This window comes from Novosphingobium sp. (assembly GCF_965228995.1).
Lineage (GTDB): Bacteria > Pseudomonadota > Alphaproteobacteria > Sphingomonadales > Sphingomonadaceae > Novosphingobium.
Genome location: NZ_OZ245852.1, coordinates 3,707,020 through 3,934,298, shown reverse-complemented (window position 1 = coordinate 3,934,298; position 227,279 = coordinate 3,707,020). Strand labels below are relative to the sequence as shown.

The window sequence follows — 227,279 nt, the reverse complement described above, 5'->3', positions numbered from 1 at the left end:
AACCTGTCGCCAAGCCCGCACCGCCAAAGCCTGCCGCAGCCGCGGCGGCTCCGGCAGACCAGCGCTTGCGGCGGCGTCCCGATGCGCCGACGGGGGCGAGCCGGATCGGCAACGATTTCTTGAGCGGTATTCCCGGATCGAGCAAACCGGGGGCCGCGACGACGCCGCCTGCCGCTGCGTTCGGACCCGAAGTCGCCGCTTCGCTGGTCAGCGGGATCTCGCGCCAGATCAAGCCGCACTGGAGCGCGCCGCAGGGCGTGGATGCCGACAAGCTGGTGACGGTGCTTTCGTGGAATCTCAATCCCGATGGAAGCCTTGCCGGGCGGCCCGTGGTAGTATCGCAAACGGGGATCACTGATTCCAACCGCGCGCAGGCGCAGCGCCATGCTGAACAGGCGATCCGCGCTGTCCAGCTTGCGGCGCCGTTCGAACTGCCCGCGCCTTATTATGCCAAGTGGAAACGCATCGCGAGTTTCCGGTTTGACAGGAAGTTGTCGCAATGAAGCCTGGTTTTGCCGCTTTTCTGACCACGCTCGCGCTTGCTGCGCTGGCCTCGCCGCTGGCCGCGCAGCAGGCGGCGCCGGCCAAGCCCGCTCCCGCCGCGTCCGCTTCAGTGCCAGCCTCTGGCGCAACTGCGGCGCCAGCCGACGAAGGCCTGACCGGTTCGGTCACCGATGACAGCGACTGGCAGGACCTCGGCATCGCCATCCCCACTTTTCCCACCAACGAAACCCTGCCGACAGCGGCGGATGGCGGGAATACCGAGGCGCTGGGGCGCAATCTGGCGCGGGTGATCTATGGTGATCTGAAGAGCAACGGGCTGTTCAAGCCGGTGGGGCCCGATGCGCTGCCCGCGATCGGCTTTGGCGAAGTGACCGCGCCCGCTTTCCCGAACTGGCGCGCGAAGTCCGCTGAAATGCTGGTGCAGGGCTTCGTCAAGGCCGGGGCCGATGGGCGGCTGACGGTGGGCTGCTATCTCTATGACGTGGCGCTGGGCAGCGAGCTGGCGCGGCAGGGCTATGTGGTGAAGCCCGAAGAATGGCGGCGCGCGGCACACAAGTGCGCGGACATGGTCTATTCGCGGCTTTCGGGGGAAAGCCCGTTCTTCGATAGCAAGATCGCCTATATCGCCGAAACGGGGCCCAAGGATCATCGCCGAAAACAGCTGGCGATCATGGATTCGGACGGGGCGAACCACCGCTTCATCACCAACGGACAGGCGACCGCGCTGACCCCGCGCTATTCGCCCGATTACAGCAAGATCGCCTACCTCAGCTATCTCAACGGCACGCCGCGCATCTATGTCTATGATATCGGCAGCGGGCAGCAGCGGCTGGTGACCGAAGGCAAGGGGCCGACCTTCGCGCCGCGCTGGTCGCCCGATGGCAAGTATATCCTCTATTCGATGGCGATTGCCGGCAACACCGACATCTACCGCGTGCCTGCAACCGGAGGCGATTCGGTGAAGCTGACGGATTCGCCGGGAATCGACGTGGGCGGCAGCTATTCGCCCGATGGCCAGAAGATCGTGTTCGAAAGCGACCGGTCAGGCAGCCAGCAGATCTATGTGATGAACGCTGATGGGACGAACCAGAAGCGCATCAGCTTCTTCGGCGGCCGTTCTGCCACGCCCGAATGGAGCCCGCGCGGGGATCAGATCGCCTTCACGCACATCGCGGGGAACTTGCGCATCGCGGTGATGAACCCTTCGGGCGGCGAGATGCGCTACCTTACCGATAGCTGGCAGGATGAAGCGCCGACCTGGTCGCCCAACGGCCGCATCGTGCAGTTCTTCCGCACCGCGAAGACCTCCGGCAGGACCTCGATCTGGCAGGTCGACCTGACCGGGCGCAACGAGCGGCGGCTGAATACGCCGGTCGATGCTTCGGACCCTTCGTGGGGTCCGGTGCTGCCGTAACCTTCTACCAAAACAGTTTGCCGATTCGCCTTGTGCGATGCACTCTGAACGTAAATGACCAAGGAGACCGTAACCGTGACCCGCAAGATCCTTACAGCCCTGCTGCTCACCTCCGGCCTCGCGCTTGCGGGCTGCGCCACGAAGCCCAAGGAACTGCCGCCGCAGCCGACCGGCGCGACCGGCACCACGACCACCACGCCGCCGACGTCGACGCAGCCGCTGGGGCCGGTGCCGGGCAGCCAGGCCGATTTCATCGCTTCGGTGCTGGGCGATACGATCTTGTTTGACACCGACCGCTACAACATCGACAGCGAGGATCAGGGCATCCTGCAGAGCCAGGCACAATGGCTGGCACGCTATCCCGGCAAGCGCGTCACCATCGAAGGCCACTGCGACGAGCGCGGCACGCGTGACTACAACCTCGCGCTGGGCGAGCGCCGCGCCAATGCGGCGAAGAACTATCTGGTAAGCCTGGGCATCGATGCTTCGCGCATCACCACGGTGAGCTATGGCAAGGAACGCCCGATCGCTTTGGGTTCGGACGAGGCAAGCTGGGCCAAGAACCGCCGTGCGGTGACAATCACGGTCCAGTGACAAAGGATTAGAGCCACTTCGATGGCACGGTATGGCAGATCGGTTGACTGGGGCTTCCCTCGCTGGCGCGGCTATGAAGGCGCGCGCGAGGCGGCCCAGGTGCGCCTGTGCGACCGGGCCGGGTGCGAGGAAAAGGGCGACCGGCCCGCACCCAAATCGCCCAACAACCCGGACCGGTGGTATTTCTGCGAGCGCCATGCCGCCGAATACAACGCCGGGTGGAACTACTTCGAAGGGCTCGACAAGGAAGAGGCCGAACTGCGCGAGAAAGCCGAGCGGGGTGAAGCTTCCGGCTACACGCAATCGGCCTATCAGAGCTGGGCGGGGCCCGGCGACGGCAGCCGCAGCCGCGACGAAATGCGCGCCCTGGAGGCGCTCGGGCTGGAAGTGGACGCCGATTTCGAGGCCGTGCGCAAGGCGTGGCGGTCGCGGGCCAAGGAAGTCCATCCTGACGTGCGCCCCGGCGATGACGCGGCGGCGGCGGAGTTCCTGAAGCTCCAGACGGCCTATGAAGTGCTTCGCGCTGCGGAAGAGCGGCGCGAGTGGAAAGGGCCGGACGGGGGTTGAATTCGTTCACGGTGTTTGGCGGATAGCCACCACCCCCGGCCCCTCCTCTGACGAGGAGGGGGGCTTTGAACCTCAATCGCGCTTGGCCAGTTCTCCGCTAAGCAATTCCTCGATCCGCGCCTGATCCGGGAAGCCTTCGCTGACCCAGCGGGCCTCCACCGCGCGGAGGATGCGGGCGACTTCGGGGCCGGCGCTGACGCCGCGTTCGACGATCATGCCGCCTTTGAGCGGGAACCGGGGGATGGCCCAGCCATCGAGCGCGGCGGGGCTGAGTCCGGCGATCAGCAGGCGGTCCAGCGCGGCTTGCCGGCCAAGCTTGTAGGCGAGCGGGCGGGCAGCCTCTTCCGGCGTAGTGCGCGCGGCGACGAGTGCGAGGTGCTTGCGCTGGGCGAGGCTGAGGCGCAGGCGCGCGCCGATCTGCTCGGCAAGCTGTGGATCGGCAGGCAGCAGCGCGGCGAGGCGGCGGAGCGGTTCGGGCGCGATGCCATGCGCGGCTTCGGCAGCGAGCACCGGCGCGAGCGCGGCGGGGTCCGCTTCGGGCAGGATGACCCCGAGCACGCCGAGATCGGCCATGCGCACCACGGTCGGCGCCGGATCGGGCAGCGCGAGCAGGGCGAGGAGTTCGCTGGCAATGCGCTCACGCGAAAGGCCCTTGAGGCCGGGGGCGAGCGCGCTGCAGGCGATTTCGGCCGCCGCATCGGCGGGGAGCGAGCCGAACCGGGCCTGGAAGCGGAAGTAGCGCAAGATGCGCAGGTAATCCTCGCGGATGCGCGCTTCCGGATCGCCGATGAAGCGCAGGCGGCGGGCTTCGAGGTCTACGAGGCCGCCGAAGAAGTCGTGCACGCGCAAGTCTCGCGGATCGGCGTAGAGCGCGTTGATCGTGAAATCGCGGCGCGCGGCGTCTTCGGCCCAGTCCTGCGAGAAAGCGACCGTGGCGTGGCGGCCATCGGTGGAGACGTCACGGCGCAGCGTGGTGATCTCGACCGGGCCCCCTTCCAGTATGGCGGTGACGGTGCCGTGGGCAAGGCCGGTCGGGACGCTGCGGATACCTGCCGCTTTGAGGCGCGCGATCACCGCTTGCGGCTCGAGCGGGGTCGCCATGTCGATATCCTTTACGGGCAGCCCGAGCAGCGTATCGCGCACCGCGCCGCCGACGTAGCGGACAAGGCCCGAACAAGTTGCTTTGGCGCTGGCGGGATCGAGCGCGGCGACGAGCGCGGCGAGGTCTGCGCGGCGCGTCCAGCTGGCGGCGGGCAGATGCACTTCAGCCATGCCAGCGGATCCGCTGGGCGAGATTGGCGATGATCCCGGCGGTGACGCCCCAGATGCGGTGCTCGTTCCACATGATCTCGATGTAGGAGCCGCGGCGCCCGGCCCATTCGCTTTCCCGGCGGGCGTGATTTTCCGCGTCGAGCACAAAGCCGAGCGGTGGTTCGAACCAACTCGCCACTTCGGCGGGATTGGGCTGAAGGGCGAGGTCGGGCGGGACCATCGCGAGGACGGGGGTGATGTCGTAACCGGTGCCGGTGCGGTACTGGTCGGTCGCGCCGATCACGTCGACCAAGGCGGGATCGATGCCGAGCTCCTCATGCGCCTCCCGTAGCGCGGCCTCGATCGGGGTCTCGCCTGCATCGAGCTTGCCGCCGGGGAAGGCGGCCTGCCCGGGATGCGCGCGCATGTGCGAGGGGCGGTGGATGAGGAGCACGCCCGGGCCTTCGGGATGATCGGGCCGGTCGGTCACGGCGATGAGCACCGCGGCGGGGCGCAGGGGCGTGCCGGGGAGCGGGCGCCAGTCCTCGTAGGCGGGCGGCACCGGATCGGCGTGACCGATCGCGAACAAGTCGGCAAGGCGCTCGCGCAGGCTCATGCCGGCAGCAGGCTGAAGTACGCGCCCTGGCTTTCGACCGCCAGCGCTTCCGGATCGGAGAGCGTGAGCGCGTGGTCGATCAGCTGGCCATAAGTGCTGCGGTTGAGGCGCGCTTCGGTGCCGTGGCGCACGGCGAGGTAGAAGGCGGGGACTTCGGACGTACCGGCGGCGCGCAGCGGGTGATCGGGGCCGGCAAGCACGACGTCGTCCGTATTGAGGCGGAAGGCGATGACCGGGCGGCGCTCAGCGTCCTCGCGCACGTCCATGTCGGTTGCGATGAAGGCGGCATCGTCCACCGCTATCGCGAGCTTTTCGGCGGGGGTGACGAGCCAGTGCTGCCCCTCGGCATCGCGCGTGAGGAGCGAGGAGAAGGCGCGGACCATGGCGGGGCGGGTGATCTTGCCGCCCTCGTGAAACCAGGTGCCGTCTGCGGCGATGCGCATATGGCTTTCGCCCGTATGTGCTGGAGCCCATGTATCGACCGCTGGCAGGCGGCGCGCGGCAACGGCCTCGGCGAGATCGGCGAGGGAAAGCGCGGCTAGTTCTGCTGGCGGTTCATATGGCACGCGTTCGCGATGCCAGATCAGATCAGCCGCGCCAAGGGCCGAGCATGCCTTCGCCCGGGAGGACAGCGGGATTGGCGGTGCGGCAGAGCAGGCGCGCCGGGTCCCACGGCCCGGGCAGCTTCCAGCCGCTGGTATGCGCGGCGGAGAAGCCGAAGAAGCGGCCGTAGTAATCCGCATCGCCGATCATCACTTGCGGCAGCGGCGCGCGCGGATCGATCGCGGTGAGGCTGGCGGTAACAAGCGCCTTGCCATAGCCTTTGCCCTGCAAGCCGGGCAGCACCGCCACGGGGCCGACCATGATCATCGGATTCGCGCGGCCATTGGCGTCGTTCAGCGCGACCGGCCAGCACTGGATCGTCCCGGCGATATGCTCGCCCTCGTCAAGCGCGGCGAAGGAGAGGCCGGGGAGCCACTCGGTCCCTTCGCGCACCTTGTAGGCCGTGCGGGCGAAGCGGTCCGGCCCGAAGGCGGCATCGAGCACATCCTCGATCAGCGCGGGATCGATATCGGCAAGCGGGATCAGCGTGGCCAAGGCGGGCGGGCTTTCTCGGTAAGGCAGCGGAAGCGCGCCGATAGCGGCCAAGGGGGTGCGGTACAAGCCGCGCGTTAGAGGATGATCTCGACCGGGGCAGGGGCCGGCATCGCATGCAGCTCCCAGAAGCGCTGCGCGATGGTTTCGGGCGCGAGCGGGGTGCCGGGCAGGATTTGCCCGGTGACGGTGACGGTGCCGACGCGAATGGGACTGCCCTCCATTTCCTTGTGCAGGCTCTGCGCGAGGTTGCGGATGCCGGCCTTGCCCACGGCGAGCGAGGCGGCGGGGAGCCAGCCGGTGGGATCAAGCGCGAGGCCGCCGCCCGTTAGCAGGATCGAACCGCGGCCACGTTCCTGCATGCCGGGCAGCACCGCCTGCACCGCTGCCAGCGCGCCGCCGACATTGACGCGGAAATCGCCGACCAGCGCATCGAGCGGGATCTGCGAGGGCGGGGCGGGGGTGGCGCTATAGGCGTTGTAGATCAGCACCTCGATGGGGCCGTGCTCGGCCTCGACCGCGCGGACAGCTGCGCCGAGCATCGCGAAATCACTCGCATCGACGCCCCGCATATCGAGGCTGTGGCCCTGCGCGGCCATTGCGGCAGTAAGCGCGGCGGATTTCTCAGGGCTGCGGGCGAAGCCGGCGATGGCATAGCCGCCTTCGGCAAAGCGCTGCGCCAGCGCGGCGGAAAGGCCGGGGCCCATGCCGATGATGAGCGCGACGGGACGAGTGGCGGACATGCGCGGTACTCCTCTTCCGGTGACCGTCTCAGGCTGCGCTGGCGGTCTTGTGGTCTCGCAATACAGCGTCCTGCGGGGCGCTGTACATGAGGAACGCAAATGGTTGGCTAGCCCCCCGGCTAGACCTTGGCCAAGAGCCGCAGCCGCGAGTTGAACTCGCCGCGATCGACGTAGCAGCCGTGGAGGTGGCGGAAGCCGGTGGTCGGGTCGAACGCCTCGCGCCCGTGGAGCACGCGGCGGTTGTCGAACACGATCATCTCGCCCGCCTTGAGCTTGAAGGTGAGTTGGTAGGCCGGATCGCGCGTCATCGCCATGAAGGTGCGATAAGCCCGGTAGTATGCAGGCATCACGTCTGCTGGCATATCGAACGTGGCGGCGATGTGGGCATTCCAGCGGATTTCGCTGACGGCGCCCGCGCGGTCGAGCGTGATCACCGGCGCATGGGTGCGGATATCGGCGTCGCGATCATGGAAGCGGAAGGGGATGGCGACTTCGCTGAGCAAGCGGAAAGCTTCGGCGTCTTTGACGCGCAGGTCTTCGGCCAGCGCATAGCCATCGGCGAAAAGCGAGCGGCCGCCTTCGGCTTCGTTGGCGAGGCAGTGGAGGAACTGGAAGCCGGGCGGCACTTCCTGGTTCGGAAGATCGGTGTGCAGCGGCAAAGTGACTGCAGTGTAGGCGAGGTTGTTGGGCAGGGGCCGGCTGATGACCTCGAAGGTCATGCCGAAATTGGTTTCGCGCAGGAAGCCGATGCGGCACGCGACATCGACGCCGGCATCGATGCGAGGCTCCAGCCGGTTGACCAGCGAGAGGCCGATCGCGGCAGTCTGCTCCAGCCATTCCTTGAGCACGGTTTCCTCATCGAGGATGCGCCTCGCCGAAAAGCGGGGGACACCTGCGGGGGTGAGATCGGCGCGCCAGAGGCGAGGCGGGATTGCGGCGGGGTCGGCAGGAGGGCGACCGGGGCGGTGGTCTGCCAGCGCGGCCGTGGGCATGCGGCTGGTGTGGCCATCGGCGTAGTGAAGGATCACGGTCTCGCCGGCATGTTCGGCGTTGAGCAGCACCGGCTCCGGATCGAGCGTGAGGAGATCGAGCACGCGCTCTTCGGTGTGCGGGTGGAAGGCACTGGGGCAATTATCGCGCAGCCAGAGCGTGGGGTAGGTGGCAGACGTGCCGTCCGCCCAGGTTGCGCAGAGGGCGTCAGGGCGCGCCTCAAGGCTTGAAAGTTTCATCGAATATGTCCCGTCATGTCACTTTGGTGATCGCAGCGTGGTGGATCAACCGAGTGGTGGCGGGCGCCAGTCCTGCACTTTGCCATAGCGGATCGACGCGGGGCGCCGGCCGTGGGCAAGGTCTGAGCAGGCGAATGTCATAATTGTGCAGCGTATGGCGTAAGGCTGGCGGCAACAAGCGCAAAACCCGATGCGCCCTCATTGCCACCTGCTGCGGGGCATGCCACCTCTGCGAGCGATGGATCACTCGCATGGCAGCGCTGCCGGCCCGGCACGGGGCACCGCCTCGTTTGTCCCCACCCTGATCGGTATCGGCGCGGCAACGGCGGCGGCGCATATCGGCAACAATTTCACGACTTACCTCGTCGGCGGGCTGATGGACCGTTTCGGATTCACGCCTGTCGCGATGGGCGCGTGGAACATGGCCGAGACGCTGAGCTATGCCGCGGCGATGTTCCTCGTCGCACCCCGTGCCCGCGGGCTCGATGCGCGGGTGCTGGCGATGATCGCGAGCGTGGTGGTGATCGCGGCGCAGGCCGGCTCCTCGCTGACGGGTGCCTATCCGCTGCTGCTTGCGGGAAGGATCGGGACCGGTCTGGGCTTCGGGCTGATGAACAGCGCGCTCAATCTGGCGGCAGGGCGCACGGGGAACCCGGCGCGGTGGATATCGCTCGGCATTGCGGTGCAGACCTTGCTCTATAGCGGGATCGCGATTGTGGTGCCGCTGATCGGGCGGGACTATGGCGAGCAGGGCATGTTCCTTGGCCTTGCTGCGATGTCGTTGCTATTCGGCCTGTGCGCGCTGCTGCTGCCCGGGGGCAAGGGCAGTGCCGGGAGCGCTTCGGCAGGAACTGCGCCCATCGGCGCAGAGGGCCTGCGGGTGCTGGCAGCGATGGCGCTGTTCGCGTTCGGATCGCTGGCGATCTGGCCCTTCATCGAGCGCACCGCGCATGCCATCGGCATCCCGGCGACGCAGTTCGGGCTTTATCAGAGCGCGGCGGTGCTCGCGAGCGCGGTTGGCAATGCGGGGCTGGCGCTGGTGATCGGCCGCCTGCCGCGCGCCTGGCCGCTGGCGGCGGCGCTGGGGTCCTGCGCGCTGATGTGCGGCCTGCTCACCACGGTGGCGAGCGAGGCGGCGTTTGCGGCAGCCTTTATCGCGTTCATGGTGAGCTGGTTCCTGACGTATCCGCTGTTGCTGCGGCTTGCCTATGCCCAGCCGGCGGGTGAGCGGCTGGCGGTGATGACGACGGGGACATGGCTGCTTTCACAAAGCCTCGGCTCGCTGGCGGCGGGCGCGATGGCGCAGGGCTTTGGCGCCTACACGCTGATCGGGCCGGTGGGCGGGGTGATCTGCGCGCTGGCGATTGTCGCGGCCATGCCGGTGGCGCGGCGGCTGGACAGGGAGGTGGGCTCAACTTCAAGATGAGCCCCCCAAACCCGCTCACCCTGAGCTTGTCGAAGGGTGCTGGCGCAACTGTTGCGCGAGATGCTTCGACAGGCTCAGCATGAGCGGTTTCAGGAAGGGAGCCAGCTAGGCGGCGCTGGCCAGATAGGCATCCAGCCGTGCGACCAGCGCAGCCTTGTCTGCCTCGGGAAGCCACGCGGCTTCGAAGCCGTTGCGGGCGATCTGGCCGAGTTCCGCGCGGGTGAGCTTGCTGCGGGTTACGGCGCGCAGGAGGACGTCGTTGATGTACTCGCTGGCCATATAGGCGGGGTCATCCGATGAGATAGTGACTTTGAGACCGGCGTCCAGCATCGAGCGCACGACATCGACCGGCTGGGCAAGTCCGCGGCGCAGGGTGCCGGAAAAGGTGGGGCAGACGGTGAAATAGGTGCCTTGCTGCCTGGCGTTGGCGACGAGTTCGGGCGACTGGACGATATTGCCGCCGTGGTCGATGCGGTCGACCTTGAGATCGACCAGCGCGGTACGGATGTTCTTCAGGGTATCGACCTGATCGACATCACAGTGCGCGGTGACGTGGAGGCCATTGGCGCGGGCCTTGGCAAAGTGGGCGGCGAACGTTTCGGGCGGGTGGCCGGCTTCATCGGAATCGAGCCCGACGCCGACGAGGTGCTGCTTGAACGGAAGCGCGGCATCGAGCGCGGCCATGGCGGTATCGGTGGGGAGATCGCGCACGAAGCAGAGGATGAGCTGGGAACGGATGCCGAGCTTGGCCCCGGCCTCACGGCGGGCGCGGGTGATGCCCATGATGATCGATTCCATCGGCACGCCGCGCTTGAGGTGCTCCTGCGGATCGAAGAACATCTCGGTGTAGATCACGTTCTGTGACGCGGCCTTCGTCAGGTAGGCATAGGCGAGATCGTAGAAATCCTGTTCCTTCAGCAGCACCTTCATGCCGTCGTAGTAGATTGCGAGGAAGCTCGGGAGGTCGTGGTAGTTGTAGCTGGCCTTCATCGCGGCGACGTCGGCGAAGGGGAGGTTCAGGCCATTCCGCTTGGCGAGCGCGAACTTCATCTCCGCCTCGAGCGTGCCTTCGAGATGGACGTGGTATTCGCTCTTGGGCAGGCCCTCGATGAACTGCACGAGCGCGGGATCGATGCCCTCGGCGGGGGCGGCGGCGTGGGCGGAATTTGAGGCCCAGCGGGGAACCATCGCGGCGGCGGTGAGGCCCGCCATAAGTGTGCGGCGTGTGATCATGCGTCGGCCCCCGGTTTTCCCTGTGGTGCGACATTCGGGGTGGGCGCGGGCAGGGTCAAACGGGTTTTGTGCAATGGGCCGTGCTGGAAATGTGGGCGGGGCGCCAATGACCCCTCCGTCAGCGCTTCGCGCTGCCACCTCCCCATTTGCCCTTTCGACAGGCTCAGGGGAAAATGGGGAGGACCGTCCTGATCCTGCAGGTGGGTCGGACGGGTATTCCTCAACTCTCCGCGAACGTGAAGGGTTCCGGCGTCTTGCGGTAGTCGTCCGGCAGAATCTCGCGGCCCAGCGGCGGTTCGGCGCGGGCGGTGCAAGTGGCGCGGTTGCAGAGGCGGCAGGTGACGCCGATGGGCGTGGCAGCAGGTTGCTCGCCGCGCGCATAGATCAGTTTGGGCGCATGTTCGGCGGTGCAGCCAAGGGCGATGGCGCGCAGCACGGCAGGGCGGCCATGGGCGCCGCCGCCGGAGGTGACGCTGCGCGCGACGCTGAAGAAGCGCTCTCCGCCTGGGAGTTCGAGCCACTGGGTGAGGACTTCGCCCGGGCGGCGGAAGCAATCGTGCAGGATCCACAGCGGGCAGCCACCGCCATGCGCGGCGAAGGGGAAACCCGCACCGTCCAGCCGTTTGGAGACATTGCCCGCCGCATCGACGCGGATGAAGAAGAAGGGCACGCGCTCCTGCCCGGGGCGGTTCAAGGTGGTGAGGCGGTGAGCGACTTGCTCGAAGCTTGCGCCAAACTGGCCGGAAAGTGCCTCGATATCATAGGCGCGCGCTTCCACCGCGCGGGCGAAGCGGTCGTAGGGCATTATCAGTGCGGCCGCGCCATAGGCGGCCAGCGCGCGTCGGACGAGCTGCGCCGCGGTCTCGCTCGAAAAGCTCGCCCCGCGGACGAGGGCGGCGATCTCACCGCGCAGCGCGGTGTAGGCGATGTGCAGCGCGATCTGCCAGCGGCGCGCCTGCGGGCTCAGCGTCTCGTCGATCAGCAGCTGTTCGGCGTGGCGATCATAGCGGCGCAGCGCATCCATCATGATGTCTGTGGGCATGAGGCGCACGCGCAGACCCTGTCCGCGCAGATATTCGGCCAGACCGCCTTCCTGCAGGCCGCCGAGCTTCTCGATTTCCTCGGACAGGGCTTCCGCCCGGCTGTCGAGCGCGGGGAAATAGTTGCGGCGGTGGGCGACGAATCGGCGCGCTTCGGCCAGCGGATCGGCAGCATCCCCGCCCGCGCCGCCGCGATAGGAGGCCAGCGCCTGCTGCTCCCGCATGTAGGCGGTATGGAGGCGCAGCATGGCCTCGGTCACGCCGGGATAGCTGGTTGCAACGTCGGCCACTTCGAGTGCGGGCAAATCGATCTCCGCGAAGATCGGATCCCTGAGCACATCGGCAAGGCGGCGGGCGTAGTCGTCGCGCTCATCGGCGGCCAGTTCGCTGACATCCAGCTTGTAGGCCTTGGCAAGGCGCAGCAGGAGATCGGCGGTGAGCGGGCGCTGGTTGCGCTCGAGCAGCGCGATGTAGCTGGGCGAAATCGCGAGATCATCGGCCATGACGGCCTGGGTGAGGCCGAGTTCGCGGCGCAGGCGCTTCAAGCGGGGGCCGAGGTAGAGCGGGCGCGATTCCATGGGTTCGGGTAGTCCTGTGAAGCCTATACAACTTTACAAGCATATTCTGTAAAGTTTGACAACATGACTGCGCTGCGGGTTTCGCCGCGCGGGTCGCGGGTCTAGCCGGGGTGCATCAAGCCTACCCCAGACAGGAAGCAAGACCCATGACGTATTCCCAGACCATCAACGAAGCCGCCAAGGCAATCGCACAGGGCGGCAAGCCGTGGGACGGGATCGACGCCGCTTCGGTGGCGCGCATGCGTCTGCAGAACCGCTTTCAGACCGGGCTCGACATCGCGAAGTATACCGCCAAGATCATGCGCGCCGACATGGCTGCCTATGATGCCGATCCGGCGAACTACACCCAGTCGCTCGGCTGCTGGCACGGGTTCATCGGTCAGCAGAAGCTGATCTCCATCAAGAAGCACTTCGGCACGACCAAGGGCCGCTACCTCTACCTTTCGGGCTGGATGGTTGCCGCGCTGCGCAGCGAGTTCGGCCCGCTGCCCGACCAGTCGATGCACGAGAAGACCAGCGTTCCGGCGCTGATCGAAGAACTCTACACGTTCCTGCGCCAGGCCGATGCGCGTGAGCTGGGCATGCTGTTCCGCGAACTCGATGCGGCGAAGGCTGCGGGCGACGCGGTCAACACGCACCGCCTGCTGCACAAGATCGACGAGTACCAGACCCACGTCGTGCCGATCATCGCCGATATCGATGCGGGCTTCGGCAATGCCGAGGCGACCTACCTCCTCGCCAAGAAGTTCATCGAAGCGGGCGCCTGCTGCATCCAGATCGAGAACCAGGTTTCAGACGAAAAGCAGTGCGGCCACCAGGACGGCAAGGTCACCGTGCCGCACGAGGACTTCGTCGCGAAGATCCGCGCGGTCCGCTACGCCTTCCTCGAACTGGGCGTTGATGACGGGATCATCGTTGCGCGCACCGACAGCCTTGGCGCAGGCCTCACCAAGCAGATCGCCTTCGTGAAGGAACCGGGCGACATTGCCGACCAGTACAACAGCTACCTCGATTGCGAGGAAGTCGATGCCGCCACGCTCGGCCACGGCGATGTGTTGATCAGCCGCGACGGCAAGCTGATGCGCCCCAAGCGCCTGCCTTCCAACCTGTTCCAGTTCCGCCCCGGCACCGGCGAGGACCGCTGCGTGCTCGACGGCATCAACAGCCTGCAGAACGGCGCGGACCTGCTGTGGATCGAAACCGAGAAGCCCCACATCGGCCAGATCGGCGGCATGGTTCGCCGCATCCGCGAAGTGATCCCCACCGCCAAGCTCGTCTACAACAACAGCCCGAGCTTCAACTGGACACTGAACTTCCGCCAGCAGGTCTACGATGCGTGGGTGGAAGCGGGCAAGGACGTCAGCGCTTACGACCGGGCGAAGCTGATGAGTGTGGACTACGATGGCACCGCGCTGGCGGACGAAGCCGACGAGCGCATCCGCACCTTCCAGCGCGATGCGGCGCGTGAGGCGGGGATCTTCCACCACCTCATCACGCTGCCGACCTATCACACGGCGGCGCTCAGCACCGACAATCTGGCGAAGGAATACTTTGGCGATGCGGGCATGCTGGGCTACGTCAAGAACGTCCAGCGCGCGGAAATCCGCCAGGGCATCGCCTGCGTGAAGCACCAGAACATGGCAGGTTCGGACCTGGGCGACGACCACAAGGAATACTTTGCGGGCGAAGCGGCGCTCAAGGCCGGCGGCGCGCACAACACGATGAACCAGTTCGCCGCCTGACGGCAGGCCCACCTCCGACCCCTCCCACATGCAGGAGGGGCGAAGGGGGCAAGTAACAATTCTTGAGAGGAGCAAGGACAATGGCTGAACCGACTCGGGCCCGTGCGGTCCTTTCCACCGAAGACTTCAAGCTCATCCGCGAGGCTGTGCTGCACTACCTCAAGGTGATCGAGGACCAGCCGGAATCGGTGAAGTTCTCGCACCTCTATCACCGGCTTGGGAGCGCCATGGGCCGCTGAGGCCTGCGCTTGCCCACACGAGACTTTCCTGGGGAGGAAAGCTGGCCCGCCGTGCGATCGTTCGCGCGGCGGGCCTTTTTGGTCTGGCTGAGCGGGAGGGGCAGACCGTTCGCCCGCCCGAGCAGACCTCAGTCTGTGAAGCGGGGTGCCCAAGCGAGACTTTCACGCGGGCAAGATCGACTCGCTGGTAATAGTCTATCGTTTTAGTAGAAATTGGCTTCCGACTCAGGAGCCGACTCGATGAAGACCGCGCTGATCATCCGCCATGTGCCGCGCGAAGGCGTTGCGGGCTTTCGTGCACCGATCGAGGCAGCGGGCTATGTTATCGACCGGGTCGACGTGATCGATCACGATTTCCATGCGCTGGATCTCGTCTCACCCGATCTGGTGGTGATGATGGGCGGGCCAATGGGCGTCTATGAGCGCGAGGCGCATCCGTGGATTTCCTGCCAGCTCAAGCTCCTCTCGCGGCGGCTCACGGCGGAGCGGCCGACGCTCGGGGTATGCTTCGGCGCGCAGATGATCGCGGCGGCGCTCGGCGCGGAGGTCTATGCCGGGCCGGTCAAGGAAATCGGCTTTGCGCCGGTGACGGTCCACGATCCGGAGGGGCCGCTGCGCCATCTCTCCGCTGTGCCGGTGCTGCATTGGCACGGCGATACCTTCACCTTGCCCGAAGGCACCGAACTGCTGGCATCGAGCCCGGTCTATCCGCATCAGGCGTTTCGCAAGGGGCGCAATGTGCTGGCGCTGCAGTTCCATGCCGAGATGGGCGAGGACGAGCGCTTCGAGGACTGGATCGCACAGGACATGGATTACCTGACGGCGGCGGGGCAATGCCCGGATGCGCTCCGCGCGGTCCATGCGGCTCATGGGCCGGGGGCGGTTGCGGCCGGGCGGGCGATGATTGCGCAGTGGTTGGCGGGGCTGGTTTAGGGTCCCCTCTCCCCTGACGGTCAGAGGGCTTAAAGCCCCGCGCGCCATGCGCTCAGCCGCGCGACCGCATCCTCCAGCATCGCGGGCGGCTTGCAGTGGCACAGGCGCACGATGGTGGTGGAGCCGCCTGCCCCCTCCCACAGCGCGGACAGCGGGATCGAGGCGACACCGGCCTCGCGCACCGCGCGTTCGCTGAAGGTGCGGTCATCGAGCGCGAGGCCGCTGGCAGCAAGATCGATGCAGGCGAACCATGTTGCGCTGTTTTCGAGGACGGCGAAGCCCGCGCGGGCAAGGCCTTCGATCAGGGCGCGGCGCGAGGCGGACCATTCGGCGTGGAGCGCCGCGGTGACAGCAGGGTCGGCAAGTCCCTCGGCGGCGGCCCATTGCAGCATCGGCGGCGTGGTGAAGGTGAGGAACTGGTGCGCCTTTGCGAGCACCGCCGCCAGCGCGGCATCGCCGATCATCCAGCCGACTTTCCACCCCGTCGCGCCGAAGATCTTGCCCGCCGAGCCAATCTTGATCGTGCGCTCGGCCATGCCGGGCTGGGCCAGCAGCGATTGGTGCGCGCGGCCATCGAAGCGGACGGCTTCCCAGACTTCATCGCAGATCGCGACGAGATCGTGCTCGCAAGCGATGCGGGCGAGGAGGGCAAGTTCCTCGGGGCTGGCGACCGAGCCGGTTGGGTTGAGCGGATCGTTGAGGATCAGCGCGCGGGTGCGCGCCGTGACGGCGGCGCGGATCGCGGCTTCGTCATAGCGCCAATCTGGCGGGCTGAGCGGCACGAACACCGGCACGCCGCCCGCCCGGCGAACCAGCGGGGCATAGGCATCATAGGCAGGCGAGAACAGCAGGACCTCATCGCCCACACCGACCACGGCAAAAATTGCGGCGGCAATCGCCTCGGTCGCGCCAGAGGTGACGACGACCTGCTCGCGGGCGAGGGCAAGGCCTTGCGTCCGCCCATAAAACGCGGCGACGGCATCGCGCAGTTCGGGCAGGCCCATGCTCGGCGGATATTGCTGCGAGCGCGTTTCCATCGCCCGCATCGCGGCGGCGGTCAGCGCCGCGGGTGGCGGCGTATCGGGAAAGCCCTGTCCCAGATTGATCGCGCCCAGGCTGCGGGCGAGGCCCGACATGTGCTCGAACACGGTGACGGGCATTTCGGCGTAGATGGGATTGAGGCGCAAGTGGGTCATCGCGCCACACGCTAGCTCGCCTTGCGCGGCTGACAAGCGCCGCGCGCTGTTGTTTTCCGTCCGGAAGGGACGCGATACTTGCGGGATGCTGGCTGTGGAGGCAGTCACCCGCGAACCGGTCTCTGGAAGGAATTCCCTGCTCATGGGAGTTTTACAGGGAATTTTGAGATTTTTGCTCAAATTCCTAGTCCGGCGGCCGTCAGAGAGCCCAGCAGGCTCCGGACGACGGAGAAAATTCCCTGCGGGCGAAGCAGGGAATTTGCTTTTTGGTAACAGGGAACAAACCAGCAGATATCAGAAGCATTTGGGATTTATGGGTCTTGGCGGTCTGGTGCGGAGAAAGCCCGGATTTGCGCAAGGGCCACAACGAGTCCGCGCTCTATTTCCTGCAATTGGACCCTTATCTCTAACTCACTGTGCCCGGTCATGCTGAGCATCATCATCAACACCGGCCGGGAATTCGCGGCTAGTGCAAGCAGGTGCGCTCCGCTGGGCGCGGCGTGGCCGTTGATCCATGCCCGGGCTGTTTTGTCGCTGACACACGTCCACCGCATCACCTCCTTGGTCGCATACCGGCTCGTGCCAAGCTCGTCCCGCAGGGCTTTGCCAAGCTGCTCGGACAGGACTGATTCTGCGACGATGAATCGCGAATCTCGAAGTTGACTTCCGCTTTTCCGAACCATGCTTCGCCCTCCCCTGTTGTAAGTGTCGGAGTGGGCAGCGGTCTGGCTGCGACGCGCCAGGCGAGGCGTTTATGGTCATCAGATGGTTGGACACCGAGGGCCCTGACAAACCCAGCGAGCCACCCCGGATAAGGGCGGCCGAATATGTCCGCATGTCCACTGAGCATCAGCAATACTCGACCGACAACCAGTCCACTGCCATCCATCGGTATGCCGAGCTGCGCGGCTATGAGATAGTCCGGACATACGCTGACGAAGGGAAAAGCGGCCTCAACATCGGTGGCCGGCAAGCACTGCAGAATTTGCTAGAGGATGTTGAGGCTGGCCGTGCCGACTACAGCGTACTGGTTGTTTATGACGTCAGTCGCTGGGGGCGGTTTCAGGATCCTGACGAGGCGGCATCCTACGAACTGCGCTGCCGCCGCGCCGGGGTGCAGGTTCATTATTGCGCCGAGCAATTTGAAAACGACGGCAGCATCGGCTCCTCAATCATCAAGACTGTAAAGCGAGCCATGGCCGGTGAATATAGCCGTGAGCTGTCGGTCAAGGTGTTCGCCGGCCAGGCCAACCTGATCAGGCTTGGGTTCCGGCAGGGCGGTGGCGCAGGCTATGGACTCCGCAGGATGCTGGTTGACCAAGCCGGTATCGCAAAGGGTCTCCTCACCCGCGGAGAACACAAAAGCATCGCCACCGATCGGGTTGTGCTGGTGCCCGGACCCGATGCGGAAGTCGCTATAGTTCGCGAAGTATATCGGCTGTTCCTTGAATTTGGCCGTACCGAACATGAAATCGCTGATGAGTTGAATGGGCGGGGAATTGTGACCGACCTCGGGCGGCCATGGTCGCGCGGCACGATCCACCAGTTGCTGATCAACGAGAAATATATCGGCAACAACGTTTGGGCCCGGACGTCCTGCAAACTCAAGGGGGCCCATGTCCGCAACGCCCCAGCGGAATGGATCCGCGCCGACGCGGTGTTCGCGGGGATCGTGTCGGCGCGGCAGTTCGACGCGGCTCAAGCGATCATTCGGCAGCGAAGCGCTCGGCTCAGTAACGATGAGATGCTCGAGCGGTTGTCTGGGATTCTCGAGCGCAACGGCTTCTTGTCCGGCCTGATCATCGATGAAGCTGAGGGTTGTCCGTCGAGCAGCTCCTTCCGCTCCCGCTTTGGCAGTCTGCTTCGTGCCTACACCTTGGTCGGCTTTTCACCGGACCACGACTATCGCTACCTCGAAACCAATCGAAAATTGCGGGCGATGTTTCCCGGCATTTTTCAGTCTATTTTGGCTGGAATTGAGCTAACCGGCGGCACTGTCATGCGCGATCCGGTGACCGACCTGCTGACGATCAACCGGGAGTTCACCGCATCAGTCATAATTTTGCGTTGCTTCCAAACCTCGATCGGCACTCGGCGCTGGAAGCTGCGGCTGGATAACCAATTGAAGCCTGACCTCACGGTTGCGATCCGCATGGATGCGGCAAATGAGCAGGCTTTGGATTACTATCTGCTGCCTCGCCTCGACATGCGCGAGGCGACTTTGCGGCTGGCGGAGTTCAACGGCCTATCGCTCGACGCATACCGTTTCGAGACCCTTGCTCCGTTCTTTCAGATGGCGGCGCGCCGCAGATTTCGGGCGGCTGCGTGATGCCGGCGGTACTCGCCCAACGTGTCGAGTTGATCCCGGTTGACAGGATCACTGTCGTCAATCCGCGCTCGCGGAATAAGCGCAACTTTGAGGAAATCGTCGACAACATTGCCCGCGTTGGTCTCAAAAAACCAATCACCGTTAGCCGCCGCATGGAGGCCGGTGGACCATTTTACGATCTCGTATGTGGGCAGGGGCGTCTTGAGGCCTTTATCGCACTAGGCCAGACCGAAGTGCCTGCACTCGTGGTCACTGCTGATCTTGAGGATTGCTTGGTGGCGAGCCTGGTAGAAAATTGTGCGCGGCGTCAGCACAGCACGAGAGATCTGTTGCAGGACATTGCCGGTATGGGAGAGCGTGGGGCTTCGATCGCCGAAATCGCTCGCAAGACCGGGCTGACACAAGAGTATGTCCGCGGTGTTTCCCGGCTTATAGAAAAAGGTGAGCAGCGATTACTGCGTTCTGTCGAGAGCGGCTCGATTCCGCTCAGTGTCGCGGTGGAAATTTCCGAGTCCGAGGAGCACGAGGTTCAGGCTGCATTGGCAAGTGCGTACGAGCGCGGCTTGCTCAAGGGCCGAAAGCTACTGATTGCCAGGAAAGTAGTCGACAGTCGCCGCCACCGGGGCAAAGGCCTTGCGACCGTTGTTGGCCAAAAGCGTGAGCAGGTTTCTGCAGCAACCCTGGTTAAGGCCTACCAAGAGGATGCGGATCGCAAGCGATCGATGATCATGCGTGCGAATGGAACGCGCGATCGCCTGCTCTTCATCCTTGAGGCCTTGAGGCGGCTGTCACGCGATGAGCGGTTCATGGTTTTGTTGGAAGATGAGGATCTTGGAACACTTCCACAAAACCTGGCCGCGCGGTTACAGCCGCAGCTGGACGGTTACGCATGACCAGCAAAGCAAAAATACCCGTAAATCGTGCCTTTGAGGATGCAACCCTCCGCATTTCAATTAAAGATATCATACCTTTGCGTGACGTAGGCGCCGATGTGCGAAAGTATGTCAAATACGGGCAAATCGCGGCTTCCATCCGAGAAGTGGGCATTATCGAACCGCTTGTGGTGGTGCGGGATCCGAACATTGCGGGCAAATTTCGGTTACTTGATGGCCACTTGCGACTTGATATATTGATTGCGCAGGGTGCGAGCGAGGTGGTCTGTCTGATCGCGACAGAGTTTGAAGCGTTCACTTACAATCGCCGCATCAGTCGCATCGCCACCATTCAGGAACACCGAATGATCCTCAATGCCGTGGAGCGCGGGCTCTCCGAGGAACGGTTAGCTCGAGCGTTGAATGTAAATGTCACGAGCATACGCTTGAAACGCAACCTTTTGGTCGGCATTTGCCCCGAGGTCGCCGACCTGTTGCGCAACCGGTACGTGGCGATCCATGCATTCGCGGAACTTCGCAAACTCAAGCCAATGTATCAGATCCGTGCCGCCGAAATGATGATTGCAATGAACCGATTTTCGCTGGGCTATGTGAAGTCGATCGTGATTGCGGCTCCCAGCGACCAACTGGTTGACGGAAAACGGCCGCCGGTGCGGGGCCTGAGCAACGGTCAGATCGACATTATGACCGATGAGACTGCCCGCTTGGACCGGGAATTCAAGGTTATTGAGCAGAGCTATGGCGCTGATCATCTCGATCTGGTGCTGGCCTTGACTTACGTGACGGGCTTGCTGGACAACGCCATGGTCGTCCGCCACCTGGCACAGTTTCACGCCGATCTGTTGCAGGAATTTCAAAAGATTGCCGAGGTGCAAAAGGCGGCATGAAACGGGCCTCTACCCGATAACCTATTGACAACAAATCTCTTACTTCGCTTTCGCATTGTGTGAAAGCATATGACCGGCTATATTATGGTCATCCCCGACGCAGATTCAGGCCCTTTGTGGGCCGGCAGCAGCAAGGGACAACTTGAACCATACCGCAACGCGCAAGCGAGGCGGGATGGCAGTTGTCCGGCTTTTGCCTGATCTGCCCATCCCACTTCCTTGCCGAAGCAGCAGAGGAAGTGTCTATGACTAAGAAACCTCGCCCAAAACCAGGAACCGGGCGGATAACCAATCAACTTGCCGTGCTTGAACAGCGCTTCGGGCCGATCCAGTACAAACCGATTGGGGACCTGAGCGCCTACAAAGATAATCCGCGCAAACATCCCGAAAAGCAGATCATCAAGCTGATGACGGCGATGCGCGAATTCGGCTTCACCATCCCGGTGCTCGCCGATACCGACGGCATCATTATCGCCGGCGAGGCCCGCGTGGAGGCCGCTCGCCGGCTAGGTATGAGCGAAATACCAGTTCTTGTTCCCGATCAATGGAGCAAGGCTCAGATCCGGGCGTACCGGATCGCAGACAATAAGCTGGCGACGCTATCTACCTGGGATGATGAAATGCTCGCGGTCGAAATCGCCGCGATCATCGATCTTGGCGAGATTGAGATCGAGGGGTTCGGTTTCGATACCGCGGAAATCGATGTTCTCCTGGCCGGGGTTAAATCGGCTCCCAAGAGTGCTGACCCTGCAGACGCGGTATTTTCCATCCCGGAAGACCCCGTCTCTCGTGCTGGGGATCTGTGGCACCTTGGTCAGCACCGTCTCCTGTGCGGGTCGTCGCTTGATAACCTCGCCTGGGAAAAAGTGCTCGATGGCCGGACAGGGGCAATGGTCTTCTCAGATGCACCTTATAACGTGAAGGTGAGAGGCCATGTCTGCGGCCTCGGTAAAGTTCAGCACGCTGAATTCGCCATGGCGTCTGGCGAAATGTCCAAGACCGAGTTCACGAAATTCCTGACCGATGCGATTGCGCGCATGGCTGCTCATCTGCGCGATGGTGCGGTATGTGCCCTCTGCATGGATTGGCGTCACCTTCGCGAACTCTTCGCCGCAGTGGACGCTTGCGCCCTGACGACTATCAACCTGTGCGTGTGGAACAAAAACAATGGCGGCATGGGGTCGCTGTACCGCTCCAAGCACGAACTTGTGGTGATCGCCAAAAAGGGCTCGGCACCGCACACCAACAATGTCGAACTCGGCCGACACGGGCGCTACCGCACAAATGTCTGGGACTACGCCGGCGTCAACAGCTTCGGGGCCACCCGAATGGAGGACCTCGGCGACCATCCGACCGTCAAGCCGGTGGCCATGGTCGCCGATGCCATCCGCGATGTCACCAAGCCTGGCGATGTCGTGCTTGATGGCTTCATGGGCTCGGGCACGACAATCCTCGCTGCCGAGCGCACCAAGCGGATCGCATGCGGTATTGATATCGAGCCCGGCTACATTGATGTCGCTATCCGCCGCTGGCAGACCATGACCGGCAAAACCGCGGTGCTCGCCGAGACCGGCGAAACCTTCGCAGAGGTCGCGGCGCGCCGCGCCGCCGACACCCCCGATCAAGACTGATTGATCGGCCCCGGATGCTGACTGCTCCGGGGCCGACGCTGCTATTTTAGGACATGCCCCATGCCAATTCGCCCGATAGTCCCGCAGGCTCCTTCAGGTGTGGATGCTCGCACACCGGTCGCAGCCAAACCGACCGCCTCGCCATCCTCGCCTGCCGCACGCCAGCGCCGACGTCAGGATGGGGAAGATTATGCTCCGGCCGTGCATGCCGCAGCCTCTGCCGCCGAGCCTGCATACGAGGTCGGATATCGAAAGCCGCCCAAGCAAAGCCAGTTCAAGCCTGGGCAATCAGGGAATCCCAGAGGCCGTCCCAAAGCTGCCAAAGGGGTCAAGACAATCACGCGCGAATTGCTGCTGCCCAAAGTCTCGGTTCGCACAGCCGCTGGCGAGGTCCGGATGAGCCGCATCCAAGCGGTGTTCCACAAGCTCATGGAACAGGCGTTGAAGGGCAATGCCCGCGCCCTGAACCAACTGATCAATCTCTACGCCAGCGCGGTTCCCGATCAGCCAACCCGAGACTCCACCGACGTCCCAGAAACTCTGACGGCAACCGACGAGGCAATGCTCGCTGAATACGAGGCCATGATCCTTCGCAAGCAGGGAGTGCGGTCATGACCCACCAAGCGAGACGGTTGTTATCTATCCTGCGGCGATCCGATTTTTCGGCCTTCGTGATGAAGAGCTTCGAGACCCTCCATCCCGGAGAACCCGCGCTCGTCCGGCAGTGGTACATCATGGCCATATGCCATGCCCTCACCAGCTTGGGTGATGAAGGTAATCGGCGCCTCGTGATCACCGTTCCGCCGAGACACTTGAAGTCGATCACCGCAGCTGTCGCATTTACGGCGTGGCTCCTAGGCCATGATCCAGCGTTGAGGATCATGGTCGCCAGCTACAGTCAGGATCTCGCGCGGCTCCATTCCAATCTGACACGCACAATTATGGAGAGCGAATGGTACCAGGAGGATTTTCCGGGCACTCGGATCAGCGACCGGGGCAATCGCGCCAACGAACTCATCACCACGGCTGGCGGTGGGCGCAAAGCCGTATCCGTCGGGGGGTCGATAACCGGTTTCGGTGCCGATGTGATCATCGTCGACGATTGCATGAAGGCTGACGAGGCGAGAAGTCAGGCTGTGCGCGACGAGGTTCGTGCATGGTATGACAACACCCTGATCACCCGGCTGAACAGCAAGGCGACCGGCATCATCATATCGATCCAGCAGCGGCTGCACGAAGACGATTTGCCAGCGCATATGCTGGAAAAGGGCTATCCCCATCTCAACCTGCCTTCGATCGCGGAGAAGGATGAGTTGATCGCGATTGGCGGCGGCGAATTCCATCATCGCAAGGTCGGTGATCTGCTCAATCCGGATCGTGAACCGCAGGCCGTACTCGACCAGATCCGCCGCGATCTTGGGGCGGCCAATTTTGCTGCGCAGTATCAGCAAGACCCCGTGGCGCCCGAAGGCAACCTCATTCGCATGGAGTGGTTCGGCAAGTATTCCGAAGCGCCGGAGCGTCACAAATTTCTCAAGGTGATCCAAAGTTGGGATACCGGCATGACGGCAGCGCCAACCAGCGACTACTCCGTTTGCACGACCTGGGGATTCGAGCGCAAGAAAAGCAAATGGTATCTTATCGACGTGCTGCGCGAGCGTCTCGAGTTCCCGGATTTGAAGCGTGCGGTCATTCGCCAGCAGCACATATGGCAGGCCGATGCCGTGCTGATCGAAGATGCCGGTGCCGGCAAATCGCTGTGGCAGGAATTGCGTGCGTCCGGTCCATTCTTACCGAAAATGATCCCAGCCATCGCCTCTAAGGAGGAGCGTTTCAACGGCTGCCTCGCCGAGGTCGAGGCTGGGCATCTGCTGCTGCCGGTCGACGCACCATGGTTGGCAGCCTTCCGTTCGGAGTTGAAAGCTTTTCCGAGCGGCCGCTATGACGACCAGGCCGACAGTTTCAGCCAGTTCGTCAACTACCAACTCCGAAACTGGAAATGGCTCCTGACGGAATATGGCAAGTCCGGCAGGGCGCGGCGCATCGTGCGCAATCGGAGGCGGCCTTGGTAATTTGCTTCGATGTGATCCCCTCGCTAACCGCTGGCGGGCCAAGTTATTACAGTTACGTCAGGTTTGACATGGCGCCGGTGGAGGTGGCCTTCATCGACACGGTGACTTCCGGCTATTGCCGATTGGAGAAGTAGCTCACGAGGCCTTCCGGATCGCTACAATTTGCGAATCACGATCGCGCCGCCAATCGCGGTATCATGGCCTTTAATCAAAGCCGCCGCGATGTCCTACTCATCGGCAACGTCAGATGATTCCGAGACCACCCGCGTTCCTAGCCCATTGGGGAAGCTGGCAAGCGGCGCTTCAACCGCACACTGGCGACGATCATCGCGATGCTGCCCGGGGAAAGCACAGCTGGGAACGGGATGCACAGCGCCGCCTTGCCCGAAGCCAGCATCGCTCCACGCCCTTTTGGGACGCGCTCGACGATAAATATCGTGCTGGCCGTCTGCTGTGGCGTCTCACATCCTGACCGGGGAGCTTGGGAACGAGCCACAGTGTCTTAGCCTAGTTGGCTCGATCTAAGGGCCACTTTGCAGCCGTTGCGCGAATGGAAGCGTATCCAAGCCCGTCAGATTGCAATTCCGCCAAGTGGGCAGCGCCCATGGCTCAGGAATCGCTTGACTGCGTTGTAGAGCAATATAATAGTCAATGTATTGACCATTTTTGGAGCGCTCGCGATGGAATCTGGTGCTGCATACCCGGTGTTCGATATCGACACCCACTATTACGAGCCTGCAGATTGCTTCACGCGGCACATGGAACCCAGATTTCGCGAACTAGCCGTGCACTGGCGAGATCTGCCTGACGGACGCAAATTGTTCGTGGGCGATCGGCCTTACACTTTCGTCAAAGACCCTACCTTTAGCTTCGTCGAGAAGCCCGGGAACCTTGCAGAAATGCTGCGGCAGGGCATCCACGCGCTCGAGGGCGGGGGTGACAAGCTGCCGCCGCCGCCGGAATTCGTGGCCGACCGCGACCGCCGCCTCGCCGTGCTCGATCAGCAGGGTATCGAAGGATGCCTGATGTTCCCCACGCTGGCAGTAACGATCGAGCACTTCATGCGCCACGATCCGGTGCAGACGTTTGCCAACGTCTCCAGCTTCAACAAGTGGCTCGAAGAAGACTGGGGCTATGCTTACAAGAACCGCATTTATGCGGTGCCGCTGCTGTCGCTCCTAGATGTGGACCTCGCTGTCGCCGAACTCGACCGCGTGCTGGCGCTCGGGGCGAAGGCTATTCATCTGATGCCCGGCCCCCAAGGCAACCGTTCACCGGCTGATCCGGCGTTCGATCCGTTCTGGGCCCGGCTCAACGAGGCCAAAGTGCCGGTGGCGCTCCACATCTCGGAATCGGGCTACAACGAACTGTTCTCCACTGCCTGGGGTGAACAGGCGAACCCTACCTCGCATGAACAGTCGGCGTTCCAGTGGACCAATTTCTTTGGTGATCGCCCGATCATGGATACCGTATCATCGATGATCTATATGAACCTGTTCGGTAAATTTCCAAACGTCAAAGTCTTCTCGGTCGAAAACGGCAGCCTCTGGGTCAATTATATCGTCAAGGCGATGGACAAGATGAAGGGCATGGGCCGCAACGGTCCCTGGCCTGGCGGCTATGTGAAGGGCAAGCCGAGCGAGATCTTCAAGCGCCACGTTTTCGTCTCCCCTTATTTCGAGGAGGATTTCGACGCGCTTGCCGCGGTGATCGGCTATGATCAGGTGCTGTTCGGCTCTGATTATCCCCATTCGGAAGGCCTTGCCGATCCGCTCGAATACAAGAACGACATCGCGCATATGCCGATCGAGACCCAGGCGCGGATCATGGGCGGCAACGCGCGCGATCTGCTGGGCATTTCCGCCTGATTGCATGACCGGAGCAGCTGCATTGCCCGGCTATCTGCGGGGTCCGATCATCGATCTGATGATGAGCATTCCTGGCGGAGAGGATCCCTACGGCTTTGTGCGGGCCGGTTTGCGCGGCGCCCATCGCGGCGATGCCGATAGCCTGCCCGTCGCCTACCTGTTCAAGGATGCACCAAAGCCGCCAGCCGATCAGCCCCCGGTCGATTTCGTGCTGGCCGAAATGGCCCGGTTCGGCATCGCGCGTGCGCTGATCGACGTGACCGCGTCCGATGGGCCGGGCCGGGCCGCGCGCCGTGCACATCCGGGCCGGTTCATGGGCAGCTTCGATGTCGATCCGAACACGGGGATGGACGGTGTTCGCGAGCTGGTGGCCGCTCATGCCGCCGGCGTTGTCGATGCGGTGAGCGCCATGCCCTCGGTCTATTCTCCGCCCGTGCCGATCGACGATCGACGCTTCTATCCGATCTACGCCAAATGCGTGGAACTCGGCCTGCCGATATTCGTGACCGTTGGCGTGCCCGGACCGCGCGTGCCCATGGCGGCGCAGACGGTCGATCGCCTTGACGAGGTGTGCTGGTTCTTTCCGGACTTGCAGATCGTGATGCGCCACGGTGCTGAACCATGGGAGGATCTGGCCGTGAAACTGATGCTCAAATGGCCGAACCTCCATTATTCGACCAGCGGGTTCGCGCCCAAGCGCTATCCTTCGGCCATCATCGATTTCGCGAACAGCCGGGGGCGCAACAAGGTGCTCTATGCCGGGTACTTTCCGGTGGGGCTCACGCTGGACCGGATTTTTGCCGAACTGCCCCGGATCGGCCTGAAGGATGATGTCTGGCCTGATTTCCTGTGGGGCAACGCCCGGCGCCTGTTCGGACTGCCGCAGACCGCGGTCGGCCAGCCATGAAGGTCTCTCCCGGTGCCGACGTGATGGCCTTTCGCCAGCGCGCGCAGGCATTTGTCGAGGCCAACTGGACCCGGCGCGGCTCGCACTGCGAGGCCAGCGCCATCGCGTTCCGTAAAGGCGCTATCGACGCCGGTCTGGCGCACCGCTCGCTCCCAGTTCATTGCGGCGGCCTCGGCGCGCCGTTCGATCCCGAGATCGAACGCGCGTGGCTGGCGGTGTGCGAAGCGGCGGGGGCACCGGCGCGGCCCGCCGGGACGGGCGTGCAGATGCTGGTGCCGACCTTGCTCGCGGCTGGTACGACCGAGCAGCAGGTACGCTACTGTGTTCCGGCGCTGACGGGCGAGGCAATCTGGGCGCAGGGGTTCAGCGAACCAGGTTCCGGCAGCGATCTGGCCTCGCTGCGCACCCGCGCCGTTCTCGATGGGGATCACTGGGTGATTACCGGCCAGAAGATCTGGACAACCCACGCGGAGCGGGCGCACTACATGTTCGCGCTTGTTCGCACCGAAGCGGAAGCGCCAAGCCATCAGGCCATCAGCTTTCTGCTGATCGATCTGCGCGCACCGGGGGTGGAGGTCAGGCCGATCCGGCAAATGACCTGCGAGCATGAATACTGCGAGGTGTTTCTTGATGGCGTGCGCGTTCCCGCCGCGTCCATTGTTGGCGCGCGGGGTGATGGGTGGCGCGTCGCCAATCTGCTGCTGCGCACCGAACGGGGCTGGATCGGGGATTTCATCGATGGCCGCTTCGCGCGGCTGCAGCACTTGGTGCTCCGGAGTACGCTGGCGGACGACGCCGCCTTGCGCGCGCGTCTGGTCGAAGTGGAGGGCCATGTCCTCGCGCACCGGGCGTCCACCTTGCGGCGGCTGACTGCTACCCAGCAGGATGCGCCCTCGGCGCTGATCGACCATGTCGCGAAGCTCTACGCGACCGATGTCATGAGCCGGATTTCGGAGGTGGCAGGCGACGTTCTGGCCGATGACCTTCTCGGCGCCAGCGACGATCCGTGGGGCGCGGGCGTCGAGACCAAAACCGGTTACTGGGTGCGCGATTGGTATTGGTCGATGGCCTATGCGATTGCTGGCGGCAGTTCCAATGTCCAGCGCGATGTGATTGCGCGGCGTGGGCTTGGGTTGGGCAGGGGCTGAACAGGCATGGATTTCGCGCTTTCGGATGAGCAGGTCATGCTGGAGGACGCGGCGCGCACGGCGCTGACGCGCAGCGCGGACATGGCGGCCGTACGATCCGCTTTGCGGGCCGGGCAACGGCTCGAGGCGGCCTGGCAGGCATTGGCCCAAGGCGGCCTGCTGGGCATTCTCGCGCCGGAAAAGCCAGGAGGCGCGGGCCTTGGCTGGCTGGAGGCGGCGCTGTTGGCGGAAGCTGTCGGGCATGGCGCGGTGCCAGTTCCGGTGGTCGATCAGCTGGTCGCCACTGCGATCCTAGCGGCAAGCGGTGCCTCAGTTAACGCGTTGCTCGCGTCGGCCATTGCTGGGGACACCAGTATCGCTCTGGCCGCAGCTGAAGCGGGCGGCTGGGAGCCCGCGCGATTTGCCATCGACCTGACAGACCGGGGCCTGACCGGAACGAAGCGGCAGGTCGCCTTCGCGGCGCAAGCCGATTACCTGCTGGTCATCGGCCAAGACTTTGCGGCACTGGCTGAACGCGATCCGCGCAGGGTCACCCTTTCGCCCCGGGTCGGCATCGATGGGATGATACCCCTGTTCACGGCGCAATTCGAAGCCAGCCCGGCACAACGCCTCACCGTCGATAAGTCCTCGTTGATGGCCGCGCAGTCGGGCGCCATGGTCCTGATTGCGGCATCGGCGCTCGGTGCGGCGTCGGCGGCGATCGAGCGCACGATCGGCTATACGACCGACCGGCGCCAGTTCGGCCAGCCTTTGTCCGCATTTCAGGCCGTGCGGCACGACCTTGCCGATCAGGTCGCGCTGCTCGAATCCGCCCGCTCACTCCTGTGGTATGCCGCCACGCTGCTCGATGAAGCGGATGCAAGCGCCGCGCGCGTCGCCCGCATCGCCAAGGCGCACATTACCGAGGCCGCCGTCACGGTCATCCGCCGCTGCGTTGTGCTGCATGGAGCAATTGGCTTTTCATGGGAGTGCGACCTCCAGATCTGGCTGAAGCATGCCATGATGTGCTGGGCCCGGTACGGCACACCTCATGCCCTTCGCTCCGCCGTGGCCGCAGGTGATATCGCGGCCCAAGCGGCATGATCGACTGGTCGGTCAGCGGGCCCGAATGCCACCACGGGCGGATGGTGCGCGTCTTCGGCAATCGCCCAGCCAGCTTGTGGGACGTGGTCGAGCAGACAGTCGACCAGCGCGGTGAAAGCGAAGCGATTGTCGATGGACCGGTGCGTGTTTCCTATGCCGGTCTGAAGGCGCGGTCGCAGCAGCTCGCGGCCTACTTGGCGGAGCACGGCATTGTCCGGGCGGACCGCGTGGCCATCGTCATGGCCAACCGTGACGACTACATTGCGGCACTGCTCGCCATCTGGTGGATTGGCGGTATCGCAGTGCCGATCAACACGCGCGAAGGCGCCAGCGAACTTGCGCATGCGCTGCACACGTCTGGCGCCCGTGCGGTGTTTTGTGATGCGCAGCAGACCGAACGTCTGGAAGCGACCTGTCCGGAGATACTGATCGCATCGGTCGAGACAATCGCCGGCTCCCCGGCCGGTTGCCCAGCGCGGGTCAGCACCGATGAGGATGCAGCGGCGGTCATCCTGTTCACCTCCGGCACGACCGGCGTGGCCAAGGGGGTGGTGTTGACCCATTGCAACATCGTGCACAGCTGCCTGCATTATCAGGTCGGTTTGCAGCTTGGCAGCGCAGAGCGCAGCTGCCTCGCAGTGCCGGCCAGCCACGTGACCGGGCTGGTCGCGATCATCGCCACGATGCTGGCGACGGGCGGCTGCATTATCGTGCTCGATCAGTTCCGCGCCGACCGCTTCCTCGCCGTGGCGAGTGCAGAGCGCATGACCCACACGATCATGGTTCCGGCCATGTATGCCTTGTGCCTGCGCGCGCCCGGCTTTGCCTCAGCAGAGTTGCAGGCATGGCGCATCGCCGGGTTCGGCGGCGCGCCGATGCCTCCGGCCACGCTGGAAGCGTTCGCTGCCCAGTACCCCGCGCTGGCGTTTTCGAATGTCTACGGCGCCACCGAAACCTGTTCTCCGGCAACGATTATGCCGGCCGAGGCGACTGCAGCCAGGCTGACCAGTGTCGGACGGCCGGTGGTCTGCGGCACGGTGCAGGTGGTCGATCCCGCAGGCCGCATCTGCGCGCCGGGTGAACCTGGCGAATTGTCGCTCGCCGGCCCGCAGGTTTCCCCCGGCTATTGGAATAATCCGGACGCGACCGCGCGCGAATTTGTCGACGGGTTCTGGCGCTCGGGTGATATCGGCATGATCGATGCGGACGGCTTCGTCTATCTGCACGACCGTGCCAAGGACCTTGTCAATCGCGGTGGCTACAAGATCTACAGCGTCGAAGTGGAACAGGCGCTCTCGGCGCATCCGGCGGTTGTGGAGGCAGCAATCGTCCCTGTGCCTTGCTCAGTGCTGGGAGAACGCATCCACGCCGTGGTCGTTCTTGCGGAGGGCGCGCTGTTCGCACTGGCCGATGCGCGCGCCCACGTCGCGTCGCTGCTCGCTGACTACAAGGCGCCTGACTACCTCACCGTCATGCCCGAAGCCTTGCCGCGCAACGCCAACGGCAAAGTGACGAAGCAGGCCCTGCGCCAGCTGGACCCCACAGGCTAGATCGGCACCATCACGCCGTTAACCGGGTGAACAAAGACCAGATCGGTCGGGTGGGGGATTTCCGCAAACTGGCCAAGCGGTTCGCCGGACAGGGAAAAGCGCGCAATGCTGTTGGTCGCGAGGCTCGCGACGAACAGCGTGCCGTCAGGCCCGAGCGCCAACCTATTGGGCCACTCGATTTGGCCAGATCCGAACTGGCCGAGGAACGCGCCGGAATGCGCATCGAAGGACAGGATCTGGCCGGTATACCAGCTGCAGATCAGCAGCCGCCCATCGGGAACGAAGAGCAAGCCGGAAGCGCCGTCCAATTCGGGATGCTCGGCGAACACGTCGATGAACGCGCCCGTCGCGCCATCAAAGCGCAGGACCTGATCGCCGCGAAAGCTGCTCACATAGAGGTTGCCATCGGGACCATAGTGCACGCCATCGGGCCCGTTGAGCCCGCCGCCCTGCGCAAAAGTGCCGCAGAACTCTCCGGTGCGCGGATCGAAGCGGGCGATCGTGCAGGCATGCGGCCCCTGACAGCGCGCGGCGCGCGCCGCCGCATCGCGGCCCTCGGCACCCTGGCTTTCGCCTTCCTCGCCAAACCCGCCGACCAGCAGGAATCCGTCGCGATCCACCAGCCCGGTGGTCGGGCGGCGGATGGCCGGGCAGACGACCCGGGCGAAGGTGCCATCCGGATGGTAGGCGACTATGGTGTCGCTGTGGTACCCGGACACGATGATCAGGCCTTCCTGCGTGATCGCGAGCCCATCGGGCGATTGCACACCGTCCTTGCCCACATCGATCTGCACGCCGAGCGCGGCGCCGGTCTCGGCATCGAAGCGGTGGATCTCGGCCATGCCGAGCGAAAGCGCATAAAGTTCGATCATGCGGCTGGGCTCCCGGCGGTCTGCCACAGCGGAGCAATGGCATCGGGCTCACAGATTTCGCGGGTGACCCACCGGCACATGCGGCGCAGCGGTTCGGTCGCGTCCTGCGGAATGGCGAAGCTGCCGTGCGCGGCATAACCCAGCGACACCAGCCGCTGCGCACCGTGAAGGGCAAAACGGTCGGCGATTGTCTCCAGCAAGGCATCGGGGTAAACTCCGACCGTCTGCGTGAAGGCATCGACCTTGCAGGCGATGTGGTCCAGCGTGTCCACTGGCACGAGATTGGCGCAGCGGTTGGCGAGCATCGGCGCAAAGTCGACTGGTTCGTCGAGCAAGGAAACGATGATCGCGCCTTCCTCGTCTTTGCCGCCGATCACGTCATACCATTCGGGATCGATGCGCAGCGCATCGATCCGCGCGCGCAAGGGGCGCGCGATGCCGTGCTTGGGCGGCGTGCTGATGTGCTCCGGCAGCGCGAGCATCGCGGCATGGACGGCTGCACCGAACCGTCGGGCCTGCGCAATGCCAGCCGCATCGGTGCCGCACAGCAGATAGACGGTGCGCGCGTTGACGCAGCCCTCCTGATTGACCGCGCCGATATCCGTGGCCAGCCTCACGGCCGCATCGGCCATCGCCTCATCGCTGGCGAAAGCTTCAGCGCCGACGATGCTCATGCTGCGCTTGGGGTCGAGCGTCACCAGTTCGATGCCGGGCTGGATATAACGCACGATGTGCGTGATCGAGGCGAGCCCGCCCCAGGCTACGATCTTTTCGATCGCAGACGGGGAGTAGACCTGCTCCTCGACCGCGCTGTCCCCCCCCTTCCAGTAAGCCACGCTAAGGTGCCGGGTGAGGGGATGGTCGGGCGCCATTTCGGCCATTGTCCGCCCGATCGCCAGTGCGGTGAAGGGATCGTTCGACGGACTTTTGATGATGGCATCGCCACGAACCACCGCATTGCGGATGATCGTGATCGCCGAGAGCAAAGGCGAGTTGCCAGCCACGACATGCACCGCGCGCGCGCCGAAGGCCCTGATGCCCACCTCGCGGCCATCTTCGAGCCGCGAGCGGACCCACCCTTCGAGATAATCGACCCCGACCAGCCGCTCGGCCATTTCCTGCACGGCACTGCGACGGAACAGTCCCGGCAATGCCGCATAGGATGCGCGCATCAGCGGCGGCGTGGTCGGCGCGGTGGCATAGCTGGCCTCAAGGGCCTGCGCGAGCAGGGGATTGCGCGTGACGTCCAGTCTTTCGCCGAGTTCCTCCAGATAATCGAGCACATCGTCAAACCGCAGCGCGAGCAGGTCCATCATCCGGCCAGGATCGGTCAGCGGCAGCCGCGCGGCATGGTGGCGCGGGTCCGGCGCGCGAAACGATATACCGCCGCCGCGGCCATCGAATGTCACGAGATCGTCGGCCACGAGCGATCCGCGCACCAGCATGGGGACAACAGGCAGGGCTTCAGTGTGCATGGCCGCTCTCCCATATTGGGGCGCCCGTGTCGGCAATATCCTCATAGGCGGCCACCGTTGCAGCGCAGGTGATCTTGTCGTCGCCCCCGTCACCGGCTCCCAGCCGGTCTATCGCCGCATCCAGATACGCGCCGCGCTTGCCGCAGCCGCAATCCTGCCCGCGGTACAGCGTGATCTTGTCGCCGGTCGTGAAGCCGCCCCAGCGTGTGTCAGGCAACAGATCGAAGAACGCGGCCTGACCGGTTTCAGCGGGGCCGGTTAGCGGCTTGCCCGTGCGCGGATCGAGCACGAACGGGATGATCCAGGGCGGCACATGGTAGTGCCCTAGCGCGCACATCGGAAAGATCGCGCTGAGCTCCGACATCGCATAGCCTTTCGATAGGCGGTCAACCCCGGCAAAGGCGCAGACCTGCTCTTCCCAGCCATCAGGCGGTTTCATCCCTTTGGCACCGCCACCGGTCAGGATGATCGAGCCGGGGTCGAAGACCGCCCGCTCGCCCCGCTGCAAGCCCGCAACGGCGAGTGGATGCAAATAGGTCCACGGCGCCGCCATGAAGACCCGCTTGCCGCGCAGGCTCTCGATGGTTGCTGCCAGAAACCGGTCGGTCTCGGCCGCGCCATTGGCGCGGGCGCGCAGGAAGTCGGCAAACCGTGTCTGCAGGGCGCCGGGGATCGGCGGTGGGGTCTGCCCGAGTGTTCGGGCATTCTGCAGGCGGCCAGCCAGGCTCAGCAGGTCCGCACTGGCGCGCCCGGGATAGAGCGCGTGAAACCGCGCTTCGTCGCCCTTGCAGAATTGGCTGAGGTATTGCTCGTTCCAGCGCATCTGCGAGCCGGCCCCGCTGCGGTAGAATGGATAGATTACATCAACGGCTTCGCCCGTCGTGCCTTCGGCAAGGTAGAGCACGGGTAGTTGCGCACCCGCCCGCGCATATTCCTGCTGCGTCCACGGCAGGAACGACATCGTGCCGGTGGTGCCCGAGGAATGGCACAAGGTGAGCTCGGTTTGCTGCTCCAGCCGGATGATCCAGTCATCGATGGTGGTGCAGCCGCCCAGATCGACGCCGCCCAGATCGACTGTTGTCAGCCGCGCCAGCCAGCGGGTCATCGCATCGAACCGGCCGCGCGTCAGCAGGGCCGCCGGATAGGATTTGTAGACCGCGTGATCGAACAGCAGCGGCACGACATCACCGAGCCTATCGATCGTGCTGATCCCGGCCATGTCCGCCATCTGGCCAAGCGCGGGGAGATGGTCCCGCAGGCTGGTGAGCCGCGCCGCCAAGGCGCCGAGCTGCAGGGTAGCCAGTTCTGCCGGGTCATCGGCGTAGATATCCGCCAATGACCCGCCATACCACTGCGCCGGATCGTGTCCGAACGCAGCCATCAGAACCGCCACTTCACTTCGGCACCCCAGGTGCGGCCGATGGTGACATTCTCGGTCGATGTGCCAAGTGCCTGCCGCAGGAAGTTGAAGTCGGCGACTGAATGCTGGTCGTCAGTTGCGTTCTTCAGCAGCATCGCCAAAGTCACCGGACCAATGGCAGCCTCGGCGCGCAGATTGACGATCGTGTAGTCGATCTGGCGCCCGCCCTTGGTCAGCGGCTCGCTCGCCGGACGATAGTTGAACACATGGTAGCCGTTGGCGAAGAAGGCGAGACTGCCGAATCGGGTGGGCATGCGATAGGTGATGCCCTCCGAGAGCTGCGCATCGGACGTGAAGCGGAACTGCGAGCTGCTGAGGTCGGTCACACCATCTCCGTCGAGATAGCGATCGTAGTGCGCGGCAAGGGTCGCGAGCGAGCCATCTAGCGTCAGCCGCTTTGTGGGCCGCCATGTGGCCTCGACTTCCACGCCCTTGAAGGTCGCCTTGGCGGCATTTTGGATCAGGGTCGAAATGCTGCCGCCCGAGGCAATCTGCTGCGTGACCTGCAGATCGCTCCCCTTGGTGTAGAAACCGGCGAGGTTCAGGCGCAGCTTTCCGCCGAGCAGAGTGGATTTCAGACCCACCTCGATCTCGCGAATGGTTTCGGGATTGAACGGCGCCGCATCCACGCCGTTCCTGCCCGCGCGCACGTTGAAGCCCCCGCCGCGGGTGGCCTGCGAAATCTTGGCATAGCCCAGAACGTCGTCGGCCAGCCGGTAGTCGAGCGAGGCAAGATACGAGAAATAGCCGAACTTGCGGCTTTGCCGGCCCAGGCACTGCGTCGATCCCGGCTGACCGGCCGGATCGGGGCCATCGACATCGATCCCCTGCGGAATTTCGCAGCGGATGAACACCGGCGCGGCGGGGTTATTGAAGCCCAGCGTGAAATTGCTGATCGCAATCGATTTTTCGTCCCACGTGTGGCGCAGGCCACCTGTCAGTCGCAGCCGGCTGGTCAGCTCGAACGTGCCTTGGGCGAACAAGGCATAGCTCTTGTTCCTGCCCGCAGCGTTGTTGTCCGCCTGATTGAACCCGGCGATCAGCGGCAGGAAGAAGTTCTGGGTGTTGTTGAATCCGGTTTCGGTGAAGTAATAGGCGCCCGTCACCCAATCCAGCTTTTCACCAAAGGCCTGGCCCAGAAGCTGGCCTTCCACTGAGTGCTGCTCGCCGCCGAATTGCGCCGAGGCGCTGACGATCAGCGCCGGCGTTCCATCGAGATCGTACTGCCGGTCATCGGAGAATTTGCGCCAGCCGTAGATGAGCTTGGCCGAGACGCCGTCGCCGAGCTTGTAGTCAATGTTTGCCGTCACGCTTTGCACGCGCCCGTTGATGAACCCGGCTTCACCCGATGCGATCTGGTCGCGGGCCGTGTTCAGGTACGTGGCAATGTCGGGGTTGGGGCGGACTCCAGATCCGCCAATCGGCAAGGGCACCGGGCCGACCGTGCCCTGCAGGAAGGTTTCCAGCGCGGCCAGACCGATTGGCCCGCCGGGTGCGGCAAGGTTGGTTGCATCGAATGCGCGCAGCCGGGAGGCCGGACCATTGAGCACGCGCGGTCGATAGTGCTCATAGACGACCAAGACGTCGAGGTCCTTGCTCGGCTGCCAGCGCAGCGATGCGCGGCCAAGCCAGTCGTCGCGGCCGTCGCGGGTCTTTCCGTCGATGATATCGCGGATATAGCCGTCCGAGTTGACATACTGGCCGACAAAGCGCGCCGCCAGCGTGTCGCTCAGCGGGACATTGAGCACGCCGGACAAGTCGACGCGATTAAACGTGCCGTAACCGCCCGCAAGCCATCCTGAAAGGCCCGCTTCCGGATCGGGCCGATTGGTGAAGACGCTGATCGCTCCGCCAGTGGTGTTGCGGCCAAAGAGCGTGCCTTGTGGGCCTTTCACCACTTCGATGCGCTGGATGTCGATCGGATTGAACGCTGCGCCATCGGTGCGCCCGACATAGACATTGTTCACATACGTGCCGACCGACGGATCGACCGAAATCAGCGATTCCGTCTGCACCTGCCCGCGGATCGAAGGCAGCGAGGACAGCGCCGCGTTCGGAATCTGGCCGATCTGCAAGCTCGGGACGCTTTGCTGCAGATCGAGCGAGGACGTGATCGAACGAGATTCAAGGCTGGCCGTGGTCAGCGCAGTGATGGCCAGCGGCACGTTCTGCAGCCGCTCTTCTTTTTTGCGCGCGGTCACCACGATATCCGCGATTGTCTCGGTGGTGGCATCATTTGGCGATGCCTGAACGCCGGTCGGCGCGGTCTGCGCGATGGCGGATAACGGGCAAGCGAGCGCGGCATAGGCGCAGCCCAGCAACAGGCCTTGACAGGTCTTCATCAAACTCCCCTCCTCAGTAATGCGCCGCCCGTCTATCGCGAGCTAAAGCGCTTGAAATTCAGCGTTTTGCGACTTGTGTGCCTCCGGCCAGCTGCCATTGCTGGTAATCGAGCTGCAGCATGCTGTGCGGCCATGGCGGCGGGATCGCGCTGGCCTCGTCAAGCCGCGTGCGTTGCTCGGCGGTAAGCGTGAACGAAAGCGCCGCGAGGTTCTGCTCAAGCTGCGAGACGGTGCGCGCGCCCAGCACGGGTGCGGCGACATCCTCGCGGGCCAGCACCCATGCCAGCGCAACCGCTGCCGGGGTGGTCTCGCAGTCTTGCGCGATCGCTTTGAGGATCGCGGCGATGGCCAGCGCGTGCTCGGTGACTTTGCCCTGGGCGAGGTTCAATTCCCGCCGGGTCTTGCCGACGATGCTCAATGCGCCGCCGTCTGCTGCAACATCCTCGGGCCGGTACTTGCCGGTCAGCACCCCGCCGCCCAGCGGTGACCACGGCATGATCGCCAACCCCGTGGCCGCCGCCATCGGCATCAGGTCCCATTCGGCGCTGCGTTCAAGCAGGCTGTATTCCAGCTGAATTGCCACGAAAGGCACGTGCCGGGTGAGGTCGGCATAGGACTGCAACTGCGCAGCCCGCCATGCCGGAATGTCGGACAAGGCGGGGTAGAGAACCTTGCCCTGCCGCACGAGATCATCGAAGCCCCGGACCACTTCCTCGATGCCGGTCCGCCCGTCCCAGGCGTGCAGATAGAACACGTCGACATAGTCGGTTCCGAGCCGCTTGAGGCTCGCTTCGACCGACTGGATCATCGATTTCCGATGGTTGCCGGCCGAGTTGGGATCGCCGGGGTCCATGCAATTGGAATACTTGGTGCCGATCACCAGTCGCTGGCGCCGTCCCTTGGCGAACTCGCCAACCATGCGTTCACTGGTGCCGGCGGTATAGACATTTGCCGTATCGATGAAATTGCCGCCGCAATCGACGTAATGGTCGAAGATCTGCTGGGCCTCGGCCTTCTCGCAGCCCCAGCCGAGATCGTTGCCAAACGTCATCGCGCCAAGAGCCAGTGGGGAAACCCGCAGCCCGCTGCGGCCGAGCAGGCGATAGCTGTCGAGGAAGAGGGGGGAGGCGGTCATGCCCCGGCCATCGCGGCGGGCGCGTTGATCCGCGCATCTAGCGCCGCGCCGCCATTGGCGACAAGCCGCCCCGGAAGATTGCCGGTGGCAACAGTGTTCTCAAGGATCAGCTCGCCATTGACGATGACGTGGCTGATCCCCTGCGCGCGCACCACTCGGCGGTAATGGCCTCCCGGCGTGTCGTGGAGAACATCATACCGGCCGCGCACGTAATCGAGCGCGTCAAAATCATAGATATAGAGATCGGCAGCATACCCTTCCCTGAGCAGTCCGCGCTGATCGAGGCTGAGCACGTGGGCGGGGAGGCCAGACAGCTTGTAATGCGCGTCCTCAAGGCTGAGGCGGGCTTCATCCCTGACCATCCAGGTGATGAGATCGGTGGGATATTGCGCCCCGTTGTAGAACTTGGAGTGCGCCCCGCTGTCCGAAATGCCGGGCAGGACCCGCGGATTGGCCAGAATTTCGGCAACGCTGTCGGTATCGTAGCTGATGACTTCGCCGGTGGTGAAATCGGCCTCGAGGTTCGTGGCGATCAGCAGGTCAAAGAAGAAATCGACGACATGCTGGCCCAGCGTGGACGAGATATCGCCCATGGTTCGCCCTTCGAATGCGACATAGGGTACGACGCCTTGCGCGTTGATCAGTTCGAAGCTCTCGATCGATCCGCTCGCGCCGAGCTTCTTGGGGTCGTATTCGCGGCGCATCATTGTGCGATATGCAGGGTCGCCGACCAGCCGCAGCTTGTCCGTGCGGTCGCCGGCGGTGCTGAGCCGCGACCAGTTCGGGTCGGAATCCCAGCCATTGAAATCGAGCGCGTTGAATTCCAGCCAGGCCCTGAATGTGCCGCCTTGGCCGAACAGGTTCACGCCTTCGGCTGCGGTCTTGTCGATCCAGCCCAGAACCGTGCGGTGATGATCAGGGTGCAACCCGCTGGCAAACACGACATTGTGCAGCACCGGGCGGCGCGCGATGCGGGCGAGTTCGGCCGAAACGTGGCGGTTTTCGGCGGCGCCTGCCGTATCGGCGGTGATCTGGATGATCCCCTGATCACGCTCGCGCAGCACTTCGGCCAGCACATGCGCGTCCTCGATGGCCATGACATCGGTGGGCATCGGCGAGCCATCGAAATCGACGTGGCTGTTCGTCGTGCCCAGATGGATCATCGAAAAGCCAATCGCCCCGGCATCGAGCGAGTGATGCAAGATATCGCGTGCACGGGCCTTTTCAGTGGCCGATAGCGCGCGACCCTTGGCGAAATTGTTACCCGCGACATAGAGCAGCAGGGCGTTGAGCGGGACATAGGCGGCGAGGTTGACGCCCTTGGCCTGCCGAGCGAGATGCGCCATCCAGTCCGGAAAGCTTTCCCAGTCCCAGTTCATCCCGGCGACCATCGCACTGGTCGGTATTTGCTCGGTATTTTCCATCATCTGCATATAGCGGCCGCGATCCTGCGGTCGGCACGGCGCGAATCCGAAGCCGCAGTTCGAGAGCACGGCAGTGGTTGCGCCGTGCCAGCTGGATCCGGTGCACAGCGGATCCCAGTGCAACTGCGCATCATAATGGGTGTGAATATCGATCACGCCGGGGGCGACGATCTTGCCGCCCGCCTCGATCACCCGTGCGGCGCGGTCAGTGGGAATATTGACGCCGATTCGTTCGATGCGGCCATGCTTGATGGCAAGATCGCCATAGAAGCGGGGCATCCGGCTGCCATCGACGATGGTGGCATTCTTGATGACAAGATCAAAGGTGCTCATTTTCCAATCCCTTCGTGCGCCTCTGCGGGCGTCTCGAAATGTCTTCGGGTGCATTCCCTCTCGCGTGGCGCGCGCGCCACGCCCGTCGCAGCTAGAACGTCACATTGAAGGCCTTGCGCCACACCGCGTCGTAAGCGCGGTCGGGCAGCCAGCGGCGCATGGCTGGCAAGAGATGTGCCGCCATTCCAACCTTGTAGCGGGTCTTCGGCCGCCTCGCGGTAGCGGCGTGGACAATGGCTTTTGCAACCGCCTCGGGGGTCACGACCCCCTGGCGCTTGACGATCGCGGTTTCGGCCATCTCGCCCATCTTGTGCAGCAAGGGCGCATAGCGGCCCGTTCGCGCCTTGAGATTTACCGACGAGTTGCGCGCCATCGGCGTATCAACCACCGCCGGCTGAATCACCGCGATGTCAATGCCGGAGGAGGCAAGTTCAAAGCGCCACGAATCCGCCAGCGCTTCGGTGGCGTATTTGGTGGCATGATAGGAACCGCTGCAGGGCGTGGTGTGTTCCCCACCCATCGAGCTGACCAGCGCGACGCGCCCGCCGCCGCGCTGGCGCATCGCCGGGATCACCAATTGGATCAGGCGGGTCGGCGCGAACACATTGGTTTCGAACTGCGCCCGCATGCCGGCGATTTCGACTTCCTCGAGCGGGCCCAGAGCGCCATCGGCAGCGTTGCTGACCAGCAGATCGATACCGCCGACCTGGCCGACGATTTCGGCCACCACGGCTTCGACAGCTGCCGGATCGTTAAGGTCAAGCCGGATGGGCCGGCAGCCGAGAGGGATCAGATCGGCCATGGCCTCGATCCTGCGCGCTGCGGGAAACACGATGTAACCAGCGGCCGCCAGCTGCTTTGCTGCAACCTTGCCAATCCCCGAAGACGCCCCTGTCACGAGGGCGACACGTTGACCGGCCGTGTGATGCTCAGCTGTCATGGAAAAATCCTGTTGTACCGACCGACTCATCGGCGGTACGGCATATGTAAGAGGCTAGTACATAGCGGGACATTAAGTCAACACATTGACTGAAAATTGTCGCCCCGATCCGTTGAGGGTGAGTTAAAATATATTTTTCAATGAGATGGGAACGTAATCCCGCGGGCGATCACTTCCTTCATGATCTCGCTAGTGCCACCGTAGATGCGTTTGACCCGGGCCTCGGCATAGCGATGCGCCACCGGATATTCCCACATGTAGCCGTAACCGCCGTGGATCTGGACGGCCGTGTCCGCCACCCGGCTATACATTTCCGTGGTCCAGTATTTGGCCATGGCCGCATCATCCGCGGCCAGCGACCCGGTCAGCAGCTGGCGCAGGCAATCGTCGACATAGCTTTGCGCAACCGAGATCTCGGCGCGCATGTGCGCCAGCTTGAACCGCACATCCTGATGGGCATGGAGCGGCTTGCCGAAGGTCTTGCGCTGCGCGGCATATGCCACCGATTCCTCGAAAGCGGCGCGCGCTGCGGGCACGCACCACAGGGCGATTTGCATGCGCTCCCACGCAAGTTCGTGCATGAGCAGTTTGAACCCGCCGTTCAGCGGCCCGAGCAGGTTGGTCTGGGGCACGCGCACATTATCGAAGAACAGTTCGGATGTATCCTGCGCCTTCATGCCCATCTTGTGCAGCGGCCGCTCGGCCTTGCCGAAGCCGGGCCGGTCCGCTTCCAAGATCACCAGCGAAATAGCCGAAGCACCCCCATCCTTCGGGCCGGTCTTGCAGGCAACGATGGCAAAGTGGCAGGTAAAGCCGTTAGTGATGAAAATCTTCGAGCCATTGATGATGAAGTCGTCGCCGTCTTCCACCGCCGTCGTGGCGATGGCCTGCACGTCCGATCCCGTTCCGGGCTCAGTCATCGCAATCGCGCCGATCATTTCGCCCGTGGCCATTTTGGGCAGGAACGCCTGCTTTTGGGCAGCACTGCCGTAGCCCAGGATATAGGGGGCGACGATATCGGAATGGAGCGAGAAGCCGGGCCCCTCGAGCCCGGCATGGCCCTGTTCCTCAAGCATGACCGCAGGAAAGCCCCGGTCAGCGCCCGCGCCGCCGAATTCTTCGGGCATGGTCGGGCACAGGAAGCCCTCGCGCCCCGCCTCCAGCCACATCTCGTGGTCAACATAGCCCTGCGCCTCGTAGCGCGCATGGTTAGGGCGGATGCGTGTTTCGAGAAAGTGCCGATAGGACCGGCGAAAGTCTTCGTGTTCGGCAGAATAGACGGTCCGTTCAATCATCGCGGGTCTCGCATGGGATAAAGTTTGGTTCGATCAGGGACGAGGCGCGACGGATCGCGGCGTGGTCCACCAACACGGTCATGGCCAGAATCACGAGGCCGCCCGAAAGCAAGCCACGCGCAAACGGGGCGCTGCTAAGCCCGAGGACCAACGCAACTGCGGCCACTGCAACGAGAGCTTGAATGGCGATCGAGCGCCGAAAACCGGCGATCTCGTCCAAGGCATGGGCGGCGGCATCCTGCGGCCCGGCAAATGCTGCAAAGCTTCCACGAAGCGCTGGCAGCTTTGCTGCGAACATGATGCCGCCCACCAGCATCAGCGCGCCGCCGCCGGCCAGGCTCGCTGCGAAGCCGGTGCGATAGCCACCATTGCTCGCGTCCGCGAGCGCGGCGCTTAACCCAATGATTGCGGCTCCGGCAATCTGCAGTCGGCGTAGCGCGCGTGATGTCGCGTCAAGATAAGGCGAGGGGTCCATGGTCGGGTGAGTATCGCGCAGCACAGATATTAAGTCAACGCATTGACTAAAAGCACTGGCGGAGATAGGGGAGGGCCAGCAGGCCACCATGCTGGGGTTGATGACCAGCGGCAGGATGGTCTTGCGGGTGGGAGCGGCATTGCGTGGCCAGACGGGCAGAAGGCAGGTCGCCTGCCTCGCCAGATCAACGCGTTCCGGTCCACCGGATCAACGCATTGCAGCAAGGAATCGCCATGTCATCCGCGCCCCTCACCGAATACGAGACCCTGATCGTCGAACGTCCAGCCGCGGCAGTGGCCCGCATTGTCATGAACCGGCCCAGGCAGCGCAATGCGCAGGACCTGCAGATGACTTATGAACTGCGCGATGCCTTCGACCGGGCCAATGCCGATGATACGGTCAAGGTCATCATCCTCGCCGGTGCCGATCCCCACTTCTCGGCCGGGCACGATCTCCAGAGCGATGGCCCCGCTGCCCTTGCCGATTATAACCATTCCGGCACATGGGCCGGCTTTGGGCAGCCGGGGGCGGAAGGGCTTTACGCCCGAGAGCGCGAAATCTATCTCGACATGTGCGAGCGGTTCCGCGCCATCGGCAAGCCCACCATTGCGCAGGTGCAGGGGCGCTGTGCGGCCGGTGGCCTGATGCTGGCGTGGGTGTGCGACCTCATCATCGCGTCCGACGATGCCAGCTTTGTCGATCCGGTCGTGGCGCTCGGCGTAGCGGGGGTCGAATATTTCGCGCACCCCTTTGAACTGGGTATCCGCAAGGCCAAGGAGCTGCTCTTCACAGCCGACGTGTTCGATGCGGCCGAGGCGCACCGCATCGGCATGATCAATCACGTGGTGCCGCGCGCGGATCTGGGCCAATTCACGCTGGCCATGGCCGGGCGCATCGCGGCCAAACCCGCCTTTGCGCTCAAGATGACCAAAGAGGCGGTGAACGCGGCCGAGGATGCAATGGGGAGGCGGCAGGCGATGCTGTCCGCATTCGTCATTCACCAATTGTGCCACGCGCACAACCGGCAGGAGTTCGGCGCAATCATCGATCCCCGGGGGCTGGGTGAGACGGTGCGCAAGCAGTTCATCGAGCGTTTGCGCAGCGAGCTCACCGGCCCGCAATTGTCGGCGGTGCTTGCCAATCTGGGCGTTGCGGAGTGAGCGGGACTCGCAGGCTGGTCCTTGCGGCCCGCCCGGTCGGCGTGCCCGATGCCGCCTGCTTTGCCGTGGAAGCGGCGGCCATGCGCGAACCGCAGCCGGGCGAGGTGGCGGTCGCGGTCAGTCACGTGTCAATCGATCCGGCCATGCGCGGCTGGATGATCGATGCGCCATCTTACATGCCGCCGGTCGGCACAGGCGAGACTATGCGCGCCTATGGTGCCGGGCAGGTCATCGCTTCGGAGTCCCCACACTTCGCTGAAGGCACCTGGGTCACCGGATTGCTCGGCGCACAGGATCATGCGGTTCTCCCCGCTGACAAGCTGCGCGCGGTGCCGACCGGGGTCGCACTGGCCGATGCGTTGGGCGTTGTCGGGACCACTGGCCTGACCGCCTTCTTCGGCTTCTTCGATATCGGACGGCCCATCGCCGGGGATACCGTGGTGGTGACCGGCGCGGGCGGTGCGGTGGGATCAGTCGTGGTGCAACTGGCACGTATCGCAGGTTGCCGCACCGTGGCGATTGTCGACAGTCCCGCCAAAACCGGCTGGCTGGAGGACCTGGGCGCAGACATGGTCATTGACCAGAGCGACGCTGACTGGCGCAGACCAGCGCGGGCGGCCATGGCCGGGGGGATCGACATACTGTTCGATGGTGTGGGCGGAGAGGTGCTCGACCGCCTGCTGTGGTCGATCAACGAGCGCGCTCGCGTCGTGCTGTGCGGCGCGATCTCACAGTACAACAAGGACCGGGCGTCTGGCCCCGGCAGCTATGTCGCCGCGATCACCAAGCGGGCGCGCATGGAAGGGTTCCTGCTGCAGGACTACCGCGACCGGTTCGACATGGCCGAAGCGCGGCTGGCACAGTGGGTTGCCCAAGGCGTGCTGTGCCAGCGGGTGACCGCCTACGAAGGGCTTGAAGCGGTGCCCCAGGCAATCGCGGCGATGTTCAGCGGGGCCAATATGGGCAAGACGCTGGTTGACCTGCGCGCGTCCAACGTGCTTCTGCAAGAAGCGACTGGTTAGGCCTCCTGGCTGGCGAGCATTTTCGCATAGGCCCGGCCGATATCGGGATTGCCCGATCCGCAGCTGAGGCCGCCGTCCACCGGCACAATTACGCCGGTCATGAACGCGGCGTCGTCCGATGCAAGGAAGGCGACAGCCGACGCGATGTCCTCGGGCTCGCCATAGCGGCCCAGCGGTATGGCTTCATTGGTCATCGCAACAAGCTGGGGAACAGCAAAGAGTCCCGCAGTCATCGCAGTGGCAATTGGGCCGGGGCACACTGCATTCACCCGGATGCCGTCAGCGCCGTGATCGATCGCAAGGGTACGGGTATAATTGATCACCGCGGCCTTGGTCGCCGAATAGGCGTGGCATCCGCGATCACCGCCCAGGCCGGCTACCGAACTGGTGTTGATGATCGCGCCGCCCCTGCCACGCATGTGCGGGATGGCGGCGCGGCACATGTAGAAGATGCTATTGAGATTGACCGCGACAATCCGCAGCCATTCGTCTGCCGGGGTATCCGGCGTGGCGTGAAGCTGGTTCGCAATGCCGGCGTTGTTGAAGAGGACATCGATCGAACCGAACGTTTCGGCCACGCGTTCGATGGCCGCGTTGACCGCATCCTGATCGGCGACATCGCAGCCCAGCGGCATCGACCCGGGAATGTCCCGCGCCACCGCCTGCGCAGCTTCCAACGAGAGGTCGATCAGAACGACCTCAGCGCCTTCCGCACCAAACCGCCTTGCGGTTGCGGCACCGATCCCGCTGCCTGCGCCTGTGATGACAACCGTTTTGCCCGAGAACCTCGCCACCTGCTTCGCCTCCATCCTGTCGGATCACGCTTTGGGGGAAGGGCAGGTGCAGGTCAATATAGTATTCGCATTGACTAAAGTCCGGCTTCACGCGCGTCCTCTTCCAGCGTGCGTAGATTCTCGCTCATCTGCAACAGCACCGCGACAGCCGTATGGCGATCCGTCTCGCTGGTGCCCTCCCGCAAGCCGGTGGCCAGCGCGCTGGTTACCGCGTTGATCTGCTCAAGGTGGGTCCGTGCCGCCGTGGTCATCGTCACGATACGGACCCGGCGATCCTGCTTGTCGGGAACGCGGGTCACCAGACCGGCGTCCTCCATTCGGGCCAGCAGCGCAGCCACTGCAGCCTTGTGCAGTTCCATCCGGTCACCCAGTTCGAGTTGCGACTGCGGCCCGAACCGGTCGAGAAAGATCAGCGCGGCTGCCTGCTGCGCGCTGATGCCGGCGGTCATCATCTTGCGATTATAGACACGGCGCATGCGCCGCGTCAGCTCGTTCAGCACGAACTCGATCGCCTGCGGCGGCTTCGCCTTTTGCATCAAACCCCCATTGCTGGAAATGCGTCAGTCATGGCCTTTTGGCGTGGATGGGGAATTTCGCAAGCGCTCTGAAAATCGAAATTGTAAATGCTTCTGATATTGCCAAATGGGCCAGGGTTCACCGATAGACGCAGGATGACCAAGTCGACGCCGGACTCCAAGACCCCGCCCCGCAAACGCGCCAAGGCCCTTGATCGCACCACGTACCAGCATGGTGATCTGCCTGCCGCCCTGGCACGCGCGGTGCTGGAAATCGTAGCCGAGCGCGGGGTCAAGAACATCTCGCTGGCCGAAGCCGCGCGCCGCAGCGGCGTGAGCAGTGGGGCCCCCTATCGCCACTATTCGAGCCGGGATGAGCTGGTCGCCACGATCGGAGTCGGCATTTATCGCCGGCTCAACCGGTCGCTGCGCGCCGCGCGTGAAGCGGCTGCGACCGGGCCGGAACAGCTCGCGGCCATGGCGCGCGCCTATGTCGAGTTCTCCGGTGCCAATCGCGCAGAGGTGGAGCTGCTTTTCCAATCGGGCGTGTCGCATCTTGACTACCCGGAGCTGGGGGCATGCGATGCGGAGGCCTATGCCGAATATCGCAGCGGTGCCGATGCCTGCGGGCTCGATCCGGCGCGCGCGCACGATCTAGTCTTCGCAGCGGCTGCGATCGCGCATGGTTTCGCCACGCTCGAAGTCGCGGCTACCGCCAATTACGCGATTTCGCGCGAGAGTGCGGGCATCAAGGCCGCCGAAGCCGTTACCCGCACGGTGACCGGCTTTCTCGTTGATGCCAGCAATGACCCTGCGTAACGTCAGCTTATCACGTCATGCAGCTCTATGGTCGGTGCACCGGCCAGTGCCATCGAAAGCATGATCGCGGCCTCGGCCACGTAAGCCATCTGGTTATGCTGGGCGAAAGCCTCGGCCGATTCATAGAGTTCGAAAATGCGGTAGGTTCCCGGCGTCGGGCCCTGCGCTATGTCATACCGCTCGCAACCGGCTTCATTGGCCAGCACTTTTGCGCGAACCTCGCACATAGATGCTACGAAGTGCTCTGCTGCTTCCGGCTTGATGGCGAGCGTGGCGAGCACGGCAACTTTGTTCGTCGACATTCCATTTCTCCCCAGGCGCCACATCCTCGTGATTCGGCGTTAAAAGTAAGAGGCTATTACTCAGCGCCGTTGCGAGATGACAAGCTTCGCAGGCAAAAATTTTGGCGCTTGGCAAAGTGGTGGAAATGGGCAATGGTGCCAAAGTAAGTGGTACTCACATTAACATCCCGGAGAGAATGAATGGCGGATCTTGATCGCGGAGCCGAGCTGGCCAGCCCGCGCTGCCCTGGCACGAGCCTGCAGGATATCATTGGCGCAGAGGCAGCCTTCCAGACGGTTCCGGCACCGCTGTTCCGGCAGGCGGCGGATGATGAAGGCAGCAACGAGCATTCGGTCGACCGCTATGTATCCTACGAGTTCCACCGCGCCGAAGTGGAGCATATGTGGCGCAATGTGTGGCAACTGGCTTGCCGCGAGGAAGATATTCCCGAAGTGGGCGATCAGCTGGTCTACGAGATCGCCGAGCACTCGATCCTGGTTGTGCGCTCGGCGCAGGATGAAATCTTGGCCTACCACAACACCTGCCTCCATCGCGGCCGGTTGCTGCGCACCGATGATGGTCATTCCGCGTCGATCCGCTGCCCGTTCCATGGCTGGAACTGGTCGCTCGACGGTGAGCTGAAATCGATCCCGTCGGACTGGGATTTCCCGCATGTCGACCGCGCGAAATTCTGCCTGCCAAAAGTTCATGTCGGGCGGTGGAACGGATTTGTCTTCGTGAACATGGCCAAGGAGCCGCAGCCCTTCGAAGCCTATCTGGGCGTTCTGCCGGAGCATTTCACCCATTGGCCAAATCCGGCGCAGGGACGGCGCAAGGTCGCCCATGTTGCCGCGATCGTCGACTGCAACTGGAAGGTCGCGATGGAGGCCTTCATCGAGGGCTATCACGGGCCGGCGACCCATCCGCAGATGGCGTTCTATGTGGGCGACGTGAACACTCAGTACGACGTGTTCGGCCCCACTGTCAGCCGCATGGTCAGCCCGCAAGGGGTCCAGTCGCCAGTGATGCGCTCGACTGTCGATGTCGCCACCATCGTGCGGACGATGGCGCATGATCTGGGTGTCGGTGATCCAGACGCGATCGTAATCCCCGAAGGCGCGGATGCCCGCACTGCGCTCGCCAGCCACATGCGTGCGATGATGGCCGTCGCGACCGGCAGCGACATGACCAATGTCTCGAATTCCGAGCTGCTCGAGGCGGTCCAGTACCACCTTTTCCCCAATATCATGCCGTGGGCCGGGGTGATGCCGATGGTCTACCGCTTCCGCCCAAATGGCGATGATCCGGATTCGTGCGTGGCCGATATCATGCTGCTCATGCCCGCCGGTCCGAACGGTGAGGGGCCGGTGCGCGTTCCGATCCGCTGGCTGCCGCGCAATCCCGATTGGCGCGAGGCCTTTGAATTCGGCGCGCTGGGGCCGATTTTCAATCAGGACATGCAGAACCTGCCGTTCGTCCAGAAGGGCATGAAAGCGGCGCAAAAGCGAACCCTTACGATCTCGCGTTATCAGGAAAGCCGGATCCGGCGCGTCCATGCGACGATCGACCGCTATCTGGAGCGCTAAGCCATGGCCGCAACGTTCAGGCACCCTTATCAGCCCGCCGACTACACGCTGCTGGAAGACGGGACGATCCACGTAACCGCTGTCGATTCCGGCGAGGAGGGCGTGTTCGCGCTGGGCGGTCGCTGGCTTTCGGGCACCTTGCGCGAGGCCGATCCCCACTACATCCGCTACGTCTACGATTGCAGCGCACCGATTGCGGCAATCGCACCGCAGATGCGCGGTGAAAGTGACTGATCCGATCCTGCGGGTCACGGCCAGCGCCGAGTGTGATCGTGCGCCGCCGGTCGCCATTGAATGTGGCGGATATCGGGTTCAGCCGCTGCTGGACGGCTATTTCACCATGAGCCTCGGTGATCTGGTTGGGGTGACCCCGGCCGAGATCGGCCCGATCCAGCAGGCCGCCGGGCTCGATCCGGATTCGATCGAGCTGCCGGTCTTCGCCTTCCTGCTGACTGGGCAGGGCCGCACGATTCTGGTCGATGCCGGCACATCCACCGGTATGATGGCCTCGCTGGGCAAACTGCCAGCCGCGCTGGCAGCGTTGGGCGTCGCGCCCGAAGCGATTGATGCGGTGCTGATCACGCACATGCACCCCGATCATCTGAACGGCATCACCTCCGCAGAAGGCACGCGGCTGTTCCCCTATGCCGACATCCTCATCGCACGAGAAGAATGGGCGTACTGGACCGACGCCGCGCGGCTCGAAGATGCAGCACCGCACATCCAGTACATTCTGGCATCGCACCGCCATGCCCTGGCGCCTTACCGGGAGGCCGATCGCATCCGCCTGTTCGATGATGGCGCCGTGGTCGCGCCGGGCATCGTGGCCCGTCTTCTGCCCGGGCATACGGCAGGCCATTGCGGCTTTGCGCTTGGCGATGCCATGCTCCTTTGGGGCGACGCGCTGCATCTGGTTCCGCTGCAACTCCAGTGTCCGCAATGTGCGCTGGGCCACGATCATGATTTTGCACAAAGCGAGCACACCCGCCGCCAAGTGCTCGGCGAGCTGGTAGAGACGGGCACCCTACTGGCCGGCGCACACGTACCTGCGCCCGGGATCGGCCGTATTGTCAGCAAGAGCGGCCAATATACGTTCGTGGCGGCCGGACCCGAAACAGGTTCGGAAAGGGACACACTATGACCACCTCCTCACGCGCCGAATTGGCCGCGCTGGCCGAGCGCTATCTCGCGGTCCTCGCCTCGGGCGCGATCGATCAGGCCGATGCCATTTTCGCGCCCGATGTCATCTGGCACTTCGGCGCCGGCATGACCGCGTCGGGTCTGGCCGGATGGCAGGCCATGGTCGGCGACTGGCTGGCGGCCTTTCCCGATCTCTGTCCAATTGATGCAATGACGATCATCGACGCCGAAACCGCGACGTTCTCCGTGCGGATGCGGTGGAGGGCAACCCACCGTCAGGCGTTCATGGGATTGGCCGCCACCGACCGGGAGGTCGAAAACGAAGGCGTATCGGTGTTCCGCGTGGCAGGCGGACGGATCGTTGAGGAATGGATTTTCGAGGACGTCGCCAATCTGGTGGCCCAGCTTGGGGATCAGTCGCCCGCCAACTGACCTGCCACGAGCTCCTTCACGCGCGCCTTGATCACTTTGTTCATGGCGTTGCGGGGGAGGGCATCGACGAACAGGTAAAACTCAGGGTGCTTGTACCGCGCCAGACCGGCACTGCAGCGCGCCCGCAAGGCCTGCTCCAGATGGGCAGCCGCAACCGTTCCGTCCGCTTCGATCACTGCGACAACCCGCTCACCCAACCGTTCATCAGCCAGACCGACGACCACGCCCGCACGCACCCCCGGCTCGGCCGCAAGGATGCGCTCGATTTCCGCCGGATAGATATTGGCGCCGCCCCGGATGATCAGGTCATTGCGGCGATCCTTGATGGTCAGATAGCCATTTCCATCAAGTGCGCCGATATCGCCGGTGTAGAGCCAGCCATCGCGCAAGGCTTCGCGGGTCGCCTCGGGCCGCTCCCAATAGCCCAGCATGGGCGAATAGACATGGGCCCACGGTCCTTTGCGCACTGCCCGGACCCTGATTTCGCCGGGCTCATCGGAAACAGCGGCAACGCCGTCGCCCCGATCGATGCCGATCTCGATATGCGGATATGCCCGGCCGCAGCTGCCCGCAGGCGAGGCCCCGTCCGGATCAGTTTCCGCTACACCCGCCATCGCCTCGGTGAGCCCGTACCCTGTGCCCAGTTCCACCCCGAAGCGAGCGCGATAAAGCGCGCGCAAGTCGTCGGTAACGTGCCCACCTCCCGCTGTCGGCAGAATGAGCGAGGCCAGCTTGGACTGATCGATATCGGGTCGGGTCAGCAGATCGTGGATCGTGGTGGGCGCACCGGCAAACGTTTGGATACCTTCTGCCTTCACCCACTCGGCAATGCCCAGGGCATCGATCCGGTCCATGCAGACACATGCCGATCCGTTGACCAGCGCGGTCACCGGGCCGAGCGCCATAAGGTTGAGAATGGTCAGCGGCAACGCGACACCGCGGCGCAGGGAAGGCTCCCACTGGCCTGCGCGGCCAAAGGCGCGGTTGGCAGCTGCTAATGCCACAATGTTGTGCTGGCTGTGGACAGCGCCTTTGGGCGACCCGGTCGTGCCGCTGGTATAAGCGATGGCAGCCGGCGCCAATGGATCTGGGGGCGCATAGCTGGCTGCAGGCCAGTCCAGCGCCAGCCCGCGAGACCAGTCACAATCCGGATCGCCCGGAATGAGCCCGAGCGTGAGGGGCAGGGGGGCATCCCCCGCTTCGGCGCGTTTTGCCAGAGTTTCGGCATCGGCCAGATAGACCCGCGCTCCGCAATCGAGCAGCATTTCGGCCCGTTCGCGCATCGTCAGCGCGCGCCCGATGCCGACCCAGATGAGCCCCAGACGCATGGCAGCAAGGAACGCGACGACCAGCTCGGTGTCGTTCACGGCCGTTGCAGCCAGGCGGTCGCCCTGCGCCAGCCCGAGCGAGGCAAGAAACCGGGTCGCACCCTCGACGCGGGCATGAAGCGCTGCAAAATTGTAGCGCGCGTGCCGGCCGACCAAAGCCTCACGTCGAGGCCACTGCGCCGCTGCAATCCGCACCGCAGCATCTACCGTGCCGGGTCCTTCCGGGATTGGGCGAGGCGCCGCGTGCGCCGAACTTGTCCTGGCAACCAGGCGCGAAACATGGTCTTCACCGGGCGTCATTGCGGAACACCTCCAAAACGCCGGACCGACAGACATTTGCCCGGCTCCTCGCCGCAAGGCCAATAGGCGGAGGCACTGACGGTCTGCCGCGTCAAAAGCCACCTGACAGGGTGACGCCAAAGGTCCGCGGCTCCGTGCGGATACCAAACGCCACATACGGCGGCGCAACGGCAAAACCCGAAATCGCGCGATCATTGGTCAAGTTGCGGACGAAAGCCGTGATCCCCAAGCGCCGCTTCCCAGACAGTTCCCAATTGTAGCCCAGGCTTGCGTCCAGCTTACCGAGGGCCGGGAAAAGGCCACGAGGATCGTTGCGTAAGTCCTGATAGAAGCTGGCGCTGCGGCTATAGCTGGCAAAGGCGTGAAGTTCGCCCGGGCCAACCGAAGCCGTGTAGTCGCCATTGATACCAAACGACCAGCTGGGCGCGCGGACCAGCTTGAGCGCCGAATTGTTGGTTGGTTGGAGTATGCCGCCAGAAACCAGCGTCGGTGCGGCGCAGGCACGTTCTGCAGGATTGGTGATCAAAGGCCCGTCAAGATCGGCACAGAAGTCCGCGTAGTGCGCATCAAGATAACTCAGGTTGCCACTTAGCGTCAGGCCGCGCAGCGGTGCCCGCCAGGTGAATTCGCCTTCGATGCCCCGCATGTGCGCCGTTGCAGCGTTGGCGGTAACGGTGGACGTTCCCTGAACCGGGTCCGCCTGGATCACTTGCTCCTGTTTGTTCGAATAACCGGTAATGAATGCGGCAATATTCAGCCGCAGGTGCCGGCCAAACAGGTCGCTTTTGAAGCCGATTTCATGCTGGTGCACGGATTCGGGATTGTAGGGACCGATCGCTGCGGGCGTGAATGTGCGGCCATTGAAGCCGCCCGACCGGAAACCCTTGCTGAAGCTGTAATAGACCATAATGCGCGGCGTGGCCTGCCAGTTGAGCCCTGCTTTGGGCGAAAAATCGGTCCAGGTGCGGCTATCGGACGCCGATGCGATCGGTAATGCGCCAAGCCCTGGGATGTATGTGAAACCAGCGCCTTGAAAGTTCTTGTGCTCGCTCGAATACCGGCCACCGGCAGTAAGGTTCAGGTTATAGGGAAGCTTGATATCCGTTTCGGCAAACAGCGCCCACGCGCTGCGCTGTTGCGCCGTGCGGATCTGAACTTGCGCGCCTGCCGGACCGCCAAAGAACGGAATCAGGTCCACGATGTCCTGCCGAAGTGCGATGTCGTCGGCGAAATAGAAGCCACCGACCGTCAGATTGACGTGACTGCCAATTTGGCTGTTGAGCCGCAGTTCGCTGGACTTCTGATTGAAATCGTAGTCGCGGCGCACACCGAAGACGTTGGCGGGCACCGAGTCACTGTCCGACGGCTGACGGTTGGTCGCTTTGCGATAGCTTGAAACGCTGGTCAGCTGACCTATCGGCGTGGACCAATTGACTTCCAGTGTGACGTTGTTCTGCTCGTCATGGTTGTAATAAGGTGTGCCTCCAAAGGTATCGCCCCCATCGAACGGCCCGCAGAATTTTAGGATCGTGCAGACGATTTCTCCACCGGGATTGACCGCATTGCCCGTGCCGGAAAGGTTGATCGTGGCCGGGGTCAGCGACTTGTCGTATTGATGCTGATAGCTCAGCAAGGCATCCACGTTGTCGCCGAACTTGGCCTTCAGGCTGGCAGTCACATCGAGAATATCGACACCCTTGACTCGCCCAGCCTGCAAGCTGCGAACGTAGTAATCGTCGCCGATCTTGGCAGCCGAGATGCGAAAAGCCAGCCTGTCGCCCATCAGCGGCACGTTAAGGACGCCTTTGTAATCCTGCCGGTTGTAATTTCCGAGCGTTACTTCGAACTTGCCACCGAACTCGCCCTGGGGCGTGGTGTGGCGGATGTTGATCACGCCGCCTGTCGTGTTTTTGCCGAACAAAGTGCCTTGCGGTCCGCGCAGCACTTCGACGCTCTCGAAATCAAATGTATTGACCAGCGCGCCGCGTGAGCTGCCAAGGAACACGCCGTCAACGACCACGCCGACCGCCGGATCGATGAACCGCTCGTTTTCCTGCACACCGATTCCGCGAATGAATATGATGGCATTGCCGGTGTTACCGTAGCCCTGCTCGATCAGCAGGTTGGGCACTTGCCCGCGCAGATCGACAATATTGGTCGCCGCCCGGGCCTCGAGCATGGCCGGGGAAACCGCGGTGACGGCAACTGGCACGGTTTGCTGTGACTCTGCGCGTTTGCGCGCGGTGACCACGATTTCCGGGATACCATCGGCGCTGTCTGCCGCAGTGCTGACGGCCGGTTCCCTTGTCTGTGCAAAGGCCGCGCCAGGCAGCAGCGCCAGAGCCATTGCGGCCGTTGAAACCATCTGCATGTGCTTGCCAATCATTTCCAATCCTCCCCCATGTCAGGCTTCTGTCGGGATTTGCTTCCCTTCTGGCCGCAATAAGTAATAGGCACTTACATATGCGTTGGTCAATGCCTCATTCGTGAGTTTGCTAGCCAGTTTCGCAAAAAAATCTTTTTGTTCAGTAGCTAAGTGGGAAAAATACGGTGCCGGTTGCGGCCCGATTTAACGGAATAGCCGTGCCAGAAGCCTTCCGGTCAGCCCGAAGGGAAGCGCCCCGATCCAGCGCGCGAGTCTGGCATCGAATCCGACTGTGCAGACCAGCTGGCGGTCATGGCGCTGCGTGATGCGCATGATGCCGCGCGCGGCCTGTTTGGGGCCGGCAGCGCGCGTCAATGTCTGGTTTGCGAATGCCGCCATCTTGAGCAGGCGCGCGTGATAGGCGGGCGGGTCGTTTGCAAGATCGGGTTCGGACACTCCGAAGCCGGTGTTGTGCGATCCGAGCATTATATACTTGACCGAGATGCCCAGCGGCGTGGCTTCATGCCAAAGCGCGCGCGAAAATCCCTCCAGCGCGTACTTCGAAGTGGCATACCCTGCCGAAAAGGGAATAATCGCCCGGCTCATGCCCGAGCCGATGTTCATGATCATGCCGCCTCGCCTCGCGCGCATATGCGGCAGGACCGCGACCGTCATGGCGATCGCGCCCAACACGTTCACGCCCAGGATTGCCCGAAACGCGCTCGCGCCCAGACCCTCGATCGATCCGGCCGGATTGATCGCCGCATTGTTGACCAGCAGGTCGATCGCGCCCTGCTCGGCGACGACTCGGCTAACCGCATCGGCGATCTGCGCCTCGTCGGTTACGTCGAGCGACAGGGCCATCGTGCCCGGGGGCGCGGTTTGGCCGCTCAGGATCCCGGCGTAAACAGTCCAGCCCTGCTCGGCGAACAGCGCTGCCACCGCCCGGCCGATGCCCGATCCTGCCCCGGTTACCAAGGCGATACGGTGATCTGCCTTTGCCAATCCCCGTCTCGATCCCAGTGCCGATGAAGCCAAGTCGATCATCGCGAATCCTCCATTCCCGTATCTGATCCATCTGGCGATTGACGGCCTTGCCGCGCCGATGTAATAGGCTCTTACAATTCTTGGCGTACAATGCGCAAGACAATCCCAGAGAGAGGCGATCATGGCTCCTACCCTCGGCATGCAACTCGTTTTCCAGAACTACTTCGAGGCCATGGGCGACGACGCCTTCTACCAGCGGGAGCTTGGGCTGGGGCTGCTCGGGGAACAGCTGGGCTTCGACCAACTATGGGTGGTCGAGCATCACTTCGACGACTACGCCATGTCGCCCGATAATTTTGCCACGCTGGCCTATTATGCAGCCCGCACCGACCGGATCGCTCTGGGCGTCGGTGCGGCAATTCTCCCTTGGAACGATCCGCTGCGCGTGGCCGAGAAGGCCGTGTTGCTCGATCATCTCTCCGGAGGGCGCACGCTGCTTGCCCTGGGTCGCGGCCTGGCGCGGCGCGAATACATCGGCTTCCGGCAGGATATGAATGAAGCGCGCGGACGGTTCGATGAAGCAGCCGCGATGGTCGTTCGTGCTTTGGAAACCGGCTTTGTCGAGAATGACGGTCCGTTCTATCCGCAACCACGGGTGGAAATCCGCCCGCGCGTTGTCCGCTCGTTTCAGGACCGGCTGTTCGCGGTTGCCATGTCGCCTGATTCGGTCGGCGCCGCCGCCGACGTCGGCGGCGCGATGATGTCGTTCGTGCAGGGCGGACCTGAGAAGATCCTTCCCTCGGTTGCGCGGTATCGGGAGCATTTCCAGCAGGTTCATGGTCGCCCGGCCCCCCGTGTCGTGCTGTCTGACTTGACCTATTGCCATTCCGATCCCGAGATCGCGTCGCAGCGGGCCAGCCAGTATCTGTCGCAGTATTACCTCTCGGTCATCAAGCACTACGACTTCGCCGGCGAACATTTCGGCGCGACAGCTGGCTATCAGGCCTATGCCGAGGGGGCGCGGCTGATCCGTGAGGCGGGGCATGATGCAGCCGCGCAGGGCTATGTCCAGGCCCAGCTCTGGGGCACGCCTGACCAGTTCATCAAGCGCTTCCGCGATCGCATTGCGGTGATCGGGCCCTACGATCCGAACTTTATCTTCAGCTACGCTGGCATGCCGTTTGACATGGTTGAGGAATCGATGGCCCTTTTCGCTGCCAAGGTAATGCCGGCGATCCGCGAGATCCTTGAAGAAGAAGACGCAAAGTTGGCAGCCTGAGAGTGGCGATTGATGTGCCTTTGAGATCTGAGGCAGTGCGCAAGTCTGTATCGCAGCAACAGGATTTTCGCGCTGCGATGCGTCGACATCCGGGGGCTGTGTGCGTAATTTCGACTGGCGATTGCGCTGCTCCGATTGCCACCACGGCTACTGCAGTTTGCTCGCTAACTGTAGAGCCACCCCAGATTGCTGTGTTCCTTGCGCAAGCGTCGGAAACCTGCCGCGCGATAGCGGGGGGAGGATCGACCGGAAAAACCATTGGTGCAGATGCATGCCGCTTTGTGGTCAATCTCCTCACGACGCGGCAGCAAGGTATCGCAGCTACCTGTGCTGATCCGGTAGCCCGCAAACAGCGCATGTCTCTAGGTTGGGACGGAGAGCCTGGTGCACCGCCACGCCTGTCGGGCGCAGCCTACCATATGGAATGCCTACTGGCTCGATCCGAAGTGATCGGAACGCATGTGCTTATCGTTGGCGAGGTGGTCGACGTCGTTGTGGCCGCGAAGGCCGATCCCCTGCTCTATCTAAACGGGCTCTGGCATTGCGCTGCATCCTTGAGCCAAACTGAAGAAATGGATTGAGACGTGTTCCAGTCAGACAACGCACCTCTTTCTGTCCCGGCCGGACTCGCTGACCTGATAGTCGCCGATGCGCGGCTCGCTACGATCGCGACCGGGTTCCATTTTACTGAGGGTCCGATCTGGGATCCGCGCAAGCAGGAGCTCCTGTTCAGTGACATGCCGGGCGACGTACGCCGCCGCTGGCGGCCGGGTGACGGCGTCACCGAAATCCTGCGGCCTGCTAACAAATGCAACGGCATGACGCTCGATTCCTTCGGCAATCTCTATGTTTGCGAACATTCGACGAGCCAGCTCGTCCGCGAAGCACCCGATGGCACGCGCACGGTATTGGCCTCCAACTGGCAGGGAGCGGAGCTGAATAGCCCCAACGACGTCGTTGTTCGCGCTGATGGAAACGTCTATTTTTCCGATCCGAGTTATGGCCGCATGCCGGTGTTCGGGCTCGAGCGAGACTGTGTACTGCCCCATCGCGGACTCTACCGCGTCGATCCCACTGGCCAATTGCATCTCGAAGTGAGCGATTGGCAGCAGGTCAACGGCTTGTGTTTCTCTCCCGATGAGACACTTCTTTACGTGAACGATTCAGAACGTGCACATATCCGGCGTTTCGAAGTCAACGCTGATGGATCGTTGGGCGCGGAAAATGTCTTCGCCGAGGATATCGGGACCGGCGAATTTGCCGGCGGTATCGTTGACGGAATGAAGTGCGATGAGCTGGGAAATATATGGGTAACCGGGCCGCATGGTATCTGGGTCTTTTCGCCCGACGGCGTCCACCTGGGCATTTTGCCCTTGCCGGAACACGCCGGTAATCTGACTTGGGGCGGTCCTTCGTGGACTGATCTCTTTCTGTGCTGCAGCACCTCGGTTTACATGGTCAAAACGACTGTCCGGGGCCACAGAGAAGGCTACATGACCGGGTGGGAGGCTGCGGCTTGAATGCGCAACCTTTCGATCCGGCTCAGCGGAGACGTGCGTTTGTCGCGCGGCGTTTCACCGATCGTGTGGAGGCGGCCATCGCGGCCCGGTTCGCGGTCGTGCGCCCGCAGAACGACCGCCCCGTCGCGCCCGCAGACCTTGTCGAGGCCGCGCAAGGCTGCACGCATATCTTCGTTTCGGTGACCGACCCCCTTCCCGGCTGGTGCATCGACCAACTGGCGCCGACCTTGCGCGTCATTGCGTCGCTCTCGGTGGGGCATGATCATATCGATCTGGCCGCGGCCCAGCGGCACGGCGTTTCAGTTCTCCTCACGCCGGACGTGCTGAGCGCGGCCTGCGCCGAACTGGCGATGATGCTGATGCTGGGCGCCGCGCGGCGGGGGCATGAGGCCGATGCGATGGTCCGTTCGGGCCAATGGCCGGGCTGGGCGCCCACCCAGCTGCTGGGCAAGGGGCTGGTCGGGCGGCGCCTCGGCATTCTCGGGTTGGGCCGCATCGGGCGCGAAGTCGCGGCCCGCGCGCGGGGGTTCGGCATGACGATCCATTACCATAACCGCCGGCCCGCCCCGGATACCGACGCCTGCTACCACGAGAGCGCGGAAAGCCTTCTGGCGGTCAGCGATGTCCTGTGTCTGTGCGCCCCGGGCGGCAGCGGGCTGGCGCCATTTCTGAATGCGCGGCGGCTCGCCCTGCTGCCGCGCGGCGCCGTGGTGGTGAACATCGCGCGGGGTGACCTTATCGACGACACGGCCCTGATCGCAGCTTTGCAGAGCGGGCAGGTCTTTGCCGCCGGGCTTGACGTGTTCGCGGGCGAACCGGAAGTCGACCCCCGTTACGCCAGCCTCCCCAATGTCGTGCTGAGCCCACACATCGGCAGCGCCACCGAGGAAACCCGCGACGCCATGGGGTTCCTGCTGATCGACGGCATCGACGCGCTCGACCGGCATGAGCGCCCGATCAACCAGCTGTGCTGAAGGCCAGGCCCGTTCGCGGCCGTTTGAACGTGAGGATTTCCGGATGACCGACGCTGCCATTTTGCTAGACCGGGCAAAAGCCCACGATCTGCTCATCGATCGCTGCCTGATCGGTGATCAATGGACGGGTGCCGACGATGGCCGGACCATCGCTGTCACCAATCCCGCCACCGGCGAACACCTTGCCGCCGTCCCCGATCTCGGCGTGGCCGAGACGCGCCGTGCGATCGATGCGGCTGCGGATGCGCTGCCGGGCTGGGCGGGGCGCACCGCACGCGAGCGGTCCACGCTGCTGCGGCGCTGGTTCGATGCCTGCATGGCCGCGCAGGAAAGCCTCGCCACGCTGCTCACGCTTGAACAGGGCAAGCCGCTGGCCGAAGCGCGCGGCGAGATCGCCTATGGCTCGGCGTTCATCGAATGGTTCGCCGAGGAGGCCCGGCGGACCTACGGCGACACAATCCCCGCCAACCGGCCCGGCCAGCGGATCGTGACGATCAAGCAGCCCGTCGGGGTCGTGGCCGCCATCACGCCGTGGAACTTCCCCAATGCGATGATCACGCGCAAGGCGGCAGCGGCACTGGCAGCCGGTTGCACTATCGTGATCAAACCCGCCTCGGCCACGCCGCTTTCCGCGCTTGCACTGGCCAAGCTCGCGCGTGAGGCCGGCATTCCTGCAGGCGTTATCAATGTCGTCACGGGTTCGGCCCGCGCCATTGGCGGCGAACTCACCGCCAATCCCAAAGTGCGCAAGGTCACCTTCACCGGCTCGACCGAGATCGGCCGCGTGCTGCTCGAACAGAGCGCTGCAACGATCAAGAAGGTCTCGATGGAACTGGGCGGCAATGCTCCGTTCCTGATCTTCGAGGATGCCGATCTAGATGCCGCGGTTGCCGGGGTGATCATTTCTAAGTTCCGCAATGCGGGCCAGACCTGCGTCTGCGCCAATCGCATTTATGTGGCCGACGCGATCTACGATGAATTCGCCGCGCGGTTGGCGAAAGCGGTTGCCGCGCTCAAAATCGGCAACGGGCTGGCCGAAGTCGAGATTGGTCCGCTCATCGACGGGGCCGCCGTCGCCAAAGTCGAAGAGCATATCGCCGATGCCATCGCTGGCGGCGCGCGGATCGTGCTGGGCGGGAAGCGCCACGGGCTGGGCGGATCGTTCTTCGAACCGACCATTCTCGTCGATGTTGCCCAGGACGCGCTGCTGATGCGCGAGGAGACGTTCGGCCCAGTCGCGCCGCTGATCCGCTTCACCGACGAAGCCAGCGTTATCGCCAGCGCCAATGACACCGAGTTCGGCCTCGCGGCCTATCTCTACACCCGCGACCTCGCCCGCGCCTGGCGCGTCGGCGAAGCGCTTGATTACGGGATGGTCGGCATCAACGAGGGCCTCATCTCCACCGAAGTCGCGCCGTTTGGGGGGGTGAAGCAATCCGGGCTCGGCCGTGAGGGATCGCGCTACGGGATCGAGGACTATCTCGAGATCAAATACATGTGTCTGGGCGGGATCGCCTGAGCTGGGAGGAAAAGAGGATGACGGATTTTTCAGGCCAGACGGTCGTGGTCACCGGTGCTGGTGGCGGGTTTGGTGAGGGCATCGCCAAGCGCTTCGCAAGGCTCGGGGCCAATGTTCTCGCGCTAGATCTCAACGCCGGCGAAGCTGACCGCGTGGCGGCAGACATCGTTGCCGAAAGCGGCATAGCGAAGGCTTGCGGCGCTGACGTCACAAGCTCGCAAGACATGGCCCGCGCGGCCGGACTGGCGCTCGAAGTGTTCGGCGGGGCGGACATCCTCGTCAACAACGCCGGTATCACGCACAAGAACAAGCCAATGCTCGAAGTCGACGAAGCCACGTTCGACCGGGTGTTCGCGGTCAATGTCAAAAGCATCTATCTGGGCGCGGTCCATTTCGTTCCGCAGATGCGGGCCAAGGGCAAAGGTGTGATTATCAACATCGCGTCGACCGCTGGCGTTCGCCCGCGCCCGGGGCTGACCTGGTACAACGGGTCAAAGGGCGCGGCGATTACGCTAACCAAATCGATGGCGGCCGAACTCGCGCCCGACCGGATTCGCGTTAACGCAATCAATCCGGTGATGGGAGCCACTGGCATGTTGCAGGATCTGCTCCCCGGCGAAGATAGCGAGGAGGTCCGCAACCGCATCCTCGCCACCATTCCGCTGGGCCGTTTCAGCCAGCCGCGCGATATCGCCAACGCGGTCACGTTTCTTGCCAGCAGCGAGAGCGATCTGATCACCGGTTCGATCCTTGAAGTCGATGGCGGCCGCTGCGTATGAGCAAGCGCTATCGGATCGCGTCCATTCCGGGCGATGGGATCGGCAAGGAAGTCGTGCCGGAAGGCATTCGAGTGCTGGATGCCGCCGCCGCAGCCTGCGGGTTCGCGATGGACTTCCGCGCGTTCGACTGGAGCTGCGAAACCTGGCGCGCCACCGGCCGGATGATGCCCGAAGACGGCATCGCCCAACTGGCCGACCACGATGCGATTTTCCTCGGCGCGGTGGGCTATCCCGGCGTCCCCGATCATCTCTCGCTCTGGGGCCTCTTGATCCCGATCCGACGGGAATTCGATCAGTACGTCAATCTGCGGCCAGTTCGGCTGCTGCCCGGCGTGCCCTGCCCACTGGCGGGCAAGAAGCCGGGTGACATCGATTTCTGGGTAGTCCGGGAAAACAGCGAGGGCGAGTACTCGCAGCTCGGCGGCCGGTTCAAGGGTGGTACGGAGGACGAGTTCGTCATTCAGGAAGCTGTGTTCACCCGCAAGGGCACCGATCGCATCCTGCGCTACGCCTTCGATCTGGCTGAACGGCTGCAGCGCAAGCACGTGACGTCGGCCACCAAATCCAATGGCATCTACCATTCGATGCCGTTCTGGGATGAACGTTTCGCCGCTGTCTCTGCGCAATATCCTGATATCACCGTGGACCAGTATCATATCGATATTCTGGCCGCGCGCTTCGTCATGAGCCCCGAGCGGTTTGACGTCGTCGTGGGGTCCAACCTGTTCGGCGATATCCTGTCCGATCTTGGCCCCGGGGTTACCGGCACGATCGCAGTCGCCCCCTCGGCCAACATCAATCCCGAACGCCGCTTTCCCTCGATGTTTGAACCGGTGCACGGCTCTGCGCCCGATATCGCCGGGCGCGGCATTGCCAATCCGATCGGGCAGATCTGGTCGGCGGCCATGATGCTCGATCATCTGGGAGAGCCGGAGGGCGCAGCACTCATCATGCGCGTGATCGAGGCCGTGCTGTCCGATGACCGGGTCCCGCGCACGCCGGACCTTGGTGGGACAGGGTCGACCACCGATCTTGGCAAGGCCATCGCGGCCAAAGTGATGGCGCTGTGATCGGGCAGGGCTAATTCTCGCCAAGTGAGCAACTGAAACATTTAATTGAGCGGAGATAAAAAGTGGCATCGACGGTTTTGATCACCGGCGCCTCGAGTGGCATTGGCGCTGCGGCGACCAAGCTCTTCGCGGCCAATGGCTGGAATGTGGTGGCAACGATGCGCACGCCATCATCCGATCTGGCATCCCCGCCCAACATGCTGACGCTGAAACTCGACGTGACCGACGCGGCCAGCATCAGCGCGGCGCTTGATGCTGCAGTGAGCCGGTTCGGCACGATCGACCTTCTCGTGAACAATGCTGGCTTCGGCCCGCTTGGTCCGATCGAAACGTTCGACGAGGCCGTGCTGCAGCGCCTGTTCGATACAAATGTTTTCGGCACGATCCGGATGGCACAGGCGGTCATCCCGTTGATGCGCAAGCGTGGCACGGGACGCATTATCAATATCTCGTCAATGGGCGGGGAATTCACCACCCCTTATGGCGGCGCCTATCACGCCAGCAAATACGCCGTGGAATCGGTGTCCGATGCCTTGCGCTACGAAGCCAAGGCATTTGGCATCGATGTCGTTGTGGTCCAGCCTGGCCCGGTGCTCACCCCGATGGCCCTCAGCGCCGCTGATATGCCCTTGCCCGCAGGCGACAGCCCTTATTGGGCACCCGTGAGCGCGATGAGCGGCATGGCCAAGCAGCAGTTGCAGTCCGGCAGCGGGTTCGTCTCGGCCAATGCTGTTGCCGCGACGATCTTCAAGGCGGCATTGGCCCGCAAGCCCCGCACCCGCTACAAAGTGGGCATGACAGCGCATGTCATGCCGTTCTTGCGGCGTTGGCTGTCTGATCGACAGTGGGACGGGATGTGGCGGATGATCCTTGGCCGCGCGGAAAAGGCGCTCGAACCTAAGGCCGCGCGCTAATGCCCCGCAGCGTGGTGATTACCGGCGGGTTTGGCGCGCTGGGGACGCATGTAAGCAGGGCTTTCCTCGCGCTAGGGGATTACGTCTCCCGCGTCGACGTCGCCCCGTCATCGGCAATCCCTCTCGTGGGCGGGCGCGATTTCCCCGGGGTTGATCTGACCGACGACGAAGCCTGTGCCCGCACTGTCGCCGCCATCGTGTCCGCGTTTGGCGGTATCGATGTTCTGATCAATGTGGCCGGCGGGTTCGTCTGGGAAACGCTGGATGGAGGGAGCTCTGCGTCCTGGCAGCGCATGTTTGCGATGAATGTGCTCACCACTGGAATGATGACCAAGGCCGCTCTGCCAGCGCTACTGGAAAGTCCGGCTGGCCGTGTGATCAATGTGGGCGCGAATGCTGCCGTGCATTCCGAAGCCGGGATGGGGGCCTATGCTGCGGCTAAAGCCGGCGTCCACCGCCAGACCGAAAGCCTCGCGGCAGAGCTCGTAGCAACGCGTGTTACCGTTAACGCTGTACTACCGAGCATAATCGATACCCCGGGCATTAGAGCGGCCATGCCCGCAGCAGACACTTCGCAGTGGGTGGAGCCGGAAGCCATCGCCGATGTTATGGTATTTCTCGCTTCGCCCGCCGGGCGCTCGATCTCTGGCGCGCTTATTCCTGTGACGCGCGGGACAGACAGTTCGGTAAGAGGATGACCCTACATTAATTGAAGTATAGTCTTATTTCTATTTCTGTTCATCCTGACTCTGTCCAGGATTAGCTCCCGGACATAGCAAGAGGCCCGACGCCTTGTCGGCCAGCTTAACTCCGGCCGACAAAGCGAATTCGGCAGGCATTATGAACCCAAGGGATGTGTGAGGTCGGGTCTCGATGTCTTTGGCAAAGCCACACGTCTTGGGCTGATCAATGAAGGAACTGAACCTGGCGATCGTCACAAACCGCTTACAGATTTCTGCTGCAGTATCGCCACCGCCGGACTTGCCCACCAGTTGCAGGTCAGGCATTCAGAGGTCAGGCGGGTTGCTGCAGCTATCACAGCGATTGGCGAAGCCCCGCCTGCTCAATCAGCGGCAATACTTCGCGGACGAAGCGGGGCAGTCCTTCGGCATAATCGACCCAAGTTAGCAGGATACCGTCGATACCGCAGGCTGACAGGCCAGACATTGCCGCGACGATGTCGGTAGGCGTCCCTAGCAACGGAACTCCACCAGCACCTGCCATGAAACTTTGCCGCATCTTGCTTAAGATTTCAGGTGGGACGGTTTGCGCACCGACAAGCTGATGCTTCAGGAACTCGTTGGCAACTTCATGGTCCCCGTAGATATCAGCATAGTGATCGACATACGCCAAAGCGTCGGAAATGCTGTCGCGTTGCACGACATAGGCGTGAACCCAAATCTGGATGTTCCGACCGAATTCGCGCCGCGCCAGGTCACGGTAGGCATCGACTTGCGCCTTGATGTCCTCTGGTCGTGGTGATCGTACGAGGATGAAAGCGATGTCTGCATGTTTGGCCGCGAACAACTGACCGGCATCCGAGCCACCTGCGTTCATAAGGGCGGGGTGAGGTTGCTGCAGCGGCTTCGGATTGGAGACAGCCTTGCGCAACTGCACGAATTTCCCATCGAAATCGAAGGCATCGCCCTCGGTCCAAAGCCGCTTCATGACCGTGATCCACTCGTCGGCATGGCCATAACGATCGGTATGCGTTCTGATGTCGGCACCGAACATTTCGATTTCGGGAGTGTACCAACCGCAGACGATATTGATCGCGAAGCGTCCCCCGGAGATGTGGTCTATTGTCGCAGCCTGCTTTGCTGCAACAAGTGGGTGGATCGTCGGCACGTGGGACGTGCTCATGACACACGAACGCGAGGTGAGTGCGCTTAAGGCGGCGGCCCAATTGTAAGTTTCAAACGTCCTTCCCGATGGGTGATCGTCGCCTGCGAATGGGCGCCACCGCGCGTAGGGAACAATGGTCTCGAAGCCAGCTTTGTCCGCTTCTTCCGCGATGGCACGCGAATTTGCCCATGTCGGAACGAAAGCCTCCGCGACCTTGGTCATGGCAACGCCAGGACCGTTGATACCAAAAATGCCGAGCTTCAGCCGATTTTCGTTGAACAGCGGGTTGGATGCGGAACGGGGATCGTCCCGATAGGGTTGCGACATTCTTGTGCCTCTCGCGGCCTTTTACGGCCTGCAGTTTTGTTTCAGCTGTGGGATTTTGCGCGCTCTGGTGGGGTTCACCTGCGCGCAAAAGCGCTATGGCTTCAAAACGCCGACGCGGCTGACGGGTCGGACGACGTCGAGCGGCGCTGCCAAGCCCGACATCTCGCATCCTCCGAAATAGAACCACGGGCGATAACCGAGTTGGCATCGAACCTCGGGATCGAGGGACATCATCACGTCGTCATCAATCGACAGGAACGGGTTCTCGAACTGACGCATATAGCCACGACCATAGTAGCAGAAGATGCCACGGCGAATGACGTCGGTGGTCCGGTTTCGACCGGTCCCGTGCAAAATGCGCGCGTCAAAAACCATGCATGATCCTGCCGGCGCCTGTGCAGCGATCGTGCCGGGTGGGTTTTCGAGCCCGTCGCCCGCCGCAACCCCGAGGTGCTCGTGATGGGCCTCAACCGCTTCGGGTGACCAAAGATGACTGCCAGGGACAACACGCGTGCCGCCATTTTCGTCGGTGAAATCATCAAGCATCCAGACCGTGTTCGCGGCCACTGGCACCGGTGTCGGGAAACCCATGTAAGCCTGGTCGATATGCAGACCCTGCGCCAGCGAACCTGGTAACGTCTTCACCGCGCCTACCAGTCCCAGCAGGAATGCATCGTCCAGAAGATGAGACAGCAGCGTATCCACCAGCGGATCAGCGACCACTTTGGCAAAGACCGCCCCTTTGTTGAGCAGATTGGAGATTCGTTCGTCATTTGTGGCGGGCAACAGGCCCCTCCCGATGGACCGTTCGCCTTCGATCTGTTCATCGAGCCGATTTTTCATCTCGGCGACGACATCAAGCGGCAAAGCCTCTGCTACAAAGCAGTATCCGTGCGAGTCGAGATCCGCGATCAGATCATCGACCGATCGGGTCGGTCGTGGCAGCGGTCTATCGGCTTGGGGCTTCGCCTTGCCCAAGCAACGCCAGACTTTAGAGGCGACTTCGGCTTGCTCGAATTGATCCTGAACCAGTCCGCCCGCTTGTTCCACCACCGTAGCCATCAATCCATCTCCACCGTTGTTGTGTGGGATGGGACATAGCTCAACGTTGAAACGAATAAAACCTTTTTCGTTTTTAATGTTCTTTTGAGATCGATTCATTGGATCGCGGCCCTTGCAAAAAGGCGCTCGTCCAAAGATCCACGATGCCCAGCACCGCGTCACGCCGCGAACGCTTGAGTTCAGTCAGCCGACGATCATCCAGAATGCTCGTAATCGACGAAGTCAGCATGAATTCGGCAAGCACACCATCGACATCCGCGCGCAGCAGAGGCGCGATAATGCCCCGTGCGTAGTCGGTGCCTTGTGTAAGATGAGTTTCAAATGCCTCGTAAAGGATCGGGTAATCCGTGCGCACTTGGTTCCAGAATGTATCATTGAAGCGCTCGCGGACATCAACGAAGGCAATAACCAGCGCCGACAACGCGTCGCTTGGTGCCGTGTTGGCGGTGTCCTTTGCTTGTTCGACGGCTGCCAGAAATCCGTCTGTCCAGTGATTGAGCATTGCACTGACAAGCTCGGTTTTCGTCGCAAAGGCCCGGTAAACCGTGGCGGTGCTGATCCCGAGTCCTTTGGCCAGATCGGCCATTACGACCTTGCGGACACCGACCAAACGAGCCCGTTCAGCGAACGCCTGTATGATTCGGTTTGCAGCTGTTTCCTTCACGTCATTCCTTCTCTTTCGAACGGGACACCAAGCCCCGACTTCATGTTCGGCGATGCCAAGCGGACAATGCCCTTGACAACAATGAAACGATATTCGTACATCTCGTTTCCAGAAGCCGAATGTCGTGAGATTAACGCATCAGGCGGCGGAAGACGAGCTTAAGCTCGCGCACAAGGAGGAGAGGTGAAGTGTTTCGAATCGCATCGCTGATAACGGCCTGCCTGATGTCATCCAGCAGTCTCTATGCGCAAACGCCAAAGCCACCAGCGGGAGCGGTCGGCGCAAGCGCCGTTCAGCCGAATGACGCGACCGGAGACATTATTGTTACCGCCGAGAAGCGTTCTTCGACATTGCAAAAAACACCAATCGCCATAACGGCGTTGACCGGTGTTGCGCTTGAGCAGCGCAATATTCAGTCGGCTGAGGCACTCGCCGTAGCTACTCCGTCTCTTCGCTATCAGGAATATCAAGGCAACGCGTTGCTGACCTTGCGCGGCATTGGCAGCGACAACATCACTTCCGGTGGCGACCCCGCCGTCGCCTTCTATGTCGATGGCGTCTATTTCGCCCGAACGACATCCGCTGAAGGGTTACTGTTCGACGTCGACCGTGTTGAGGTTCTGCGCGGTCCGCAGGGTACACTCTACGGCAGAAATGCGACGGGTGGCGCGATCAACGTCGTCACGCGGCCGGCCCAGTTCAACCAGACTGCGATGCTGGCAGATGCAACCTACGGAAATTATGACCGCGTCCGGCTAAGGGGTGCCGTCAATATTCCGCTCGCGACCGATCGGGCCGCAGCCCGGATCAGTGCCGTTTATGAAAAGCGCAACGGTTACCAGCGCAACCTCGCATCGACGGATCGCAGCAAAGATTTGGATGATGCCGATATCTTCGAAATGCGCGGCCAGCTTCGCCTTGCGCCAACTGATGCGATCGAACTGACATTGCGCGGCACATATTCCTACCGAGGCGGTAACGGGCCTGCGGAGAAGGCACTCGGCGCCTATCGGCCGCTGATCGTCGCAAACCCGGCTGGTGATCCGCCGGTACTGGCATTCCCCTACGACGCCGCAATTCCGTTCGGTTTTGGCGCTAGGGCCAATCCTGCGTCACCCCGGGAAGTCTACTTGAACGGCCCGAACCAATTACGGGTAAAGACCGCCAACATAGCGGCGACACTGAATTGGGAACTGCCCGACAGTTTCCTCGGCGGTGCCACTTTCCGCACGATCGTCGGATATCAAGATCAGCGCTTCAGGTTCACGCGCGATTCGGATATGTCCGAAGCGCAGATCCTGTTCAATGACTTCATTCGCCAGTTCAACAAGCAGACTTCCGTCGAATCGCAGCTTATATCCAAGCCGGGTAAGTTTGAGTGGATTGTCGGCGGTTATTATTTGCGCGAGACCGGTATCGACGATATCGGTATTTCCTACGGTCCGATCCCGCCGGGACTTGGAGCGTTTACCGTGCCCATCGGCCTCAAGCTCGACGTTACATCCACATCTGCCGCAGCATTCGGGCAGGGGACGATAAAGCTTTCGCCCTCGCTCCGCATGACGGCAGGACTGCGCTACTCGCATGACCGCAAGGAGGCGCTCAGCACGTTCAGCTTTGGCGGACCAACACAGACGCTTCCCGGCGCACGAAGTTGGGCAGCGGTCACCGGCAAGGTCGGTCTTGATTGGACGACCGCCGGCGGACAGTTGCTCTACGCTACAGTCTCGCGCGGCTACAAAGCGGGCGGGTTCTCCCTCGCACAGCCTGCTTACAACCCGGAATACATATGGTCTTATGAGGCTGGTGCGAAACTCGTGCTGCTCGATCGCCGGTTGCGGGCCAATCTTGCCGCTTTCTACTACAACTACAGCGATCTGCAGGTCAGCGCGGTGCGGACCGGGCCGAATGGCGCGCCCACCATTGTCGTCGATAACGCGGCATCGAGCACCGTCTACGGAGCAGAAGCCGAGCTTGTCGCAACGCCGATCGAAAAGCTTCAACTCGAGGCGACGCTCACTTATCTTCATGCCAAGTACGATAAATATGTAACTACCGACTCTGCCAATCCTGCGGCTGGTCTCGTTGATTTTGGCGGAAACGCCCTTCCGAACGCGCCCCGCTTCACCGCCACTATCGCTGCGCAATATGGAATTAATCTTGGCAGTGCGGGATCGCTGACGCCACGAGTTGCGTTCTTCTGGTCCGATCGCCAGTCGCTAACGCCATTTGCGCGACCGGCTACTGACATCCAGGGGGGATACACACGGACCGACCTCACATTGTCCTGGGCGAGCGCAAACCAGCGCTTTGGCCTGGAGGCGTTTGTCCAGAATCTCGAGAACAAGGACGTCCTTAACCGCGTCGCTTATATCGAACTGCTGAACAACTATCGTGCCAGTTACAATCCGCCGCGGACCTATGGCGTTCGCGCAAGCGTGCGTTTCTGATCATGGCGCGATCAACTGCCTTGCCGCACATTCCGGCAACGCTGGATGGCGGCGAACTCTTGTGGCTCGACTTGGCGGTGATGCTCATGGAGCCCGCGCGGATGGTGGTCGCGCCATGAACAAGGCCGTAGTGATTACCGGTGTTTCAAGCGGCATCGGCGAAGCCTGCGCGAAGCTTTTCGTCGAACAGGGCTTTTTGGTATTTGGCAGCGTAAGGAATGTGGAAGACGGCGCGCGGCTTAAAGGTCTCCTGGGTGAACGTTTCACGGCCTTGACGTTCGACATCGTCGACGCAGAAGCGGTTGGCCGGGCGGCAGATTTCGTTCAATTGAAGCTTGGTGGCGAGACGCTCTTCGGCTTGGTCAACAATGCAGGCATGACGAGCGTCGGCCCGCTGATGCATTTGCCGCCGGATGAACTGCTTCGGACGCTGCATATCAACACAGTGGGCGCGCTGATCGTCACGCAGGCATTTCTGCCGATGCTCGGTGCAATGGCCGCGCCTACCAAGCGCCCCGGACGGATCATCAACATCAGTTCGGTCGGTGGCAGGATTGTCGCGCCGTTCGCCGCATCCTATCAGGCGAGCAAGCACGCAATCGAAGCCCTTTCCGACGGACTTAGAAGGGAACTTCTCATCTACGGCATCGAAGTGGTTGTGATCGAGCCCGGATCGACGGTCACGGCGATCTGGGACAAGAGCGACGGCTCGCTTGAGCGCTATCGCGCCACCGACTTCGGACCGGCCTTCGAACGGTTCCTCGATTTGTTCGGAAGGCTCGGGCGCAAGGGCTATCCGCCGCGCCGGATTGCGGAAGTGGTCCACCGCGCATTGACGGTTCGCCGTCCCCGTACCCGCTATCCGGTTGTACCCGGCGCTTTCCTGAACTGGATTGTGCCGCGAGCGCTGCCGGATCGTTGGCTGGACATCGGCATGGCGCGCGCGATCGGTTTGAAGCGGATTAACAAGGACTGACGGATTCCTGCCGGCCGTTTGGCCCGCGCCGCGCTTTGGCAAGGTCCATCCCTGATCGGCTCGAAACTCGCCGTTCAGACACCATCCGAAAGCAGCCGACGATGCGTTTCCTTCACGCGGCGGTCGATGAGATCGCGATCCAGTTGCGAGGCCTCCGCTAGGAATGGTTTGAACAACGCCCAGCCGAGGGCCAGCGCTGTGCCAACGACGGCATCGGCTTGTGCATTGGCAGAAGCGTCGGGCGCGCTCCCAGCAAGTGTAATGAACCTGTGTAGCCCGCCTTGCGGAATGACGAACGAGTCGGTTGGGGCGCCTTGCAGCAGGAGGAACGCGATAAGGCGCAGAAAACCGTCCTGTTCGCGCAATCGAGGAGCAAGCCGCGCTGCGGCCTCGCTTGCGTCCTTTGCACCTTCAATCGCTTCTTTGAATGCTTCGTCAAAGCGTGCGAGGACAGCCTCCAAGACCTTTTCCTTGGTGGCGAAATGCCGGTGGACAAGGCCATGATTGACTTGCGCGCGCGCGGCGATGTCGCGGATCGAGACGTCGGCGGGTCCTCGCTCGGCGAACAATTCGGCTGCAGCATCGATCACGCTCTCGATGATCTCCGCTTTGCCACGCGGCCGTTTGCTGACCACTACGGCACCTTCGCTGACGCTTTCAGACTGCGCTTCCTTGATGCTTGACAGAACTGTAGTCATTCGGTTACACCTACATGTAGTCGTTCGGTTGCACTTATCCGCAAGTAAGGCCGAAAGTCCAGAATGCTGAAAAACCAGCATCCCAGGAGGATGAATGAAGCTCGCACAGGTCGACTATCGTGGCCGAAGCTATGCCGCCGCGGTCGTAAACGGCAAGGTGATAGATCTTGGCTTGCCCACTGTCGCGCAAGTCCTCGGAAGCGGAAAGACGCATGCTGATCCGGGCGCTGACTCGGTGCCGCTGCAGGACGTGGCTTTGTTACCCCCCGTCAGCGATCAAAGCCGTATCCTTTGTGCTGGCTTCAACTATCGCAGTCACAGCACTGAATCAGGCGTGATTGCCTCCAAGGTCCCAACCTTTTTTACGCGCTTTGCCAGCAGCCTTGTTGGGCATCGTACGGCCATCATTCGTCCATCCGTTTCGGAAATGCTCGATTGGGAGGGCGAGATCGCGGTGGTGATCGGCCGTGGCGGCCACAGAATTTCCGCAGCGAGCGCCATGTCGCATGTGGCGGGTTACGTGCTCTTCGGCGACCACAGCGTCCGCGACTTTCAACTGCACGGGTCGCAAGCAACCGCGGGTAAGAATTTCGATGCAAGCGGGGCGATCGGGCCCTGGATCGTGACCAGCGACGAAGCTGGCGAAGTGGACGCTCTTGCCTTCACGACCACAGTCAACGGCCGGATCATGCAAATCGGCGTGCTTGCCGACCTTGTCCATACCGTCCCGGCGCTGCTCGCCTATGTTTCAACCTTTATGCGATTGAGGGTAGGCGATGTCATCGCGACCGGGACCCCGGCTGGCATCGGCGGACGCCGCCAGCCCCCGATCTGGCTTCGGCCTGGCGACACGGTCCAGATCTCGTCGCCGCAACTTGGCGACCTGACTAATCCCGTCGTTGCCGAAAACGCAACAGATAGCGTCAAGGGAGCAAGCGCATGAGTCTGACAGCCCAGCTAATCGATGCCCGGACCGTGCCGGAACCAACGCTGGAAGTCTGGCCCATCGCAACTGCGCGCGGACTGGATATACAGGACGCGCTCGCGCGGTTGGCTGACGGCCCGCCCGGCGCGGATGGCCGACGTGAGATCATCGTCGCTCACCCTTATGCGGATCCGCAGATGCCCGGACTTGCCCCTGCGATCGAGGTGCGCTTCGGCATTCTCCTGCCTGGCGAGCAAACAAAAGCGCGGCGGTCCAATGCCTCGTCTTTTTCCATGGCCCTTGCTGGCGGGGCCACCAAGCATGTTGGGGTCGCAGCGCGAGAGATCATGCCGCGCGATTCGTGGACAACGCCGGCGATGCAGATCGAGACGCTGAAGGCCGCACCATCCGAGGCTTTTCACTACGTAACCTTCTCGAACGCGCCGTTTCTCCAGAAGATCAATGCGCTCTATCGCGAATCAAATCCGCCGGCGGACGAAGATTTGAAGGCCGCGCTGGAACAGGGCGCCCTGCTTTCGGCGCATGTCACGCGCGCAAAGGAAGTCGCCGGCGGCCCGATCAGCCTTGGTGCTGGCTACGGGCAATTGCTGCCCTACGAGCATTTGATCGATCCGGAAGCGGTAGCCAACCCGCCCCTGCATTGGCCGTGGGCGGACCTTGCCCAGCAACTTGGCATCGTGCGCAACGTCGGCAAGGGTTACACGGGGCGGCCGCTCTGGTGTCTCTATAACCCTGCGACGGAGCGGAGGAACGGCACAACGCAATCGTTTTTCGCGACTGTGACGTCCGCACCCGCCAATGCCACGGGAAATGCCCACCGGCATATGTCCGCTGCCATCAACCTAATCCTCGACGGAAGCGGATATAGCATCGTTGGCGGCCAGCGCGTGGACTGGGCAGCGGGCGACATAATGCTGTCCGCGCCGGGCTGGGCGGTACACGGCCACTCTATCGGACCTGAGGGCGCGGTGATCCTGACCATCCAGGATCACCCACTCCATATCGGATCAGAATCGTTGATCTGGCAGGAGAACGTTGACGGTGGGCCGATCCTTACGCTCGGCTCCGAGGCGGGCTTCCAGACAAATCTTGCTGACGTGCGTGGGAGGAACTGACGTGCTCCATCTTGCCAATCCTGATTGCCCGCTAATCACGGCACTTGCCGATTTGCCGACCAGTCTTGAAGTGCCTAGCCAACCCGGCGCCAGGCCATGCTGATCAACGGTCCGGAATGGCTCTGCGGTTCGTTCACGCCGCTTGTGACCCCGTTTCGTGAAGGGCACGTCGATTACTGCGCGTTCGAACAGCTTGTCGATCAGCAAGTCGAGGGCGGCAGCCACGGCGTCGTCATCACGGGAACGACGGGAGAGCCGACGAGCCTGACCACGCATGAGCGTCTCGAATTGTTTCGACGTGCGGTGGCGGTGGTTGCCAGGCGCTGCCCGGTTGTCGCGGCCACCGGAACTCTGCGCCAGGATGAGACCATCGCGCTCACTGCCGCAGCGGCAGAAGCGGGCGTCACGGCGGTAATGGTCGTCGCGCCTGGTTTCATCAAACCATCGGCAGAAGGGCTTGGCCGCTATTTCGAAGCTGTTCTTGGCGCCGTCGAAATTCCGGCATTGCTGTACAATATCCCCGGAAGGGCCGGCGTCACCATCACGGCCGAGGTTGTGGCAAGGGTAGCCAGTGCATGCCCAAACCTCGTGGGGATCAAAACCGCATCCCCCGACCTCGAATATGTCACCGACTTGCTCGTCGCTCATGGTCCGCAGTTCCGAATATTCTGTGGTTTGGAAAGTTACACCTGGCCTATGATGGCCATCGGGGCCGCAGGTGTGATGAGCGCGGTCGGTAATCTGATGCCAAGGGTAGTTGCGGACATGTGCGAAGCCGTGTTTGCGGGCGACATGGCCATGGCGCGGTCGATCCATTTGAAGTTACACCGGCTTAACCAGTCGATATTTTTCGATACCAATCCCGGGCCACTCAAAACGATGATGGCGATGATGCGGCTTTCATCAGCCGAACTCCGGCCGCCATTGGCTGAGCCGAGCGCCGCTGTGGTCGCCAGGCTTGATGCCGTCCTGAGGGACTTTGGCGCATTGCCGAGTCTTTCTTGTGCAGGGCAAGCTTCATCTTGACCATGCTGGAGACTGTGGCGTGGTGCACCGCATTGTCAGTGCAAGCCCTGAGCGCGTGCACTGGCCCTGGTCGGACGAGAGGTCAGGGATTCTCGCGAGGCTTACGCGCACCTTGCTTCCCGGGTCTCATATCAAAGCAACGCGCCGTCGCGCTTCAGGCTTAGGAGAAATGCGATGACTACCGGTCCTGTCTGGCTAGGTGAGCGTGAAGTTAGTGCGTTGATATCGCTTAATGAGGCCATTGAAGCGATCCGCGATATACTGCACCAGGAGGCCCGGGGGGAGGCGTCCAACGTAGACAAGGCACTTGCTACGTGGCCCTTCGGCAGCCTTCATGCCCTGGGTGCCGTGTCGCACAACTCGAAGCTCGCCGCGTTCAAGACCTGGATCAATACATCCAAAGGTGCGTCTGCCGTGATCTCGCTGTTCGACGCCGAGTTCGGTACGCTGCACGCGATGATCCAGGCCGGCATGCTGGGCGCACTGCGGACGAGCGGAATTTGCGCGGTCGCGACCGACCTTCTTGCAGATCCGAGCGCCGATGAACTGGCTTTGCTGGGCACAGGACGGCAGGCGCCGCTCCAGATCGCTGCAGTCGGTACAGTGAGGGCGCTTCGGCGCGTTCGCATCTGGTCGCCCAGCATTGAGCGGCGGACAGCCTTTGCGGCGCGCTGCCGCGCGATGTTTCCATTCGAAATTATTGAATGTGAAACGCCCGAGATCGCGGTGGCCGATGTGCCGATCGTCTCGCTGCTCACCAGAGCCAAAGAGCCGTTTCTTTCTGCAGACGCCTTTGCGCCGGGCACACATGTCAATGCAGCGGGTGCCATCCTCCCTACGCATGCAGAACTCCACCCCGGTGCGCTGTCGCAGGCGGCGCTGGTGGTTGTTGATGACCGGGTTGCCGCCGCCAGGGATTCGCGTGAATTTCGCGAAAGCGAAAAGGCCGGCGGCTTTGGCGCCAGCGATGCTGCCACGTTGGCCGAGGTTCTTGCCAATCCACCCGCCTGGAACGCAGGGCGGCTATCGATCTTCAAGCCACTGGGTATGGGCCTGTCCGACCTTGCCGTCGCTGGTGCAGTGTTCGCCAAGGCGAGGGATCGGGCATTGGGGCAGCCGCTCGATCAGCAGCCACTGACACCGCCGCGATGGTTACTTCGATCGACCGATTGACTAATCGGTTGAGGCCGGAGGAAGGAAGATTCCAGATGTCGTGATTTTCGGCTTATCAACGGGAGTCATAAGGGCCGCGAACTTTGAATCGAGCGCGTTGTGGTCGGCAAGATCGACCGGGCGGGGCTTCAAGCGTCGCTGAGCTAGCTTTGCGCATCGGGTTGGCGCGACGGCATGGCCATATTCACCGCAGGCAATGACAAACACCTCGCAAAGATCGCCGCGATGACTGGGTATTGCCCAATATCAAAGTCATACTTCGCGGCATTGACGCATTGCGGGACGAGGCAGATGTCGGCCAGGCTAGGTGCATTGCCGAAGCAATAAAGCCCACGTCCGGCGTGGCGCTGTAGCTGTGCCTCCAGCGCTAAAAAACCCTGGGCAAGCCAGTGGTTGTACCATTGTTTGACAGCGTGTTCATCCGAGCCAAGATTTTCACGCAAATAATTCAGGACGCGCAGGTTGTTCAACGGATGGATATCGCACGCGATCATCTGGGCAAGGCTGCGCACGGTCGCACGGTCCAGCGGGTTGTCCGGCAGAAATGAAGGGTTGGGATGAATTTCATCGATAAGTTCGATGATCGCCAGTGACTGGCTGATGGCATGCCCACTCAGTTCAAGCGTAGGGACCAGCCCGGCGGGATTGAGTGCGAGGTAGTCCGGCAGCCGGTGTTCGCCGCGACGCAAGTGGTAGGAAACCGCTTGATATTCGATCCCTTTGAGATTGAGCGCGATGCGGACCCGAAATGACGCAGAGGATCGAAAATATTCGTGAAGGATCGGATTTGCTTCAGGCGCACTTGCAACCACAGGATCGACCGGTCGGTTCAAAGCACAACGGCCAGTTGCTTGTTGGTGAAGCTGGTGAAGCCCAGCGCGCCTGCCGCAGTCAGAAAGGCGACCGAACTGTCGCGCACCTGATGTGCCTTGAACGCTTCATCGGACTCCCACATTTCGCGCAAATAGATCAGTTCCTCGTTCTCAACGGGGATCATCACCGCATATTCGATGCACCCTGGTTCTGATCGGACAGTCGCAGCATAGTCCGCCAGCGCCTTGATCGCTGGGCTGCGGGCTTCACCTGCCGGCAAGCCAATTTCCGCCATTGTGATCACTCCCTTGGCAGCACTTTGCCGGGGCAAACGATCACTGCCTGGGGCAAGACTGGCGGCCGCCATCAACAGCAGCCGCTTTTGCGTATCGTCCACCAGGCTGACCAGAAACTGATCCTGTTCCAGGCCCGCGATCAAATCTGCTGCGGCACTGGCAGCGGTTTGCATCGTGTCCCATGGAATGCCGCCCGCAGCGATCTCCGGCGCGATCCCGAACAGTTTACCGCTCGTGACGAACGCGGTGTTGGTGATATCCGGGCAGAAGACCGTAACGCCAATCCCGCGCCCTTTTACATAGTCTGCCAAAACCCTGCTCATCGCGATCAACGCGGCCTTTGATGCGATGTATGGTGCAGCAAATGGCAGGTCATGGAACAGGCCGAGACCCGACGACGTGTTGACGATGCGCGCCCCCGGCGCCATCAGCGGCAGCATCCGCGCGATCGACCCGGCAACCCCACAAACATTGACCGCCATCAGATCCCGCCAGGCGGAATCGGGTATTGCTTCCCAAAAGCCACCGACCGAAACCCCTGCATGATTGATCAGCAGGTCCACCGTCCCGAACTGCTGTTTGGCCAGCGCTGCAAGATCGTCCAGCGCATCGCTACTGGCCATGTCACAGGCAACGGCCAGCGCCGTGCCGCCCGCCGCCTTGACCGCCTGTGCCGTCGATTGCGCGGTATTTATATCGATGTCGGCAAGCATGATCGATGCGCCACGCGCTGCCAGCTGCACCGCAATTTCGCGACCAATGCCGCCCACGCCGATGAGAACAACGCGGGATCTTTCGAGCTGCATAAAAAATTCCTTTGTATAAGAATTTCAATTTTCAGAAGTGCGTTCCAAACCGTATCCCGATTGTCCGGGGTGGAGCATAAGTCGCCCTGAATTGATTGATTATCTGGACATAGTCACCACGGACTTTGACGTTGCGATTTTCAATATTATCGACGAAAATCTCGACCTCGTATCTGTCAGCTGGTGTGTGCCATTTTAGCGATGCGCTGGACCGCGTATAGTTCGGCTGATCATCATAGGGGTGAACATCGAACGACCGCAGCAGTACGTGGGACGAATAAAATCCGTCGACGCGCGCAGTCAGCCGGCCGGCACTGTGCAGGCTGGCATCGTATTGAAGTCCTAAATGCGCTGTAAATTTTGGCGAATTGGGAATTTGCGCGCCATCAAGGCTGACCGAGCGAAGCAATGGATCTGCTGGGTCGATCGTGACATAATCTTTGTATCGGGCATGAAGATAGGTAACAGCACCGTCGACCGAAAAAGCCTTGCTGGGGCGCGCGGAAAACTCCAATTCAGCGCCATATATTTTGCTGTTAGCGGCATTCTCAGTCAGAAAAACTGGCGCGCCACCAGCGCCGGAACCCACGAATGAAACCTGCAGATCGCGATAGTCGTAATAAAACACCGCAGCATTGACCTGAACGGACCGGTTCAAAAAGAAATTTTTTGAACCGAATTCCAACGCATTCAACTTTTCAGGGTTGAACGATGGTTGCCCGGCAGCAAAGCCGCCCGCCTTGTATCCACGTCCGAACGAAAGGTAGAACAGGTTCTCCGGCGTGGCCGCAAAATCAACCGATGCCTTGCCGGTCAGGGCATTCCACACACGCGTTTCGGCCATGGTCGATATTGGGCCACCAATGCTGGTGGTATTGATGCCGGCCTTTTCATCCCGCGTGTAGCGCAGGCCGGCGGTAAATTTCAGGCGATCGGCCAACTTGTAAGTCGCCTGGCCAAAAGTCGCGAAACTTTTTGAGCGAAGCGCAAGATCAAGCTGGATCGGTACGCTCGGAATGCTCAGAGCAGCTGGGGCGGGACTATAGTCGACACCCGCGCTATCCGCGCCATTTTCATGAAAGCCATAGATTCCGGCGATCCATTCGACCGGTTTGCCAGACGGTGAAACGAGCTGGGCTTCGACGGAGTACTGCTCACTTGCCTGGCCGACGCGACTGTACAGGATGGTCGCATCGGTCGCATCGCTATCGTGCCAATAGCGATAGGTCTGCTTTTGCCAGCCTGAGATTAGGCGGAACGTCGCACCGCCGGCAAACTCGTCGGGCAGTGTCCATTCAAAGGTGCCGGTGACGGCCTTGGTTGATATGTGGATCGAATCGTTGCCGTTCAGATAGATTTGCCGCGGATCATCCGGGTTGGGGTGCGCGCCGTAACCAAATGGCCCGGCTCCATCGACCGGAAAGGTATAAGGCCCGACCATGATTGGCCTGAATGGACCGGTAACTTTGATGCTGGGGCCGGTTCCGCCGCGATTGGATATGGTGGTGCGAAGCGTCAGGTTTGCATCATTGTTGATGCGAAAACGCAGCTGGCCGCGGATAGAATAGGTGTCCAAATCGTCTGGACTGTTACCCGGATTGTTGAGATTGTGAAGATAACCATCATGGCGATCGTAAACGCCGCTGATACGAAGACCAATCCGGTCGTTGACCAAAGGCACGTTTATAATTCCGCGCAGGCGGCGGCGAGCATAATTGCCAAGCATCACGTCGCCTTCGGCCGAAGCAGCATTTAGGACGGCCGGATTCGTGATGAGGTTTACCGATCCCGCCGTGGCGTTTCTGCCGTAAAGCGTGCCTTGTGGACCGCGTAGCACTTCGATCCGCTGCAAATCGTAGAACAGACCTTCGGGTGCGGTCGAGCGTGCGGAGTAGACGCCATCTACATGAAAGGCGACCGCCGGGTCGCCGCCCGTGGTGATGCTGTCCGAACCGATGCCCCTGACACTGATCAACGCGTTGCCCTGAAATGTCTGCAACGTAAGATTGGGCACCTGCACGGTAAGGCGCGAGGCTTCATCGATATTGCGGTCGGCTAGCATTTTCTTGCTGAACGCATTGATGGCGATCGGCGTGGCCTGCAGGGTCGTTTCCCGCTTTTGAGCGGTGACGATGATTTCCTCGATCTGATTGCCATTTCGCGGGTCAGGCTGCTGGTCCGTTTGCGCTGTTTGCGCTGTTGCTGCGGTGGCCAAGCATAATCCCAAGGACATTGCTGACACTGCCGTTGCTTTGTCTCCTATCATCACGATCTCCCCCAATTGCCTTGTTGCAGGCCTTATGGAAAGACATGATACATTAAACCTTTCCATCGTGTCAACGCTGAACGCGTCAACGGTGCACGGCAATCGCCCGGCAGCGAATCATCCCTGAAATATTGACGCCTTTAGGATTGGTTCAGCGCAGCAAAGCTGCTTCATGTCGTAGCGAACCGGGCTAACCGGTCGCACTATCCGGCTTTGCCCGGTTTCCAGCGGCATAAGGTTCCACTGGGCCGCTTTCATGTTCCATGCTGCCGAATGCCCAAAGTTCAACGATCCCGATCACGGCATCGCGGTAGGTCAGGTTCATACCCCTCAGCCAATCGTCGTCGCGCGCCGCCTGGGTGGCGGCGTCCAGGATCATGTCGGCGACACCTTTAGGAATGCCGGGCTTGAGGAACTTCGAAAATCGGTGCCGAGCATTGCCGATTTCAGCATCAAGCATCTCGCGAAATCTTGCATAGGCTTCGGGATGATCGGTTTCGAGCTGTGTCCAGAAATTCTGCGGAAAAGCGCTCCACATTTCATGCCACCAGCAAATCAGCTCGACAATCTGGCTTCGCGCCTTCGCTGCCGATGACCAGTCCTCCGAAAGTCCGTGCTCGACAAATTCGACCGAAAGCAACTGCAGGAATGCGCTGACAACATCGCCCTTGTTACGAAAATGTCGATACAGCGTTTTGGTACTGATCCCAAGATCCGCAACGAGATCCGACATCGTTACCTCTCGCAACCCATGTTGGCGGACGCGCGCTCTGAAGGCGTTCAGAATGCGGGCTCTGGCCAATTCAGCTTTCATCGGATTCCTGCCTGCAATAATTCACGATGGAAAAATCAATAGGCATAGTCCTCCAGAGTGGAAACTCCCGAGTTCACAACCTTTTCCGGCGCCGCCTCGCGCCGCGCCTGAGCATCGCGCCTCAATCGGTCGTTGGCGATGCATGTTCGAACGGATCATGCTTCAGCATGCGAACACTTTCGGCCCACAATCGCTCGCAGTTTGCGCGGTCGTAGGAGTGGCGTGACGACCGCGATGCACGGCCATTCGCGAAAAATGCGCCGGAAACAGCCTTGTATGCTTCGTCAACAGCAATGCTTACAATGCGTGCTGCGGCGGCTTCGACTGGCTCGGCAAACCAGTGCGAGATCGCACCAAACAGTCTGAGCAGCCCGCGCGAGGTGTCGCGGCCCAGATTCGTTTTGACGACACCTGGATGCACGGCATTTGCCGTTACGCCGCTGCCGCGAAGTCGCTCTGCCAACGCGTAAGTGAACATCACGTCCGCCAGCTTGGACTGTATATAAGCGCGCGCGCCGTTGTAGCGTCGTGCCATCTGCAAGTCGTCAAAATTGAGCTTTGCCCACGGCACTGGCCCAGCGCTGATGTTGATCACACGGCCCGTCCCGGTGTGCGCCAGCAAGGGCAGCAGCAAGCCGGTCAGATGGAAATAGGACAGGTAATTCAGGGCGAAGCTGTACTCCAGTCCGTCGGTTGTAACCACGCGCGTGCTGTGGACGGCCGAGGCCGTGTTGATCAGCCCATCGACCGCATCAACGTGCGATCGAATAGCTTTGGCTGCAGATCGTACGCCATCGAGAGTGGACAAATCCGCCCCGATGAAAATGAGTGACCCAGGCGCCGCAATCCCGGAGACGGCGTCACGCGCGCGCTGTGATGGCCGGGCCACCCCCAATACTCGGTGGCCCCCGGCTACCAGTTGCCGCGCAACTTCATGGCCCAGGCCGCTCGATACGCCGGTCACGACGAATGTCCGTTGCTTCATGCCTCGGTTGATAAACCGATGTTGACAGTTAGGAAAGGAATGAAATATAAAACCTTTCCAATGACGCATCAAAATAGTGTTTTCCGGGAGAAAATTTATGGAAGACGTGAACGTCGTGCCTGATGTGGCTCCAGCGCCTGAACAGTACAAATTCGACAATGCAGACGAGATGACCCGCGTGTGGCGCTATCTCGCGCAACCGATGGTTGAACCCGGCCGGGCACTGCCGGTACCGACCCGGGACCTGGCGGCGTTGATCGCCGACTACGATACACATGGCTATTGCCTGGTTGCCAATGCCGCCGATCCCGAACTTGTCACCGCGCTCAAGACGCGAATTGTCGAGCAATTCGCCGGTGAACTGGCAGTCGGCCGGGCTCTCCAGAACCCTTATGGCGACGAACGCATTACCAATCTGCTCGCTAAAGGGGATGTCTTCCAGCGCATATTCCTGCAGCCGCTTATCGATGATGTGGTTGAGCATGCGCTTGGCGATTCCTTCATCATATCAACGGTTGCATCGGTCCGCACCAAGCCGAGGTCGCTTGCGCAGGGACTGCACATCGATCAATCCTATGTCGGGATCCCGACGCCCATGGCGCTCGTCTGCAATGCGGTCTGGTTGCTTGACGATTTTACCGACGCAAACGGTGCCACCCGTATCATTCCCGGAAGCCACCGCTGGTCGCCGGAAAAAATTGCCCAAATGCATGAAGGCTTGGCGCCATCCGGGGGGGATGGTTTGGCAGATCCTGCTGGAACCATTGCGGCCGAGGCGCCGGCGGGGACATGCATGATTTTTGACGGCCGCCTGCTGCATGGAACGGGCCGGAACAAGACCACTGACCAGACTCGGTCGGCGGTCTTTGCCTATTATTGCAGGCCGTTCGTGCGGCAATTCGAAAACCCGTTTCTTTCGATCCCGGACGACAAGATGATGTCGTTCTCGCCCGAGCTTCGCCAGCAAATCGGCTACCGGCCATGGACCATGGTCGGGGGCTGCGAGGCACCGGGCATGCCGGCGCCGCTTGATGTGGTCAGGCCGCTGCAACACCTTGGTGCCCTTCAAGGCTGAGCCGGGCGTTGGCCGGCCTGCACAAGGCAGTCGGCTGGAAAACCATAAATCATGGGATGCGATTGATGCTCGCTGATACCGATACCTTTGGCACCGCTCCGATCGAGCGCGCGCTGCTGATGCCCCACGATGCCGCCTTTGAATCGGCACGAACATCGCGCATCTGGCATGCGCGCCATCCCGCGCGGTATCCGGCGGCAATTCTGGTTGCACAGACCGAGGCGGATGTTGTGGCGGGTGTTCGCCTGGCAGCTGCGAAAGGTTGGAAGGTTGCGGTTCGTTCGGGCGGGCACAGCTTTCCCGTCTGGAGCTTGCGTGACGATTGCCTGCTGATCGATTTGGGTCAATTGCGCGAGATGACGCTCGACGGCGAAACGGGGATCGCAACCGCGACGCCGGCAATTCAGGGCGGCCACGATCTCAACGCGTTCTTGCAAGGGTATGGCAGGTTTTTTGCCGCTGGTGCATGTCCGTCGGTCGGGCTGGGCGGCTTTCTGGTTCAGGGCGGCATCGGCTGGAATTTTCGGGGCTGGGGCTATGCGGCAGAGCAAGTGGTCGCCATCGATGTCGTTGCGGCAAACGGAGAGTTGCTGCGTGCGTCCGAAACTGAAAATGCCGACCTGTTCTGGGCGATGCGCGGTGCAGGGCCAGGCTTTTTCGGGGTCATAACGCGCTTTCATGTGCGCACGCGGCCGATCCCTTCAGGCCTTGCCGCGACCACGCAAGTCTATCCGGTAAGCGCATTTGAAGCCCTGCTGAAATGGCTCGGCCAGACTCAACACAGCATATCACCCGATGTTCATCTGGTGCTGACAACGCTCGTACCCGACTTTCCGATCCCGGGGCACGAGGGCGAGCTGGTTGCGGTGGTCTGGGGCCTTGCCTTCAGCGAAACTTGGGAAGCCGCAGCTGCGGCGCTAGAGCCGCTGAATTCCGGCCCGCTGGTTTCGCAGGCCTATTTCACGATGCCTGATCAGCCCACCACGCTGGATGCACAATACGCATTTGTCGACGCTGGCCACCCGGCAAATTTGCGCTACCGGGTGGATTCGGCGTGGCTCGAAGGTGACTGGGACGCCATCGCCTCGGCGTCGCGGATGCTGGTGCTTGACCGGCCCCGCAATGAGCGCGGCCATACTTTCTTTCAGTTCGCGCTTCCGCGCCACGCACCCGATATGGCCATGTCGCTCAAGACCGATGTAATGGTCGGCGCCTATATCATCTATGCAGATGAAAAAGATGATGAAGCCTATCGTGCGTGGTCGCTGGCCGCGATGGGCGCACTGGAGCCGTTTACGGTTGGCCAATACTGGGGCGATTCTGACACCCAGCATCGCCGCGTCAAATGCTTGACCGATCCGGCGTGGGAGCGGCTGAAGCAAATCCGCGACAGGCGCGACCCGGATCAGCTCTTCGCGGGTTATCTGGCCGGTGACGAGGGATACGACAACACCAATGGCTGGTCTGGTGCGGTATGACTCTGTCACTACAGTCAGGAGGACAATGTAATGACTGAACCGCGCCGGGTAACCGATCGCTTGCGCGCCTATGTCCCGCAAGTGCCGCTCAGCGAGCGGGATTTGCGCTGGGCGCGCGTGCGCAAGCTTATGGCGACGCAGGATATCGATGCCGTGCTGTTTTTCGGAAACGATATCTACTGGGGCATGGGTATGGCGAACCTTCGCTACATGTTCCAGGTGGACAGCCAGATCGGCGCACATGCGCTGTTGCTGCCCGATGGCGATCCGGTGATCTGGAATGCACCCCCGCATATGAGCCGGCCCACCAACATGTATCTTGCGTTGCAGGATTGGGTGTCGGATTTCCGGCCTGCGCTGGGGCCGGCGGCGATGGTGCACGAAATTGTCAGCCGGGCACCTGGGGCAAGGCGCATCGGCTATGTCGGATTCAGCAACGCGGTCCAGCCATCGAGCGTTTTGGCCGCAGACCTCAATGCGATGACCGCCGGTCTGCCCAACGCGACATTTGTCGATTTGACGCAGGCGATGCAGGCGATGCGGCTGGTCAAGAGCGAGGTTGAGATTGATCTGCTGCGTCAGGCTTCGAAAATATCGCGGCTGACAGTTGACGCGATGGTACATGCCTGCGGGCAGCCGGGCGCGACCGAGGCCAGTGTCTTTGCCGAGATGATCCGCACTCAGATTGCCAACGGCGCAGAACCCAACATCTTCAATTTGATGGCTTCGGGCCCGGTCGACCATCCCGAGGATGAAATCTGGCACTTGCTCCATGGCTGCGAGCAGCCGCTTGCACCAACAATGCGCCCGCTCGATGCTGGCGATATCATGATTGCCGAATGGCACACCAAATTCGGCGGCTACCGCTGCCATTCCGAATATACTGTCTATCTCGGCAAGACACCGCCCGATCCGTTGAAGCGGATCTGGGATGTGACACTCGAATGCTTTGACGCAAGCAAATCGGCGCTGGTGGCCGGGCACACGATCCGCGAAGCCTATGAAATGATTGAACGTCCGGCGATCAGGGCCGGGCTGCAATGGGTTGAACTGGGCTTTCACGCCATGGGCACTGCATCGCCGGAGTTTCCTACTGTCGTCTATCCGCTACCGATCATGGAATCGTTCTTTCCGGGCATCGGCGATTTCGTGCTCGAAGAAGGCATGTGCTTTGGCAACAATATCGATCTGCACGATCCAGCATGGCGGACCGATGTTGGCTGCATGTATTCCGATTTCATGGTGGTCCGCCCTGGCGCTGCCGAGTGTCTGGTCGGCATGCCGCGTGAAATGGGCAGCGCGTTTTGACGGGGGCTGCAAACAGCGGCACCACATCTGCCGGCTGCCGGCCTGATTCATTGCCGCACCTGTTTCAGGATATGGCCAGTTTGTCACTGACCCCGTTGTGGGAAGTGCTGGGTAATCTTGTGCCTCCGCAGCCTCAGTCTCCGGCGTTGCCATGGCAGTGGCACTATGACGATATCCGCGCGTTTCTGATGCGTGCTGGCTCGCTGATCTCTGCCGAACAGGCAGAGCGGCGAGTGCTTATTCTTGAAAATCCCGGCCTGCCAGGCCAATCGGCAATCACTCCCTCGCTCTATGCCGGTTTGCAGCTTGTTCTGCCGGGCGAGGTGGCGCCTGCGCATCGCCATGCGCAATGCGCCTTGCGTTTCGTACTGGAAGGATCAGGCGGTTATACCCGCGTCGATGGCGAACCCGCAGTCATGCACCCGTTCGATCTGGTGCTTACGCCGGGCGGGCAATGGCACGACCATGGCAATGCATCCGATGGGCCGATGGTCTGGCTCGATGGGCTGGATATCCCGATCGTCAGGCTGTTTGATGCAAGTTATGCCGAAAAGTATCGTGAGCCGGTTTATCCCGACAGTGTTGCAGGCGGAGATACGCTTGCACGGTATGGGCAAAATCTTCGACCGATCCGAGGTAGCAGCGCTGACCGGCGGCCGCTAGCCCAGCCCTTGTTCCATTATCCCTATGCCGTATGGCGTCAAAGCCTGCGCCAACTTGCCGCCGCCGAACGACCTGACCCACATCTTGGCCATGCGCTGGAATTCACCAATCCCGCTGACGGTGGTTCGATCATGCCCACGATTTCCGCTGATGTCCGGCTGATCCCTGGAGGATTTGCAACCCGGCCGCGTCGCACGACCGCAGGAACCGTCGTGACGGTGGTGGAGGGCGCAGGCGAAGCCCTTATTGGTGACATCCGCTTCGATCTCGGCACGCGCGACGTGTTCGTAATTCCGTCATGGTGTGCGACACATTTTAAGGCGCGCACGGATCTGGTCCTGTTCTGTATGTCGGACCAGAGCGCGCAACAAAAACTATCCCTTTTCCGCGAGGTCAACGCATGACTATTACCCTGGAGCCCCCGGCACCGGTGCTTGCAGCTGTAGCGGGCGGCGGTTCATTCCCCATTCGCAGGGTATTTTGTGTTGGTCGCAATTATGCGGCGCACGCGCGCGAAATGGGGCGTGATCCTGACCGGGAACCGCCATTTTTCTTTACCAAATGGGCTGAAACCGTCGTGCCGGACGGTGCTATCGTGCCCTATCCGCAAGCAACAACCGATTTTCAATATGAGGCAGAGCTGGTCGTCGCGATCGGCAAGGGCGGCCGCAACATTCCCGTCGAAAGCGCGCTCGACCATGTCTTTGGCTATGCGGCCGGGCTTGATATGACCCGGCGCGATTTGCAATTGCAGGCCCGGGCGCAGGGCAGGCCCTGGGATACTGGCAAGAATGTGGAAGCGTCCTCTCCCTTGGGTCTGATCCATCCTGCCGCCGAAATCGGTCATATCAGCCGCGGATTCATCACGCTCGACTGCGCTGGTCAGGTCAAGCAATCGGCCGATATTACCGATCTGATCTGGCCGGTTGCCGATGTGATCGCCATTCTGTCAGGGTTGTACCGACTGGAGCCGGGTGATCTGATCTATACCGGCACGCCTGCTGGCGTCGGCCCGGTTGTACCTGGCGATAAGCTGATCGTCGAAATCGAAGGGCTGACGGCCGTGACGGTCACAATTGGTCAGCCGCTCGAATAACGGTTCACAAAGGCGCGATTTTGCCAGATTCATCGGACCGCCGGCGCCGACCTGCCAACACGCCAGTGCAGCGAAGCTGAACGACAGTTTCGGTTCAGACACTGAACACTTGGCCTAGGCGAATGAATGCAAGACTGGCAACATAGGCGAATGACAGTCCAGCAATCTTCCAAGGCGCGCCGTATCCCAACACGGGACCGACTGATCGCAGCCGCGTTTACAGTGGTTGCAAGGGACGGGTTAGCGAATGCCAGCGTCAAGACCATCGCCGGCGAAGCAGGTGTAGCGCCTGGGCTGCTCCATTACCATTTTCCCACCAGGACCGCGCTGCTTGAGGCAGCGCTAAGGCGGGGGCTAGATGAGTACCTTGCGGCATCGCGGCTGCGGCGCGCAGCCACGTCACCCGAACGGCAGATTGATGCTTTTTTTACCGCTGCGCAGTCTCTCGCTGCCGACGATCGGGAACTGATCCGGGTGCGGCTGGCATTTGCTGCGGCAGCCCTGTCGGACCATGATCTCCGGGTTGTGCTGCAGTCGCTCAATGCCGAGGCGCAAAGGGAGACGGCGATGGTGTTTGCCAACGCCCGTGGCGCGAACGAACCCGATGCAAAGGAACTTGCGCTGGCAGCCACGATCAAGGCGGCGTTTGACGGTATCATGCTGGCATGGCTCAATGATCCCGGATTTCCGTTAGCGGTCGCCGGGCGAACTCTTGAACAGGCGATGCGTGTTGCGCTTACCGCCTGAAGAGCCTTGACCCGCCACGCCAACGAGGCTAATTTGGTTGAACGACCAACCAAATTGGGGGCGGTAATGATTGTTGTCATGACGGGTGCGACGTCGGGTATCGGGCTGAAAGCTGCCGAACGGCTGCTGTCCTTGCCCGACATGCAATTGATTGTCGGCGCCCGCGATCCTGACCGCGCCCCTGCGATCCTGCGGCGCAAGGCGCAGCTGATCACGCTCGACCTCGCTGACCTTGGCAGCGTCGCATCCTTCGCGCACGAGGCGCGCAAGCTTGGCAAAATCAATGTCCTGGCGCTTAACGCCGGGGTTCAGAACGTGAAGGACACGCGGACAGCAGACGGGTTTGAGGCAACCTTTGCGGTCAATCATCTCGCTCATTTCCATTTGGTGCAGGCGTTGCAGGGCGATCTGCGGCCATCGGGCCGGGTTGTCATCACGGCCAGCGGCACGCATGATCCAGCCGAAAAAACCGGAATGCCCGGACCGCGTCACGCCGACGCCCAGTTGCTCGCGTATCCTGAAACCGATCCCGATCGAGATGCCAAGCCGGTCACGGCGGGGCGTCGCGCCTATACCGCATCAAAGCTCTGCAATGTGCTAATGGCCAGGGAACTGGCACGTCGCCTTGCTGTTTCGGACCCGGGTATCGCAGTGATCGCATTCGATCCGGCTTTCACACCCGGCACCGGCCTTGCCCGCAATTACCCAGGCCCGGTCGGCGCAATTTTTCGCCATGTTCTGCCATGGACTACCCGGCCCAGCGAAAGTGCCAGCACGCCCGCGCGGTCTGGCGAATACCTAGCGAACCTTATCCTGTCGGGTGCCTATGCGAAGGCGCGCGGGGATTATTATGCCGTGAAGGGCACCACTCTGCGGCACCAACCGCCATCTTTGCTGGCGCAAGATCCGGCGGTGGCTGGAGCATTGTGGAACGACAGCGAGCGCCTGATTGCCTCGGCCAGAAGTTTCAACCAGGCAGGTGCAGCATGACCGTCAATGTTTCGGCCCATCGCCGTTTCCCCTTTTCGCTTGTCGCAAAATGGGGTCTCAAAATTGCGCTGGCGGCGTTGTTTGGTTTTGCCGCGTTTGGCAAGCTTACCGCGCGTCCGGAAATGGTTGCACTGTTCACCAAGATTGGCCTGGGGCAGGGGTTCAGGCTGGTTACCGGCCTGATCGAACTCGCAGGCGCGCTGCTGCTGATCTGGCCCCGAACGGCGTTTTACGGCGCGGCTTTGTTGTCGGTGGCAATGGTCGGAGCGCTTATTGCGCAGGCCGGCCCGCTTCACGGTGATATTTTCCATGTGCTGGCAATCGGCGGCCTTTGTCTGCTCGCTGCGTGGATCGCACGACCAAAACCGAACTGACTTCTGCAATCGGAATGACAGGAACCCCGCCGATGACCAATGCTTTGCGCACCCCGGAAGACCGCTTTGCCGATCTGCCCGGCTTCGGCTGGCAACCGAACTATATCGACAGCCTGCCGGGTTATGCCGGACTGCGGATGGCCTATATCGATGAAGGCGCTGCCGATGCGGCCCAGGTATTCCTTTGCCTGCACGGCCAGCCATCCTGGAGTTATCTTTACCGCAAGATGATCCCGGTCTTTCTGGGGAGCGGCGCGCGCGTGATTGCGCCCGATCTGTTTGGTTTCGGGCGGTCCGACAAACCGGTGGACGACGCAGTCTATGGCTTTCACTTCCATCGCAACGCCTTGTTACAATTGGTTGAGGCGCTCGATCTGCGGCATATCACCCTGGTCTGTCAGGACTGGGGCGGATTGCTCGGCCTGACACTGCCTGTCGATACCGGGTTTGCCCAGCGGCTTGATCGCCTGCTGGTGATGAACACCACTCTGGCGATCGGAACCCCGCCAAATGACGCCTTCCTTGCGTGGCGCAGTTTCAGCCGCGCCAATCCCGATCTCGCGGTTGCCGCGCTGATGAAAATGGCGACCCCCATTCTCTCGGATGAAGAGGCCACGGCTTACGAAGCGCCCTATCCCGATGCCAGGTACAAGGCAGGGGTGCGCACTTTTCCCGACCTGGTGATGGTCGAACCGCATCAGGAGGGCGTGGCCGAGAGCCTGGCCGCTGCGACGTTCTGGCGCGATCAGTGGGCTGGAAAAAGCTTTATGGCCATTGGCGCCGCCGACCCCATTCTAGGAAGCCCGGCGATGACGGCTCTCCATGCAGGCATACGGGGCTGCCCGCCGCCGCTGGTACTCGAACACGCTGGGCATTTCGTGCAGGAATGGGGAGAGGAGATTGCAGAGGCTGCGATAGCCAGCTTCTACGAGCATGAGCCGGCAGCGATCTGATTGCCGAACTGACATCGTATCACAATCACAACCGCGCAGCCTTTTGCTTTGGTTGTGATTGCTGCTCCCGGCTTTCAGGGTTTCACCCCGTGCCATCGCGGCACACCGAGATGGGTATGAGCGAAGCCGCTCCGGTATTTCAGCCCATAGCCGACCATGCGGTCAAAACCGATGTGCGCCATCCAGATCAGCCCCAGTTGCACCGCAAGCTGCTCAGGCTGCAAAAATCCCAGACCAAGCAGTGCGGCGGGCGCCAGGTAACTATGGCTAAAGTTGTAAATCGCGGCCCCCCACGCCCGACCCGCAAGATAGCCCAGCATCGACAGGTCCGGCACCAGGAAAATCAATAAAAACAGATGGATGCTGCCTTCGGTGTGCGCATATGCAAACGCGGTCCCTGCCAACACCAACGCGCCTTCCAATCGCAGGATCGTGCGCGGAACGCCCAAAACGTTGCCGGTGATTTGAATGGGGTCGGCGGTCATAAAGCTGGCTCCTGCGCGGGTCCCGAAATGTTGGGGCCGGTTCGTGCAACCGGCTATTGCCCACTGTTCAGATGAACGCCATTGTGTAAGCATGTTGATCTGCTAAACAAAAATATATGATCGATCGTCCGTCCTGGGATCATCTGGCCACATTCCTGTCGGTCATGGGCAGCGGCAGCCTGTCTGCAGCGGCTCGCAACTTGCGGTTATCGCAGCCGACCATCAGGCGGCACGTCGATGAACTGGAACGCCAATTGGGGGTGGCGCTGTTTACCCGATCGCCCAATGGCCTCATCCCGACCGCGAATGCTCTGGCGCTAGTTGCTTATGCGCAAGCCATGGAGGGTGCGGCGGACGCGCTGGTCCGCGCTGCCAAAAGCGATGCGGTGAATGTTGCGGGCACAGTTCGCGTGACTTGCAGCGAAGTGATGGCTGGCGAAATCGTACCGGGCATTCTTGCGCCGCTGCTCCGCCAGCACGCTGCGCTGAATATCGAGATTGTCGCTAGCGATCGCATGGAAGATCTGCTGCAACGCCGCGCGGATGTTGCCATTCGCATGGTTCGCCCGGTGCAGGCCGCGCTTGTGGCGCGAAAGCTGGGTGACGTCAGGCTCGGCCTGTTTGCCAGCAAGCAGTATCTAGAGTATCATGAACAACCCATAGATATCAATGGTCTGGTCGATGGCCATAGCCTGATTGGTGGGGATCGCGATGACCAGTTGATGCTGGCACTGGCTGGACTGGGGCTTGATCCAAACCTGCTCCGCTTTGCCATCCGCACTGACAGCGGGCCGGCCCAAGTGGCGGCGATCCGGGCCGGGGTGGGTATCGGTGTCTGCCAGATCGGGATTGCTGCGCGCGATGCGTCGTTGGTACGGATCATTTCGGAACACAGCTTTGCGCTGCCAGTCTGGATCGTCATGCACGAGGATCTGCGCCATCAACCCAGTGTGCGTGCGGTGTATGACCATCTGGCCAAAGAATTGCTCCAGTACTCAGCACGAGTATCCTCTGACGCCGATTCATCATGACAATCGTACTGACTCATCAAACATTGAAAGCTCCGATAATCCAGCGGTGGACAGCGGCGATAGGTGGCATCCGGCGCAGATCACGGTGTACTGTCAACCACGGCGTGCGTACCGGCGGTGGCAGGGACGTCGGCAACACGATAAGGTTGGAATTTGCCTGTACAAACCGCCGGGCCACTACCCCAATGCCTGCGCCTGCCAGCGTTGCAGCGAACAGGGCGCGCGTGCTGCCGGTGCGCATCCGGATAGCTGGGGTAAGGCCCAGGCTATCGAGCCAGGCGAGTTCGGGCAGGCGACCAAAGCTGTCATCGTAAGTCAGGATAGGCCCGGATCTCCGGTAACGCTGGCGATCCGGCTACTGGTCTGTGGTGAGCAAGGCATTGATTTGCAGCACCGCAATTCGTAGTTTCTCGATGGTGAGGTTACGGCCTGTCGCCAAGAGCTGCATTTCAAGCGAAGCGCGTTCGCTTAGCCGTCCGCCTTCAGTCGGCATCTCGACCAAGCTCGAGAGTGGGCAATTGGTCAGCTCGGCGATTTTATCCAGAATGTCGAGGGGTGGTAGGCTTCGTCCCCGCTCGATGTTGGAGACCGCTTCGGTGGTGCGATCGATCCGCTCAGCCACCACAGCCTGGGTAAGGCCGGCGGATCGGCGCGCAGCTTTGACGCGGGCCCCAATGATTGACTTCAGATCTGTGTTCACGACCCGGATTTTGACGTCGGATCACCACCTGCGTAACCGATTCATAATTCTATTATATATTTGCGAATACGATCTGGACTTCGGGTTAGAACGAAGCATTCGCTCTGTTCCTGCTAACGACGAAGGTTCAGACCGATGACGCTTGTTCTCATTGATAATTCTGGCTCCACACTGGTGCCGCGAATTCCGCAAGGTGATGCCAACGCGGAACATCCACTGCGCGACCTGATATTTGAGCACCCCGCGATCCTGCCGCTGGCTGAACTTGAGCCCGAAATTGGCCGGGTCGTAGCCGTTGCCAAGGAGTTCTATCTTCCAGGGGCAGGTTTTGCCGATGTCCTGCTGGTCAGCGAATGGGGCAGGCTCATCATCGTCGAATGCAAGCTCTGGCGCAATCCGCAAGCCCGGCGCGAGGTGGTAGGGCAGGTCCTCGACTATGCCCGCCAACTCGCACGCTCCGACTACGAAACGCTCCAGGCAGCCATATCGAGCAACCGGCAACGTCGCGGAAATGTTCTCTACGAGCTGGCCCGCGAGGCTGGGAGTAGCATGTCAGAAGCGCAATTCTACGACCGGGTTGCACGCGACCTTGCGGCAGGGCGGTTCCTGCTGTTGATTGCCGGGGACGGCATCACAGAATCTGCGCGGCGCCTGGGAGAATACCTGCGGGACCAGCCCGGTCTGGCTTTTGATCTTGGATTGCTGGAAATCGCCGACTATCGCTTTTCCGACCCTACCACGGGCGAAGAGCGGCGTATCGTCCAGCCACGCTTAATCGCGCGCACACAGATCATCGATCGGTTCGTTATCCGCAGCGAAGTGCCGGGTATAACAATCGCGACGGACGACGACCCCAATATTCAGGTCTCTGCGCGGTCGCCCGGTTCGTCGTCAGAGAGCGTAACGGCATGGCGCAGCTTCATTGCGGATTTTGTCGCAGAGGTCAGGTTCGATGATCCCGCTCAGATGCCGCCGACCTGGGGCGGACCTGGCTGGATGAAACTGCCGTTCCTTGGGCCGGCAAAGCCACGACTCTATCGTTCCGCCAAATCTGGCAATGTCGGCGTGTACTTGAGTTATACAGATGCCGATGGGCAAGAGATCTATGCCAGCCTCCACGAAGATCGCGAGGCAATTGCCGCCGAATTTTTGGCCGCTGGCTTGTCTGAGCCCACCTGGACCAATGAAGATGGAACGGCGACGTTCGCGCTTGCGACCTCGTTCCCACAACCATGGGATGCTGCGAGGGAAGCCGAACAGCGTGCCTGGCTGGCGAGCGCTGCCAACCAGATGGTCAACAGCCTGCGCCCTCGCATCGCGCGGCTCACCGCGTGAGCGCGGCGAGCACCTGAACCATTGCTTCGGTGTCGCGGCGGCAATAGTCGAAGAGCGCGTCGCGGATCGCTGCGGCGCGCTCTGGCGTCGTGCCAGGATCGATCGCCTCGAAATATGCGGTCTGCGCGTCAGTGCCCGACTTGACCTCGACCAAGTCCTCATAGCCGATCGCAGCAAGGGTCGGCAGCACCGCTTTGATCGACCAACTGCCGCGCATGTCGCGATGATAGTAGTTGCGGCGCGCGATGGGCAGTAGATCAACTAGACGATCGGCGAGGCTCTGAAGCGAGGGCGCCAGATCGGGAAACTGCTCGGCAAGCCCCGTCAGGCACTGACGTTCGAACGAGGCATTCCAGGCGATCACAGCGCCGGTCGCCGGCAAGGCGGTCAGTGCTTCAGCACAAGCCCGCCGCGGATCCGAACCGTCGGCGGCCAGGAACGCGATGTGGTCTATTACCCCTTCCGCCGTCTCGATGTGAGCTGAGAACTGAAACGGCACCTGCGTGAATGGGCTCGTACCGATCCACCGCGGAATTGCGAACTGGATCGTCTCGAAGTCCAGAAACACCCGCGGGTATGCCCAGTCGGCAGTCTCACGGCGGACTGCCTCTGCGTCATGGTAGGCCTGGGCAGACAGGGTCGCTGCATGCACGCGGGCGAGCTTTGCATTGGTCATGGCGCCCACCGGCGCCAGGGTGAGGTCGGTGATGCCCTGCGCCAACAAGCTCCGTGCGACCTTTTTGCCAGCGGCATCAGGAAGTAGAGCCACCGGCCATTCCGGTGGTTGTGGCAGGTGCCGGCCGCAATAGGCCTTGAATGAGCACGTGAATGGATCGTCGCAGTGATCACCAAGCTCGCGCACGGGCTCATCGCCGCCCAGCATCTCACGGGCTTGCGCGACGACCTCGGCTCGCCTGGCGGCGATGGGCTCGACCATCGCGAGCACGGGCGTGTCGGCGTACAGCCCGGCGTAGTCGCCCTCGCGCGTAAGCATGAAGCTGCGATCGAGATGGCGGACCGCAGCTGAGCGCACATCGATGCCGCAGGAGCGCATGACCCAAACCTGGGTGGCGATGTCGCCGATATGGTAGGCCTTGACGCCAGTGGTGTTCTTGACCTCGGCGAGGTGCCATCCGCCATCGTGCGGTTCGATGATGTCGGCACGGATCAGCACCCCATCGTGGGCGAAGGTCGCCTCGAATATCGGGCGATCCCATCCAGCGGCTAGCAGGTCTGACGTCTGTTCAACTGCCGCCGCCAAGCCGTCGTTAGCATCGACCATGATGCCATCGGGGCGGAGCCTGCAGGCAAATTCGCCGACCACGTGACCTGCGGCGAACGATGCGCGTACACGGTCAGATTCTTCGGCTAGCTCTGGGCGATGCACGGACAGCCACAGCCGCTTCGGGCACTGCTCGAACAGGCTGATCTTGGATTTGGACAGGCCGAACCGGCGGGACGTCACGGCACGACCTCGCTTGTGAGCGCGGCAATGGCGTCGGCGATCACCATCAAATCCTGGCCGCAGCCATAAAGTTCGCCGGCAATGTCCTGTTGGCGTTGTGCAGCTAGGTTGCGGGCTTCACCCGCGCCTGCGGTTGCAACAGCACATTCCAGTCTGCGGCCGGCCATGGCGAACAGGCGCCGTGGCAGATCTGCGATCTCGTCGTCATCTAGCGTCATAGTGCAAGCAAGCGATAGGTCGGACCCAAAGTCCAGTGGCAATTTTAAGTCTTCCTAACGAAATTCAGCATCGGGTTCAGACACAACCCCAACCAACTCGTAGAAGGCCCAGAACCATAGAAATCTGTGCTTTGCTCGCACATTCTGTTCGACTTCGTTGCCACGGCAAGCATTGCTGTTCGTGACAAACGCAGCACCGAGTGCGGCGGACAGCCCCAGACAGCATCCCTGTCGGGGCTTTGGGTGGTGGGACCGGCATCGTGCCGGACAAAAAGCGAAAGCACCACCATGACCACGGACAAACTCAACGACCTCCAGATCATCCTGCTCTCGACCTCCAGCCGGAACGACAATGGCAACCTGCTGCCGCTACCCGGCGCTGCCGCTGGCGATCTCGCCCGGACTAACAAGGCCATCACCGCGCTCATCCGCAAGGGTCTGGTAGCCGAAGCGCCCGTTACCGATCGCAGCCTTGCCTGGCGCGATGCCGACCGGGACCCGACCGGAGTGTTCATCACCGAGGCGGGTGAAGCTGCGATCGGCCTTGGCGCAGCCGATGCCCCCACCGAAAGCAGCGGTGCGGAACCGGGGCCGGTCGAGCAATCCAATACGGACGGCGAGGAACCGACGCCGCAGGTCGCTCCGGCGCAACAACAGCGGGCCGGCAGCAAAACAGACATTGTGCTGGACCTGCTCCGCCGCCAAACCGGCGCGACCCTGGCCGAAATGGTCGCTGCCACCGGCTGGCTGCCGCACACCACCCGCGCCGCGCTCACCGGTCTGCGCAAGAAGGGCCATGCCATCGTTCGAAACAAGCGCGACAACATGACCTGCTACACCATTGAGGTGGCCGCCTGATGGCCCGGATCGATCTGGATCGGGAATTGGCTCGGCTGGCGGAGTATCCGCCAGCCGAACTTCGCGAGCGGTGGGAGCGGTTGACGGGTGGCCCGGCGCCCAATGTCAGCCCGCGCCTATTGCGCATGGCACTGGCCTGGGAACTGCAGGCCAAAGTCCATGGCGGACTCTCGCGCCGAACCCAGCAACGGCTCGCCCAGACGTGGCAAGCCAAAACCACCACTCGCGAAGTCCAGCCCGGTATGCGGCTGGTGCGCGAGTGGAATGGCAACGTCCACATCGTTCAAGTCGGTGAGGATGGCGTGATCCGCTGGAGCGGAAAGGCCTGGAACAGCCTGTCTGAAGTTGCCCGGGCCATCACCGGTACGCGTTGGTCGGGACCTGCCTTCTTCGGTCTCAAACAGAAAAAGGGAAAAGCAGCATGAAAAAGATCCGCTGCGCCATCTACACCCGCAAATCGAGCGAAGACGGGCTCGAGCAGGACTTCAACAGCCTCGATGCGCAGCGCGAGGCATGTGCCGCCTACATCCTCAGCCAGACCAGCGAGGGCTGGAGCCAAATTCCGGATCGGTATGACGACGGCGGCATTTCGGGCGGCACGCTGGGGCGTCCTGCACTCCAGCGGCTGCTCGCCGATGTGGCGGCGGGGCAGGTCGACATTATCGTCGTTTACAAGATCGACCGGCTGACGCGTTCGCTACTGGATTTTGCGAAGCTGGTCGAGGCATTCGATAAGGTGGGTACGAGCTTCGTCTCTATCACGCAGTCGTTCAACACCACCACCAGCATGGGCAGGCTAACCCTCAATATGCTGCTGTCCTTCGCGCAATTCGAGCGCGAGGTCATCGCCGAACGCGTCCGCGACAAGATTGCGGCATCCAAAGCCAAGGGCATGTGGATGGGCGGTACGCCGCCGTTGGGCTACCGACCCGACGGCCGCAGCCTTGCTGTAGTCGAAGAAGAGGCCGACCTTGTGCGCGCCATTTACAGCCGTTATCTCGAAATCGGGAATGTCCGGCTGCTGCTTGCCAAACTTGCGCGTGACGGGATACGGTCGCCGCAGCGGGAGACCGCTAATGGCAAAAGCTTCGGCGGCATTCCGTTCTCCAGGGGGCAGCTATACCGCCTTCTCTCTAATCCGATCTATCTCGGCAAAATCGAGCACAAGGGGCAGCACCATGCTGCGCTCCACCATCCTATTGTCGATCAGGCCATGTGGGATGAGGTGCAGCGCAGGCTCGCTGACAATGTAAAAGGCCATCGATCAGGCGTGCGATCTATCAGTCCAAGTCCGCTCGCCGGCAGGATTGTCGATGGCGACAATCAACCACTGATGGCAACCCACGCTTGCAAAGGCAAAGTCCGCTACCGTTATTACGTGAGTGCCGCCACACACCTCGATGCGGCCAAAGGGATGCGCATCCCGGCAAAGGAACTGGAAGGCGCTGTCATTGCCCGACTGCGCGATGCTCTGGCCGATCCCCTGTCGCTGGCAGTTAATATGGGCCTTCCCATCGAAGTGGACACGATGACGGGTCTGCATGATCGCGCGGCCGAGGCTGCCGCATCGGTCAACGGCAAAGCTCTTTTCGGATTGATCGAGAAGGTCAAAGTTGATTCTGAACGGATCGAATTCTCGTGTCCAGCGCCCGCCATTGCTAATCTGCTCGGGCTGGCGGTGGGGAAGGGCACCGCCAGCCTCACGTTTGATTTTCCAGTGCGCCTGAGCCGTACTGGCAAGATGGTGCGACTGATTGAACCTAACGGCGCTGCCGCAGCCCAAATGCCCAACGAGCCGCTGGTCCGGTTGATCGCCCGCGCGCATCGTTGGTGGGACGAACTTTGCAAGGGTGAGATTGATGTCACGCGCTACGCCGCGCAGGAGAAGGTTCCACCCTCCTACATGCTCCGCGTGCTGCGGCTTGCATTTCTCAGTCCGCAGGTGATTGATGCCATCATAGGCGGGCGGGCCCGCGCCGATCTCGGCTGCACCAACTTGACGCTTACGGAAGACATTTCGCCGCATTGGCAAGAGCAGGCTGCGGCGCTGCTGCCCACATAATAACGTTGGAATCGATCGGCTCTGACTTAAATGGTAACTTTCCCGGCTGTGGGCGCGTTCCTTCATGCCTGACCTTCGTTCAGGTAATAGCTTCAAAACGCGATGGACGCATTGTGGGACTTTTCTGCCATTTTTAGGCAGTCTATCGAACGGCAGGTTTGGCCAAAAGTGGACGTCAATTCGAGAGGCACGGATTGGCTACAAAGTTGGACGATTGGGACTTTCCGGAATCGGCGAGCGAATGCGGCAAGCTGTCGGTCGCTCATGTGATGTTCGACGTGCTGTGATGGTCGGAGTCGTAGGACCCGTAGGAACGCCTACTCGAGAGGTGTAATCGTGAGAAGCCGACCCTCGCTCGTATTTCGAAACCGACTGCTAGACGCCGTCAGCAAATAATTTGGAGCGCAACGCCGACTTGGGAACGTGCAGCGGTTCATCGTTTGCTCGGGGCGAGCAAAGCGTAGTTTGGGAATGACGCGCTGAGTAGCGGTCGGCGAGGCTCGAGACGATGCCTCGCGCTCGCATGTAGGCTAGCGATACGTTTGGGTAGTTCGCATAGAATAACGGTCGTACGCGGTGATTTCCTGCATTGGTAAGTCGAGAGGGCGCTGAAAAATCTTATCTTCGAGAAATTGAAGTTCCGGCTCAACGCGCATCCTCTCCAGATCAATCCACCACGATCGCGGTCCGAACTCTGCAGTCGCATTCCAGCGGTATCCACGTTGTCGCAGGATTTCACGCGCGTCGTAAGGCGCCTCTACCGCAAAGATCCGCCAACACGCCTTTCGCGCCGCCGCCAAAACTGTTTCGAGCACGCACCGCCCCGAACGCGGGAGGATCTGGGTCAGAAGCGCTATCCCCGCTTCGCAGTCATCCGAAGCGCGGTGGGCGTCGAAAAACAGGCCGAATGCCGCCAGTAATTCGCCAAGTCGGCGACCTTCGAACCCTTCACTTCGCCAATCGACATCGGACACCGTGCAGGCCCAGGGCTTTGCGATAAAGGCGGGCGTAATGCGCTCGGCGATTGGCCGGTCGAAGGCAGCGTTGTGCGCAACGACAATTGCGGCGCTCTCAATGAAACGAGCGACCGCAACCGGATCGATGCAATGTCCCGCGACCATGGCGTTAGTGATCCCGGTGATCCTAGTGATCTCATCGGATATCGGAGTCGACGGCTCTTTTAATTGATGAAACGGGGGGTGGACGGCGACGATTTCACCATCGAGGCGATATTCGAACGGCACGATCGCCAGTTCGATCGCTTCGCAGGTAAGAGGATCGAGGCCGGTGCTCTCGATGTCGAGAAACATGCCGAGCCGCGTCGGACTGTCATCACGCTCGGCGAGGCACGCGGTGAGGTCGAGCCGGCGCAGCACGCGATAGCGTCCCGACGCTTCGAGTTGGCGGGCAGCCGCCTCCAGCCCGTCACCCAAGATGCTGTCCCCGGACCCACTAAACACAACTTACGCCTGAAATTTCGAGTTGCCACAATCGCGCGGCACGTCGAGCACATTCTCGTCGGCTTCCCACGGATGCTTGTCCCCCAAATCGACAGCGATTTCACGCCAACTGTCGTCGACGTACAGCCAATCGGTCAGGGCCGGAAGGATCGACGGCGGCGAGTAATGCCACCGCTTTTCCCTAAAGGCAGCCGCGCGGCGGCGCAGCCATTCGGGATCGTCGGCAAAACAGACCAGCATGTCCAGCGCCGCCACCGTTTTTTGTAGGATTTCGGTGCGTCGCTGTTCGACCAGTGGATCGGAATCGGGCACGGCACGCTCATGGCGCCAGCTCGGCTCGGGCGCGTCGAGAACCTCCTGCACGGCGGCGGCGGCCTCAAGGAAGGTCATTTGCGCCCCGCCGACGAGCCGTCTACGCGGCGAGCGCTTGCGCGTGCCTCTGGCTTCGGGCGACGGATCGGGCTCAGTCGAGAAGACGAGCGGGAGATGCGCGACGAGCTGGAGCGATCGGCCCTGATAGTGCGGACGCGGCTTGAGGTCGGTGGTCCGGACCGGGTCAATATCTGCGATCACCATAGCCGCCTCCTTCGTTCCAAGCGGCCCGCTGTGCTTACTTTCGAGCTGGAAGATCCCCGGCGCCAACGAGCCGTAGGGCGTCGCCGTCTCCGTTCCCGACTTCCAGCCGTCGAGCCCAATGAACGCGCTGCCCCCGACGCTCCCCGTTGGCTCGACGGCATTGCAGAACGCCGTCACGAGCCCGGCTGCTAGATACTGGTTCTGCCCGAAGATATGATAGTCGGCTGACCGCGAAGTCATGGCCGGCAGAATGATCAAGGTCCGCTGCATGGCTTTGCCGCGCGCAAGTTCCTGCGGCTCGTCGACACTGCGGTAGGACGTCCAGCGGGCGAACACGTGCATGTCGTCGTTAAGCGATTTGACAGCTCCCAATCTCGGCCAGGGGATTCCGTAGCGTGAGGCGAGGCTTCTGTTTTCCTCGAGGATGCCGATGTAGTTGGAACTGCTGGCGTGTAGGAACATCTCCGAGCAGACGAGCTCCACTGTGTAGGTCCCGAGCCGGAAGGGATCTTTCTGGTGCGTCAGCAGAGGCTGCCACAATTCCTTCGCCGAAGGCCTGATCAGCTCGCCCGCGGCCGGCGAGGGATAGCGCTTGCGCCGAACCGCGCACTGAATTTGCGCTTTGTCTTCGGAGGCCCATGCATCGATGCAGGTCAGCAAGGCTGAATGCATCTCCCACTCGTACGTGCCGGCCGCCCCGGGCGTGAACGGCTGGAAGAACGGCGAGGGCCCGGTCGATGGAATGGCCGTCGAGATCGACGCGCCATCGGGAACGCGGAAGGTTCCGCACCAGACGGTAAGCGAGAGGTTCATCGCGGCAAGCTCGCGCGTCAGCCAATTCACCGTCTCAGGGCGCATGCTGTATTCCGGCAGCACGAGACCATCCACCTCGAAGCGGGCGCAAGCGCGGAGCACTTCGCGCATGATCGCGCGCCGCCGGCCTTCGGCGACAGATTGGAAAACGCCGCCGCCGTTCACCGTCTTCGCATCGACCGCCTTCCCATCGAGACCACGTAAACCCTCGTGCTTGCCGCCGCTCGTGCCTGGCGCATAATAGGTGTCTGCAACGTCCCACTGCACGATCGCGACGCGCTGAAGGCCATGGCCGGGCTTAGCCCGCTGGCGCCATAGCGTGTCCTGCCATTGAATGATGCGGGCCATCGACTCGGTGGGCGACAATGCGCCCGCGTGTCTTTTGGCGTCTTGTGACGGCGCTTCGAGGGGCGAGTCGAAGACAGACTGAGCGGACCCAGTGCTGCTTTCCATTCGCATGTCTTCGCCATGAGCGCCTGCGCTACTCACCGTCGCATCGGTCTGCGCTCCTTGGGCATCTCCGGTGCTCGGCGTGACGGTCGGAGTTTGATCTTGGAAACTGGGCCCGCTTGCGACCGCCGCGTCGCTTGCAAGCGGCTCCCTTTCGGCTGTCGGTCCCGGCGAGCCGCAGAACGCGACTTCGGCCAAGCTTTGCGACACGAGGTGAAGCCCGACGACCCGGCCGTTGTTCCAAGCGACGGAATAGCGGTAGTGAATGCGGCCGTCCTGCTCGTCGCACTCGGTCGACAGCCGGCGCTCGCCCGCGATGTATGCTACATCGATCTGCCATTCGGACATGCGATGCGAGCTGCCATCCGCGAGGCGGAGCACAGGCCTTCCGTCGACGACTTCGCCGGTCCGCGGATTGACGGTCGAGCGCAGCACCTCGATGCGGATCGCCGCGGCCGCGGACAGTTCGGCCAAGTGATCTTTGAGGCCCTGAGGCATTGCGGCGCGAAGCGGCTCAAAGGCATTCCACGGCCAATCGCCATCGTCTGCAGTGTCCGGCGCCGCGGCCGCCACGAAAGGCAGCAATGCGGAAATCGCCGTTGCCGCCAATTCGAACCCGCTGGGCGTCATGCGCCACAGCGCTGGCCGCTCTTCCTCGGAGCTGACATTTGCCGGAGGGGTCACCTGCAACAGGGTCGAAACGAGGATAAGCCAGCCGAGCGGCGTAATCGCATCGCGTGCCGCCGCCGCCGCAGTGCGGCGCCCCGCGATGATTTGTCCGAAGGCCCGCAAAATACGCCGCACTTGAACTTCGGGATCGCCGTCGATGGCGCTCTCCGGGTCGTCAATCAGTGCGATCTCGCCGCCCAGGTGTGGCGTGACGAAGGACAGGTCGATCGGGAGGTTGTGCAGGCGTTCGAGACTGTCCTGCGGCAAGGCGGCCGCCATTTCGAAGGCCAGCGCGCGCAGTTCGGCCATGGTCCCGAGCAGAGCAAGCCCAAGGGCAAATGATTTCAGCGGGACCGCGGCCGCGTCGTCCAGCTCATCGCCCCGCGCCTCGACGCGGTGCGCCGCGGCAAACCAGGCCGCAGCGCTCCGCCGCTGATCGGGAGCAGACGAATGCTCGTCGGGCCACAACCGGCCTGCGGCAGGAAGGGCCCGGCTCACCCGCCGCGCAGCCCGCGCTGCGATCGCCGCCGGCCGGCCGCTATGGTTCGCATCGCCCGCCGTGCCCAGCCGTTCGCTCATGAACACGCCTTCGGCAGTAGCCGCAACGAGATAGGTCGCCTGCCGGTCGGGAAGCTCGGTCGTGCCGAAGGCGTTGAGCAGTCGCAGCGCGCGGGCGATGCGCGTCGGAATAGCGCCGTCCTCGGTTCGCAAGCCGGCGCCCCAGCGATCGGCGCCGGTAAGCCGGGGCAGCACGCGCGCCAGGATCGCGTCGCGGCGGTGTCCGTCGCGATCGAGCTTGGTATCGCCATGGCCCTCCAACCCTGTGATATCCTCGGCGGGGCCTTCGGACCGGCGGCATAGGTCACGGACCGCCCACCCGTACCGCCAGTAGTCGGCGTCGAGCAGATGAACAGGCCGCGCTTCCAGCGCGTTTCCATTCCGCACGAAGGCGTGGCCATCGACCGCTTTACGCGGCGCTGTCCAGCAGACGAGGGTCGCGCTGTGAATGTCAGGCGCCCCACTCGCGTCGACAGGGGCAAAAAAGGAGAAGGCAGTTGGAACCGGTATCTGTTCGGTCGCGGCGACCAGCAGGTCGCAGTAGGATCCATATCCCCCTTCATACAATGCGGCGATATCCAACGCATCCCAGTGCAATTCGAGGTCGAATAGCGGCCTGATACCAACAGCCAGATCGGCCTTCCACAGGTGGAGGAAATCGTGTGCGCTGGAGGATTCCTGTCGCCACCGCGCGCCCACCGGACGCGGCGCATCGCTGCGCGGAGCGGCAAAAAGCAGATGGCCGGCCTCGCACCATAGCAGCACACCCGAGGCTTCGAGACCCGGAGGCGATGGTAGCGCCTTGGCATCGCTTTGGTTCGCGATCATCCGTATCAGCCGTGGCCGAGACTGCGCGATGGCGGCGAAGTGTCGGTGGGCTACGTTGACGAGCGTCGCGGCGGCGTCGACTTCCACGGTATCTATCTCGCCTTGATCCGCCGCGCCGGGCGTCCAGATTTTCAGGATCTTCTCGACAACCTGCCCGATCCGGGTCGCATGTGGATCGCTAGGCGGAGCTGGTGACAGATCCGAAGTGCCGGCGTCGAGCCGTTGCAGATTGACCAGTGCCGTTTCAAGGCGGCGAAAGGCGCTGCGCGTTTGTTGTTCGGAGGGGACGGAAAGTCCGGGAAGGCCTGGATCGAAATCGCCGTCGTGGCGATAGAGCGACAGTCGCAGGCCCTCGGGCAATAGGTTGACGCCCTCGACGGGTGAGAGGTACGACTTCAACGCTGCGAACGGATGACCGTCGACGGCGACATTCGCGTCTTCGAGGACGGACAGCGCCAGACAGGCGACGATGGCGATCTGGCAGCGGATATCGTGACGCTCGAGGAACGATTGCGCGCCCGCGCCGAGGAAGGCGCTGGCCAAAGGCGCAAAGAGGTCGTTGAGCACCGCCCTTGCCAGCCTGACCCGCCTATCCGCCCAGCAGTCGCGCGCATCTTCCCCGAGCGCCGCGGGGATATGGGCTCGCAGCGCGCGTTCGATGGCTTCAAGCGCCGCGAGCGCGATATCGAATGGAGTGTCGGCCATCCGCGCGCCGACGTCGACGCGAAGCGCTTCGGTGCGAAATGAGCGGGCGATCTCTGCAGCCCCCATGTCCTGTTGTCCCGCCGCAATCAGCCAGAGACGTCGGTAGGCGTTCGCGCGGTCGCCAAATCGCACTTCAGCGGCGCGAAACGCGCGTTCCAGTCGCTCGTAGATCCGTTCCGGGCGCCTGAGGTCGTCGAGTTCGGGGTCGAACAGGAGACCCAGCGCGGTACGGCGATCGATGTCGCCGGCATCGGCCAGCGGATCCATCGTTTCGGTCACGGGCATGTCCGCCAAGGGACCCGAGAAGCCGAACCCCATACGGCTGTCGGTCAACCATTCGCGCGCCTCCTCCCGCGTCATCAGCGGCGGGGTCGGATTCTTGCGATTGAGCGACAGGCCTCGCAGTTGGAGGTGAGTTTCGATTTTCCGCCGCAAGAGTCCGGCCACGTCGGCGTTCGGGCAGATGATGATAATGTCGTCGACGTAACGCGCGTAGGCTGCGCTGCATCCGCCTCGGCGCCGTTCGCGCCGCGCATCGTCGCGGTTCGTCGGCGCGTCATTGGCGCCGCGTTCGCCTAGCCCCCAATCGTTCTCGGTATCGTCCTCCTGATGGGCGGCGTCGATGCGCCGGACCTCGGCCCGCATCATGTCGTCGAGGTCGAACAGCGAGATATTGGCGAGATAGGCCGACAGATCGGGACCTTGCGGCAACCCGCTGAGGCGCGCAGTGGTGCCCGTCTCGGGATCGGCATGCTCACTGTGGAAGGCGTGACGAAGTAGGAAGTCGGTGAATACGTTAGCGCGGTTGGCCGCGTCTGCACCAGTGCCGGGCAGCAGCAGCGGAGCGAAGCCCAGCGGTCCGCGGTCGGCCTGCGCGAATTGGGCGAGTGCGCGCTCGAGCGGCCCTTGCAGCGCGTCGCCGATCACGTCGCGCCGGACGAACTCGTAGAAGCCGGTGATATCGAGCCGCAGTATCTGCAGGTCCTCGTGTCGATAACGTCGGAGCTTGCCATCGAGATGGTCGATAAAGGCGCGCCAGCACTCGAAGTATGGGCGAAAGATGCCCTCGCGCAGGGGCGGAGCTTCGCCGTTCACGATCCCCATGTCGACCTGGTAGGCGAAACTCAGCGCCTCGGTCTCGCCCTCGGCGCCGGTTCGATAGATACCCTTGCCGCCCGCCCGCCGATCGAAGCGGACGGCGGGAATCCGGTCGGAAAATCCCGGTGCACCAGGACGATCGCGCAGCAGTTCGATTAGCGCGTATTGTTGGAGGAGCGCGTCTGCCGCGACGGGCCCGGCCTTCAGGCGGTAGCGCCCGCCGCCCTTGGGGAGATCGCGGGCGAGGAGCGGCGCCATCGGACCGTCGCCTATTTGCAGCCGCTCTCGGTGGATATGGAACAGCGGCGTGGCAGCGACCGCCAGCCGCTCCCAGGCCTCGTCATCAAGAGGATATTCGCGACGCTGCGTGGAAGATCGGCCGACAGTCAAGGCGGTGATTAGGTCGGCGCGCGGATCACCCGAGGTCTCGCGCCCATCCACCGGACTTGGCGCCGCGACCGCCGTTACGGCGCCGTAGTTGCGGATCGTCGCGGCGAAGCCGGCGAGCTTATCCTCGATGGCGAGAGGCGCCAAGGCCCTGTCCCAGTTTGCATCGGGAAGGCTGTGGGCGATGCGGCGCGCACTGCTCGCCAGTTGCACGGGGGACAACGCGCCCAGATCGATGGGAAATTCGCGAAGACCGGTTCGCACCCCGAGCATGAATTCGAGCGCGCCGTAGGCTCTCTGATCGAGCAGGCCAGCTGCATCCGCGTGGACCAATCCGCGCAGATAGGTGTCGGGATCGGCCTTGTCCGCTTGCGCCGGCGGCACCACGACCTCGATCCCGAAGGCGGCGCCGCCGTAGAGCAGGCGCAGCAGCGACAGGATCAAATCGTAAGCGCCGTCCAGCCCTGCGGTGTCGGGGTCGAGAAACAGGCGAAAATGAAAAGGACGATCGGCTTGGCTGGCGATATCCGCAAGTCGCTCGAGCGCTTTGACCTGGCCGAGCGCGGCCCGCGATCCGAGCAAGGCAACCGCATCAAAGCCGAGCGATTCCAGGCGCAACTGATCGAAAATGCCTTCGACGACATAAACTTGCGCCGCGGTTCCGCGCAGCTCGCGCCGACTGAGCGTGGCTTCGACGCGATCGGCGCCGTAGAGAGTATCGCGTCGTGGGAAGTCGAACGAATAGAGATAGCGCGGATCCTCGTTTCCGAGAGCGCGCGCGGCGAACCCAGCGGGTACGCCGCCGCCACTCACGAGCGGGAAGACGATCCGCTTGCCCGAGTAGAAGCCTCGCAGCCAGTTTTGCGCTTCGCCCTCCGGGAGCGCCGCTGCCTCGGGGCGCAGAACTCCAGCGCCGCACAGCGCCTCTTCGAGCACGCGATCGCCCGACGCTTCGCGGCGCAGCGCGGTGAGATCATAAACGCCAGCGCCGATCTTGCGGAGCATGTCGGGCGCGAACCCGCGACGCTCGGCGATGCGCACAAGTTCCTCCTCGTCGGATCCGTCCCGCACTCGCTCGGCAAACTTCTTGGCGCCGCTCCGCCGATCAACCGCAGGCCTTCGGTCACCTTCGGCAAGCGAGATGCCTGCGTGGGGCGCCAGCCATTTGACCGCATCCCAGAAATCGAGGCCGTTACGGCGCTGCACGAGCGAGAGCACATCACCGTGCGCACCGCAGGCGAAGCAATGAAAGTTGTCGCGTTCTTGTGCCCGCTGATAAAGATTGAGCGAGGGATTGCGGTCGTCATGGAACGGGCAGAGCGCTTTGCGAGGTCGAGACTCTTTTCGATCCACTTGAAGTCCGAGCGCAGTCGCGACGGCGACGATGTCGCTTCGCTGAATTATGTCCCTAACGTTGGTATTCTGCTTCGATTTCAATGCCAATATCCCCTCAATTAGTCCCTGTAACAGATAAGCAGTTTAAGCTGATTAAAAAATAAGCGACGTTTGGCGGCGAGGTGAGCTGCTGGATCCAAATGCTCAGGCAAAGAAGCTTTGTCGGCCACAATAACTACAAGCAGTTAGGAGGTTTGGCTAGGCGGACGCGTGCGTGCAGTGGAGGCGATTAATCGTTGCTAGGATGAGGCTTTCGGATGAGATTCAAGACAGGCTCTCAGACATCTGCCAACGACGGGTTTCGGCGCAGGCAGACTTTCATGCGCCTGCCTCGGAATGGCTTAAGTTGGTCGGGACAAGCCTCGTAGTATTTCCTCCTTCGGCCGGCAGACGTTCTTCCGATGGCCAATTCTGGCCATCGGAGAATGAACATGGAAAAGCTTGAATCCGAAACCACATCCCCCAAGCGTCAGGTCTGGAACGCCGGGCGCGCTGTCGGCGCAAAGCGAGCGCTCAAGCCAAAGCAAATATGGGAGATCCGCTTCTACCTCAATCAGCGCCGCCGCCTGCGAGATCGGGCCTTATCGCGCGTCGCCACTTCTATCGCGATTTACTACCCGATCGCGATCAGTTCGACCTTGCCCATATCTGGCATGAAGTGCGCGAACATGCGCGCCTCCGATTTGCCAAGGGCGCCGAAGCGAAACGCTATAATATCCTGCAAAAGGCGAGCTATCTTCTGGTTGTCGTCGGCCTTCTTCCGCTGATGGTGGGCACAGGTCTTGCCATGTCTCCCGGCATGGATGCGGCGTGGCCATGGTTGCCCGAAATGTTTGGCGGGCGGCAGGCTGCGCGGACCCTCCATTTCCTGACCGCCAGCGGCCTCGTCCTTTTCGCGGTGGTGCATGTCGCGCTCGTGATCCTTTCGGGCCTGCTCAACAACATCCGGTCCATGGTCACCGGCAGCTACACGATCGAGCATGGAGACAGCCAATGAGCAACTTCCGATTTTCCCGGCGCGCACTCTTGGTGGGATCGGGCAGTGCCTCGGCCCTGCTGCTGGCCGGATGCGACCGAGTGAATGAAAATGCGCCAGCACGGCGCCTGCTCGGTTCGCTCGACGATAGCACCCTGACAGCCCAGCGGTTCCTACAAGGCAAAAACGCGCTGGCGCGCGAGTATCGACCCTCGGATATCTCGCCTGACTTTCGCGCCAATGGCACGACCATGCCCGGTGGCGATGCCTATGCCGATGCCATGGCCAACGGATTTTCAGACTGGAGTCTGGTCATCGACGGCCTCGTCGATCGCCCGCTCACATTGTCACTCAGCCAATTGCGGAAAATGCCAGCCCGTACGCAAATCACCCGACACGATTGCGTGGAGGGCTGGAGCGCGATCGGGAGTTGGACAGGCGTTCCGCTTGGCTTTTTGCTCAAGGCCGCTGGCCTCAAAACCCATGCGCGTTACGCCGTCTTTCATTGCGCCGACAATCTTGATGGCGAGCCGGAAAAGGGCGGCATCCAAAGCCCGGGCCAATATTACGAGAGCATCGACCTGATCGACGCTTTCCATCCCCAAACCATTTTGGCCTATGCCATGAATGGCACAGCACTTCCGGTTGCCCATGGCGCGCCACTTCGCCTGCGCGTCGAACGGCAGTTCGGCTACAAGCAAGCCAAATATGTCCAGCGCGTCCAAATCACCGACAGTCTCGCCAGCTTCGGGTCTGGCAAGGGCGGCTATTGGGAGGACCGCGGCTATGCCTGGTATGCGGGCATATGAAGCATTCGAAGCTGGCGCCCAAGCCGGGGTAAAGGCTTTGTACCTTTCGGTCATTTCATCCGCAGAGGATATGATGACATGACCGCCTCGCCTATCAACCGCCCGCAGACCTTCGGTGAGCTGCCGGGTCATCATTTCTCTGCTAACCGGCATCATACTGCCGAGGCCTGCAACGGTTAGCGGCGCCGGCCCTCTTCCCCGGTGATGATTTCGGCGCTGAACGAACGGCAGACCTTCCCGTTTGGTCGACAAAAAGCTGTCAGTCAGAACTGTCCGCAATTCCAGCCAATTCGGAAACTGTACTGGGCTCTTTCTGGGTGGAGAATGCCTGCAATTTGGACGAGGAATTGACTGGCAACCCCTCTCTCCAAAGTGCAGTTTGAGGGTGGAAGGTCGCAGACTTGCGCGCCTTTCGCGTCTTTGGTCCGAAACCGGACCCAGATCGATGACTTGCTGGCTGGGGCGGGAGGATTCGAACCTCCGAATGCCGGTACCAAAAACCGGTGCCTTACCACTTGGCGACGCCCCAGCAGGAAGGCGGGCTTATAGCGGCGCGTTCATGAATGAAAAGGGGCGGATGGGGCAGGATTTTGCCCCATCCGCTGTACTTTCAGAGCGTTCCTTCCGGCAGCGCGGCGAAATCGGCCGCGCTGTGGCGTTCGAGGATGCCCTTGTTGGTGTTGACGAGGCGGCCGCGCCTGGTGCCGGGGCGCGCGTCGATCTCGGCGACCCAGCGGCCGACGGCTTCATATTCGTGCATCGAAAGGAACGTCGCCGCATCGCCATAGGCGTCACCGCGGTAGATGTTGCCGAGCCACGGGTAGGCGGCCATGTCGGCGATCGTATATTCTTCGCCGCCGAGGAAGCGGGTTTTCTTGAGCTGGTTGTTGGCGACGTCGAACAGGCGCTTGGTTTCCATGGAATAGCGGTCGATCGCGTATTCGATCTTGACCGGCGCATAGGCATAGAAGTGCCCGAAGCCGCCGCCCATGAACGGGGCCGAGCCGACTTGCCAGAACAGCCAGGAAAGCACCTCGGCGCGGGCGGGGCCTTCCTTGGGCAGGAAGTGACCGAACTTTTCCGCAAGGTGCACCAGCATCGCGCCCGATTCGAAAATGCGGAAGGGTTCGGGCCCGCTGCGGTCGACCATCGCGGGGATCTTGGAATTGGGATTGATATCGACAAAGCCGCTGCCGAACTGGTCACCTTCGAAGATCTTGATCAGCCAGGCATCGTATTCCGCAGCCGTAATGCCAAGCTCGAGCAGCTCCTCGAGCATGATCGTGACCTTCTGGCCATTGGGCGTGCCGAGCGAATAGAGCTGGAACGGATGCTCGCCCACCGGCAGCTCCACTTCCTTCTGCGCGCCGGCGGTGGGGCGGTTCACGCCGGCGAAGGCACCGCCATTGGCCTTGTCCCAGGTCCAGACCTTGGGGGGCACATATTCTTCGGACATCGGGAACTCTCCTTGGGGATGTTATGCTTGCCCCAAGAGTGGCGCTGCGCCGGGCGAATGGCAAGGCGCAGGGCGCGCACAGATATTCTGCAGTGGCCCCACTTATTTCTATCTGGCGGGTTTCTCCATCATCGATCCCCCCGTGGGAGGGCATTGCGTGGCGGGCCATGTCACCGCCATGCCGCAACACCTCACTTGACAGCGGTTCGGGGGTGACGACTAATCGCGGCTTCCATCCCCTTAAGGAAGTCCTGCACCATAATGGCGACGGTGATCGGTACCCGCTTTGCATCCTTCCATCGCTGGGACAGGACCGCCGTGATGCTGTGCGTGATGGTCGTCTGGATCGTCATCCTCGCCGGATTCGGCTGGGATATGGTTCAGAAGGCCGCGGCGGGTCGCAGCTTGCGCTATCCGTTGATCGTCCACGCGCATGCCGTGACTTACGGGGCATGGCTTGTGCTGCTGGCTGCGCAAGTCGTCCTGATCCGCACGCGCAACATCGCGCTGCACCGGAAGCTGGGCATGGCGGTGCTGGCGCTGTGGCCGCTGATGCTGATTCTCGGGCCAGCCGTCGCGCTGTCGCTCAAGATTGCCAAGGTCACGATCAAGGCGTCTTCGCTGTCGTTCATGGCGACCCAGTTCACCAACGTGCTCGGCGCGGTTGTGCTGATTGCGGCGGGCTTCCTCTACCGGCGCGACGGCGCGGCGCACAAGCGGCTGATGCTCATGGGCACGATCGCGATCACCGAGCCCGGGTTCAGCCGCCTGATCGCCGATCCGATCGGAGACTGGCTTGGCGAGGGCTATTGGCAATATTACGCGGCCACCTACCCGGGCACCCTGCTGTTGATGCTGGCGCTCGGCGGGTATGACGTGCTGACGCGGGGACGGCCGCACCCGGCATGGGTTGCGGCATTTCTGTGGGTGCTGGCGAACGAGATCCTGGCGACATGGCTGTACTACCAGCCGTTCTGGCTCAACTGGATGCGCGCGCTGACCGGCCATTGAGTGCGGCGCGGGCGCGGATCATCTGCCGCGGCCTAGCGCGCGAGCGTCTCCAGCGCGGGGACCAGTTCGTCGAAATGGTCGATCACCGCATCGGCGCCGAGTTCATGCGCCGGCCGATCGTTGAAACCGAAGCTGACTGCGACGACCGGCATGCCCGCCGCGCGGGCGGCGCCGATATCGAAGGTCGTATCGCCAACGAAAGCCGCCCGTCCCCCACCGCTCCGCGCCACCATTTCGTGGAGCATGTCGGGCGCAGGCTTGGCGCGGCCGGGGCCGAGTGTATCGCCGCCGATGATCGTGGCGAAGCGGGGGGTGAGGCCGAGCTCGTCAAACAGGCGGCGGGCGAGATCCTCACGCTTGTTGGTGGCGATGGCGAGGTGGACACCGCGCGCCGCGAGCGTTTCCAGCATGGCCTCGCCGCCGGAGAACAGCACGGTGTGGTGGGCGATGTTTTCGGCGTAAAAGGCCAGCAGGCGCTCCTGCAGGGCGGCGAAATCGATCCCATCCTTCCCGCCGCTCGCCTCTAGCGCATTGTGCAGGAGCTGCGCACTTCCGCCGCCGATATAGCGCCGCGCCTGGTCCAGCGGGACCAGCGGTCGGCCGACATGGGCCAGCGCATGATTGAGCGCGTGGCCGATATCGCAGGCGGTGTCGAGCAGTGTGCCATCGAGGTCGAAACCGACGATCTGGAAGGGAAAATCCGTCATGTCGCGATCCGTGGCGGCGCGTTCTGGAAACTGCAAGCAAATGCTGGCAAGGAACGCGCATGACCGAAGCTTCCTCCCCGCCTGAACGCCCCGTCGCGCTCGTTGTCCTCGCCGCTGGCAAGGGCACCCGCATGAAAAGCGACCTCCACAAGGTGCTGCACCCGATCGCTGGGCGGCCCATGCTGATGCACCTGCTGGCGAGCGCCGATGCGCTTGGTCCCGCGCGCAAGGTGGTCGTGGTCGGCGCGGGGCGCGAGCAATTGGCGGCGGCGCTGGGAAATAGCGCAGAGCTTGCCGTGCAGGACCCGCAGCTTGGCACCGGGCACGCGGTGCAGCAGGCCGAAGGCGCGCTGGCCGGGTTCGCGGGCGACGTGCTGATCCTTTATGGCGATGTGCCCTTCGTGCGCACCGATACGATGCACGCGATGCTGGAGCGGCTGCACGGGGACGATAATCCGGCGGTGGTCGTGCTGGGCTTCGAGCCTGACGATGCGCTGCAATATGGCCGGGTGATTGCCGAGAACGGCCTCGTCCAGAAGATGGTCGAGCACAAGGATGCCACCGAGGCTGAGCGTGCCTGCCGTTTGTGCAATTCGGGCCTGATGGCGGTGCGCGGGGACGAGCTGTTTGCCCTGCTGGCGCGGGTGGGGAACGACAACGCGCAGGGTGAATATTACCTCACCGATATCGTCAATGTGGCGAACGGCGATGGCCGCGTCTGCGCGGTTGTGGTGACGGGTGATCCCGATGAAGTCGCCGGCATCAACAGCCGCGCCGAACTGGCCGAGGCGGAAGCGCGCTGGCAGAAGAAGCGGCGGCTGCAGGCGATGGCCGATGGCGCGAGTCTCGTGGCGCCCGAGACGGTATGGTTCGCCTGGGATACCGTGCTCGGCCGCGATGTGACGGTGGAGCAGAACGTCGTGTTTGGCCCCGGCGTGACCGTGGCGGACAACGTGGTGATCCACGCGTTCTGCCATATCGAGGGCGCGCGGCTGGATAGCGGCACGTCGGTCGGCCCCTTCGCGCGGCTGCGCCCCGGTGCGGTGCTGGAGGAAAAGGCGCGGGTCGGCAATTTCGTCGAAGTGAAGAACGCGGTGCTCCATGCGGGCGCGAAGGCCAACCACCTGACGTATCTGGGCGATGCCGATGTGGGCGCCGGCGCGAACATCGGCGCGGGCACGATCACCTGCAACTATGATGGCTACTTCAAGTATCGCACCGTGATCGGCGAGCGGGCCTTCATCGGCTCGAACTCCGCACTGATCGCGCCGGTGAAGATCGGCGCCGATGCCATTGTCGCCGCGGGCAGCGCGGTGAGCCGCGATGTGGCGGATGGCGAGCTGCGGCTGGTGCGCGCCGAGCAGCTGGTCAAGCCCGGCTGGGCCGACCGCTTCCACGATGCGATGAAGCGCAAGAAGGCCGAGCGCAAATGATCGCGATTTTCGCGGCGGGCCCTGATCATCTCGATGGCTGGGCAGCGCTGCGGCATGCGTTGTGGGATGAGACCCCGGCAAGCGAGCATCGCGCCGAGGCGGAAGAGCAGCTGGTGGAGCCCGAGCGGTTCCTCAATCTGGTGGCGCTGAGGGGCGACGAGGTGGTCGGCTTTGCCGAGGCTGCGATCCGGCATGAATACGTGAACGGCTGCGAGACCTCGCCCGTCCTGTTCCTCGAAGGTATTTTCGTGGACGAGGCGGTGCGGCGACAGGGCCTTGCACGGCGGCTGGTGCAAGCCGTGGCGGATTGGGGCCGGGCGCGGGGGTGCCGCGAGTTTGCATCGGATACGTGGCACGACGATCTTGAGAGCCATGCCTTCCACCTCGCTGCCGGTTTTGCCGAGACCGAGCGGGTGGTTTATTTCCGGCAGGAGCTTTGAAGATGCCGATTGCCCAGCTCAACGTCGCCCGCTTCCGCCGCCCCAAGGCCGATCCCGCCAACCAGCCGTTCATGGACGCGCTCGATCACGTGAACGCGCAGGCTGATGCGGCCGACGGGTTCATCTGGCGGCTGGTGGGGGACGGCGATGCCAACGATGCGACCGCAATCGAGGCGGTGGCAGGGGACGCGGATTTCATCGTCAACCTCTCGGTCTGGCGCGACGTGCCCTCGCTGGAAGCCTTCGCCTATCGCCAGGCCGATCACCGCGCGGTGCTGGCGCGGCGGGGCGAGTGGTTCGAGCCGATGGAGCCTTCGCTGGCGCTATGGGAGGTGCCCGAGGGCCATTTCCCGAGCGTGACCGAGGCGCTCGATAAGTTGGCGCAGCTGGGCCGCGAGGGGCCGGGCGCGGCGGTGTTCACTTTCAAGTGGTGGCGTGAGAACCGTTAGGGCGACGAGCGGTGGATACAAACCACATTCACCCCCAAACCCGTCTACCCTGAGCTTGTCGAAGGGCTGTTCTTTCTTTGCGGGACAGCGCTTTTGCCGCAAGAACAAGAACAGTGCTTCGACAAGCTCAGCATGGACGGGGTTTACGGCCTAATAGTACCGCGCCGCAAAGCGGTCGATGAAGGCGACTAGATTCGGCGTCTGGCCGATGGCGCGGCGCACTTCGCTTTCGAGCGGGGCGCGCCAGATGTTGACGAGCTGGGCGTAGACCACCGCGTCGGTCGAGCTGGGCGTATCGCCGAAGAACCAGTCCTGATCCCCGAGGATCGCGGCGAGCGCGTTGATGTCGCGGCGGCCAATGGCGGCGATTTCCTCCGGGCTGTGGAGGCCCATGCCGTGACCGGCGAGCTGCTTCTTAACCCCGTGCCGCGCCACGGGGCCAAGCACGCGGCGCAGCGGCACGGCGAGGCCGCCGAGCACGACATCGCGGAATTGCTGCCAGTTTGCCTCGTTCACCCAGCGATCATTGACCATCGTCCAGTAGAGGTTCTCGTCGATCAGCCGCTGGATCGCCACGGCCACGCCGCGCTGGGCCGAGGTGAGGTGGGCATCGGGATCGACCCCGAAACGCTGGGCAAGGTGCGCGATGATGAAGGTTGAATCGCCGATTTTCTCGCCGTCCAGCTCGATCCACGGGGCCTTGCCCTTGGGGCCCGCGAAGGGCGTGGCAGCGGTGATTGCCTCATGCTCGATTCCGGTCATGCGCAGCCATGCGTCGAGCTTGAGGCAGAACGGGCTCACCGTCGGCAGGCCCCAGGCGCCGGGCAGGTGATAGACTTTCAGCTTGCTGGCCATGTCGGACGTCCCCCCGTTTTCCGCCTCGGCTGTACGGACTTGTTTACGCCTTGAGACTATCGTGCGGGGAAGGGGTGGCAAGCCCCTGCTCGGCTCTTGACATGATATCATGATATGATATCGCGATATCACAATGACCCGAATCCTCGCCGATCTGCCCGAAGAAGACATCCAGTGGCTCGATGCCCGTGCTGCGGAGCAAGGCAAGTCGCGCGCCTCGGTGCTGCGTGAAGCAGTGGCTACCTACAAGGCGCAGGCCGCGTCTTCGGGCACGGACTGGATCGATAGCGGCTTCGGTCTGTGGAAGGATCGCACCGACATCGGCGATTCCGTCGAATGGCAACGGCGCGAACGAGCGTCGTGGACGCGCCCCTGGGATGACGACTACGAGGCAACCAAAGCGGAGTTCCCGGACCTGTTCGATGCCGAAGATGATCGCCAGCGCGCCGTTTATATCGCCATGCGCCGTGCCGCCGCCAACCCGGAAGATGGTGCCGCGTGAGCGACTATGCGTTCGATGCCAACATCGTTATCGACGCTCTGCTCGGCTATGATCGCGCGCGGACCGAGCTCAAGCGCGCCGCGTCGGCGGGACGGCGGCTGTGGCTGAGCCGCATGGCATGGGTCGAGATCCTTTCGAAAGGCGAAGGCCAGACCCTGCGCGAAACCGAAGCGTTCCTTGATCGGTTCGCCATCGACGAGATCGATGTCGAAATCGCATCGCGCGCTGCCGCCCTGCGCCGCGAACGGCCCCGCCTGAAATCGCCCGACGCGATCATTCTTGCCACCGCGCTCACCCGCGGCCGCGTCCTCGTTACCCGCAACACCAAGGATTTTCCGGCCGAAATGCCGGGCATCCGCGTACCTTACACCCTCTGAGCGAAGGCGCCTCTCCCCATGTGCGGAATTATCGGAATTGTCGGCAAGGAACAGGTCGCGGACCGGTTGGTGGATGGTCTGCGCCGCATGGAATACCGCGGTTATGACAGCGCGGGCATCTGCCTTGTGGCGGATGACCAGTTGGTCCGCCGCCGCGCCGAGGGCAAGCTGGGCAATCTCGTGCTCGAACTGGCGCGCCATCCGGCCTCGGGCCACATCGGCATCGCCCATACCCGTTGGGCGACCCACGGCGCGCCGACCACCAGCAACGCGCACCCGCATGCGACGGGCGAAGTGGCGCTCGTCCACAATGGCATCATCGAGAACTTCAAGCCGCTGCGCGATGCCCTGATCGCGCGGGGGCGGACGTTCGAGAGCGAAACCGATACCGAAGTGGTCGCGCATCTCGTGTCCGAACAGGTCGAAGCGGGTCTCAGCCCTCAGGATGCGGTGAAGGCCGTGCTGCCCAAGCTGCGCGGCGCCTTCGCGCTGGCCATCGCATTCCGCCAGCATGACGACATGCTGATCGGCGCGCGGCTCGGCTCGCCGCTGGTGGTGGGCTACGGTGCCGGAGACAATCAGGGCGAGACCTACCTTGGCTCCGACGCGCTCGCGCTCGCGCCGCTGACACAGCGGATCACTTATCTCGAAGAGGGCGACTGGGTCGTCATCACGCGCGAAGGCGCGACGATCTACGACGTCGACAACAACGAGGTGACGCGCCCAATCGTCGCCTCGGGCGCGACGGCGGCGGCGATCGAGAAGGGCGAGTTCCGCCACTTCATGCAGAAGGAAATCTTCGAGCAGCCGACCGTGGTCGCGCAGACGCTGCGCAGCTACTTGCGCCGGATCGACCAGACCGTCGCGCTGCCGCAGATCGATTTCGACCTATCCAGCATCAGCCGCGTGACCATCGTCGCCTGCGGGACGAGCTTCTACGCAGGGATGGTCGCGAAATACTGGTTCGAGCAGTTCGCGCGTCTGCCAGTCGATATCGATGTAGCGAGCGAGTTCCGCTACCGCGATCCCGTGCTGGAGCCGGGCGGCCTTGCCCTGTTCATCTCGCAAAGCGGCGAGACGGCGGACACGCTGGCGGCGCTGCGCCACTGCAAGGCGGCCGGCCAGACCATCGCGGTGGTGGTCAACGTGCCGACGAGTTCGATGGCGCGCGAGGCGGACCTCCTGCTGCCGACCCACGCCGGGCCCGAAATCGGTGTCGCCTCGACCAAGGCGTTCACCTGCCAGCTTGCCGTGCTCGCCGCGCTCGCTGCGCACCTTGCGGTCAAGCGCGGCCGCCTCAGCCGTGAGGAAGAGGCCGACATCGTCAACCAGCTGGCCGAAGCACCCGCTGCATTGAACGCTGCGCTGAGCCACGACGACGAGATCGCCGCCATGGCGCACCTCATCGCCCCGGCGCGTGACGTGCTCTATCTCGGACGCGGGCCGGACTATCCGCTGGCGCTCGAGGGCGCGCTGAAGCTGAAGGAAATCAGCTACATCCATGCCGAAGGCTATGCCTCGGGCGAGATGAAGCATGGGCCCATCGCGCTGATCGACGAGGCGGTGCCGGTGATCGTGCTGGCGCCCTCCGGTCCGCTCTTCGAGAAGACCGTGAGCAACATGCAGGAAGTGCGCGCGCGCGGCGGCAAGGTCGTGCTCATTTCCGATGCGGCGGGGATCGAGGAAGCGGGCGAGGGCTGCCTTGCCACGATCGAGATGCCCAAGGTGCACCCGCTGATCGCGCCGCTGGTCTATGCCGTGCCGGTGCAGCTGCTCGCCTATCACGTGGCGGTGGCGAAGGGGACCGACGTGGACCAACCGCGCAACCTGGCGAAATCGGTCACCGTCGAATGACCGCAGCGGCCGCGCAGCTGGCGCGAGAAGGCGGGACCGGCCCTCTCGTTCGCGAACTGCCGGTTCTGCTGTTCATTGCTGCGTGTTCGCTCATCATCCGCATCTGGTGGATGAGCAACCCGGTCGTCGATCACGACGAGCAGTTCTACTCCTACGTGGCGACGGCGATGCTCGACGGGCAGGTCCCCTATGTCGACATCTGGGATCGCAAGCCGGTCGGGCTGTTCCTGCTGTTCGAGGGCGCTCATGCCCTGCTGGGGCGCGGGGCCACGGCCTATCTGATCATGGCAGACCTGTTTGCCTGCATCGGGGCGTGGCTCGCCTATCGCATTGCCGCGCTGCTGGCTGATCGCCGCACAGGCTGGGTCGCGGCGCTGCTCTATTTGCTGGCGATGACGGTGTTCGGCTGCCGCGGCGCGCAGAGCGAGTTGCTGTTCACGCCGCTGTGCCTTGGCATGATGTATCTCGCCATGGCTTGGCCGGGGTCGCTGCGGGCCGCGCTGCTAGCCATGCTGCTGGGCGGCCTTGCGCTCCAGATCAAGTACACTGCCGCGCCGTTCTGCGCTGTATTCGCCGCCTTCGTCCTGATCGAGGACTACCGCCGCGAGCGGGCTTTGCTGCCGCTGCTGGGCCGGGCCTGCCTCTACGCGCTGGTCGGCCTTGCCCCTACCTTCGCGGTTGCCGCTTGGTATGCGGCGGCGGGCCATTTCGATGACTTCTTCTACGCCAACTTCGTCTCGATCTTCGAGCGCAAGACAAGCGTCGGACGCTTTCACCCCAAGACGCTGACGGTCATATCGCCGTTTCTGCTGATGATCGCGGCGGGGGTCTGGGCATGGTTTCGGCTTGGCCAGACCTATCCTCGGCGGGCCAGTGTTCTCGTTGTGCTGATGACCGGAGGCGCGCTCGCCTCGATCTATTTTCCCAGTAACGTGCTGGCCTATTACTACGCGTTCCTTGCCCCGTTTGCAGTGTTGCTCGCGGTGCCGTTCTACGATCTGCGCCAGCGTGCGGGCTGGTTCGGCGCGGGCCTGCTTGTCGCGGCGCTGGTGGTGGTCGGCAACTTCCCGGCCAACATCGCTGGCGGGCGCGCCGATGTGGCGCAGTTCCGCGCGCTGGTTGACCGGATCAACGCTGGCGGCGAGCGGCGCAGCCTTTACGTTTTCTCCGGGCCGACGGCGACTTACACGGCCACGGGTACGCGTCCGAGGACGAAGTATCCCTTCCCGTTCCACAGCGCCGAATACTTCGAGCACGGCGCGCTGGGGTGGCCGCAGGAGGCGATCGTCGCGGAGTTCCTCGCCCGCCGCCCGATGTTCGTGCTGACCCGTTCGGACTACAAGCTCTATGCAGGATCCTACACCGCGCCAGTCGTGCTGGGCGAGATGAGGGCCCACTACGCCGAGGTTGGCCGGTACCTCATCCTTGGGGATGGGCTCATTCTGTGGCAGCGCCGGCCGGATGGCCCGCCCGGCGCGACCTGACCGCGGCGGTTCAGCCGCTCAGCGCCTTGCCGATCGAGAGCAGCAGCTCGACCGCGATCAATACGATGATGGCGACTTCGAGCCGGACCGCGCGCTTGTCCTGCGCGATATCGAGCAGCACGTCGGTGAAATCGCCCAGCGCGCCGAACTTGCGTTCGAGCACTTCGGCGCGCTCGCCCAGTTCGTACTCGGCCTCGAGCCGGGTGTAGAGCCGGTCGAGATCGGGGTGATCCCACAGGAGATCGGGGCGCTCGCCCGCTTGCGCCGTGCCCATGACACGGTGCCGCGCGGCCAGTACGCCGCCGACCATGCGCATGACCGCGCGGATGGAAAGCCGCGCCTTGCCGTTGACCTGGAGGTCGGCAACAAGCGGTACGCTGGAATCGAACACTTCCGACACGAGCATTTCATCGCGCGAGAGCATCACGCTGTGCGCCAGCACGGTGGCGACGAGCAGAAGGCGCGGGATCGTATCGTCTGCAAGCTGGATCACGCCGTCGTCATCGACGCGTTCCTTGCCGCCATCGGTGATGAGCACGCTGGCGGTCTCGATCTCCCGCGTGCTGGCGGGTTCCTGGACATGCGCGAGGAGCGCCATATCGAGCGCGGGGATGCGGTCCTCCACGGTGCAAAAGGTGACCGCGACGCCGTAGCGGAAGGCGAAGGTCAGCCCGGCCGCCGCCGCGAGATCACGCAGCACGATATCGGCGGAGAGCCCGCGCGTATCGATCCGCGTACCGAGATGCCGGGCATGAACGATCAGCTCCTCGCCCGGCGGGAGCGCGCCCAGCGCCACCTCGTCGGGCCAGCCTGGCGGTTTGGTGGTGGCAGGTTGGGCACGAGCCGCCGTGTCAGGCATGGACGGCTTCCTTGCGCAGCGCCTTGATATGCTCTGGCCCGATTCCGCAGCAGCCGCCGATGATCGAGGCGCCAGCTTCGTGCCAGGCCGCAGCGAAACGGCCATATCCCTCGGGCGTCAGATCCTCGCGGATCGGGCAGAGCGCGCTGTTGGCTTCGGCATCGGCGGCCATCGGCGGGAAGGCGTTGGCGTAGACGCCGAGGCGGACCGGGCTGTCCGGACCGAGTTCCTCACGCGCGGCGCGCACGGCGGCTTCCATCACTTCGGGCTGGCTGCAATTGAACAGCAGCGCCGCTGCGCCGATTTCCTGCGCAAGGCGGGCGGCTTCGGCAACGCTTTCGCCCGAGCGCAAGGCGGGCGCGGTGGTCGGCCTTTCGTCCTCCAGCGTGAAGGAAAGCCACAGTGGCTTGCCCGTTGGCGCGGTGAGCGTGGCGGCAAGGCGTGCTTCGACCAGCGAGGACAGCGTTTCGGCCAGCCAGTGGTCGATGTTCGGCGCGAGGGCTGTCACGAGCACCTGAAGCACCGGGCGGGCGCGGTCCAGATCGACGAGATCGGGGCGGTAGGACCCGCAGATCGGGGGCAGCGATCCGGCGATGAGGACCTTGCGCCCCGTTGCCGCAAACTCTGCATCAGCGACTTCGCGCGCCAGCCGGCCGGCCAGCGCGGCCAGCGCGGCGCCTTCGGCGGCAAAGCGCTCCTCGCCGATATGGAAGGGGACGACCGCGTAGGAATTGGTGGTGATCACGTCCGCCCCGGCCTCGACATAGGCGCGGTGGACGGCGCTGACGAACTGCGGACCCTCGATCAGCGCAAGCGCTGACCACTCGGGCTGGCGGAAGGGCGCGCCGCTGCGGGCAAGCTCGCGGCCGGTGCCGCCATCGAGGATCAGGAGGGGGGCTGTCATGGCCGGAACTGTGCTCTCTTCGTGGTCGTTGCGGAAGCGCTAGCACGGCCTCGCCGGGAGTGGCAGGGGCGCGGCGAATGCGGCTGTTGGGAGAGTTGCCGCAATCGCGGCGAAAATAAACCTTACCAGCTTTTTTACTCGCCTTTTCAGAATTTTGCGTGACCCGCAAGGGGCTGGGCAGGCTGCGGAAATTTCGATGCGCTTACCATTGCGCAAGGTTTCCCCACTAGATCGAAGCGGGTGAACCGAACGACCGATCAATCCTTGCCTGCCCTGCCTCGGGACCTTCCGGCCATGGCCGTGTTGGGCCTCAGCGATTCGGCGCAAGGTGATTGGGGGCGGCTGCGCGGTCTGCAGTATTCAGGGCTGGCGCGGCTCACGCGGCCGCGGCTTGTCGCGCATGGGCTTGCCGCGATGCTGGTGGTCCAGGCGCTGTGGGGCGCGATCCCGGCTGCCGTGCTGTTCGGCTGGGCGGGGGTGCTCGCCGGCGTGCTGATCTGGGGCGCCAACTTCGACCATACGCTGGAGGACGCCGATCGCCGCCGGATGACGCGGCACGAGATCCACCGCCACACCGTCTGCACCGTCGTGGCCGGGGTGATCTGGATCGTCCCGATCGTCGCGATGTCGCCCTTCGCATCGCCCGAGCAGCGGCTGCTGGTCTGGACGATCATGGCGATGCTCATGGCCGGAACCGCGCTTGCTTTCGCAGCGGTGCCGCTTGGTGCGGTGCTGTTCAACGCGATCCTCGGTGCGGCCAGCGTCGTGGTGTTCCTGTGGTTCGGCAAGGTGACGGCGGCGGCGGCGGCGGTCACGTTCATGATCTTCCTGTGGGTCGGCAGCCTCGAAGCCGCGCGGATGTTCCTTGCAGGCAAGGTGGCTGAGGCGGGGGTCGCGGAAAAGAGCGAAGTCGTCTCGCTGCTGCTGCGCGAATTCGAGGAAGGCGAGGCGGACTGGCTGTGGCAGACGGATTCCAATCGCCGCGTGCGTTCTGCTTCCCCGCGCTTTGCCTTCGCGCTCGGCGAGGATCCCGAAGATATCGACGGCAAGCCGCTGATCCAGCTGGTTGCGGGCTCGGCCTGGGAAAGCGGCCACTTCCATTCCTCGCTGCATGATCTGGCTGAGCGACTGAAGCGGCGCGAGAGTTTTTCGAACCTGCTGGTGCACGTGACCCTGCACGGCAACAATCGCTGGTGGGAGCTTTCCGCTTCGCCGCGGTTCGACGACAACGGCAATTTCATGGGCTTCCGCGGCGTCGGATCGGATGTCACGGAGCAGCGCGAGAGCGCCGACAAGATCGCGTACCTCGCGCGCTACGACACGCTGACAGGCCTGCCCAACCGCCTGATGCTGACCGAGACGATGGGCGATGCGATGCGCGAGGCGGATCGCTGGCGGATGCGCTGCGGCTTCATGATGATCGACCTCGACCGGTTCAAGGCGGTCAACGATACGCTCGGGCACCTTGTTGGCGACCAGTTGCTCGCCAAGGTTTCGGGCCGCTTGAAATCGCTGATGAGCGAGAACGAGCTGTGCGGACGCCTTGGTGGTGACGAGTTTGCGATCGTGGTGCGCGACGCAGGCGATGGGACGCGGATCCGGCAAGTGGCGAAGGCGGTGATCAGCGCGCTGTCGCAGCCCTACGAGATCGACCACCACACGCTCTACGTGGGGGCCAGTGTCGGATCGGCGATCGGGCCGCGCGATGGTGCGACGGTCGAGACGCTGATGCGCAATGCCGACCTTGCGCTCTACCGCTCCAAGGATGAGGGCGGCGGGATGCACTTCGATTACGAGCCGGCGCTGCATGCGCATGCCGAGGAGCGGCGCAAGCTCGAGTTCGCGCTGCGCCACGCGCTGGAACGCGGCGAGTTTACGCTCGCCTATCAGCCGGTGGTCGATGCGGCGACCGAAGCGCCGGTGAGCTTTGAAGCGCTGCTGCGCTGGAACTCGGCGGATCATGGCCCGGTGAGCCCCGCCAAGTTCATTCCGCTCGCCGAGGATACGCGGCTGATCGTGCCGATTGGCGAGTGGGTGCTGCGGACGGCTTGCTTCGAGGCGATCAACTGGCCGGATCCGATCAAGGTGGCGGTCAACGTTTCGGGCGAGCAGCTGCTTGATCCCAGCTTTGCCGAAGTGGTGGTTTCCGCGCTGGCTGCGAGCGGGCTTCCGCCGCACCGGCTCGAGATCGAGGTGACCGAAAGCATTTTTGTGCGCGACGGCACGGCGGCGCAGCAGACGCTGGAGCGGATCATGTCGCTGGGCTGCGGCGTGGCGCTCGACGATTTCGGGACGGGTTACTCCTCGCTTGGGTACCTCAGGAAACTGCGCTTCTCGACCATCAAGGTGGACCGCAGCTTCGTGCAGGGCGCGGCGCGTGATAATCCCGAAAGCCTTGCCATCGTGCGCGCCGTGGTGGCGATGGCGGACAGCCTCGAGATGTCAACGACTGCGGAAGGTGTTGAAACCGAAGAGGAACTTGCAGTGATCCGCCGCCTCGGCTGCAAGAAGATCCAGGGCTACTTCTTTGGCCGCCCGATGAGCGCGCGGGACGCGGGCGGGCTGTTTGACACCATCGAATGGCGCCGCAAGCAAGGCGTCGCCTGACCGCTCAGGCGGCGACGCCGAGGCCTGTCAATACGCTTTCAAACAAGGCGCGGCCATCGCTGCCGCCCTGCGCGGGTTCGATCATGCGTTCGGGATGCGGCATCATGCCGAGCACATTGCCAGAGGCGTTGAGAACGCCGGCGATATCGCGCTGCGAGCCATTGACCGGCTCACCGTAGCGGAAGGCGACGCGGCCTTCGCCTTCGAGGCGGTCCAGCGTATCGGCATCGGCGAAATAGTTGCCATCGTGGTGCGCGACCGGGATCGTGATGCGCTGGCCGGCGGTGTAGCGCGCGGTAAACAGCGACTGGTTGTTTTCCACCACCAGCGGCACATCGCGGCAGACGAAACGGATGCCGGCATTGCGCATCAGTGCGCCGGGGAGGAGCCCCGCTTCGGTGAGGACCTGGAAGCCGTTGCACACGCCGAGCACGGTGACGCCCCGGTTTGCCGCAGCGACGACCGCCTGCATGACTGGCGAACGCGCGGCCATTGCGCCTGAGCGCAAGTAGTCACCGTAGGAAAAGCCACCGGGCAGCGCGATGAAATCGAGGCCGGCGGGCAGATCGGCGTCGCCGTGCCACACGCGGTGGACCGTGCCGCCGGTGATCTGCTCGATCGCCACGGCCATGTCACGGTCGCAGTTGGAGCCGGGGAAGGTGATGACAGCGGCGGTGAAGGGCATGGCGGGGGGCTTTCTGTGTGTCTCGACTTCGCTCGACACGAACGGAGGGGGCGGAGGCGGGTTCCGCTCAGGCGACCTTTTCGATGCGGAAGTTCTCGATCACCTGGTTGGCGAGGAGCTTGCGGCACATATCTTCCAGCGCGGCGTCGGTCGTGCTGTCTGCCACGTCCATTTCGATCAGGCGGCCGGCGCGCACATCGTTGACGCCTTGGAAGCCCAGACCTTCGAGCGCGTGGTGAATGGCGCGGCCCTGCGGATCGAGAACCCCGTTCTTGAGGCTGACATGGACCCTGATTTTCATTGGGCGATCTTCATGGGTGAGAGGCCTTTCCTGGCGGCATCTGGGAGACTCGGGTGCGCCTATGCTCCGGCGCGGCGCGAAGCGCAAGTTGACACACTTGACACAGTCCAGAGCGAAAATGGACGAGCCCTGCCCGTGTGGGGGCGAAGCAGGTTGGGTAGCGCAAAAAGGGCGGAAATCCGGGCCATTCGCGGTGCATAGCAAATTGCGCCCGAGTAGGAAAATCGGCGTATGGCGCACGGGCCGACTTTTAAATAACAGACGCGTCTGTTATTTATTCTAGCATGGCCCGAGTCACCCCTCCCGATCGCCTTGACCGCGTGCTCGAAGCGGCCCGCGATGCCTTTGCCGAGCGGGGATTTGCCGCGACGCCGATGGAAGACATTGCGCAGCGGGTGGGGATCAGCCGCAGCGCGCTCTACAGCCTGTTTGATACCAAGGAGGCGCTGTTTCGCGCGCTGGTGGAAGGCATGATCGAGCACGTGCTGCCCGAGCCGATCCCCGACCTTGCCGACTATCCTGCACCCGATCTGCTGCGGCGCTTCATCCGCGTGGTGATGATGCGGATGGCAACCGGGAATATCGCCTTTCTGCCGCGCCTGATCATCGGCGAGGGGCAGGCCTTTCCCGATCTGGTGCGCTATTATCACGATGCCGCGATCACCAGGGTGTTTGCCGCGATCGAAGAGATCATCCGCCACGGCGTGCGGCGCGGCGAGTTTGTCTGCGCGGACCCGGCGCTTGCCGCGCGGAGCGTGGCGGGTGGCATGATCCTGACCGCACTTTGGCGCATCGTGTTCGTGCCGGTGGGGGCAAAGCCGATGGATATCGAGGCAATGGCGGTGAGCCATGCCGACCTTTTGCTGCACGGCCTGATGACTGATGGAGTTTCCGCATGAGCCTGCGCCAACGCCTGCCGATCCTGTTGCTGCTGGCCGTGCTGGCGGGAGCCGCGATCTGGTTGCTGACGCGGCCGACAGCGCCTGATCCGTGGCTGGGCTATGTCGAAGGGGAGGCGCTCTATGTCGCGGCGCCGGTTTCGGGGACATTGGCGAGCCGGCCAGTGGAGCGCGGCGGGCGGGTGAGCGCGGGCGCGCCGCTGTTTGCGCTCGATCCGCGCACGGCTGATGCCAGCACGGCGCAGGCCGAGGCGCAAGTGGCGGGGGCGCAGGCCTCGCTCAGCGATCTGGGCGCGGCGCGCGAGCGGACGCCGGAGATCGACGTGGCGCGGGCGGCAGAAGCTTCGGCGCGGGCGCAGCTGGTGCGGGCGGAAGCGGATTTCCGCCGCTTTGCCGATCTTGCCGCCAAGGGCTTTGCCAGCCGCACCCAGCTCGATGCGGCGCGCGCGGCGCGCGACAGCGCGGCGGCGCAAGTGGCGCAAGCGCAGGCACAGCAGCGCAGCGGCGAACTGAGCGTGGGCCGGCAAACGCAGCAGGCGGCGGCGACCGCGCAAGTGCAGGGCGCCAAGGCAGCGCTGGCGGCAGAAGCGCGGCGGCGGCAGGAAATCGCGCCGGTATCGCCGGCATCCGGGCAGATCGAGCAGACCTATTTCAACCCCGGCGAATGGGTCCCGGCGAACCAGCCGGTGGTCTCGATCATTCCCGACGACAAGCGCAAGATCCGCTTCTTTGTGCCGCAGGACAAGGTGGCGGGGCTGCACCCGGGCATGCCGGTGCGCTTCAGCTGCGATGGCTGCGGAGCGGAGCGGACGGCGACGGTGCGCTATATCGCGCCGCGCGCGGAATATACGCCGCCGGTTATCTACAGCGAGCATGCGCGTTCGAAGCTGGTGTTCATGGTCGAGGCCATGCTGCCGGCGGACAAGCTGCTGCCGCTGGGTTTGCCGGTGGCGGTGCGTTCGCAATGAACCTGCCCCTCCACCATCCTGCGGATGGTCCCCCTCCCCGTACCGGGGAGGAACTGGTTATCGATGTGCGGGGACTGACCAAGCGGTTTGGTGGGCGGACTGTGGTCGATGCCGTGGATCTGGGGGTCGCGCGCGGGCGGATTTGCGGGTTTCTGGGGCCGAACGGTTCGGGCAAGACGACGACCTTGCGGATGATTTGCGGGCTGCTCATCCCCGATGCGGGGGAGGGCACCGTGCTGGGGCTGGACTTGCGCACGAAGCGCGCCGCGATCAAGGCGCGCGTGGGGTATATGACGCAGAAGTTCGGGCTGTTTTCCGATTTGACGATTGCGGAAAATCTCGAGTTCTTCGCGCGGGTCCATGGGCTGGAGCGGCGCAAGGAGCGGGTGGCCGAGGCGCTGGAGAAGCTGGGGCTGGCGACGCGCAGCGATCAGCTGGCAGGCAAGCTTTCGGGCGGGTGGAAGCAGCGCCTCGCTCTGGCGGCCTGCGTGCTGCACGATCCCGAAATCCTGCTGCTGGATGAGCCGACCGCGGGCGTCGATCCGCAGGCGCGGCGCGAGTTCTGGGAGCAGATCCACGATCTGGCAGCGGGCGGGATGACCGTGCTCGTTTCCACGCATTACATGGACGAGGCCGAACGCTGCCACGAGATTGCCTATATCGCCTATGGCCGGATGCTGGCGCGGGGGAGCATTGCCGAGGTGGTCGCGAGATCGGGCCTCAAGGCCCTGCAAGGCGAGGGGCCGGGTGCGGACCGGCTGGCGAAAGAGATCGAGGCGCGGCCAGGGGTGGCGATGGCGGCGCCCTTTGGCACGGCGCTGCATGTCTGCGGGCCGGATATGGCGGCGCTGCATGAGGCGGTGGCGCCGTGGGCGGGGGCGATCACCTTCCGCGAGGCGAGCCCGAGCCTGGAGGACGTGTTTATCCATCTGATGCGCGGGGCCGAGGATAACTCGGTGGTGGTGCGGGGATGAGGGAGCGTTTTGGAGATTCGCGCAGAGGCGCAGAGGCGCAGAGAAGTGAAGAGGTTTGTTCGCGCAGAGATCGCAGAGATCGCAGAGCCGTAGAGGAAAACGGCGAAACCGCTTCTAATTCGAAAGCCCGCATGGAACATTCAATTGCCTGCGGCGCACACGCCATCGCTGCGGCCTCTGCGCCTCTGCGCGAACTCTTCTACGGAGCAAGCGCATGAGCGCCACGCCGCTGCAGCGCATCGGGGCGATGGTGTTCAAGGAAGTGCGGCAGATGCTGCGCGACCGGGGCACGGTGGGCATGATGCTGGTCATGCCGCTGATGCAGCTGATGATCTTCGGCTATGCGATCAACAGCGATCCGCGCGGGTTGCCGATGGCGATCGAGCGGGGAGACAATTCTGTGTTCGCGCGGTCGATCGACGCGGCGCTCAGGAACACGACGTATTTCAAGGTGACCGAGCTCGTCGAAAGCCCGGGCGCGGGCGAGGCGCTGCTGCAGCAGGGCAAAGTGCAGTTCGTGGTGACGATCCCCGCCGATTTCGGCCGCGATCTGGTGCGGGGGCAGCGGCCGCAATTGCTGGTGACCGCGGATGCGACCGATCCCTCTGCCACTGGCCCCGCGATCAGCGCCATCGGCGAGGCGGTTTCTACCGCGCTGGGGCATGATCTGATCGGTCCGCTGGCCAGCCGTGCGGCAGGGCAATCACCCGTCGATCTGGTGCTCCATCGCAGCTACAATCCGGAAGGGATCACCAGCCACAACGTGGTGCCGGGGCTGCTCGCCATCGTGCTTTCGATGACCATGGTGATGCTCACCGCGCTATCGGTGACGCGCGAGGTGGAGCAGGGGACGATGGAGAACCTGCTGGCGACGCCGCTGCGCCCGTTCGAGGTGATGGTGGGCAAGATTGTGCCCTACCTCGGCATCGGGGTGGTGCAGTTGAGCGTCATTCTGCTGGCGGCGCGGTTCCTGTTTCAGGTGCCGTTTGCGGGGCCTTTGCCGCTGCTGCTGGGATCGACGCTGCTGTTCATGATCACGAGCCTTGGCCTCGGCTTCACGCTATCGACGCTGGCGCAGAGCCAGTTGCAGGCGATGCAGATGAGCTTCTTCTATATCCTGCCATCGGTGCTGCTCTCGGGCTTTGCCTTTCCCTATCGCGGCATGCCGGTCTGGGCGCAGACGCTGGCCGAAGTGCTGCCGACGACGCATTTTATCCGCCTGGTGCGCGGGATCATGCTGAAAGGCTGGGGACTGCTCGACGCGCTGCCGGAGATGGGCGTGCTGGCGGCGATGCTGGTGCTGCTGGGATCGCTGGCGGTGCGGCGGTATCAGGATACGGTCGCCTGAGCCGCATTACCCCTCCGTCATCGCTTCGCGCTGCCACCTCCCCATTTGTGCTGTGCAAAAATGGGGAGGACCTGCGTGTCAGTCCTTCCTCGGCAGGGCGTAGCTTGCTGGCGCTGCCGGTGAAATTGGCGCTGAGACGGGCGCCGGAGCGCCTTCGGGGAGAACGAGCGCGATGACGGCCTGATCGGGGGCGAGGTAGCGCCGGGCGAGGGCCTGGAGATCGGCGGGAGTCACTGCGTCGAGGCGCTCGCGGGCCTTCTGGTAGCGCTCGATGCGATCGGGCTGGCTCTGCGCGCGTTCGGTGAGGGCGAGCCAGCCGGCGTTGGTCTTGAGCATGTTGGCCAGCCGCTCGCGCATCGGGGCGCGGGCGCGGGTGAGGATGTCGGGGTCGACCGGGGCGGCGGCGAGATCGGTGATGGTGCGCTCGATCGCGGCGCGGGTGGCGGCGACATCGGCGAGATCGACCGAGGCGTTGACGCTGAATGTGCCCCAGCCGCGCCAGACCCGGCTGAGCGAGGAGGCCGCGCCGGGCGAATAGGCCTTGCCAAGCGCCTCGCGCACGGTGTCGAGCACTTCGATGCTGGTGACTTCCTGCAGGAGTTCGAGGCCGATGGCGGTCACGGGGTCGCTGTCGTCGGTGGTGGGCCAGACGTAGCGGACGATGGCCTGGTTGGCCGCGCCCTTGTGGCGGATCACGGTGAGGCCGCGGGTGGGGGTGAAGCTGCGCTGGCGGGCTTCGGCGTAGGGGCGGAAATCCTCCTCACGCGCGGGCAGGGCGCCGAGGGTGCGGGCGACCATGGCGATGGCGGCATCGGGATCGAGATCGCCGACGAGGGTGAGCTCGATCGCGCCGTGGGCGAGGCGGTCGCCGATATCGGCCTTGAGCCTGGCGAGGGTGAGCGCCTGATAGGTCTCGGGCGGCTGGATGGTGAAGCGCGGATCGCCAGCGGAGAGAATGGCGGGGAGCGTGTTGGCGAGCGCGGCGGCAGGGGTGGCATCGCGGCGCGTGAAGAAGCTCGTCATCGACTGGTGGTAGACGACGTCTGCCGAAGGGCGCCAGCCGGGATCGGAAATCGTGGCGGCGAGGAGCTGGAGCTGGAGTTCTAGATCGCGGCGCGTGGTGCTCGCGCCGAGGGCGAACGTATCGCCCGAGGAAGCGATGTTGGTGCCGACCGAGCGGCCGGCGAGCAGGCTTTGCAGATCATCCTGGCTGTGCTTGCCGAGGCCGCCGGTGGGGATCATCGCGGTCATTTCGGTGGCGGTGGGGTTGTCCCGGGTATCGAGCATTTCGCCGCCATCGATGTGGAGGCGCACCAGCACGGAGTCCGTTTCGAGATCGGTGCGCTTGAGATTGAGGCGCACGCCGTTGGTGAAGCGGATCTCGCGCAGGCCGATGTCTGCGCGGGTGGTGTCGGCGGCGATGGTGCCGGGCGTGCCGAAATCGGTATAGGCAAAGGTGCCGGTGGAGGCGCCGGAGCTGGTGCGCAAGGGCGCGCGGATGTCCTCGTTCCATGCGGCGGTGAGGGCTGCCGCTCCGCCATCCGGCGCGGTGCGGCCCTGGAAGCGGATCAGCGGGTTTTCGAGCGGGATCGCATCGGCGCGGAGCGCGGCGAGCACGGCGGCGGGGGTAAAGCTGGCAGCGTGGCGGTTGAAGCGTTCGAGCGCGGAAGCCGGGGTGGTCGGCACTTTGTCATCACGCAGGAGATGGAGAGCCGCGCCGACCAGCGCATCGTTGCTGCGGGTTTCGGCTGAGGCGGCGGCGTTTTCGATACTGGTGCGCGCGCCCGCGACCTGTTCGGCGACTTCGGCATCGGTGAAGCCCTTGGCCAGCGCCTCGCGGTAGACCTGCGCGGCGGCGAGCAGGCCGGTGCGCCAGCCGTTTTCCGCCGTATCGATGACGAGATTGGTGGTGCGGCCGATGTGGAAGACTTCGCCGGTGCCGAGCCCGGCGCCGCGGAACGGCGGCTGCGCGGCGCGGCTGAGGCGCAGCAGGCGGCGATTGATCACGCCGTAGCCGATCTGGCGCAGGAGAGCCACGCGGCGGTTCTCGGCGGTGTCCGGCTCCTTGCGCCAGCGGCCGTGGCGCGAGACCGTGACGCGTTCGGACAGGGCGGGATCGAGGTGGACATGCGCGGCGCCCTGCTGGTCCACCAGCACGCGGCCTTGCGCGGGGCGCTTTGCCGGGGCGCGGGCGGGCCAATCGGCAAAGCGGGCGCGGATCGCGGCTTCGACCGCATCGGCATCGATATCGCCGACGACGATGAGCGTGGTTTTGGCGGGGACATATTCGCGGGCCCAGAATGCCTTGAGCGCGGCGGCGGTGGCGTTCGTGAGCGAGTCCACGGTGCCGATGGGCAGGCGGCCGGGAAAGTGCGCAGCCGGATAGAGGAAGGCCATCTGGTCCTTGCTGTTGTCCAGCGCGTAGCCCTGCCCGTCGCGCAGTTCGGAGAGCACGACGCCGCGCTCGCGCGTTACCGCGGCCGGATCGAAGCTGAGCTCGCTCGCGGTTTCGCGCAGCAGCATGAGCGCGGTATCGAGCAGCTTCGGATCGTTGCGCGGCAGGCTGAGCAGATACATCGTCTGCTCGAAGCTGGTCTGCGCGTTGGTGTCTGCGCCGAAGGCGAGGCCTTCGCGCTCGAGCAGCTTGACCATCTCGCCCTCCGGCACGTGGGCGGAGCCGTTGAAGGCCATGTGCTCGACGAAATGGGCAAAGCCGCGTTCGTCATCGCGCTCGTCGAGCGAGCCTGCATCGACCTGCATGCGCACTTCGGCGGTGCCCTTGGGCGCTGCATTGTGGCGCACGATGTAGCGCATGCCATTGGGCAGGCGGCCGAAGCGGAACGCGGGATCGGGCGCGAGATCGCTGTGCTCGAACGCCCAGACGGGCGGAGCCTTGGCCGCCGCCGGGGCGAGCGGCGCGCCGAGGATGGTCAAGGCGAGGAGGGCGAGGGCGAGGAAGCGAGAGAAAGCGCGGTACAGCATCACGGGGGGTTTTGGCGGTTGGCGGGTGAATGCGCAATGACACTTGGTGCGGCGGGAGAGGATGCCGCTTGGCAGGGCGCGGCGGGGTGTTAAGCTCACCCCCGACAGGCTCAAGGGGAATATCCATGAAAATGCGTGCGGCGATTTTGGCAGGACTGTTGCTGTCTGCTTCGGGGACGGCGTGGGCTGCGCCCGCCAAGGCTCCGGCCTATGACGAGCGGCCGGCAAAGATCGAGCAGCCGGTCCAGATGCGGGACTACGAGCGCCGCGCGGTCGATATCCCGATGCGCGACGGGGTGAAGCTGCACACCGTGATCCTTGTCCCCAAGGGCGCGAAGGGGGCCGCCATGCTGTTGACGCGCACGCCCTACAACGCCGAGGAAATGACCAGCCAGCACACCTCGCCGGTGATGGCGGTGGCGCTCGATGGCTATGACAGCGCGCCCGATGTGGTGACGGGCGGCGGCTATATCCGCGTGGTGCAGGATGTGCGCGGCAAGTACGGTTCCGAAGGCACTTATGTGATGAACCGGCCGTTCGTCGGCACCTCATTGAACCCGACGAAGACCGACCACGCGACCGATACGTATGACACGATCGACTGGCTGGTGAAGAACGTGCCCGAAAGCAACGGGCGCGTGGGCATCATCGGGATCAGCTATGACGGCTTCACCACGCTCGCCGCGCTGGTGAACCCGCATCCGGCGCTGAAAGTGGCGGTGCCGATGAACCCGATGGTCGATGGCTGGCGCGGGGATGACTGGTTTCACAACGGCGCGTTCCGCCAGTTCGGCCTGAGCTACATCTGGGAGCAGATCGCAACGCGCGACAATTCCAACAAGTACGAGATGGCCGAGGCCGACGCCTATACCCACTACATGAAGTATGGCTCGGCCGGAGCCTTGGCGACCGCTCAAGGCATCGACCAGATCGGGTTCTGGCAGAAGCTGAAGGCGCATCAGGCGTGGGACGGCTTCTGGCAGGAACAGGCGATGGACAAGGTGCTGGCGAAAGCGCCGCTCAAGGTGCCGACCATGCTGGTCCATTCGCTGTGGGATCAGGAGGATATCTATGGCGCCCCGGCGGTGTGGAAGGCGCTGAAGCCCAAGGATTCGGAAGGGCTGCTGCACCTTTCGATCGGGCCCTGGTACCACGGACAGGGGATCGACCGCGCCGACATGCTGGGCGCGCTGCACTGGGATGCGGATACGGCCAAGTGGTGGCGGAAGAACGTGCTGGCGCCGTTCCTTTCGCACTATCTCTACGACACGCCGATGGACGTGGCGACCGTGACCGCGTTCCAGAGCGGGACCAAGCAGTGGCAGCGCCTGCCGGGCTGGCCCGCAGCGCCTGCAGCGAAGAACCTCTACCTGCTGCCGGAAGGCGGCCTTGGCTTCACGCCGGCTGCGAGCGCGGCAACGGCGGACTATGTGTCCGACCCCGCCAATCCGGTGACTTACGAAGCGCGGCCCAACAAGCCGCAGGGCTATGATGGCAACCCGTGGCCGACCTGGCTGGCGGACGACCAGCGCCCGGTTTCGGGGCGGCCCGATGTGCTGACTTTCACGGGCGCCGTGCTGGACAAGCCCGTGACGATCGCGGGCGCGCCGGTGGTGCACCTCACCGCCTCGACCAGCGGGACGGACAGCGACTGGGTGGTCAAGCTGATCGACGTCTACCCCGATGCCGTGCCGGGCGACCGCGCGATGGGCGGATACGAACTGGCCGTGGGCATGGACATCTTCCGCGGCCGCTTCCGCGAAACGCTGAGCGAGGCGCGGCCGCTGAAGGCCGGCGCGCCGCTGGGTTATGTGTTTGAACTGCCGCAGGCGAACCACGTGTTCCTGCCGGGGCACCGGATCATGGTGCAAGTGCAATCGAGCTGGTTCCCGCTTTACGACCGCAATCCGCAGACGTTTGTGCCTTCGATTTTGGACGCCAAGCCGGGGGATTATGTGAAGGCGGTGCAGAAGGTGAGCGTTGGGGGTGAAGGCGGGAGTTATATTGCGCTGCCGGTGGTGGAGTGAGGGGGGGCAGAGGAATTGGGGCTTGGAGAGTTCGTTGCTCTCAGAGGAATTTGCGATGGATATGGAGTGGAGGCAATTCGAACTTGCAGTGACGCAGTTTTGTCGCGCGCTCGCGCCGGAAGCAAAAGTAACCCATGACGCGGTCATTCCGGACATCGACACTGGAACACCTAGGCAGCGCGATGTGTGGATAGAAGCATCGATTGGAAACTTTTTCCCAGTAAAAATCCTCGTTAGCTGCAAGCGATATAAAAGAAGGTTAAACATACAGGATATCGATGCATTTATTGGAGAGCTAATTTCTTCGGGCGCTCAAAAAGGGGTAATATATAGCTTAAATGGATTTACAAAAACAGCGATAGAAAAGGCTCAGGTAAAGGGAATATCATGCTGTATATTATTAAAAGGCAAGCCTCCTCCGATCCCGAATTTATTATCGCTACGAACTTTCTTCGCTAGAGAAGAGCTGCAGATTTTTGAAGAGAATTCCAATTCTGAGTTTGAATTTTCCGATCTTTTGGAAGTTGAAGTTCCTTTTGAGGGAAATGTCCTCCCAGCCTTTAAAATAATCTCAAAATACTTTGATCACGATAAAAATGAACTTATTTCGAAAGATAGCAATAAACTTCCCTATGTTCTTATAAAAATAACAGTTGCTGAGAACTCTTTGGGGAAAATGGTCAGTGTGGGCGTAAGAAATACTTGGATTATATACATGGCGGAGAATGGTGCGCACCTTGTGAATGGATCGTATTCGTTCACGGAGAGCGAATTTCGCGGATCCATGGCTTCTCCAGCTATAGACACTTGGAGTGATCATCCTGGAGACGGATGGAAGTTATCAAGTACAGATGAGCTCTATGCAGGAAATTTTGTAAGATTTGTCGCAGAATACAATTCTGTTGAGCCAGTTTTGTCTGATTATATAAAACAAAATAGGACTACGGTGACCGATTGCTAAATCCCCAATCCCAAGCGCGGCGTTGTGTTTGTCGCTCTGGATTCCCGCCTTCGCGGGAATGACGAAGGATGGGGTGAAGGCCCGGGACTGGTTTGGGGATGCAAGGGCTGTGGCCCTTGCCCGCCGGAGGCTCTTTTGTTCTGAGGTTGATACCCCTCCGTCAGCCCTTCGGGCTGCCACTTCCCGATTTGTGCGTGCCGCAAAAATGGGGAGGGCTTTTGAAAATACGGTGACACCTTACTCAATCCCATCGCGCGCGCAGCGAGGCAATCCAGAGCGGCCCCACAAAGCCGCCCCACGGAATTGGGGATTTCATAAAGTGTTACCGTAGTCCGATGAGCTGCTCAGAGAGTTCCCACAACCTGGCGGCATTGCCGGCGTCAAGCGCATAAGGAGCATAGCCGCCGGTGAAATCGGTTGGCCGTTTCACGACTTGCATAGCCTCGTTGCAGTCCTCGAAGTAGCGTCCTCCTATTCCATCGACCAGCGATGATACCGCGAGCAGCACGGTAGTTGACGCCCCCTGTTCGATGGTCTTGCGACGCTCGACAGGTGTCTTGAGCCCGCCCGTATGCTTTTGCAATCCAGTCGAAATGGCGCCGGGGTTGAGCGCGTTCGAAAGGATGCCGTCGTCTCGCCACCGTTGCGTGATGCCGACGGATAGCAGCGCTGTTGCCGACTTCGATTGCCCGTAAGCTCCGATCGGGGTGTAGGGGACGAAGTCAAACCCAAGGTCGTCAAACAGTACTGGCGAAAAGAGGTGGCCGCTTGAACTCACCGAAACGACACGCGCGCCATTTGCGGCGGCGAGAAAGCGGCGCAGGCCGAGCGTGAGGGCAAAATGGCCGAGATAGTTCGTACCGAACTGCAGCTCGAAACCCTGCGGCGTCCGTTCAAGTTCCGGGATCGCCATGATGCCCGCGTTGTTGATCAAGACGTGAATCGGCCCGGTCCACGCGCGAACGAAGGATTGGACGGAACGCAGGTCTGACAGATCAAGTTCCCGAACCTTGATGGCAGGATTGCCCGTAGCGTGGCGCAGGCGTTTGGCGACCTCAAGCGCTGCGCTTGGTCGACGCACAGCCAGAGTGACCTCGGCGCCGGCGCTTGCAAGCACGCGAGCCGTTTCAAGGCCAATGCCAGCCGCACCGCCGGTAATCACGGCCTGCTTTCCGGTAAGCTCGTTGCCGTCGGCGACCTCATCGGCAGTCGAATAGAATCCGAAAGGAGTCTTCAGTGGTTGCATGACGTCCTCGTATCGAAGTAGCGCCGGTCTTGGCGAAACGCTTCGCGATACAGTGGTGTCGTGGGCGCCGGTGCAACAGAGAGTTGATGCAAATTCTTGCAAGCAGGTGTTTGCTGGTGAAGAATTTGGCCGGATAATGTGGATTATATTACGGTCACACTTTACCAAATCCCCAAATCCCCAAATCCCCAAATCCGAGGGGCGGCGTTGTGTTTGTCGCTCTGGATTGCCTCGCTACGCTGGCGATGACGAAGGATGGGGTGGAGGCCCGGGACGGGTTTGGGATGCAAGGGCTGTGGCCCTTGCCCGTCCTTCGACAAGCTCAGGATGAGCGGGCGGTTGCTTTCCCTTTACCCCTCCGACCCGCCTGCGGCGGGCCACCTCCCCATTTGCACTTCGTGAAAATGGGGAGGAGCTTTGAGGCTTACTTCTTGCCGCGGAGTTTGCGGTGGGCGCCGAGGTCGAAGACTTCGCTGGGGCCGCCGTCGTTTTCGAGCAGGCCGAGGCGGCGGGCGACTTCCTGGTAGGCTTCTTCTTCGCCGCCGAGATCGCGGCGGAAGCGGTCCTTGTCGAGCTTTTCGCCGGTGACCATGTCCCACAGGCGGCAGCCGTCGGGGCTGATCTCGTCGGCCAGGATCACGCGGGCATAGTCGCCGTCCCAGATGCGGCCGAACTCGAGCTTGAAATCGACGAGGCGGATGTTGATCGCGGCGAACAGGCCGACGAGGAAATCGTTCACGCGGATCGCCATGCTGGAGATGTCCTGCATCTCCTCGTTGCTGGCCCAGCCGAAGCAGGCGATGTGCTCTTCCGCCACCAGCGGATCGCCCAGCGCATCGTCCTTGTAGTAGTATTCGATCAGGGTGTGGGGCAGCGGCTCACCCTCTTCGATGCCGAGGCGCTTGCTGATCGAGCCGGCGGCGACATTGCGCACGACCACTTCGATCGGGATGATCTCGACCTGCCGGACCAGCTGCTCGCGCATGTTGAGGCGGCGGATGAAGTGCGTGGGGATGCCGATGTGCGCGAGGCGGGTGAACACATACTCGCTGATGCGGTTGTTGATCACGCCCTTGCCGTTGATCGTGCCGCGCTTCTGCGCGTTGAAGGCGGTCGCGTCGTCCTTGAAATACTGGATGATCGTGCCGGGCTCGGGGCCTTCGTAGAGGATCTTGGCCTTGCCTTCGTAGATCTGGCGGCGACGGGACATGGGCGAATCTTTCACTGGCGCTTTCGGCAAAGATAGGGCCGAAACGGTAAATCAAAAGCCCCGGCGCGTGCGGGATATCACGGCGAAGCGATATCGGCGCAGGGCCGGGGCGTCGCTGCGCCCTTAGGGCAAAACGCCCGTTCACGCAAATGGGCGCATGCGGCGACTGTTGTTCGATAAATTGGAACAATAAACGTGAATTTATCCGGCTGAACCAGAGCAATCGTGCGCTTTACAAGCATCTCAGACAGCGCGGAGGGCGCGATTCGGATGCTCTCCCCAACAGCAAAGGAATTGTGCGATGGCAAAGGTTCTGGTTCTCTATCATTCGGCCTATGGCCACGTGGAAACGATGGCGAACGCGATCGCCGAAGGTGCGCGCGCGGCGGGCGCCGAAGTGGACGTGAAGCGCGTGCCCGAAACGGTGCCCGAGGAAGTCGCCAAGGCCCATCACTTCAAGCTCGATCAGGAAGCGCCCGTCGCCACCGTGGCGGAGCTGGAAAACTACGATGCGATCGTGGTCGGCACCGGCACGCGCTTTGGCCGGATTTCCAGCCAGATGGCGGCGTTCCTCGATCAGGCCGGCGGGCTGTGGGCGCGCGGCGCGCTGCACGGCAAGGTGGGCGCGGCGTTCGTTTCCACCGCAACGCAGCACGGCGGGCAGGAGACCACGCTGTTTTCGGTGATCACCAACCTGCTGCACTTCGGCATGACCATCGTCGGCCTCGATTACGGTCATCAGGGCCAGATGCGGAACGACGAGGTCGTCGGCGGTGCGCCTTACGGGGCGACCACGGTGGCCGGCGGCGACGGCAGCCGCCAGCCGAGCGAGACCGACCTTGAAGGCGCACGCTATCTGGGTGCGCGCGTGGCGACGACGGCGGCGAAGCTGTTCGGGTAAATCGTGCGCTGCGCGGGTCGGAGAGGCCGATTACCCCTCCGACCCGCTTCGCGGGCCACCTCCCCATTTGCACTTCGTGAAAATGGGGAGGACCGGGTTTGCGTTTTTGGTATGTGGTGGATTTCCTTCGGCCTCGCTAGATACGCGGCGCTGAAGGAGACTGCCCCATGGCCCGCGCCGAAACGATTGCCCTGCTGACCCGCTATTACGCCGCGTTCAACGCGGGCGACTGGCAGGGGATGCTCGATTGCCTGGCAGACAATGTCGCGCATGATGTGAACCAGGGCGAGCGGGTCACCGGCAAGGACAAGTTTGCCGCGTTCCTTGGCCACATGGAGCGCTGCTACAAGGAAGAGCTCAAAGATATCGTGCTGATGGCGACCGATGACGGTGCGCGCGCGGCTGCGGAGTTTGTGGTGCACGGCGCCTATCTCGCCACCGACGAGGGGCTGCCTGAGGCCGCTGGCCAGACTTATGTGCTGCCGGCCGGCGCGTTCATCGCGGTTGAGGGCGGGCTGATCACGCGGCTGACTATGTATTACAATCTGGCGGACTGGACCGCTCAGGTGGTCGGGTGACGGTTACCGTCCGCCCGCTGACCGGCGCGGAAATCGGCGCGGCGCTGGGGGATCTGGCGATGCTGCGCATCCGTGTCTTTGCGGCGTACCCCTATCTCTATGACGGCGATGCGGCTTACGAGGCGGAGTACCTCGCCGAATATGCAGCGGCGGCGGATGCCGTGCTGGTTGCGGCGTTTGACGGGGCGCGCATTGTCGGCGCGGCGACGGCGGCGCCAATGGTTCACCAGAAGGCCGAGTTCAGCGCTCCCTTCGCGGCGCGCGGGCTGGATGTGGAGCGGTTGTTCTACTTTGGCGAGAGCGTGCTGCTGCCCGAATATCGCGGGCACGGGGTTGGCCATGCGTTCTTCGATCACCGCGAGGCGCAGGCCAGGGCTTGCGGGGCGAGCGCGGCGTGCTTTGCGGCGGTGATCCGGCCGGACGACCATCCGGCGAAGCCCGCGGGCTATGTGCCGCATGACACGTTCTGGACGAAGCGCGGCTATGCCGTGGTGCCGGGGCTGGTGACGGAGCTGGCGTGGAAGGAGCATGGCGAGGAGGGCGAGAGCCTGAAGGCCATGCAGTATTGGCTGAGGAGCTGGGCCTGATGCGCTACACCATCGCCGCCGCGCAGTATCCGATCGAGCAACTGGCTGACTGGGCGGCCTATGCGGCAAAGCTGACGCGCTGGGTGGCCGAGGCGGCGGAAGGCGGCGCTGCGCTGGCGGTGTTTCCCGAATATGGCGCGATGGAGTTGGCGAGCCTCGAACCCGAAACCATGGGCGATCTGGCGGGATCGCTGGCCAGCGTGGCGGGGCTGATGGCGCGGGTGGATGCGCTGCATGCAGAGCTTTCCGCGCGGTTTGGCTTGCACATTCTGGCGGCGAGCCTGCCCCGGCTGGACGGCGACGGGCGCTATCGCAATGCCGCGCGGCTGTTTGCGCCGAATGGCAAGAGCGGCACGCAGGACAAGCTGGTGATGACGCGCTTTGAGCGCGAGCAGTGGTTCGTTTCGGCGGGGGTGGACGGCCTTGCGCTGTTCGAGACGGCGCTGGGCAAGATCGCGGTGCTGATCTGCTATGACAGCGAATTTCCGCTGCTGGCGCGCGCGGCGGTCGAGGCCGGGGCCGAAGTGCTGCTGGTGCCGAGCTGCACGGATAGCCTGCATGGCTACTGGCGGGTGCGGCTGGGGGCGCAGGCGCGCGCGCTGGAGGGCCAGTGCTATGCGGTGCAAGCGCCGACGGTGGGGCTTGCGGAGTGGTCTCCCGCGGTCGATGTGAACCGGGGTGCGGCGGGGGTCTATGGGCCGCCGGATCGCGGTATGCCGGAGGACGGGGTGATCGCGCTGGGCGCCGAGGGCGAGAGCGCCTGGGTGTTCGCCGAAGTTGATCTGGCGCGCGTGACGGAACTCCGCGCCGATGGCGGCGTGCTCAATGCGCGGGACTGGCGCGATCAGCCGGGAGCGGGGCCGCTGCCGCCGGTGCGGGTGGTCTCGCTGCTGTAATGGATACGGCATAGCGGGTGGATTATACCGGGAGTTTCGCCATGATGATCCGCCTGTTGCTGCTGGTTTTGGGATTGGTGATGACCGCTGCGCCGCTTGCCGCCAAGCCACTGATTTTCGCGCATCGCGGCGCATCAGCGCTGCGGCCGGAGGAAACGCTCGCGGCTTACGAGAAGGCGATTGCCGACGGGGCCGATTTCATCGAGCCGGACCTCGTGCCGACCAAGGACGGCGTGCTGGTCGCAAGGCATGAAAGCAACATCACCGAGACCACCGACGTGGCGAACCATCCGGAGTTTGCCGCACGGCGGGCGGTGAAAGTGATCGACGGCAAGCGGCAGGAAGGCTGGTTCACCGAAGACTTCACGCTGGCGGAACTGAAGACGCTTCGCGCGAGGGAGCGGCTTGGCGCGCTGCGGCCCGAGAGCATGGCCTATGACGGGCGGTTCGAGATCGCGACATTTGACGAAATCGCGGCGCTGGCGGCGCATGGCAAGGCCGCCAGCGGCAAGCCGGTGGGGCTGATTCCCGAGATCAAGCATCCGACGTATTTTGCAGGGCTGGGCTTTGACACGGCGGGCAAGCTGGTCGCGGCGATCAAGGCTTCGGCCTATTTGCGGCGCGCACCGGTGATCGTGCAGTGCTTCGAGGTCGCGACGCTGAAGCGGCTGCACAGGGAACTGGCGGGGCAGAGGAATGTCGAGCTGTTCCAGCTGATCCAGTCGAGCGATGTGACGCAGCCCGCAGATGTGATCGCGGCGGGCGGCACGCTGACCTTCGACGAGATGGTGACGCCGCAGGGCCTCAAGGAGATCGCAGCCTATGCGCAGTGGATCGGTCCGCCGCTGCGGCGGGTGATCCCGCTGGACGCCGCGGGCAATTCCGGTGCGCCTGCCGCGTTGATCGCGGACGCGCACCGCGCGGGGCTGAAAGTGGGCGTGTTCACCTTCCGGCCGGAGAACCAGTTCCTGCCCGCGAACTTGCGCCGCGGCGAGCCGGGCGCGCGCTGGCCGCAGGGGATGGTCGCCGATGTGCGCAGCTTTGTGGCTGCGGGCGTGGACGGGTTCTTCACCGACGACCCCGCGCTGGGGCGCGCTGCGGTGGACCACAAGGGGTGACGGATGCCGCGGCTTTGGCTAGGGCTGGCGAGATGATCACGAATGAAACTGGTCCGCGCTGATGGACGCCGCACAGCAGGTTCACGAGCAGTTTCTTGCCGCACTGGACAGTGGCAGGCTGCAGCGCAGGAGCAATCTGGGGCTGGCAGCCGTTGGCCTTGATCCGAAGCGCGCGGCAGCGGTGCTGCATAGCCAGATGGTGAGCCGGCAGCTCGACCGGCTATCGCGCAAGCTGCAAGCGCGGGGCGAGGGGTTTTATACCATCGGGTCTTCGGGGCACGAGGGGAATGCTGCGCTGGCCGAGGCGCTGCGTGTGGATGACGTGGCGTTTCTGCATTACCGTGATGCCGCATTCCAGATCCACCGCGCGAACCGTGTGCCGGGCGAGAACCCGATGTGGGACATGCTCCTTTCGTTCACCGCGAGCGCGGAGGACCCGATTTCGGGCGGGCGGCACAAGGTGCTGGGTTCGAAGCGGCTGGCGATTCCGCCGCAGACGAGCACGATTGCGAGCCATCTGCCCAAGGCGGTGGGCGCTGCGTTTTCCATCGGGATTGCGCGGCGGATGGGGCTGGATGAGACGACGCTGGCGAAGGACGGTGTGGTGCTGTGCTCGTTCGGCGATGCATCGGCCAATCATTCGACCGCCGTGGGCGCGCTCAACACGGCGGCCTGGGCGGCGTTTCAGGGGACGCCGATGCCTATCGTGTTCCTGTGCGAGGACAACGGGATCGGCATTTCGACCAAGACGCCGATGGGGTGGATCGAGGCGAACTGGTCTGGCCGGGCGGGGCTGCACTATATCCAGTGCGACGGCTGCGACCTCGCCGACGCGTGGCGCGGGGCGAGCGAGGCGGTGGACTACGCGCGGCGCTACAGGAAGCCGGTGTTCCTGCACATGAAGACGGTGCGCCTCTATGGCCATGCCGGGAACGATGTGCAGCAAGTCTACCTCAGCAAGGACGAGATTGCCGCGGACAATGCGCGCGATCCGCTGCTGGCAAGTGCCGCGTTGCTGATCGAGGAAGGCGTGATGACCGCCGCCGATGTGCGCGCGGCCTATGATGCCATCGAGGCGCAATTGCTGCGGCAGGTGGAACTCGCAATAAAGCGCCCCAAGTTACCCGATGCGGCATCGGTGATGGCGACCATCGTGCCGCCGAAACGCGAGGGCGCGGAGCGTCCGCTGGCGAGCGCGGAAGCGCGGGCGGCGATCTTTGCGGACGAAGCGGCGGTGATGGAAAAGCCGCAGCATATGGCGCGGCTGATTTCGTGGGGCATGGCGGATATCCTCCTGCAATACTCCAACGCGATCGTTTGCGGCGAGGATGTGGGGCCAAAGGGCGGGGTTTATAATGCGACGGCGCGGCTGCACGCGCGGTTCGGATCGGCGCGGGTGATCAATACCTTGCTCGATGAGCAGGCGATCCTGGGGCTGGCCATCGGCGCGGCGCATAATGGCTTGCTGCCGATGCCCGAGATCCAGTTCCTCGCTTACGTGCACAATGCCGAGGACCAGATCCGCGGCGAGGCGGCGACGCTCTCGTTCTTTTCGAACGGGCAATATACCAACCCGATGGTCGTGCGGATTGCCGGGCTGCCCTATCAGAAGGGCTTTGGCGGGCACTTCCACAACGACAACAGCCTTGCGGTGTTCCGCGATATTCCGGGGCTGGTGATCGCGGTGCCAAGCTCTGGGCGCGAGGCGGTGCTGATGCTGCGCGAATGCGTGCGGCTGGCGCACGAGGAGCAGCGGGTTGTGATCTTCGTCGAGCCGATTGCGCTTTACATGACGCGCGATCTGCACGCCGAGGGGGATGGGCTGTGGACCTCGGTTTATGAGGCGCCGGGGGTGAGCGAGATCCGCGTGGGCGAGATTGGCGTCCTTGGAGAGGGCAGCGATCTGGCGGTGGTGACGTATGGCAACGGGGTTTATCTATCGCTGCAGGCGCAGAAGCTGCTGGCGGAGCAGGGCGTTGCGGTGCGGGTGATCGATCTGCGCTGGATTGCGCCGCTGGCGGAAGACGCGCTGCTTGAGGCGGTGGCGCCGTGCGGGCGCGTACTGGTGGTGGATGAGTGCCGCGAGACGGGATCGCAGAGCGAGGCGCTGCTGGCGCTGATGGCCTTGCGTGCGCCGGAGAAGGCGCTGGGCGTTCTCGCGGCGACGGACAGCTTCATCCCGCTGGCGCGCGCGGCGACGCATACTTTGCCGAGCCGCGACATGATTGTCGCCAAGGCGCTGGAGATGGTGCGTGGCTAAGGAAACAATCGTCGTCGTTTGCCCGGGGCGGGGGACCTATAATGCGCCGGAGCTGGGCTATCTGGCGCGGCATCATGCCGGATCGCCGTGGCTCGCGCATTTCGATGGGGTGCGCGCGGCGGCGGGGAAGCCGACGCTGAGCGAGCTGGACGGCGCGAAGACGTTCGATCCCAAGCTCCATCCGCGCGGGGACGTGGCGGCGCCGCTGATCCATGCCTGCGCGTTTCTGGATTTTCTGGCGCTGGACCGCGAGCGGTTCGAGGTTGTGGCCGTGACAGGCAACTCGATGGGCTGGTACACCGCGCTGGCCTGCGCAGGGGCGGTATCGGGCGAGCACGGGTTTGCCATTGCCGATGCGATGGGGATCAATTCGCAGAAGCACGCGCCCGGTGGGCAGGCGGTGATCGTGATGGCGGGGGAGGACTGGCGCGTCGATCCGGAAACGGCGCGCGCCGTGGAAGCGGCCTGCGCGCAGGTGGGCGTGCTGCCTTCGATCCGGCTAGGCGGGATGCTGGTGGTGGCGGGGCCGGAAGCGGCGCTCGACGCGCTCAACGCCGCATTGCCGCCGCTTCCGCGTCCGCCGCTGCGGCTGCCGGGGCATGGGCCGTTTCACACCCCGCTGATGCAGGCGAGCGCCGATGCGGCGCGCGCTTCGCTGCCGGTGAGCTGGTTTGGCGCGCCGGCCGTGCCGCTGATCGACGGGCGCGGGGCGATCTGGCGGCGCTTTGAAAGCGATCCCGCCGAGCTGTGGGACTATACGTTCGGGCACCAGATTCTGGCCCCGTATGACTTCACTGCGGCGATGACCGTGGCGCTGAGGGAGTTTGCGCCCGACCGGGTGCTGCTGCTGGGGCCGGGCGAAACGCTGGGCGGCGCCATCGGGCAAGCGATTGTTGCACATCGCTGGCTGGACATTGACAGCAAATCCGTGTTTTCACGTAGGCAGGAAGAGGATCCGTTTCTCGTCGCAATGGGCCGCGAAGCCCAGCGGCGGCTCGTCACCGTTTGACCCATGGGGCCGCATGTGAGCCAGCCGTCCGTCCTGTTCGTGTGCCTTGGGAATATTTGTCGCTCTCCGCTAGCGGAGGCTGCGCTGCGCGTGGAGGCGGTGGCGGCGGGGCTTGCCGTGACCATCGATTCCGCGGGAACCGGAGGCTGGCACGCGGGCGAGCCGCCAGACCCGCGCGCGATTGCCGAGGCGGCGCGCCACGGGATCGACATTTCGGGCTACCGCGCGAGGCAGGTCCGCTCTCAGGATTTCCAGCGCTTTGGCCATATCTACGCGCTCGACCAACAGAACCTGCGCGATCTCAAGCGGATCGAGCCAAAAGGCCTGCTCGGCCGTTCGACCGCGCGGATCAGCCTGCTGATGGACATTGTGCCGGGGCGCGAGGGGACGGCGGTGGTCGATCCCTATGGCGGGAACGCCGAGGATTTCGCCCAGACCTGGGAAGACGTGCGCGAGGCGGCGCGGCATATCGTGGTGCGGCTGGGGGGGTAGGCGGGATGGGCAAAGCCGAATGACGGTTTGCGCCGGTGGGTTCAACCGATCGATGCAACGCTCGGCACCCGCCATAGCGGCCGTAGTCAGGCGCACCACCTAGCAGCAAAGCAGCCATTAGAGCACTTTCCGACCAACCTGGTTCACCGTGACGGAGCCGATTTTGGCCCAGCGCGAGGATCGAGGAGGGAGCTATGCTTGCCCATAGTGACCGACGAGAGACGCTGCGATGGGCCAAAAGCGGCCCGCCCCTTCGGGGTTGCGACAGGAAGCCCCTCGGCCAAATGTCTCTATGGCAGCGTCGCGCCGCTGGCACGGGCTACCAGCCCGCACTGCGCGGCGCTCCTTGCCGATGGGCTTCCTGACGCAATCACGGTGAACCAGATTGGTCGGAAAGTGCTCTAAAGGCCATCACCGCCTGACGGGCGTGAATTTCTGCACACGTTGGCCGGTAATATCGACGACAAATACTTCATTCCGAGCGTCTACCGCAACGGCATGCGCCATTCGGAACTGCCCGTCGTAGTTGCCGTAACGGCCCAAACGCTGCAGCACTCGCCCGTTGGTCGTGATTACAGCGAGACCAGATCGGTCCAGACCGGTGTCCGGCTGCTCGCCGCCGTCCGCTACGACCATCCTGCCACCGGGCAATAGCGCGAGCCCATAGGGCCGCCCGATCTCGCGCGATCGGATCTGTCGAACAAACCGCCCGTCGCCGGTGAAAATCTGCACCCGATCATTCTCCCGATCGGCGACGTAAACGAGACCTGTCTTATCGACAGCAATCGAATGAGGGGTGTTGAATTCGCCCGGGCCGGAGCCAGGGCGTCCCCATTGGAAAAGGAATTTGCCACTGGGAGAGAATTTGACGACGCGGGTGTTAATGTATCCATCGGCGACATAAAACGAGCCGTCTGGCAGCACGGCAACTTGGGTCGGTCGGTTGAAGTGATGATCATCTGCGCCGGCAACGCCCCGCTCGCCGAGGACCATCAGCAGGCGGCCGTCGGGGCTAAATTTGAATATCTGTTGCAGTGCGACGTCGGTGAGCCACACATTATCATGATCGTCGACAAAAATTCCGTGCGGCATCGAGAAAAGGTTGGCACCCCACTCGCGGAGAAAGCGGCCCGTTTTGCTATCGAAGATAGCCACGGTGGGAAGCGCGATGTTGGTCAGGGGAAGCGGCTCCGACCAGACGCGATCGGCCCGGTGGAAGACGAGCACTTCCTGTTTGGAGTTTACCGCAACACCGGCAGCCGATCCCAAAATCCGGCCCGCCGGTAGATCGGGCCAGCCATGTGCAACTTGATATTGGACACGCGATGACGGTCGAGCCGCGAAGCTGGCAGGGGCCAAGGTCATCGATAGAGCGAGCACCGCCAACCGCAATCGAACCACCGTTACCCCCCCTGTCTGAACGCACCTCCGCCCTCACCGCGCTGACATAAATTCCCTTGCGGGGCAATGTCGCTGCTCAGCTACCATCCGCTAAATGCAGCCAGTCCGCTCCCCACCCAATCTCGGTCGTTTCGCCAGCAGTAGTGCTCGCGTCCTTCGTCACTCCGGCGAAGGCGGGAAGCCATGGCGGCGACAGCCACGGCCGCGGTGTTGGTCTCTGGATCCCCGTCTTCGCGGGGATGATGAGCAGGTTTCAGGCACTCGCCCGCTCGCGTCGTTCGGCATCGAGCAATGCGCGCTTGCGAGCGAGGCCCCAGCGGTAACCGCCGAGGCTGCCATCGGCGCGCAAGGCGCGGTGGCAGGGGATGAGCAGCGCGATGCGGTTGGCGCCGCAGGCGCTGGCGGCGGCGCGCACCGCGCGGGGCTTGCCGGTGGCGGCAGCGACTTCGGAATAGCTCACGACATCGCCGGGCTTCACCGACATCAGGAAGCGCCAGACGCTGATCTGGAAGGCCGTGCCGCGCAGATCGAGCGGGAGATCGGGGCGCGGGGCGGCCTGATCGAGATGCGCGGCAAGCGCGGCCATCCAGGCATCGAGCGGGGCATTTGCCTCCGGGCCAGCGGGGGTGAGCGCTGCCTTGGGAAATTCGGCGGCGAGCTGGCCTAGCAGGGCTTCGGCGCCGGTTCCGAACTGGACGAAGCAGACACCGCGCGGCGTGGCGGCCATCAGCAGGGGTCCAAGCGCGGTTTTGCGCACCGCATAGGTGATCGCTTCACCCGCGCCGCCGTGGCGATAGGCGCTGGGGGTCATGCCGAGGCCGCCGTCCACGGCTTCGTAGAGGCGACTGGTCGAGCCGAAGCCCGCGTCGAGACCGGCCTCCAGCACCCCATCACCTTCGCGCAGGGCCAGCTTGAAGCGGGCGAGGCGGCGGGCGGCCTGATACTCGCGCGGGGAGACGCCGAGCGCGGCCTTGAATGCGCGCTGGAAGTGCGCGGGGCTCATGCCCGCCTGATCGGCGAGGTGAGTGAGCGGGAGGCTCTGATCGGCGTGGGCGGCGATATAGGCGGCCATGGCTTGCATCAGCGAACTGGCCGGTTCCTGCGCGGCGGCGGGGTGGCAACGGCGGCAGGGGCGGAAACCAGCGGCTTCCGCTTCCGCCGGGGCGGCGAAAAAGCGGACGTTCGCGCGCTTGGCCTGCCGCGAACGGCAGGAGGGGCGGCAGTAGATGCCGGTGGTCTTCACCGCATAGACGAACTGGCCGTCCGCGCTCCTGTCGCGCGCGGTGACCTGCTGCCAGCGGGCTTCGTCGAGGGCTTCAGGGTTTGCCACGGGCTGGGGGTAGCGTGCGGGGGCGGGGATTGCCAAGGGCATCGGGGTTCTCCTGCTGGGACAGGAGCGGTGATACGCAGCGGAGCGCGGCGGCGCGCTCCGCTGCTTGCGGTGCAATTGGCGGTCAGGCCAGCGCCATCAGGCTGGCGTTGCCGCCCGCCGCCGTGGTGTTGATCGAGAGGGTGACTTCCTCGAGCAGGAGATCGAGCGGGTATCTGGCTGTCGTGCCCGGCAGCGGGGTGTGCGCGGTGACGATTGCGCCTTCGCGCAGCGCGAGCCGGCGCGTGGCTTCAGCGATCAGCGCGGGTTCGCCCGCGAGGAGCGCGGCGGCGAGATCGGGGATGCGCTCCAATGGATCGCGCGCCCATTCGACGCGCGCGGCGAGCGCGGCGGGGAAGTCTGCCGGGCGGGCGGCGACGGGGCCGCCGGGGGCGACGACCGCGCTGTTGCCGGTGGCAAGCACGGCGGCGATCTGGTGCCAGAGCGCCTCGACGCTGCCCGCGATGCAGGCGATGCGTCCGCGCGCGGCGAGGCGCCAGGTGTTGCGTTCGCCGACGGGGCCGGGGAGTTCGGCCTCGTGGCCGAGGCGCGAGGCGGCGGCGGCGCTGCGTGCGGCCACGGCTATGGCGGTGAGGCCCTGGCCTTCCGCCCACTGGACGAAGGGTGCGATGGCAGGGTCTGGCTGGCGGTGGCTGGCAGGTAGCGCGGGCACCGCACCGGGCGCGAAGCGGGCAAGGTAGAGCGGGCCACCGGCCTTGGGCCCGGTGCCGGAAAGGCCGCAGCCGCCGAACGGCTGCACGCCGACGACCGCGCCGATCATGTTGCGGTTCACGTAGAGATTGCCGGCGTGGACGGCGCGCGTGACGCGCGCGACGGTCTGGTCGATGCGAGTGTGGAGGCCGAAGGTGAGGCCGAAGCCCGAGGCGTTGATGGCTGCGATCAGGGCATCAAGCTCGTCCGCGCGGAAGCGGACGACGTGGAGGACGGGGCCGAAGACTTCGGCCTTGAGATCGCGCGGATCGGTGAGTTCGATCAGGGTGGGGGCGATGAAAGTGCCGTTTGCGGTCTCTGGCCCCAGCGGCATTTCTGTGACCGGGAAACCGGCTGCGCGCATGGCGGCCACGTGCGCGGCGATGCCTTGCCGAGCGCGCTGCGAAATGACCGGGCCGACATCGGTGGCAAGCTGCGCGGGATTGCCCACGGCGAGTTCGGCCATTGCGGCCTTGAGCATGGTGAGGGTGCGCTCGGCAATGTCTTCCTGCAGGCAGAGCAGGCGCAGCGCGGAGCAGCGCTGGCCCGCGCTATCAAACGCGGAGGCGAGGACGTCTGCCACGACTTGTTCGGCCAGCGCGGAGCTATCGACGACCATGGCGTTGAGGCCGCCGGTTTCGGCGACGAGCGGGACGGGGGCGCCGTGGACGGTGAGGCGGCCTGCGAGCGAGCGCTGAATGGCGCGGGCGGTCATGGTGGAGCCGGTGAAGACGACGCCCTGCACTTCGGGCGCGGCGACAAGGGCCGCGCCGATCTCGCCGCCGCCGGGGAGGAAATGGAGGACCTCGGCAGGGACGCCTGCGGCGTGGAGCATGCGCACGGCCTCAGCGGCGACGAGCGGGGTTTCGGGCGCGGGCTTGGCGAGCACCGGGTTGCCGGCGGCGAGCGCGGCGGCGATCTGGCCGGCGAAGATCGCGAGCGGGAAGTTCCACGGGCTGATGCAGACGACAGGGCCGAGCGGCTGCGCTGCGGCGGAGAGGTGGCGGGCCTGCGCGGCATAGTAGCGCAGGAAATCGACCGCCTCGCGCACTTCGGCGAGGGCATTGGCGGCGCTCTTGCCTGCTTCGCGGATGAGCAGGGCGATAAGCGCCGCGCGCGCGGCTTCCATCGCGGCGGCAGCGCGTTCGAGCATGGCGGCGCGGGCTTCGGGCGGTGTGGCAGCCCATGCCGGGGCGGCGACCGCAGCGCGGGCGGCGGCGCGCGCTGCGTCTGCGGGGAAGGCCGGGTGGACATGGCCGACGACGTCGCGGTGATCGGCGGGGTTCAGCACGCTCTGCGCGGGGCGAGCGGCATCGCCGGCGCGGAAGGGGCGCGCGGCGCTGGCGGCGAGGGCTTCGCCCAGAGCGGCGAGGGTGGGTTCGTCGGCGAGATCGAGGCCCCTGGCGTTGGCGCGATCCGCGAAGAGGGCTTCGGGGAGCGCGATCGCGGGGTGGGTGGCGCCGGGCAGAGGCTCGGCGGCAATGGCGTGTGCCGGATCTTCGATCAGGGCTTCGACGGGGACGTCGGGATCGGCGATGCGGTTGACGAACGAGGAGTTCGCGCCGTTCTCCAGCAAGCGGCGGACGAGATAGGCGAGCAGCGTCTCATGCGTGCCGACGGGGGCGTAGACGCGGCAGGGGCGGCCAAGCTTTTCGGGGCCGACGACTTCCTCGTAGAGCGGTTCGCCCATGCCGTGGAGGCACTGGAATTCGTAATCGCCGGGGGTGAAGTCTGGTCCGGCGAGGTGGAGCACGCTGGCCAGCGTCTGCGCATTGTGCGTGGCGAACTGCGGGAACACGGCATCGCGCGCGGCGAGGAGCTTCTGTGCGCAGGCGACATAGGCGAGATCGGTGTGGACCTTGCGGGTGTAGACCGGGAAATCGGCGAGGCCGGCTTCCTGTGCGCGCTTGATTTCGGCGTCCCAGTAGGCACCCTTGACGAGGCGCACCATGATCCGGCGCTGGCTGGCGCGGGCGAGCGCGACGATCCAGTCGATCACCATCGGGCAGCGCTTCTGATAGGCCTGGATGACGAAGCCGAGACCGTTCCACCCGGCAAGGCTGGGCGCGTGGGCGAGGGCTTCGAGGATATCGAGCGAAAGTTCGAGGCGGTCGGTCTCCTCGGCGTCGATGTTGAAGCCGATGTCGTAGGACTTCGCGAGCTCGGCGAGGGCGAGGACACGGGGGAGTAGCTCGGCCATGACGCGGTGGGCCTGCGCGCGGGTGTAGCGCGGGTGGAGCGCGGAGAGCTTGATCGAGATACCGGGACCCGCGATGATCCCGCGCCCGGCGCTGGCGGTGCCGATGGCGTGGATGGCGGCGGTATAGGCCTCCATATAACGCGCGGCATCGGCAGCGGTGGCGGCGGCTTCGCCGAGCATGTCGTAGCTGAAAGTGAAGCCCTGTGCCACGCGGCGGCGGGCGCGGGTGAGCGCTTCCTCGATCGTTTCGCCCATGACGAACTGTTCGCCCATCATGCGCATAGCGACATCGACGCCGCGGCGGATGACGGGTTCGCCAAGGCGGTGGACCATGCGGGTGAGCGCGTGGCCGAGCCCGGCGGCATCGACGCTGGCAGTAAGCTTGCCGGTGATCACGAGGCCCCAGGTGGCGGCGTTGACGAAGAGCGGCTTGTCCCCGCCGAGATGCGCGGCCCAGTTGCCGGTGGCGAGCTTGTCGCGGATCAGCGCGTCGCGGGTGGCGTCGTCGGGGATGCGCAGCAGCGCTTCGGCGAGGCACATCAGCGCGACGCCTTCGTGGCTCGAGAGCGCAAATTCCTGCACCAGCGCTTGCACGCCGCCGGGCCGGGCCTTGGCGCGCAGGCGCTCGATCAGGCCGCGGGCAGTGCTGGCGATGGCGGCGCGGGCAGATTCGGGGAGCGTGGCGGCGGCCAGCAGCGGGCGCACCGCTTCGGGCTCCGGAATGCGCGTGGCCTGCGTGATGGCGCGGCGGAGCAGGGTTTCGGGGGCGATGCGGGGGGCGAAGGCGGGGAGGCTGAAGGCTGGGAGGCTGAAGGCTGGGAGGCTGGGCATGGGACGTCTCGATCTGAAGCCACGTTGCTCCCAAACCCGTCTGCCCTGAGCTTGTCGAAGGGTCGTCCTTGCTTTCCGGCGCGATGGCTGGGGCAAGGGGTAGGACGGTCCTTCGACAAGCTCAGGATGGACGGGGTTTGGGTCTCGGTTGGACTTTATCACGGACGCTGCAGGCTTTATGCCTCATCTGTATTGCCTGATTGGCTATTTGGCCTTAGTTTTCGTGATATGGCAGGCGATATGGATACAGATGGTGCCAATGGCGGGCCGCTAGACCGGTTTGACCGCGCCATCCTGGGCATTCTCGCGGTGGATGGGCGGCTGCCGATAACCGAACTGGCGCAGCGCATCGGGCTTTCGAAATCGCCGACGCAGGCGCGGCTCAAGCGGCTGATCGCGGACGGCTATATCCGGGGCTTTCGGGCGATCCTTGATCCGCGGAAGCTGGGGATGGACCATGTCGCGTTCACCGAAGTGAAGCTTTCCGATACGCGCGAGGCGGCGTTGGAGGCGTTTCGGCAGGCGGTGCTGCGCATTCCCGAGATCGAGGAATGCCACATGATCGCATCGAGCTTCGACTATCTGCTGAAAGTGCGCACGGCGGATATCCGCCGCTACCGCGAAGTGCTGGGCGAGAAGATCTCGAGCTTGCCGCACGTGGCGAGCACTTCGACCTTTGTGGCGATGGAGACGGTGCGCGAATCCCAAGATTGAGGGGAAAACATGATCACAAAATGGGCAGGTTTGGCTTGATTGGGCTGTGTAGCGCCCCCGTGGCTTGGATAATGTGATCACATTGTGCGTTGACAGTGGGCCGCCCTGTCCGGTATTTCTGCCGAATGACCGACCCTGTCCTTGATCATTTCTCGCCCGCCTCGCCCTATGCCGGCATGCCGACGTACTACGCCGCGAGCGCCAATCCGACGCCGCGGCGGCCCGAACTGCTGGGCGAGGAACGCGCGGATATCTGCGTGGTGGGTGCGGGGTTTACCGGCATGGGCGCGGCGCTGGAGCTGGCGGAGCGCGGCTACAAGGTGATCGTCGTCGAGGGCGAGCGCGTGGGCTGGGGCGCTTCGGGGCGCAATGGCGGGCAGCTCGTCAATGGTTATAGCCGGCGCATGCAGGAAGTGCGGCAGCACTACGGCGCGGAGGCGGAGAAGGCGTTTGGCGCGATGGCGCTGGAAGGCCAGAGCATCATCCGCGAGCGCGTGGCGAAGTACGGCATCGCGTGCGACCTGCGCGCGGGCAATGCGATCATGGCGATGAGCAAGCCCCAGCTGAAGGTGCTGGCGGAGCGGACCGAGGAATGGCACCGCCACGGCCATACGCAGATGTTCCTCGCCGAAGGCGCGGCGGCGCGCGAGCATAGCAATTCGGATCGCTATATCGGCGGCATGTTCGATCCTATCGGCGGGCACATGCATTCGCTGAATTATGTGCTGGGCGAGGCGGCGGCCTTCGAGAGCCTCGGCGGGCGCATTTTCGAGCATTCGCGGGTGACGCATGTCGATCGCGGGGCGGAGCCGGTGGTGCACACCGCCAAGGGCCTTGTGCGCGCGAACAAGGTGCTGGTCTGCGGCAACGCCTATCTCGGCGATGCGGCGCCCGATCTTTCGGGGCGCGTGCTGCCGGTTTCGAGCCAGGTGATCGCGACCGAGGTGCTGGGGGACGAGCTGCTCGAAACGCTCTTTCCGACCAACTACTGCATCGAGGATATCCGCTATATCCCGGACTATTACCGGCGCACGGCGGATGGCCGGCTGCTCTATGGCGGCGGCACGATCTATGGCGGGTTCGATCCCGCCTCGATCGAGGGCAAGATCCTGCCGCAGATGTTCCAGACCTTCCCGCAGCTGAAGGGCACCAAGGTCGAGTTCCAGTGGAGCGGCAATTTCGCGCTGACGATGACACGCTATCCGCAGATGGGGCGCGTTTCGGACAGCGTCTATTTCTCGCAAGGCGATAGCGGGCACGGGGTGACCACGACGCAGATGCTGGGGCGCCGTCTGGCCGAGGCGATCGACGGTCAGATGACCAAATTCGACGTCTTTGCCTCGCTGCCGTACATTCCGTTCGTGGGCGGCAAGCTGTTTCGCGTGCCCTACTGCGTGGTGGGCGCGTGGTACTATGGGATGAGGGATCGCCTTGGAATCTAGGGACGAATCCTGAATCTCAAGTTAGCTTGAGGTGTGATTCAGGTTCCTGATTCCTTTCAATGAGTTGATTCATCCGGCGTGTCGGGGCGGAGGGTGCTTTGCTGCGCTCTGGATTCCCGCCTGCGCGGGAATGACGAAGATGGGGTGAGGACTTTTCGTTGATCCGTTTTCTGTCGCCCCGGGCTATACACGGGGTTGGGCTGTTCATCTGACGCGGCGCCCGGAAAGAAAAGCCAAGGCCCGGATCAAGTCCGGGCCGACGCAGTTGGCGGGGGCTGAGCCTGGCTTTCGAGGGCAGTGCGGACCTTGTCGATCAGGCTGGGCTTCCATTCGGATTCTGCGCCGACCAGTTCGGGGCGGTCTGCGCTCCAGCCGATCAGCATGAGCGTGCGCATGAGGAGGAACAGGTCGAGCTGCGCGAGTATGTTGCCGGGTAGCGCGCGGCGGCTGGTGTAGCCGGTCAGGAAGCGTGTCCGCAGCTGGGCGAAGTCCGGCTCGCTGCTGGCGCTCCACAGGCTGACGGCCATGTCGAAAGCGGGCCAGCCCCAGGCGCAGTCGTCGAAATCGATGAGGCCCAGATGGCCCTTGCTGACAAGGACGTTGGCGGGGTGGGCGTCGGCGTGGATGAGGATCAGCGGGTCGGTGAAGCTCGCGAGACGGGCGGCGGCATGGTCGCGCGCTTCGGTGAGGAGCTGGCGTTCATCGGCGGTGAGGCAGGGCAGGTCCCAGAAGCAGCCCCAGAAGGGGTTTTCGCCGACGAGGCCATCAAAATCGAGGCGGTGGCGGGTGAAGACGGGCGGCGGGGACCAGCTGGCCGTGGCCTTGTGGAGATCGGCGAGGAGCGTGCCGGTGCGTTCGAACCAATCCCAGGTACCTGGGCCGCGATCCTTGCCGATCAGGCTTTCGAGCGTCTGGCCGGGGTGCCAGAGAGTCAGGCCGGCAAGGCGGCTGCCTTCGGGATCGGGTGTGGGGACTTCGGTGTACCATGCGCCGCCCGTGGTGCGGCGGCCGGTTGGGACGATCAGGCCATGGGCGGAGAGGTGCGCGGTCAATTCGCGTTCGGACTCGAGCGCTGGAAGCGCGTGGTAGCCGGGGCGGTGGAGGCGCAGGGCCCATGTGGTGCCATCCGGCGCGTCGGCGCGGAAGACGACGTTTTCGCTTTTGCCGACGGGGTGGGGTTCGGTGCCGGAAAGGCCGAAGGCGGCGAGCGCGGCGCGGGCGGCGGGGAGGTACGCCTCGATCTCAGGCATGCGTCGTGACGCGGTCGAAGGCATCGAGGAAGGCGAGCGCATCTGCGCGGGGGAGGACGAGTGGGGGGCGGATCTTGACGCAGTTGTTGAACGCGCCATCGACCGAAGTGAGGAAGCCTTCGCGGCGGAGCGCGCAGACGAGAGCGAAGGCACGGGCGGCGTCGGGCTCGCCCTCCGGGTCGACAAATTCGGCGGCGAGGAACAGGCCCTTGCCGCGCACGTCGATAAGGCCGGGGGCGTGGCCGAGGCGCTGTTTCAGCGCGGCCTTGAGCTCGGCGCCGAGCGTGCGGGCGTGGTCGACGAGACCCTCTTCCTCGATCACATCCAGCACGGCGAGGCCGACCGCGCCCTGCAGGGGGCTGGCGGCGAAGGTGTTGAAGTAGCGGGTTTCGGTGCGGAATGGCTCGACCACTTCGCGGCTGGCGGTGGTGGCGGCGAGGGGGAGGCCGGCGCCCATCGGCTTGCCGGTGACGATGATGTCTGGCGTGAGGCCGACATGGTCATAGCCCCACCATGTGCCGCTGCGGCCATAGCCGGCTTGCACTTCATCGGCGATGATCAGGCCGCCTTCGGCGCGCACCAGTGCGACGGCCTTGGCCATGAAAGTGGCGGGGATATCGGGCAGCCCCTCGTTGGCGAGGATGGGGCAGAGGATGAGCGCGGCGAGGCCTTGGCCGCTCGATTTCAGGTCTTCGATGGCGGCCTTGAGGCGCGCGACATAGGCGTCTGCGAGGACTTCTGGCGCGAGGCCGGGAGCGAGGGGGCGCAGGGTTTCGGGGAAGGGGATCGCGCGGATTTCGGGGTGGCGCGTGTCTCCGGCGGGGAGGTTCGTCAGCGCGCCGACCACGGTGTTGTTGCCGTGGTAGGTGTGGTTCGTGCAGACGACACCGCGGGCGCCGGTGGAGATGCGGGCCATGCGCAGCGCGATTTCGATGGCTTCGGTGCCGGAGCAGGAGAACACCGCGCTTTGCGTCACGCGCTGGAGCGCGGTGAGGCGTTCGGCCAGAGCAATTGCGGGCTCGCTCAGGTAGCGGCTGTGGGTGTTGAGCGTGGCCTGCTGGCGGGCCATCGCCTCCACGATCCGGGGGTGCGCGTGGCCGACGGACGCGACGTTGTTGTACATGTCGACATAGCGGCGGCCATCGGCACCGACGAGGCTCGCGCCCTCGCCCCGCACGAGATGGAGCGGTTCATCGTAGAACAGCTTGGCACCGCGCCCGAAGGCACGGTCGCGGCGTTCGATAAGCGGATCAGGCCCAGAGTCAGGCGTTGCGGAGGTACCAGTCATAGTCGAGCGCGGTGACCTCGCTGAAGAAGCGGTCCTGTTCGGTGCGCTTCACCGCGCAGTACATTTCGACGAAGGTATCGCCGAGATAATCGCGCATCAGCGCCGAGGCGTGGAGCGCATCGATCGCGGCGTACCAGTTGCCGGGGACCTGATAGGGGCTGTCTGCTGCGGCCTTGTAGCCATCGCCGACGACCGCCGGGCCGGGATCGATCTGGTTCACCATGCCGTGATGGACGCCCGCGAGCATGGCTGCGAGCGCGAGGTAGGGGTTGGCATCGGCCCCGGCGAAGCGGTGCTCGACATGGCGCGAAGCGGGCGGGCCAGCGGGGACGCGCAGGGAAACCGAGCGGTTGTTGACGCCCCAGATCGGCGCGGTGGGCGCGTAGGAATTGGCGCGGAAGCGGCGGTAGGAATTGGCGCCCGGAGCAAAGATACCGAAGGCCTGCGACTGGGTTTCGCGCAGGCCGCCGATGGCGTGGCGCATCTGCTCGGTGCCTTCGGGGTCTGTGCTGGCGAAGACGTTCTTGCCCGCAGCGTCCGCCATGCTGAAGTGCAGGTGCATCGAGCTGCCGGCGGAATGGCTGAAGGGCTTGGCCATGAAAGTGGCGGCCATGCCTTGTGTTTGCGCGACGCCCTTGGCGAGGCGCTTGTACATCTGCGCTTCGTCTCCGGCGCGCAGCGCGTCGGGGCGGTGGTGGAGCGTGAGTTCGACCTGGCCTTGCGCATATTCGGAAATCACCGCTTCGAGCGGGATGCCCTGCACATCGGCCTGCCGCCAGAGCTCCTTGAAGAAGGGGGCGAAGTCCTGAATGTCGGTGAGGCTGAACACGTCGATAAGGTGGGGCTGCGCGGCGGTGTGCGGCGAGCGGGCGAGGTGGACTTCGCCGCGCGGGCCGCGGACGGGATCGACGAGGTAATATTCGATCTCGCAGGCGACGACGGGGGTGAGGCCGAGCAGCTTGAACCGATCGACCACGCGGGCGAGGACGTGGCGCGGATCGAGTTCGCAGGGGGTGCCATCGGCGTAGTACATCGATGTGATCACTTGCGCGACATCATCGCCCAGCCACGGTGCCTTCACCAGCGTGCCGGGGACGGGGCGCAGCATGTAGTCCGGATCGCCGTTGCCCCAGACGAGGCCGGTGTCTTCGCAGTCCTGCCCGGTCACGTCTGCCACCAGCATCGAGCTGGGGAACAGGCGGCCGTTTTCGTAGATCGGCAGAAGCTCGCTCTTGCGGACGCGCTTGCCGCGCGGGACGCCGGAGATCGCGGTGAAGATCACTTCGATGAAGGCGATCTCGGGATTGGCGGCGAGGAAATCGCGCGCCTCTGCCGGGTCGGCGATCATGGATTGCGGGGCGGTCATGGGTCGGAACGGTCCTCGGGAGCTTTCGTACCGGGTGGTATGGAGCGGGGCGGGGGGTGTCAATCGGGCTTGGCGCGCCCGCGAAAATGTGATCACATGGTGGGATGACGGCAACAGATCTCGTTGCGGAAACGCAAGGCGGTGCGGACGACCTGCGCACGCTGCACCAGCAGGTGCTGGCGCGGCTGCGGCAGAGCATCCTGCTCGGGCGGATCGAGCCGGGGCAGGCGCTTACGATCCGGGGGCTGGCAGCCGATCTGGGCGTGAGCGCGATGCCGGTGCGCGAGGCGCTGCGCCAGCTGGTGGCAGAACGTGCGCTCGAACTGATGGACAACCGGCGGGTGCGCATTCCGCCGATGACGATCGAGCGCTTCGACGATCTGATCGCGGCGCGCGTGGTGCTGGAAGCCGAAGCGGCGGCGCGGGCCATGCCTTATGTGACCGATGCGCTGATCGCGCGGCTGGAAGCCGAGGATGCGGTGATAAACGAGGCCGAGGCTGCGCGCGACTACGATAGCTGGATCGGCGCCAATTTCGCGTTCCATGCCATGCTGTATGGGGCGGCGGGGCAATCGGCCTTCCTCCCGCTGATCGAATCGCTGTGGCTGCAGATCGGCCCCTTCCTGCGCCGCGCGATGCGCACGCTTGCGGGCCATTACACGGTGGACCGGCATAGCGAGGCACTGGCGGCGCTGCGGCGGCGCGATACCATGGCGCTGAGGATCGCGATCGAGGCGGATATCCGTGACGGCATTGCACATATCGGCAGCACGCTGATCCGCAGCGACATGCTGGGCAAAGTACCTGAGGGCAACATGGCATGAGCGAACAGGGCGGCGAGCAGGGCCTGGCGAAAGGGGCGCTCTCGGCGCTGGAATCGACGATCATGGGGATCGCGGGGACATCGCCCGCTTTCACCGTCGCGGTGACGACCGGCACGATCTACGCCGCAATCGGGCCGCTTTCGGTGGGGAGCCTGCTCTACAGCGGCCTTGTCATGCTGGGCATCATGTTCGCCTTTGCCAATCTCAACCGGGTGATGCCCGATGCGGGCGCGGCCTTTGCGTGGGTCGGTGCGGTGTTCGGGCCGGTGTGGGGCTTCTTTGCCGGGTGGGGGCTGATGGTCGCCTCGGTGGTGTTCATGGTTTCCGCCACGCTACCCGCCGCGACCGCGACCTTGCTGCTGCTGGCGCCCGGCGAGGTGGAGAATACCCCGCTGGTGACCGCCATCGCGGCGGTGTGGCTCACGCTGGTGACGTGGATCGTGCTGCGCGGCATCAAGCATGCCAGCACCGCGCAGGTGATCGTGACGGTGATCGAGGCGGTGATCGTCGTGGCGCTGCTGGGTGCGGCGGTGGTGTGGTTTGGCGGGCATCCCGCGCATGTGCCTGCGGCCGCGTGGATCGCGCCGGGTTCGTTCACGTTCAAGTCGTTTGCCGATGGGGCGATCGTCTCGGTGTTCTTCTACTGGGGCTGGGACGTGACGATGAACCTGGGTGAGGAAACCGAGCCCGAGGACGCCTCGAAAGGCGCGTTCTGGGCGATGATCAACCTCATCGTGTTCTTCGTGATCCTGATGACGGTGGTGCTCATCGCGCTTTCCGACAAGGAAATCGCTGCGGCCAACACCAACGTGCTCTATGCGATTTCGGCCAAGATATTCCCGGCGCCGTGGAGCTATCTGGTGGTGCTGGCGACGGTGCTGAGCACGGTGGGCGCGCTCGAGACGCAGATCCTGCAGTTCAGCCGCAGCATGTATTCGATGGCGCGGGCGGGCGTGCTGCATCCGCGCTATGCAGCCGTGCACCGCGAATGGCAGACACCCTGGGCGGCGACGCTGGTGATCTGGGGCTTTGGGCTGATCCTGCTGTTTTCCGCGTCCTACATGCCTTCGGTGGCGATGATCCTGCAAAGCTCGATCGAGGCGATCGGGCTGCAGATCTGCTTCTACATGGGGCTGACGGGCTATGCCTCGGCATGGCATTTCCGGGGTTTGCTGAGAACGGACCTGCGCGCGGCGTTCACACATGTGATGATGCCGCTGCTGGGCGCGCTGTTCATGACCGGCGTGGCGGCGTGGACGATCCCGACGTTCAGCCCGGTGGTGCTGACGGTGGGAATCGGCGGGCTGGCGCTCGGCGTGATTCCGCTTTCGCTGGGCGCATGGCAGAAGGCGCGGCGCACCGCCGCGAGCGCGTAAGCGCCCGCAATCCGGAGCAGAAATAGGCTCCGCGTTAACCGCATGTTCGGTCTGGCCTGATAGCCCTGCAGGCTGGAGACCGGATTTTGAACGACGTATCCTTTACCATCAGCCCGGGGGAGGCAGGCCCTCCCGGAGCCAGCGAGGCTGATGTCAGCTTCGCCGTGCTGCCGTGGCGCGCGTGGGATACGGAGGCTGCGCGCGCGGCGTGGGGTGCGCTGGCCGCGCGGGCGGGGACGCCCAATCCGTTTTTCGAGCCATGGTATCTGCTGCCCGGCCTCGCGCGGTTCGATCCGCAGGAGCGGATCCGCATCGCGGCAATGATGCGTGGCAATGCGCCCGAAGCGCTGGTGCCGGTGCAGCGCGCGCGGCGCTATGGGCGGCACCCGCTGCCGCATCTGGCGGTCTGGCTCCATGCCAATGCGTTCCTGGGCGCGCCGATCGTGGCGGAAGGAGCGGAAGAGCGGTTCTGGGAAGCGCTGCTTGATTGGGCGGATCGCAATGCCGGCGCTGCGGCCTTTTTCCATGTCGCTGCACTGCCGCTGGAATCCGCTCTGGCCGAGGCGCTTTTGGCGGTCGGCGCGCGGCAGCGTCGGCAGGTCGTGCTGGTCCACCGCGAGGAGCGCGCGATGCTATCCTCGCCGCTCGGGCCGGCCGCGTATCTGGAGCATGCGCTGCCGGGCAAGAAGCGCAAGGAACTGCGCCGCCAGCAGGCGCGGCTTGCCGAGCAGGGCAATCTGGCTGTGGTGCGGCGGAACGATGCGGACGGGATTGGCCCGTGGATCGAGCATTTCCTCGCGCTGGAAGCGGGGGGCTGGAAAGGCAGCGCGGGCAGCGCGCTGGCCTGTGCGGGCGAGACGGCGGGGCTGTTTCGCGAGAGCATGGCCGCTGCGGCGGAGCGCGGCTGCCTCGAGCGGCTGAGCCTCGAGCTCGATGGCCAGCCGATTGCCATGCTGGCAAGCCTGATCGCGCCGCCGGGGGCGTTTTCCTACAAGACCGCGTTCGACGAGCGCTATGCGCGGTTTTCGCCGGGCGTGCTGCTGCAACTGGAGAACCTTGCGCTGCTGGAGCGCCCGGGGATCCGCTGGGCGGACAGCTGCGCGGCGCCGGACCACCCGATGATCGATTCGCTGTGGCGCGAACGCCGCGCCATCGGGCGCTTTTCCATCGCGATCGGCGGCACCTTTCGCCGCGCCTTGTTCGCCCGCATCGCCAAATTCGAATTGTCGCGCAATCCGCAGGGGCTGCCATGAATTTCAAAGCGTTCAGGCCGGAAGCGCGCGCCGCCTTCGCGGCCGCCTATCCCGAAGTGCCGCACCGCCTGACTCACGACTTGCGCGGGCATCCGCTGCTGACGCTGGAGGCGCTCGCGGAGCTGGCTGAAGCGCTGCCCGAGCAATCGCGCGAGTATAACCGCGCCGATCTGCCGGTGGGCCTCAACGGCATCGTTCCGCCGAGCAATGGCCTCGGGATCGGCGAGACGATCCGCCGCATCGCGGACACGGGCAGCTGGGCGGCGCTCAAGAACATCGAGCAGGTGCCGGCCTACCGCGAGCTGCTGCTGGGCCTGCTGGAGGAACTGCGCCCCGCCATCGAGGCGCGCACGGGGGCAATGCTGCGGCCGCAAGGCTTCGTGTTCATCACCAGCCCGAACGGGGTGACGCCCTATCACTTCGATCCCGAGCACAACATCCTGCTGCACCTCGCGGGGGTGAAGACGATGACGCTGTTTCCGCAAGGAAATGCGGATTACGCCCCCGACGAGACGCACGAAACTTATCACACCGGCGGCGGACGCGAGCTGTTCTGGCGCGACGACATGGCGCGCGGCGGCACCGAATGGAAGCTGCGGCCGGGCGAGGCGCTCTACGTGCCAGTGATGGCGCCGCACCATGTGCGCAACGGGCCGGCCAGCGCGATCTCGCTTTCGATCACCTGGCGTTCGGAATGGAGCTTTGCCGAGGCCGATGCGCGCGCGTTCAACGCGGTGCTGCGGCGCATGGGGCTTTCCCCGCGCGCGCCCGGGCGCTGGCCGCAGGACAACCGGGTGAAGGCCGCCGGTTGGCGGGTGCTGCGTCGGCTTCCGGGGCTGGGCTGAGGGAAGCTTTCCGTTGACGCAAACGTCAGGCTGGGCGATGCGCTTGGGCCATGACTGATAACTCCGATCCCGCTGATCTTGTCGCCGGCCTGCTGCGCCTGCTCGATGTTGCCGATGGCGGCTCTGGCGACCACTTCATCGGTGCACGCAAGCCCGGCGGGGCGGGGCGCGTGTTTGGCGGGCAGGTCATCGGGCAGGCGCTGGCCAGCGCCGAGCGCACCGTGCCGGATGACCGCCCGGTCCATTCGCTCCACGCCTACTTCCTGCGCGGCGGGAACGACGATTACGCCATCGACTTCGAGGTGATGCGCGATCTCGATGGCGGGAGCTTTGCCAACCGGCGCGTGGTGGCGAGCCAGCAGGGGAAGCCGATCCTGACCATGGTCGCCTCGTTTCACAAGCGTGAGCCGGGGATGGAGCACGCCGACGAAATGCCGCAAGTGCCAGAGCCCGAAAGCCTGCGCCGCGAGGCGGACTTGCGCGCCGAATATGCCCACAAGGTGCCGGAGCGGCTGCGCCATGTCATGCTCACCCCGCGCCCGATCGAGCTGCGCCCGGTGGAAGCGCAGCACTGGATGGGCGGCCCCCCGCGCGAGCCGCTTTCGCACACGTGGATGCGCGCGGTGGCACCGCTGCCTGACGACCCCAAGATCCACCGCGCCGTGCTCGCTTATGCCAGCGACATGACCCTGCTCAGCACCGCGACGCTGCCGCACGCGATCAGCTGGACCAAGGGCAACATGATGGGCGCGAGCCTCGATCACGCGATCTGGTTTCACGACGATTTCCGCGCCGACGAATGGCTGCTCTATGTCTGCGACAGCCCATGGGCGGGCCGCGCGCGCGGGTTCAACCGGGGGCGCATCTTCACGCGGGAGGGCAAGCTCGTCGCCAATGTGGCGCAGGAAGGGCTGATCCGGCCGCTGACCAAAAAGCCCTAAGCCTGAGGTCTACTTGCCGGAAGGGCATTTCACGATCGCTTCGAGCAGGGTGGCCTGCACGAGCGAGGACGACACCATTGTCAGCAGCCGGTTGGGGTTTGTCCTGTCCGATACCGCGATCACGATGGCGTCGAACGCCTTGCAGCGCTGCAGCGTGGTGATCCCGGCGCCGTACTGGTTGCCGATCATCGTCAGGTAGCGATCATAGGGATCGGTGCGGCGCGAGACCTTGGCGGCGGGCGGCTTGGCCGGGGCGGGTGCTGCGCTCGCCGTGCGGGCGGGCACCTTGCGTGCGCCAGTTGCGGCGATGGCCAGAGGAGCAGCGGCATTGCCGGCTGTTTTTGCGCCTGCCTTTCCCGCGATCGCCTTGCCGGACGCCGAAGGGGTGGGCTGGGGTGCCGGGTTCGCACCGCCGGTGAGCGGGGCAATCGTGGGCAGGGGCCTTGTCTTCAGGCTGCGCAGGAACGTCGCGACCCGGTCGTTCGCGTCGGTAAACATCATGCGGCGGGCGCTGTTCATATCATCGAGGTGTTCGAGGATCGGCACGCCGACAAGGCGGCAGCGCACGGCTACGCCCATCATCATGGTCTGAAACTCGACAATTCGTGCGGCCTGCACGGTTGCCGCATCGGGGCAGATCGGCGGCACCGGCGCCGCCGACTCTGCGGCGACGGGAGCCAGTGCGAGGGCGAGCGCACTTGCCATCCCGGCACTGCGTGAGAGACGGATCACGGCTGCTTCGGCGCCTCGCAGGGGATGATCGGCACGGCCATGAGCGTGTTGAAGGCGCTCACCAGTGCCGATTGCGCGGCGAAGGCGGCGGCGGCGACGGGGCCATAAGCGCGGGCTTCGGAGGCGACCGCGTTCATCGGGTTGATATCGCCGCTGAGCTGGTTGGTATCGTAGAGATCCTGGAGCTGATGCATGTAGGCGATGGCGGCATCGTTGTTGCGCTTGGAGGCTTCGACCGCGGTGACATAGGTCCCATCGTGGAAGGCATTGCGCGCTTCGGCAGAGCAGAAGCTGGCCGGGAACGCGACCGGCGGGATGGCGGCAAGCTGCGGGCGCGGCGGCAGAGCAAAGCCGGGCGGAAGCGGGCCGACGGCAATCGGGCGGGACTCTGCGGCAGGCACGGCGCGGGCTGACAGTGCGGCGGCATCGGGCACGGCCACGGGCGGCCCGGACACTTCGACAAGGCGCGGCGGCGCAGCAGCGGGGGCGGCTGCCGGGGTGGCCATCGGCGCGGCAGGCGCGGTGAGCGGCGCGGTATCTGTTGCTGCTCCATCGGCCGTATCGACGATCGGCGATGGAGCAGCCGCGCCGAGGCGCTGGCTATCTCCCAGCGCGCCGAGCAGACGGCGCAGGGCATCGCTTTCGCTGGATTCGGGCGCGGGTTCGGTCGGCGGGGCGGCGGTGACGAAGGGCGCGGTTTCGGATTCGTCGTGGGCTGCCGGGGTTGGAACGGGGGAGGGCCTGGGCGAGGCTGGCGGCGGTGCCACAAGGCGTTCGCGGCTCGCGCGGGGCTGGGTTCTGGTTGCGGCGGAGGCAAGCTGCGCGCGAGCAGGGGCGGCCGCTGGCGGCGGCGCAGTGATGGCGGCTTGCGGTGCGGACGCTGTCACGACCGGCGGCGTGGCAGCGGGGGCTGTCCGGACCTCCTGCACGGCCGGCGCCGGAGCCGCGAGAGGCTGCTGCGCTGGCAGGCTGGCCGGTGCGGCGGGAGCGGGAGCCGGGGCAGCAATCGAGGCAGCAATCGGGGCAGCAATCGGAGCTGGGGCGGGCGCCGCCATCTGGCGCAGCCGCGCAAGCTTGACCCGCGCGACGGTCGAAAAGGTGCCGTTCGGATATTGCGCGAGGTAAGCTTCGTAGAGCGCCGGATCGTTACCGCTTTCGACCGACTGCCAGAATGTGAGTTCGAACTGCGAGCCGACTCCGGTGGTGGCCGTGCCCTGAGCCCACACCGGCACGGACAGCGGCAGAGCCAGCGCAGCAAGCGTTGCGGCCCATCGCAACGGCCGTTGCGGTACGCGCGCGCCTGCCTTGTAGACTTCCTTGAACGCCACCGTGCCCCCCGGATCGCCGACCGCTTGTCTGCGGTAGGTCATGATCCCTATCACAGGATAGTAAAGATTCTTAGCCGATATGGGCCGATCCGGGCCGAAACGCCCTCCCTGTTGGACAGGTGCTGCTTCGCGAAAAGCCGGGACGAGCGGCAAGCAGTGCGTGCAGGGGTTCTGTCAGGCGCCGGGGTGGTAGAAATCGTAGACCGCCTGCGCGACGGCGGCGCTGACACCGGGCGCGCGCTGCAGGTCTTCGAGGCTGGCGGCGCGGACCTTGCTGGCGGTGCCGAAATGCAGCAGCAGCGCGCGCTTGCGGGCGGGGCCGATGCCGGGGACTTCGTCGAGCGGACTCGCGGTGATTGCGCGGCTGCGCTTGGCGCGGTGCGCGCCGATGGCGAAGCGGTGGACTTCATCGCGCAGGCGCTGGAGGTGGAACAGCACGGGCGAATTGACCGGGAGCATCTTTTCGCGCCCGTCCATGAAGTGGAACACCTCGCGCCCCTCGCGCCCGTGGTGCGGGCCCTTGGCGATGCCGATCAAGGTGACGTCCTCGATGCCCATCGCTTCCAGCGTTTCGCGTGCGGCGGACAATTGACCCTTGCCGCCGTCGATCAGCACGAGATCGGGCCAGATGCCGGCCTCGCGATCGGGATCGTCATCCTGCGCTTTGGCAAAGCGGCGCTGGAACACTTCGCGCATCATGCCGAAATCGTCATTGGTCTGCGCGGTCTTGATGTTCCACTTGCGGTACTGGCCGGTCATGAAGCCATCGGGCCCCGCAACGATCATGGCGCCGAGCGCGTGGGCGCCTTGCACGTGGGAGTTGTCGTAGACTTCGACACGGTTCGGCGATTCGCCGAGTTCGAGGAATTCGGCCATCTCGCGCCAGGTGCGCGCCTTGGTGCCGCTTTCGGCCAGGCGGCGTTCGAGCGCTTCGACGGCGTTGCGCTGGGCCTGCTCCATCAGGCGGCGGCGGTCACCGCGCTGGGGGACCGAGATTTCGACTTTGCCGCCAGCGGCGGGGTAGAGCGCTTCGGCGAGGAGATCCGCTTCGGGTAGGTCCCGATCAAGCAGGATGAGGCGCGGCGGGGGGACTTCCTCGTAGAACTGGGCGAGGAAGCTGGTCATGACTTCGGCTTCCTCCAGCCCTTCGGTATGGCCGGGAAAAAAGGCGCGGTGGCCCCAGTTCTGCCCGCCGCGGATGAAGAAGGCCTGGATGCCGATCTGCCCGCCCTTGCTCGCCATCGCGAAGACATCGGCGTTGCCGACGCCTTCGGCGTTCACCGCCTGGCTGCCCTGAATGAAGGTTGCGGCGCGCAGCCGATCACGCAGCATGGCGGCGCGTTCATAGTCGAGCGCTTCGGCGGCCGCGCTCATCTGCGTCTCGATTTCCTTCTGCACCGCGCCCGATTTGCCGCCGAGGAAGTCCTTCGCCTGCCGGACAAGTTCGGCATAGCCTTCCTCGCTGATGCGATCGACGCAAGGGGCCGAGCAGCGCTTGATCTGGTAGAGCAGGCAGGGCCGATCACGGCGCGACATGTAACCGTCGTTGCAGCTGCGCAGGAGAAACAGCTTCTGCAGCGCGTTGATCGTGGTGTTGACCGAGCCGGCGCTGGCGAAGGGGCCGTAGTAGTTGCCCTTGGCGCGGCGCGCACCGCGGTGTTTCTGGATGCGCGGGAAGGCGTGATCGGCGCGCAGGAGGATGAACGGGAACGATTTATCGTCGCGCAGCAGCACGTTGTAGGGCGGGCGATAGCGCTTGATCAGCTGCGCTTCGAGGAGGAGCGCCTCGGCTTCCGAATTGGTCGTCACGATGGTCATCGAGCGCGTCTGGCTGACCATGCGCTTGAGGCGCTGGGGCAGGCGATCCACTTGTATGTAGTTCGCAACGCGGTTCCTGAGCGCGCGCGCCTTGCCGACATAGAGCACATCGCCGCGCGCATCGTGCATGCGGTAGACGCCAGGCTTGGGCTTCAGCGTGGCGACGACTTCGCGGATCGCGGCGACGCCGCGTTCGATATCCGGCTGGTCCGAACCGCGCACGGTATAGGTCGCCTTGTCCTCGTTGAAGCGTTCCGAGGCCTGCGGCAGCAGGGGTTCCGGCACTTGCGGCCCGGAATGCTGGTCGGAAACGGGAGGGGGACTGCGGCGCGCCATGGCTGGGACCGAGATAGTGGCCCGCGCACGGTTTGGGGAGAGGCGGCGGGCAGATATCCCCGCGCGCAGACCCGCCTATAAGGGAAATCCGCTAGGGCCTCGGCGATGGCCGCTTAAGAGGTGCGGGCGCAAAGGCACGCGCATCATGAACGCCCAATCTCGCAAGCCGACCATCCCGACGCCCCAGATCACCGGGCGCCGCTCCAAGCCGCGGGTGCGGCTCCATATTCCGGCGCATGTCATCCTGCTGCAGGGGCTCGTGAGCTGCCAGCTTGACGACCTTTCGCAGGCCGGGGCGCGGGTGACGATCGCGGGGAAGCTGCCCGGGTTCGGCGCGGGCGTGGTGCTGCAGACCAATCGGCTGGACGTGTTCGGCACCGTCGTCTGGTCGCAGGGCGCGTGCTTCGGCATCGCGTTCGAGGAACCGCTGCCGCTGCACGAGGTGGTCAACGAGCGGCACTTTGCCGATGCCAATGCCGGTCATGAGGCCGCGCCGTACCGCCGCAGCGGCCGGCCCGGCTTGCGCGAGCGGCCGAGGCTGCGGGGGTATAGCTGAACCCGCCGATCAGAACTGCTTGCGCAATTCGATACTGAACACACGGCCCTCCGGATTGAGGTAGCCGCGCTGGTAGCGCAGCGGTGTCGCGCCGGTCTGATCGGTGACCTTCTGGACGGTATCGAACAGGTTGTTGATGCCGAGGGCTACGCGCGTGCCCTTGAAGAACGGCGCACGGCTGACAAGCTTGGGCATGCGGCCGAGATCGATGAAGCCGCGCAAGTTGAACGTCGCCAGATCGCCGAAATCAAGCCTGCTGGCGCCCGGGATGCCCCCACTACTCGCTTGGGCGCCATCGACATGCGTGCCGCTGGCATAGGTGCCCGAGATGCGCAGGCCGAAGCCGCGGTAGAAGCCGCCGCCTTCGAGCGTGGCGCTGCTGCGGGAAATGCCTGCGCCGGCAAGCGCATCGCCACCTAGCAGATCGAGCACGCGCCCGCCGGGAACGATCCGCGCTGTCTCGGCAAGTTCCTGGGTATAGGCGATGCTGAGGTTCCAGTGGCCGCGCCCGTCGCCGCCGAAGCCGCCGCGCCCCCCGCCGCCACCGGGGCCGCCGCCGCCGGGGCGAGGTCCGCCGGGGCCGCCGCCCGGCCGGCGCATCCCGGCAAAGGCACCGCGCCGCGCATTGGGATCCGGTTTGCCGAACGGACCGCCGAAGTTGAGGCTGGCGCGCATGCGCGAGCCGGTGGTTTCGGCAAAAGTCACCGCGCGCTCGTCCACGCTGACGATCCGCCCGCTGGGATCGCGCGTGACGCGGCCGGGGAAGGCCGCTTCGACATCGGACGTGAGCAGCGGGAAGGCGTTGGTGGTATCGAGCGAGCGGTTGCGGAAGTATTCGACGAGGAGCGCGGATTCCTTGCCGATTGGCAGATCCCAGTTGGCCGAAAGCTTGATATCGCGCTGGCGCTCTTTCTTGAGCGCGGGATTGCCGCCGGTGAGGACGGTGGCGAGGACGCTTTCTCCCCGGGTGAAATCGTAGAGCGCCACGCCGGTGGTGACGGTGACCGGCGCGCCGAGATCGGAGAGGCCGGGCGCTTTCTCGCTGGCGATGTAGTTGGCGGCGAACGTCAGCTTGGGCGTGACGCCCCAGGTGATCCCGGCGCCCCACGCGGTGAGGCCGCCGAAATCGGAGACATTGTGCGCCTCCGCGTTCACGTTGAGCGAGATATCGCCGAGCTTGCCGCCGAAACTTTCGCGGCGGCTGGTGATGGGCAGGTCAAGGCTGAAGCCGGCTTGCGCATCGCCGCGCCGGAGGCTGGCGGGCGTGCCAAGCTGGCGCGAATCCGAGGAGTGCAGCCCTGAATAGGCAAAGCCCGCCTTGAGCGTCAGGGCGGTCTGCCCGCCGGGCAGGCGCAGCGGCGATCCGGTGAAGGTGGCGAGCGTGGTTGCGGTGTCGCTCTTGCTGCGGGCAATGCCCTGCGGCGTGGGCAGGATCGCATCGGCAGGGAGCGCGCCGGTGGGGGACAGCGTTCCCTGATCGACGAGGGTCTGCAAGCCGGACAGATCGGCGCGCGCGTCAATCGTGGTGGTCGTGGCGACATGCGTGCCGTCCGCCGTCCACGCGAGCTGCCATGGCCCGAGCGGGAGGTTGAGCGTCGCACCGGCGGAGACGGTATCAGACACGGTGCGGCTGGCGAGCGGGGCGGGCAGCAGCGTGGTGCGCTGCGTGAGGCTGCCATCGGGCGCGGCGAGGACCACCGTGTTGAGCCCATTGAGGCTGCGGTTGTCATTGCGCTGTACGAGGCCGTTGAGCGTGACCGAAGCACCGGCGCCGAGCGATTTTGCCCAGGTGCCGTTGAGCGCGGCGCTGCGCGCATCGGCGAGAAGGGTGCGGAAATCGCCCGGCCGGGGATCGGACGCAACCGTCGCTGCGCCGGCCGCGGCGGGCTGGACAATGCCGCGCTCGGCCTCGGTCAGGGGGGAGCGACGTTCGAGCGTGCCGGTGAGGTTGAGGCGGCTCGCCTTTTCGATGCGGGTGAGGGTGGCTTCCTCATTGAGATCGCTGAAGCCGCCCGCGCCGGGGAGCTTCACTTCGGTTTCGCTGCCGAAGCTGCGGAACTTGTCCTTGAGGATGAAGTTGACGACGCGCTGATCGGGCCGGAAGCCGTATTTGAGCGCGACTTCCTCGGGCAGCACTTCGACGCGGCGGATCGCCTCGGGCGGGATCGAGCGGATCTCGCGGAAGCTGGCGATGCGCAGGCCGTTCAGGAGGATCGAAGGCGTGCCATCGCCGCGCCCGCGCCCCGTGCCTGTCTGCGGCGCAAGCGCGGCAAGCAGCGACTGGAGCGAGCTTGCGCCATAGGCGGCGATATCGTCTTCGCTGAGCGTGACGATGGGCGGCGCAGTGGTCTCCACCTCGCCCCGGATGCGGGTGGCGACGACGACGATATCGCCCTCGGGGTCAGCTTCCGGATTGGGCATGTCGGCAGCCGAATCCTGCGACGTTTGCTCGGTGGGCGGCGCGGCGGGCGTGGCAGAGGGCGCACCACCCGGTATCCCGGCGGGGGCGGCTGCGGCCGGAAGCGGTGTCAGCGCGAGCAGCACCATGGCCGCAGCGCGTTCTGGCAGTACCATCGCTCAGTATCCTATTGACGGACCGGGCATTCCTGCGCGGTGCGAGGTTGCTGCCCCCCTTCGCCGCTCCTAGGTCGGCGTACCTCTGCCCGACAATGACCCTTTCGTATCATTTTGTCGCAGCGCAGCAATCGGCTTCCCGCTTTCCTTTTGTGCCGCAAGTCGCTATGCGCGCCGGCCAAGGGCGCGTTTTCGCGCCCGTTTGCGTGTTTCAAACCCACCCACGAAAAGGCAATCGACCCCGCCTATGGCGAAAGAAGAACTCCTCGAGATGCGCGGCCAGGTGGTCGAACTGCTGCCCAACGCGATGTTCCGCGTGAAGCTGGAGAACGAACACGAAATCCTGGGCCATACCGCCGGCAAGATGCGCAAGAACCGTATCCGCGTGCTGGTGGGCGACGAGGTGCTGGTCGAATTGACGCCTTATGACTTGACCAAGGGCCGGATTACCTATCGCTTCATGCCCGGTCGTTCGGGGCCCGGTCAGTTTTAATGGGTCAGTTCTAATGGGTCAGTTTTAAATGGGTCAGTCCTGATGGATCGATTGTGATGGACGGCGGTGTGGCCGCCGTGCCGTCAGCGCCTGGGGATCCCGAACTCGTTCTGGCCTCGGCCAGCCCGCGCCGCAGGGAGTTGTTGGCCCGGCTCGGCCTGACCGCGCCGCGTATCCTTGCCACCGATATCGACGAAAGCCCGCTGCCCGGTGAAGTGCCGCGCGCCCATGCCGTGCGCCTCGCCGCCGAAAAGGCGCGTGCGGCGGCGGTGCTTGCACCCGGGGCGGTGATTCTGGCTGGCGATACCGTGGTCGGCGCCGGCCGGCGCATCCTGCCCAAGGCCGAGGACGAGCAGACCGCACGGGCCTGCCTCGCGCGGCTTTCGGGCCGGCGGCACCGGGTGTTTTCGGCGATTGCCGTGCTCACCCCCGATGGCACGCTGCGCGAGGCGCTGAGCGAGACGATTGTCCGGTTCAAGCGGCTCGAGCCTGCCGAGATCGAGGCCTATATCGCCGGGGGCGAATGGTACGGGAAGGCGGGCGGCTATGCCATTCAGGGCAGCGCCGAGGGCTTTTGCATCTGGCTGGCGGGGAGCCATTCCGGGGTCATGGGCCTGCCGCTTTATGAAACGCGCCGCCTGCTGCGCGCGGCGGGGCTGAAGATCGCCTGATATGCCATCGGTTTCCGGGCCAGAATGGTTGATCGAAGCGGGCATCGGCGAAGAGCGCGCGGTCCTTGTCGAGCAGGGCGAGATCGTGGCCGCGCGCGTGCAGTGGGACGAGCCGTGGCGTGCAGGCGCGGTGGCCGAAGCACGGCTGGGCGCGCGCATCCCCGGCACCCGCCGCGCCGCAGTGCGCCTGCCCGATGGCAGCGAGGCGCTGGGAGAGGGCTTTGATCCCGGCCTTACCGAGGGGCAGCCGGTGCTGGTGCGCGTGACGCGCTCCGCCATTGCCGAGAAAGGCCGTGCCAAGCTGCCGCAGGTGCGTGCCGCCGCGCCGGGAGATGCGCCCCGGCCCGCGCCATCGCTGCTGGAGGAGCTTTCCGCCGGGCCGCATCCTGTGCGCAGCGTGCCGGTGCATGGCGGCGCTTTGGCCGAGGCGGGGTGGGACGATCTCGTGGCGGAAGCGCTTGGCGGTGAAGTCATTTTTGCCGCGGGCAGCCTCGTGATCAGCCCGGCGCCCGCGATGACGGTGATCGACATCGATGGACCGCCGCCGCTGCCAGCGCTTGCGCTCGCCGCAGTGCCAGCGATTGCCGCCGCGCTGCGGCGCTTCGATATCGGCGGATCGGTGGGGGTGGATTTTCCCTCGCTCGCCGAAAAGGCGCAGCGCCGCGCGGTGGACGAGGCACTGGCAGGCGCGCTTGCCGCAGCGGGCTGGCAGGGCGAGCGCACCGGCATGAACGGCTTCGGCTTTGTCCAGCTGGTCTCCCGCCTTGAACGGCCCTCGCTGATCGCCCGCTTCGCCCGCGCGCCTGCCGCCACCGCGGCGCGCCGCATGCTGCGGATGGCCGAGCGCGTGGCCGAGCCGGGGACGCTGCTGCTCACCGCGCACCCCGCCGTGCGCCGCGCGATGCGCGAGGACTGGGAAGCCGAGCTTGCGCGCCGCACCGGGCGGCGCTTGCAGTGGCACGAGGACGCGGGGCTTGCGCTCGGCGCGACCTTCGCGCAGGCGATTGCGGCATGAGCCAGCCTCCCGCCCCAATTCGCCGCTGCCCCATTTGCCGCAAGCCGCGCGTGGCCGAATACGCGCCGTTCTGCTCATCCCGTTGCCGCGACCGCGATCTCGTTAACTGGCTGGAGGAAGGCTACACCCTGCCCGGGCCGGTGCACGATCCCGAAGGCGATCCCGAGGTCGATATTTAGGTATCTTGGGACTGGACAAGGTGCCAAGCCTTCGCCATAGGCGCGCTTCCAACGCGCGGAGGAGCCATGTCGGCCATCCGCAGGCGGCGATGCCCGGGTAGCTCAGTTGGTAGAGCACGTGACTGAAAATCACGGTGTCGGCGGTTCGACTCCGTCCCCGGGCACCATTGGCTCCCTCCGAATGTCGCGTTTCGTTTACGCTGACTCAAATCGACAAGTAGCGATGGCGGATTTGTGGCGGTTCGGCGTCCGCTCTTGTCGTGCTCCCCTGAAATGTGACCGCTTTTTGGTAAAGTCCGACGGCAAAAGCGACCTGCTGTTCCGCGATCATCGGCGGCGGCAATCTGGGAATCCTTTTGCTGCCGATGATCTGGTGCCAGGCTAGCTTCTTACGGCCGAGGGATTCTGTAAACTGCCGCCGTAATCCCAAATCGGACTAAAACTTGAAATTTCAAGCTACAATGGAAGAATATCAATGATATAAAAAAGAACTTAGACTGATTCGGAGCTGTTCATGGCGATCATTACCGGCACGGGTAACAACGATACCTTGTCCGGCACCTCTGCCAATGATCAGTTCACCGGCGGCGCAGGGAATGACATTTTTGCATTCACGGGGCGCCTGTTCGGTGAAGACGTAATTACCGACTTCGTGAGAGGTCAGGACCGGATCAATCTCTCGGCCCTTGGCATTGCCGATCTGGCGACGCTGTCGCCCTACATAACGGAGGACCTCGGCAATTCCTTCATCCGCTTGGTCTACGATAGCTCACTCGAAACGATTACGATCAAAGGTGTTCTGCCAAGCCAGCTGACAGCCAGCGATTTCATCTTCAACACTGCGACGACTGCGCTATCGCTCACAGGAACGGCCAATGGCGACATGCTGTTCGGCGGCAATGGCAACGATACGCTGAACGGCGGCGATGGTGACGACGTTCTCGACAGCGGTGCCGGTGCCGATAAACTCATCGGCGGCACTGGCGATGACTGGCTGCGGGGCGGCAGTGGGAATGACATTTTTGGCTACACCGCTCGTCGGTTCGGCAACGATGTGATCGCAGACTTCGTGAGCGGTCAGGACAAGATCAATCTCGCGGCCGTTGGTGTGGCCGATCTGGCGACGCTGTCGCACTGCATGTCTGATGATGGTGGCACTACCGTGATCCGCCTGATCTATGGCGGCGCATCGGAAACCATTACCATCCTCGGCGTTCAGCTTAGCCAGCTGACGGCGGACGATTTCATCTTCAACACTGCGACGACGGCGACGTCGCCCACAGCGACCGGCGCCGACGACGTGCTGTTCGGCGGCAATGGCAACGACACCCTGGACGGCGGGGGTGGTTACGACGATCTCTACGGCGGCGCCGGTGCCGACACCCTCATCGGCGGCCTTGGCGATGACTTGCTTGTGGGCGGCAGCGGAAACGACACTTTTGTCTACACCGCCCTTCCGTTCGGCAGAGACGTGATCACGGACTTCGTGAGAGGTCAGGACCGGATCAATCTCGCGTCCCTTGGCTTTGGCGATCTGGAGGCGCTGTCGCCCTTTATCTCGGAGAACCTTGGCAACACCGTGATCAGCCTGCCCTACTCAAAGGGATCAATCACCATCAGCGGCATTCTACCGAGCCAGCTGACCGCCAGCGACTTCATCTTCAACACCGTGACGACGGCGACCACGCTTACAGGAGACATTGGCAGAGATTTGCTGATCGCCGGAAATGGCAACGACACGCTGGACGGCAACATTGGCGACGACGTTCTCATCGGCGGTGCCGGGGCCGATACGCTCAACGGCGGCAAAGACAATGATACGCTGTTCGGCGGGAGCGGCAATGACAAGCTCGTTGGCGGCTCGGGTGCGGACACGCTTACCGGCGGTACGGGCAACGACACCTTCTCGGGGAGCGCAGTGGAGCTGAACGGTGATACGATCACCGATCTCGCTATCGGAGATCGTATCACCTTTACCGGGGCCGCAGCGGTCGGCAGCCCGGCGTTTACCTATTCGCTGAGCGGCAACACGCTCACCTTCACCGGCGGCACGCTGAACCTGCAGAATCGGCGCCCGGGCTATACCGTCTCGGCCATTTCCAGCGCATCGCCGTACGACGTGGATCTCGTGTGGCAGCGCGCCAGCGTGAGCAACGATTTCAACGGCGACGGGCGCGGCGACATTCTGTTCCGCGGCCAGAACGGATTGCTGGCCTCCTGGCAGCTGAATGGCACGTCGCTCAATGGCGGGGGCAATCTGGGCAATCCGGGGCCGGCCTTCTCGGTCGTGGCGCTGGCCGATTTCAACGGCAATGGCAGTACCGATGTCCTGTTCCGCGACCGCGGCGGCCTTCTCGCCTCCTGGCAGCTTTCAGGCACCGCGATCACCGGCGGGGGCAACATCGGCAATCCCGGATCGGCTTATGCATTCGTCGGTACCGGCTATTTCAACGGCGATGGCAATGCCGATCTGCTGTTCCTGAACACACTGACCGGGGTCTATGCCAGCTGGCAGCTGAACGGTGCGGCAATCACTGGCGGCGGCAATATCGGCGCGCCGGGGGCAAGTTTCGTCTACAAGGCAACCGGTGATTTCAACGGCGACGGCAGGAGCGACATCCTGTTCCAGAACGCCAATGGCACCTATGCGATCTGGACGATCAACGGCACGGCGATCACCGGCAGCGGGAATGTCGGCAACCCCGGGGCGGCCTGGTTCTTCAAGGGCGTCGGCGATTTCAACGGCGACGGCAGGAGCGACATCCTGTTCCAGAATGCCGATGGCCGCTATGCCACCTGGGACCTTGATGGCACCGCAATTGTCGGCGGTGGCACCATCGGCAATCCCGGCACCGCCTTCACCCTGGCGGGGATCGACGATTACAACGGCGACGGCCGGTCCGACCTGATCTTCCGCAACGTGAATGGCGCCCTGGCGACATGGACGCTGAAGGATACCGCCATCATCGGCGGCGGTAACGTGGGCAACCCGGGCGCGGCGTTTGCGGCCATCGCCGCGCCTGAGGCGCACAGCTTTGCCGCTCTGGCATTCCAGCAGACAGGCGGCACGGTTGCGACATGGCTGGTGGGCAGCAACCGCATTGTCGGCGGCGGCACCCTGGGCAATCCCGGCAGCGGCTGGAAGGCACGGGCAGTCGCGGATTTTTCGGGTACGGGCGAGAGCGACGTGCTGTTCCAGCACACCGACGGACGGCTGGCGACGTTCAGAAGCGATGGCAGCAGCTTCATCGGCGGCGGCACCATCGGCAATCCGGGCGCCGGCTGGGAGTTCCGGGCTGCGGCCGATTTCAACGGCGACGGGCGCGCGGACATCCTGTTCCAGAACACCGCGAGCGGGGCTTATGCCACCTGGGACCTTGCCGGTACCGCCATCATCGGCGGCGGCAATGTGGGCACGGCGGCCGGGTTCAGCTTTGTCGCGGCGGGCGATCTTGACGGAGACGGCAAGTCCGACGTGCTGTTCCGCAACGCGGCGGGCACCTATGCCGCCTGGCTGCTCAACGATACCGCGATCACCGGCGGCGGCAACATCGGCAATCCGGGTGCAGGCTGGACCTTCAGGGGCCTTGGCGACTTCAACGGCGACGGCAAATCCGACATGCTGTTCCAGAACACCGCCGGGACTTACGCAAGCTGGGATCTGGACGGCACCAGCATTGTCGGCGGCGGCAACATCGGCAACCCGGGCGGCACCTTCCAGCTTGCGAAGATCACCGACCTCAACAGCGACGGCAAGAGCGACCTGCTGTTCCACGACGCCGGCGGTACGTACGCTTCATGGCTGCTCGACGACACCGCGATCATCGGCGGCGCCAACCTGGGGAACCTTGGCGCAGAATGGATGCTGATCTGACGCATATCCATAAACGGGATTGACCGAACCCGCTGCCGTCAATCAGGCTGTCTCCAGCGACTGGAAGGGCGCGAGCTCCGGCGATTTCAACGGCGACGGGCGCGCCGATATCCTCTGGCGCAAGGTCAGCGGCCAGCTGAGCGGGTGGCTGGAGCCCATAAACCGGCAGGCAGATTGAAATCACTGCTGTCCGGCCCGACTAGCGGGCCTTATCCCCGCAGGCTGCGAGCCTCCTCGATCAACTGCGCCCGGATCCGCCGCTTGTCGATCTTCCCGTATTGCGTCAGCGGCAGCTCCGAAACGATGTGGACGGTCTTGGGGACCTTGTAGGCCGATAGCCGGGCTTTCGAGAACTGGCGGATATCCTCAGCCTCGGCTCCCTCTGCGGCAATCAGCACGGCCGTCACCGCCTCGCCCCAATCGGGGTGGGGAATCCCGACAACCGCAGCTTCGCGTACAGCCGGGTGCTGGCGCAGCACGCCTTCGACCTCGGTCGAGTAGACGTATGCGCTTGTCCCTCAGCAAGCGGCCGATCCGGCGCGGCACCCACGACGATCATGAAGGGCTGGGCCTCCAGGTCTTTCGCGCGGGGCAGATCGGCGTGGGTGATGAGGACCTGCGCGCGGCTGTGCGCGAGGCAGTAGCCTAGTTCGGGCACCCCCATCTGCTCGTTGAGCGGCACCCGGATCGCAGCAAGCTTCTGGATCGCGAACTCGCTGACGACATATTCGCAGCTGTTACGCAGATGGACCGCCACCACGACCCCGGGGCCGACACCCAGACCGGCCAGCCTACCAGCCGGATCGCCTATTCGGTCCTTGAGGTGCTGGCAGGGCGCCCTATCGTGTGGCCGCTGACTTTGCCGATGTGCGCTCCGGTCAGTGACGGCGCGGCGGCGGCGGTCCTGTGCACCGAAGCGGGCTTGCGCAGATCTTCGAGCTGGTCACGCAGCTACGCGGCGAAGCCGGAAAACGGCAAGTCGAGCGCGCAAGGGTTGCTGTTGCCGAGAACGGCGGCGGGCTATGGGGCGTCGAAGAAGCGGTGTGCGTTGTGTCCGTCTTGTCTCGGACCGGCTAAACGAAGGGCAGATCAAACGGACGCCATTCAACGCGCCGAATAACGACAATTGGCCTCCTTTCTTTGCCTTTGCACGCTTCGACGGGCAAGCAGCTTGCTGCGCATTACCAACCGCTAAAGCGCGCGATGCTGGGGCGACACCGCCAGGCAATGTGATCCCCTCCATGACGAGGTGATACGATGCATACCATGTTCGCGCTCGCCTGAGCGCTCTTCACGAATTGGCCTTTGCCTGCCGGACGGGACACCCCGCGGCGCCTGACGGGCTGATTCTCCTGACCTGACCGATCTGCCAGGCACGCCACGCGGCCCCCGGCGCGCGCAGAGCTGCGCATTGTCCTCTCCCGCCCCGCGCGTGTGCTCGTGGCACCGTAGCGGACCAATTTTGCCGCCTTCCATCCGCCAGCCGTCCCCGGCGAGCGCGGGATGGGGGCGCCATGTTCCTCCCGTTTCAGGTGATCTCACGATGTCTTTCGTCACGCGTTCGCTCCGGCAAGAACACGACTTCGGGCGTGATCAACATCACCAGCCGCAAGCCGAGCTTTACCCCGGAGTTTTCGGGCTGGGCGGATGTCGGCAACAAGGGCTTCTACCAGCTGCGTGCTTCGGTCAGCGGGGGGATCATTGCGGACAAGCTGGCGGTGCGCATTTCGGGCGCGATCAGCCAGAACGACGGCTTTATGCCCAGCTGCGCGCGGCGAACGAGCCGCTGAGCGAAGTTTCCCAGAACAAGGGCACCTCGGAAACGCACCCGGCGCTTTCGGCCAATGACGAGTTCGCGAACTACGAGCTCTTCGACAAGCTGCTGATCGGCAACCAGCCGAGCAAGCCCGCCGGGTCCTACTGGCGCGATGCGCTTGGACGCGGGCTGGTGCTGCAGCAGAAGCTCGGCGTGAACCCCTACAAGGATGGCGCCGAAGGTTCGAGCGACCTGCACAGCGGCCTGCAAGTCTCCACCGCGCAGGAGTATGGCGGCATTGCCACCGCCAATCTCGGTGGCGGCCGGCTGAACCGGGAGACGGCGGAGCAGGCGCTGGGGCTCAAGCCCTCAGGGCTTTCGGCGGGGCTCAACCCGGTGGTGCTGAGCCCCGGCGCGCTCACCGGTGTCTGGGCCGAAGCAAACACGCGCGAGGCGATCTACGACGCGTTCCGCCGCAAGGAGACTTACGCGACTTCGGGCAGCCGCCTGAAGGTGCGCTTCTTCGGCGGGTGGGACTTTGCCAGCTGCTTTGTCGCGAAGCCCGGCTGGGTCCACGATGCCTACCGCCTTGGCGTGCCGATGGGCGGCGATCTGCCGCTAGGCGCAAGCGGCAAGGCGCCAAGCTTCGTGGTGCAGGCGGTGAAGGACCCGCTCAGCGGCAATCTCGACCGGGTGCAGGTGGTCAAGGTCTATGTCAAGAACGGCAAGCAGCAGGAGAAGATCTTCGACGTCGTGGGGAGCGGGGGGCGCAAGATCGATCCTGCCACCGGCAAGCTGGCTCCCGTCGGTTCGACAGTCGATCTCAAGACCGGCAAATGGGACAATTCCATCGGGGCGGCGGAGCTTGCGACTGTCTGGACCGATCCCACGTTCAAGGCCGATCAGCCCGCCGCCTATTACGTGCGCGTGCTGGAAATCCCCACGCCGCGCTGGTCCACCCTGCGGTCGATCGAGTTCGGTTTGCCGCTTTCGAAGGACGTGGCGCCGACGATCCAGCAGCGGGCCTGGTCTTCGCCGATATGGTATACGCCAGCGCGCAGCCGGGGGTGAGCGGGGATGGGAGCGGGACGTGGCTGCCGGAAATGCTGAGGGGGGAAGCCGCAAAGCTCCCCCCCGCGCCGTGAATGGACTCGAACCAGTGGCACCGCTCCGCCAAACATCGAAATGCTGGCAGTCGTCCATCATCACGCCGAGCCAGAAAGGTATCACCAATGCGGCGGTGGGCCTAACGATTCGGGCCTGCCGCCGCTCGGTTTGCCGCATCAGGCGGGCCGGTTATCGCGGTCCTGCACAGGCTGCGGGGCATGCAGCACATCGCTGGTTGAGACCCACCGCACGAGGTTGTCGCGCACGACCCAGAGGTAGCTGTTGTAGTCCTGTTCGGGGATGTCGGGCATCGGCCTGATCTTGATCCCGATGGCCGGTCCCTCGATCCGGTTTTCGGCAATCATCAGGTAATTGCCCAGTTCGCCCCAGACGCGAATGCCATGGCGCCAGCCCCCGCGTTCCTCGCTCCCGTCGGCGCGGGTCAGCAGGTTGCGATCGATCCGCCCGGTATTGGCGTTGCCGAGAAATATCCCCGACGGCCAGTAATGCAGCGATGATGGCAGGGCGAGCGCGAAGTCGTTGTCGCTGATCCGTGCGTTGAGTGTGCTGCGCCGGCCTTTGGCCGAATTCACGCTGGTCCCGACATGCGCGCCGCTGGCAAAGCCGCTGGCGCGATTGGCGCTGATCGTGACGTTCTTCAGCACCGCGCCGCCGCAGGTGATCGCCTGCCGGGCGCCGGTGGGGGCCACTGCTGCCGAGGCCTTGTACCAGCCTTCCGCCTCGGCCGATTTGCCGCGCAGCCGCGCATCGCTGGCGAGCGCCATCGCCAGCCCGCGGATCTGCCTGGCCAACTGGTCGGCGCTGCGCGGCGCCGGGGCCGAATAGACCGAGGCATCGTTATACAGCTGCGCCCAGGTCTGAAACTTGAGCGGCGAGGCGAATTTCACCCCGAACGCGCCGAATTGCAGGCCATTTTCCGTGGCCACCAGCCGTCCGCTTTCCGTCGGCTGCACGCGGCGCCGCACAGGCTGGAGCGTGAACCCGCCCGGCAGCAGGGTGGCGAGCGCGAGCGACTGGCGATCGGCGACAGCAAATCGCCGACTGCGCCGCGCGGCTTCCTGCAGGACCATGCTGACGGTTTCGGGTGCGCGTTCGGGCTCGGCCATGGCGCGCTCGGTCAGGCGTTCGAGATAGGCGGTCACCGCTTCCTGGTTCGGCTCGCGTCCGCCGTCGAAGGGAGTCTCGGCCACCATCTTGTCCCATTCGCCTTGCGGCACCGGCGAGAGGAACTCGGCTTCGAACTGGCCGAACCGCAGGATCCGGTGATCGGGCAAGGTCCTCGCCTGCGTGAACGTGGTAAACCGGTCGATCAGCGCGTGCGCCACGGTCTTTTTCCAGGCCTTGCCATCGGCGACCAGAGCATCGCCCAGCTCGGCGCTGCGGCGGGCTGCGATCAACTCGTTGCCGGTGATCGTCGCGTCCTCGCAGTCGGTCACGAGGATGCCGTCCTGCAGGAACCCGGCGATTACGCGGTTGTCGGTGACCCGGGCGAGCTTGATCGGCCTTTCCTCGCTCCCCGCGATGGTCAGCGCGGTACGCCCGGTCACCAGCTGGCCGCCGCAGCGCAGGGTGGCGTGGCGGACCTCGCTGATCGTGCAGCCGCGCAGGGTGAGCGAGCCGTTGCGGCCTTTGACGCTATCGGCGTTCTTCTTGTTTCCAAGCGCAATGTCGCGCGTTTCGAAGCGCAGCCGCTCGACCACGGCGCTGGCAAAGCCATCGAGCTCGAGCACGGTCTCGCCCCGGACGGCGAGCAGCACCGTGCCATCGCCAGCACCCGACAGCTTGATGTTGCGCCCGCCTTTCAGCACCACCGGCCGTTCGGTCTTGAACAGCCCGCGCTGGAAGCAGACCGCGATGTCCTGGCTGAAATCCATGGCTTCGAGCAAGGCCACCCAATCGCTGCCTTCTGGGATGACATAAGTCGAACAACCGCCGTGGCTGCCTTCATGGTCGAACCCGGCCGAGAAGATCATCGGCGGAGTGCCCGGCTGGAGGCCGTCTTCGAGATCGGCGCTGACCTGATGAACGTCGTTGGGCATGGCGGGATCGATCGCAAACGTGACCTCGCTGATACCGTCGGGTCCGGTGGTCAGGATCAGATCGGTGCCGGTTGCGGCGCCATGGGCATCGGTGACAGTGTCAGCCGCGCCGGCGGGGCCGAGCACTTTCCAGTGAACCCGCGCGCCGGGAACCGGGCTTTCGCCGCGCATTACCGCGACGCGCAAGGTGGCGGGCAAGGTCGCAAGGCCAGCGGCGCTTGCCGGTGCCATCTGGCCATCGCCGCCGCGGTAGAGCAGCGCGCAGTCGGTCAGCGTGGCGAGCGGGATCCTGAGATCGGTGATCCCGGTGGCGGTGATCAGCGCCAGCGGGGCATAGCGCACTTCCGGTCCCTGCGGCGGTTCGGCGACATTGGCCAGCGTGCCCTGCGCCCAGGCCATGGTCCCGTCGGCCCGGACCGCGCAGGTCCAGTAATCGCCGCGCCGGAACCGCGCCGCCGCGCCGCCGGTCAGCTGGATCGTGATCCCGTCGCCGAGATCGATCACTGCGGAATCGGTTGCGCCGGCCATCGCGACGGTCGCGATGCCGCTGGGCGTCGTACCACCCGGGGCGGGGAACATGTCCCACAGCCGCAGGAACCAGTTTGCTTCATCGGCAGGCGTGGCCGGGGCGGCAGCGCCGGTCGCCGCGACGGTGACTGCGCCGACCTCCTGCAGGGTGACTTCCTCATCGGTCGCCTGGCTGACGGAAAACAGCCGCTCGGCCACCGGCATCGGGCTAAGCCCGCTATCATCGTGGAGGTTGACCAGTTCGGCGCAAGTGCCCGGCGCGAACCAGTTGCGCGGATCAAGCGCGGCGGGCGCGACCGTGATGCGGTTGGTGTCGATCCTGGTCACCCGAGCCATCACGCTGGCGTTGCGCCGCGAAAACTTGAGCTGGAGCCCGTCGAGCTTGTAGCGCGGTCCATCCGGGCGCTGTTCGGCCACGATCCCGCCGTGGACTTCGACGCGGTAGAGCAGGTTCTCATGCCGCGAATAGCCGCTTTGCGGGGTGAGCGAGCAGATGTCGGTCGGCCCGCTCAGGGTCTTGAGGATAAACGCCAGCTTGCCGCTCGAGGCCGCTTTCATCGCCAGCCAGGCCGGATCATTGAGCGGATCTGCCGGATTGGCGACCGTGACTGCCAGCACTTGCCAATCGTTGAGCGACCGGCCTGGCGCCTGGGCATCGCCGAGGCCGGCATCGGCCATTGCCCGTTCCTCGACCGGATCGATATGCCGCACCGCCGCGCGCGCGGCGACGAGCGCGGGCAGCGTCATTGCGGTGTTCCACGGGTGGTACTGGGTAGCAAAATTGGCGGGGTCGGCGTTTTCCAGCCGCCAGCCGTCAATATAGCCCTCGCCGGTGCCGATGGTCGGCGGCGCGCCCGCGCCGATCGCAAAGCCGGTGGTGCCGGCGGGATAGACCAGCCGCCCTGGCGAGCCCATCACGGCAAGCGCTTCGGCCTCGATCCGGCCCAGTTCCATCTGGGCGTGCTGGTTCAGATCAGCGTCGAGCAGGACCTGGCCTTGCCGGGCAACCACGCCGCGGCGCAGACGCTTGTCGCGCTGGGGCACCCGCAGCCGGGTGGCGTCGTTGCGTATCGTCATGGCCGATTCCTCCGCAGGGCAACCGCGCTGGAGCGCGTATCGTCGATCAGTCCGGCTTCGTTGCCGAACGGGATGTAGTCTTCGAACAACCGCCGCATGTTGGCGTAGCGCAGCCCGACCGCGACGGCGGAAAACGCGCCGATCTCGGCCTCGGATTCGCCGCCCATGCGGATCGCTTCGGGGCAATTGGCGGCGAGCATCGCCACGGTGGGCTCATCGAGCGAGGTATCGAGCAGTTGCGGGGTGACCGAGAGCGCCGCGGCTTCCTGCTCGGGCGGGGAGAGCGCCGCACCCTTGGCAGCGGCGGCCGCGCCGGCGGCAAGCTGCGGCTGGCACCGGAAGGCGCGCGGCATGGTGGAGCCATCCGGTACCCAGCTGTAGCGGACGCAGCCGGCCTGGGTGCGGGTGACCGTGAAGGGCGCGGCGAACATGACGTTCGTGGCTTCGAGTTCCTTGCAGCGCCCTGCGCCGAGCACTGTGACATTGCGCAGATCGGTTTCGAGCTTGTACGCATCGAGCGCGAGGCCGGCTGCGCCATCGGCGGAGACCACGCTATCGGCAATCGCCAGCGATCCCGTGGCGGGAGCAGGGCCGAAATCGAGCCGCACCGCGCCGACGATCGAGCGGTTGATCCGCAGGCTGCTGCCGCGCAGCGGCGCGGTAGTGGAGAGCGCCGCGCCGCCCGGCGCGCGCAAGGTGCAGTAGCGGATCAGCAAATCGGACACCGCCCCCGCGCGCAAGGTCAGCCCGCCGGTCAGCGACAGCCCATCAAGCACCAGCCGGCCGCCGACCGCACCGGCGGCCTGCGCCGAAACAGCAAGCGGCACTTCGACCACGAAGCTGCGCCCGGCGCGCACGAGGTAGCCCAGCAGCGCGGGATCGGGATCGACGCCGGGCCGGGCTTGCTGGTCTTCAAAGCGCGAGGAAACGATGGTCAGCTCCGCTCCGCCGGGCAGGCTGATTTCCAGCGCGGCATTCCCGCCCGCGCGGCCGCAATCGGTTAGGACGATGAAGCCCCGGTGCCCGGCGGCGGCCACGCCGTTCCACAGCGCCACGGCAGCCGCGAGCGATGCGGCTGACGAAACACCGGGAGCCAGCGGGAGATCGCGCGGGCCGACCAGCCAGACATGCGTGGTGACGTCTGCCGCGGTGACGATCTGGAATGGAACGTCGGGCTCATTGCGGTCGAAGGGCCCCGCCGCGATGGCGCGTCCGATCCCGTAGGCATAAGCCACGCGCACTGCCTGGACGGGCGTGCCGGGCAGCGGATCCGCGAAGATCATCCGGCCCGTCACCGGATCGAAGGCGCACGTGACCGGGCTGTTTGCGTTATGTGGCACCGGCCCTGCTGCCGAGCCGGTGAACCAGCTGTGCGCGCGTTGCGGTGCGGGACGTGCCCCTGCCGGGCTGGGGGGCGTTTCGAGGTTGGCAATGCAGACCTGTTCGTCGGGGACGCGGTCATAGACCAGCTTGCCTGCGACCGTTCGGCCAAGGAACACCGCAAAGGGCTGCCCCTCGCCATCGAACCACGGCACATCGGCGAGCGCGGCATCGCGGCTTTCGAGCGCGGCGGCGCGCCGTTCTTCAAGTTCGCGGTGAAGCGGCAGGCGCTTGAGGCGGCTTGCCAGATCGGCCTCGGACACGCGGTCAGCCCCGTCCTGCGAGCGGCGATCGGGATTGAACAGGCGCAGCACTGCGCCTGGCACGGCGGCGAGCTGATAGTAGCCAGCCTGCACGATGCCGCCAGGCGACCACGGCGCAGCGAGCGGGACGCCCGCCATTTCGACTTCACTCAGCCCGGCGGTGCCTTCGGGGGCGGCATACGTCGGCCCGAGCGGGCGGACGACATGAACTCCGACATGCGGAACATGATGCCGCCCGCCGGCCCGCACGATCGAGCGCAGATCGACGAGACGCGGCAGCACATCGAACCCGGTTGCGGTGCGCGCGGCGGTTTCGCCGGGGACCAGCAGCGCCGTTGCGGGCCGCTCGGGCCGGACATCGGCAAGGTGCGCGGTGCGTGAGAGCCGCATGAAGTATTCGACTGCCACGGCGCCGAACCCGCCGACGTCGGCAGCCAGCGCCTCCAGCACCCGCGCGGTGCCTTTGCCGCGGCGATAGCGCATGGTGTTGGCGACATAGGCGCGGGTGTTGAGCCCGGCGTCTTCCGGCAGCGGCCGCAGCGCCACCGCGCCGATCAGCGCGGCAATATCGTCGAGTGCGCCGGGCGATGCGGTTTCGGCGAAGTGGCCTGCGTAGAGAGCGTCGATTTCGGCTTCGATCTCGGTCGTGCCGAGGGCGAGCACGCTGAACAGGGCTTCGAGCGAATGGCCGCTCGCTTCATCCAGCGCGCGGATATGATCGGGCAGCAGGCTCAGCAGGCGCTGTGTTTCGCGCGCGAGGCGGGCAGGGCTCAGCGGCTTGCTCATGGCTGCATTTCCCCGAACAGGACCTGGGCCGGATCGATCGACAGTAGCCCGGCCGGGTTGAACTGGCCGGTAAGCGGATCGAGCGAGGGCCCCGGGCAGGCGAGCCGCCCATCGGCTTCGACCGGCTGCCCTGCCGGCAGCGCGAATACCGCGAGATCGGCTGCGACGACGCCTTCCACGCCTTGCGCGGCGGCCAGCACTTCGCTGCGGTGAAGCGCGCGCGCGAACGGCCGTGCGGCGGCGCCGAAGGCCTCGCCCAGCCGGGTCCGCAAGGCTGCTTCGATATCGGCGCGGCGGTACGAAGGATCGTGCGCGAAGGCGAGGGTGATCAGCGGGTGGATGCTGGTGAAGCCGGCGATCCGCACCGCCCGGCCCGGCACCGCGACCCGCGCCAGTTCGGCCTTGAGAGCGGTCACGATATCCGAATGCGGATCAGGTGAGCGCAGCTCGCTATCGGCCAGGGTCAGGCAGACGACCTGGCGCATGCCGGCGTAAAGCAGCGTAGCCAGCGCCTTGCCGACCCCGCGATAAGTGGCAGCAAAGGCTTCATAATCCGCGAGGCTGACCACCTTGTCGAGCGTGCGGACGGACATCGGGGCGGAGCGGCGAATGTCTTCGATCGTCTCGGCCGCGCTGCCGCCATCGGCGCGGACCGGGTTGGTGATTGCCTTGACCCCGTTCACCGGGCTCATCGCCATGGTGATCCGCCCGGGATCGAGATTGCCGCTCGTGCCGCCGCCGGTCCGGTAGAGCGCGGTCACGTTGTTGAGGCCGCTCGGTAGCCGCCCGGCCAGCTGGACCACCGCCTGTCCGTCGCGGCCCATCCGCACGGTATAGGCGCGGTCGGCTTCGCTGAGGTCCATCAGATTGGCCGTTTCCGACCACGCCCGCCCGCCCACGCGCACTTCGAGCGCGGGGGCATAGCCGCGCGGGTTTTCGGCGGGGACGAACGACAGCGGCTTGCCTTTCAGCGCAAAGCGCTGATCGCGCGCCCCTGCCTTGCCGGAGCCGATGATCTCGGTTCCGCTCGCTGGCGTCTCACCGTGGCTGGCGCTGACGCAGTTGCCGAGGAGATCGAGCGTGACCGAGCGGAACTGCATCGCGACGTCGGTTTCGAAGAACACGGTTGTCGTGCCATCGCCATTGAACTGGACCGATTTGACGACCGCAACTTCGGCCTGGCGCGGCCCCGGCACCCCGGCGGCGCTCCATGCTTCGCCGGCCAGCACGACGCGGCGCCCTGGTGGCAGCTCGATCTTGCCGGGCAGGGTGAGCCGGTCGGCCGGGGCGGGGAGGACCACATCGAGCGGCGGGCGCAGCAGTTCAAGGCTTTCGGTTTCGAGATGGACCGCAAGCTCGCGCACCAGATAGCGCAGGCTGGTCGAAGCGGCGTCCAGCGCATTCTGGTCGCGGGTGAGGTCGATGGTTTCGAGGGTGATCCGGCTGATCTTGGCCGAAAGCAGGAAGCCGGTGCGGGCGCGTTCTTCGGCTGCGGTGATTTTGGTGAGGGTCGGCGCGGTGACTTGCGCCATGGCAAACGCGATGGCCTCCTGCTCGGCTTCCTCGGCATATTCGATCGCGGTCAGTTCGGCCGAGTAGATCTCGCCGATCTTGACCTTGTGCTTGCGGTGGATTTGGAACTCGTGCTTTTTCGTCGGGATGATGTGCTTGGTCGAGCGCGCGAGCAGGACCAGCCGGTCCTTGAACGCCTCGGGATAGGACGCGTCGAGATCGATGGTCCGCGCGTCCGCCGCGCCGGGGGCGCCGACTTCGAAGCCGCTCCAGCCGATCACGTTGCCGCTATCGTCATAATCGACACCTAGCGCGGCCTGGACATCCGCGCCGACTGCCCGTGCATCGGGTGCGGTGGCGCCGAACGGCGCGGCGCGGCGCGCGAGGATGATGACGCGTCCCGCGCGGTCTGCGGCGAGTTCCGGGGTGGTTTCGACGCCGCGGGCGCCGATGAGGTGAAAGCGCGTGTAGGACCTGGCGGGATCGGCAGGATCGGCCACGCGCTCGGCTTGTGCGATCTGCCCGATCAGCCAGTGATCCCTGGCGCCTGTCTGCGGCGTGAAAGGCACGGCGAGCATATCCCCGGCGCGGGCCGCGCTGGTGACGCCGGCGGTGCAGACCACCGTGGTCGACGCGCCGATTTCGGGCAGCGGGCTGATGGCGCGGATCGCATTCCAAACGCCGCGCGCATCGAGCTCGGCAGCGGTTTCGAACACTTGCGGCAGTTCGTTCTGCCCCGGCATGGAGGCGACCTTGGCGCCCTTGGGCACCGTGACGCGCTCCGGCGCGCCGGGCAGGGTTTCCAGCGCGAAAGCGAGCGTGGTCGAGGCTGACAATGCGGGGCGCGGTTCGTAGCCGATCAGCCGGGCCAGATCGACCAGCGCATCGCGGTCTCTGGTGCGCAGGATCGTACCGTCATCGGCCAGTCGCGCCCCGTTCCACGCGAGCACGTGGAGCCCGCCGGCATAGGCATCGATCAGCGCGATCGCCGGATCGTCGGTACTGCGCACCCCGAGACCCGACAGCGGCCGCGATGCGCCGACCCGCGCCGACGCGATGGAATCGAGCATTCGCTGGCGGATCGCAGCGTGGCGGAAGCGCAGCGGATCGCCGACCGGACGTTCGAGCAGCGCCGCCGAGCCGCCGCAGCTGGCGCAAGTGCCGCAAGCGCAAGGATCGCTCATCGTCCGCCTCCCATGTCGAGCCCGAGACGGCCGCGTTCGGGGAAGTTGGGATCGTCGGCCAATTGCAGCACTTCGAGCATGCCCGGGCGGATCACACCTGCCTCAAGTTCTCCGGCAGCAGGATAGCCAAACCTGTGGAAGCGCTTGGGCGTGACGCTCTGGACGCCGTCCACCGCCATCATCGCCGCGATCAGCTTCGAGAGGTAGAGCGGCGATCCGAAGCTGAAATTATCGGGGTGGAAGAACCCCCGGTGGTCCCCGCCGCCGGGCTGCAGGGCTGCGCGCAGGGCTGCGGCGACGGTGCTGCGCAGGGTATCGGGCTCGACACAGACGAGGAACTGCAGATCGAGCGCCACGGTCCTTGCCCCGCGCAGCGCGATATCGAAACCGATCAGCCGGAAGTGCTCCATGTGGCGCAGCAGGTCGCGCTCGAATGCCTTGTCGAGCGCCAACCCGCCGGTGCGATCGATGTAGAGCAGCATCGTCTGCCACGCCCCGGTCCACATCGGCACGGCGACGGCATTGGCGACTCCCGGATGGCGCAGCGCGGCGTCGGCATAGTCCTGCGGGGTGACCGCGCGGTCCTGTCTGCGGAAGGCAACCGGCGCATTGATCCGCACCTGACTGGCGGGTTCGGGCGCGGTTCCGCCGCGCGCGGCGATCGGGTTGGACACCGCGATGTGGCGGCCTGCAAGTGCGTCGGGGAGAACGAGATGGGCGAGCGCGCCCGCGCCGATGTTGGCGTCTGGCCGCGCGGCGAAGCGGCCGCGCGCGGTGATCCGGAGATCGGGCTCCGGCTCCAGCCCGTTGATCCCATCACCGAAGCGCAGCGCGAGGTGGCCGTCGATGGCGGTCTCGATCACGAACTCGCGCGAGAACCGGCTGGAGCGGAGCAGATCGGGCCGCGCCTGCCAGATCCCGAAATCGTCGAGCAATTCGAACGCGGGCAGGCACCTCGCCGGATCGATCGTGGTCAGCGCGCGTGCCGAAAGCGCGGCATCGGTATCGTTGAGGCGGAACAGCCGGGTCCGCGCGACATCGCCGCGATCAAGCTCCGGGTTCCAGCCATATTCATCGAGCGGGGCGGGCGGATCGAGCCGGGGCGTAAGCGCGGTCTGCTCTGCCGGCGCAAGCCCGAGATGGACCGGCGGCGGCATCGAGGCGCCGTGATCGGCGAGCATCAGGTTGCCCGCCGCCTCGGCACAGGTGACCATCGCCGAACTGCCAAGCCCGCCCGCAACACGCGCCTGGATCGTGAGGTCGAACGGCAGCGCATCCTCCTCGCTCCATTCGGCGAGCACCAGCGCGAGCCCCGGCTTCAGCACATCGTTGACCGGGGTGACGCGGGTCAGCCTGACGATATGGCGCAATTCGGGCTTCGCATCGGTCGCATCGCCGGTGACGGGCGATGCGATCTCGGCGAGCAGCAGGAACTCACCCGCGGTGAGCGCTCCGCCGCCTGCGCTGCCATCGACCAGCGTCGCGGCGGTGCTGCCGCGCGGCAGGGTGCAGGCCTCGTCCGACCAGGTGTGCAGCATGATGTGCGTCCGCCATGCCCAGATCCTGAGATCGGCCACGGTCTCGAACACCGGCCCCGCCGTCTGGCCGAAGCGGGCATAGGCAGGCGCGGGGATCACGGCAGGCGTATCCGGGCGGCGCACGAGCAGCGGGCTGGACGCCGCGATCACTTGGCCGTCGCTTGGCGCATCGAGCGGATCGATCCGTGCAAAGAGCCGCCCGCTGGCCGCCTCGCCGGGGATGTAATCGACCAGCCGGGCATGGCGAGTGAGCGATGTGCGGCTGCGCGCGGTCGAGAGAAACGCTTCGGTGCCGACCCAGTCGAGCCGGTAGCTCATCTGATCGGCGCGGTAGGCCAGCGCTTCGACCAGCGTGGTGGTGAAATCGACCGGATCGTCCTCGCGGAAGCCGGGGACCAGCGCGGCCATGCGATCAAGCAGGAGGCGGCGAAAGCCCTGATAATCGCGGGCGCGGTAATCGAATTCGGGATCGGCACCGAGCGCCTCGGCCGGTTCGTCGCACTCGGCCGCGCAATCGAAATCGCCCGCGCAGGAAATCTTGAACGAAAAGTCGACCGCCGCCAGCCGCCCGTCGAAGAACGCAGGCGGCGCGATCCCGCCCGCGCCGGCGACCACGGCCAGCGTGTACATCGAAAAATCGGTCGGCTGGCCGCCCTCAAGCTTCAAGGTGTAATCGGGCAGCGGGGTGCCGGACGGCGGCACCAGCGAGACTTGTGTCGGCACCGCAAAGCGCACGCCCCCGGTGAGGCGGAAATTGGCGATGGTCAGCGCCGGGCTGCCTCCCGGCGCCGGCTTGACCAGATAGACATCGATGAAGATCGGATCGCTCAGCTGCGGTCCGCTGCGCACTTCGACATAGTCGATCCCGGTGAACGGCACCGCCGGGTTCGAAAGCTCGGTCCGGCGCCGTTCGTCGCAGCACTGATAGCGGTCGGCGCTCATGTCAGATCCTTGCGCACGGCGACCCGGCCGCCGGTCTTGCTGGCGCGGATTTCGTAGGTGACGACGACTTCGAGCCGGCCTTCATCCTCGGCAAAGTCAACGCTCAGCCCCTGCAGTTCGAGGACCTGGCCGAGCCACAGGGTAATCGTTGCCTGCAGCGCGGCTTCGAGCGCCAGTGCCGCCGGGCTGTTGCCGGCCTGGAACACCATCTGCCGCACCGGGCTGCCGAGATCCGGACGCATCACCCGTTCGCCGATCATGGTCATGATCAGCAGCTCCAGCATCTGCGCGACTTGCGCCTCGCTGGCATAGGTCACGGTGCGGCTGCGGCCATCGGGGCCGGGTGTGAAGGGAAAGGCCAGCCGGGTCATGTCGCCACCACCCGCACTTGCGATCCGGCGATGATCGGCGGGCCGCCCGGGATTTGCGGGGCCGACATGCACAGCGCGACGCAAGGGTTGATCAGGACCGGCTGGCCGCCGGCCAGCACCCGGGTCGAGCCCACCAGCCAGCGGGTGGTGACGCAAGGCTGCGGCGTGCCGCTCGGTAAAGTGAAGGCGCAGCCCGCGACGATGCCCTGATCGGTGACCACCGCAACCGGCAGGCCCGAAACCATCACCCGCGGGCTCGCCGCGACGATGTTCAGAGCCCCGCCGTGGGGGCAGGTGGCGCTTGCCGTGCTGTGCAACACCGGTCCGGGCATGCCGGGTCCTCTCCTGAACAAATGGCGCCTAGGTGATCGTCAGCGCGCCGCCGTTGATGATCACCGATGGTCCGACCATGGCGATGGACGCGCCCTGGCCGTTTGAAATCACGATGCCGCTGGCCCCGATCGAAATCATCGCGCCCGCGATCGTCTTGATGAAAACCTGCTGGGCCGGATTGTCCGACAGCGTGATGCTGGTGCCGGTGGTGGTCTGCAGGTGGATATTGGGAGTGACCGGCGTGGCCCCGGCCAGCGCCTGGACCGGTAGACCAGCCGGATCGGGCCAGAAGCTGCCGCTCCACACCGGATAGTCGGGATCGCCCGCTTCAAACTCGACCCAGACCATCGACGCTATCGCCGGCAGCGCGACAATGCCCGACATGCCCTTGCCGGCAAATTGCAGCGCCGGCAGGGCCCAGGTCGAAGGGAAGGGGCCATAGCGATCGGCCAGCTGGACCTGGACCCGGCCCTGGTTCATCGGATCGAGATTGTTCAGCACCGTCGCCCGGTACTTGCCGTAATAGCGCGGTCCCTCGCTCATAGCGGCACCGCCGGGACATTGCTGACCAGCCCGTCGCGCTGGAGCTGGAAGGCCTGCTTCCAGCTGCCCCGGCCGAGCGTGTGGGTGACCGAACGGACGTAGTAGAGCCCGTCATGCGCGATCCCGGCGCCGCGCACGCCGATGATCGAGCGCGCGTCGATCGGGGCGCCCGAGCGCACGAGGTCGATGGTCCCGCTGGCCGAAATCGGCTCGGTCCCGCCGCGCTGGGCGAGCAGTAGCGCCATCGCCTTGGGGAATTCATTGCGCTCGGTTTCGACCGGGCGGATCTTGGTCGGGATCAGTGGCCGGGCCGACAGCGGCGGCGCGAGCAGCGAGATGTTGGGCACCGGCACCGGCACCGAGAAGCCGGCGACCTTGACGAAGCCGTAGGGCATCACCGCTGCGTTGCCATCGGCGCTGAAGCTCATCGAATCGATGTTGCTGGCGTGATCCATATCGATTGTGAGTGCCGGCTGCGGAAGGCCCACGCGCAACTTCGGGCCCCAATAGGCGGTGTTGGTCCCCGGTGCCGGGCCGGGGGTGACGTAGAATTCGTAGCCCGCTTCCTTGGCCATCTTTTCGAGATATTCGTAATCGGTGCCCTGCTGGTGGGCGTAGGACTTGATCGGCAGTTCGATCGTGCTGAAGATTTCCGGGATCGGCACGGGGATCATGCCGAACATCGCATATTTGGCGATCAGGGCGCCGACGCGCAGGAATGTCGGCATGCCCGGAAACGGAAAGCCGGTGAAATCGACCAGATCCATGTAGCCGCTGACATCCTCGCCGGTGATGGTCAGCTTGTTTTCGCCGGGGCTCGCCGAAGCGGTGACATCCTGCCGCTTGATCGGGCCATCGGCGAGCACCTTGGGCACGCCATTGATCGTGGCGACGAGGATCACCCGGATCATCGGATCGAAATAGCCGGCCGGCAGCAAGGTGGTCGCGATCGGCGAGGTCTTGGAATAGGTGAAACTGATCTGGAAGCCCGAACGCTGGCCTACCGCCGAGGTGACTTGCGCGCTTTCCAGCGCCTCGATCACGGCGACCGGCACCGGTGCCACCGCGACGGGCCCCATCAGGAGGGTCAGGGTCACACCCCTAAGCGTCGCCATTGTCGCCCATCTCCAGCGGGAGGGGGATGACGATCAGGCGGCCTTCGGGCCCGGCCGCTGTGCCCGGATCGGCATCGCCATTGGCATCGCAGATCCGCCAGTAGAGCTCGGGATCGCCGTAGCTTTGCGCAGCCAGTCCATCGATCCGCTCGTCTCCATCGGCGCGGTGCCGGTCCAGCGCTTGATACCGGGCCATCTGCGGGATGATCCGCCGGGCGAGGTAGCGCCGAGTGGTCCCGTCAGGCAACGTGAATTCGGATTGCGCTACGCCGGCGTAGCGGCTGTTGGGCGGGAACATATCGGTCATGGCACCCCCGTGAGGCCGAGCGCCTGCATGTTGGGCGGCTTGCGCTTGGACAGCGTATCGCGCCGCCGGGCCGCCGCCATGAACAGCTGTGCGCCCTTCGATCCGAACGCCAGATCGTCGATCGAGAGCACCCTGAGGCCGAGCGAGATGCGCGCGCGGATCGGATTGAGCCGGGTATCATAGGCTTCCTCGACCACGCCGAACTCGGTGATCCGGACGGGCACGAGACGGTTGCGGCCGAGCGCGAGCAGAACCATCGGGGAAGGCAGCGGCAGGACCTCCAGCGTACCGGTGCGGGCGAGCGCGTCCGCTGCCTCGAGCGCGGCCGGGTCGGGGGTCAGGATCGCTTCGAGCTCGGCCAGTTCGGGCGCGATCCCGTCCTGCACCGTGGCCTGGTTCTGCTGCGGATGTTCGAGCCGGTCGGTCGCGTCGAACTCGATCTCGAGCTTGATCGTCTCCACCGGCGGCCCGACCAGCCGCAGCCCTTCGAGCCGGTCGCCCGCGTCGATCTTGGCCCCGCGCGGGGTGAGCGAGCGGTGCAGCGTATCGGGGTTGTACTGGAACGCCACGGTCCGCAGCACGAGCTTGCCCTCGCCGTCCATCAGCACGAAGCCGCCGCGCAGGGTCTGGGGGGATCCCGGAAAAGTGGTCATGCCACGCGCCTCATATCTTGTTGCCGACATAGTCGTGGCCGCCCGGCGGGCGGGCGTTGGGATCGTAGTTGGGGTTGGGTTTTTCCTTGTTCTTGCGCCGGTTGATGATGTCCTTGATCAGATCGATCGGGTCCATCTGCGGGAGGGCAGCCTTGTCCTGCGCGCCGGGCATGGCCTGCCCCGACCCGAAACTGGCGCTGAGCTCACCGAAATCGAGCGTCTTTTTGCCAAGGTTCTGGGTGTAGCTGGCGATGTCGAAATCCCACGTGTGCGAAAACAGGCCCCAGGCTGCCGAGGCGGTGACTTCGCCGCCGATCTTCAGCGTGGCATCGAGGCTGAGATCGACCGAGGGCTTGACCCCGACCTTGAAGTTGCCTTGCGCATATTCCCCGGTGGCCTCGGCCTTGGCGTGCGCAGTTGCATCGAGCGAGGGGGTGACGTTGATCCCGCCGTCGAGTTCGGCGAGCCCCATCAAGGCATCGGCGCCGATGTGCGCGCCCAGCGTGCCGTAGATCTTCGCGCCGACCGGGCAATCGAACTTGCCCACCAGCTTGGCCACGACGTTGGGATTTTCCTCGAGCGGGTCGAACGAGCCGGTGATCTTGATCGATTCGACGATCGCGGGGCCGATGTAGAAACCGTAGCCGACGCTCGCGGTCAGCTGGGCATAGACGGTGACGCCGAGGATCGGGGTCGGGACCGTGAACTTCGGGCTCTTGATCTTGAAGATCTCGTGGTTGTCGCGGCCATCCTTCGGGAACCGGTCGAACAGGGTGTAGGGCCCCAGCGTCAGCGAGCCGGTGATGTGCAGGTGGTTCTGCTTATCGAGTTCGACTTCGAGTTCGGGCTTGATCGTGGGCGTGATCTGATACGCGATCTTGCCTTTGCCCCAGATCGCTCCGGTCTCGTCGATATGGGCTTCGAGGCTGCCCTTGCCCTTCTTGTCCTTCGTTTCGACATCGACATTGCCTGTGCCGGAGACTTTTACGCCGCCCCCGGAAAAGCGTTCGTAGACCATGTCGATATGGCCGCTCCAGGTCCGGAAATGGAACCCGCCGCCGCCGGTTATCTTGAGGTAATCATTGCGATAGAGAACCGTCGCCTCGATCTCGTCGACAATCTTGAAGGGCTTTTCCCATTTGCCCTTGAAGCTGTAGGTGATGCTGCCCTCGACCCACTTGGCCTTGAGGTCGAAGACCTTGTCCTTGATTGTGATCTTCGCGCCGCCCTCGGCCTGGATATCGAGCTCCTCGCCTTTCTGCTGCATGACGACGGAGGCATTGATCACCGTGTTCTTGATCGCGCTGCTGGTGATATCGAGCCGCCCCGACCAGCCCTTGTCGGACGCGTAGCGGATCTTGCCGCTGGCCCCTTCGGCGCCGGGAATGCCCGGACCCGGCGTGATGTTGCCTTCGGCGATGAACGCCCCGCCTTCGTATTTGGCGGTAACATCACCCACCACGATCGGCTTCTTCTGCGGCCCCAGTTCAAAGTTCACCGTGCCGCTGGGGACCAGCTTGGGCGCCAGTTGCAGATCGAATTTGCCGCCGGTGAAGCGGAACCCGGGGATCGGCGACTTGAGGCTCTTGGGATCGATATCGCGCGAAAGCGTCATCGTGTTTTGGGTGAAATTGAAGTGGATATCGCCGAGGAACTTGATCCGGGGATAGATAACGCCCGAACCGGTCAACTCGCCCTTGTCGGTGATGGCGAGCGAAGTGACGAAACCGGGGCTGAGGTTGGGATATTCGAACGGGATCTTCCGCGGTCCTGGCGCGATTTCGAACTTGCGGGTTTCGCGCGCGGGATCTGCCGCCGCCGGCTCGCCCCCGCCCGCCGGCGGATTGGCCGCTGCGGGCGCGGCGACTTTCTCGGCCTTGATCTTGACGATGGAATCGGTCGGCTTCAGCTTCTGCATCGCCTTGTGATCGAACTCGCCGATCGCTTCATCGAACTTGCCCGCAGGCCCGGCGTCACTGCGGATGTAGTTTGTCAGCTTGAGGCCCTGCACCACCCGCTCTGCCGCGGTATCGATGGCCGAGATGCCCTTGTCCTTGATGTTGGTGACCGCGTGATTGGGGCCCGACATCAGGTTGACCGGCACGCCTTCGGCGGCCTTGATCACTTTCTCGCTGCCCTTGACCTTGGTGCTGATCAGCTTCTCGATTTCGAAGCTGGGATCGGGTGGCCCCTTGTCGACCTCGACTGCCGTGTAGAAGATCTGGATCTGTGTGGCCTTGGCCCCGCGCATGCCCGGTGCCCGCAGTTCGCTGACCAGATCCTTGACCTTGTTCCACGATTGGCTGCCCGAGGCCGAATTGCGCTTGTCATCGAACAGCTGGAGGTTCGACGGCACGCTGGCCCCGCCCATGTGCTTTTCGACCATGTGATCGACTGCGCAGCCGGCGGCTCTGATCCCCCCGGCCAGTGCGGTCACGAACTTCCGGTTGGTATCGAAGTTCCTGGAATTCGCTCCGGCGGGCTTGTCGAGCACGGCCACGACTTCGGGGTCGGTCGAGGCGAGGACCGCCTTCGACAGCACGGCGAAGCTGGTGTAGCCGTACTTGGCAAGCCACTGCGACTGGTATCCTTCGGAGGACAGGCCCTCCTTGTAGGACGATTGGCTGCCGGTGATGTAGACCGTCGAAACCGCGCCGCCGCGCTTGTAGGCTTCCTGCACCGCATCATTGGCGCCCTTTTCGAGCGGCATCTTGAACACCGGGCCGTGGCGGACGCCGAGGTAGGCCGGGGCGAGATCGGCGGGGTTGCTGTCATTTTCGAACCCGGTCACCCAGGCAGGTACGTTCTTCGCGCTTTGCGTGGTCTGGCCTTGGGGAGCCGTGGCGGCTGATGCCGGGTCTGGGGCTGGATCGGGCGCCGGGGCCGGGTCCGGCGCGGCGGTGGGCGCCGGTTGATCCCCCGGCGCGCGGAACACGGCGGGGGCGCCGATGCGCGACAGTGCGGGGGCGGCGCGTCCAGCGGTAACTGCGGCGGCGGCGCGGTCGGCCTGGCCTTCGAGTTCGGCGTCCGCTGCTGCGGGGAGCGGGCCATCGGCCTTCATCTGGACCCCGCCTTGCTGGACGGTGTGCGCCAGTTCGTGGGCGATCAGTGCGCGGCCCATGGCGGTTTCGGGGCGGTAGTGGCCCTCGCCGAACACGATATGGTCGCCAGCAGCATAGGCCCGCGCATTGAGGTCGCGGGCGTGATCGTGCGCGCGGGCGTCGTCGTGGACGCGGACTTTGCCGAAGTCCTGCCCGAAGCCGCTTTCCATGGTTTGGCGCGTTGCGGAATCGAGCGGGCGGCCAGCGTCGGGGATTGGCGGTGCCATCATCGCCCCGCTTCCGCCGAGGCCGGACTTGGCCTGCACCAGCTTCGCCCCCGCCGAGACAAAGGGCGCAGACGGGGGCAGCACCGGGCTCGGCTTGGGGAGGAGTGCGGCCTCCCTCATGATGGCCGCCTGCCTTGCGCCTGCTGCACGGCATCGAGGATGCGCAGGGCAAGGTCATCGGCTGCGCTGCGCCGGGCAGGCGGTGCAGTGCGGCCCGCGATGGCGGCTTCGAGCGCGGCTGGCAGCGCTTCGGCAAGGCGCCGCGCCTCGATCCGCGAGGCGCCGGTGATCCGCAGCGATCCGATCCGCAGATCGACCTGCTGGCCGGGGAGGCGGGGGAATGCGGCCCGGCTCATTCGGCCGCCTCCAATGTGTGCGGCGGGGTGCCCCAATCGATCCGCGGCATCGGCAGGCCCTGCTTGCGCAGCTCCTCGGCAATCTCGCGCGTGATCAGATCGGGGGTGATCGTCCCACCGGCCTCGGCGGCGAGGAACGCCGCGCCCAGCGCGACCGAACGGATCGCCCCGCCGCTGAGTTGCAGCCCGGCGAGCGCCTGCCAGTTGCTCGCCTCGAGCGGGGCGTCAGGCGGGAAGGCGCGCTGCCACAGCCGGATGCGCTCGGCCCGGCCCGGCAGCGGAAATTCGAGGGCGAAGCGGAAGCGGCGCTGGAATGCGGGATCGATCGCGTGGGCGAGGTTGGTGGTAACCACGGTGAAGCCGCCGAACGCCTCGATCCGCTGGAGCAGATCGCCCACTTCGGCGTTGACGAGCCGGTCGGTGGCATGGCCAACCTCGCCCCGGCTGCCCCAGATCGCATCGCCTTCGTTCCACACCATCACCGCGCCGGTGCGCTCGGCTGCGGCGAAGGCGGCGGCAATGTTCTTGGACGTTTCGCCGATGTACTTGCTGATCACCTGGCTGAGGTCGATGGTCATCAGGCGCAAATCGAGCGCGGCGGCGAGCACTTCGGCGGCCATGGTCTTGCCGGTCCCGCTCGGTCCGGAAAACAGCGCCGCAACACCGCGCCCGCGCCCGCCCATCGCACGGTCGAAGCCCCATTGGTCGAATACCAGCGCAGCATGACGGACATGGCTTTCGATCCGCCGCAACGAGGCTTCGAGCGGTGGCGGCAGGACGATATCATCCCAGCTGTAGCGCGGTTCGGCGATGGTGACGCCGGGCAGGGAGGAGGGCACATGGGCGCGCGCGGCCAGATGCCACAAGGCGCGGGTGGCCGCCGGTGCGCTGCCTGCCCGGTCTATCGCTGGTGCAGCGCGCACCGCGACGGTCTCGATCTCGGCCGTGGAAAGCCGGAACTGCCCGGCGACTTGGGCCAGCCCCGGCCCGAGCAGCGCCGCGCGGCGCGGACCGAGCGCCATATGCCAGCGGTCCAGCTCGGAACTGCGGCTGGTGACGGTGGCGAGCGACCACACCGCGCGGCTGCAGCGCAGCAGCAAGGGCTGTCCGGTCAGCAGCACATGCCCCACCACTCGCTCGGCAAATCCGGCGGTGAGCGGCCCGCTGCCATCCTCGACATCGATTACGAGGGCCGCGCCTTCGATGGCGGATTCGCGGCTCCAGGCCGTCGCCAGCCGCTCGCGCGCTTCGGGATCCGCGGGGATGTCCGAGGAACGCAGCAGCGCCGTTTGCAGTCCAAGCCGGGCGAAGGCCGCTGCTGCGATTTGCGGTTCGAGTCCGATGGCCTGGATGAGCGGCGGCAACTGGCGGTCGGGCGCCGAGCGGAGCGCCTCGGCCAGCTCGGCAGCTAGCGCCGGACTGGCGAGATCGGGATCCGCCGCGAGCAGCGTGAACCGTGCGCTGAGGCCCGGATCGCGCGGCGCGGCTGCGCTCAGCCGGTCCGCCAGCGCTTCGGTAAGCCACAGCCGCGCATCGATCCGGGGCGTATCGCTCTCGCACTCGACCAGCGCAAACCGGCGCAGGCTCGCGCCCGCCGCAAGGCTTTGCCCGGCAAGATCGGGGAGGAGCCGCTGCGCCAGCCACAGCGGCAGGCCGCGCCGGTTGTCACGGGTCTGGCCTTGTATCGCGGTGGTCACCGGTTCGCTGAGGCCCGCGCAGTCGAGGACCGCGATCAGGGCGGCTTCGGCCGGATCGAGCACAAAGCCCGGGACGATCCGCGCCATCGCTGCGGCTTGCGGTGCGGCTTCCAGCCACGCCACAACCGCCCGGCGCTCAAGCGGCGCATTCTCGGCCAGCGCGATCAGCAGGGCCTGCTCCAGCACCGACCCGCTCATGGCAGAGGATCCAGGATCGAGAGCGTGATCGAGGCGGCGTCCGCATCCTTGGGGTTGGCGCGCGACCTGACGGTGAGTTCCATATCGACCACTGGCGGCCCGTCGGGCGTGCTGACCTCGGTATCGAGGAACGTGGTGGTGACAAGATAATAGGCGCTCGGCCGGATCGGCGATTGCAGGGCCGACCACAGCTTGGTCGACATGTCGATATCGAGGGGGTTCTGGCTGATCTTGATGCTTTCCGGGTGCTGGCGGACATCCCACAGCGGCTCGCCGGTCAGCTGGTCCATCGGGTCCTGCGAAGGGTTCGGCGGCGGGGTTGCGTCGAGGATCGCAAAGACATCGGCGCGTTTGACGATAGCGCGGCGGTGGAACGCCGTCATCGCGAGGCCCAGCAGCGTTTCGCGCTCGAGCCCCGCTCCGGTCGCGGCCAGCAGGTAGTGCAGATCGAGCACCAGCGGCATGCGGGCCGAAGGGCTGCCGTCGTTCTCCTGATAGGGCACCGCCATCGAGCGATAGGCCGCGTTTGGCGCGACATGGTGCATGTATAGGTAGACCGCGCTTGGCTCCTTGTCGGCGACCGGACCATTGCCGCCGCCGCCCGCAGCCGCGCTGGTCGGCGAGGGGCGCGGCGGCGGTGCGATCAGCACGGATGGCGGAACTTTCGGGTTGTAGGCCGCGGTCAGTTCCTGCTCGATCATCGCCTTGAGCACGTAGGTCGTGGCGGGAATGGCAAACATTGCGCTCATCGCCGGTCTCCCGGCATGCGCAGATAGTCCTCGAGCGTGATCACCGGCCCGGGCCGTTCGCGCTGCCGCGGCGGCGCGGCGGCGGCGCTATCGCCGATGCGGATATCGAGCCGGTCGATCGTGATGACGATGGGCGCGGGCGCGCTGGCGGGTACCGGCTCGGCAGCAGCTGCGGCCTGTTCGGCCTGCGCCATGAGAAGGACTGCGGGCGTGGCCTGGGCGGGGAGAGCGCGTGTGTCCGGTTCTGCAGCAAGCGGACGCGGGGCGGCGATGAGCGGCGGCTGGCGCTCGCCGATTTCGGGGGCCGGCGGCGCTGAAGTGCGATCATTCGCGGCGGGCGCAAGCGCGGTGACGGGCTGCGCGGGCTCGGGCGGCGAAGCGTGTTCGGCGGCATCATCGCTGCGGCGAACCGGACGGGCGTGCAGCGGTTCGGTCTGCGCTGGTGGCTGCTGCTCGGGTGGGGCGCCCGGTTCGTTCCTCGCCGCCTGGCCCATGATGTCCTGCGGTTCGGGCGCTAGCTCGGCCGATGTGGCAGGCCGGGCCGGGATCGGCGAGCGGGCCGGCGTGGCCGCCGGTTCAGTCTCGGGTTGCGGCGCATCGGCAGCGCGGGGGCGGCTGCGCGGTGCCTCGATCAGCGGGGGCGGAGTTTCGCTTTCGACCTCCTGCGGGGCCGGCCAATCGTCCTCGCCAGCCGCTTCGCCTTCGAACGGCAAAGGCATGCGCGGCTGCGCGGCAATGGCTTGCTCGCGAGCACCGCCGGTGCCTGCGGCGCGGGCCAGAGCGGACCAGTAATCGCTCATCGCGCGCTCTCCTGATCGAGCGAGCGCGGGCCGCGCCGTCCGGCAATCAGCTCCACGTAGCGTGCGCGCCGGGCGGCTGGCAGGGCCACGATGGCTTGCTCACTCCAGCCGTAAGCCGCCGCGATCACGTCGATGTCACGCAGCAGCAGATCGGCCGTGCGGGTCAGTTCGGCGACGACGAAGTCTTCGAGCACCACGTCGGCGCTGAGGGGACTGCCGCAGACGCTGCAATCGGAATCGATTTCCAGCCGGGCGAGCGGATCGAGTTCGTCGAACCGTTCGCCGAGCGCGGCGAGGTCATGGGGGGCAAGTTCCAGCCCGGGGTCATCAGCGCAGCGGCGCGCCACGGCGAGCGGATCGGAGCCAAGCGCCTCGATATCGGCCATGGTCGGCAGGCGGAAGCTGCGCCCGGCAAAGTCGATCCGCGCGCCCGGGGGTGGTTCGGGCAAGGCCTTCATCGCGCCCAGAGGCAGGATGAATTCATTGCTGGCGGCGCACGACGGACACACGACATGCGCTTCGACCGGGCGGTCGACCCATGTCTCGAGCAGAGCGATCAGCCGGCGGTTGCGCTGGCCAAGCGTGTCCCGCGCCAGTTCGGCAGCGGCGAGACCCAGCGAGGCCGCCAGCCGGTGTGTCACCGGCCCGGTCCCGCTAGTCCGCCAGACGTCCAGCAGTTCGAGGAGTTCAGGCCTGCCCATCGGCCGGATCAAGGCTCAACGAAGCTAGGCTCTTTGGGCTCCGTCACCGCATAGTCACGTTCCCAGCCTTCTACTTCCAGCTTGATCTTGGCAATCGCGACCGCGTTGGCATTGGCGTCGAGATCTGGGAGTGACTGGTATTCCGAAACCCAGCACCGGTAGAGGTTGTAGGAAATGACCGTCTGACCCGCCTCGTTCATCAGCTCGATGATGATATCCTTGCGGAAATCGGCGAGCGAGACTTCGCCGCCCAGCGAGGACTGGAAGTTCCAGACCTTGTTGGCCCACTGTTCGAAATCGGAATCATGCGTGACCCCGCGTTCGAGCGTGACGGCGTCGAACTCGGTTCGCCCCGGCGCCTTGAAGCTCGTCGACGGATCCCCGCCCGAGCGGAACTTGGTCACTTCGGTCGTACGCTTGAGCGTCGATACCTTCGAGACCCCGGCGACGTAGCGGCCATCCCATTTCACCCGGAACTTGAAGTTCTTGTAGGGATCGAAACGCTGGCTGTTGACGACAAACTGTCCCATGTTCGCTCCCTCCTCAGGCGGCCGGTTGCACGATTTGGCGAAGGCTGATCACGACGAATTCAGCCGGCTTGAGCGGGGCGAAGCCCACTACGATATTGACGATGCCCTGGTTGATATCGTCCGGGCTGGTCGTGCCCGCATCGCACTGCACGAAGTAGGCGTCGCGCGCGGAGACGCCCTTGAAGGCGCCCAGCCGGAACAGCCCGTGCATGAACGTGGTGGTGTTGAGCCGCAACTGCGACCACAGCACTTCGCCATTGGGCTTGTGCACGGCCCAGCGCAGCCCTTCGCTCAGGCTGCGCAGGATGTAGTTGGCGGTGCGGATCACCGGCACGTACTTCCACTCGCTACCCACCGCGTTGGCCCCGTCGTAAGTACGCGAGCCGTAGCTGACGACGCCGTAGAGCGGGAACTTGCGGATCACGTTGACCCCGACCACGTTGAGCGTGCCGTGTTCTGAATCGGATAGCTCGATTGCCGGTCCATAGGCGCCCGAGACCACCGCTTCGGTACCGGCGGGGGCTTGCCAGACGCCGTATTGCGCATCGGTCCGCGCGAAGATCCCGGCCATGGCGCCCGAAGGCGGACGCTCGGCAATCGTTCCCGGCGCAAGCGGATCATCGACGCGGATGTTCGGGAAATAGAATCCCGTGCTGCGCGCCGAAGCGGGTTCGAGTGACAGCCGGCTGACCTTGAAGGCCTCGGCCGACCCGACATCGCTGACATCCGGTGGCGGATCGAGCAGCAGGAAGGCAAACTTGAGCGAGCAGATCCGCGCCGCCTCGCTGTAGACCGACAAGGCGTTCGTGTGGTGCAGCATCGTGGGATTGGTCGGCGCGGCCCGGACCAGATCGGGCAGGCACAGGATATTGAAAAACGGATCCGGCGTTTCGAGTTCCAGCACGGCGTTCTTGAAATCGTTGTCCGCGGGCTGCCCGCTCGCATCGCCGGCAAGGCCCGCCACCACGCTCGCGGCGACGACCTGCGAACCGGCAGCTGGCAGATAGGACCCGCCCAGCCGATAGCGCGACGGATTGGTCACTTTGGCCGCGCCGGTGATGCATTCGACGAGGAACGAGGTCCCGCCGCCGGGCGCGGCAAGCGTCACCACGGCATCGAGCAGGCGGTTGTCGCGCGCCGGGCTGCCCGGCTGCGAGGTCCGCAGCCACAGGTACTTGCCCCCTTCGCAGATCGCGGCAGAGATCTCGACGCCTTTCATCTTGGCCGCGAGCGCCGGATTGCTGCGGATCGCCAGATTGACCGCAGTCTGCAGCGCAAAGGCGATGGAACGCGGATTGGTCGGCTTGGGGGTGTTGACGGCGAAGATCTCCACGTCGGGAATCGAGACCGCAAGCGCGGCCTGAACGGTGCCCCCTGCATCGCGCACGGCGATATTGACTGTCACCTTGACCGACCCGGCGAAATTGCCAGCCATCGGCATGGCGACGAGTTCGTAGACCGTGCCGGTCGTGACGGGCCGTTCCGCGTTGATGGCGGTCGGCGGCATATCGAGCTTTACCAGCCGCGATCCCGTCGCTTCGTCATTGACGACATCGAGCGCGAAGCGGGCACTGTTCGATGCGACTGACAGCCCCGAGAACCGTTCGACAGTTCCGCTTCGGGCATCGATTACCGACAGGTTGAACAGTTTCTGCTGGGCCGAAGTGGCGCTGAAGGGAAAGGCGCCGATGTCGAAGCTGTCGATTTCGACATAGAGGTCGTTGCTGGCGTCGCCCGAGCTCAGCGCCTCGATCGAAATCGACGTATTGGCGCTGCCATCGCGCTGCAGCGCGGTCTTGGCCGGTAGCGCTCCGCTGGCTTTGACGCGCTTGATGATCGCTTCGCTGCCGCCGTTGGCAAAGAAATGCAGCACGCCGTAAGAGAGGTTGCTGGTCTGGCTGAGGCCGCCGAACAGGCGCTCGAACTCGCCGAAGCTCTGCACCCGGGTGAGGCGGCTATCGATCCCGGAAGCCGTCGGCCCAACGAAAAGCGCGACCGAAGTGGCCGCGCCGGAAATCGAACGCACCCCGCTGGGGACGAGCTGGGTGTAAATTCCGGGATGCTTCAATTGCAACATCGGCATGGCTCCACCTGGGCGGGCTGCGCGAAAATCCGGTCAATTGGGAGCCGGAAACAAGTCGGCAGGCGCGATGACAGACAAAACGAACCGCCTTTTTATAAAAAGGCGAAGTCGGTAGCTAGAAGTCAGCGACCTTTTTCGTTTTTCTTGAGCGCAATGCGTAGTTAACGGCTTCGGAAACGGCGTTAACTAAAGTCAAGTGCATAGAGAATCGGCTTAGATTCGATTGGATCAAGGTATGAATATGGCAAAACGAGTCAATGCATGATCTCGTTTCATCGGCGAACGCGGCAAGGTTTGCGGCAGGCCGAGTGAAACCGGGGCGAATTACTTCGGCCACCCGGGTGGGAGGGGTTCGCTATCAGGAAAATTTGAACGGGGGGCGAGTCGCGGCCCCCTCAACCATCAGGTCGGGGAGGGGAGCGATATCCTGCAGGCGCCCTGGTAGATGTGACCGGGGTCAAAGCGCGACAATTCCGTGGCGCGCAGCATGAACAGGTTGGCGGTGCCTGCTGCGGGATCGATGCTGCTGATCACGATGGCGTTGCGCAGCTGATCCTTGATGAAGCCCATGGTTTCGACCCGCTCCGGCCAATAGTCCACGACCTGATCGAACTGGGCCTTGTGCTGCGGGGCGATGTGATCCGGGTCCGACAGGATGCGCGAACCTTCGCGCACTTTTTCGGGCGTCTCGTTGATGTCCGGCGGAGGGGCCGTGCGGGCAGGGCCGCCAGCAAGCGCGAAGACGAAGCGATGGTGGCTGTCGAACTTGAGATCGGCGGGTGTCTGGGATTTGCTGGCGTCGAAATTCGTTACATGGCCGACATCGCAAGTAAGCACACGCTCAGGCAGGACTGCCGGTGCCGCCGACGCGGTTGATCCCAAAGCGCCCAAAAGCGAAGCCAGCAGCAGGCCGCGACCCAAATACATGTCCGAATAAACCCCCGGATTCGGCGAGATCGCCGTCACGAGGCCATTGACCACGAATGTGTCAATCGGGTGAAACATTGCCGGGCCATGCGCACATTAAGGAGGGCTTAATGGTCGAATCAGGAAGGTTGCGCGTGTGGTCGTTCATGCCGGGTTTGCTAGTCCTCGGCTGGATCATGCTGGGCCTACTCATGTTTGGCCCTGCTCCTGCCCATGCGCAGGACGCGAGCGGCGCGCGGCGGTTTGCGACCGGGATGGCCTCGCCTTTGTTTTCGGCGCCCTGGGGGAGCGAAGCCGCACCTGCAAACGAGACGGGTTCTGCGGATAGTGCGACGCTTGTCGCGTCCTCCCGCTTCGTCCCGGCTGTCGCGGCCGGGGACCAGGCGCGCGCGGTCGACTGCATGACGGCGGCGATTGCCTATGAAGCAGGCTACGAGCCGCTTGCCGGGCGCGAGGCTGTGGCGCAGGTGATCCTCAATCGTCTGCGGGAGCCACGCTTTCCCAAGACGGTCTGCGGCGTCGTGTTCGATGGATCGCAGCGCCGGACCGGGTGCCAATTCACCTTTACGTGCGACGGATCGCTCGCGCGGCGGCTGCGCGGCGACGTGCTCGATGCAGCGCGGGTCACCGCCGTCTCGGTCCTTGACGGGCTGACGCCCGACCGGGTGCGCGGCGCGACGCATTATCATGCCAACTACGTCAATCCCTACTGGGCCTCGACCGGCCAGGTGACTGCGCGGATCGGTGCGCACTTGTTCTACCGCATGCCTGCCGATGCGGGGCGGCTTGCGGGAGGGCCTGTTATCACGCGCGGGGAGAGCGGGCTGGCGGCGGCTGCGCTGGCGCCCGCGCTGATGCCGACGTCGCGTTCAGCAGGGCGCGGGCACGGGCGCATTGCGGCGCGCCAGCCAGCGGCGGCGCCTGCGCGGTTGTTTGCGCCGTGGGGCCTTGCGATGACAGGAATGAGTGCCGGCGCAAACGCGCAGGAACCCTGAAACGATCAGTTCCAGCTGCGGATCCGCCACAGCCGCGCGGTGCCTGAGACGACTTCCACTTCCGCCTCCCGGTGCGCAAAGGCGCCCTGGATTTCCGCATCGACCATCACCGTGAAGGGGCCCCGATCGAGCAGTTCCGTTTCGCTGAACGCGAGCGCGGTGCGGGCACCGGCTTGTTCGCGCGACTGGATCAGCGATGAGACGGCTTCACCGGCGGGGAGCATGACTGCCATCGCGCGGGGATCGGCGCGTGCAGGATCGAACGAGCGGGCGCCGGGCGAGACGGTGATGATCGGCGCGATCCTCGCGGCAAGCTGCGGTCCGATGCCGCGGATCCGCGCGAGTTCGGACGTGCTGCGCAGCGGGCCATTGCGCGGCGCGATGCCCGCGGCGGCGTAGTCTGCGGCTTCGGCGCCATCGGGCCGCGCCACATCGTCATCGTCGATCCAATCGAGCAGCGAATCCCGCGCCTGTGCCAGCGCGCTGCCTTCGAGGCCCTGTTGTTCGAGCAGGCGGACGAGCGTCGGCTCATCGATCGCGTTGATCGGGACTTTGCCGCGTTCGTAAACCAGCCGGATCTGCAGACGTGCGCCGTCGAACTCGGTTGTCCAGGGCCGTCCGTCGGCAATGGCGGCGGCTGTAGCATCGCCGTCGATCACGCGGTGAATGGCGAGCGCCGCCCCGGCATCGGCCGCCGCGACAGCCCGCGCCCGGGCAAGTTCGCCGCCGGTGCGGGCGATTGCCATGCGCGCCCAGTCCATCATCTCGAGCGAGAGCAGCGCCAGCACGGCCATGGCCGCGACCGCTGCGACCATCGCGTAGCCATCGGGCTCCGGTTCACCGGCTTCCGGCTGCCGGGTCCGGCTCACGGAATGGCGTTGCCCGAGCCGAAGGGGCGGACCATCCGCAGCTTGTTCCGCAGTTCCTCGGTGGCGGCGCGGCCCTCATCCGGATCGTGCAGCACGTGGGGTTTGAGCAGCACGATCAGCTCGGTGCGCTTCTGCACTTTCTGCTGATTGCCAAAGAGGCCGCCGAGCACCGGAATGCGCGAGACGAAGGGAATGCCGTTACGGATGTTCTGGGTGTTGTCGCGGAACAAGCCGCCGAGCGCGATCACCTGGTTGTCGGCCACGGCGACAGTGGTGGCGATGCGGCGGGTGGAGATCGTGGGCGATTGCTGCTGAGTTTGCGCGGAAGGCGCGGCATTGCTGATGTCGCTGACTTCCTGGCTGACATCGAGCTGGATCACGCCGCTGGCGTTGACGCGCGGGGTGATCTTGAGGATCACGCCGGTATCGCGGTATTCGATCGTGCTCACCACAGAATTGGTGTTGGTGAGGTTCGTGGCGGTGCCGGTCGAGATCGGCACCTGATCACCCACCTGCAGCGCGGCGGTCTGGTTGTTGAGCACCAGCAGCTTGGGCGCGGAGACCACCTTCACGCTGGTCCGCTGCTCGAGCGCCTTGAGCGAGGCCGAGATGCTGCTGCCGGTATAGGCATAGCTGAACGTGGTGGCCCCGCCCGGTGCGGTGCTGGCAGTGCCGACGCCGAGGCTGTTGCCATTGCTGTTGAAGTTCCACTGCACGCCGAAGCCGAGATCGTCGTTGAGGCCGACCTCGGTGATCGCCGCTTCGATCAGCACCTGAGTGGGCGGCAGATCGAGCTTGCGCAGCGCGTCCTCGATCACCGCGTATTGGCGCGGGACGGCATAGACGAGCACCGCGTTGTTCGTTTCATCGGCTGTGACGCGGGTGGCCTGCGCGGCTTGAGGGGCACCTGACGTGGCCGAGGGCGCATTGCCATTGCGCGGTTCGGGCGGGGGCGGAGGGGGCCCGAAGCCGCCGGACTGCTGGGAAGATGGCTCCGCGCCGGTGCCATAGGGCGCATCCGCGCCGCCGTTCTGCCCGCCGATACCAGCACCGACCCCGCCGCCGAAGGCCATGTTGATCGTGCGCGTGAGATCACGGGCGCGGCCATTTTGCACGCGGTAGACGAAGATGCGCGGCTCGGCGCTTTCGCCTTCGCGGTCGAGGATTTCGACCCAGCGCTGCACATCGATGAGGTACTGCGGCTGCATGGAGATTGCGAGGATGCCGTTGACCTGGTCCATCGCGATCAGGCGGACGAGGCCGTGCGTAGGCGAATCCGATGCGTTGATCAGCTTGTCGAGCGAGGGCACGATCAGCCGCGCATCGGTGCGGTGCGGAACATAGAGCGCGAAGCTGGTGTTGCGCAGCCAATCGACGTCAAACTGCTTGAGGAGATCGCGCGCGCTGCCGCGCTGCCCGGTCGTGCCGGTGATGGTGATGGACCCGGTCGCCGGATTTGTGGCGGAGACGACCCCCGGCAGCACGGTATCGAGCACCTTGCGCACTTCATCGGTATTGATGAAGCGCACGGTGATCACTTCGCTGCCGAACCCGGCAACATCGGCCCCGACCGGCGCGTTGGCAGAGGCGACGGGCTGGATTTCGAAGCCGCCGACGACCGGGACCAGTGCGAGGTTGGAGGCGCGCAGTGCCTCTTCGAGCATGGGCAGCAGCGCATGGCGCGCCACTGGATAGGGGGTGACGAACGAGACAGTACCCGAAACGCCCTCCGCGATCGTGTAGTTGCGGTGGAGCAGATCGCCCAGCACGGTGCGGGCAACCACCGCGACGTCAACCGCTGGCAGATTGAGCGTGATATCGCCATGCGCGGGCGGCTTGGCGACCGGGCGGGCGGCGACCGGAGCAGGGGCCTCGCCCGCGAGGATCGTGGTGCGCACCTGGGCGCCGGACGGCAGGGCAATCGCCGGGGTCTGCGGAATCTCCGGGGCCGCCATGTGCTGCTGCTCGCCGGTCTGGTGGCCGAAGGCGGGCATGGGGAGAGCCGGCGCTCCATGCTGGTCGAGCGGCATCGACGCGCCCGGTGCGGCGATGACCGGCAGAGCAAAGGCGGCTGCGAAGGGCGACAGGATGCGAGTCATTATTGGTCTTCCGAAGCGGGAGAAAGGGGCGTCATGCGGCTGCCGAAGGGCACGCTCAGCGAACCGGCGGGGCCGGAAAGCCGCGCCGCTGAAGGCGTGAGCGCGACGAGATTCCAGCTGCCGAGGCGGCTGCCGACACCGGCGTAGGAAATCCGCCCGTCCGGCCACTGGACGATGGCACGCATGGCAGGACCGACGCGCACGGTTCCGGCGATGCGGATGCCGCCGAGCGGATCGGCCGCAGCGCTCTGCGCGCCGCCCGCAGCACCGCTGGCGCCGCCGGGCGCGAACAGCGCGCGCTGCGCCAGTACCGGCGGCAGGCCGACCTGCGGCGGTGGCTGCGGCACCGGCGGCAAGGCAAGCCGGGCGACGGCAGCGCGCGTAATCGGCGCAAGGTCCTGCGGGAGCGCGAACTGCACCGCGGCCAGCACGCCCAGCACCGGGACGAGCATGGCCGGCAGACGTGCCGGACTACCGCGACGCGGCCAGGCGAACGGGAAGAGAGGCTTCAAGCTGGACATCCAGTGCAGAGGCGCGGCCGGTGACGAGGGATTCCTCGCCAGAGACCACGAGCGAAGTGATGACGACCGCGGGCCGGGCATTCTGCACGAGCACGAGGAAGCGGTTGAGCTGATCGGGTGAAAGCCGGGCGCGCAGGCGGCATGCGACGCGGGCGCGCGTGCCGGGCAGGTCCTCGGCGCCGCGGAATGAACCGCCGGTCTGGACGAGCGCGGCCTGCAGCCGGTCGCGCAGGATGGCGGCGGCTGTCGCTGTATCGGGCGCGATCTGGATCACGGCGCCAAGCGCGCGGCCCCGCGCTTCGGCAGCAGTGCGCAGGCGCGGCACGGCGGCGATCAGGCGGTCGTTGGCAGCAACCCGGGCCGCGAGATCGGCGCGCTGCGCGCTGCGCTCGGCAAACCCGCGCACGAAGGGCGCCGCCACGAGCAGCCAGAGCGCGCCGATCACCGCAACGAGGATGAGGAGCGCGACGAGGCGGGCCTCGCGCGGGGAAAGCGTGCGTCCGGTCATGGTCTGGCCTTCCCGGCGCCCGGGGCGCTCACCACGATGTCGAAGGGGACGCCGAGCGGCGTACCAGCGGCTTCCGCGCCGCTTTCGCCCGCGCTGTCGGCATAGCGAACGGTGACGAACCCGGCCTTGCGCAGGGCCCCTGCAACATCGGACTGGGGCGGGCGCATGCCTGCAAGATGCAGCGCGGTGTCCTGCCAGCCCCAGCGCTGCAGCCAGACCCCCGGCGGCAGCGCGGCAGCGACTCTGCCCATGAGCGCAAGCGGCTCGCCCGCCTTGCGCTCGGCAGTTACCGAGCCGGCCAGCGCAGTATCGGCGCGGATGCGGCCGTTGATGCGGCGCGCAACGGTGAGCGCGGGTTGCTGCTGTTCGATCACGTCATTGAGGCGTTCGATCGCCGCCACATCGCGCCAGACGATCAGCGCGAGGTTCAGCGCGAAGAGCGCGGCCACGATCGTCCACCACAGCCGGGCACGGGCCGCTTCATCAGGAACGAGCCCGGCGCGGGCGAGCGCGGGCAGCAGATCGATGGCGCCGCCATCAGGCAGCGGCGCGAGCACGGCGACGGGAGGCGTTGGCCAATCCGCGATGGCCGCTGCGAGCGTGCGCGCGGCATCGGGGGACAGGCCGGCAATCGTGGTGAGGCGGCGGCCGCCGGACGCCTTGGCAGCCCCCCCGCCCGTTTCGGGCACGGCGGCGATCACGGCTGCCATGCCCGGCGGGAACGGCATCAGCCGGTCCGCTTCGAGCCGGACCATCGCATCGAGCGCGCGGGGCGCCACGGCGGGGAGCTCGACTTCGCGCACGAGCGCAAGGCCCGGCGGCAGCAGCACGGTCCAGGGCTTGCTGCGCGGTGGTTCGGGCGCGAATGAGGCCGGGCCGGGCGCATAATCCACCGCGCTCGCCGCAGGCTGCATCGCCTCCGCCAGACGCGCCGGAACCATGGCGCGAAGCTGGCCCAGCCACCAGCGGGTCCCATCAGCGATCCATCCGCCGACGGTCTGCATGTCCGCATCGAGAATGCCGCGTCCGCTCATGCCGGGTCTCCACAGGGTGCGCTGCCGAGGACGCGCGGGCACTCGTCCGGTGCGACGGCGCGGGGATGGACGATGAGATCGACCCAGCTCCGCCGGTCGCCTTCGGGGAAGCGGACGATGATCCGCACCAAGAGCGGCAGCGCGCGCCGCGTGGTCCATTGCCGCTGCCACACTCGGCCAGAGCCAGATAAAGTGCCGGGGGCGGATGCCGTGCCGAAATAGGCGAGTTCGAGATCGGTGGTGCCGTCCAGCAGCGGGATCGCGCTCCAGCCGGCGAGGCTGGTGGAGCGGTCATCTGCCAACGGATCGAGGCTGCTGCGATGATAGAGCGAGACCCGGCCATCGCCCGAGCGGGCGAGGCGATAGCGCCACAGCGCATCGGGTGCAGCGGCGTCCACCGGCGTGCCGACCCAGTCCATCACCGCGCTCTGGCCGCGAAAATCGACCGCCGAACCGGGATTTTGCGGATCGGGTGCGGGCAGGATCCGTTCGAGCCGTTCGCGCAAGGCGAGCTGCGCGCCCGCGATCTGCGCCAGCGCATGGGTTGAGGCGCGCCCGGTGTGGACGACCCCCTCGATGCGCCCGACCGCTGTCGCCAGCAGCAGCGCGGTGAAGCCGGTGACGGCCAGCGCGACCAGCATCTCGACCAGCGAGAACCCGCTTTCGCGGCTGTCAGGCAGGGTGGTGATCATAGCCGGACGCGCACGCTCTTGAGCGTGACCAGCGGCGTTTTTCCGTCGCTCGAAACGGTGACGACGACGTCTTCGAGGTTCACGCGGTCCAGCGGATCGGAGAGGCCATGGGGCTCGTGCGCGACTTGCCAGCCAAAGCCCTGATCGCGGCCGGAGGGTGTGTCATCGCCGCCCATCGCGCGGTCGAGTGCAGAGCGGGCGACCATGACCGCGAGCGAGCGGCGGCTGGCCGCGCCTTCCAGCTGCGCGTCCTGCACCAGCGTGGAAAGAAACGCGGTGACCGCCGCAGCCGTGATCGCCAGCGCAACCAGCGCTTCGACGAGCGAGAAGCCCGCTTCGCCGGGGGCAGGACGGATGGTGGCGGGCTTCATGGCTGCGCAATCGGATCGACAGTGCGCGTGGCGGTGCCTGCGCTGATCGCCAGCGCATCGCCGCGCGCCGATCCATCAGGGTAGTAGGCGGGCTTCCGCGCGGGCCAATCGACGCGCGCGCCGGCTGGAAGCCTGGCCACGATCTGGCCGTTGGCAAGGAGCACGTCAGTCGCGGAGGCATCGGGACCGAGCTGGACCACATGGCCGCGAGTGAGCGCCTCGACGCGCGCGCTGACGATGGCGACGGCCACGGCGCGCGCGGCGTGATCGAGCGTGCGCCGCGTGTTCACGCGGTACAACTCGGGAAACGCGATCCCGGCGGCGAGGCTCATGATCGCGACCGCCACGAGCAGCTCGAACAGTGTGAATCCGGCATCGATGCGGCGCGGCAAAAGGCTACCAGTTGCCGACATCTTTCGCCTCGCCGGTTCCGCCGACTGCGTTGTCGGAGCCAAGGGAGAACACGTCCACCTCGCCGTGCTCGCCCGGCACCTTGAACTGATAGGGGTGGCCCCAGGGATCGTTCAGCGCGGCGCTTTCTGCGATATATGGCCCGTTCCATTCGGGATGCCCGGCCGGAGCCTGCACGAGCGCCTTGAGCCCTTCCTCCGCTGTCGGGAAGCTGCCCATGTCGAGCCGATACAGCTGCAGCGAGGCGGAGATGTTGCGCGCCTGGACGTGCGCGGCCTCGCTGCGAGAAGTGCCGAGGTAGCGAATGACTTGCGGGCCGACGATGGCCGCGAGCAGGCCGAGAATGGCAAGCACGACCAGCAGTTCGAGCAAGGTGAAGCCGTTGGCACGTGCGGCGGCCGCGTGGCGACGGGCGGGAGGTGTGCTTTTCATGGTTGTGCAACTGCCAGTTCGTTGAAGCCGAGGATGGCGGACATCACCGCGGCGATGATGCCCGCAACAGATGCGCCGAGAATGACGGTGATCGCCGGGGTCAGCACGGCGACGAGCCGCTCAAGGCGCGTCTGCACGTCTGAATCGAGGACCTCGGCGAGCCGGGAGAGCATCAGCGCGAGCTGCGAGGCTTCCTCGCCCGTGCGCAGGAACGCGACTGCCATGCGCGGCAGGACGCCCGCCTGCGCGAGCGGTGCGGCAAGGCCGCCACCTTCGCGCAAGGTCGCCACGACACCGTCGAGCGCTTCGCCCATCACGCTGTTCGCCACGGTGCGGCGGGCGAGCGCCATGGCTTGCGGCAGCGGCACCCCGCCTTCGACGAGCGCGCCGAGGGTATGCGCAAAGCGCGCTGTTTCGATCCGCCGGACAAGCTCCCCCACCAATGGCAGGGCAAGCACCGTACGGTCGAAGCTGCGCCGCACGGCCGGGCTATGCCGCAGCCGCATGATCGCAAGCACGAGCATTGCCGCGAATAGCAAGAGCGCCGGCCACCACTCGCGCAGGGCCCGGCTCAGCGCCATGATCATCAGCGTTGCCCAGGGCAGGTCGCCTTGCGCCGTTGCCAGCATCGTCTCGAACTGGGGGACGACGAACAGCAGCATCAGCGCGATGACGCCGATCGCAATGACGAGCAGCGCCGCCGGATAGATCAGCGCCGAGATGATCGTGCGCCGCAGGTTCGCCGCCTGCTTCAGCATCACCGCGAGCCGGTCCAGCGCATCGCCGAGCCGACCGCTGGCTTCCCCGGCTTCGGCCATGGCGGAATCGGCGGGGCTAAACAGCGCGGGATGATCGAGCATTGCGCGCGAAAGGGGCGCGCCTTCGCGGACCGACTGGAGCAGGGCGGCAAGCGCGCGGGAAGCTGCGGGATCCTCGATATTGTCGATGGCGAGCGCCAGCGCGCGGTCGAGCGGCAGGCCTGCCTTGAGCAGAACGGCCAGTTCGCCGATCAGTTGCAGCTCGATTTGCGCCGAAGCGCGCCGCGTCCGGCTTTCGCCCGCCGCCTGTCCGGGCTCAAGCGAGACGACGAACTGCCCGCGAGCGCGCAGGGCCTGCACCGCATCGGCAGCGCTTGCCGCCTGCACTTCACCCGAAGTCGGCGTGCCGCCAGCCGCGCTGACGACGCGGTAGCGAAAGGCGGTGACGGTGCTCATTCCGCGAAGCTCACGCGCAGGACTTCCTCGATGCTGGTGAGGCCCTGCGCCGCCTTGCGGTAGCCGTCAGCCATGAGGCTGTGGCGGCCCTGCCGATCGGCCGCTGCTTCGATCGCTGCGGCATCGTTGTTCTGCAGGATCAGGCGTTGCACCTCGGGCGTGATCGGCAGGTATTCGAACAGCGCAATCCGGCCGGCATAGCCGGTGTGCTGGCACTGGGGGCAGCCCGCGGCCTGATAGAATGTGCCGTGCTCCACGCCCGCCGCGGCGAGCAGCGCCGGATCGGGCGCATGGGGAACGCGGCAATGCGGGCACAGGCGGCGCACAAGCCGCTGCGCCATCACGCCGGCCAGCACCGAAGCGAGCAGGAACGGCTCGATCCCCATGTCGGCAAGGCGTCCTATCGCCCCGGCGGCAGTATTGGTGTGGAGCGTCGAAAGGATCATGTGCCCGGTCAGCGCCGCGCGCACGGCAATGCGTGCGGTCTCCCCGTCGCGGATTTCGCCGACCATGATGATGTCGGGATCCTGGCGCAGGAACGAGCGCAACGCGCCCGCGAAGCTGTAACCGATGGCCGGTTGTACTTGCGACTGGATGACGCCGGGCAGCCGGTACTCGATGGGATCCTCGATGGTGAGGAGCTTGCGCTTTACACCGTTCAGTTCGGCGAGCGCAGCATAGAGCGTGGTCGTCTTGCCGCTGCCGGTCGGCCCGGTCACGAGGACGATGCCGTGCGGGCGGTGGAGCACGGTGCGCCATTGCTGCGCCAATGCCTCGTCAAAGCCGAGTGCAGCAAAATCGAGCGCGAGATTGCTGCGATCGAGAATGCGCATCACCACGCTTTCGCCGTGGATCGAAGGTGCGGTAGCCACGCGCAGATCGATCTGGTGGCCGCGTACGGCAAGCCGCAGCCGTCCGTCCTGCGGCAGGCGCCGCTCCGCGATGTCGAGCCCGGCCATGACCTTGATGCGCGCAACCGCGCTGCTCCTGAGCGCGGCCGGGAGCCGATCGGCCTCCCGCAGTTCGCCGTCGATGCGGAACCGCACGGACAAGTCGTCTTCGGAAGGCTCGAGGTGAATGTCGGATGCGCGCTGGTCGACCGCCGAGGAAATGAGCCGGTTCACCGCGCGAATCGCCGGAGCATCGCTGACGAGATCGCGCAGCCGCTCCATCGCCTCGCCATCGACCACGGCAGCTGCCTCGTCGTCAGCGGCAGCGCTTTCCGATCCGGCGGCGAGCTTCTCGATCAGGGCGTCGATATCGGTGGCGCGGACCAGCACACTCACCACCGGGCGGTGCCACGCGCTGGCGAAGGCGGCTTCCACGAATGGGTCGAACGGATCGGCGACAGCCACCGTGACAGCGGCGTCGCTGCACGCAATCGCGACCGCGCGAATGTCGCGCAGGAACGCAAGCGGCATCGGCGGTTCGGAGGCCAGCGCGCGTTCGGGCGCGGGGACGACCGCGAGCCCCGTGGCGCGTGCGAGCGCATCCTGAAGCGCCTGTTCGCTGACCATGCCGAGCCGCGTGGCGATGACTTCGATGGGTTCGCCGCTGGTGCGGTGTACGGCCTCGATTCGCGCAAGAGCATCTTCTGAAAGAAGACTGCTTTGCGCGAGAAAACGCGACATGGATGGACGGAGGGAATCGGCACGGGTTTCGGGCAGCCCTTCAGCCCGCGCGCTCGCTTGCTTTAACGATTGAAAAAGCAAAGGAATGTCCCCGAAATACTGCAGCAGTATGCCCCACGCCGAAGCGAGGCGCGGCCCCGAACGGCGGTATGTGCGCGTATTTAGACATTCCCGTTACAATATGGACTTTTCGCCCGCCGTTATTTTATCCCACTGATCGTAAACAGGATTACTGGAATATATTCTTACTTTGACAGAATTTAGACCAATCCTGATCGGTTCAGAATCAGCCGAATTAATCACATTTCTGTAATTTTGGCTCGCTATCGGGGGTGCACCGGAACTCATCTCGTTTCGGTTAAGGGGGAATCAGGTTTTAAACAGCTTGCGGCGAATGCACGCCATCTGTTCGTACAGCGATGTATGAACGGAAGCGCTGGCGTTCACCTTGGCTATTCAAGATCACAAGTTTCCGGGGTCAGGTAATTGCAAGTAAACTTCGTAACATGCGAAGTTTACCGGTGATCTGGCCACGCTGATCGACCCATTTTGCTCGTATTCGTCTTTGGAAGGAAGATCCAATGTTGAAGCTCAAGTATTCGCTTCTGTCAGCGACGGTTGTTGCCGGTCTCGTTGCGACCCCCGCTCACGCGGCTCTCCCGCCGTTCACGCCGGCCCTGCCGGTTCTGCCTGCCGCTGGCCCGAACGACGGCGATGCATCGATCCACGGTGTCGGCGCGACCTCGATCCAGAACGTCCTTGTTCGCGAGATGAACTGCGTCGGCATCGACCACAAGCGCGGTGACGGTCAGCCGGGTCAGGCTGGCGCTGCCGGTGCGACCGGCTCGCTGAAGTCCGTTCCGGCAGGCAGCTACAACCCGACTGTCGCATCGGCGACCAACCCCGCGCTCAATTGCTCGGTTGCGGATACCTCGACTTCTTCGACCAACATCCAGCCGCTGTTCCAGGGCAAGTATGTCGGCGCAGGCTCGGGCTTTGGCCGCAAGATGTGGCGTCAGTACAAGGACAACTTCGACGGTTCGCCGACGAACGGCACGACCCACGTGTTCAACCCGTTCAACACGGTCGGTGAAAACACCGCCTCGCCGGATGCGCGCTGGAGCCACGTGCAGTTCGCGTTCTCGGATACCCCGATCGCGCCTTCGGACCTCGGTGAATACAACAACGGCGGTACCGACTCGGTGACCGGCACGTTCACCGGCGCGGCTGGTTCGGCCGGCGCTGCGGTGCAGTTCCCGCTGTTCGTCCTGCCGATCGCGGTCGCGTTCAACTCGGTTTACGGCCTCAATGCCAGCAACCAGCCGATGACCTTCAACGGCCAGATCGACGCCGCGTTCAACGGCACGACCTACAAGACCGTGCGTCTGAGCCGTCAGGCCTACTGCGGCATCTTCAACGGTGCGATCACCAACTGGAACGATCCGATCCTCCAGGCGCTGAACAAGAAGATCGCGCTGTTCGACACCGTGAACGACACCAAGGCCCGCTGGACCGCCGATGGTGCTCCGATCCGTCTGATCGGCCGCCTCGACAACTCGGGCTCGACCGACGTGTTCTCGCGGCACCTGTCCGCGGTCTGCAGCCTCGCAGGCAACATGCCCACCGGCAAGACCAACGTCTTCGCCCGCGCTGCTGAAAACCTGCCTTACAAGGCTTCGGCGAACGGCAACCTCGACTTCACGGTCGTGCGTGAAGACACCAACTACAAGCCCGGTTCGGCGCAGACCAAGTTTGCCGGCGATACCAACCTGGTTTCAGGCGACTACTTCGACGGCACTTCGGTCCAGCACATCGGTGGCGCCACGACGCCTTCGGCTGCGCCGACCGGTTCGCAGGGTTCGGGCCTGTTCATCGTCACCAACGGTGGCGGCAACGTCGCGAAGTTCATCGGTCTTGCGCCGGACTACGCGCTGAATGGCGTGCTGCTCAACGGCAAGGTCGGTTACGTCTCGGCTGACGCGATCAAGCCTTCGCCGGATGCTCCGGCCGCTGCGGTCGGTTCGGTCATCGGCGCTTCGCTGCAGGTTGGCACCACGGTCCTCTACGCTCAGCCGTCGGTCGCCAAGGCGGTTCAGGCATTTGGTGCTGCTGCCACGCAGATCCTGCCGCCCGAATCGGACTCGACCGGTGCCTACACGCCGGGCGACACCCGCCTTGTGCGCAACGCTGCCGGTGCTTCGGTGGCCGCTACCCGCGACAACCCGATTGCCTGGACGGACGTGCTCTACAGCGGTTCGAACTCGCTGGCCGCTCCTGCCGACGGTTATCCGATGGTCGGCACCACGCAGTTCTTCGGCTACACCTGCTACACCGCGACCAACCGCCAGCAGATCGTGAATCTGCTCGGTCTCGCGCTCGGCGGCGTGAAGAAGAACTCGGCATACGGCGCGGTCAATCCCAACACGTTCAAGGGCACAAGCCCCGCGAACTTCGGGATCTTCTCGTCGGGCAACATCGGGATCGTTCCGCTCGCGTGGCAGACCGCCATCATCCAGACCTTCTTGTCCAAGTCGGCGGTCAGCGCCGACCTGGCTGCGAAGAACCTGTACATTCAGGATGTGGTGGAACTCGCCAAGTCGACCCGCGCCACCCCGACTCCGACTTCGAACGCCAACCCGGCCTGCGCCACCCTTCCGGGTGCCTGATCCGGCGAAGTGATGGCCTGATGGCCGTTTAATGAAGGGTCGCGAATGTTAATTCGCGACCCTTTTTAAATACTTGCACTGTTCTCGGACACTGCTGGCAGGCTGCCATCAGTGACTCTGTAACACTGCTTACACACAGCGCTGCCAATGCGCTCTACGGGGCCTAGGGGGCACTTATCTCAATGCGCGACTTTTGCAGGCTGTTGCTAACGGCGTGCGCGGTTGTGCCGGCAGCAGGGTCGGCGCAACGCGCCTGGGCCGATGAAGCCGGGGTTCAGGCGGTGCCGCCGCAGGCCGAAGCTGCGCCAGATACGTTTTTCATCCAGGCCTTTGATATTTCTGGCGTCTCGCACCTCACGCAGGATGAGGTTGAGCGCGTTGTCTATCGATTTTCCGGCCCTGGGCGGACAAAGGACGATGTCGAGGCCGCACGCAAGGCGATCCAGGACGCCTATGCCAAGAAGGGCCTCGAAGCCGTCGTCGTCGAAGTGCCGGTGCAGGATCGCGATTCGTTCGCGCAAGGCATCGTCCAGATCGCCGTGGCCGAAGCGCCGGCCGGTTTGATCCGCGTTGTCGATGCCAAATACCACTCGCTTTGGGTTGCGCGCCAGCAGGTGCCATCGCTCAAGGAAGGCAAACCGATCGATTTCAAGGCGTTGCAAGGCGACCTCGCGATCGCGAACCGCTTTCCCGACCGGTCGATCAATCCCGAATTCAAGCCCGGACGCATCCCCGGCACGGTCGATGTCGATTTGCGCATGACCGATGAGCGCCCGCTCCACGCCTCGGTCGATTTCAACAACGACGCCAGCCCCAACACTTCGCCGCTGCGGACTTCTGCGAGCGTGCGTTACACGAACCTCTGGCAGGCCGGGCACAGCTTCGCCTTCACCTATATCGTCGCCCCACAGAACCGCGCCGAGACCGAGGTCTTCTCAGCTTCGTACACGGTGCCGCTGCTCTCCGCGCCGTGGTCGTTCTCGCTTTCGGGCTACCATTCGAACAGCAACGTGGCAGCGGCAGGCGGATCGGCGGTGCTCGGCAAGGGCTATCAGATCGGGCTGCGCGCGATCTGGCAGCTGCCCGCCAGCCGCACCGTGCAGACGATCAGCTTCGGCCCCGATTTCAAGAGCTTTGAGCAGAAGATCCTGGTCGGCTCGACCCTCGCGAATTCCTCGCCGATCCGCTACATCCCCTTCGAGGTGGCCTATTCGCTCGCCGGTGGAAGCGACCGTTCGAGCTATCAGGTGGGGCTTGCGGCCACGGTCGGCCTGCGCACGATCAAGGGCGAGGTATGCATCGTCGTTTCGGGTATTTGCGTGCCCGCGGACAGCTTCCAGAACCGGGAGCAGTTCTCCTACGAGAACTTCGCGCACGTCAATCTGAACCTCCAATACACCCGCAACCTCACGAGCGACATCGAGGCCGACCTGCGGCTCGCCGGCCAGATTTCCGATTCGCACCTCATCACCAACGAGCAGTTTGCCGCCGGCGGCCTGCATTCGGTGCGCGGTTACTATTCGGCTGAAGCGGTGGGTGATGACGGCGTATCGACCAACCTCGAAGTGCGCCTGCCCAGCCTCGCCAACTGGCTCGCCGGGCGCGGATCGCTGTTTTCGTGGCTGAACGACGCCCGGTTCTACGGCTTTGCCGATACCGCCAACCTTTACATCCGCAATGCCACGTCCGGCCAGACATCTGCGTTCCACCTGGTGGGCGTGGGCGGGGGCCTGCGCTGGCGCATGTTCGACAAGATCTCTGGCGAGCTGGTGGGCGCGGTGCCGCTGACGAACGGCTCCGTTACCCGGCGCGGACGCCCGCGCGTGAGCTTTGAGATGAGGGGAGAATTCTGACGTGACTTCGACTTTTGGGGGACCGTCGATGCTTCGGCGGATATCGCTATCTGCGGTGGCGCTGCTTGCCATCCTGCTCGGCTTCGTTGCTGCCGCCGCGCCCGCGCGGGCGGCCAGCGATGCCTGGTGGAACAAGGAATGGAGCTACCGCAAGGCGGTGTCGGTCGACCTGTCGCCGTCCGGCGTAAACGTCAGCGGCCCGGTTGGCCGCACGGTCGTGCTGGTCCGCCTCCATTCGGGCAACTTCACCTTCACCGATGCGATGCCGAACGGCGCCGACCTGCGCCTTGTCGATAGCGACAACAAGACCCCGCTGCCGTTCCATGTCGAACGCTTCGATGCGACGACAGGGATCGCGGCGGTCTGGGTTTCGGTGCCCAACCTCAATGGCGGCGAGAAGCGCACGATCTGGCTCTATTTCGGCAACAAGAGCGCGCCCGTCGGCGCGGACGAAAAGGGCACCTTCGATCCCGACACGATGGCTGCATGGCACTTTGCGGAAAAGCCCGGCCAGCCGAGCGCTGACAGCACGGCCAATGCAAACGGCGCCAAGGCCGCGCCTGCCGGGATCGACGATGGCGGCATCATTGGCGGTGCTGCGCGTTTCCCCGGCCAGGGTCAGCTCGAAATCGCGGCCTCCGGTTCGCTGGCGATGCCCGCGGCTGCGCCTTTCACGTTCACCGCATGGGTCAAGCCGGACAACCTTGCCGGCACGCAGGCGCTGTTTTCGCGCGGCGGGTTCACCATCGGCCTCAACGCCGGCGTACCCTTCGCGCAAGGGCCGGGCGTTTCCGTGCAGGCCAAGACAGCGCTGAAACAGGGCGACTGGAGCCATGTGGCGTTCGTCGCCGACGGGCAGAACCTGCGACTCTACGTCGGCGGTGTCGAACAGGGCACTGCGGCCGGCGCGATGGCGGCCCTCGATGGTTCGATCTTCCTCGGCGGTGCAACCGGACAGCCCTTCACCGGCGAACTCGATGAAGTTCGCCTTGCCAAGACCGCGCGCCCGGCAGCGATGATCCTTGCCATGGCGCAGGCCGAAGGGCCGGGTGGCAAGCTGGTTTCGGTGAGCGAGACCGCCGAGAAGCAAAGCTCGGGCGGCGGCGTGCTCTACTTCATTGTCAGCAAGCTCGAGCCGATCGACCAGGGTGTCGTCGGGCTGTGCCTGCTGCTGTTGTCCTCGGCGATCGCGCTGATGGTGAACAAGGTCCGCTACCTCAACCGCTCGGACAAGAACAACGCCGACTTCATGAACGTGTTCCGTTCGCTGGGCGACGATCTCGTGCCGCTCGACGAAGTCGATGGGCTCGATCCGGCGCGGGCCAAACGTCTGGCGGGTTCACCCCTCGGCCGCATCTATACGAGCGGTGTTGAGGAACTGCAGGTGCGCAAGCGGCGCTGGGGCAGCCAGCCGCTGTCGAGCGAGGCCATCAGCGCGATGCACGCGGCCGCTTCGGCGGTGGTGGTCGAGGAAAACCAGAAGCTCGACAAGCTGATGGTGATTTTGACGATCGCGATCTCGGGCGGCCCGTTCATCGGGCTGCTCGGCACCGTCATCGGCGTCATGACCGTCTTCGGCGGCGTGGCGATGGCAGGCGACGTGAACGTGAACGCGATCGCGCCGGGTATCGCGGCAGCGCTGCTTGCCACGATCGCCGGCCTCGCCTGCGCGATCCCCTCGCTGTTCGGATACAACTACCTGAACGGCCGGATCACCACGGTGGCCGATCAGATGCGTGTGTTCATCGAGCAGTTGATCACTCGCCTCGCCGAGATCCAGCGCGATGAGGCGACCGAAAACGAGATGATGTCGGCAGCGGCTGCCTACTGATGCGCCCGCTGGGCTAACCCACGAAAGGAACTGACCGATGGACGTTGGTGGCGGCCGCAAGGCCTATGACGACATCAATATCACCCCGATGCTCGACCTCGCCTACGTGCTGCTCGTCATCTTCATCCTGATGGCGACGGCTTCGGTGCAGGGGATCAAGGTGGACTTGCCCAAGGCAAGTTCGGCCAAGAGCCTCGAGCAACCCAAAACGATAGCCATAACCGTCAACAACCAGGGGCAGATCTTCATGGACGCCTTCCCGGTGACGCTGGCGGATCTCGAGACGCGCCTGCGCAACGCCAAGGCATCCAACCCGGACGTGCCGATCGTGCTCAAGGGCGATCAGACCGCACAGTATGGCAAGATCACCGAAGTGCTCGACTTGTGCCGACAGCTGGACCTGAACAAGGTCGGCCTCGTCACCGGCAAGCCGACCGCGTCCTGATCCGAGCGAACCGGTGGTCACCCGAGTCCCCCAGCCCGATCCGGAAACGGAAGGTGGCGCCAGAAAATGGCTGCCGCTCTTGCTGGGCGGTGTCCTGCTGGTGGCCGTGCTGTGGTATGTCTTTTCGCAGCTGACCGCGACGAGCGGAGTAAAGGTCGAGGCGCCGCCGCCGCAGGCGGTCGAGATGCTGCCGCCGCCTCCTCCTCCGCCGCCGCCGCAGCCCCATCCGCCCGAGCCGCAGGCGAAGCCCGACCCGGCGCCTGTCCCGCAGAACGAACCGCCCAAACCGGCAGCTGCTCCGGTGACGATCAATGGCCCCGCGCAGGCCGGTTCGGACGCGTTCGGCCTGCAATCAGGCACCGGCGGCGGCCTCGGCGCGCCGAGCGGCACGGGCAATTGCGCCGGGCTCAATTGTGGCGGCGGGGGCGGCGCGAGCATGGGCGAGGTGTTCTACCGCCGCTATCTCAGCGCCGTGCTGCAGGAGCGGATCTCACGCGACAACCGGCTCAACCGGCTGGTCTTCGCGGCCGACTTTGCCATCACGATTTCTTCCGGCGGCCGAATCACGCAGGCCTCGCTGCTCAAGAGCAGCGGCAGCGGTGACCGCGATGCTGCGCTGCGCAGCGTCCTGATGGCCGTCAGCAATCTCGACCCGCCCCCGAGCGGCGTCCGCTTTCCGCAGCGCATCACCGTGCGCGGAAAGCGAGCCATCTAAATGACTGGGTCCAGGACCATGCAAGAAGGACGAACAATGATGCGCGCGAATTCGGGCGGTACACCCCGCCTGGCCCTCGTGGCGGCGGGATTGCTGGCGGGCACCGTGCTGGCGCCAGCCTCAGCCACCGCGCAATCGGCCGACGCTGGGGCTGCGGCTGCGCAGCAGCCGTCGGGCAACGCGATGATCAACCTCGTGCGACTGCTTGTCGCGCAGGGAACGATCACCCGCGAGAACGGCGACAAGCTGATCGCGCAGGCCATCGCCGAAGCGGATCAGGCCAATGCCGCCGCGCGCGCTGCGCAGGCGGTGCCCGGCGTGCCGTCTGGCGCTGCAACCGGGGCTTCCGCTGCGGCGCCGACGGCGATGGCAGCGCCGCCGCAAGGCACGATGCGGGTGCCCTATATCCCGCAGGTCGTACGCGATCAGATCCGTGACGAACTGCGCGCCGATGTCATGAAGCAGGCCAAGGCCGAAGGCTGGGCCAGCGCCGACAAGGCCGCGCCCGAATGGACTGAGCGGCTGCGCCTGTTCGGCGATTTCCGCATCCGCTCGCAATCGAACCTTTTCAGCAAGTTCAACTCGACCCAGCTGCCGAACTTCCAGGCGATTGTTGCGGCCGGGCCGCTTGACCTGATCAACAACCAGATCCCGTTCCTCAACACCACGGTCTCGCGCTACAACCAGCTGCGCTATCGCCTGCGGCTGGGCGCCGAGGCGAAGATCACCAACGGGATCAAGGTCGGCATCCAGTTAGCCTCTGGCAACGATGCGGGGCCGGTAGCGACGGCGAGCAACCTTGCCGGCGGCCTGTTCAAGCGCAATCTCTACCTCCAGCAGGCCTATATCGAAGGCGAGCCGACGACGAACGTGACGCTGTGGGCCGGGCGCTTCGAGAACCCGTTCTGGACGACCGAGGCGCTCTACGACAACGATCTGATGTTCGACGGCGTCGCCGCCGAGGCGCGCTTCAACCAGCGGCTGTTCGGCGCGCTCGACTGGACGGTTCGGGCGGGCGCTTTCCCGCTCGATTTTGGCGGCACCAACTTCCCCGATACGGCGACATCCAAGCTGACCAGCCCGCAGAAGTGGCTGTTCGCCGGGCAGCTTCAGGGCACCCTGCATCTTGCCGGGCATACCGAGTTTTCTTTCGCTGCGGGGTGGAACAAGTTCCTCAACCTCGAGGGCCGTCCGTCCGAACCCTGCGCGCTGTATCTTGGTGTGACGCAGTGCTCGAGCGACCAGACCGCCGCGTTCTATGTTCAGAAGGGCAACTCGCTCTCGTTCATCCGGCGCATCGTGCTGGATCCGAGCCTGCCTTCGACCACGGTTCAGGCGCAGCCGCAGCTCCTTGGCCTGACCCAGCCCTACACCGTGCTCGATCTGCGCGGCCAGCTCAGCTTCCCGCTACAGGGCGAAAACCGCGTGACGTTCGGCGGCGAGTATCTGCGCAACCTCGCGTTCCGCAAGGACTACGCCTGCCGCTACGGACAGGCGGGCCAGCCGGTCAACAATGGCGGCAGCGGCGGCAGCGGCAACATCTGCGATACGGACACGACCAAGCGTACGCCTTATGTCGCAGGCAATCAGGGCTACAGCTTCACGCTTGAGGTTGGGCGGCACGAACCGTGGAACTTCGGCGAATGGCGCGCTTTCGGCGAATGGCGCTCGCTGGAAAGCGATGCGGTGCTCGATGCCTTCACCAACGACGAGTTCCATCTCGGCGGCACCAATGCACGTGGCTTCATCCTCGGGGCGCAAGCTGGGCTGTTCCACAACACCAACCTGCAGGTGCGCTGGTTCAGCGCCAACCAGATCACTGGCGAGCCACTGGCCATCGACGAGGTCATGATCGACCTGAACGCGAGGTTCTGATGCGCACTCTGCTTCTGCTGGCGGCTTCGGCCATGGCTTTCGCCTCCCTCATCGGCCCAGCGCACGCCGCTGCGCCTGCGCCGACCGCGCAGATCGACCGCGCACCGGCAGACGCCGCTGCGGGCGCCGAAGCACAAGTCGAAGCGCTGCGCGAGCGGCTCCTGGCGAGCCAGCAGACGATTGCCACGCTGGAGCGGGAACTCGCCGAAGAGAAGAACCGCAGCGTCGCGTTGGACCGGTGCCGCGTGAAGAACGGCAGGCTGGTGCGCATCGGACGCCAGTTGGTGGAAGGCTATCAGGCCCGCTATCGCCAGAGCCACAAGGACCCGTTCCAGCTGGGCCGCCGCCGGTTCGAATTCGAGATGCAGGCGCTGTCCGAAGCGCTTTACGACACGCAGACCGAAGTGCCGCCGCGGCCAGCGGACCAGCCGGCTCCCGCTGCCGGGGACGCTGCACCAGCGCCTGAAGCGGCCACGCCCGAAAAGCCCGCCCCAGAAGCGCCCGCTCCGGCCGGCGCAAGCGAATCCTGAGCAGGGCAACCACGATGACCCACCACACCGCCCGCGCTGCATTCTCCGTCCGCGCTCTGCTCGGCAGTGTGAGCGGGGGCGCGCTGGTGCTCGGCATTGCAATGCCGCAAGTTGCGCACGCACAGCTCGCGCAGATCCGCGCCAATGCCGGCACGGTGACGGTGGGCACCGTTTCTTCGGGCCCGACATCGGGCACCTTGCGCAGCCCTTCGATGCAGGCTGCCGTCGCGCGCCAGCAGGCGCTGCAGGACCGCGCCAAGGCGCTGGCGGGCTATGTCACGACCGCCCGCAGCGCGGCGCTGGCCTCGATCCGGAAAACGCCGACGGACGGCATCTCGGACAAGGGCCTGAACCCGATCGCGCCGGTGCGCGCGGCGACGCTCTATGTCGCCGCGGGCGCGAGCACGACCACGATCAAGGCCAATGCGGTGCCGGATTCGGTCAGCGCGGCGAAGGATCCGACCGGCGTCAACACCTGGGAAGGCGCCAGCGCGCCGGTCCAGACCACCGACAGCGCCGGCAAGGTCACTGTCACGATCGACCAATCGCAAAGCCGGGCGCTGCTGACCTGGCGCAACTTCGACGTCTCGTCGAATACCTCGCTGGTCTTCAACCAGAAGCAGAACGGCGTTTCCCAGAAGAGCTGGAGTGTCGTCAACCGCGTGGTCGATGCCAAGGATCCCAGTGTGATCCTCGGTTCGATCAAGGCCGATGGCACCGTGCTGATCCTCAATGGGGCGGGCGTGCTGTTCGGCCCGAATTCGCAGGTCAATCTCCACTCGCTGGTGGCGAGCAGCCTCGAACTCGGCAACTTCGCTTCGGGCGTCACGGCGGTCGGGCAGAAGCAGTTCTTCGTCGCCAGCTCGATCAAGGACCGCAACACCGCCTACCTCCAGAACGGCCTGCTG

At 64.5% G+C, this 227,279-nt stretch carries 198 protein-coding genes, 2 tRNA genes and 1 pseudogene (2 of these 201 only partly in view); 108 read left to right on the top strand and 93 right to left on the bottom strand.

Features of this window, described 5'->3' with window-relative positions:
- The 4 genes in view from ACO056_RS17930 to ACO056_RS17915 are tightly spaced (at most 54 nt apart) and all read left to right on the top strand, a layout consistent with a single transcriptional unit that may run on beyond the window.
- On the top strand, window positions 1-503 hold the 3' portion of the coding sequence (locus ACO056_RS17930) for a hypothetical protein (RefSeq protein WP_421849449.1). The gene continues 397 nt to the left of window position 1, outside the view; the window shows 503 of its 900 coding nt (coding positions 398-900); its start codon lies beyond the left edge, outside the window; its stop codon occupies window positions 501-503.
- Window positions 500-1,918, top strand: coding sequence for a Tol-Pal system beta propeller repeat protein TolB (tolB, locus tag ACO056_RS17925; RefSeq protein WP_421849446.1), 1,419 nt, complete (start codon window positions 500-502; stop codon window positions 1,916-1,918). The genes ACO056_RS17930 and tolB overlap by 4 nt, the downstream gene beginning before the upstream one ends.
- 54 nt (window positions 1,919-1,972) lie before the next feature.
- Window positions 1,973-2,512 carry a peptidoglycan-associated lipoprotein Pal gene (gene pal / locus ACO056_RS17920; RefSeq protein WP_421849443.1) on the top strand — a complete coding sequence of 180 codons (540 nt, stop codon included), beginning with the start codon at window positions 1,973-1,975 and terminating at the stop codon, window positions 2,510-2,512.
- A gap of 21 nt (window positions 2,513-2,533) precedes the next feature.
- Window positions 2,534-3,079: a J domain-containing protein gene (locus ACO056_RS17915; RefSeq protein WP_421849440.1), complete on the top strand. Its 546-nt coding sequence runs from the start codon at window positions 2,534-2,536 to the stop codon at window positions 3,077-3,079.
- Window positions 3,080-3,151: 72 nt separating this feature from the next.
- Here ACO056_RS17915 and ACO056_RS17910 read toward each other — a convergent pair whose 3' ends face one another.
- The 6 genes from ACO056_RS17910 to ACO056_RS17885 form a co-directional block, all read right to left on the bottom strand.
- The gene (locus ACO056_RS17910; protein WP_421849438.1) at window positions 3,152-4,351 is read right to left on the bottom strand and encodes a CCA tRNA nucleotidyltransferase; all 1,200 of its coding nucleotides are present in this window, start codon (window positions 4,349-4,351) and stop codon (window positions 3,152-3,154) included.
- Entirely contained in the window at window positions 4,344-4,946 is a 603-nt protein-coding gene (locus ACO056_RS17905) for an NUDIX hydrolase (protein WP_421849435.1), read from the bottom strand. Before ACO056_RS17905 ends, ACO056_RS17910 begins: the two co-directional genes overlap by 8 nt.
- Window positions 4,943-5,512, bottom strand: coding sequence for a DUF1285 domain-containing protein (locus tag ACO056_RS17900; protein WP_421849432.1), 570 nt, complete (start codon window positions 5,510-5,512; stop codon window positions 4,943-4,945). Before ACO056_RS17900 ends, ACO056_RS17905 begins: the two co-directional genes overlap by 4 nt.
- 22 nt (window positions 5,513-5,534) lie before the next feature.
- Window positions 5,535-6,044 (bottom strand): GNAT family N-acetyltransferase, encoded by a 510-nt coding sequence (locus ACO056_RS17895; RefSeq protein ID WP_421849429.1) that lies wholly within the window; start codon window positions 6,042-6,044, stop codon window positions 5,535-5,537.
- 74 nt (window positions 6,045-6,118) lie between these two features.
- Window positions 6,119-6,784, bottom strand: a complete 666-nt coding sequence (locus ACO056_RS17890) for an SDR family NAD(P)-dependent oxidoreductase (RefSeq protein ID WP_421849426.1) — start codon at window positions 6,782-6,784, stop codon at window positions 6,119-6,121.
- A 119-nt stretch (window positions 6,785-6,903) separates the two neighbouring features.
- On the bottom strand, window positions 6,904-8,013 hold the full coding sequence (locus ACO056_RS17885) for a TauD/TfdA family dioxygenase (RefSeq protein WP_421849423.1): 1,110 nt from the start codon (window positions 8,011-8,013) through the stop codon (window positions 6,904-6,906).
- 238 nt (window positions 8,014-8,251) lie between these two features.
- Between ACO056_RS17885 and ACO056_RS17880 the strand changes: the two genes are divergently transcribed.
- Window positions 8,252-9,439: an MFS transporter gene (locus tag ACO056_RS17880; RefSeq protein WP_421849421.1), complete on the top strand. Its 1,188-nt coding sequence runs from the start codon at window positions 8,252-8,254 to the stop codon at window positions 9,437-9,439.
- Window positions 9,440-9,544: 105 nt separating this feature from the next.
- Here ACO056_RS17880 and add read toward each other — a convergent pair whose 3' ends face one another.
- Complete coding sequence (add, locus tag ACO056_RS17875; protein WP_421849418.1) at window positions 9,545-10,672, bottom strand: adenosine deaminase; 1,128 nt, start codon at window positions 10,670-10,672, stop codon at window positions 9,545-9,547.
- Between the two features lie 220 nt (window positions 10,673-10,892).
- A complete protein-coding gene (locus tag ACO056_RS17870; protein WP_421849415.1) occupies window positions 10,893-12,290 on the bottom strand; it encodes a helix-turn-helix domain-containing protein in 1,398 nt (465 codons plus the stop codon).
- Between the two features lie 146 nt (window positions 12,291-12,436).
- Here ACO056_RS17870 and ACO056_RS17865 point away from each other — a divergent pair, with 146 nt between their 5' ends.
- The 3 genes from ACO056_RS17865 (at window position 12,437) to ACO056_RS17855 (ending at window position 15,204) form a co-directional block, all read left to right on the top strand.
- Window positions 12,437-14,032, top strand: coding sequence for an isocitrate lyase (locus ACO056_RS17865; protein WP_421849412.1), 1,596 nt, complete (start codon window positions 12,437-12,439; stop codon window positions 14,030-14,032).
- 80 nt (window positions 14,033-14,112) lie between these two features.
- A complete protein-coding gene (locus ACO056_RS17860) occupies window positions 14,113-14,271 on the top strand; it encodes a hypothetical protein (protein WP_169793754.1) in 159 nt (52 codons plus the stop codon).
- 240 nt (window positions 14,272-14,511) lie between these two features.
- Complete coding sequence (locus ACO056_RS17855; RefSeq protein WP_421849409.1) at window positions 14,512-15,204, top strand: glutamine amidotransferase; 693 nt, start codon at window positions 14,512-14,514, stop codon at window positions 15,202-15,204.
- 29 nt (window positions 15,205-15,233) lie between these two features.
- Here ACO056_RS17855 and ACO056_RS17850 read toward each other — a convergent pair whose 3' ends face one another.
- On the bottom strand, window positions 15,234-16,400 hold the full coding sequence (locus ACO056_RS17850) for an aminotransferase (RefSeq protein ID WP_421849406.1): 1,167 nt from the start codon (window positions 16,398-16,400) through the stop codon (window positions 15,234-15,236).
- Window positions 16,401-17,154: 754 nt separating this feature from the next.
- Between ACO056_RS17850 and ACO056_RS17845 the strand changes: the two genes are divergently transcribed.
- From ACO056_RS17845 to ACO056_RS17795, 11 genes are all read left to right on the top strand, one after another.
- The gene (locus ACO056_RS17845; protein ID WP_421849403.1) at window positions 17,155-18,729 is read left to right on the top strand and encodes a recombinase family protein; all 1,575 of its coding nucleotides are present in this window, start codon (window positions 17,155-17,157) and stop codon (window positions 18,727-18,729) included.
- A complete protein-coding gene (locus ACO056_RS17840) occupies window positions 18,729-19,622 on the top strand; it encodes a plasmid partitioning protein RepB C-terminal domain-containing protein (RefSeq protein WP_421849400.1) in 894 nt (297 codons plus the stop codon). Before ACO056_RS17845 ends, ACO056_RS17840 begins: the two co-directional genes overlap by 1 nt.
- Window positions 19,619-20,509 (top strand): plasmid partitioning protein RepB C-terminal domain-containing protein, encoded by an 891-nt coding sequence (locus ACO056_RS17835; protein ID WP_421849397.1) that lies wholly within the window; start codon window positions 19,619-19,621, stop codon window positions 20,507-20,509. The genes ACO056_RS17840 and ACO056_RS17835 overlap by 4 nt, the downstream gene beginning before the upstream one ends.
- 245 nt (window positions 20,510-20,754) lie before the next feature.
- Window positions 20,755-22,140, top strand: coding sequence for a site-specific DNA-methyltransferase (locus tag ACO056_RS17830; protein ID WP_421849394.1), 1,386 nt, complete (start codon window positions 20,755-20,757; stop codon window positions 22,138-22,140).
- Between the two features lie 60 nt (window positions 22,141-22,200).
- A complete protein-coding gene (locus ACO056_RS17825; protein WP_421849391.1) occupies window positions 22,201-22,755 on the top strand; it encodes a DUF5681 domain-containing protein in 555 nt (184 codons plus the stop codon).
- Complete coding sequence (terL, locus tag ACO056_RS17820; protein WP_421849388.1) at window positions 22,752-24,212, top strand: phage terminase large subunit; 1,461 nt, start codon at window positions 22,752-22,754, stop codon at window positions 24,210-24,212. Before ACO056_RS17825 ends, terL begins: the two co-directional genes overlap by 4 nt.
- Before the next feature lie 680 nt (window positions 24,213-24,892).
- Window positions 24,893-26,080: an amidohydrolase family protein gene (locus ACO056_RS17815; protein WP_421849386.1), complete on the top strand. Its 1,188-nt coding sequence runs from the start codon at window positions 24,893-24,895 to the stop codon at window positions 26,078-26,080.
- Between the two features lie 4 nt (window positions 26,081-26,084).
- Window positions 26,085-26,987 (top strand): amidohydrolase family protein, encoded by a 903-nt coding sequence (locus ACO056_RS17810; RefSeq protein ID WP_421849383.1) that lies wholly within the window; start codon window positions 26,085-26,087, stop codon window positions 26,985-26,987.
- On the top strand, window positions 26,984-28,135 hold the full coding sequence (locus tag ACO056_RS17805; protein WP_421849380.1) for an acyl-CoA dehydrogenase family protein: 1,152 nt from the start codon (window positions 26,984-26,986) through the stop codon (window positions 28,133-28,135). The genes ACO056_RS17810 and ACO056_RS17805 overlap by 4 nt, the downstream gene beginning before the upstream one ends.
- A 6-nt stretch (window positions 28,136-28,141) precedes the next feature.
- Complete coding sequence (locus ACO056_RS17800) at window positions 28,142-29,218, top strand: acyl-CoA dehydrogenase family protein (protein WP_421849377.1); 1,077 nt, start codon at window positions 28,142-28,144, stop codon at window positions 29,216-29,218.
- Window positions 29,215-30,768 carry a class I adenylate-forming enzyme family protein gene (locus ACO056_RS17795; protein ID WP_421849374.1) on the top strand — a complete coding sequence of 518 codons (1,554 nt, stop codon included), beginning with the start codon at window positions 29,215-29,217 and terminating at the stop codon, window positions 30,766-30,768. The genes ACO056_RS17800 and ACO056_RS17795 overlap by 4 nt, the downstream gene beginning before the upstream one ends.
- Here ACO056_RS17795 and ACO056_RS17790 read toward each other — a convergent pair.
- From ACO056_RS17790 to ACO056_RS17750, 9 genes are all read right to left on the bottom strand, one after another.
- Window positions 30,765-31,640 carry a hypothetical protein gene (locus ACO056_RS17790; RefSeq protein WP_421849371.1) on the bottom strand — a complete coding sequence of 292 codons (876 nt, stop codon included), beginning with the start codon at window positions 31,638-31,640 and terminating at the stop codon, window positions 30,765-30,767. The two genes, ACO056_RS17795 and ACO056_RS17790, sit on opposite strands and share 4 nt — an antisense overlap.
- A complete protein-coding gene (locus ACO056_RS17785) occupies window positions 31,637-33,115 on the bottom strand; it encodes an acyl-CoA reductase (protein WP_421849368.1) in 1,479 nt (492 codons plus the stop codon). Before ACO056_RS17785 ends, ACO056_RS17790 begins: the two co-directional genes overlap by 4 nt.
- A complete protein-coding gene (locus ACO056_RS17780; RefSeq protein WP_421849365.1) occupies window positions 33,105-34,496 on the bottom strand; it encodes a hypothetical protein in 1,392 nt (463 codons plus the stop codon). Before ACO056_RS17780 ends, ACO056_RS17785 begins: the two co-directional genes overlap by 11 nt.
- Window positions 34,496-36,877, bottom strand: coding sequence for a TonB-dependent receptor (locus tag ACO056_RS17775; protein WP_421849362.1), 2,382 nt, complete (start codon window positions 36,875-36,877; stop codon window positions 34,496-34,498). Before ACO056_RS17775 ends, ACO056_RS17780 begins: the two co-directional genes overlap by 1 nt.
- A 58-nt stretch (window positions 36,878-36,935) precedes the next feature.
- Complete coding sequence (locus ACO056_RS17770; protein WP_421849359.1) at window positions 36,936-38,012, bottom strand: aldo/keto reductase; 1,077 nt, start codon at window positions 38,010-38,012, stop codon at window positions 36,936-36,938.
- Window positions 38,009-39,769 (bottom strand): N-acyl-D-amino-acid deacylase family protein, encoded by a 1,761-nt coding sequence (locus tag ACO056_RS17765; RefSeq protein ID WP_421849356.1) that lies wholly within the window; start codon window positions 39,767-39,769, stop codon window positions 38,009-38,011. Before ACO056_RS17765 ends, ACO056_RS17770 begins: the two co-directional genes overlap by 4 nt.
- 91 nt (window positions 39,770-39,860) lie before the next feature.
- On the bottom strand, window positions 39,861-40,709 hold the full coding sequence (locus ACO056_RS17760; RefSeq protein WP_421849353.1) for an SDR family NAD(P)-dependent oxidoreductase: 849 nt from the start codon (window positions 40,707-40,709) through the stop codon (window positions 39,861-39,863).
- 137 nt (window positions 40,710-40,846) lie between these two features.
- A complete protein-coding gene (locus ACO056_RS17755) occupies window positions 40,847-42,004 on the bottom strand; it encodes an acyl-CoA dehydrogenase family protein (protein WP_421849350.1) in 1,158 nt (385 codons plus the stop codon).
- Window positions 41,997-42,503, bottom strand: coding sequence for a hypothetical protein (locus tag ACO056_RS17750; RefSeq protein ID WP_421849348.1), 507 nt, complete (start codon window positions 42,501-42,503; stop codon window positions 41,997-41,999). Before ACO056_RS17750 ends, ACO056_RS17755 begins: the two co-directional genes overlap by 8 nt.
- Window positions 42,504-42,712: 209 nt before the next feature.
- On the opposite strand from ACO056_RS17750, the gene ACO056_RS17745 reads away from it, so the two are divergent.
- Window positions 42,713-43,639, top strand: coding sequence for an enoyl-CoA hydratase (locus ACO056_RS17745; protein WP_421849345.1), 927 nt, complete (start codon window positions 42,713-42,715; stop codon window positions 43,637-43,639).
- The gene (locus ACO056_RS17740) at window positions 43,636-44,661 is read left to right on the top strand and encodes an NADP-dependent oxidoreductase (RefSeq protein ID WP_421849342.1); all 1,026 of its coding nucleotides are present in this window, start codon (window positions 43,636-43,638) and stop codon (window positions 44,659-44,661) included. The genes ACO056_RS17745 and ACO056_RS17740 overlap by 4 nt, the downstream gene beginning before the upstream one ends.
- Here ACO056_RS17740 and ACO056_RS17735 read toward each other — a convergent pair.
- Together ACO056_RS17735 and ACO056_RS17730 are read right to left on the bottom strand one after the other, a co-directional pair.
- Window positions 44,658-45,455 (bottom strand): SDR family NAD(P)-dependent oxidoreductase, encoded by a 798-nt coding sequence (locus ACO056_RS17735; protein WP_421849339.1) that lies wholly within the window; start codon window positions 45,453-45,455, stop codon window positions 44,658-44,660. The genes ACO056_RS17740 and ACO056_RS17735 overlap by 4 nt on opposite strands.
- Window positions 45,456-45,529: 74 nt before the next feature.
- Window positions 45,530-45,991 (bottom strand): MarR family winged helix-turn-helix transcriptional regulator, encoded by a 462-nt coding sequence (locus tag ACO056_RS17730; protein WP_421849336.1) that lies wholly within the window; start codon window positions 45,989-45,991, stop codon window positions 45,530-45,532.
- 135 nt (window positions 45,992-46,126) lie between these two features.
- Between ACO056_RS17730 and ACO056_RS17725 the strand changes: the two genes are divergently transcribed.
- A complete protein-coding gene (locus ACO056_RS17725) occupies window positions 46,127-46,789 on the top strand; it encodes a TetR/AcrR family transcriptional regulator (protein ID WP_421849333.1) in 663 nt (220 codons plus the stop codon).
- Window positions 46,790-46,791: 2 nt separating this feature from the next.
- On the opposite strand, the gene ACO056_RS17720 is transcribed toward ACO056_RS17725, so the two are convergent.
- Window positions 46,792-47,091 (bottom strand): putative quinol monooxygenase, encoded by a 300-nt coding sequence (locus ACO056_RS17720; RefSeq protein WP_421849330.1) that lies wholly within the window; start codon window positions 47,089-47,091, stop codon window positions 46,792-46,794.
- A gap of 180 nt (window positions 47,092-47,271) precedes the next feature.
- On the opposite strand from ACO056_RS17720, the gene ACO056_RS17715 reads away from it, so the two are divergent.
- From ACO056_RS17715 to ACO056_RS17700, 4 genes are read left to right on the top strand one after another with little or no spacing between them, the layout of a single operon-like run.
- Window positions 47,272-48,657, top strand: coding sequence for an aromatic ring-hydroxylating oxygenase subunit alpha (locus ACO056_RS17715; protein WP_421849326.1), 1,386 nt, complete (start codon window positions 47,272-47,274; stop codon window positions 48,655-48,657).
- A gap of 3 nt (window positions 48,658-48,660) precedes the next feature.
- Window positions 48,661-48,891 carry a hypothetical protein gene (locus tag ACO056_RS17710; RefSeq protein ID WP_421849323.1) on the top strand — a complete coding sequence of 77 codons (231 nt, stop codon included), beginning with the start codon at window positions 48,661-48,663 and terminating at the stop codon, window positions 48,889-48,891.
- The gene (locus tag ACO056_RS17705) at window positions 48,878-49,798 is read left to right on the top strand and encodes an MBL fold metallo-hydrolase (protein ID WP_421849320.1); all 921 of its coding nucleotides are present in this window, start codon (window positions 48,878-48,880) and stop codon (window positions 49,796-49,798) included. The genes ACO056_RS17710 and ACO056_RS17705 overlap by 14 nt, the downstream gene beginning before the upstream one ends.
- Window positions 49,795-50,229: an ester cyclase gene (locus ACO056_RS17700; protein WP_421849317.1), complete on the top strand. Its 435-nt coding sequence runs from the start codon at window positions 49,795-49,797 to the stop codon at window positions 50,227-50,229. The genes ACO056_RS17705 and ACO056_RS17700 overlap by 4 nt, the downstream gene beginning before the upstream one ends.
- On the opposite strand, the gene ACO056_RS17695 is transcribed toward ACO056_RS17700, so the two are convergent.
- The 3 genes from ACO056_RS17695 to ACO056_RS17685 all read right to left on the bottom strand — a co-directional run bounded on the left by ACO056_RS17695 (window position 50,211) and on the right by ACO056_RS17685 (window position 55,269).
- Window positions 50,211-51,857 (bottom strand): class I adenylate-forming enzyme family protein, encoded by a 1,647-nt coding sequence (locus ACO056_RS17695; RefSeq protein ID WP_421849314.1) that lies wholly within the window; start codon window positions 51,855-51,857, stop codon window positions 50,211-50,213. The genes ACO056_RS17700 and ACO056_RS17695 overlap by 19 nt on opposite strands.
- 91 nt (window positions 51,858-51,948) lie before the next feature.
- Window positions 51,949-54,243, bottom strand: coding sequence for a TonB-dependent receptor domain-containing protein (locus tag ACO056_RS17690; RefSeq protein ID WP_421849311.1), 2,295 nt, complete (start codon window positions 54,241-54,243; stop codon window positions 51,949-51,951).
- A gap of 183 nt (window positions 54,244-54,426) precedes the next feature.
- The gene (locus tag ACO056_RS17685; RefSeq protein WP_421855578.1) at window positions 54,427-55,269 is read right to left on the bottom strand and encodes an SDR family NAD(P)-dependent oxidoreductase; all 843 of its coding nucleotides are present in this window, start codon (window positions 55,267-55,269) and stop codon (window positions 54,427-54,429) included.
- A gap of 121 nt (window positions 55,270-55,390) precedes the next feature.
- On the opposite strand from ACO056_RS17685, the gene ACO056_RS17680 reads away from it, so the two are divergent.
- From ACO056_RS17680 to ACO056_RS17640, 9 genes are all read left to right on the top strand, one after another.
- Entirely contained in the window at window positions 55,391-56,488 is a 1,098-nt protein-coding gene (locus ACO056_RS17680; RefSeq protein ID WP_421849308.1) for an LLM class flavin-dependent oxidoreductase, read from the top strand.
- Between the two features lie 2 nt (window positions 56,489-56,490).
- On the top strand, window positions 56,491-57,069 hold the full coding sequence (locus tag ACO056_RS17675) for a flavin reductase family protein (protein ID WP_421849305.1): 579 nt from the start codon (window positions 56,491-56,493) through the stop codon (window positions 57,067-57,069).
- Window positions 57,070-57,072: 3 nt separating this feature from the next.
- Complete coding sequence (locus ACO056_RS17670; protein ID WP_421849303.1) at window positions 57,073-58,008, top strand: SMP-30/gluconolactonase/LRE family protein; 936 nt, start codon at window positions 57,073-57,075, stop codon at window positions 58,006-58,008.
- A complete protein-coding gene (locus tag ACO056_RS17665; protein ID WP_421849300.1) occupies window positions 58,005-58,982 on the top strand; it encodes a 2-hydroxyacid dehydrogenase in 978 nt (325 codons plus the stop codon). The genes ACO056_RS17670 and ACO056_RS17665 overlap by 4 nt, the downstream gene beginning before the upstream one ends.
- A 43-nt stretch (window positions 58,983-59,025) precedes the next feature.
- On the top strand, window positions 59,026-60,501 hold the full coding sequence (locus tag ACO056_RS17660) for an NAD-dependent succinate-semialdehyde dehydrogenase (protein ID WP_421849297.1): 1,476 nt from the start codon (window positions 59,026-59,028) through the stop codon (window positions 60,499-60,501).
- A gap of 17 nt (window positions 60,502-60,518) precedes the next feature.
- Window positions 60,519-61,280 (top strand): SDR family oxidoreductase, encoded by a 762-nt coding sequence (locus ACO056_RS17655; protein ID WP_421849294.1) that lies wholly within the window; start codon window positions 60,519-60,521, stop codon window positions 61,278-61,280.
- Entirely contained in the window at window positions 61,277-62,350 is a 1,074-nt protein-coding gene (locus tag ACO056_RS17650) for a tartrate dehydrogenase (RefSeq protein ID WP_421849291.1), read from the top strand. The genes ACO056_RS17655 and ACO056_RS17650 overlap by 4 nt, the downstream gene beginning before the upstream one ends.
- Window positions 62,351-62,412: 62 nt before the next feature.
- Window positions 62,413-63,264, top strand: a complete 852-nt coding sequence (locus ACO056_RS17645) for an SDR family oxidoreductase (RefSeq protein ID WP_421849288.1) — start codon at window positions 62,413-62,415, stop codon at window positions 63,262-63,264.
- On the top strand, window positions 63,264-63,962 hold the full coding sequence (locus tag ACO056_RS17640; protein WP_421849285.1) for an SDR family NAD(P)-dependent oxidoreductase: 699 nt from the start codon (window positions 63,264-63,266) through the stop codon (window positions 63,960-63,962). Before ACO056_RS17645 ends, ACO056_RS17640 begins: the two co-directional genes overlap by 1 nt.
- 337 nt (window positions 63,963-64,299) lie before the next feature.
- Here the strand turns inward: ACO056_RS17640 and ACO056_RS17635 are convergent, their stop codons facing one another.
- The 3 genes from ACO056_RS17635 to ACO056_RS17625 form a co-directional block, all read right to left on the bottom strand.
- Entirely contained in the window at window positions 64,300-65,436 is a 1,137-nt protein-coding gene (locus tag ACO056_RS17635; protein ID WP_421849282.1) for an LLM class flavin-dependent oxidoreductase, read from the bottom strand.
- Between the two features lie 93 nt (window positions 65,437-65,529).
- A complete protein-coding gene (locus tag ACO056_RS17630; protein ID WP_421849280.1) occupies window positions 65,530-66,597 on the bottom strand; it encodes a phytanoyl-CoA dioxygenase family protein in 1,068 nt (355 codons plus the stop codon).
- The gene (locus tag ACO056_RS17625) at window positions 66,572-67,162 is read right to left on the bottom strand and encodes a TetR/AcrR family transcriptional regulator (protein WP_421849277.1); all 591 of its coding nucleotides are present in this window, start codon (window positions 67,160-67,162) and stop codon (window positions 66,572-66,574) included. Before ACO056_RS17625 ends, ACO056_RS17630 begins: the two co-directional genes overlap by 26 nt.
- Window positions 67,163-67,350: 188 nt before the next feature.
- Here ACO056_RS17625 and ACO056_RS17620 point away from each other — a divergent pair, with 188 nt between their 5' ends.
- Both ACO056_RS17620 and ACO056_RS17615 read left to right on the top strand, forming a co-directional pair.
- Window positions 67,351-69,612, top strand: a complete 2,262-nt coding sequence (locus tag ACO056_RS17620; RefSeq protein WP_421849274.1) for a TonB-dependent receptor — start codon at window positions 67,351-67,353, stop codon at window positions 69,610-69,612.
- A gap of 115 nt (window positions 69,613-69,727) precedes the next feature.
- On the top strand, window positions 69,728-70,588 hold the full coding sequence (locus ACO056_RS17615) for an SDR family NAD(P)-dependent oxidoreductase (RefSeq protein ID WP_421849271.1): 861 nt from the start codon (window positions 69,728-69,730) through the stop codon (window positions 70,586-70,588).
- Window positions 70,589-70,662: 74 nt separating this feature from the next.
- On the opposite strand, the gene ACO056_RS17610 is transcribed toward ACO056_RS17615, so the two are convergent.
- Window positions 70,663-71,286 carry a TetR/AcrR family transcriptional regulator gene (locus ACO056_RS17610; protein WP_421849268.1) on the bottom strand — a complete coding sequence of 208 codons (624 nt, stop codon included), beginning with the start codon at window positions 71,284-71,286 and terminating at the stop codon, window positions 70,663-70,665.
- 94 nt (window positions 71,287-71,380) lie between these two features.
- Here ACO056_RS17610 and ACO056_RS17605 point away from each other — a divergent pair, with 94 nt between their 5' ends.
- The 4 genes from ACO056_RS17605 (at window position 71,381) to ACO056_RS17590 (ending at window position 75,546) form a co-directional block, all read left to right on the top strand.
- Complete coding sequence (locus ACO056_RS17605) at window positions 71,381-72,229, top strand: fumarylacetoacetate hydrolase family protein (RefSeq protein ID WP_421849265.1); 849 nt, start codon at window positions 71,381-71,383, stop codon at window positions 72,227-72,229.
- Entirely contained in the window at window positions 72,226-73,347 is a 1,122-nt protein-coding gene (locus tag ACO056_RS17600) for an AraC family ligand binding domain-containing protein (protein ID WP_421849262.1), read from the top strand. Before ACO056_RS17605 ends, ACO056_RS17600 begins: the two co-directional genes overlap by 4 nt.
- A gap of 96 nt (window positions 73,348-73,443) precedes the next feature.
- The gene (dapA, locus tag ACO056_RS17595) at window positions 73,444-74,373 is read left to right on the top strand and encodes a 4-hydroxy-tetrahydrodipicolinate synthase (RefSeq protein WP_421849259.1); all 930 of its coding nucleotides are present in this window, start codon (window positions 73,444-73,446) and stop codon (window positions 74,371-74,373) included.
- 174 nt (window positions 74,374-74,547) lie between these two features.
- A complete protein-coding gene (locus tag ACO056_RS17590) occupies window positions 74,548-75,546 on the top strand; it encodes an ornithine cyclodeaminase family protein (RefSeq protein ID WP_421849256.1) in 999 nt (332 codons plus the stop codon).
- 143 nt (window positions 75,547-75,689) lie between these two features.
- Here the strand turns inward: ACO056_RS17590 and maiA are convergent, their stop codons facing one another.
- The 5 genes from maiA to ACO056_RS17565 form a co-directional block, all read right to left on the bottom strand.
- Window positions 75,690-76,379: a maleylacetoacetate isomerase gene (gene maiA / locus ACO056_RS17585; RefSeq protein ID WP_421849253.1), complete on the bottom strand. Its 690-nt coding sequence runs from the start codon at window positions 76,377-76,379 to the stop codon at window positions 75,690-75,692.
- Window positions 76,376-77,461 carry an SDR family NAD(P)-dependent oxidoreductase gene (locus ACO056_RS17580; RefSeq protein WP_421849250.1) on the bottom strand — a complete coding sequence of 362 codons (1,086 nt, stop codon included), beginning with the start codon at window positions 77,459-77,461 and terminating at the stop codon, window positions 76,376-76,378. The genes maiA and ACO056_RS17580 overlap by 4 nt, the downstream gene beginning before the upstream one ends.
- A gap of 31 nt (window positions 77,462-77,492) precedes the next feature.
- Window positions 77,493-79,676, bottom strand: coding sequence for a TonB-dependent receptor (locus ACO056_RS17575; protein ID WP_421849247.1), 2,184 nt, complete (start codon window positions 79,674-79,676; stop codon window positions 77,493-77,495).
- Between the two features lie 241 nt (window positions 79,677-79,917).
- Window positions 79,918-80,541, bottom strand: a complete 624-nt coding sequence (locus ACO056_RS17570) for a TetR/AcrR family transcriptional regulator (protein ID WP_421849244.1) — start codon at window positions 80,539-80,541, stop codon at window positions 79,918-79,920.
- A gap of 121 nt (window positions 80,542-80,662) precedes the next feature.
- On the bottom strand, window positions 80,663-81,526 hold the full coding sequence (locus ACO056_RS17565) for an SDR family NAD(P)-dependent oxidoreductase (RefSeq protein ID WP_421849241.1): 864 nt from the start codon (window positions 81,524-81,526) through the stop codon (window positions 80,663-80,665).
- A 97-nt stretch (window positions 81,527-81,623) separates the two neighbouring features.
- On the opposite strand from ACO056_RS17565, the gene ACO056_RS17560 reads away from it, so the two are divergent.
- From ACO056_RS17560 to ACO056_RS17520, 9 genes are all read left to right on the top strand, one after another.
- A complete protein-coding gene (locus tag ACO056_RS17560; protein ID WP_421849238.1) occupies window positions 81,624-82,601 on the top strand; it encodes a phytanoyl-CoA dioxygenase family protein in 978 nt (325 codons plus the stop codon).
- 65 nt (window positions 82,602-82,666) lie between these two features.
- The gene (locus ACO056_RS17555; RefSeq protein ID WP_421849235.1) at window positions 82,667-84,079 is read left to right on the top strand and encodes an FAD-binding oxidoreductase; all 1,413 of its coding nucleotides are present in this window, start codon (window positions 82,667-82,669) and stop codon (window positions 84,077-84,079) included.
- A 30-nt stretch (window positions 84,080-84,109) separates the two neighbouring features.
- Entirely contained in the window at window positions 84,110-85,387 is a 1,278-nt protein-coding gene (locus ACO056_RS17550; RefSeq protein WP_421849232.1) for a M24 family metallopeptidase, read from the top strand.
- Window positions 85,384-86,454: a gentisate 1,2-dioxygenase gene (gene gtdA, locus ACO056_RS17545; RefSeq protein WP_421849229.1), complete on the top strand. Its 1,071-nt coding sequence runs from the start codon at window positions 85,384-85,386 to the stop codon at window positions 86,452-86,454. The genes ACO056_RS17550 and gtdA overlap by 4 nt, the downstream gene beginning before the upstream one ends.
- Window positions 86,451-87,146, top strand: coding sequence for a fumarylacetoacetate hydrolase family protein (locus tag ACO056_RS17540; RefSeq protein WP_421849226.1), 696 nt, complete (start codon window positions 86,451-86,453; stop codon window positions 87,144-87,146). Before gtdA ends, ACO056_RS17540 begins: the two co-directional genes overlap by 4 nt.
- A gap of 150 nt (window positions 87,147-87,296) precedes the next feature.
- Window positions 87,297-87,893 carry a TetR/AcrR family transcriptional regulator gene (locus ACO056_RS17535; RefSeq protein ID WP_421849222.1) on the top strand — a complete coding sequence of 199 codons (597 nt, stop codon included), beginning with the start codon at window positions 87,297-87,299 and terminating at the stop codon, window positions 87,891-87,893.
- A 66-nt stretch (window positions 87,894-87,959) separates the two neighbouring features.
- Window positions 87,960-88,883, top strand: a complete 924-nt coding sequence (locus ACO056_RS17530) for an SDR family NAD(P)-dependent oxidoreductase (protein WP_421849219.1) — start codon at window positions 87,960-87,962, stop codon at window positions 88,881-88,883.
- Complete coding sequence (locus ACO056_RS17525) at window positions 88,880-89,257, top strand: DoxX family protein (protein WP_421849216.1); 378 nt, start codon at window positions 88,880-88,882, stop codon at window positions 89,255-89,257. The genes ACO056_RS17530 and ACO056_RS17525 overlap by 4 nt, the downstream gene beginning before the upstream one ends.
- Complete coding sequence (locus tag ACO056_RS17520; RefSeq protein ID WP_421849214.1) at window positions 89,230-90,210, top strand: haloalkane dehalogenase; 981 nt, start codon at window positions 89,230-89,232, stop codon at window positions 90,208-90,210. Before ACO056_RS17525 ends, ACO056_RS17520 begins: the two co-directional genes overlap by 28 nt.
- A gap of 74 nt (window positions 90,211-90,284) precedes the next feature.
- On the opposite strand, the gene ACO056_RS17515 is transcribed toward ACO056_RS17520, so the two are convergent.
- A complete protein-coding gene (locus ACO056_RS17515) occupies window positions 90,285-90,695 on the bottom strand; it encodes a DUF4260 domain-containing protein (protein ID WP_421849211.1) in 411 nt (136 codons plus the stop codon).
- A 116-nt stretch (window positions 90,696-90,811) separates the two neighbouring features.
- Here ACO056_RS17515 and ACO056_RS17510 point away from each other — a divergent pair, with 116 nt between their 5' ends.
- Window positions 90,812-91,726, top strand: coding sequence for a LysR family transcriptional regulator (locus tag ACO056_RS17510; protein ID WP_421849208.1), 915 nt, complete (start codon window positions 90,812-90,814; stop codon window positions 91,724-91,726).
- A gap of 16 nt (window positions 91,727-91,742) precedes the next feature.
- Here ACO056_RS17510 and ACO056_RS17505 read toward each other — a convergent pair whose 3' ends face one another.
- A complete protein-coding gene (locus ACO056_RS17505) occupies window positions 91,743-92,045 on the bottom strand; it encodes a LysR substrate-binding domain-containing protein (RefSeq protein WP_421855575.1) in 303 nt (100 codons plus the stop codon).
- Window positions 92,046-92,081: 36 nt separating this feature from the next.
- Window positions 92,082-92,426, bottom strand: coding sequence for a helix-turn-helix domain-containing protein (locus tag ACO056_RS17500; RefSeq protein WP_421849205.1), 345 nt, complete (start codon window positions 92,424-92,426; stop codon window positions 92,082-92,084).
- Between the two features lie 135 nt (window positions 92,427-92,561).
- On the opposite strand from ACO056_RS17500, the gene ACO056_RS17495 reads away from it, so the two are divergent.
- Window positions 92,562-93,761, top strand: coding sequence for a hypothetical protein (locus ACO056_RS17495; protein ID WP_421849202.1), 1,200 nt, complete (start codon window positions 92,562-92,564; stop codon window positions 93,759-93,761).
- On the opposite strand, the gene ACO056_RS17490 is transcribed toward ACO056_RS17495, so the two are convergent.
- Together ACO056_RS17490 and ACO056_RS17485 are read right to left on the bottom strand one after the other, a co-directional pair.
- Window positions 93,751-95,226 carry a DUF2779 domain-containing protein gene (locus ACO056_RS17490; RefSeq protein WP_421849199.1) on the bottom strand — a complete coding sequence of 492 codons (1,476 nt, stop codon included), beginning with the start codon at window positions 95,224-95,226 and terminating at the stop codon, window positions 93,751-93,753. The two genes, ACO056_RS17495 and ACO056_RS17490, sit on opposite strands and share 11 nt — an antisense overlap.
- Window positions 95,223-95,444, bottom strand: a complete 222-nt coding sequence (locus tag ACO056_RS17485; protein WP_421849196.1) for a hypothetical protein — start codon at window positions 95,442-95,444, stop codon at window positions 95,223-95,225. The genes ACO056_RS17490 and ACO056_RS17485 overlap by 4 nt, the downstream gene beginning before the upstream one ends.
- A 288-nt stretch (window positions 95,445-95,732) precedes the next feature.
- Here ACO056_RS17485 and ACO056_RS17480 point away from each other — a divergent pair, with 288 nt between their 5' ends.
- The 3 genes from ACO056_RS17480 to ACO056_RS17470 are packed head-to-tail and all read left to right on the top strand — an operon-like array spanning window position 95,733 to window position 98,364.
- Entirely contained in the window at window positions 95,733-96,302 is a 570-nt protein-coding gene (locus ACO056_RS17480; protein WP_421849193.1) for a DUF3489 domain-containing protein, read from the top strand.
- Window positions 96,302-96,727, top strand: coding sequence for a DUF2924 domain-containing protein (locus ACO056_RS17475; RefSeq protein WP_421849190.1), 426 nt, complete (start codon window positions 96,302-96,304; stop codon window positions 96,725-96,727). The genes ACO056_RS17480 and ACO056_RS17475 overlap by 1 nt, the downstream gene beginning before the upstream one ends.
- Window positions 96,724-98,364 (top strand): recombinase family protein, encoded by a 1,641-nt coding sequence (locus ACO056_RS17470; RefSeq protein WP_421849187.1) that lies wholly within the window; start codon window positions 96,724-96,726, stop codon window positions 98,362-98,364. Before ACO056_RS17475 ends, ACO056_RS17470 begins: the two co-directional genes overlap by 4 nt.
- Before the next feature lie 530 nt (window positions 98,365-98,894).
- Here the strand turns inward: ACO056_RS17470 and ACO056_RS17465 are convergent.
- Both ACO056_RS17465 and ACO056_RS17460 read right to left on the bottom strand, forming a co-directional pair.
- Window positions 98,895-99,797, bottom strand: coding sequence for a 3'-5' exonuclease (locus ACO056_RS17465; protein WP_421849184.1), 903 nt, complete (start codon window positions 99,795-99,797; stop codon window positions 98,895-98,897).
- Window positions 99,798-99,827: 30 nt separating this feature from the next.
- Window positions 99,828-107,345, bottom strand: coding sequence for a CHC2 zinc finger domain-containing protein (locus tag ACO056_RS17460; RefSeq protein WP_421849181.1), 7,518 nt, complete (start codon window positions 107,343-107,345; stop codon window positions 99,828-99,830).
- Between the two features lie 383 nt (window positions 107,346-107,728).
- Between ACO056_RS17460 and ACO056_RS17455 the strand changes: the two are divergent.
- The 3 genes and pseudogenes from ACO056_RS17455 to ACO056_RS17445 form a co-directional block, all read left to right on the top strand.
- A pseudogene (locus ACO056_RS17455) lies at window positions 107,729-107,899 on the top strand (integrase); the annotation flags it as partial.
- Window positions 107,833-108,300: a cytochrome b/b6 domain-containing protein gene (locus tag ACO056_RS17450; protein WP_421849178.1), complete on the top strand. Its 468-nt coding sequence runs from the start codon at window positions 107,833-107,835 to the stop codon at window positions 108,298-108,300. The pseudogene ACO056_RS17455 and the gene ACO056_RS17450, both read left to right, overlap by 67 nt.
- Window positions 108,297-109,088, top strand: coding sequence for a molybdopterin-binding protein (locus tag ACO056_RS17445; protein ID WP_421849175.1), 792 nt, complete (start codon window positions 108,297-108,299; stop codon window positions 109,086-109,088). The genes ACO056_RS17450 and ACO056_RS17445 overlap by 4 nt, the downstream gene beginning before the upstream one ends.
- A gap of 454 nt (window positions 109,089-109,542) precedes the next feature.
- Here the strand turns inward: ACO056_RS17445 and ACO056_RS17440 are convergent.
- A tRNA-Gln gene (locus tag ACO056_RS17440) sits at window positions 109,543-109,617 on the bottom strand.
- An 81-nt stretch (window positions 109,618-109,698) separates the two neighbouring features.
- Window positions 109,699-110,544 (bottom strand): glutathione-dependent disulfide-bond oxidoreductase, encoded by an 846-nt coding sequence (gene yghU, locus ACO056_RS17435; RefSeq protein ID WP_421849172.1) that lies wholly within the window; start codon window positions 110,542-110,544, stop codon window positions 109,699-109,701.
- A gap of 261 nt (window positions 110,545-110,805) precedes the next feature.
- On the opposite strand from yghU, the gene ACO056_RS17430 reads away from it, so the two are divergent.
- Window positions 110,806-111,555, top strand: a complete 750-nt coding sequence (locus ACO056_RS17430) for a hypothetical protein (protein ID WP_421849170.1) — start codon at window positions 110,806-110,808, stop codon at window positions 111,553-111,555.
- 32 nt (window positions 111,556-111,587) lie between these two features.
- Here ACO056_RS17430 and ACO056_RS17425 read toward each other — a convergent pair whose 3' ends face one another.
- Entirely contained in the window at window positions 111,588-112,262 is a 675-nt protein-coding gene (locus tag ACO056_RS17425; RefSeq protein ID WP_421849167.1) for an HAD-IA family hydrolase, read from the bottom strand.
- A 59-nt stretch (window positions 112,263-112,321) separates the two neighbouring features.
- Between ACO056_RS17425 and glmU the strand changes: the two genes are divergently transcribed.
- From glmU to ACO056_RS17410, 3 genes are read left to right on the top strand one after another with little or no spacing between them, the layout of a single operon-like run.
- Window positions 112,322-113,695 (top strand): bifunctional UDP-N-acetylglucosamine diphosphorylase/glucosamine-1-phosphate N-acetyltransferase GlmU, encoded by a 1,374-nt coding sequence (gene glmU / locus ACO056_RS17420; protein ID WP_421849164.1) that lies wholly within the window; start codon window positions 112,322-112,324, stop codon window positions 113,693-113,695.
- On the top strand, window positions 113,692-114,135 hold the full coding sequence (gene aac(6'), locus ACO056_RS17415; protein WP_421849161.1) for an aminoglycoside 6'-N-acetyltransferase: 444 nt from the start codon (window positions 113,692-113,694) through the stop codon (window positions 114,133-114,135). Before glmU ends, aac(6') begins: the two co-directional genes overlap by 4 nt.
- A gap of 2 nt (window positions 114,136-114,137) precedes the next feature.
- Window positions 114,138-114,584, top strand: a complete 447-nt coding sequence (locus ACO056_RS17410) for a DUF3291 domain-containing protein (RefSeq protein ID WP_421849159.1) — start codon at window positions 114,138-114,140, stop codon at window positions 114,582-114,584.
- Window positions 114,585-114,734: 150 nt separating this feature from the next.
- On the opposite strand, the gene ACO056_RS17405 is transcribed toward ACO056_RS17410, so the two are convergent.
- Entirely contained in the window at window positions 114,735-115,439 is a 705-nt protein-coding gene (locus tag ACO056_RS17405) for a glutathione S-transferase family protein (protein ID WP_421849156.1), read from the bottom strand.
- 133 nt (window positions 115,440-115,572) lie between these two features.
- Here ACO056_RS17405 and ACO056_RS17400 point away from each other — a divergent pair, with 133 nt between their 5' ends.
- From ACO056_RS17400 to ACO056_RS17385, 4 genes are read left to right on the top strand one after another with little or no spacing between them, the layout of a single operon-like run.
- Window positions 115,573-115,941: a ribbon-helix-helix protein, CopG family gene (locus tag ACO056_RS17400; RefSeq protein ID WP_421849153.1), complete on the top strand. Its 369-nt coding sequence runs from the start codon at window positions 115,573-115,575 to the stop codon at window positions 115,939-115,941.
- Window positions 115,938-116,318 carry a PIN domain-containing protein gene (locus tag ACO056_RS17395; protein WP_421849149.1) on the top strand — a complete coding sequence of 127 codons (381 nt, stop codon included), beginning with the start codon at window positions 115,938-115,940 and terminating at the stop codon, window positions 116,316-116,318. The genes ACO056_RS17400 and ACO056_RS17395 overlap by 4 nt, the downstream gene beginning before the upstream one ends.
- 18 nt (window positions 116,319-116,336) lie before the next feature.
- Window positions 116,337-118,172, top strand: coding sequence for a glutamine--fructose-6-phosphate transaminase (isomerizing) (gene glmS / locus ACO056_RS17390; RefSeq protein WP_421849146.1), 1,836 nt, complete (start codon window positions 116,337-116,339; stop codon window positions 118,170-118,172).
- Complete coding sequence (locus ACO056_RS17385) at window positions 118,169-119,656, top strand: ArnT family glycosyltransferase (RefSeq protein ID WP_421849143.1); 1,488 nt, start codon at window positions 118,169-118,171, stop codon at window positions 119,654-119,656. The genes glmS and ACO056_RS17385 overlap by 4 nt, the downstream gene beginning before the upstream one ends.
- 10 nt (window positions 119,657-119,666) lie before the next feature.
- On the opposite strand, the gene ACO056_RS17380 is transcribed toward ACO056_RS17385, so the two are convergent.
- Window positions 119,667-120,515 (bottom strand): RMD1 family protein, encoded by an 849-nt coding sequence (locus ACO056_RS17380; RefSeq protein WP_421849140.1) that lies wholly within the window; start codon window positions 120,513-120,515, stop codon window positions 119,667-119,669.
- Window positions 120,508-121,419 carry a homocysteine S-methyltransferase family protein gene (locus ACO056_RS17375; RefSeq protein WP_421849137.1) on the bottom strand — a complete coding sequence of 304 codons (912 nt, stop codon included), beginning with the start codon at window positions 121,417-121,419 and terminating at the stop codon, window positions 120,508-120,510. Before ACO056_RS17375 ends, ACO056_RS17380 begins: the two co-directional genes overlap by 8 nt.
- A gap of 294 nt (window positions 121,420-121,713) precedes the next feature.
- Here ACO056_RS17375 and ACO056_RS17370 point away from each other — a divergent pair, with 294 nt between their 5' ends.
- On the top strand, window positions 121,714-124,026 hold the full coding sequence (locus ACO056_RS17370) for a putative bifunctional diguanylate cyclase/phosphodiesterase (protein WP_421849134.1): 2,313 nt from the start codon (window positions 121,714-121,716) through the stop codon (window positions 124,024-124,026).
- Between the two features lie 4 nt (window positions 124,027-124,030).
- Here the strand turns inward: ACO056_RS17370 and purQ are convergent, their stop codons facing one another.
- The gene (gene purQ, locus ACO056_RS17365; RefSeq protein WP_421849131.1) at window positions 124,031-124,711 is read right to left on the bottom strand and encodes a phosphoribosylformylglycinamidine synthase subunit PurQ; all 681 of its coding nucleotides are present in this window, start codon (window positions 124,709-124,711) and stop codon (window positions 124,031-124,033) included.
- Between the two features lie 67 nt (window positions 124,712-124,778).
- Window positions 124,779-125,012 carry a phosphoribosylformylglycinamidine synthase subunit PurS gene (purS, locus tag ACO056_RS17360; protein ID WP_421849128.1) on the bottom strand — a complete coding sequence of 78 codons (234 nt, stop codon included), beginning with the start codon at window positions 125,010-125,012 and terminating at the stop codon, window positions 124,779-124,781.
- A 284-nt stretch (window positions 125,013-125,296) separates the two neighbouring features.
- On the opposite strand from purS, the gene ACO056_RS17355 reads away from it, so the two are divergent.
- The 4 genes from ACO056_RS17355 (at window position 125,297) to ACO056_RS17340 (ending at window position 129,201) form a co-directional block, all read left to right on the top strand.
- Complete coding sequence (locus ACO056_RS17355; protein WP_421849125.1) at window positions 125,297-125,911, top strand: TetR/AcrR family transcriptional regulator; 615 nt, start codon at window positions 125,297-125,299, stop codon at window positions 125,909-125,911.
- Window positions 125,908-126,879: an HlyD family secretion protein gene (locus tag ACO056_RS17350; protein ID WP_421849121.1), complete on the top strand. Its 972-nt coding sequence runs from the start codon at window positions 125,908-125,910 to the stop codon at window positions 126,877-126,879. The genes ACO056_RS17355 and ACO056_RS17350 overlap by 4 nt, the downstream gene beginning before the upstream one ends.
- A complete protein-coding gene (locus tag ACO056_RS17345) occupies window positions 126,876-127,853 on the top strand; it encodes an ABC transporter ATP-binding protein (protein ID WP_421849118.1) in 978 nt (325 codons plus the stop codon). Before ACO056_RS17350 ends, ACO056_RS17345 begins: the two co-directional genes overlap by 4 nt.
- Before the next feature lie 214 nt (window positions 127,854-128,067).
- The gene (locus tag ACO056_RS17340; protein WP_421849115.1) at window positions 128,068-129,201 is read left to right on the top strand and encodes an ABC transporter permease; all 1,134 of its coding nucleotides are present in this window, start codon (window positions 128,068-128,070) and stop codon (window positions 129,199-129,201) included.
- Between the two features lie 78 nt (window positions 129,202-129,279).
- Here ACO056_RS17340 and ACO056_RS17335 read toward each other — a convergent pair whose 3' ends face one another.
- Entirely contained in the window at window positions 129,280-132,183 is a 2,904-nt protein-coding gene (locus tag ACO056_RS17335; RefSeq protein WP_421849113.1) for a M16 family metallopeptidase, read from the bottom strand.
- Window positions 132,184-132,308: 125 nt separating this feature from the next.
- On the opposite strand from ACO056_RS17335, the gene ACO056_RS17330 reads away from it, so the two are divergent.
- Complete coding sequence (locus tag ACO056_RS17330) at window positions 132,309-134,210, top strand: CocE/NonD family hydrolase (RefSeq protein ID WP_421849111.1); 1,902 nt, start codon at window positions 132,309-132,311, stop codon at window positions 134,208-134,210.
- Between the two features lie 55 nt (window positions 134,211-134,265).
- A complete protein-coding gene (locus ACO056_RS17325; protein WP_421849109.1) occupies window positions 134,266-135,171 on the top strand; it encodes a restriction endonuclease in 906 nt (301 codons plus the stop codon).
- A gap of 322 nt (window positions 135,172-135,493) precedes the next feature.
- On the opposite strand, the gene ACO056_RS17320 is transcribed toward ACO056_RS17325, so the two are convergent.
- Both ACO056_RS17320 and purC read right to left on the bottom strand, forming a co-directional pair.
- Entirely contained in the window at window positions 135,494-136,417 is a 924-nt protein-coding gene (locus tag ACO056_RS17320; RefSeq protein ID WP_421849107.1) for an SDR family NAD(P)-dependent oxidoreductase, read from the bottom strand.
- Window positions 136,418-136,841: 424 nt separating this feature from the next.
- Window positions 136,842-137,627: a phosphoribosylaminoimidazolesuccinocarboxamide synthase gene (gene purC / locus ACO056_RS17315; RefSeq protein ID WP_336895719.1), complete on the bottom strand. Its 786-nt coding sequence runs from the start codon at window positions 137,625-137,627 to the stop codon at window positions 136,842-136,844.
- A 301-nt stretch (window positions 137,628-137,928) separates the two neighbouring features.
- Between purC and wrbA the strand changes: the two genes are divergently transcribed.
- The 9 genes from wrbA to ACO056_RS17270 all read left to right on the top strand — a co-directional run bounded on the left by wrbA (window position 137,929) and on the right by ACO056_RS17270 (window position 145,873).
- The gene (gene wrbA, locus ACO056_RS17310) at window positions 137,929-138,528 is read left to right on the top strand and encodes an NAD(P)H:quinone oxidoreductase (RefSeq protein ID WP_421849104.1); all 600 of its coding nucleotides are present in this window, start codon (window positions 137,929-137,931) and stop codon (window positions 138,526-138,528) included.
- A gap of 167 nt (window positions 138,529-138,695) precedes the next feature.
- The gene (locus ACO056_RS17305; RefSeq protein WP_421849101.1) at window positions 138,696-139,106 is read left to right on the top strand and encodes a ketosteroid isomerase-related protein; all 411 of its coding nucleotides are present in this window, start codon (window positions 138,696-138,698) and stop codon (window positions 139,104-139,106) included.
- Window positions 139,107-139,165: 59 nt separating this feature from the next.
- Complete coding sequence (locus ACO056_RS17300; RefSeq protein ID WP_421855572.1) at window positions 139,166-139,693, top strand: GNAT family N-acetyltransferase; 528 nt, start codon at window positions 139,166-139,168, stop codon at window positions 139,691-139,693.
- Entirely contained in the window at window positions 139,672-140,589 is a 918-nt protein-coding gene (locus ACO056_RS17295) for a carbon-nitrogen hydrolase family protein (protein WP_421849099.1), read from the top strand. The genes ACO056_RS17300 and ACO056_RS17295 overlap by 22 nt, the downstream gene beginning before the upstream one ends.
- Before the next feature lie 41 nt (window positions 140,590-140,630).
- Window positions 140,631-141,707: a glycerophosphodiester phosphodiesterase family protein gene (locus ACO056_RS17290; RefSeq protein WP_421849095.1), complete on the top strand. Its 1,077-nt coding sequence runs from the start codon at window positions 140,631-140,633 to the stop codon at window positions 141,705-141,707.
- A gap of 61 nt (window positions 141,708-141,768) precedes the next feature.
- Window positions 141,769-143,967, top strand: coding sequence for a dehydrogenase E1 component subunit alpha/beta (locus ACO056_RS17285; protein WP_421849092.1), 2,199 nt, complete (start codon window positions 141,769-141,771; stop codon window positions 143,965-143,967).
- Complete coding sequence (locus ACO056_RS17280) at window positions 143,960-144,976, top strand: ACP S-malonyltransferase (RefSeq protein ID WP_421849089.1); 1,017 nt, start codon at window positions 143,960-143,962, stop codon at window positions 144,974-144,976. The genes ACO056_RS17285 and ACO056_RS17280 overlap by 8 nt, the downstream gene beginning before the upstream one ends.
- A 3-nt stretch (window positions 144,977-144,979) precedes the next feature.
- Window positions 144,980-145,468 (top strand): low molecular weight protein-tyrosine-phosphatase, encoded by a 489-nt coding sequence (locus ACO056_RS17275; protein WP_421849086.1) that lies wholly within the window; start codon window positions 144,980-144,982, stop codon window positions 145,466-145,468.
- Window positions 145,469-145,675: 207 nt separating this feature from the next.
- Window positions 145,676-145,873 (top strand): hypothetical protein, encoded by a 198-nt coding sequence (locus ACO056_RS17270; RefSeq protein ID WP_421848118.1) that lies wholly within the window; start codon window positions 145,676-145,678, stop codon window positions 145,871-145,873.
- 6 nt (window positions 145,874-145,879) lie between these two features.
- On the opposite strand, the gene ACO056_RS17265 is transcribed toward ACO056_RS17270, so the two are convergent.
- From ACO056_RS17265 to putA, 3 genes are all read right to left on the bottom strand, one after another.
- Window positions 145,880-146,833: a peptidyl-alpha-hydroxyglycine alpha-amidating lyase family protein gene (locus ACO056_RS17265; RefSeq protein WP_421849083.1), complete on the bottom strand. Its 954-nt coding sequence runs from the start codon at window positions 146,831-146,833 to the stop codon at window positions 145,880-145,882.
- A gap of 289 nt (window positions 146,834-147,122) precedes the next feature.
- Window positions 147,123-148,241 carry a bifunctional DNA-binding transcriptional regulator/O6-methylguanine-DNA methyltransferase Ada gene (gene ada / locus ACO056_RS17260; protein ID WP_421849080.1) on the bottom strand — a complete coding sequence of 373 codons (1,119 nt, stop codon included), beginning with the start codon at window positions 148,239-148,241 and terminating at the stop codon, window positions 147,123-147,125.
- A gap of 82 nt (window positions 148,242-148,323) precedes the next feature.
- Window positions 148,324-151,980, bottom strand: coding sequence for a bifunctional proline dehydrogenase/L-glutamate gamma-semialdehyde dehydrogenase PutA (gene putA, locus ACO056_RS17255; protein ID WP_421849077.1), 3,657 nt, complete (start codon window positions 151,978-151,980; stop codon window positions 148,324-148,326).
- A gap of 240 nt (window positions 151,981-152,220) precedes the next feature.
- Between putA and ACO056_RS17250 the strand changes: the two genes are divergently transcribed.
- Both ACO056_RS17250 and ACO056_RS17245 read left to right on the top strand, forming a co-directional pair.
- Window positions 152,221-152,694: an Lrp/AsnC family transcriptional regulator gene (locus tag ACO056_RS17250; protein WP_421849073.1), complete on the top strand. Its 474-nt coding sequence runs from the start codon at window positions 152,221-152,223 to the stop codon at window positions 152,692-152,694.
- A 125-nt stretch (window positions 152,695-152,819) separates the two neighbouring features.
- Entirely contained in the window at window positions 152,820-154,136 is a 1,317-nt protein-coding gene (locus ACO056_RS17245) for an FAD-dependent oxidoreductase (protein ID WP_421849070.1), read from the top strand.
- Between the two features lie 245 nt (window positions 154,137-154,381).
- On the opposite strand, the gene ACO056_RS17240 is transcribed toward ACO056_RS17245, so the two are convergent.
- From ACO056_RS17240 to ACO056_RS17230, 3 genes are read right to left on the bottom strand one after another with little or no spacing between them, the layout of a single operon-like run.
- The gene (locus ACO056_RS17240) at window positions 154,382-155,386 is read right to left on the bottom strand and encodes a phosphotransferase enzyme family protein (protein WP_421849068.1); all 1,005 of its coding nucleotides are present in this window, start codon (window positions 155,384-155,386) and stop codon (window positions 154,382-154,384) included.
- Window positions 155,379-156,674, bottom strand: a complete 1,296-nt coding sequence (locus ACO056_RS17235) for an aspartate aminotransferase family protein (protein WP_421849065.1) — start codon at window positions 156,672-156,674, stop codon at window positions 155,379-155,381. Before ACO056_RS17235 ends, ACO056_RS17240 begins: the two co-directional genes overlap by 8 nt.
- Window positions 156,649-158,040, bottom strand: a complete 1,392-nt coding sequence (locus ACO056_RS17230) for a glutamine synthetase family protein (RefSeq protein WP_421849062.1) — start codon at window positions 158,038-158,040, stop codon at window positions 156,649-156,651. Before ACO056_RS17230 ends, ACO056_RS17235 begins: the two co-directional genes overlap by 26 nt.
- A gap of 104 nt (window positions 158,041-158,144) precedes the next feature.
- Here ACO056_RS17230 and ACO056_RS17225 point away from each other — a divergent pair, with 104 nt between their 5' ends.
- The 5 genes from ACO056_RS17225 (at window position 158,145) to ACO056_RS17205 (ending at window position 163,279) form a co-directional block, all read left to right on the top strand.
- The gene (locus ACO056_RS17225; RefSeq protein WP_421849059.1) at window positions 158,145-158,864 is read left to right on the top strand and encodes a GntR family transcriptional regulator; all 720 of its coding nucleotides are present in this window, start codon (window positions 158,145-158,147) and stop codon (window positions 158,862-158,864) included.
- Window positions 158,861-160,240 carry an APC family permease gene (locus tag ACO056_RS17220; protein WP_421849055.1) on the top strand — a complete coding sequence of 460 codons (1,380 nt, stop codon included), beginning with the start codon at window positions 158,861-158,863 and terminating at the stop codon, window positions 160,238-160,240. The genes ACO056_RS17225 and ACO056_RS17220 overlap by 4 nt, the downstream gene beginning before the upstream one ends.
- Window positions 160,241-160,326: 86 nt before the next feature.
- Complete coding sequence (locus tag ACO056_RS17215; protein ID WP_421849052.1) at window positions 160,327-161,493, top strand: GNAT family N-acetyltransferase; 1,167 nt, start codon at window positions 160,327-160,329, stop codon at window positions 161,491-161,493.
- A complete protein-coding gene (locus ACO056_RS17210) occupies window positions 161,490-162,338 on the top strand; it encodes a cupin-like domain-containing protein (RefSeq protein ID WP_421849049.1) in 849 nt (282 codons plus the stop codon). Before ACO056_RS17215 ends, ACO056_RS17210 begins: the two co-directional genes overlap by 4 nt.
- A gap of 50 nt (window positions 162,339-162,388) precedes the next feature.
- Window positions 162,389-163,279, top strand: coding sequence for an acyl-CoA thioesterase (locus ACO056_RS17205; protein WP_421849046.1), 891 nt, complete (start codon window positions 162,389-162,391; stop codon window positions 163,277-163,279).
- 9 nt (window positions 163,280-163,288) lie between these two features.
- Here the strand turns inward: ACO056_RS17205 and ACO056_RS17200 are convergent, their stop codons facing one another.
- The 3 genes from ACO056_RS17200 to uvrC all read right to left on the bottom strand — a co-directional run bounded on the left by ACO056_RS17200 (window position 163,289) and on the right by uvrC (window position 167,493).
- Complete coding sequence (locus tag ACO056_RS17200) at window positions 163,289-164,011, bottom strand: hypothetical protein (RefSeq protein WP_421849043.1); 723 nt, start codon at window positions 164,009-164,011, stop codon at window positions 163,289-163,291.
- Window positions 164,008-165,381, bottom strand: coding sequence for a hypothetical protein (locus tag ACO056_RS17195; RefSeq protein WP_421849040.1), 1,374 nt, complete (start codon window positions 165,379-165,381; stop codon window positions 164,008-164,010). Before ACO056_RS17195 ends, ACO056_RS17200 begins: the two co-directional genes overlap by 4 nt.
- 132 nt (window positions 165,382-165,513) lie before the next feature.
- On the bottom strand, window positions 165,514-167,493 hold the full coding sequence (gene uvrC, locus ACO056_RS17190; RefSeq protein WP_421849038.1) for an excinuclease ABC subunit UvrC: 1,980 nt from the start codon (window positions 167,491-167,493) through the stop codon (window positions 165,514-165,516).
- A 145-nt stretch (window positions 167,494-167,638) separates the two neighbouring features.
- Between uvrC and ACO056_RS17185 the strand changes: the two genes are divergently transcribed.
- A complete protein-coding gene (locus tag ACO056_RS17185; protein WP_421849035.1) occupies window positions 167,639-168,049 on the top strand; it encodes a PilZ domain-containing protein in 411 nt (136 codons plus the stop codon).
- Window positions 168,050-168,058: 9 nt separating this feature from the next.
- On the opposite strand, the gene ACO056_RS17180 is transcribed toward ACO056_RS17185, so the two are convergent.
- The gene (locus ACO056_RS17180) at window positions 168,059-170,623 is read right to left on the bottom strand and encodes a TonB-dependent receptor (RefSeq protein WP_421849032.1); all 2,565 of its coding nucleotides are present in this window, start codon (window positions 170,621-170,623) and stop codon (window positions 168,059-168,061) included.
- 247 nt (window positions 170,624-170,870) lie between these two features.
- Between ACO056_RS17180 and infA the strand changes: the two genes are divergently transcribed.
- The 7 genes from infA to ACO056_RS17145 all read left to right on the top strand — a co-directional run bounded on the left by infA (window position 170,871) and on the right by ACO056_RS17145 (window position 177,033).
- A complete protein-coding gene (gene infA, locus ACO056_RS17175) occupies window positions 170,871-171,116 on the top strand; it encodes a translation initiation factor IF-1 (protein WP_292940983.1) in 246 nt (81 codons plus the stop codon).
- Between the two features lie 56 nt (window positions 171,117-171,172).
- Entirely contained in the window at window positions 171,173-171,787 is a 615-nt protein-coding gene (locus tag ACO056_RS17170; protein WP_421849029.1) for a Maf family protein, read from the top strand.
- A 1-nt stretch (window position 171,788) separates the two neighbouring features.
- Window positions 171,789-172,802 (top strand): ribonuclease E/G, encoded by a 1,014-nt coding sequence (locus tag ACO056_RS17165; protein ID WP_421849027.1) that lies wholly within the window; start codon window positions 171,789-171,791, stop codon window positions 172,800-172,802.
- Window positions 172,799-172,981, top strand: a complete 183-nt coding sequence (locus ACO056_RS17160) for a DNA gyrase inhibitor YacG (protein WP_421849025.1) — start codon at window positions 172,799-172,801, stop codon at window positions 172,979-172,981. The genes ACO056_RS17165 and ACO056_RS17160 overlap by 4 nt, the downstream gene beginning before the upstream one ends.
- Window positions 172,982-173,072: 91 nt before the next feature.
- Window positions 173,073-173,148: transfer RNA gene (locus ACO056_RS17155), tRNA-Phe, on the top strand.
- A 347-nt stretch (window positions 173,149-173,495) separates the two neighbouring features.
- A complete protein-coding gene (locus tag ACO056_RS17150) occupies window positions 173,496-176,855 on the top strand; it encodes an FG-GAP-like repeat-containing protein (RefSeq protein ID WP_421849022.1) in 3,360 nt (1,119 codons plus the stop codon).
- 19 nt (window positions 176,856-176,874) lie between these two features.
- Complete coding sequence (locus ACO056_RS17145) at window positions 176,875-177,033, top strand: hypothetical protein (RefSeq protein WP_421849019.1); 159 nt, start codon at window positions 176,875-176,877, stop codon at window positions 177,031-177,033.
- 31 nt (window positions 177,034-177,064) lie between these two features.
- On the opposite strand, the gene ACO056_RS17140 is transcribed toward ACO056_RS17145, so the two are convergent.
- On the bottom strand, window positions 177,065-177,334 hold the full coding sequence (locus tag ACO056_RS17140; protein ID WP_421849016.1) for an AMP-binding enzyme: 270 nt from the start codon (window positions 177,332-177,334) through the stop codon (window positions 177,065-177,067).
- Window positions 177,259-177,666 (bottom strand): AMP-binding protein, encoded by a 408-nt coding sequence (locus tag ACO056_RS17135; RefSeq protein WP_421855569.1) that lies wholly within the window; start codon window positions 177,664-177,666, stop codon window positions 177,259-177,261. The genes ACO056_RS17140 and ACO056_RS17135 overlap by 76 nt, the downstream gene beginning before the upstream one ends.
- Here ACO056_RS17135 and ACO056_RS17130 point away from each other — a divergent pair.
- Both ACO056_RS17130 and ACO056_RS17125 read left to right on the top strand, forming a co-directional pair.
- Window positions 177,601-177,975 (top strand): hypothetical protein, encoded by a 375-nt coding sequence (locus ACO056_RS17130; RefSeq protein WP_421849013.1) that lies wholly within the window; start codon window positions 177,601-177,603, stop codon window positions 177,973-177,975. The genes ACO056_RS17135 and ACO056_RS17130 overlap by 66 nt on opposite strands.
- A 423-nt stretch (window positions 177,976-178,398) precedes the next feature.
- On the top strand, window positions 178,399-179,682 hold the full coding sequence (locus ACO056_RS17125; RefSeq protein ID WP_421849010.1) for a DUF3604 domain-containing protein: 1,284 nt from the start codon (window positions 178,399-178,401) through the stop codon (window positions 179,680-179,682).
- Window positions 179,683-179,894: 212 nt separating this feature from the next.
- Here the strand turns inward: ACO056_RS17125 and ACO056_RS17120 are convergent, their stop codons facing one another.
- The 19 genes from ACO056_RS17120 to ACO056_RS17030 all read right to left on the bottom strand — a co-directional run bounded on the left by ACO056_RS17120 (window position 179,895) and on the right by ACO056_RS17030 (window position 205,733).
- Window positions 179,895-183,383: a hypothetical protein gene (locus ACO056_RS17120; protein ID WP_421849007.1), complete on the bottom strand. Its 3,489-nt coding sequence runs from the start codon at window positions 183,381-183,383 to the stop codon at window positions 179,895-179,897.
- On the bottom strand, window positions 183,380-185,812 hold the full coding sequence (locus tag ACO056_RS17115) for a hypothetical protein (protein WP_421849004.1): 2,433 nt from the start codon (window positions 185,810-185,812) through the stop codon (window positions 183,380-183,382). The genes ACO056_RS17120 and ACO056_RS17115 overlap by 4 nt, the downstream gene beginning before the upstream one ends.
- On the bottom strand, window positions 185,809-188,508 hold the full coding sequence (locus ACO056_RS17110) for a baseplate J/gp47 family protein (protein ID WP_421849001.1): 2,700 nt from the start codon (window positions 188,506-188,508) through the stop codon (window positions 185,809-185,811). The genes ACO056_RS17115 and ACO056_RS17110 overlap by 4 nt, the downstream gene beginning before the upstream one ends.
- Window positions 188,505-190,988: a hypothetical protein gene (locus ACO056_RS17105; RefSeq protein WP_421848998.1), complete on the bottom strand. Its 2,484-nt coding sequence runs from the start codon at window positions 190,986-190,988 to the stop codon at window positions 188,505-188,507. Before ACO056_RS17105 ends, ACO056_RS17110 begins: the two co-directional genes overlap by 4 nt.
- Complete coding sequence (locus ACO056_RS17100; RefSeq protein ID WP_421848995.1) at window positions 190,985-191,359, bottom strand: GPW/gp25 family protein; 375 nt, start codon at window positions 191,357-191,359, stop codon at window positions 190,985-190,987. The genes ACO056_RS17105 and ACO056_RS17100 overlap by 4 nt, the downstream gene beginning before the upstream one ends.
- Window positions 191,356-191,691, bottom strand: a complete 336-nt coding sequence (locus ACO056_RS17095; RefSeq protein ID WP_421848992.1) for a hypothetical protein — start codon at window positions 191,689-191,691, stop codon at window positions 191,356-191,358. The genes ACO056_RS17100 and ACO056_RS17095 overlap by 4 nt, the downstream gene beginning before the upstream one ends.
- 28 nt (window positions 191,692-191,719) lie before the next feature.
- Entirely contained in the window at window positions 191,720-192,235 is a 516-nt protein-coding gene (locus ACO056_RS17090) for a phage baseplate assembly protein V (RefSeq protein WP_421848989.1), read from the bottom strand.
- Window positions 192,232-193,350, bottom strand: a complete 1,119-nt coding sequence (locus ACO056_RS17085; RefSeq protein WP_421848986.1) for a hypothetical protein — start codon at window positions 193,348-193,350, stop codon at window positions 192,232-192,234. Before ACO056_RS17085 ends, ACO056_RS17090 begins: the two co-directional genes overlap by 4 nt.
- A complete protein-coding gene (locus ACO056_RS17080; RefSeq protein WP_421848983.1) occupies window positions 193,337-193,657 on the bottom strand; it encodes a hypothetical protein in 321 nt (106 codons plus the stop codon). Before ACO056_RS17080 ends, ACO056_RS17085 begins: the two co-directional genes overlap by 14 nt.
- On the bottom strand, window positions 193,654-194,310 hold the full coding sequence (locus ACO056_RS17075; protein WP_421848980.1) for a hypothetical protein: 657 nt from the start codon (window positions 194,308-194,310) through the stop codon (window positions 193,654-193,656). Before ACO056_RS17075 ends, ACO056_RS17080 begins: the two co-directional genes overlap by 4 nt.
- A gap of 10 nt (window positions 194,311-194,320) precedes the next feature.
- The gene (locus tag ACO056_RS17070; RefSeq protein ID WP_421848978.1) at window positions 194,321-197,758 is read right to left on the bottom strand and encodes a DUF4157 domain-containing protein; all 3,438 of its coding nucleotides are present in this window, start codon (window positions 197,756-197,758) and stop codon (window positions 194,321-194,323) included.
- Complete coding sequence (locus ACO056_RS17065; protein WP_421848975.1) at window positions 197,755-197,994, bottom strand: hypothetical protein; 240 nt, start codon at window positions 197,992-197,994, stop codon at window positions 197,755-197,757. Before ACO056_RS17065 ends, ACO056_RS17070 begins: the two co-directional genes overlap by 4 nt.
- A complete protein-coding gene (locus ACO056_RS17060) occupies window positions 197,991-199,889 on the bottom strand; it encodes an ATP-binding protein (protein WP_421848971.1) in 1,899 nt (632 codons plus the stop codon). The genes ACO056_RS17065 and ACO056_RS17060 overlap by 4 nt, the downstream gene beginning before the upstream one ends.
- The gene (locus ACO056_RS17055) at window positions 199,886-200,638 is read right to left on the bottom strand and encodes a DUF4255 domain-containing protein (RefSeq protein ID WP_421848967.1); all 753 of its coding nucleotides are present in this window, start codon (window positions 200,636-200,638) and stop codon (window positions 199,886-199,888) included. The genes ACO056_RS17060 and ACO056_RS17055 overlap by 4 nt, the downstream gene beginning before the upstream one ends.
- The gene (locus ACO056_RS17050; protein WP_421848964.1) at window positions 200,635-201,438 is read right to left on the bottom strand and encodes a hypothetical protein; all 804 of its coding nucleotides are present in this window, start codon (window positions 201,436-201,438) and stop codon (window positions 200,635-200,637) included. The genes ACO056_RS17055 and ACO056_RS17050 overlap by 4 nt, the downstream gene beginning before the upstream one ends.
- Entirely contained in the window at window positions 201,435-202,139 is a 705-nt protein-coding gene (locus ACO056_RS17045) for a hypothetical protein (RefSeq protein WP_421848961.1), read from the bottom strand. The genes ACO056_RS17050 and ACO056_RS17045 overlap by 4 nt, the downstream gene beginning before the upstream one ends.
- Before the next feature lie 8 nt (window positions 202,140-202,147).
- Entirely contained in the window at window positions 202,148-202,669 is a 522-nt protein-coding gene (locus ACO056_RS17040) for a phage tail protein (protein ID WP_421848959.1), read from the bottom strand.
- 13 nt (window positions 202,670-202,682) lie between these two features.
- On the bottom strand, window positions 202,683-204,746 hold the full coding sequence (locus ACO056_RS17035) for a phage tail sheath family protein (RefSeq protein ID WP_421848955.1): 2,064 nt from the start codon (window positions 204,744-204,746) through the stop codon (window positions 202,683-202,685).
- A gap of 408 nt (window positions 204,747-205,154) precedes the next feature.
- Window positions 205,155-205,733 carry a hypothetical protein gene (locus ACO056_RS17030; protein WP_421848952.1) on the bottom strand — a complete coding sequence of 193 codons (579 nt, stop codon included), beginning with the start codon at window positions 205,731-205,733 and terminating at the stop codon, window positions 205,155-205,157.
- 56 nt (window positions 205,734-205,789) lie between these two features.
- On the opposite strand from ACO056_RS17030, the gene ACO056_RS17025 reads away from it, so the two are divergent.
- Window positions 205,790-206,674 (top strand): cell wall hydrolase, encoded by an 885-nt coding sequence (locus ACO056_RS17025; protein ID WP_421848949.1) that lies wholly within the window; start codon window positions 205,790-205,792, stop codon window positions 206,672-206,674.
- A 5-nt stretch (window positions 206,675-206,679) separates the two neighbouring features.
- Here the strand turns inward: ACO056_RS17025 and ACO056_RS17020 are convergent, their stop codons facing one another.
- Genes ACO056_RS17020 through ACO056_RS16970 form a run of 11 tightly spaced genes read right to left on the bottom strand, consistent with a single transcriptional unit; the run spans window position 206,680 to window position 216,456 of the window.
- A complete protein-coding gene (locus tag ACO056_RS17020) occupies window positions 206,680-207,543 on the bottom strand; it encodes a hypothetical protein (RefSeq protein WP_421848947.1) in 864 nt (287 codons plus the stop codon).
- Window positions 207,540-209,642, bottom strand: coding sequence for a type II secretion system secretin GspD (gene gspD, locus ACO056_RS17015; RefSeq protein ID WP_421848944.1), 2,103 nt, complete (start codon window positions 209,640-209,642; stop codon window positions 207,540-207,542). The genes ACO056_RS17020 and gspD overlap by 4 nt, the downstream gene beginning before the upstream one ends.
- The gene (locus ACO056_RS17010) at window positions 209,642-210,154 is read right to left on the bottom strand and encodes a hypothetical protein (protein WP_421848941.1); all 513 of its coding nucleotides are present in this window, start codon (window positions 210,152-210,154) and stop codon (window positions 209,642-209,644) included. Before ACO056_RS17010 ends, gspD begins: the two co-directional genes overlap by 1 nt.
- Window positions 210,114-210,671, bottom strand: coding sequence for a type II secretion system protein GspM (gspM, locus tag ACO056_RS17005; protein WP_421848938.1), 558 nt, complete (start codon window positions 210,669-210,671; stop codon window positions 210,114-210,116). Before gspM ends, ACO056_RS17010 begins: the two co-directional genes overlap by 41 nt.
- On the bottom strand, window positions 210,668-211,705 hold the full coding sequence (locus ACO056_RS17000) for a hypothetical protein (RefSeq protein ID WP_421848935.1): 1,038 nt from the start codon (window positions 211,703-211,705) through the stop codon (window positions 210,668-210,670). Before ACO056_RS17000 ends, gspM begins: the two co-directional genes overlap by 4 nt.
- Entirely contained in the window at window positions 211,702-212,397 is a 696-nt protein-coding gene (locus ACO056_RS16995; protein ID WP_421848931.1) for a PulJ/GspJ family protein, read from the bottom strand. The genes ACO056_RS17000 and ACO056_RS16995 overlap by 4 nt, the downstream gene beginning before the upstream one ends.
- Complete coding sequence (locus ACO056_RS16990; protein ID WP_421848928.1) at window positions 212,394-212,768, bottom strand: type IV pilus modification PilV family protein; 375 nt, start codon at window positions 212,766-212,768, stop codon at window positions 212,394-212,396. Before ACO056_RS16990 ends, ACO056_RS16995 begins: the two co-directional genes overlap by 4 nt.
- On the bottom strand, window positions 212,765-213,181 hold the full coding sequence (locus tag ACO056_RS16985; protein WP_421848924.1) for a pilus assembly FimT family protein: 417 nt from the start codon (window positions 213,179-213,181) through the stop codon (window positions 212,765-212,767). Before ACO056_RS16985 ends, ACO056_RS16990 begins: the two co-directional genes overlap by 4 nt.
- The gene (gene gspG, locus ACO056_RS16980) at window positions 213,165-213,611 is read right to left on the bottom strand and encodes a type II secretion system major pseudopilin GspG (protein ID WP_421848921.1); all 447 of its coding nucleotides are present in this window, start codon (window positions 213,609-213,611) and stop codon (window positions 213,165-213,167) included. Before gspG ends, ACO056_RS16985 begins: the two co-directional genes overlap by 17 nt.
- Window positions 213,608-214,825, bottom strand: coding sequence for a type II secretion system F family protein (locus ACO056_RS16975; protein ID WP_421848918.1), 1,218 nt, complete (start codon window positions 214,823-214,825; stop codon window positions 213,608-213,610). Before ACO056_RS16975 ends, gspG begins: the two co-directional genes overlap by 4 nt.
- Window positions 214,822-216,456 carry a GspE/PulE family protein gene (locus ACO056_RS16970; protein WP_421848915.1) on the bottom strand — a complete coding sequence of 545 codons (1,635 nt, stop codon included), beginning with the start codon at window positions 216,454-216,456 and terminating at the stop codon, window positions 214,822-214,824. Before ACO056_RS16970 ends, ACO056_RS16975 begins: the two co-directional genes overlap by 4 nt.
- Window positions 216,457-217,037: 581 nt before the next feature.
- Here ACO056_RS16970 and ACO056_RS16965 point away from each other — a divergent pair.
- The 8 genes from ACO056_RS16965 to ACO056_RS16930 form a co-directional block, all read left to right on the top strand.
- Window positions 217,038-219,122, top strand: coding sequence for a substrate-binding domain-containing protein (locus tag ACO056_RS16965; protein ID WP_421848912.1), 2,085 nt, complete (start codon window positions 217,038-217,040; stop codon window positions 219,120-219,122).
- Window positions 219,123-219,346: 224 nt separating this feature from the next.
- Window positions 219,347-220,975, top strand: coding sequence for a ShlB/FhaC/HecB family hemolysin secretion/activation protein (locus ACO056_RS16960; protein WP_421848909.1), 1,629 nt, complete (start codon window positions 219,347-219,349; stop codon window positions 220,973-220,975).
- 28 nt (window positions 220,976-221,003) lie between these two features.
- Complete coding sequence (locus ACO056_RS16955; protein WP_421848906.1) at window positions 221,004-222,806, top strand: DUF2341 domain-containing protein; 1,803 nt, start codon at window positions 221,004-221,006, stop codon at window positions 222,804-222,806.
- A gap of 37 nt (window positions 222,807-222,843) precedes the next feature.
- Window positions 222,844-223,251: an ExbD/TolR family protein gene (locus ACO056_RS16950; protein ID WP_421848903.1), complete on the top strand. Its 408-nt coding sequence runs from the start codon at window positions 222,844-222,846 to the stop codon at window positions 223,249-223,251.
- A gap of 13 nt (window positions 223,252-223,264) precedes the next feature.
- The gene (locus ACO056_RS16945; RefSeq protein ID WP_421848900.1) at window positions 223,265-223,966 is read left to right on the top strand and encodes a TonB C-terminal domain-containing protein; all 702 of its coding nucleotides are present in this window, start codon (window positions 223,265-223,267) and stop codon (window positions 223,964-223,966) included.
- A gap of 36 nt (window positions 223,967-224,002) precedes the next feature.
- The gene (locus ACO056_RS16940; RefSeq protein ID WP_421848897.1) at window positions 224,003-225,841 is read left to right on the top strand and encodes a putative porin; all 1,839 of its coding nucleotides are present in this window, start codon (window positions 224,003-224,005) and stop codon (window positions 225,839-225,841) included.
- A complete protein-coding gene (locus ACO056_RS16935) occupies window positions 225,841-226,371 on the top strand; it encodes a hypothetical protein (protein WP_421848894.1) in 531 nt (176 codons plus the stop codon). The genes ACO056_RS16940 and ACO056_RS16935 overlap by 1 nt, the downstream gene beginning before the upstream one ends.
- A 14-nt stretch (window positions 226,372-226,385) precedes the next feature.
- On the top strand, window positions 226,386-227,279 hold the start of the coding sequence (locus ACO056_RS16930; protein WP_421848891.1) for a filamentous haemagglutinin family protein. It continues 12,336 nt past the right edge of the window; only the first 894 of its 13,230 coding nucleotides appear in the window; it begins with the start codon at window positions 226,386-226,388; the stop codon falls past the right edge of the window.

What these genes read in the sequence shown, in the direction of transcription:
- glmS (WP_421849146.1), top strand. Translation starts at nt 116,337, where the DNA reads ATGTGCGGAATTATCGGAATTGTCGGCAAGGAACAGGTCGCGGACCGG.
- ACO056_RS17660 (WP_421849297.1), top strand. Translation starts at nt 59,026, where the DNA reads ATGACCGACGCTGCCATTTTGCTAGACCGGGCAAAAGCCCACGATCTG.
- ACO056_RS17565 (WP_421849241.1), bottom strand. Translation starts at nt 81,526, where the DNA reads ATGAAGCAACGGACATTCGTCGTGACCGGCGTATCGAGCGGCCTGGGC.
- ACO056_RS17560 (WP_421849238.1), top strand. Translation starts at nt 81,624, where the DNA reads ATGGAAGACGTGAACGTCGTGCCTGATGTGGCTCCAGCGCCTGAACAG.
- ACO056_RS17835 (WP_421849397.1), top strand. Translation starts at nt 19,619, where the DNA reads ATGACCAGCAAAGCAAAAATACCCGTAAATCGTGCCTTTGAGGATGCA.
- ACO056_RS17040 (WP_421848959.1), bottom strand. Translation starts at nt 202,669, where the DNA reads ATGGGACAGTTTGTCGTCAACAGCCAGCGTTTCGATCCCTACAAGAAC.
- ACO056_RS17170 (WP_421849029.1), top strand. Translation starts at nt 171,173, where the DNA reads ATGGACGGCGGTGTGGCCGCCGTGCCGTCAGCGCCTGGGGATCCCGAA.
- ACO056_RS17100 (WP_421848995.1), bottom strand. Translation starts at nt 191,359, where the DNA reads ATGACCCGGCTGGCCTTTCCCTTCACACCCGGCCCCGATGGCCGCAGC.
- ACO056_RS17550 (WP_421849232.1), top strand. Translation starts at nt 84,110, where the DNA reads ATGACTGAACCGCGCCGGGTAACCGATCGCTTGCGCGCCTATGTCCCG.
- ACO056_RS17425 (WP_421849167.1), bottom strand. Translation starts at nt 112,262, where the DNA reads ATGACGGATTTTCCCTTCCAGATCGTCGGTTTCGACCTCGATGGCACA.
- ACO056_RS17205 (WP_421849046.1), top strand. Translation starts at nt 162,389, where the DNA reads ATGACTGATAACTCCGATCCCGCTGATCTTGTCGCCGGCCTGCTGCGC.
- tolB (WP_421849446.1), top strand. Translation starts at nt 500, where the DNA reads ATGAAGCCTGGTTTTGCCGCTTTTCTGACCACGCTCGCGCTTGCTGCG.
- ACO056_RS17865 (WP_421849412.1), top strand. Translation starts at nt 12,437, where the DNA reads ATGACGTATTCCCAGACCATCAACGAAGCCGCCAAGGCAATCGCACAG.
- ACO056_RS17610 (WP_421849268.1), bottom strand. Translation starts at nt 71,286, where the DNA reads ATGACTACAGTTCTGTCAAGCATCAAGGAAGCGCAGTCTGAAAGCGTC.
- ACO056_RS17085 (WP_421848986.1), bottom strand. Translation starts at nt 193,350, where the DNA reads ATGGCGACGCTTAGGGGTGTGACCCTGACCCTCCTGATGGGGCCCGTC.
- ACO056_RS17090 (WP_421848989.1), bottom strand. Translation starts at nt 192,235, where the DNA reads ATGAGCGAGGGACCGCGCTATTACGGCAAGTACCGGGCGACGGTGCTG.
- purS (WP_421849128.1), bottom strand. Translation starts at nt 125,012, where the DNA reads ATGAAAATCAGGGTCCATGTCAGCCTCAAGAACGGGGTTCTCGATCCG.
- gspM (WP_421848938.1), bottom strand. Translation starts at nt 210,671, where the DNA reads ATGACCGGACGCACGCTTTCCCCGCGCGAGGCCCGCCTCGTCGCGCTC.
- ACO056_RS17430 (WP_421849170.1), top strand. Translation starts at nt 110,806, where the DNA reads ATGGCGACGGTGATCGGTACCCGCTTTGCATCCTTCCATCGCTGGGAC.
- ACO056_RS17880 (WP_421849421.1), top strand. Translation starts at nt 8,252, where the DNA reads ATGGATCACTCGCATGGCAGCGCTGCCGGCCCGGCACGGGGCACCGCC.
- ACO056_RS17180 (WP_421849032.1), bottom strand. Translation starts at nt 170,623, where the DNA reads ATGGTACTGCCAGAACGCGCTGCGGCCATGGTGCTGCTCGCGCTGACA.
- ACO056_RS17385 (WP_421849143.1), top strand. Translation starts at nt 118,169, where the DNA reads ATGACCGCAGCGGCCGCGCAGCTGGCGCGAGAAGGCGGGACCGGCCCT.
- ACO056_RS17445 (WP_421849175.1), top strand. Translation starts at nt 108,297, where the DNA reads ATGAGCAACTTCCGATTTTCCCGGCGCGCACTCTTGGTGGGATCGGGC.
- ACO056_RS17700 (WP_421849317.1), top strand. Translation starts at nt 49,795, where the DNA reads ATGACCACCTCCTCACGCGCCGAATTGGCCGCGCTGGCCGAGCGCTAT.
- ACO056_RS17745 (WP_421849345.1), top strand. Translation starts at nt 42,713, where the DNA reads ATGTCATCCGCGCCCCTCACCGAATACGAGACCCTGATCGTCGAACGT.
- purC (WP_336895719.1), bottom strand. Translation starts at nt 137,627, where the DNA reads ATGTCCCGTCGCCGCCAGATCTACGAAGGCAAGGCCAAGATCCTCTAC.
- ACO056_RS17605 (WP_421849265.1), top strand. Translation starts at nt 71,381, where the DNA reads ATGAAGCTCGCACAGGTCGACTATCGTGGCCGAAGCTATGCCGCCGCG.
- ACO056_RS17115 (WP_421849004.1), bottom strand. Translation starts at nt 185,812, where the DNA reads ATGAGCAAGCCGCTGAGCCCTGCCCGCCTCGCGCGCGAAACACAGCGC.
- ACO056_RS17035 (WP_421848955.1), bottom strand. Translation starts at nt 204,746, where the DNA reads ATGTTGCAATTGAAGCATCCCGGAATTTACACCCAGCTCGTCCCCAGC.
- ACO056_RS17320 (WP_421849107.1), bottom strand. Translation starts at nt 136,417, where the DNA reads ATGCAACCACTGAAGACTCCTTTCGGATTCTATTCGACTGCCGATGAG.
- ACO056_RS17845 (WP_421849403.1), top strand. Translation starts at nt 17,155, where the DNA reads ATGGTCATCAGATGGTTGGACACCGAGGGCCCTGACAAACCCAGCGAG.
- ACO056_RS17790 (WP_421849371.1), bottom strand. Translation starts at nt 31,640, where the DNA reads ATGATCGAACTTTATGCGCTTTCGCTCGGCATGGCCGAGATCCACCGC.
- ACO056_RS17635 (WP_421849282.1), bottom strand. Translation starts at nt 65,436, where the DNA reads ATGTCGCAACCCTATCGGGACGATCCCCGTTCCGCATCCAACCCGCTG.
- ACO056_RS17110 (WP_421849001.1), bottom strand. Translation starts at nt 188,508, where the DNA reads ATGAGCGATCCTTGCGCTTGCGGCACTTGCGCCAGCTGCGGCGGCTCG.
- ACO056_RS17305 (WP_421849101.1), top strand. Translation starts at nt 138,696, where the DNA reads ATGGCCCGCGCCGAAACGATTGCCCTGCTGACCCGCTATTACGCCGCG.
- ACO056_RS16935 (WP_421848894.1), top strand. Translation starts at nt 225,841, where the DNA reads ATGCGCACTCTGCTTCTGCTGGCGGCTTCGGCCATGGCTTTCGCCTCC.
- ACO056_RS17850 (WP_421849406.1), bottom strand. Translation starts at nt 16,400, where the DNA reads ATGACCCACTTGCGCCTCAATCCCATCTACGCCGAAATGCCCGTCACC.
- ACO056_RS17195 (WP_421849040.1), bottom strand. Translation starts at nt 165,381, where the DNA reads ATGACCTACCGCAGACAAGCGGTCGGCGATCCGGGGGGCACGGTGGCG.
- ACO056_RS17685 (WP_421855578.1), bottom strand. Translation starts at nt 55,269, where the DNA reads ATGATCGACTTGGCTTCATCGGCACTGGGATCGAGACGGGGATTGGCA.
- ACO056_RS17650 (WP_421849291.1), top strand. Translation starts at nt 61,277, where the DNA reads ATGAGCAAGCGCTATCGGATCGCGTCCATTCCGGGCGATGGGATCGGC.
- yghU (WP_421849172.1), bottom strand. Translation starts at nt 110,544, where the DNA reads ATGTCCGAAGAATATGTGCCCCCCAAGGTCTGGACCTGGGACAAGGCC.
- ACO056_RS17570 (WP_421849244.1), bottom strand. Translation starts at nt 80,541, where the DNA reads ATGAAAGCTGAATTGGCCAGAGCCCGCATTCTGAACGCCTTCAGAGCG.
- ACO056_RS17370 (WP_421849134.1), top strand. Translation starts at nt 121,714, where the DNA reads ATGGCCGTGTTGGGCCTCAGCGATTCGGCGCAAGGTGATTGGGGGCGG.
- ACO056_RS17785 (WP_421849368.1), bottom strand. Translation starts at nt 33,115, where the DNA reads ATGCACACTGAAGCCCTGCCTGTTGTCCCCATGCTGGTGCGCGGATCG.
- ACO056_RS17105 (WP_421848998.1), bottom strand. Translation starts at nt 190,988, where the DNA reads ATGAGCGCCGACCGCTATCAGTGCTGCGACGAACGGCGCCGGACCGAG.
- ACO056_RS17095 (WP_421848992.1), bottom strand. Translation starts at nt 191,691, where the DNA reads ATGCCCGGACCGGTGTTGCACAGCACGGCAAGCGCCACCTGCCCCCAC.
- ACO056_RS17250 (WP_421849073.1), top strand. Translation starts at nt 152,221, where the DNA reads ATGGATACAGATGGTGCCAATGGCGGGCCGCTAGACCGGTTTGACCGC.
- ACO056_RS17600 (WP_421849262.1), top strand. Translation starts at nt 72,226, where the DNA reads ATGAGTCTGACAGCCCAGCTAATCGATGCCCGGACCGTGCCGGAACCA.
- ACO056_RS17355 (WP_421849125.1), top strand. Translation starts at nt 125,297, where the DNA reads ATGGCCCGAGTCACCCCTCCCGATCGCCTTGACCGCGTGCTCGAAGCG.
- ACO056_RS17485 (WP_421849196.1), bottom strand. Translation starts at nt 95,444, where the DNA reads ATGACGCTAGATGACGACGAGATCGCAGATCTGCCACGGCGCCTGTTC.
- ACO056_RS17715 (WP_421849326.1), top strand. Translation starts at nt 47,272, where the DNA reads ATGGCGGATCTTGATCGCGGAGCCGAGCTGGCCAGCCCGCGCTGCCCT.
- ACO056_RS17860 (WP_169793754.1), top strand. Translation starts at nt 14,113, where the DNA reads ATGGCTGAACCGACTCGGGCCCGTGCGGTCCTTTCCACCGAAGACTTC.
- ACO056_RS17245 (WP_421849070.1), top strand. Translation starts at nt 152,820, where the DNA reads ATGACCGACCCTGTCCTTGATCATTTCTCGCCCGCCTCGCCCTATGCC.
- ACO056_RS17165 (WP_421849027.1), top strand. Translation starts at nt 171,789, where the DNA reads ATGCCATCGGTTTCCGGGCCAGAATGGTTGATCGAAGCGGGCATCGGC.
- gspG (WP_421848921.1), bottom strand. Translation starts at nt 213,611, where the DNA reads ATGAAAAGCACACCTCCCGCCCGTCGCCACGCGGCCGCCGCACGTGCC.
- ACO056_RS17495 (WP_421849202.1), top strand. Translation starts at nt 92,562, where the DNA reads ATGACGCTTGTTCTCATTGATAATTCTGGCTCCACACTGGTGCCGCGA.
- ACO056_RS17150 (WP_421849022.1), top strand. Translation starts at nt 173,496, where the DNA reads ATGGCGATCATTACCGGCACGGGTAACAACGATACCTTGTCCGGCACC.
- ACO056_RS16965 (WP_421848912.1), top strand. Translation starts at nt 217,038, where the DNA reads ATGTTGAAGCTCAAGTATTCGCTTCTGTCAGCGACGGTTGTTGCCGGT.
- ACO056_RS17475 (WP_421849190.1), top strand. Translation starts at nt 96,302, where the DNA reads ATGGCCCGGATCGATCTGGATCGGGAATTGGCTCGGCTGGCGGAGTAT.
- ACO056_RS17080 (WP_421848983.1), bottom strand. Translation starts at nt 193,657, where the DNA reads ATGACCGATATGTTCCCGCCCAACAGCCGCTACGCCGGCGTAGCGCAA.
- ACO056_RS17160 (WP_421849025.1), top strand. Translation starts at nt 172,799, where the DNA reads ATGAGCCAGCCTCCCGCCCCAATTCGCCGCTGCCCCATTTGCCGCAAG.
- ACO056_RS17345 (WP_421849118.1), top strand. Translation starts at nt 126,876, where the DNA reads ATGAACCTGCCCCTCCACCATCCTGCGGATGGTCCCCCTCCCCGTACC.
- ACO056_RS16970 (WP_421848915.1), bottom strand. Translation starts at nt 216,456, where the DNA reads ATGTCGCGTTTTCTCGCGCAAAGCAGTCTTCTTTCAGAAGATGCTCTT.
- ACO056_RS17325 (WP_421849109.1), top strand. Translation starts at nt 134,266, where the DNA reads ATGGATATGGAGTGGAGGCAATTCGAACTTGCAGTGACGCAGTTTTGT.
- ACO056_RS17555 (WP_421849235.1), top strand. Translation starts at nt 82,667, where the DNA reads ATGCTCGCTGATACCGATACCTTTGGCACCGCTCCGATCGAGCGCGCG.
- ACO056_RS17400 (WP_421849153.1), top strand. Translation starts at nt 115,573, where the DNA reads ATGACCCGAATCCTCGCCGATCTGCCCGAAGAAGACATCCAGTGGCTC.
- ACO056_RS16940 (WP_421848897.1), top strand. Translation starts at nt 224,003, where the DNA reads ATGATGCGCGCGAATTCGGGCGGTACACCCCGCCTGGCCCTCGTGGCG.
- ACO056_RS17075 (WP_421848980.1), bottom strand. Translation starts at nt 194,310, where the DNA reads ATGACCACTTTTCCGGGATCCCCCCAGACCCTGCGCGGCGGCTTCGTG.
- ACO056_RS17350 (WP_421849121.1), top strand. Translation starts at nt 125,908, where the DNA reads ATGAGCCTGCGCCAACGCCTGCCGATCCTGTTGCTGCTGGCCGTGCTG.
- ACO056_RS17890 (WP_421849426.1), bottom strand. Translation starts at nt 6,784, where the DNA reads ATGTCCGCCACTCGTCCCGTCGCGCTCATCATCGGCATGGGCCCCGGC.
- ACO056_RS17130 (WP_421849013.1), top strand. Translation starts at nt 177,601, where the DNA reads ATGGACCGCCACCACGACCCCGGGGCCGACACCCAGACCGGCCAGCCT.
- ACO056_RS17690 (WP_421849311.1), bottom strand. Translation starts at nt 54,243, where the DNA reads ATGATTGGCAAGCACATGCAGATGGTTTCAACGGCCGCAATGGCTCTG.
- ACO056_RS17235 (WP_421849065.1), bottom strand. Translation starts at nt 156,674, where the DNA reads ATGACTGGTACCTCCGCAACGCCTGACTCTGGGCCTGATCCGCTTATC.
- ACO056_RS17720 (WP_421849330.1), bottom strand. Translation starts at nt 47,091, where the DNA reads ATGTCGACGAACAAAGTTGCCGTGCTCGCCACGCTCGCCATCAAGCCG.
- ACO056_RS17050 (WP_421848964.1), bottom strand. Translation starts at nt 201,438, where the DNA reads ATGAGCGATTACTGGTCCGCTCTGGCCCGCGCCGCAGGCACCGGCGGT.
- ACO056_RS17855 (WP_421849409.1), top strand. Translation starts at nt 14,512, where the DNA reads ATGAAGACCGCGCTGATCATCCGCCATGTGCCGCGCGAAGGCGTTGCG.
- ACO056_RS17290 (WP_421849095.1), top strand. Translation starts at nt 140,631, where the DNA reads ATGATGATCCGCCTGTTGCTGCTGGTTTTGGGATTGGTGATGACCGCT.
- ACO056_RS17795 (WP_421849374.1), top strand. Translation starts at nt 29,215, where the DNA reads ATGATCGACTGGTCGGTCAGCGGGCCCGAATGCCACCACGGGCGGATG.
- infA (WP_292940983.1), top strand. Translation starts at nt 170,871, where the DNA reads ATGGCGAAAGAAGAACTCCTCGAGATGCGCGGCCAGGTGGTCGAACTG.
- ACO056_RS17800 (WP_421849377.1), top strand. Translation starts at nt 28,142, where the DNA reads ATGGATTTCGCGCTTTCGGATGAGCAGGTCATGCTGGAGGACGCGGCG.
- ACO056_RS17210 (WP_421849049.1), top strand. Translation starts at nt 161,490, where the DNA reads ATGAATTTCAAAGCGTTCAGGCCGGAAGCGCGCGCCGCCTTCGCGGCC.
- ACO056_RS16955 (WP_421848906.1), top strand. Translation starts at nt 221,004, where the DNA reads ATGCTTCGGCGGATATCGCTATCTGCGGTGGCGCTGCTTGCCATCCTG.
- ACO056_RS17220 (WP_421849055.1), top strand. Translation starts at nt 158,861, where the DNA reads ATGAGCGAACAGGGCGGCGAGCAGGGCCTGGCGAAAGGGGCGCTCTCG.
- ada (WP_421849080.1), bottom strand. Translation starts at nt 148,241, where the DNA reads ATGCCCTTGGCAATCCCCGCCCCCGCACGCTACCCCCAGCCCGTGGCA.
- ACO056_RS17905 (WP_421849435.1), bottom strand. Translation starts at nt 4,946, where the DNA reads ATGAGCCTGCGCGAGCGCCTTGCCGACTTGTTCGCGATCGGTCACGCC.
- ACO056_RS17265 (WP_421849083.1), bottom strand. Translation starts at nt 146,833, where the DNA reads ATGACCTTGGCCCCTGCCAGCTTCGCGGCTCGACCGTCATCGCGTGTC.
- ACO056_RS17410 (WP_421849159.1), top strand. Translation starts at nt 114,138, where the DNA reads ATGCCGATTGCCCAGCTCAACGTCGCCCGCTTCCGCCGCCCCAAGGCC.
- ACO056_RS17225 (WP_421849059.1), top strand. Translation starts at nt 158,145, where the DNA reads ATGACGGCAACAGATCTCGTTGCGGAAACGCAAGGCGGTGCGGACGAC.
- ACO056_RS17760 (WP_421849353.1), bottom strand. Translation starts at nt 40,709, where the DNA reads ATGACAGCTGAGCATCACACGGCCGGTCAACGTGTCGCCCTCGTGACA.
- ACO056_RS17810 (WP_421849383.1), top strand. Translation starts at nt 26,085, where the DNA reads ATGACCGGAGCAGCTGCATTGCCCGGCTATCTGCGGGGTCCGATCATC.
- ACO056_RS16985 (WP_421848924.1), bottom strand. Translation starts at nt 213,181, where the DNA reads ATGTCGGCAACTGGTAGCCTTTTGCCGCGCCGCATCGATGCCGGATTC.
- ACO056_RS16950 (WP_421848903.1), top strand. Translation starts at nt 222,844, where the DNA reads ATGGACGTTGGTGGCGGCCGCAAGGCCTATGACGACATCAATATCACC.
- ACO056_RS17025 (WP_421848949.1), top strand. Translation starts at nt 205,790, where the DNA reads ATGGTCGAATCAGGAAGGTTGCGCGTGTGGTCGTTCATGCCGGGTTTG.
- ACO056_RS17450 (WP_421849178.1), top strand. Translation starts at nt 107,833, where the DNA reads ATGGGAGATCCGCTTCTACCTCAATCAGCGCCGCCGCCTGCGAGATCG.
- ACO056_RS17055 (WP_421848967.1), bottom strand. Translation starts at nt 200,638, where the DNA reads ATGAGCGCAATGTTTGCCATTCCCGCCACGACCTACGTGCTCAAGGCG.
- ACO056_RS17125 (WP_421849010.1), top strand. Translation starts at nt 178,399, where the DNA reads ATGTCTTTCGTCACGCGTTCGCTCCGGCAAGAACACGACTTCGGGCGT.
- ACO056_RS17530 (WP_421849219.1), top strand. Translation starts at nt 87,960, where the DNA reads ATGATTGTTGTCATGACGGGTGCGACGTCGGGTATCGGGCTGAAAGCT.
- ACO056_RS17330 (WP_421849111.1), top strand. Translation starts at nt 132,309, where the DNA reads ATGAAAATGCGTGCGGCGATTTTGGCAGGACTGTTGCTGTCTGCTTCG.
- ACO056_RS17910 (WP_421849438.1), bottom strand. Translation starts at nt 4,351, where the DNA reads ATGGCTGAAGTGCATCTGCCCGCCGCCAGCTGGACGCGCCGCGCAGAC.
- ACO056_RS17825 (WP_421849391.1), top strand. Translation starts at nt 22,201, where the DNA reads ATGCCAATTCGCCCGATAGTCCCGCAGGCTCCTTCAGGTGTGGATGCT.
- ACO056_RS17275 (WP_421849086.1), top strand. Translation starts at nt 144,980, where the DNA reads ATGGGGCCGCATGTGAGCCAGCCGTCCGTCCTGTTCGTGTGCCTTGGG.
- ACO056_RS17340 (WP_421849115.1), top strand. Translation starts at nt 128,068, where the DNA reads ATGAGCGCCACGCCGCTGCAGCGCATCGGGGCGATGGTGTTCAAGGAA.
- ACO056_RS17870 (WP_421849415.1), bottom strand. Translation starts at nt 12,290, where the DNA reads ATGGAATCGCGCCCGCTCTACCTCGGCCCCCGCTTGAAGCGCCTGCGC.
- ACO056_RS17615 (WP_421849271.1), top strand. Translation starts at nt 69,728, where the DNA reads ATGAACAAGGCCGTAGTGATTACCGGTGTTTCAAGCGGCATCGGCGAA.
- ACO056_RS17470 (WP_421849187.1), top strand. Translation starts at nt 96,724, where the DNA reads ATGAAAAAGATCCGCTGCGCCATCTACACCCGCAAATCGAGCGAAGAC.
- ACO056_RS17710 (WP_421849323.1), top strand. Translation starts at nt 48,661, where the DNA reads ATGGCCGCAACGTTCAGGCACCCTTATCAGCCCGCCGACTACACGCTG.
- ACO056_RS17730 (WP_421849336.1), bottom strand. Translation starts at nt 45,991, where the DNA reads ATGCAAAAGGCGAAGCCGCCGCAGGCGATCGAGTTCGTGCTGAACGAG.
- ACO056_RS17590 (WP_421849256.1), top strand. Translation starts at nt 74,548, where the DNA reads ATGACTACCGGTCCTGTCTGGCTAGGTGAGCGTGAAGTTAGTGCGTTG.
- ACO056_RS17515 (WP_421849211.1), bottom strand. Translation starts at nt 90,695, where the DNA reads ATGACCGCCGACCCCATTCAAATCACCGGCAACGTTTTGGGCGTTCCG.
- ACO056_RS17375 (WP_421849137.1), bottom strand. Translation starts at nt 121,419, where the DNA reads ATGACAGCCCCCCTCCTGATCCTCGATGGCGGCACCGGCCGCGAGCTT.
- ACO056_RS17000 (WP_421848935.1), bottom strand. Translation starts at nt 211,705, where the DNA reads ATGAGCGGACGCGGCATTCTCGATGCGGACATGCAGACCGTCGGCGGA.
- ACO056_RS17070 (WP_421848978.1), bottom strand. Translation starts at nt 197,758, where the DNA reads ATGAGGGAGGCCGCACTCCTCCCCAAGCCGAGCCCGGTGCTGCCCCCG.
- ACO056_RS17695 (WP_421849314.1), bottom strand. Translation starts at nt 51,857, where the DNA reads ATGACGCCCGGTGAAGACCATGTTTCGCGCCTGGTTGCCAGGACAAGT.
- ACO056_RS17915 (WP_421849440.1), top strand. Translation starts at nt 2,534, where the DNA reads ATGGCACGGTATGGCAGATCGGTTGACTGGGGCTTCCCTCGCTGGCGC.
- ACO056_RS17480 (WP_421849193.1), top strand. Translation starts at nt 95,733, where the DNA reads ATGACCACGGACAAACTCAACGACCTCCAGATCATCCTGCTCTCGACC.
- ACO056_RS17535 (WP_421849222.1), top strand. Translation starts at nt 87,297, where the DNA reads ATGACAGTCCAGCAATCTTCCAAGGCGCGCCGTATCCCAACACGGGAC.
- dapA (WP_421849259.1), top strand. Translation starts at nt 73,444, where the DNA reads ATGCTGATCAACGGTCCGGAATGGCTCTGCGGTTCGTTCACGCCGCTT.
- ACO056_RS17640 (WP_421849285.1), top strand. Translation starts at nt 63,264, where the DNA reads ATGCCCCGCAGCGTGGTGATTACCGGCGGGTTTGGCGCGCTGGGGACG.
- ACO056_RS17580 (WP_421849250.1), bottom strand. Translation starts at nt 77,461, where the DNA reads ATGCAGCTCGAAAGATCCCGCGTTGTTCTCATCGGCGTGGGCGGCATT.
- ACO056_RS17765 (WP_421849356.1), bottom strand. Translation starts at nt 39,769, where the DNA reads ATGAGCACCTTTGATCTTGTCATCAAGAATGCCACCATCGTCGATGGC.
- glmU (WP_421849164.1), top strand. Translation starts at nt 112,322, where the DNA reads ATGACCGAAGCTTCCTCCCCGCCTGAACGCCCCGTCGCGCTCGTTGTC.
- ACO056_RS17815 (WP_421849386.1), top strand. Translation starts at nt 24,893, where the DNA reads ATGGAATCTGGTGCTGCATACCCGGTGTTCGATATCGACACCCACTAT.
- add (WP_421849418.1), bottom strand. Translation starts at nt 10,672, where the DNA reads ATGATCACACGCCGCACACTTATGGCGGGCCTCACCGCCGCCGCGATG.
- ACO056_RS17045 (WP_421848961.1), bottom strand. Translation starts at nt 202,139, where the DNA reads ATGGGCAGGCCTGAACTCCTCGAACTGCTGGACGTCTGGCGGACTAGC.
- ACO056_RS17755 (WP_421849350.1), bottom strand. Translation starts at nt 42,004, where the DNA reads ATGATTGAACGGACCGTCTATTCTGCCGAACACGAAGACTTTCGCCGG.
- purQ (WP_421849131.1), bottom strand. Translation starts at nt 124,711, where the DNA reads ATGCCCTTCACCGCCGCTGTCATCACCTTCCCCGGCTCCAACTGCGAC.
- ACO056_RS17805 (WP_421849380.1), top strand. Translation starts at nt 26,984, where the DNA reads ATGAAGGTCTCTCCCGGTGCCGACGTGATGGCCTTTCGCCAGCGCGCG.
- ACO056_RS17780 (WP_421849365.1), bottom strand. Translation starts at nt 34,496, where the DNA reads ATGGCTGCGTTCGGACACGATCCGGCGCAGTGGTATGGCGGGTCATTG.
- ACO056_RS17510 (WP_421849208.1), top strand. Translation starts at nt 90,812, where the DNA reads ATGATCGATCGTCCGTCCTGGGATCATCTGGCCACATTCCTGTCGGTC.
- ACO056_RS17405 (WP_421849156.1), bottom strand. Translation starts at nt 115,439, where the DNA reads ATGGCCAGCAAGCTGAAAGTCTATCACCTGCCCGGCGCCTGGGGCCTG.
- ACO056_RS17885 (WP_421849423.1), bottom strand. Translation starts at nt 8,013, where the DNA reads ATGAAACTTTCAAGCCTTGAGGCGCGCCCTGACGCCCTCTGCGCAACC.
- ACO056_RS17680 (WP_421849308.1), top strand. Translation starts at nt 55,391, where the DNA reads ATGGCTCCTACCCTCGGCATGCAACTCGTTTTCCAGAACTACTTCGAG.
- uvrC (WP_421849038.1), bottom strand. Translation starts at nt 167,493, where the DNA reads ATGGCGCGCCGCAGTCCCCCTCCCGTTTCCGACCAGCATTCCGGGCCG.
- ACO056_RS16990 (WP_421848928.1), bottom strand. Translation starts at nt 212,768, where the DNA reads ATGAAGCCCGCCACCATCCGTCCTGCCCCCGGCGAAGCGGGCTTCTCG.
- pal (WP_421849443.1), top strand. Translation starts at nt 1,973, where the DNA reads ATGACCAAGGAGACCGTAACCGTGACCCGCAAGATCCTTACAGCCCTG.
- ACO056_RS17300 (WP_421855572.1), top strand. Translation starts at nt 139,166, where the DNA reads ATGCTGCGCATCCGTGTCTTTGCGGCGTACCCCTATCTCTATGACGGC.
- ACO056_RS17830 (WP_421849394.1), top strand. Translation starts at nt 20,755, where the DNA reads ATGACTAAGAAACCTCGCCCAAAACCAGGAACCGGGCGGATAACCAAT.
- gspD (WP_421848944.1), bottom strand. Translation starts at nt 209,642, where the DNA reads ATGACTCGCATCCTGTCGCCCTTCGCAGCCGCCTTTGCTCTGCCGGTC.
- ACO056_RS17725 (WP_421849333.1), top strand. Translation starts at nt 46,127, where the DNA reads ATGACCAAGTCGACGCCGGACTCCAAGACCCCGCCCCGCAAACGCGCC.
- ACO056_RS17335 (WP_421849113.1), bottom strand. Translation starts at nt 132,183, where the DNA reads ATGCTGTACCGCGCTTTCTCTCGCTTCCTCGCCCTCGCCCTCCTCGCC.
- ACO056_RS17770 (WP_421849359.1), bottom strand. Translation starts at nt 38,012, where the DNA reads ATGACCGCCTCCCCCCTCTTCCTCGACAGCTATCGCCTGCTCGGCCGC.
- ACO056_RS17540 (WP_421849226.1), top strand. Translation starts at nt 86,451, where the DNA reads ATGACTATTACCCTGGAGCCCCCGGCACCGGTGCTTGCAGCTGTAGCG.
- ACO056_RS17775 (WP_421849362.1), bottom strand. Translation starts at nt 36,877, where the DNA reads ATGAAGACCTGTCAAGGCCTGTTGCTGGGCTGCGCCTATGCCGCGCTC.
- ACO056_RS17230 (WP_421849062.1), bottom strand. Translation starts at nt 158,040, where the DNA reads ATGACCGCCCCGCAATCCATGATCGCCGACCCGGCAGAGGCGCGCGAT.
- terL (WP_421849388.1), top strand. Translation starts at nt 22,752, where the DNA reads ATGACCCACCAAGCGAGACGGTTGTTATCTATCCTGCGGCGATCCGAT.
- ACO056_RS17655 (WP_421849294.1), top strand. Translation starts at nt 60,519, where the DNA reads ATGACGGATTTTTCAGGCCAGACGGTCGTGGTCACCGGTGCTGGTGGC.
- ACO056_RS16975 (WP_421848918.1), bottom strand. Translation starts at nt 214,825, where the DNA reads ATGAGCACCGTCACCGCCTTTCGCTACCGCGTCGTCAGCGCGGCTGGC.
- putA (WP_421849077.1), bottom strand. Translation starts at nt 151,980, where the DNA reads ATGCCCAGCCTCCCAGCCTTCAGCCTCCCAGCCTTCAGCCTCCCCGCC.
- wrbA (WP_421849104.1), top strand. Translation starts at nt 137,929, where the DNA reads ATGGCAAAGGTTCTGGTTCTCTATCATTCGGCCTATGGCCACGTGGAA.
- ACO056_RS17630 (WP_421849280.1), bottom strand. Translation starts at nt 66,597, where the DNA reads ATGAATCGATCTCAAAAGAACATTAAAAACGAAAAAGGTTTTATTCGT.
- ACO056_RS17525 (WP_421849216.1), top strand. Translation starts at nt 88,880, where the DNA reads ATGACCGTCAATGTTTCGGCCCATCGCCGTTTCCCCTTTTCGCTTGTC.
- ACO056_RS17065 (WP_421848975.1), bottom strand. Translation starts at nt 197,994, where the DNA reads ATGAGCCGGGCCGCATTCCCCCGCCTCCCCGGCCAGCAGGTCGATCTG.
- ACO056_RS17840 (WP_421849400.1), top strand. Translation starts at nt 18,729, where the DNA reads ATGCCGGCGGTACTCGCCCAACGTGTCGAGTTGATCCCGGTTGACAGG.
- ACO056_RS16995 (WP_421848931.1), bottom strand. Translation starts at nt 212,397, where the DNA reads ATGATCACCACCCTGCCTGACAGCCGCGAAAGCGGGTTCTCGCTGGTC.
- ACO056_RS17240 (WP_421849068.1), bottom strand. Translation starts at nt 155,386, where the DNA reads ATGCCTGAGATCGAGGCGTACCTCCCCGCCGCCCGCGCCGCGCTCGCC.
- ACO056_RS17120 (WP_421849007.1), bottom strand. Translation starts at nt 183,383, where the DNA reads ATGACGATACGCAACGACGCCACCCGGCTGCGGGTGCCCCAGCGCGAC.
- ACO056_RS17185 (WP_421849035.1), top strand. Translation starts at nt 167,639, where the DNA reads ATGAACGCCCAATCTCGCAAGCCGACCATCCCGACGCCCCAGATCACC.
- ACO056_RS17380 (WP_421849140.1), bottom strand. Translation starts at nt 120,515, where the DNA reads ATGCCTGACACGGCGGCTCGTGCCCAACCTGCCACCACCAAACCGCCA.
- ACO056_RS17060 (WP_421848971.1), bottom strand. Translation starts at nt 199,889, where the DNA reads ATGAGCGGGTCGGTGCTGGAGCAGGCCCTGCTGATCGCGCTGGCCGAG.
- ACO056_RS17285 (WP_421849092.1), top strand. Translation starts at nt 141,769, where the DNA reads ATGGACGCCGCACAGCAGGTTCACGAGCAGTTTCTTGCCGCACTGGAC.